General features: G+C 71.0%; 184 protein-coding genes and 7 pseudogenes (1 of these 191 only partly in view). 82 read left to right on the top strand and 109 right to left on the bottom strand.

The window, feature by feature from the left end:
* On the bottom strand, positions 1 to 1505 hold the 5' portion of the coding sequence (locus tag NAEX_RS06795) for a S9 family peptidase (protein WP_245913633.1). It extends 835 nt beyond the left edge of the window; 1505 of the gene's 2340 nt are visible here — the first part of the coding sequence; it begins with the start codon at positions 1503 to 1505; its stop codon lies off the left edge, out of view.
* A gap of 271 nt (positions 1506 to 1776) precedes the next feature.
* On the opposite strand from NAEX_RS06795, the gene NAEX_RS06790 reads away from it, so the two are divergent.
* From NAEX_RS06790 to NAEX_RS06755, 8 genes are all read left to right on the top strand, one after another.
* Complete coding sequence (locus tag NAEX_RS06790) at positions 1777 to 2238, top strand: DUF6918 family protein (RefSeq protein ID WP_143140842.1); 462 nt, start codon at positions 1777 to 1779, stop codon at positions 2236 to 2238.
* A 202-nt stretch (positions 2239 to 2440) separates the two neighbouring features.
* A complete protein-coding gene (locus tag NAEX_RS06785) occupies positions 2441 to 3748 on the top strand; it encodes a sensor histidine kinase (protein ID WP_143140843.1) in 1308 nt (435 codons plus the stop codon).
* Positions 3745 to 4116 carry a response regulator gene (locus NAEX_RS06780; RefSeq protein WP_245913631.1) on the top strand — a complete coding sequence of 124 codons (372 nt, stop codon included), beginning with the start codon at positions 3745 to 3747 and terminating at the stop codon, positions 4114 to 4116. Before NAEX_RS06785 ends, NAEX_RS06780 begins: the two co-directional genes overlap by 4 nt.
* Before the next feature lie 148 nt (positions 4117 to 4264).
* Positions 4265 to 6340: a serine/threonine-protein kinase gene (locus NAEX_RS06775; protein WP_096326699.1), complete on the top strand. Its 2076-nt coding sequence runs from the start codon at positions 4265 to 4267 to the stop codon at positions 6338 to 6340.
* A gap of 50 nt (positions 6341 to 6390) precedes the next feature.
* Positions 6391 to 7578, top strand: coding sequence for an LBF_2804 family protein (locus NAEX_RS06770; protein ID WP_096326698.1), 1188 nt, complete (start codon positions 6391 to 6393; stop codon positions 7576 to 7578).
* Positions 7579 to 7671: 93 nt separating this feature from the next.
* Entirely contained in the window at positions 7672 to 8778 is a 1107-nt protein-coding gene (locus tag NAEX_RS06765; RefSeq protein WP_096326697.1) for a DNA ligase, read from the top strand.
* A 213-nt stretch (positions 8779 to 8991) separates the two neighbouring features.
* On the top strand, positions 8992 to 9900 hold the full coding sequence (locus tag NAEX_RS06760; protein ID WP_096326696.1) for a hypothetical protein: 909 nt from the start codon (positions 8992 to 8994) through the stop codon (positions 9898 to 9900).
* A 500-nt stretch (positions 9901 to 10400) separates the two neighbouring features.
* A complete protein-coding gene (locus NAEX_RS06755) occupies positions 10401 to 11774 on the top strand; it encodes an MFS transporter (RefSeq protein ID WP_170135515.1) in 1374 nt (457 codons plus the stop codon).
* A gap of 149 nt (positions 11775 to 11923) precedes the next feature.
* Here the strand turns inward: NAEX_RS06755 and NAEX_RS06750 are convergent, their stop codons facing one another.
* Entirely contained in the window at positions 11924 to 12709 is a 786-nt protein-coding gene (locus NAEX_RS06750; RefSeq protein WP_096326694.1) for an SDR family NAD(P)-dependent oxidoreductase, read from the bottom strand.
* A 408-nt stretch (positions 12710 to 13117) separates the two neighbouring features.
* Between NAEX_RS06750 and NAEX_RS06745 the strand changes: the two genes are divergently transcribed.
* Positions 13118 to 13828 (top strand): hypothetical protein, encoded by a 711-nt coding sequence (locus NAEX_RS06745; protein ID WP_143140844.1) that lies wholly within the window; start codon positions 13118 to 13120, stop codon positions 13826 to 13828.
* Here NAEX_RS06745 and NAEX_RS06740 read toward each other — a convergent pair.
* Positions 13797 to 14819, bottom strand: coding sequence for a hypothetical protein (locus NAEX_RS06740; protein WP_096326692.1), 1023 nt, complete (start codon positions 14817 to 14819; stop codon positions 13797 to 13799). The two genes, NAEX_RS06745 and NAEX_RS06740, sit on opposite strands and share 32 nt — an antisense overlap.
* A 119-nt stretch (positions 14820 to 14938) precedes the next feature.
* Between NAEX_RS06740 and NAEX_RS06735 the strand changes: the two genes are divergently transcribed.
* The 3 genes from NAEX_RS06735 (at position 14939) to NAEX_RS06725 (ending at position 18154) form a co-directional block, all read left to right on the top strand.
* The gene (locus NAEX_RS06735) at positions 14939 to 15814 is read left to right on the top strand and encodes a right-handed parallel beta-helix repeat-containing protein (protein ID WP_096326691.1); all 876 of its coding nucleotides are present in this window, start codon (positions 14939 to 14941) and stop codon (positions 15812 to 15814) included.
* A gap of 60 nt (positions 15815 to 15874) precedes the next feature.
* Complete coding sequence (locus tag NAEX_RS06730) at positions 15875 to 17440, top strand: serine/threonine-protein kinase (RefSeq protein WP_096326690.1); 1566 nt, start codon at positions 15875 to 15877, stop codon at positions 17438 to 17440.
* Between the two features lie 444 nt (positions 17441 to 17884).
* Complete coding sequence (locus NAEX_RS06725) at positions 17885 to 18154, top strand: hypothetical protein (RefSeq protein ID WP_096326689.1); 270 nt, start codon at positions 17885 to 17887, stop codon at positions 18152 to 18154.
* 92 nt (positions 18155 to 18246) lie between these two features.
* Here NAEX_RS06725 and NAEX_RS06720 read toward each other — a convergent pair whose 3' ends face one another.
* From NAEX_RS06720 to NAEX_RS06710, 3 genes are all read right to left on the bottom strand, one after another.
* The gene (locus NAEX_RS06720; protein ID WP_143140845.1) at positions 18247 to 19338 is read right to left on the bottom strand and encodes a serine/threonine-protein kinase; all 1092 of its coding nucleotides are present in this window, start codon (positions 19336 to 19338) and stop codon (positions 18247 to 18249) included.
* A gap of 319 nt (positions 19339 to 19657) precedes the next feature.
* Positions 19658 to 20785, bottom strand: coding sequence for a hypothetical protein (locus NAEX_RS06715; RefSeq protein WP_096326687.1), 1128 nt, complete (start codon positions 20783 to 20785; stop codon positions 19658 to 19660).
* A 429-nt stretch (positions 20786 to 21214) separates the two neighbouring features.
* Positions 21215 to 23632 carry a hypothetical protein gene (locus tag NAEX_RS06710; RefSeq protein WP_096326686.1) on the bottom strand — a complete coding sequence of 806 codons (2418 nt, stop codon included), beginning with the start codon at positions 23630 to 23632 and terminating at the stop codon, positions 21215 to 21217.
* 600 nt (positions 23633 to 24232) lie between these two features.
* On the opposite strand from NAEX_RS06710, the gene NAEX_RS06705 reads away from it, so the two are divergent.
* Positions 24233 to 26491 carry an ATP-binding protein gene (locus NAEX_RS06705; protein ID WP_170135514.1) on the top strand — a complete coding sequence of 753 codons (2259 nt, stop codon included), beginning with the start codon at positions 24233 to 24235 and terminating at the stop codon, positions 26489 to 26491.
* 78 nt (positions 26492 to 26569) lie between these two features.
* Here the strand turns inward: NAEX_RS06705 and NAEX_RS06700 are convergent, their stop codons facing one another.
* Together NAEX_RS06700 and NAEX_RS06695 are read right to left on the bottom strand one after the other, a co-directional pair.
* Positions 26570 to 27277, bottom strand: a complete 708-nt coding sequence (locus NAEX_RS06700) for a hypothetical protein (protein ID WP_096326684.1) — start codon at positions 27275 to 27277, stop codon at positions 26570 to 26572.
* Between the two features lie 143 nt (positions 27278 to 27420).
* The gene (locus tag NAEX_RS06695) at positions 27421 to 28641 is read right to left on the bottom strand and encodes an MBL fold metallo-hydrolase (RefSeq protein WP_096326683.1); all 1221 of its coding nucleotides are present in this window, start codon (positions 28639 to 28641) and stop codon (positions 27421 to 27423) included.
* A 93-nt stretch (positions 28642 to 28734) separates the two neighbouring features.
* Here NAEX_RS06695 and NAEX_RS06690 point away from each other — a divergent pair, with 93 nt between their 5' ends.
* Positions 28735 to 29583, top strand: coding sequence for a LysR family transcriptional regulator (locus NAEX_RS06690; RefSeq protein ID WP_096326682.1), 849 nt, complete (start codon positions 28735 to 28737; stop codon positions 29581 to 29583).
* Between the two features lie 53 nt (positions 29584 to 29636).
* Here the strand turns inward: NAEX_RS06690 and NAEX_RS06685 are convergent, their stop codons facing one another.
* Together NAEX_RS06685 and NAEX_RS06680 are read right to left on the bottom strand one after the other, a co-directional pair.
* Positions 29637 to 31670 carry a carotenoid oxygenase family protein gene (locus NAEX_RS06685; RefSeq protein WP_096326681.1) on the bottom strand — a complete coding sequence of 678 codons (2034 nt, stop codon included), beginning with the start codon at positions 31668 to 31670 and terminating at the stop codon, positions 29637 to 29639.
* Positions 31671 to 31678: 8 nt separating this feature from the next.
* Positions 31679 to 33403 (bottom strand): serine/threonine-protein kinase, encoded by a 1725-nt coding sequence (locus NAEX_RS06680; protein WP_096326680.1) that lies wholly within the window; start codon positions 33401 to 33403, stop codon positions 31679 to 31681.
* Positions 33404 to 33648: 245 nt separating this feature from the next.
* Here NAEX_RS06680 and NAEX_RS06675 point away from each other — a divergent pair, with 245 nt between their 5' ends.
* Together NAEX_RS06675 and NAEX_RS06670 are read left to right on the top strand one after the other, a co-directional pair.
* Complete coding sequence (locus NAEX_RS06675; protein WP_096326679.1) at positions 33649 to 34902, top strand: efflux RND transporter periplasmic adaptor subunit; 1254 nt, start codon at positions 33649 to 33651, stop codon at positions 34900 to 34902.
* A gap of 33 nt (positions 34903 to 34935) precedes the next feature.
* Entirely contained in the window at positions 34936 to 38166 is a 3231-nt protein-coding gene (locus NAEX_RS06670) for an efflux RND transporter permease subunit (protein WP_211302361.1), read from the top strand.
* Position 38167: 1 nt separating this feature from the next.
* On the opposite strand, the gene NAEX_RS06665 is transcribed toward NAEX_RS06670, so the two are convergent.
* Positions 38168 to 38821 (bottom strand): 2-hydroxychromene-2-carboxylate isomerase, encoded by a 654-nt coding sequence (locus NAEX_RS06665; protein WP_096326677.1) that lies wholly within the window; start codon positions 38819 to 38821, stop codon positions 38168 to 38170.
* A gap of 149 nt (positions 38822 to 38970) precedes the next feature.
* Here NAEX_RS06665 and NAEX_RS06660 point away from each other — a divergent pair, with 149 nt between their 5' ends.
* Both NAEX_RS06660 and NAEX_RS06655 read left to right on the top strand, forming a co-directional pair.
* On the top strand, positions 38971 to 39879 hold the full coding sequence (locus NAEX_RS06660; protein ID WP_096326676.1) for a hypothetical protein: 909 nt from the start codon (positions 38971 to 38973) through the stop codon (positions 39877 to 39879).
* 122 nt (positions 39880 to 40001) lie between these two features.
* Entirely contained in the window at positions 40002 to 40895 is an 894-nt protein-coding gene (locus NAEX_RS06655; RefSeq protein ID WP_096326675.1) for a hypothetical protein, read from the top strand.
* Positions 40896 to 40950: 55 nt separating this feature from the next.
* On the opposite strand, the gene NAEX_RS06650 is transcribed toward NAEX_RS06655, so the two are convergent.
* The 8 genes from NAEX_RS06650 to NAEX_RS06610 all read right to left on the bottom strand — a co-directional run bounded on the left by NAEX_RS06650 (position 40951) and on the right by NAEX_RS06610 (position 50312).
* Positions 40951 to 42675: a golvesin C-terminal-like domain-containing protein gene (locus NAEX_RS06650; RefSeq protein ID WP_170135513.1), complete on the bottom strand. Its 1725-nt coding sequence runs from the start codon at positions 42673 to 42675 to the stop codon at positions 40951 to 40953.
* Between the two features lie 194 nt (positions 42676 to 42869).
* Positions 42870 to 44063 carry a hypothetical protein gene (locus tag NAEX_RS06645; protein ID WP_096326673.1) on the bottom strand — a complete coding sequence of 398 codons (1194 nt, stop codon included), beginning with the start codon at positions 44061 to 44063 and terminating at the stop codon, positions 42870 to 42872.
* Positions 44064 to 44096: 33 nt separating this feature from the next.
* A complete protein-coding gene (locus NAEX_RS06640) occupies positions 44097 to 45410 on the bottom strand; it encodes a hypothetical protein (protein ID WP_096326672.1) in 1314 nt (437 codons plus the stop codon).
* Positions 45411 to 45497: 87 nt separating this feature from the next.
* Positions 45498 to 46367, bottom strand: a complete 870-nt coding sequence (locus NAEX_RS06635; protein WP_096326671.1) for a hypothetical protein — start codon at positions 46365 to 46367, stop codon at positions 45498 to 45500.
* On the bottom strand, positions 46364 to 47695 hold the full coding sequence (locus NAEX_RS49760; protein WP_100793184.1) for a hypothetical protein: 1332 nt from the start codon (positions 47693 to 47695) through the stop codon (positions 46364 to 46366). The genes NAEX_RS06635 and NAEX_RS49760 overlap by 4 nt, the downstream gene beginning before the upstream one ends.
* Entirely contained in the window at positions 47692 to 48339 is a 648-nt protein-coding gene (locus NAEX_RS06620; RefSeq protein ID WP_096326668.1) for an RNA polymerase sigma factor, read from the bottom strand. Before NAEX_RS06620 ends, NAEX_RS49760 begins: the two co-directional genes overlap by 4 nt.
* Before the next feature lie 257 nt (positions 48340 to 48596).
* On the bottom strand, positions 48597 to 49214 hold the full coding sequence (gene msrA, locus NAEX_RS06615) for a peptide-methionine (S)-S-oxide reductase MsrA (RefSeq protein WP_096326667.1): 618 nt from the start codon (positions 49212 to 49214) through the stop codon (positions 48597 to 48599).
* 75 nt (positions 49215 to 49289) lie between these two features.
* Positions 49290 to 50312, bottom strand: coding sequence for a hypothetical protein (locus tag NAEX_RS06610; RefSeq protein ID WP_096326666.1), 1023 nt, complete (start codon positions 50310 to 50312; stop codon positions 49290 to 49292).
* Positions 50313 to 50575: 263 nt separating this feature from the next.
* Between NAEX_RS06610 and NAEX_RS06605 the strand changes: the two genes are divergently transcribed.
* The gene (locus NAEX_RS06605; RefSeq protein ID WP_096326665.1) at positions 50576 to 51439 is read left to right on the top strand and encodes an ATP-grasp domain-containing protein; all 864 of its coding nucleotides are present in this window, start codon (positions 50576 to 50578) and stop codon (positions 51437 to 51439) included.
* Between the two features lie 84 nt (positions 51440 to 51523).
* On the opposite strand, the gene NAEX_RS06600 is transcribed toward NAEX_RS06605, so the two are convergent.
* The 7 genes from NAEX_RS06600 to NAEX_RS06570 form a co-directional block, all read right to left on the bottom strand.
* The gene (locus NAEX_RS06600) at positions 51524 to 52735 is read right to left on the bottom strand and encodes a hypothetical protein (protein WP_096326664.1); all 1212 of its coding nucleotides are present in this window, start codon (positions 52733 to 52735) and stop codon (positions 51524 to 51526) included.
* Positions 52736 to 53006: 271 nt separating this feature from the next.
* Complete coding sequence (locus NAEX_RS06595; protein WP_096326663.1) at positions 53007 to 53885, bottom strand: M48 family metallopeptidase; 879 nt, start codon at positions 53883 to 53885, stop codon at positions 53007 to 53009.
* Positions 53882 to 54475 (bottom strand): alpha/beta hydrolase, encoded by a 594-nt coding sequence (locus tag NAEX_RS06590; protein ID WP_170135512.1) that lies wholly within the window; start codon positions 54473 to 54475, stop codon positions 53882 to 53884. Before NAEX_RS06590 ends, NAEX_RS06595 begins: the two co-directional genes overlap by 4 nt.
* Before the next feature lie 493 nt (positions 54476 to 54968).
* A complete protein-coding gene (locus NAEX_RS06585) occupies positions 54969 to 55544 on the bottom strand; it encodes a hypothetical protein (protein WP_096326661.1) in 576 nt (191 codons plus the stop codon).
* Between the two features lie 360 nt (positions 55545 to 55904).
* Positions 55905 to 56855 (bottom strand): HTTM domain-containing protein, encoded by a 951-nt coding sequence (locus tag NAEX_RS06580; protein ID WP_245913629.1) that lies wholly within the window; start codon positions 56853 to 56855, stop codon positions 55905 to 55907.
* Positions 56856 to 56860: 5 nt separating this feature from the next.
* The gene (locus NAEX_RS06575) at positions 56861 to 57328 is read right to left on the bottom strand and encodes a hypothetical protein (protein WP_096326659.1); all 468 of its coding nucleotides are present in this window, start codon (positions 57326 to 57328) and stop codon (positions 56861 to 56863) included.
* Between the two features lie 317 nt (positions 57329 to 57645).
* On the bottom strand, positions 57646 to 59973 hold the full coding sequence (locus tag NAEX_RS06570) for a prenyltransferase/squalene oxidase repeat-containing protein (protein ID WP_096326658.1): 2328 nt from the start codon (positions 59971 to 59973) through the stop codon (positions 57646 to 57648).
* Between the two features lie 230 nt (positions 59974 to 60203).
* Here NAEX_RS06570 and NAEX_RS06565 point away from each other — a divergent pair, with 230 nt between their 5' ends.
* The 3 genes from NAEX_RS06565 (at position 60204) to NAEX_RS06555 (ending at position 62763) form a co-directional block, all read left to right on the top strand.
* On the top strand, positions 60204 to 60758 hold the full coding sequence (locus NAEX_RS06565) for a hypothetical protein (RefSeq protein WP_143140850.1): 555 nt from the start codon (positions 60204 to 60206) through the stop codon (positions 60756 to 60758).
* A gap of 18 nt (positions 60759 to 60776) precedes the next feature.
* Positions 60777 to 62009 (top strand): DUF4215 domain-containing protein, encoded by a 1233-nt coding sequence (locus NAEX_RS06560; protein ID WP_096326656.1) that lies wholly within the window; start codon positions 60777 to 60779, stop codon positions 62007 to 62009.
* A 97-nt stretch (positions 62010 to 62106) separates the two neighbouring features.
* Positions 62107 to 62763, top strand: coding sequence for a glycerophosphodiester phosphodiesterase (locus NAEX_RS06555; RefSeq protein WP_170135511.1), 657 nt, complete (start codon positions 62107 to 62109; stop codon positions 62761 to 62763).
* Between the two features lie 44 nt (positions 62764 to 62807).
* Here the strand turns inward: NAEX_RS06555 and NAEX_RS06550 are convergent, their stop codons facing one another.
* Positions 62808 to 63548 carry a hypothetical protein gene (locus NAEX_RS06550; RefSeq protein ID WP_096326654.1) on the bottom strand — a complete coding sequence of 247 codons (741 nt, stop codon included), beginning with the start codon at positions 63546 to 63548 and terminating at the stop codon, positions 62808 to 62810.
* Positions 63549 to 63754: 206 nt separating this feature from the next.
* Between NAEX_RS06550 and NAEX_RS06545 the strand changes: the two genes are divergently transcribed.
* Complete coding sequence (locus tag NAEX_RS06545; protein WP_096326653.1) at positions 63755 to 65086, top strand: radical SAM/SPASM domain-containing protein; 1332 nt, start codon at positions 63755 to 63757, stop codon at positions 65084 to 65086.
* Positions 65087 to 65260: 174 nt separating this feature from the next.
* Here NAEX_RS06545 and NAEX_RS06540 read toward each other — a convergent pair whose 3' ends face one another.
* From NAEX_RS06540 to NAEX_RS06520, 5 genes are all read right to left on the bottom strand, one after another.
* Positions 65261 to 66250 carry a PLP-dependent aminotransferase family protein gene (locus tag NAEX_RS06540; RefSeq protein WP_096326652.1) on the bottom strand — a complete coding sequence of 330 codons (990 nt, stop codon included), beginning with the start codon at positions 66248 to 66250 and terminating at the stop codon, positions 65261 to 65263.
* The gene (locus tag NAEX_RS06535) at positions 66247 to 67575 is read right to left on the bottom strand and encodes a radical SAM protein (RefSeq protein WP_096326651.1); all 1329 of its coding nucleotides are present in this window, start codon (positions 67573 to 67575) and stop codon (positions 66247 to 66249) included. The genes NAEX_RS06540 and NAEX_RS06535 overlap by 4 nt, the downstream gene beginning before the upstream one ends.
* Before the next feature lie 168 nt (positions 67576 to 67743).
* Positions 67744 to 69159 carry a TIGR00366 family protein gene (locus tag NAEX_RS06530; RefSeq protein WP_170135510.1) on the bottom strand — a complete coding sequence of 472 codons (1416 nt, stop codon included), beginning with the start codon at positions 69157 to 69159 and terminating at the stop codon, positions 67744 to 67746.
* A gap of 524 nt (positions 69160 to 69683) precedes the next feature.
* Positions 69684 to 70364: a DUF2293 domain-containing protein gene (locus NAEX_RS06525; protein ID WP_096326649.1), complete on the bottom strand. Its 681-nt coding sequence runs from the start codon at positions 70362 to 70364 to the stop codon at positions 69684 to 69686.
* 299 nt (positions 70365 to 70663) lie between these two features.
* Complete coding sequence (locus tag NAEX_RS06520) at positions 70664 to 71098, bottom strand: acyl-CoA thioesterase (RefSeq protein WP_170135509.1); 435 nt, start codon at positions 71096 to 71098, stop codon at positions 70664 to 70666.
* A gap of 22 nt (positions 71099 to 71120) precedes the next feature.
* Between NAEX_RS06520 and NAEX_RS06515 the strand changes: the two genes are divergently transcribed.
* Positions 71121 to 71912 carry an enoyl-CoA hydratase/isomerase family protein gene (locus NAEX_RS06515; protein WP_096326647.1) on the top strand — a complete coding sequence of 264 codons (792 nt, stop codon included), beginning with the start codon at positions 71121 to 71123 and terminating at the stop codon, positions 71910 to 71912.
* A gap of 126 nt (positions 71913 to 72038) precedes the next feature.
* On the opposite strand, the gene NAEX_RS06510 is transcribed toward NAEX_RS06515, so the two are convergent.
* The 10 genes from NAEX_RS06510 to NAEX_RS06465 all read right to left on the bottom strand — a co-directional run bounded on the left by NAEX_RS06510 (position 72039) and on the right by NAEX_RS06465 (position 82031).
* Positions 72039 to 72239: a helix-turn-helix domain-containing protein gene (locus NAEX_RS06510; RefSeq protein WP_096326646.1), complete on the bottom strand. Its 201-nt coding sequence runs from the start codon at positions 72237 to 72239 to the stop codon at positions 72039 to 72041.
* A gap of 85 nt (positions 72240 to 72324) precedes the next feature.
* Positions 72325 to 73587, bottom strand: coding sequence for a M24 family metallopeptidase (locus NAEX_RS06505; protein WP_096326645.1), 1263 nt, complete (start codon positions 73585 to 73587; stop codon positions 72325 to 72327).
* A gap of 324 nt (positions 73588 to 73911) precedes the next feature.
* On the bottom strand, positions 73912 to 74256 hold the full coding sequence (locus NAEX_RS06500; protein WP_096326644.1) for a 2Fe-2S iron-sulfur cluster-binding protein: 345 nt from the start codon (positions 74254 to 74256) through the stop codon (positions 73912 to 73914).
* A 6-nt stretch (positions 74257 to 74262) separates the two neighbouring features.
* A complete protein-coding gene (gene hscA / locus NAEX_RS06495) occupies positions 74263 to 76260 on the bottom strand; it encodes a Fe-S protein assembly chaperone HscA (RefSeq protein ID WP_096326643.1) in 1998 nt (665 codons plus the stop codon).
* A complete protein-coding gene (gene hscB, locus NAEX_RS06490; RefSeq protein ID WP_096326642.1) occupies positions 76257 to 76769 on the bottom strand; it encodes a Fe-S protein assembly co-chaperone HscB in 513 nt (170 codons plus the stop codon). Before hscB ends, hscA begins: the two co-directional genes overlap by 4 nt.
* A 118-nt stretch (positions 76770 to 76887) precedes the next feature.
* Positions 76888 to 77220, bottom strand: coding sequence for a HesB/IscA family protein (locus NAEX_RS06485; RefSeq protein WP_096326641.1), 333 nt, complete (start codon positions 77218 to 77220; stop codon positions 76888 to 76890).
* Positions 77221 to 77225: 5 nt separating this feature from the next.
* Positions 77226 to 77636 (bottom strand): Fe-S cluster assembly scaffold IscU, encoded by a 411-nt coding sequence (gene iscU, locus NAEX_RS06480; RefSeq protein WP_096326640.1) that lies wholly within the window; start codon positions 77634 to 77636, stop codon positions 77226 to 77228.
* 67 nt (positions 77637 to 77703) lie between these two features.
* On the bottom strand, positions 77704 to 78921 hold the full coding sequence (locus tag NAEX_RS06475) for an IscS subfamily cysteine desulfurase (protein ID WP_170136521.1): 1218 nt from the start codon (positions 78919 to 78921) through the stop codon (positions 77704 to 77706).
* A 5-nt stretch (positions 78922 to 78926) separates the two neighbouring features.
* Positions 78927 to 79676, bottom strand: a complete 750-nt coding sequence (locus NAEX_RS06470) for a MerR family transcriptional regulator (RefSeq protein ID WP_096326638.1) — start codon at positions 79674 to 79676, stop codon at positions 78927 to 78929.
* Between the two features lie 255 nt (positions 79677 to 79931).
* Positions 79932 to 82031: a hypothetical protein gene (locus NAEX_RS06465; protein ID WP_096326637.1), complete on the bottom strand. Its 2100-nt coding sequence runs from the start codon at positions 82029 to 82031 to the stop codon at positions 79932 to 79934.
* A gap of 309 nt (positions 82032 to 82340) precedes the next feature.
* On the opposite strand from NAEX_RS06465, the gene NAEX_RS49755 reads away from it, so the two are divergent.
* The 3 genes from NAEX_RS49755 to NAEX_RS06445 all read left to right on the top strand — a co-directional run bounded on the left by NAEX_RS49755 (position 82341) and on the right by NAEX_RS06445 (position 86088).
* On the top strand, positions 82341 to 83240 hold the full coding sequence (locus NAEX_RS49755) for a hypothetical protein (protein ID WP_096326636.1): 900 nt from the start codon (positions 82341 to 82343) through the stop codon (positions 83238 to 83240).
* Positions 83241 to 83273: 33 nt separating this feature from the next.
* Positions 83274 to 83684 carry a rhodanese-like domain-containing protein gene (locus NAEX_RS06455; RefSeq protein WP_096326635.1) on the top strand — a complete coding sequence of 137 codons (411 nt, stop codon included), beginning with the start codon at positions 83274 to 83276 and terminating at the stop codon, positions 83682 to 83684.
* Between the two features lie 481 nt (positions 83685 to 84165).
* Entirely contained in the window at positions 84166 to 86088 is a 1923-nt protein-coding gene (locus NAEX_RS06445) for a choice-of-anchor I family protein (RefSeq protein WP_170135508.1), read from the top strand.
* Between the two features lie 199 nt (positions 86089 to 86287).
* On the opposite strand, the gene NAEX_RS06440 is transcribed toward NAEX_RS06445, so the two are convergent.
* Positions 86288 to 86920: an SDR family oxidoreductase gene (locus NAEX_RS06440; protein WP_096326633.1), complete on the bottom strand. Its 633-nt coding sequence runs from the start codon at positions 86918 to 86920 to the stop codon at positions 86288 to 86290.
* A gap of 483 nt (positions 86921 to 87403) precedes the next feature.
* Between NAEX_RS06440 and NAEX_RS51985 the strand changes: the two genes are divergently transcribed.
* From NAEX_RS51985 to NAEX_RS06410, 5 genes are all read left to right on the top strand, one after another.
* Positions 87404 to 88633, top strand: coding sequence for a hypothetical protein (locus NAEX_RS51985; RefSeq protein ID WP_245913943.1), 1230 nt, complete (start codon positions 87404 to 87406; stop codon positions 88631 to 88633).
* A gap of 321 nt (positions 88634 to 88954) precedes the next feature.
* Complete coding sequence (locus NAEX_RS06425) at positions 88955 to 90031, top strand: DUF2169 family type VI secretion system accessory protein (RefSeq protein ID WP_170135507.1); 1077 nt, start codon at positions 88955 to 88957, stop codon at positions 90029 to 90031.
* The gene (locus NAEX_RS06420) at positions 90028 to 91038 is read left to right on the top strand and encodes a hypothetical protein (protein WP_096326631.1); all 1011 of its coding nucleotides are present in this window, start codon (positions 90028 to 90030) and stop codon (positions 91036 to 91038) included. The genes NAEX_RS06425 and NAEX_RS06420 overlap by 4 nt, the downstream gene beginning before the upstream one ends.
* 8 nt (positions 91039 to 91046) lie before the next feature.
* On the top strand, positions 91047 to 92111 hold the full coding sequence (locus NAEX_RS06415) for a DUF4150 domain-containing protein (protein ID WP_096326630.1): 1065 nt from the start codon (positions 91047 to 91049) through the stop codon (positions 92109 to 92111).
* Between the two features lie 13 nt (positions 92112 to 92124).
* Complete coding sequence (locus tag NAEX_RS06410) at positions 92125 to 92970, top strand: hypothetical protein (protein WP_143825526.1); 846 nt, start codon at positions 92125 to 92127, stop codon at positions 92968 to 92970.
* A 26-nt stretch (positions 92971 to 92996) separates the two neighbouring features.
* Here the strand turns inward: NAEX_RS06410 and NAEX_RS06405 are convergent, their stop codons facing one another.
* Genes NAEX_RS06405 through NAEX_RS06395 form a run of 3 tightly spaced genes read right to left on the bottom strand, consistent with a single transcriptional unit; the run spans position 92997 to position 95862 of the window.
* Entirely contained in the window at positions 92997 to 93572 is a 576-nt protein-coding gene (locus NAEX_RS06405; protein WP_170135506.1) for a TlpA family protein disulfide reductase, read from the bottom strand.
* A gap of 8 nt (positions 93573 to 93580) precedes the next feature.
* On the bottom strand, positions 93581 to 94279 hold the full coding sequence (locus tag NAEX_RS06400; RefSeq protein ID WP_096326627.1) for an OmpA family protein: 699 nt from the start codon (positions 94277 to 94279) through the stop codon (positions 93581 to 93583).
* Entirely contained in the window at positions 94276 to 95862 is a 1587-nt protein-coding gene (locus tag NAEX_RS06395) for a vitamin K epoxide reductase/DsbA family protein (RefSeq protein ID WP_170135505.1), read from the bottom strand. The genes NAEX_RS06400 and NAEX_RS06395 overlap by 4 nt, the downstream gene beginning before the upstream one ends.
* A 231-nt stretch (positions 95863 to 96093) precedes the next feature.
* Here NAEX_RS06395 and NAEX_RS49750 point away from each other — a divergent pair, with 231 nt between their 5' ends.
* Complete coding sequence (locus tag NAEX_RS49750) at positions 96094 to 96255, top strand: hypothetical protein (protein WP_170135504.1); 162 nt, start codon at positions 96094 to 96096, stop codon at positions 96253 to 96255.
* 45 nt (positions 96256 to 96300) lie between these two features.
* Here the strand turns inward: NAEX_RS49750 and NAEX_RS06390 are convergent, their stop codons facing one another.
* Together NAEX_RS06390 and NAEX_RS06385 are read right to left on the bottom strand one after the other, a co-directional pair.
* Positions 96301 to 96609 (bottom strand): hypothetical protein, encoded by a 309-nt coding sequence (locus tag NAEX_RS06390; RefSeq protein WP_170135304.1) that lies wholly within the window; start codon positions 96607 to 96609, stop codon positions 96301 to 96303.
* Positions 96610 to 96784: 175 nt separating this feature from the next.
* Positions 96785 to 97054, bottom strand: a complete 270-nt coding sequence (locus tag NAEX_RS06385) for a hypothetical protein (RefSeq protein ID WP_096326624.1) — start codon at positions 97052 to 97054, stop codon at positions 96785 to 96787.
* Positions 97055 to 97378: 324 nt separating this feature from the next.
* On the opposite strand from NAEX_RS06385, the gene NAEX_RS06375 reads away from it, so the two are divergent.
* Together NAEX_RS06375 and NAEX_RS06370 are read left to right on the top strand one after the other, a co-directional pair.
* Positions 97379 to 97582 (top strand): hypothetical protein, encoded by a 204-nt coding sequence (locus NAEX_RS06375; protein ID WP_100793189.1) that lies wholly within the window; start codon positions 97379 to 97381, stop codon positions 97580 to 97582.
* A gap of 5 nt (positions 97583 to 97587) precedes the next feature.
* On the top strand, positions 97588 to 97797 hold the full coding sequence (locus NAEX_RS06370; RefSeq protein ID WP_143140852.1) for a hypothetical protein: 210 nt from the start codon (positions 97588 to 97590) through the stop codon (positions 97795 to 97797).
* 238 nt (positions 97798 to 98035) lie between these two features.
* Here NAEX_RS06370 and NAEX_RS06365 read toward each other — a convergent pair whose 3' ends face one another.
* Positions 98036 to 99163 (bottom strand): RCC1 domain-containing protein, encoded by a 1128-nt coding sequence (locus tag NAEX_RS06365; protein WP_096326620.1) that lies wholly within the window; start codon positions 99161 to 99163, stop codon positions 98036 to 98038.
* A 412-nt stretch (positions 99164 to 99575) separates the two neighbouring features.
* Here NAEX_RS06365 and NAEX_RS06360 point away from each other — a divergent pair, with 412 nt between their 5' ends.
* The 7 genes and pseudogenes from NAEX_RS06360 to NAEX_RS06340 all read left to right on the top strand — a co-directional run bounded on the left by NAEX_RS06360 (position 99576) and on the right by NAEX_RS06340 (position 106620).
* The gene (locus tag NAEX_RS06360; protein WP_096326619.1) at positions 99576 to 100349 is read left to right on the top strand and encodes a DUF4274 domain-containing protein; all 774 of its coding nucleotides are present in this window, start codon (positions 99576 to 99578) and stop codon (positions 100347 to 100349) included.
* Positions 100350 to 100415: 66 nt separating this feature from the next.
* Positions 100416 to 100562 (top strand): annotated as a pseudogene (locus NAEX_RS54385) (TetR/AcrR family transcriptional regulator); the annotation flags it as partial.
* Positions 100508 to 100648, top strand: a pseudogene (locus NAEX_RS54380) (hypothetical protein); the annotation flags it as partial. The pseudogenes NAEX_RS54385 and NAEX_RS54380, both read left to right, overlap by 55 nt.
* Positions 100626 to 101027 (top strand): TetR family transcriptional regulator C-terminal domain-containing protein, encoded by a 402-nt coding sequence (locus NAEX_RS06355; RefSeq protein ID WP_420814161.1) that lies wholly within the window; start codon positions 100626 to 100628, stop codon positions 101025 to 101027. The pseudogene NAEX_RS54380 and the gene NAEX_RS06355, both read left to right, overlap by 23 nt.
* A 118-nt stretch (positions 101028 to 101145) precedes the next feature.
* Positions 101146 to 104328 carry an efflux RND transporter permease subunit gene (locus tag NAEX_RS06350; RefSeq protein ID WP_096326617.1) on the top strand — a complete coding sequence of 1061 codons (3183 nt, stop codon included), beginning with the start codon at positions 101146 to 101148 and terminating at the stop codon, positions 104326 to 104328.
* The gene (locus NAEX_RS06345; protein WP_096326616.1) at positions 104325 to 105464 is read left to right on the top strand and encodes an efflux RND transporter periplasmic adaptor subunit; all 1140 of its coding nucleotides are present in this window, start codon (positions 104325 to 104327) and stop codon (positions 105462 to 105464) included. The genes NAEX_RS06350 and NAEX_RS06345 overlap by 4 nt, the downstream gene beginning before the upstream one ends.
* A gap of 337 nt (positions 105465 to 105801) precedes the next feature.
* A complete protein-coding gene (locus NAEX_RS06340) occupies positions 105802 to 106620 on the top strand; it encodes a hypothetical protein (protein ID WP_096326615.1) in 819 nt (272 codons plus the stop codon).
* A 193-nt stretch (positions 106621 to 106813) separates the two neighbouring features.
* Here NAEX_RS06340 and NAEX_RS06335 read toward each other — a convergent pair whose 3' ends face one another.
* The gene (locus NAEX_RS06335; RefSeq protein ID WP_096326614.1) at positions 106814 to 107092 is read right to left on the bottom strand and encodes a hypothetical protein; all 279 of its coding nucleotides are present in this window, start codon (positions 107090 to 107092) and stop codon (positions 106814 to 106816) included.
* 499 nt (positions 107093 to 107591) lie between these two features.
* On the opposite strand from NAEX_RS06335, the gene NAEX_RS49745 reads away from it, so the two are divergent.
* The 3 genes from NAEX_RS49745 to NAEX_RS06320 all read left to right on the top strand — a co-directional run bounded on the left by NAEX_RS49745 (position 107592) and on the right by NAEX_RS06320 (position 114132).
* Positions 107592 to 107774, top strand: coding sequence for a hypothetical protein (locus NAEX_RS49745; RefSeq protein WP_096326613.1), 183 nt, complete (start codon positions 107592 to 107594; stop codon positions 107772 to 107774).
* A gap of 394 nt (positions 107775 to 108168) precedes the next feature.
* A complete protein-coding gene (locus NAEX_RS06325; protein WP_096326612.1) occupies positions 108169 to 112122 on the top strand; it encodes a serine/threonine-protein kinase in 3954 nt (1317 codons plus the stop codon).
* 297 nt (positions 112123 to 112419) lie between these two features.
* Positions 112420 to 114132, top strand: a complete 1713-nt coding sequence (locus NAEX_RS06320; protein WP_143140853.1) for a hypothetical protein — start codon at positions 112420 to 112422, stop codon at positions 114130 to 114132.
* Here NAEX_RS06320 and NAEX_RS06315 read toward each other — a convergent pair.
* Complete coding sequence (locus NAEX_RS06315) at positions 114107 to 114838, bottom strand: hypothetical protein (RefSeq protein ID WP_143140854.1); 732 nt, start codon at positions 114836 to 114838, stop codon at positions 114107 to 114109. The two genes, NAEX_RS06320 and NAEX_RS06315, sit on opposite strands and share 26 nt — an antisense overlap.
* A gap of 284 nt (positions 114839 to 115122) precedes the next feature.
* Here NAEX_RS06315 and NAEX_RS06310 point away from each other — a divergent pair, with 284 nt between their 5' ends.
* Together NAEX_RS06310 and NAEX_RS06305 are read left to right on the top strand one after the other, a co-directional pair.
* On the top strand, positions 115123 to 115800 hold the full coding sequence (locus NAEX_RS06310) for a sterol desaturase family protein (protein WP_096326609.1): 678 nt from the start codon (positions 115123 to 115125) through the stop codon (positions 115798 to 115800).
* Positions 115801 to 115870: 70 nt separating this feature from the next.
* Positions 115871 to 116320, top strand: coding sequence for a hypothetical protein (locus tag NAEX_RS06305; RefSeq protein ID WP_096326608.1), 450 nt, complete (start codon positions 115871 to 115873; stop codon positions 116318 to 116320).
* A gap of 3 nt (positions 116321 to 116323) precedes the next feature.
* Here the strand turns inward: NAEX_RS06305 and NAEX_RS06300 are convergent, their stop codons facing one another.
* Complete coding sequence (locus tag NAEX_RS06300; RefSeq protein ID WP_096326607.1) at positions 116324 to 118900, bottom strand: TIM-barrel domain-containing protein; 2577 nt, start codon at positions 118898 to 118900, stop codon at positions 116324 to 116326.
* Between the two features lie 206 nt (positions 118901 to 119106).
* On the opposite strand from NAEX_RS06300, the gene NAEX_RS06295 reads away from it, so the two are divergent.
* From NAEX_RS06295 to NAEX_RS06265, 6 genes and pseudogenes are all read left to right on the top strand, one after another.
* Complete coding sequence (locus NAEX_RS06295) at positions 119107 to 119940, top strand: hypothetical protein (protein ID WP_143140855.1); 834 nt, start codon at positions 119107 to 119109, stop codon at positions 119938 to 119940.
* A 16-nt stretch (positions 119941 to 119956) separates the two neighbouring features.
* Complete coding sequence (locus NAEX_RS06290) at positions 119957 to 120580, top strand: hypothetical protein (RefSeq protein ID WP_245913628.1); 624 nt, start codon at positions 119957 to 119959, stop codon at positions 120578 to 120580.
* Between the two features lie 168 nt (positions 120581 to 120748).
* Positions 120749 to 121525, top strand: a complete 777-nt coding sequence (locus tag NAEX_RS06285; protein ID WP_096326605.1) for a sterol desaturase family protein — start codon at positions 120749 to 120751, stop codon at positions 121523 to 121525.
* A 22-nt stretch (positions 121526 to 121547) separates the two neighbouring features.
* Positions 121548 to 121994, top strand: a complete 447-nt coding sequence (locus NAEX_RS47390) for a hypothetical protein (RefSeq protein WP_143140856.1) — start codon at positions 121548 to 121550, stop codon at positions 121992 to 121994.
* A gap of 12 nt (positions 121995 to 122006) precedes the next feature.
* Positions 122007 to 122327, top strand: a pseudogene (locus NAEX_RS06270) (TUGYCR motif thioredoxin fold (seleno)protein); the annotation flags it as partial.
* Positions 122328 to 122641: 314 nt separating this feature from the next.
* On the top strand, positions 122642 to 123955 hold the full coding sequence (locus NAEX_RS06265) for an erythromycin esterase family protein (RefSeq protein WP_096326601.1): 1314 nt from the start codon (positions 122642 to 122644) through the stop codon (positions 123953 to 123955).
* Positions 123956 to 124136: 181 nt separating this feature from the next.
* Here NAEX_RS06265 and NAEX_RS06260 read toward each other — a convergent pair whose 3' ends face one another.
* Positions 124137 to 125675: a M23 family metallopeptidase gene (locus NAEX_RS06260; RefSeq protein ID WP_096326600.1), complete on the bottom strand. Its 1539-nt coding sequence runs from the start codon at positions 125673 to 125675 to the stop codon at positions 124137 to 124139.
* 295 nt (positions 125676 to 125970) lie between these two features.
* Between NAEX_RS06260 and NAEX_RS06255 the strand changes: the two genes are divergently transcribed.
* Positions 125971 to 126714 (top strand): FHA domain-containing protein, encoded by a 744-nt coding sequence (locus NAEX_RS06255; protein ID WP_096326599.1) that lies wholly within the window; start codon positions 125971 to 125973, stop codon positions 126712 to 126714.
* An 80-nt stretch (positions 126715 to 126794) separates the two neighbouring features.
* Here NAEX_RS06255 and NAEX_RS06250 read toward each other — a convergent pair whose 3' ends face one another.
* Positions 126795 to 128642: an FG-GAP repeat domain-containing protein gene (locus tag NAEX_RS06250; protein ID WP_096326598.1), complete on the bottom strand. Its 1848-nt coding sequence runs from the start codon at positions 128640 to 128642 to the stop codon at positions 126795 to 126797.
* A 427-nt stretch (positions 128643 to 129069) separates the two neighbouring features.
* Positions 129070 to 129794 (bottom strand): annotated as a pseudogene (locus NAEX_RS54375) (NADPH-dependent F420 reductase).
* Between the two features lie 184 nt (positions 129795 to 129978).
* On the opposite strand from NAEX_RS54375, the gene NAEX_RS06240 reads away from it, so the two are divergent.
* Together NAEX_RS06240 and NAEX_RS06235 are read left to right on the top strand one after the other, a co-directional pair.
* Positions 129979 to 131025 (top strand): oxidoreductase, encoded by a 1047-nt coding sequence (locus NAEX_RS06240; protein WP_096326597.1) that lies wholly within the window; start codon positions 129979 to 129981, stop codon positions 131023 to 131025.
* Positions 131026 to 131050: 25 nt separating this feature from the next.
* Positions 131051 to 131548 carry an Rrf2 family transcriptional regulator gene (locus NAEX_RS06235; protein WP_096326596.1) on the top strand — a complete coding sequence of 166 codons (498 nt, stop codon included), beginning with the start codon at positions 131051 to 131053 and terminating at the stop codon, positions 131546 to 131548.
* A 354-nt stretch (positions 131549 to 131902) separates the two neighbouring features.
* Here the strand turns inward: NAEX_RS06235 and NAEX_RS06230 are convergent, their stop codons facing one another.
* Together NAEX_RS06230 and NAEX_RS06225 are read right to left on the bottom strand one after the other, a co-directional pair.
* The gene (locus NAEX_RS06230) at positions 131903 to 132238 is read right to left on the bottom strand and encodes a thioredoxin family protein (RefSeq protein WP_096326595.1); all 336 of its coding nucleotides are present in this window, start codon (positions 132236 to 132238) and stop codon (positions 131903 to 131905) included.
* Positions 132189 to 132833 (bottom strand): RNA polymerase sigma factor, encoded by a 645-nt coding sequence (locus tag NAEX_RS06225; RefSeq protein WP_096326594.1) that lies wholly within the window; start codon positions 132831 to 132833, stop codon positions 132189 to 132191. Before NAEX_RS06225 ends, NAEX_RS06230 begins: the two co-directional genes overlap by 50 nt.
* 355 nt (positions 132834 to 133188) lie before the next feature.
* Here NAEX_RS06225 and NAEX_RS06220 point away from each other — a divergent pair, with 355 nt between their 5' ends.
* Together NAEX_RS06220 and NAEX_RS06215 are read left to right on the top strand one after the other, a co-directional pair.
* A complete protein-coding gene (locus tag NAEX_RS06220; RefSeq protein WP_096326593.1) occupies positions 133189 to 133452 on the top strand; it encodes a hypothetical protein in 264 nt (87 codons plus the stop codon).
* Positions 133453 to 133618: 166 nt separating this feature from the next.
* Positions 133619 to 134116, top strand: a complete 498-nt coding sequence (locus NAEX_RS06215; RefSeq protein WP_143140857.1) for a hypothetical protein — start codon at positions 133619 to 133621, stop codon at positions 134114 to 134116.
* Positions 134117 to 134245: 129 nt separating this feature from the next.
* On the opposite strand, the gene NAEX_RS06210 is transcribed toward NAEX_RS06215, so the two are convergent.
* Together NAEX_RS06210 and NAEX_RS06205 are read right to left on the bottom strand one after the other, a co-directional pair.
* Positions 134246 to 135796 (bottom strand): phytoene desaturase family protein, encoded by a 1551-nt coding sequence (locus tag NAEX_RS06210; RefSeq protein ID WP_211302359.1) that lies wholly within the window; start codon positions 135794 to 135796, stop codon positions 134246 to 134248.
* 70 nt (positions 135797 to 135866) lie between these two features.
* The gene (locus NAEX_RS06205) at positions 135867 to 137222 is read right to left on the bottom strand and encodes an MATE family efflux transporter (RefSeq protein ID WP_096326590.1); all 1356 of its coding nucleotides are present in this window, start codon (positions 137220 to 137222) and stop codon (positions 135867 to 135869) included.
* A gap of 105 nt (positions 137223 to 137327) precedes the next feature.
* Here NAEX_RS06205 and tsaA point away from each other — a divergent pair, with 105 nt between their 5' ends.
* The 4 genes from tsaA to NAEX_RS06185 all read left to right on the top strand — a co-directional run bounded on the left by tsaA (position 137328) and on the right by NAEX_RS06185 (position 142019).
* Complete coding sequence (gene tsaA, locus NAEX_RS06200) at positions 137328 to 137870, top strand: tRNA (N6-threonylcarbamoyladenosine(37)-N6)-methyltransferase TrmO (protein WP_096326589.1); 543 nt, start codon at positions 137328 to 137330, stop codon at positions 137868 to 137870.
* A gap of 273 nt (positions 137871 to 138143) precedes the next feature.
* Positions 138144 to 139139, top strand: coding sequence for a hypothetical protein (locus NAEX_RS06195; RefSeq protein ID WP_096326588.1), 996 nt, complete (start codon positions 138144 to 138146; stop codon positions 139137 to 139139).
* A gap of 17 nt (positions 139140 to 139156) precedes the next feature.
* A complete protein-coding gene (locus NAEX_RS06190; protein WP_100793191.1) occupies positions 139157 to 139570 on the top strand; it encodes a hypothetical protein in 414 nt (137 codons plus the stop codon).
* 748 nt (positions 139571 to 140318) lie between these two features.
* Positions 140319 to 142019 (top strand): hypothetical protein, encoded by a 1701-nt coding sequence (locus NAEX_RS06185; protein WP_096326586.1) that lies wholly within the window; start codon positions 140319 to 140321, stop codon positions 142017 to 142019.
* A gap of 24 nt (positions 142020 to 142043) precedes the next feature.
* Here the strand turns inward: NAEX_RS06185 and NAEX_RS06180 are convergent, their stop codons facing one another.
* From NAEX_RS06180 to NAEX_RS06050, 26 genes and pseudogenes are all read right to left on the bottom strand, one after another.
* Positions 142044 to 143768, bottom strand: a complete 1725-nt coding sequence (locus NAEX_RS06180; RefSeq protein WP_100793192.1) for a serine/threonine-protein kinase — start codon at positions 143766 to 143768, stop codon at positions 142044 to 142046.
* Positions 143769 to 143837: 69 nt separating this feature from the next.
* Entirely contained in the window at positions 143838 to 144401 is a 564-nt protein-coding gene (locus tag NAEX_RS06175) for a site-specific integrase (protein WP_245913625.1), read from the bottom strand.
* A 758-nt stretch (positions 144402 to 145159) separates the two neighbouring features.
* Positions 145160 to 145441, bottom strand: a pseudogene (locus tag NAEX_RS54220) (helix-turn-helix transcriptional regulator); the annotation flags it as partial.
* Positions 145442 to 145748: 307 nt separating this feature from the next.
* The gene (locus tag NAEX_RS06165) at positions 145749 to 146342 is read right to left on the bottom strand and encodes a class I SAM-dependent methyltransferase (RefSeq protein WP_096326584.1); all 594 of its coding nucleotides are present in this window, start codon (positions 146340 to 146342) and stop codon (positions 145749 to 145751) included.
* A gap of 158 nt (positions 146343 to 146500) precedes the next feature.
* A complete protein-coding gene (locus NAEX_RS06160; protein ID WP_096326583.1) occupies positions 146501 to 147340 on the bottom strand; it encodes a hypothetical protein in 840 nt (279 codons plus the stop codon).
* On the bottom strand, positions 147333 to 148427 hold the full coding sequence (locus NAEX_RS06155; protein WP_096326582.1) for a hypothetical protein: 1095 nt from the start codon (positions 148425 to 148427) through the stop codon (positions 147333 to 147335). Before NAEX_RS06155 ends, NAEX_RS06160 begins: the two co-directional genes overlap by 8 nt.
* Before the next feature lie 123 nt (positions 148428 to 148550).
* Positions 148551 to 149147, bottom strand: a complete 597-nt coding sequence (locus NAEX_RS06150) for a hypothetical protein (protein ID WP_096326581.1) — start codon at positions 149145 to 149147, stop codon at positions 148551 to 148553.
* On the bottom strand, positions 149144 to 149437 hold the full coding sequence (locus NAEX_RS06145) for a hypothetical protein (protein WP_096326580.1): 294 nt from the start codon (positions 149435 to 149437) through the stop codon (positions 149144 to 149146). The genes NAEX_RS06150 and NAEX_RS06145 overlap by 4 nt, the downstream gene beginning before the upstream one ends.
* Positions 149434 to 149661, bottom strand: coding sequence for a hypothetical protein (locus NAEX_RS06140; protein WP_143141477.1), 228 nt, complete (start codon positions 149659 to 149661; stop codon positions 149434 to 149436). Before NAEX_RS06140 ends, NAEX_RS06145 begins: the two co-directional genes overlap by 4 nt.
* Positions 149655 to 150326, bottom strand: a complete 672-nt coding sequence (locus NAEX_RS06135; RefSeq protein ID WP_096326578.1) for an SDH family Clp fold serine proteinase — start codon at positions 150324 to 150326, stop codon at positions 149655 to 149657. Before NAEX_RS06135 ends, NAEX_RS06140 begins: the two co-directional genes overlap by 7 nt.
* Positions 150327 to 150445: 119 nt before the next feature.
* Positions 150446 to 151333 carry a peptidoglycan-binding domain-containing protein gene (locus tag NAEX_RS06130; RefSeq protein ID WP_096326577.1) on the bottom strand — a complete coding sequence of 296 codons (888 nt, stop codon included), beginning with the start codon at positions 151331 to 151333 and terminating at the stop codon, positions 150446 to 150448.
* Positions 151334 to 151335: 2 nt separating this feature from the next.
* On the bottom strand, positions 151336 to 151542 hold the full coding sequence (locus tag NAEX_RS06125) for a hypothetical protein (protein ID WP_096326576.1): 207 nt from the start codon (positions 151540 to 151542) through the stop codon (positions 151336 to 151338).
* A 1-nt stretch (position 151543) separates the two neighbouring features.
* Positions 151544 to 151738: a hypothetical protein gene (locus tag NAEX_RS06120; RefSeq protein ID WP_096326575.1), complete on the bottom strand. Its 195-nt coding sequence runs from the start codon at positions 151736 to 151738 to the stop codon at positions 151544 to 151546.
* Complete coding sequence (locus tag NAEX_RS06115; protein WP_096326574.1) at positions 151735 to 159324, bottom strand: SNF2-related protein; 7590 nt, start codon at positions 159322 to 159324, stop codon at positions 151735 to 151737. Before NAEX_RS06115 ends, NAEX_RS06120 begins: the two co-directional genes overlap by 4 nt.
* On the bottom strand, positions 159321 to 159725 hold the full coding sequence (locus NAEX_RS06110) for a hypothetical protein (protein WP_096326573.1): 405 nt from the start codon (positions 159723 to 159725) through the stop codon (positions 159321 to 159323). Before NAEX_RS06110 ends, NAEX_RS06115 begins: the two co-directional genes overlap by 4 nt.
* Before the next feature lies 1 nt (position 159726).
* Positions 159727 to 160617 carry a hypothetical protein gene (locus tag NAEX_RS06105; RefSeq protein ID WP_100793546.1) on the bottom strand — a complete coding sequence of 297 codons (891 nt, stop codon included), beginning with the start codon at positions 160615 to 160617 and terminating at the stop codon, positions 159727 to 159729.
* 38 nt (positions 160618 to 160655) lie between these two features.
* Positions 160656 to 162554, bottom strand: coding sequence for a hypothetical protein (locus NAEX_RS06100; protein WP_143141476.1), 1899 nt, complete (start codon positions 162552 to 162554; stop codon positions 160656 to 160658).
* A gap of 2 nt (positions 162555 to 162556) precedes the next feature.
* Positions 162557 to 162910 (bottom strand): hypothetical protein, encoded by a 354-nt coding sequence (locus NAEX_RS06090; protein WP_096326569.1) that lies wholly within the window; start codon positions 162908 to 162910, stop codon positions 162557 to 162559.
* A 52-nt stretch (positions 162911 to 162962) separates the two neighbouring features.
* On the bottom strand, positions 162963 to 163976 hold the full coding sequence (locus NAEX_RS06085; RefSeq protein ID WP_096326568.1) for a hypothetical protein: 1014 nt from the start codon (positions 163974 to 163976) through the stop codon (positions 162963 to 162965).
* Positions 163973 to 164812, bottom strand: a complete 840-nt coding sequence (locus NAEX_RS06080; RefSeq protein WP_096326567.1) for a hypothetical protein — start codon at positions 164810 to 164812, stop codon at positions 163973 to 163975. Before NAEX_RS06080 ends, NAEX_RS06085 begins: the two co-directional genes overlap by 4 nt.
* On the bottom strand, positions 164809 to 165558 hold the full coding sequence (locus NAEX_RS06075) for a hypothetical protein (protein ID WP_096326566.1): 750 nt from the start codon (positions 165556 to 165558) through the stop codon (positions 164809 to 164811). The genes NAEX_RS06080 and NAEX_RS06075 overlap by 4 nt, the downstream gene beginning before the upstream one ends.
* Positions 165559 to 165596: 38 nt before the next feature.
* Positions 165597 to 166322 carry a hypothetical protein gene (locus tag NAEX_RS06070; protein ID WP_096326565.1) on the bottom strand — a complete coding sequence of 242 codons (726 nt, stop codon included), beginning with the start codon at positions 166320 to 166322 and terminating at the stop codon, positions 165597 to 165599.
* A gap of 9 nt (positions 166323 to 166331) precedes the next feature.
* The gene (locus NAEX_RS06065) at positions 166332 to 166988 is read right to left on the bottom strand and encodes a hypothetical protein (protein ID WP_096326564.1); all 657 of its coding nucleotides are present in this window, start codon (positions 166986 to 166988) and stop codon (positions 166332 to 166334) included.
* Positions 166989 to 167066: 78 nt separating this feature from the next.
* Entirely contained in the window at positions 167067 to 167420 is a 354-nt protein-coding gene (locus tag NAEX_RS06060; protein ID WP_143141475.1) for a hypothetical protein, read from the bottom strand.
* Between the two features lie 20 nt (positions 167421 to 167440).
* On the bottom strand, positions 167441 to 167887 hold the full coding sequence (locus NAEX_RS06055) for a hypothetical protein (RefSeq protein WP_143141474.1): 447 nt from the start codon (positions 167885 to 167887) through the stop codon (positions 167441 to 167443).
* Positions 167888 to 167900: 13 nt separating this feature from the next.
* Positions 167901 to 168566, bottom strand: coding sequence for a hypothetical protein (locus tag NAEX_RS06050; RefSeq protein ID WP_143825524.1), 666 nt, complete (start codon positions 168564 to 168566; stop codon positions 167901 to 167903).
* Positions 168567 to 168873: 307 nt separating this feature from the next.
* Between NAEX_RS06050 and NAEX_RS54875 the strand changes: the two genes are divergently transcribed.
* The 7 genes from NAEX_RS54875 (at position 168874) to NAEX_RS06010 (ending at position 178616) form a co-directional block, all read left to right on the top strand.
* A complete protein-coding gene (locus NAEX_RS54875) occupies positions 168874 to 171717 on the top strand; it encodes a hypothetical protein (protein WP_245913624.1) in 2844 nt (947 codons plus the stop codon).
* 67 nt (positions 171718 to 171784) lie between these two features.
* Entirely contained in the window at positions 171785 to 172201 is a 417-nt protein-coding gene (locus NAEX_RS06035; protein WP_143141471.1) for a helix-turn-helix domain-containing protein, read from the top strand.
* Between the two features lie 181 nt (positions 172202 to 172382).
* Positions 172383 to 172922 carry an RNA polymerase sigma factor gene (locus NAEX_RS06030; RefSeq protein WP_143141470.1) on the top strand — a complete coding sequence of 180 codons (540 nt, stop codon included), beginning with the start codon at positions 172383 to 172385 and terminating at the stop codon, positions 172920 to 172922.
* 143 nt (positions 172923 to 173065) lie between these two features.
* Entirely contained in the window at positions 173066 to 174466 is a 1401-nt protein-coding gene (locus tag NAEX_RS06025) for a serine/threonine-protein kinase (protein ID WP_170135499.1), read from the top strand.
* Positions 174467 to 174475: 9 nt separating this feature from the next.
* Positions 174476 to 175327 carry a hypothetical protein gene (locus tag NAEX_RS06020; protein WP_096326555.1) on the top strand — a complete coding sequence of 284 codons (852 nt, stop codon included), beginning with the start codon at positions 174476 to 174478 and terminating at the stop codon, positions 175325 to 175327.
* A gap of 286 nt (positions 175328 to 175613) precedes the next feature.
* Positions 175614 to 176837, top strand: coding sequence for an IS110 family RNA-guided transposase (locus tag NAEX_RS06015; RefSeq protein ID WP_096326511.1), 1224 nt, complete (start codon positions 175614 to 175616; stop codon positions 176835 to 176837).
* Positions 176838 to 176951: 114 nt separating this feature from the next.
* Complete coding sequence (locus NAEX_RS06010) at positions 176952 to 178616, top strand: hypothetical protein (protein ID WP_143825522.1); 1665 nt, start codon at positions 176952 to 176954, stop codon at positions 178614 to 178616.
* 7 nt (positions 178617 to 178623) lie between these two features.
* On the opposite strand, the gene NAEX_RS06005 is transcribed toward NAEX_RS06010, so the two are convergent.
* Positions 178624 to 179718, bottom strand: a complete 1095-nt coding sequence (locus tag NAEX_RS06005; protein ID WP_143141540.1) for a hypothetical protein — start codon at positions 179716 to 179718, stop codon at positions 178624 to 178626.
* 1266 nt (positions 179719 to 180984) lie between these two features.
* Between NAEX_RS06005 and NAEX_RS47375 the strand changes: the two genes are divergently transcribed.
* A complete protein-coding gene (locus NAEX_RS47375) occupies positions 180985 to 181239 on the top strand; it encodes a hypothetical protein (protein ID WP_143141541.1) in 255 nt (84 codons plus the stop codon).
* A 326-nt stretch (positions 181240 to 181565) separates the two neighbouring features.
* Here the strand turns inward: NAEX_RS47375 and NAEX_RS05990 are convergent, their stop codons facing one another.
* The 6 genes from NAEX_RS05990 to NAEX_RS49740 all read right to left on the bottom strand — a co-directional run bounded on the left by NAEX_RS05990 (position 181566) and on the right by NAEX_RS49740 (position 189903).
* On the bottom strand, positions 181566 to 182405 hold the full coding sequence (locus NAEX_RS05990) for a hypothetical protein (protein ID WP_100793583.1): 840 nt from the start codon (positions 182403 to 182405) through the stop codon (positions 181566 to 181568).
* Positions 182406 to 182415: 10 nt separating this feature from the next.
* Positions 182416 to 183834 carry a DUF4150 domain-containing protein gene (locus NAEX_RS05985; protein WP_096326549.1) on the bottom strand — a complete coding sequence of 473 codons (1419 nt, stop codon included), beginning with the start codon at positions 183832 to 183834 and terminating at the stop codon, positions 182416 to 182418.
* 11 nt (positions 183835 to 183845) lie between these two features.
* Entirely contained in the window at positions 183846 to 184898 is a 1053-nt protein-coding gene (locus NAEX_RS05980; protein ID WP_170135498.1) for a beta-ketoacyl synthase N-terminal-like domain-containing protein, read from the bottom strand.
* Positions 184891 to 185886: a DUF2169 family type VI secretion system accessory protein gene (locus NAEX_RS05975; RefSeq protein ID WP_096326547.1), complete on the bottom strand. Its 996-nt coding sequence runs from the start codon at positions 185884 to 185886 to the stop codon at positions 184891 to 184893. The genes NAEX_RS05980 and NAEX_RS05975 overlap by 8 nt, the downstream gene beginning before the upstream one ends.
* A gap of 777 nt (positions 185887 to 186663) precedes the next feature.
* On the bottom strand, positions 186664 to 189630 hold the full coding sequence (locus NAEX_RS05970) for an AgmX/PglI C-terminal domain-containing protein (RefSeq protein WP_096326546.1): 2967 nt from the start codon (positions 189628 to 189630) through the stop codon (positions 186664 to 186666).
* Between the two features lie 102 nt (positions 189631 to 189732).
* The gene (locus NAEX_RS49740; RefSeq protein ID WP_170135497.1) at positions 189733 to 189903 is read right to left on the bottom strand and encodes a hypothetical protein; all 171 of its coding nucleotides are present in this window, start codon (positions 189901 to 189903) and stop codon (positions 189733 to 189735) included.
* 666 nt (positions 189904 to 190569) lie between these two features.
* Here NAEX_RS49740 and NAEX_RS05965 point away from each other — a divergent pair.
* From NAEX_RS05965 to NAEX_RS05950, 4 genes are all read left to right on the top strand, one after another.
* Entirely contained in the window at positions 190570 to 194253 is a 3684-nt protein-coding gene (locus NAEX_RS05965) for a hypothetical protein (protein WP_096326545.1), read from the top strand.
* Between the two features lie 111 nt (positions 194254 to 194364).
* Positions 194365 to 194787, top strand: coding sequence for a hypothetical protein (locus tag NAEX_RS05960; RefSeq protein ID WP_096326544.1), 423 nt, complete (start codon positions 194365 to 194367; stop codon positions 194785 to 194787).
* An 89-nt stretch (positions 194788 to 194876) separates the two neighbouring features.
* Positions 194877 to 200798, top strand: a complete 5922-nt coding sequence (locus NAEX_RS05955; RefSeq protein ID WP_096326543.1) for a toxin TcdB middle/N-terminal domain-containing protein — start codon at positions 194877 to 194879, stop codon at positions 200796 to 200798.
* Positions 200795 to 201586, top strand: coding sequence for a DUF695 domain-containing protein (locus NAEX_RS05950; protein ID WP_096326542.1), 792 nt, complete (start codon positions 200795 to 200797; stop codon positions 201584 to 201586). Before NAEX_RS05955 ends, NAEX_RS05950 begins: the two co-directional genes overlap by 4 nt.
* Before the next feature lie 338 nt (positions 201587 to 201924).
* Here NAEX_RS05950 and NAEX_RS05945 read toward each other — a convergent pair whose 3' ends face one another.
* The 5 genes from NAEX_RS05945 to cas3g form a co-directional block, all read right to left on the bottom strand.
* Positions 201925 to 203676, bottom strand: a complete 1752-nt coding sequence (locus tag NAEX_RS05945; RefSeq protein WP_170135496.1) for a DUF6119 family protein — start codon at positions 203674 to 203676, stop codon at positions 201925 to 201927.
* Positions 203677 to 206686: 3010 nt separating this feature from the next.
* Positions 206687 to 208888 carry a type I-G CRISPR-associated protein Csb2 gene (gene csb2, locus NAEX_RS05940; RefSeq protein WP_096326540.1) on the bottom strand — a complete coding sequence of 734 codons (2202 nt, stop codon included), beginning with the start codon at positions 208886 to 208888 and terminating at the stop codon, positions 206687 to 206689.
* 6 nt (positions 208889 to 208894) lie between these two features.
* Entirely contained in the window at positions 208895 to 210016 is a 1122-nt protein-coding gene (gene cas7g / locus NAEX_RS05935) for a type I-G CRISPR-associated RAMP protein Csb1/Cas7g (RefSeq protein ID WP_096326539.1), read from the bottom strand.
* Positions 210013 to 210885 (bottom strand): type I-G CRISPR-associated protein Cas8g2, encoded by an 873-nt coding sequence (gene cas8g2 / locus NAEX_RS05930; protein ID WP_096326538.1) that lies wholly within the window; start codon positions 210883 to 210885, stop codon positions 210013 to 210015. Before cas8g2 ends, cas7g begins: the two co-directional genes overlap by 4 nt.
* Positions 210878 to 213736 carry a type I-G CRISPR-associated helicase/endonuclease Cas3g gene (gene cas3g / locus NAEX_RS05925; RefSeq protein ID WP_096326537.1) on the bottom strand — a complete coding sequence of 953 codons (2859 nt, stop codon included), beginning with the start codon at positions 213734 to 213736 and terminating at the stop codon, positions 210878 to 210880. Before cas3g ends, cas8g2 begins: the two co-directional genes overlap by 8 nt.
* A 443-nt stretch (positions 213737 to 214179) precedes the next feature.
* Here cas3g and NAEX_RS05920 point away from each other — a divergent pair, with 443 nt between their 5' ends.
* From NAEX_RS05920 to NAEX_RS47370, 3 genes are all read left to right on the top strand, one after another.
* The gene (locus tag NAEX_RS05920) at positions 214180 to 214362 is read left to right on the top strand and encodes a hypothetical protein (RefSeq protein WP_096326536.1); all 183 of its coding nucleotides are present in this window, start codon (positions 214180 to 214182) and stop codon (positions 214360 to 214362) included.
* Positions 214363 to 214517: 155 nt separating this feature from the next.
* Positions 214518 to 214796, top strand: coding sequence for a hypothetical protein (locus NAEX_RS05915; protein WP_096326535.1), 279 nt, complete (start codon positions 214518 to 214520; stop codon positions 214794 to 214796).
* Positions 214797 to 214922: 126 nt separating this feature from the next.
* Positions 214923 to 215264 carry a hypothetical protein gene (locus tag NAEX_RS47370; protein ID WP_143141464.1) on the top strand — a complete coding sequence of 114 codons (342 nt, stop codon included), beginning with the start codon at positions 214923 to 214925 and terminating at the stop codon, positions 215262 to 215264.
* Positions 215265 to 215334: 70 nt separating this feature from the next.
* Here the strand turns inward: NAEX_RS47370 and NAEX_RS53695 are convergent, their stop codons facing one another.
* The 6 genes from NAEX_RS53695 to NAEX_RS05890 form a co-directional block, all read right to left on the bottom strand.
* The gene (locus NAEX_RS53695; RefSeq protein WP_256254127.1) at positions 215335 to 215463 is read right to left on the bottom strand and encodes a hypothetical protein; all 129 of its coding nucleotides are present in this window, start codon (positions 215461 to 215463) and stop codon (positions 215335 to 215337) included.
* Positions 215464 to 215581: 118 nt separating this feature from the next.
* Entirely contained in the window at positions 215582 to 216310 is a 729-nt protein-coding gene (gene istB, locus NAEX_RS05910; protein WP_096326534.1) for an IS21-like element helper ATPase IstB, read from the bottom strand.
* Positions 216307 to 216912, bottom strand: coding sequence for an IS630 family transposase (locus tag NAEX_RS05905; protein ID WP_245913942.1), 606 nt, complete (start codon positions 216910 to 216912; stop codon positions 216307 to 216309). Before NAEX_RS05905 ends, istB begins: the two co-directional genes overlap by 4 nt.
* Positions 216822 to 217268 carry a helix-turn-helix domain-containing protein gene (locus NAEX_RS05900; protein WP_143825521.1) on the bottom strand — a complete coding sequence of 149 codons (447 nt, stop codon included), beginning with the start codon at positions 217266 to 217268 and terminating at the stop codon, positions 216822 to 216824. The genes NAEX_RS05905 and NAEX_RS05900 overlap by 91 nt, the downstream gene beginning before the upstream one ends.
* Before the next feature lie 127 nt (positions 217269 to 217395).
* Complete coding sequence (istA, locus tag NAEX_RS05895) at positions 217396 to 218910, bottom strand: IS21 family transposase (RefSeq protein WP_096326531.1); 1515 nt, start codon at positions 218908 to 218910, stop codon at positions 217396 to 217398.
* On the bottom strand, positions 218907 to 219266 hold the full coding sequence (locus tag NAEX_RS05890) for a hypothetical protein (RefSeq protein ID WP_096332370.1): 360 nt from the start codon (positions 219264 to 219266) through the stop codon (positions 218907 to 218909). Before NAEX_RS05890 ends, istA begins: the two co-directional genes overlap by 4 nt.
* Before the next feature lie 388 nt (positions 219267 to 219654).
* Between NAEX_RS05890 and NAEX_RS05885 the strand changes: the two genes are divergently transcribed.
* The 3 genes from NAEX_RS05885 to ltrA all read left to right on the top strand — a co-directional run bounded on the left by NAEX_RS05885 (position 219655) and on the right by ltrA (position 222808).
* Complete coding sequence (locus NAEX_RS05885; RefSeq protein ID WP_096325681.1) at positions 219655 to 219978, top strand: transposase; 324 nt, start codon at positions 219655 to 219657, stop codon at positions 219976 to 219978.
* A gap of 11 nt (positions 219979 to 219989) precedes the next feature.
* Positions 219990 to 220985 carry an IS3 family transposase gene (locus tag NAEX_RS05880; protein ID WP_211302334.1) on the top strand — a complete coding sequence of 332 codons (996 nt, stop codon included), beginning with the start codon at positions 219990 to 219992 and terminating at the stop codon, positions 220983 to 220985.
* A 470-nt stretch (positions 220986 to 221455) separates the two neighbouring features.
* Positions 221456 to 222808, top strand: a complete 1353-nt coding sequence (ltrA, locus tag NAEX_RS05875) for a group II intron reverse transcriptase/maturase (protein ID WP_245913622.1) — start codon at positions 221456 to 221458, stop codon at positions 222806 to 222808.
* Here the strand turns inward: ltrA and NAEX_RS05870 are convergent.
* The 3 genes and pseudogenes from NAEX_RS05870 to tnpA all read right to left on the bottom strand — a co-directional run bounded on the left by NAEX_RS05870 (position 222733) and on the right by tnpA (position 224616).
* The gene (locus NAEX_RS05870) at positions 222733 to 223779 is read right to left on the bottom strand and encodes an IS66 family transposase (RefSeq protein ID WP_275937649.1); all 1047 of its coding nucleotides are present in this window, start codon (positions 223777 to 223779) and stop codon (positions 222733 to 222735) included. The two genes, ltrA and NAEX_RS05870, sit on opposite strands and share 76 nt — an antisense overlap.
* Before the next feature lie 165 nt (positions 223780 to 223944).
* A pseudogene (gene tnpB, locus NAEX_RS05865) lies at positions 223945 to 224169 on the bottom strand (IS66 family insertion sequence element accessory protein TnpB); the annotation flags it as partial.
* A 105-nt stretch (positions 224170 to 224274) separates the two neighbouring features.
* A complete protein-coding gene (gene tnpA, locus NAEX_RS47365; protein ID WP_143141573.1) occupies positions 224275 to 224616 on the bottom strand; it encodes an IS66 family insertion sequence element accessory protein TnpA in 342 nt (113 codons plus the stop codon).
* Positions 224617 to 225661: 1045 nt separating this feature from the next.
* Between tnpA and NAEX_RS05860 the strand changes: the two genes are divergently transcribed.
* Positions 225662 to 226255, top strand: coding sequence for a hypothetical protein (locus NAEX_RS05860; protein ID WP_096326526.1), 594 nt, complete (start codon positions 225662 to 225664; stop codon positions 226253 to 226255).
* Positions 226256 to 226599: 344 nt separating this feature from the next.
* On the opposite strand, the gene NAEX_RS47360 is transcribed toward NAEX_RS05860, so the two are convergent.
* Complete coding sequence (locus tag NAEX_RS47360) at positions 226600 to 226860, bottom strand: hypothetical protein (protein WP_143141574.1); 261 nt, start codon at positions 226858 to 226860, stop codon at positions 226600 to 226602.
* A gap of 482 nt (positions 226861 to 227342) precedes the next feature.
* On the opposite strand from NAEX_RS47360, the gene NAEX_RS51980 reads away from it, so the two are divergent.
* Complete coding sequence (locus NAEX_RS51980) at positions 227343 to 227645, top strand: DUF1993 family protein (protein ID WP_211302357.1); 303 nt, start codon at positions 227343 to 227345, stop codon at positions 227643 to 227645.
* A 414-nt stretch (positions 227646 to 228059) separates the two neighbouring features.
* Here NAEX_RS51980 and NAEX_RS05850 read toward each other — a convergent pair.
* Positions 228060 to 229500, bottom strand: a pseudogene (locus NAEX_RS05850) (IS1380 family transposase).
* A gap of 637 nt (positions 229501 to 230137) precedes the next feature.
* Positions 230138 to 230404: a YdeI/OmpD-associated family protein gene (locus tag NAEX_RS54365; protein WP_096333535.1), complete on the bottom strand. Its 267-nt coding sequence runs from the start codon at positions 230402 to 230404 to the stop codon at positions 230138 to 230140.
* Between the last annotated feature and the right edge of the window lie 282 nt (positions 230405 to 230686).

Genomic DNA, 230686 nt, shown 5'->3' with positions numbered 1-230686 from the left:
CCCGGGATGTCCTCGATCAGCGCGCCGTCGTCGAGGCTGCGCAGCGACAGCCGGGTCGGGTGCTGCACGCTGCTGTGCGCGTCGACGAAGCGCCGCTTGGCCCGGTCGACGACGACGGCGTGGACGCCGGGCCCCTGCGTCAGCTGGACGACGTCGCCGCCGGCCAGCGGGACCATGAACAGGTGCTGCTCGGTCGGGCGCTCGCGCCAGCCGGTGAAGTAGACCCGGCCGCGCTCCTCGTCGACGGTCACGACATGGTCGATGGGCCATGTCCCCGAGGTCAGCTCGCGGATCAGCCGGCCGTCGGCCCCGCGCAGCTCGAGGTGGCGGAAGCCGGACCGCTCGGACGACCACACGAAGGCGCCGGCCAGCTCGCCCGCGCCACGCTCGAGCGGGCGCAGGTCGTCGTGCAGGTTGTACCAGGGGGTGGCTGTCTCTTCGAGCAGGAGCGACGCCTCGCCGGTGCGCGGGTCGAGGCGCACGAGCCGGTGGTGCCGCTGGCTGCGGTCCTGCAGCTGGGCGGTGAGGCTGCCGTCGGGGAACCACTTGACGCGCGCGAGGTACTCGAACTCGCCGAGGTCCATCCAGGTGACGCGGCCGCCGGCGACCGGGACCACGCCGAGCCGCACGCGCGCGTTGGGGCTGCCGGCGAACGGGTAGCGGTGGTCCTCCTGCGCGCCCTCGCCGACCTGGTCCTTGCCCTGGTGGACGATGCGGTAGACCGGGATGTGCGTCTCGTCGACCTCGACGAACGCGAGCTGCTTGCCGTCGTCGGACCACCAGAAGCCGTGGCTGCGGTGCATCTCCTCCTGGGCGATGTACTCGGCCAGGCCGTTCGTCTTGCCGGTCCCGCGCGCGCCGCTGGTGAGCTGCCTCGGCTTGCCGCCGGCGACGTCGACGACGTACAGCTCGTCGTCGTGGACGTAGGCGACGCGCCGGCCGTCGGGCGAGAGCTTGGCGTCGAGCGCCGGCGGGGCGCCCGGGCCCGGATCGACGAGCAGCCGCAGCTCGGCGTCCTCGGGCCGCTTGACGTAGATCTTGCCGGTCAGCGGGACGAGCATGGTGTCGCCGTCCTCGGCCCAGGCGTACGAGGTGACGCCGAGCTCGCGCTGGCGCAGCCGCTCGCGCCGCAGCTTCTCCTCGAGCGAGAGGTTGGCCTCGGTGGCGCCGCCGCCAGGCGGGGCGACCAGCAGGCGCTCCTCGCCGGTCTCGAGGTCGCGGCGGTAGAGCTGGCGCACCAGCGTGCGCTCGGGGCTGCGCAAGTAAACGAGCGCGCTGCCGTCGGGGGTGAAGGTGATCGACTGCGGGCCGACGAGTCCGGGCAGCGGATAGGCGGCGGCCTCCTCGAGCGGGAGCGGGGGCTTGGGCGTGGCGGGCGTGGTCATGACGGGGCGAGTCGGCGGCTCGTGGCGCCGGTCGTCGCGGTCGCACGCGCCGAGCAGCGCGAGGCATGCGAGCGCGAGGCCGCGGACGAACGGTGCGTCGAAGTTCAGGGGGGACGGCACGCGCGTGCATCTTGGCACACTCACGCCCGCCGTAAACGCGGTCGCGGCGAGCGCCGAGGCCCGCGGCGGACCGACGGCGAGGTTTCGCCGGCGGCGTGTGCGGAAGCACCGAGTCGCGCGGCGGGGCGCGTGCGGGGCCGCGGGGTGCGGCGCGCGGTCGTCGGACCTTGACGCGGCGGCCACGGGGGGTGCAAAAACGGCGCTTCAGGCCACCCGCAGCGCGGGCGCGTCGGCTTGCGCCGCCGCGGGAAATCGGCCATAAAGCGAGCCCATGGCCACCTTAGTCGAGATCTTCACCCGGGAAGACGTTCGTCCGCAGGTGGTCCGCGCGTGCGCGTCGCTGATCGACGCCGAGGTCAAGAGCAAGACTGGCCTTTCGGCCCTGGCCATCAAGGCAGGTTACAAGCTGGTCGCGGCGATCCGCCCGTCGATGGTGGCCGACGTCGTCGACCGCCTGCTGCCCGAGTTCGCCGCGGCGCTCGAGCCGGTGTACGTCGAGAGCCGCGAGCAGGCCGCCCGCGACGGCGCGCCGCTGCCCGAAGTGTTCGCCGCCCACGTCACCACCGAGGCGCCGCGCGTCGCCCAGGCGCTGCTCACCGTCACCGACCGCCGCGCGGCCAAGGCCAGCGGCCCGCTGCGCAAGACCTATGATCGCCTGCGCGACTCGGCCGAGGCCCACGTCCGCATCGCAGTGCCGGGGCTCGCGCGCACGCTGGCGCCGTTCCTCGCCTGAGCTCGTCCGCCCGCTCGCGGGACGGGCGCGCGCAGGTGCGCGGCGGGCTCCTGCGGCGCGTGCCGCCCCGCGCGCGCATCGCTTGCCGCCAGGGAGGGGCGTGATACCGTGAGCCTCAGGGGGAAGCGAAGTGCCCACTCCGGCTCCTGCTGACGCCGCTGTAACCGGGGACACGGAGGAGGTTCGTGCTCTCCGCCAGCGCGTGGCCCAGCTCGAGCAAGCGCTGGCGGCCCGCGAGGCGCAGGCGTCGCGCGCGGCCGAGTTCCGCCGGGCGCTGTACGAGGCGTACGTGTACGGCCTCGGGCGTACGCTGTTCCTCTACGACCCGGCGTCGGTGCGGGTGCTGGTGCGCGAGCTGGGCCGGCGGATCCGCGAGTACCTCGAGGAGGTCGGCTACGACCTCGGCGGACCGCGCACGCGCGACGAAGTGCTCGAGAAGACGATCGGCTTCTTCGTCGCCCACGGCTTCGCCGACCTCGAGGTGGTCAAGTGGGAGGACAACCTGATCCAGGCCCGCTGGCACCGCCTGCTCGGGCTCCGCGCCTACGAGCGGCTGGACGCCGCCGGCGGCGAGCCGTTCGTGTCCTGCCCGCTCAGCGCGGTCATCCACGACGGCCTGGCCGGGTTCGGCAAGTCGTTCGAGACGCTGAAGCACAAGTTCGACCTGGCCACGGGCGCCGTCGAGAGCTGGGAGGCGGTGGTCGACCAGCCGGCGGAGCGGACGCGGCTGCCGCTGTCGCTCGACGCGGAGCGGGTGCTGGCCATCGAGCGCGAGCAGAGCCGCCAGCTCCGGGTCCGCGACGAGTTCATCCGCATCGCCTCGCACGAGCTGTCGACGCCGCTGACGGCGACCAAGCTGGCGCTGCGCCGGCTCGAGGGCGTGGAGCTGCCGGAGGCGGCGCGGCACTCGGTCGGGGTGCTGCACCGCCAGCTGCGTCGGCTCGAGCTGCTGGTGTCGGAGATGCTCGACACGACGCGCCTGCAGATCGGCCGCGTCCGCCTCGAGCGGTCGCAGGTCGACCTGGTGGCGGTGACCGACGCGGTGATCGATCTGCTGTCGGCGAGCGAGACGGCGGCCGCGGGGCAGATCCGCCTGCACGGGGCCGAGTCGGCGGTGGGCCTGTGGGATCCGGCCCGCCTCGACCAGATCGTCACCAACCTGCTGACGAACGCGATCAAGTACGGGGAGGGGCGGCCGATCGACGTGACGATCACGCTGCACGGGGAAGGCGCGCGCCTGCAGGTGGCCGACCGCGGGATCGGCATCGCCGCGGAGGCGCTCGAGCGGATCTTCGACCCGTTCGAGCGCGCGGCCCCGGTCGAGACCCACGGCGGGCTCGGGCTCGGGCTCTACATCGCCCGTCGCTTCGTCGAGATGCACGGCGGCCGGATCGCGGTCGAGTCGCGGCTCGGCGTCGGGGCGACGTTCACGGTCGACCTCCCGCTGGCGCCGCCGCCCCAGGGGCTCGTGGTCGAGCGGCCCGCCGAGCGCCAGGAGACCTCGTCGTGAGTCCGGTACTATTGGTCGAGGACGACAGGGACATCCGCGAGACGATGGGCCTGGTCCTCGAGGGCGAGGGCTACGAGGTCGTCACGGCGCCGAACGGCAAGGAGGCGCTGCTGCTGCTCCAGGCCGGCCTGCGGCCGAGCCTCATCCTGCTCGACCTGATGATGCCGGTGATGAGCGGCTGGGAGCTGCGCGAGCAGATGCTGCGCGACCCGTCGATGGCGGACATCCCGACGATCGTGATCACGGGCGACACGCGGGCGACGCAGCGGACGACGCAGCTGCAGGCGGTGGCCTGCATCGCCAAGCCGTTCGAGATCAGCGACCTGCTGGCGGCGGTGGCCGAGGCGGCGCCGCGAGCGGAGGCGTGACCGGCAGCGTCGGCCGCGGACGGCCGGGAGCGGGCGATGTGGGCGGAACGAGCCGCGGGGGGCACCCCGTGTCCGGGGGCGCCGACGCGGCGCAGAGCCATGGAGCGCGATCGCGCGCCCCTGTCCTTTGTTATGCTGTGGTCCGCGCATGAGCGGGACGAAGCGATGGCCGTGGGACAAGCTGGACCACGAGGACGAGCCGGTCATGGCGGAGCTCCGCCAGACGGTGACCGCGAGCGAGCCGCAGATCGTCCGCTACCTCCGCGACATCCAGGTCGAGCCGCAGGTGAGCCCCGGTCTCGACGAGCTCGGGCCGCCGATCGACGGCATCGGCGACGGCCGCTACGCGATCGGTGACCAGCTCGGCCGCGGCGGCGGCGGCGTGGTCTACCTCGGGGCCGATCGCAGCCTCCGGCGCACCGTGGCGGTCAAGGTGCTGTCGCCGCACCACGTCAACGACCCGGTGCGGGTGCAGGCGTTCGTCGAGGAGGCGATCATCACCGGCGGGCTCGAGCACCCGAACATCGTGCCGGCCTACGACCTCGGCTGCAGCCCGACGCTGGGGCTCTACTACACGATGAAGCGGCTGACCGGGCGGCCGCTGTCGCAGATCATCGACGCGCTGCACGAGGGCGACCCGGCGACGACGCACAGCTTCGGCATGTACCGCCTGCTCGGCTGCTTCATCGAGCTGTGCCGCGCGGTCGCCTACGCCCACGCGCGCGGGGTGCTGCACTGCGACCTCAAGCCGGAGAACGTGCTGATCGGCGAGTACGGCGAGGTCGTGCTGGTCGACTGGGGCCTGGCGCAGGTGATGGGCCCACAGGGGCGGCGGCAGGCGCGGGCGCACATGCACGCGGGCACGCCGGAGTACATGGCGCCGGAGCAGATCACCAAGGCCGGCCACGACCTCGACGTCCGCAGCGACATCTGGTCGCTCGGCGTGATCCTCTACGAGATCCTCACGCTCACGCAGCCCTTCCAGGGCGCCAACGCCAAGGAGGTGCTGATGCGCGTGATGGTCGAGCAGCTCGAGCCGCCGTCGAAGCGGGCGCCGAACCGGCCGATCCCGCCGGGCGTCGAGGACATCTGCCGCCGCGCGCTCAGCAAGAACCGCGAGCACCGCTACGGCTCGGTGGTCGAGCTGCTGGCCGACCTCGACGCGTACCTCGAGGGCTCGCGCGAGCGCATGCGGAGGTCGGAGCTGGCTCGCCGCTCGCTCGACGCGGCCCACCTGCTGCTCGACCGCCTGCGGCCGCTCGAGGAGGAGTGCGACTACTGGCTGGCCGGGCGGCCGCGCGACGAGGACGCGGTGGCGGGCACGGCCCTGCTGGACGAGCCGGGGCTGGCCGACCTGCGCCGCGAGCTGATGGCGGTCTACCGCGAGGCGGCGCAGCTGATCGTGCGCGGGCTCGAGAGCGACAGCGAGGTCGACAGCCTCGGCGACGCCGGCGGCGACGTCTACTGGCGGGTGTTCATGCGCATCTATCCGTCGACGACGCCGACGTCGGGCCCGACCCGCGAGGCGGCGATGGAGCTGCTGCTGACGCTGAGCCAGAAGTGCTTCAGCGGGATCGTCCGCGCCGGCCGGCGGCTGACCCGCTCGCGCGAGCTGTCGCCGATCTCGACGTCCGACCTGCAGCGGCCCGGGCCGGCGATCGACGACCCGTGGCTCAACGTGGTCAGCACGCTGTGCGGCGACGAGGAGGAGGAGATCGACGCTTCGCGCGCGCCGCACGGCCTGCGCACGCTGATCGGCCGCATCATGTTCCTGCGCAAGATCAGCCTGTTCAACGCGGTGCCGACGGCCGCGCTGCTGCCGATCGCCGAGGCCTGCCACGAGGTCGCGTTCGCGCCGCTGCAGCCGGTGTTCGAGCAGGGGGCGCCAGGCGACGCGCTGTGCATCCTGCTCGAGGGCACGGTCGAGGTCGTGCGCGACGGCGCCGTCATCAACCGCCTCAAGCCCGGCGATGTCTGCGGCGAGGTCGCGGTGCTCAGCCAGTCGGCGCGCACGGCCGGGGTGTTCGCCACCGAGGAGCCGGTGCGGGCGCTGATGCTGGGCGCCGACCGCTTCCGCAAGATCGTGCGCGAGAGCGGCGACATCGGCCTCGCGGTCATCGAGGTGCTGTCCGAGCGCCTGCGCGTGGCGACCGAGCGCGAGGCGGCCCTGCGCTCGCTGGCCAAGACGATCCTGGCCAAGAAGGTCGACCTGGCCCTGCCGTGAGCGCCAGCGCGCCGCCGCGGTCGCCGCGGATGCGCTAGCATCGGGGGCCTGTGACGCAGAAGCGGCGCGTGGTCGAGGCGCTCGCCGTGCGGTATTTCAAGCGCCGCGCGGGCAAGGCGGCGCGCCCCGACGCCCGCGACCCGGTCCACTTCCTCAACCCGGACGAGCGCCGTGCGCTGCGTCGCATCGAGTACCTGGCGGTCGGCCGCGCGGCGGTCGTCGGGGCGGTGTGCGCGGGGCTCGGGGCGGTCGCCAACGTCGCCCTGCAGCCGCTGCTCGGCGACGACCCGAGCGCCGCGAGCTGGGGCGCGTGGGCCGAGTTCTTGCTGCTCACGCTGCTGGCCGCGCTGCCGCTGGTGGCGGTCGAGCTGTCGCTGATCTACTGGAACGCGATCGACTCGGTGCATCAGCTGGCGGCCGCCGCCGGGCTGCCGCTGTTCCGCGCCAAGGAGGTCGGGCAGGACGTGGTCCGCCACGAGGGCGACGACGGCGACGACGAGGACGAGATCTTCGCCGCGGTGCTGGCCCGCGCGGCGCTCGAGATCCCGAACCCGCCGCGGCCGATGTTCGGCATCGACCCGCGGCGCGAGGCGTCGCGGCTGCGGATCTTGCTGGCGACGCTGGTCTACAAGGCCAAGGTCAGCCTGACGAAGTTCGTCGCCCGCACGCTGCTGACGCGGATCTTCGGCCGCGCGGCGCTGCGGGCCTGGATCCCGTTCGTCGCCGTGCCGATCACCGCGCTGTGGGACGCGCTGGTGTGCCGCCGGGCGCTGCGCGAGGCGAGGTTGCGGGCGATCGGGCCGTCGGCGGCGAGCGAGCTGCTCGGCTTCGTCCTGGCGCCGCACCCCGAGCCGTCGCCGGCGCTGCGCGAGGCGTTGATGCGGGCGGTCGGGACCGCGGTGGTCCGCTCGCGCGACTTCCACCCGAACCTGATCGAGCTGCTGGATGACCTGAAGCGCAGGATCGGAGAGACAGACGCGGAGGCGCTCGACGACGCGCCGCGCTTCATCGAGTGCCTGCGCCGATTGCTGCCCGCCGAGCAGAAGGCGGCCCTGCACACGCTGGTGATCGCGTGCGTGCTCGACGGGCGGGTGCGCCAGGGCGAGCGTGCGATCATGACCAGGGCCTTCCGGGTGTGCGGGCGGCCGCCGCCGCGGATCCAGGTGCTCGTGCTGCAGCGCGCGCTGCTGAGCGGCGATCAGCTGGCGCCGAAGATGCTCGACCTGCTGACGCCGTAGCGCTCGATATCGATCGCGCATGCTCTGGCCCGATCTGCCGCGGGTCGCCGCGAGCGGGTAGGCTCGTCCCGCCGCGAAGGCGAAGGATGGGACATGCCCGATCTGGCAGATGGGGACTCGGTCGAGGTCAAGGGGTCCGGCGCGAAGCCGTACGTGCTGAAGAACGTGGGCGGGGTGTACTCGTGCACCTGCCCGGCGTGGCGTAACGCGGGCGGGGCGATCGACCGGCGCACGTGCAAGCACCTCAAGGGGCTGCGCGGCGAGGCGGTCGAGCTGGCGCGGATCGGCGCGCCGGCGGGGGCGACGGGGGCGACGAAGCCGGCTGTCCCGAAGGCCAGCAAGGCTGGCCCGAAGGCCAGCTCCGAGGACGGCGAGGAGTCGGCCGAGCAGGCGCCGCCGCTGCTGCTGGCGCACGTGTACGAGCCCGATGTCGACCCGACCGGCTGGTGGATGAGCGAGAAGCTCGACGGCGTGCGGGCCTACTGGGACGGCAAGCGGTTCGTGTCGCGGCTCGGCAACGTCTATCACGCGCCCGAGTGGTTCACGGCCGGGCTGCCCGACTTCACGCTGGACGGCGAGCTGTGGCTCGATCGCAAGGCGTTCCAGCGCACGGTGAGCGTGGTGCGGCGGCAGGACGGCGGCGACGCGTGGCGGCAGATCCGGTTCCTCGTGTTCGACGCGCCCGGGCACGACGGGGACTTCGAGGCGCGGATGCGCCACTACCACGCGGAGCTCGAGCGGCGCCGGCCGGCGTTCGCCAGCGCGCACGCGCACGAGATCTGCGCGGGCCCGGAGCACCTGCAGCGTGAGCTTGTGCGGGTGGAAGCGCTCGGCGGCGAGGGCCTGATGCTGCGCCGGCCGGGCTCGCGCTACGAGGTCGGCCGCTCGCACACGCTGCTCAAGGTCAAGCGGTTCCACGACGACGAGGCGCGGGTGGTCGGGCACCAGGCGGGCACCGGCAAGCACAAGGGGCGGCTGGGGGCGCTATTGGTCGAGCTCCGCGACGGCACGCGGTTCGCCCTCGGCACCGGGCTCTCCGACGCCGACCGCAACGCCCCGCCCGAGGTCGGCACGATCGTCACGTTCCGCTATCAAGAGCTGTCGGACGGCGGGGTGCCGCGCTTCCCGTCGTTCGTCGGCGTCCGCCATGACGTGGCGTGGCAGCCGAGCGCGGCCGTAACCAAGAAGCCGGGCCGTTGACGCCGTTCAGGGCGGTTTTGCGGGGGTGAGCGGGCTCGGGGGTGGGCGGCCGTAGTTGTGTCGAGCGCGCAAATATGGTACTTGCGCAGCGCGAATTCGCCCTGAACAGAGGCCGTACGTCGAATTGATCCACACCCCCCAGGTTTGACTTTCGCCGCCGCGCACCTGCGAATTCTCGGACCCATCCAGCACGAAAGACCCCACGGACACTCCATGAACACGTTCAATCGCATGTTTTTCGCCACGGGCCTGGTGGCCTTCGGTCTCGGCATGTCCTCCACCTCCGGCTGCGGCGGCGGCGACTACTGCTCGACGGTCTTCAACAAGGCGGTCGAGTGTGCTTCGCCCGAGGAGAAGGCGCTCGTCGAGGGCCTGAAGGACCTCGTGATGAAGGACTGCCGCGAGAAGAAGGACCGCGACCCCGAGGAGGAGAAGGCCGATCTCGAGTGCGCCAAGAAGAGCGCCTGCGACGAGTACAAGAAGTGCCAGCAGGAGCTCAGCGACAAGAAGCAGGCCATCCGGATCAAGAAGGAAGTCGAGGGCGCGCTCAAGACCGGGGAGAAGATGGAGGACGCCCTGTCGTCCTGTAAGTACAGCGACATCAAGGACGAAGAGGTCAAGAAGCTGTGCGGTGATCTGTTCAAGAAGTCCATCGACGCCGCGGTCAAGGAGCTCGAGGGCATCCGCGACAGCGGCGGCGACGGCCTCAGCAAGTGCTTCGACCTGCAGGCGACCGCCGAGAAGGTCTCGCCCGAGGAGAAGACCAAGGCCGATGCCCTGTGCAAGGAGGTCGAGGCCGGCAAGCGCGCGAAGGAGGCCCTCGACGAGGCCAAGAAGAACCTCGACGCCGGCACCAACGAGGTGCCCTTCCAGTGCAGCATGGCGGTCGAGGACCTCGAGAAGCTGACCTCGGACTGGGCCAAGAACAAGCTGCAGGAGGTCGCCAAGGGCTGCTACGTCGACCTCGGCAAGAAGATCCTGCCGGCGCAGGTCGACAAGATGCTCATCTGCGAGTACCAGGTCGAGCAGGTCTACAAGGCCGTCAAGAAGTACAACCTCAAGGACGCCGAGCTCGACGGCTGGATCACCAAGGCCGACGCCAAGTGCGCCGGCTCGAAGTGAGCGGTTTCCGATCCCCCGACCACGCCTGACGGCGGCCTGACGGCCCGATCGCGCCCGCCCCACTCGCAGGAGTGCGGCGGGCGTCGTCGCGAGCGGGCGCGGCCGGCATGGCCTGAAGGGCATGTCCGAAGGAGCATCCCGAGGTGAACGGGGCAGGGGGCGACGGCATGCCGTCACGGGCATGTCCCGAGAGGCAGTGTCCTCCGGGACAGCTCCGCGGGTCGGATCGCGGACCGCGGCGTCCGCGAGCGTGCGGCCCTGTCCCCGTGGACATGTCTGGAGAGGCATGATCGCGTGGGCGCTCCGCGGCCGGGGCGCGCTGCGCGGAGCGCGTCGGGGGCGGCGAGGCCGCGCGCGACAGCGCGGCACATCGTCGCCGCTGCGACCACGACGGGGCGGCCGCCGACGAGGCGCCGGACCGCGCCCGTGTGAAAAATGTCCGAAAGTTCATGCGAGGGGGCACCGCGGCGCGGGCTCGGGCGACGCGCTATGCTCGCGCCGTGGTCCAACACCTGCAGGTCGATCCGAGCGCGTCGCAGGTCGGCCTGCCCACCGACGCCCCGGGCCTGCCGTGGCGCGGGGTGATGCGCCACGTCGGCTTCCGCCGGGTCTGGCTCGGGGCCATGGGCTCGTCGATCGGCACCTGGATGGAGGGCGTCGGCGTCCAGTGGCTCATGGCCGAACAGACAGCCTCGACCCTGATGCTCGGCGCGCTCGCGGTCGCGCAGCTGGGGCCGATGCTGGTCCTCGGGCTGCCGGCCGGGCTGCTCGTCGACTGGGTCGACCGGCGCAAGATGCTGCTGGTGACGCAGGTGGCGATGATGGCGATCGCCGCGCTGCTGGCGGTCGCGCACGCGATCGGCTGGGCGACGCCGCCGGTGCTGATCGGGCTGGGCCTCGTCAACGGGATCGCCATGGCCTTCAACACGCCGGCCTGGCAGACGTTGAGCCCGCGCCTGGTGCCGCGCGAGGAGCTGCCGCAGGCGATCGCGCTGATGGGCATGCAGTTCAACCTCGCGCGCGTGGCCGGGCCGGCGCTCGCAGGTGTCCTGATGGCCAGGTGGGGCGCGACCCTGCTGTTCACCCTCAACGCGCTGAGCTTCGTCGGCGTGATGTGGGCGGTGCGCTCGACCGCGCCCGCGCCCCCGGCCACCACCGGGGCGCACGCGCCCTGGCGCGAGGTCGGCGAGGCGCTGCGGTTCGTCCGCGACCACGTCGGCGCGCGCCAGGTGATGCTCGGCCTCTTGCTCCTCAGCATGCTGGCCGCGCCGCTGCAGCGGATGCTGCCGCTGTTCGTGTCGGAGGTGTACCACGCCGAGGAGGCCACCTATGGCGTGATGCTGTCGGCGATCGGCGCCGGCGCGGTGCTCGGCGGCCTGACGCTGGGGCGGCTGCCGTCGTGGTACCCGCGGCACCACATCATCCCGCTGGCGCTGCTGATGTCCGGGGCGTCGATGACGCTCTACTGCGCGCTGACCGAGCCGGCGTGGGCGGCCGCGTGCCTGCTCGTGTCGGGCTTCTTCTGGATCTGGGCCTTCTCGAGCCTGATGACCTCGGTCCAATTGCTGACCCCCGACGTGATGCGCGGGCGCGTGCTGGCGCTGTTCAACATGGCGATGTTCGGCGCGATGCCGGTCGGCAGCGTGCTGTCGGCGCTGCTCGGCGACTGGCTGGCGCTGCAGCTCGGCGGCGGCCCGGGCCTGGCGGTGCAGCTCGGCGTCGGCGTGTTCACCCTGATCCTCCTGCTCGCCGGCGCGGCGCTGCTGATCTGGCGCACCCCGGAGATCGACGACCTCAAGCCCGGCGACCGCGGCCACACCCGCAGGCCCGGGTTCTGGGCCGGGATCACGGCGGCCGGCCACCGGCCGGCGTGAGCCGTCGCCCCGCGAGACGCGCCCGCGCGGCATGAACTGGCCTTGAGGGCATGTCCTCGGGGACATGCTCCATCGAGCGTGCCATGCCGTCCGCCGGCGCGGCGCCGCGGCGAGCGGTGCAGGGTGGCGCGGACCGAGCTCGACGCGGGCTACCAGTTCGCAGGGGCGCCGTCGCGGTAGAACCGGTGGGGGGCGTCGCGCGGGACGTCGAGGCCGCTGAGGATGCTGGCCGCGCCGGTCTCGACGTCGCGCTCGCCGTTGGGGCCGCCCATGTCGGTGCGGACCCACCCGGGGCACACGGCGACGATGTCGATCCGGCGCGGGTCGTCGGCGAGGTCGCGGGTGAGCAGGTGGGCCAGGGCGGTGACGCCGATCTTCGAGGTCCCGTAGGCGGTGCCCGGCCAGCCGGCCTCGCGGTGGCGGCCGGCCTTCACGTCGGCGACGAACTGGCGCATCAGCGCCGACAGCTCGGTGCGCGTGAGCGACCCGAGGTCGAGGCGCGCGCGCAGCTCGGCCGACAGCAGGTCGCGCTGGCCGACGCCGCTCGAGACGAGCACCAGGTGCACGCCCGCTCGCAGCAGCGGGAGCACGCCCTCGACCACGCGCAGGACGCCGAAGTAGTTGGTGTCGACCGTGGTCTCGGCGACGTTGGCGTCGAAGCCGTTGAGGGCGACGCCGGCGTTGGCGACCACCACGTCGAGGCCGTCGGGGTGGACGCGCCGCAGCTCGGCGACGAGGCGGTCGACGCTGGCCGGGTCGCGGACGTCGAGCGGCAAGAACTCGACCCCGAGCTCCTCGGCGGCCGCGCGGCCGCGCTCGGCCTGCCGGGCGGTCAGGATGACGCGGTAGCCCCGGTCGCGGAGCTGTCGACACACTTCGAGGCCGAGGCCCCGGTTGGCCCCGGTGACCAGGGCGAGCGGCTGACGTGCGGTCATGCGGCCAGGCTAACCCGGCGCGCGAGCCCATCTGACACGGGCCCCGACGCCCGGGCGCCGCAGGCAGCTCGGGCGCGAGCGGGCTCGGCCGTCAGGCGGGTCGCGCGGAGGCCGCGGGCCGCGCGGCGGAGCGTGTGTTCACGGCCGCGAGTGACCTGTCCTTAAAGACATGTCCTGAGGCGTCGAGGTCGACCGACCGACGCGGGCTCACCGATCCCTCGAGGGTTCGCCGCGAACGAGGGCGAGAACGGCGACCTGTCGGGCACGATCGGCCGCGACGACCGCGAGCCGTCGTCGACCTCGGCGCCCGGCAGCGGCCTGAGGGGCGGTCGCGGCGCCGGTGGGGTGGTCGCTGCGGCTGCCGTGGCCTCGTTGTCACGAGGCTGCCCTCGGAGCGACGCCCCCGCGATGGTATCGTCGTCACGCGGGAGAAGCTCTCTGTCCGACCCGACGACCCGATTTCCAGTCTCCTCCGGCCGGCGCGTCCTCGTCGGCACGGCTGCGGCGTTCAGCCTCGCGGGCCTGGTCGTCGAGCTGCTGCGTCACCTCGCCGGGGCGCAAGGCCCGATGATCTCGCTGTGGTCGCTCAGCTACGAGGGCAACATGCCGTCGTGGTACGCCAGCGTCCTGCCGCTGTTGTGCGCCGGGCTCCTGACGTGGGTCGCCGCCGGCGAGGTGATCGATCGCTTCTACTGGCGCCTGCTCGCGCTCGGCTTCCTGGTCATCTCGATCGACGAGGCCGTGGGCTTCCACGAGCAGCTCAGCGGTCGGTACGACGTCGGCGGCGTCCTCTACTTCGACTGGGTCATCCCGGCCGGCATCCTCGTGGCGGTGCTCGGGGTCGCCTTCATCGGCTTCCTGCGGCGCCTGTCCCCCGAGACAGCCCGGCGCTTCGTCGTCGCCGGCGCGCTGTACGTCACCGGCGCGGTGCTGTGCGAGCTGCCGCTCGGCTGGTGGACCGAGCGCTACGGCGACGACAGCTTCGGCTACGCGCTCATCGACTGGTGCGAGGAGACGCTCGAGTTCGTCGGCCTGACGGTGTTCGCCGCGGCGCTCCTCGCCCGGCTCGAAGGCCGCCAGCTCGCGGTCACACCTCGCGGCGCCGCACCGACCAGATGAAGCCGTCGTACCAGAAGTGCATGAGCGACACGACCAGCGTCACGCTCAGCGCGACGCGTTGCTCGCTCGAGTCGACCAGCTCGGCCCACACCCCGTAGGCGCCCGCGGCCAGCAGCATCGCCGCCAGCGCGACCGCGCCGCCCCAGCGCGCGCGCGCGAGGCCGAGGCGCTCGCGCAGGTTGCCCCGCTCGCTCCACCACACCAGGCCGAAGTACTGCCAGGCGTGGAAGAAGTTCATGATGAAGAACGCCTCGCCGAAGCTGTTGAAGCCCCAGGTGTAGATCGAGCAGGCGCCGGTGAACACCAGCAGCGCGACCTTCTGCGGCGACACGCGGTAGCCGCGGCGGTGCAGCCGGACGTAGGCGAGCACGTAGACGAGCAGGTAGAGCGCGCCGCCGACGAGCAGCGCGGGCGCCCACGTGGCCTGGTGCGCCTCGGCGAAGATCGGGATCTCGCGCACCCCCGTGGCGCCGACGTGCTCGAACGCCGCGAACGGCTGGAGGTGCTCGAGCAGCGTCGCGCCGGCGAGGATCGGGCCGACGTACAGCAGGAGGTTGAGGCCGAGATCGAGGCGGCGGCCGGCGTCGGCCGGGTTGCCGCGGCGCGCGTCGTAGATCCGTCCGAGCCCGAAGGTCTGCAGGCTCGAATGCACGACGTCCCACCAGACCGTCAGCACGATCGCCGTCGCCAGCAACCAGTCGGACGCGCACAGCAGGAACAGCAGCACGAGCGGCACGGCGACGAATCGGCGCGGGTGACGGGCGAAGATCTGCCGGTTCAGGTGGCTGCGCACGAACACGAGCCCGAGGTGCGCGAAGATGAAGCTGCCGATGAAGAAGCTGGTCGCCGTGCCGTGCCGGCCCCACAGCTCGATCTCCTCGTCGGCGAGCGGGGTGCCGGAGATCGCGATCCCGAGGCCCAGCGCCAGCAGCGGCGCGCCGATGAACATCACGGCGTCGTAGAACGGTCCGGCGATGTACGGCCCGCGCACCGCGTCAGTGTACCCGCGGACGACTCGCGCTTGCGAGGCCGTCCTCGCTGCCGGCAGTGGGGGCACCAGCGCGGGCCGCGTCGCTTGGAAAACCGGCGAGCGGACCGCTCCAAGGGGCCGTGAAGCAGTTCCGCGCCTTCCTTCCTGCGGCGCTCCTTGCGAGCGCGCTCGGCTGTGGTGACCCCCACCTCGACGTCTCCACCGACACCGCCGGCAACACCGCGGGCGACACCGCCGACGTGCCGGCAGGCAGCACCGTGGTCGTCGCGGTGGTCAACCCGGTGGTCAACACGCCGCACAACACCGGCGTGCCCGGCGAGCTCGGCGACGTGCGCGACGGGGTCGATGTCGACCCGGAGCCCGGCGGTGCGGCGGTGACGGTCGACGGGCTCGCGGTCGCCGACGTGCCCGTCTCGTCGATCGACCTCCACGTCGGGCCGGCGAAGCTCGGCCTCGACGTCGACGCCGCGGGCGACGTGTACGATGCACCGATCGCGTTCGACGGCGCCGCGGCCGCGTACTTCGCCAATACGCCGATCCGTTACGCCGTCGGCGAGGGGGGCGGCGCGATCTTCTTCGACCCGGAGACGGGGCTGTCGGAGATCGCCACCACGCTCGAGGAAGACAACGTCGTCGTCGTGCTCGGGCCGGGCGTGTACGTCGGCGACCTGGTGATCAAGGGTACCGACGTCGTCGTCTTCGGCGAGGGCTGGGGCGACTTCGAGGTCGTCATCGACGGCTCGGTGTCGGCCGAAGGCAACGGCGTCCGCATCCGCGGCGTGACCATCACGGGCGACCTCGCCGCCAAGGGCAACACCTTCGGGATCAGCTTCTCGCGCGTGTTCGGCACCACGAGCATCACCGGCCAGGCGGGAGCGTACCTGCGCAACATCTTCTGCGGCCCGACGACGGTGCCGTCCAGCAACGCGACATTGCTCGACAATTACGGCGTACCGCCGATCGAGGCGCCGCCGCCGGGTCAGTGCGAGCTGTAGGACACGCGACGAGCGCTGCGGCGTATTCGATCGCCGCTCGGGTATAGTCTCGCGGCCCGGATGCCGACGACCCACCCGACATTGCCGGCCGTCGGCGAAGGTTTGGCGGCCCGTTGGATCGGCCGCGTGATCGACGGCCGCTACCGGATCGTCGAGCTGCTCGGTGAAGGTGGCATGGGCGCGGTGTTCGTCGCGGAGCACCTGAAGCTGCGCAAACAGGTCGCGCTCAAGACGATCCGCGCCGAGTTCGCGGCGAACAGTCAGGCGGAGGCGCGCTTCACCCGGGAGGCGCTGGCGACCGCCCAGCTCGATCACCCTCACGTCGCCAGCGCGATCGACTACGGGCACCTGCCCGAGGGCGGCGCGTACCTGGTGACCCAGCTCGTCCGGGGCACGAGCCTGAGCAAGCGTCTCGAGCAGGGGCCGCTCTCGTGGCCGCAGGCGTGCCAGCTCGGCAGCCAGATCGCGGACGCCCTGGCGGCCGCGCACGCGCTCAAGATCGTTCACCGCGACCTCAAGCCCGACAACATCTTGCTCGAGCAGCGCGGCGACGGGTCGCTGCACGCGCGAGTGGTCGACTTCGGGATCGCCCGCGTCTCCGGTGAGCTCGGCGGGGGAGTCGCCGACACCGCACAGCCGCTCACGCGCATGGGCGCCGTCATCGGGACGCCGGGGTACATGGCGCCCGAGCAGGCCGTCGGCGGTCAGGTCGATCACCGCGTCGACCTCTACGCCCTCGGCGTGGTCCTGTGGGAGTGCTGCACAGGCCAACAACTGTGGCAGGGCGATTCGGTGACCGAGGTGTTTTCGCGGCAGCTCACGCGCAGCGCACCGAGCCTGCGCGGCGATGTCCCCGACGGGCTCGCAGCGCTGCTCGAGCGGCTGCTCGCGCGCTCGCCAACGGAGCGCGTGGCGTCGGCTGCGACGGCCCGGGACGAGCTGCGGCGGCTCGCGTTCGACGGCGAACGAGCCGCCGCCGCGCCTCTCCAGCCCGCAGCCACGTCCTTGCCCGCGGGCGTGAAACCGACTGGCGGAGACGTCACGCTCGCGGACGTCCGGCCGGGCGGGACCGCAGCGAGCACAGGCGCCGACTCGCGGCGCCCCGCGAACCGACGAGCGTCGCGCGGCCGGTGGTTCGCGGGAGCCGCTGCGCTCGTCCTGCTCGGGTTCGTCGCGTGGTCCGCCGGCCGAGGCGGCGCGACACCCGAGGAGCCCGAGAGCCCCGAGACCCCCGCTCGCCGCGGTCGAGCCACGATCGACGAGCTCGTCGCCGAAGCGCCCGCGGCGTACGCCGACGACGTCAGGATGTTGCTCAGCAGCACTTACCCCGAGGCACGCCGCCTCGCCAGCGCGGCGATCGCCGGCGCGCCGGCGAAGGACGCGATCCCCGAGTACCTCCGCGACCTCGCCGAGCTCGAGCGCGCGAGCAAGTGCGCGGCGAAGAAGGATGCTCTCGCGCGGATCGAGGCGGCCGGCGATGTTCGAGCGCTCTCCGCCCTCAAGATCGTCGCGCGCACGCCGAAGGACTCCTGTCGCAAGTGGGTCGTCCGCTACGACTGTCTCGAGTGCCTCCGCGACGATCTCGCGCGAGTGATCGCGCGTTTCGAGGCAGACCCCTCGGGGTGAACGCGATCGCACGAATGCCGTGGGAGGGACATCACCGTCCCTCGCAAAGTGCGGGGGCCGAAAGAGCGTGTTCGAGTTCGCCTTTGGATCCCGACGCCGCGCCGCCTCCCGGACCCCTGACCGCGATTTGCTGGGCGATGCGCGCTCGACCTCGTGTGTCCTGCACCGTCGGTACAAGTGGGCTCGCTGCTCTGCAACACTCGCAGCATGCACCATTCACGCGGCTCGCGCCGGGACCGTATTGAATCGTGAGCCGCCTCAAGCCCCTCGACCCGCCGGTGCCGGTCGAAGATCCGCTTCCTCGCGCGAGCGCCATGCGGCCCCGGTGCGCATGGACGGCCGTTTCCTCGCGACGGCCGACGGTCGCGCCTCGCGAGTCGTCGCATTCGCTGCGCGAAGGGCCCCGACACCCTGTTCTTCACGAGCGGCAAGTCGTGGTACGAGGTGTTTTGGACGGAGCCGAACGGCAACGCGTACTACATCCTCGCCCACCCGTACATGGCGGCGGTGCTGAACGGCCTCGCCAACGCCGATACCCTCATGGTCGATGACCTGCTCGACCACGACGTCAAGTCGTTCTTCGAGACGTATGGGCCGTCGAATCGGCAGCCCTTCGTGTCCAAGCTGGTGCTCGTCGACTGGCGACGACCCTTGAGAAGTTCAACGGCGGCAAGCTGGGCGCGACGCACTGCAAGTAGCGACGTGAGCGGGTGAACGCCACGCATGGCGCTCCCCCCTTTGGTCGCGAATGCCGCGATGGCCCTTCGGCCACGACGCCCGGGGGCGCGAACCAAGAGGGCGCTGCGTCACTTCGTGGCGGTCTTGCTCGGAGGAGCAGGTGCGGGCCCCTCGCCCTCACTGCCCCAATGCTCCACGGCCCAGAGCACGATGACGAGCAGGGCCAGGCCGGCGAACACCGCGAGGAAGCCGGCGAACCCCCGGTTCGAAGGAGGTGGCGCGGGCTTGGGCGCCGGCGTGGGCGCGGGCGCCACGACTGCGTGCGTCGGACTTTGAGCCAAGGTGCGCAGGGCGTCCCGGACCTCGCGGGCGGTCTGCGGGCGGTCGCGGGCTTCGCGAGCGAGCAGCTTGCAGAGCAGGCGATCGAGTTCGGGCGGCAGATCTGGAAGCTCGGCGACCAGCGACGGCGGTGGTTGCGAGAGCTGACGGAGCAAGATGTCGGACAACTCGCCGCCGTCCCAGAGCTCCCGGCCCGCGAGGCACTCCCAGAGGATGACGCCCAGCGCGTACAGGTCCGTGCGCTCGTCGGTCGGTTCGCCCGCGCCCTGCTCGGGCGCCATGTAGCCCGGCGTGCCCATCACCGTGCCGAGGCGCGTCAAAGGGGTCGCGCCCGCCCCGCCGTCGGCCAGGCGGGCCAGCCCGAAGTCGAGGACCTTGACCACCGACGTGTCCTCGCGCCGTTCGAGGAGGATGTTGTCGGGCTTCAGATCGCGGTGAATGATGCCCGCGCCGTGGGCCGCCACGAGCGCGTCGGCGATCTGGAACCCGATATCGCACGCCTTCCGCCAGGGCAGCTTCCCGGCGGCGATCGTTTGGGTCAGCGTCGGTCCGCGGACCAACTGCGTGACGAGGTATGCCCCGCCGTTCGGCAGGCGGCCGAAGTCGATCGCGCGGGTCACGTTCGGATGATCGATCTTCGCCGTCGCCATCGCCTCACGGCGGAACCGCTCGGAGATCTCGGCATTCTCCGTGTACACGGCGTGGATCATCTTGACCGCCACGAGCGTGTGGAGGCTGATCTGCTCCGCCGTGAACACGGCCCCCATGCCGCCCTCGCCGAGGAGCTCGCGGAGGCGATAACGACCGTCGAGCGTGTGCCCGATCCATGCGGTCGGCGGTGCGTCGGCGGGGGGAGTGGACGAGGATGCTGCGTTGTTCACGAGGACACCGTGGCGATGACGTGCCGCAGGCGAGCGGTCGCGACCTTCGACGATCGGATCGCAGGACGCCGATCGTCGCAGACAGTGTCACGGCTCGAAGGCGCAGCGGTCAATCATCATCGACGCGCGCGCCGGCCGCCGCGCCGTCTCGCATTGAAGTTGCCGGCCTGGAAAAACTCGACCGCGGCCGGTCGAAGGATGTTCCGGAGCGCAGTGTCTGCGGCCGCGAGCAGGAGTTTCCCTTCGCGGAGGCGAAGACCACGGCTTGTGACCCGCGCGTCGTCCTACGGTGACGCGCGGACCACGGCTGGCATCCCAATCAACCGGGGATCGGGGTCGGGGTCGGAATCTCGAGGGTGTCGCTGCAGACCTCGGCCTTGCCGTCGACGTACGCCTGGTTGATCTTCGCCGCGCAATCGCTGAGCTCGGAGGCGGAGAGCGCCGCCGGGCAACCGCCGAGCGCGGCGTTGGCCGCCGCGAGCACCTCGCCGACGCTCATGCCGGCGCAGGGGCTCCCGGGGTCGGCGACCACGAGATCGGCCAGCGGGACCGGCGTATCGACCTGCTTGAAGTCATCGAACGCGTCGAAGGCGACGCTCAGGCTGAGCGCGACGACCTGGCCGAAGAGCACGGTGCCGACGGTCGGATCGGCGTCGGAGCCGTCGTAGGAGACGGCCTCCACGGGCAGGAGCGCCCGCGGCTCGCCCCCGGTCGGCAACGCCCGTTCGACCGCGGCGCTGCCGAGGAGCGTCGCGTGCAGATCGCCGCAGCCGACGACGAGCCCGTCAGGGAACGCCGCATCGAAGTGCGCGTCGCGGTAGCAGCCGGCGTTGTTGCCCTCGCAGCTGTTGCCCCACCCGCCCTGGGTCTGCGTGCGGTAGCCGCACGGATCGCCCCCGTCACACGTCGCAGGCAGGTACTCGAAGTACATGCCCCAGTTCTTGCCGGGGAAGTCGTGTCCCTGACCCCAGGCGGTCTCTCCGCCGACGATCTCGCCCTCGATCTCCTGCGCGACCGCGGCGTGGGTCGCAATGTACAGAGGGTCGCCCGGCTCCGCGCCGATGTCCGCGAGCAGCACACAGAACGCGTCGTGCTGCGTCCACAGATCTTCGTGATGGAGCGGGAATTGCCCGGGGATCGGGTTTCCGTTCTTCTGCGGGATGCCCGCGGGATCGGTGGCGATGGCGAGGTGAGTCTCGGTCAGGTACCAGTCGCCTTCGGTGGCGAACGCGACGCAGACCGTGGTCTCGTCGTTGTAGACGGTGACCGCGCCGACGTCGATGTTCTGTCCGGCGATGAGCTCGACCGATGCCTCGCCGCACGCTTCGGCGGAATCCATCGGGGCGACCTCGGTGAGCGCGCGCATGTCGCCGGACCGCGCCTGGTCGCAGGCGAAGCCCAGCAGCGTGAGCGCGACAAACCCGAACTTCCAATTGTGATGTGCCATTGTCGTGCGTCCTTTGAAGCGACCGTCGTGTCGGGGCGAGCGCACGAGCTCGAGCCCTCGCGACGGCGTTCGCGACCCTTAGGCAACCGAACAAGAGGTTCCTCCAAGGTCGCCGACGATTTTTTCCTGCGCCTGTCCGACCGTGTGCATGCAATGTGGTCACGACGGTGCTCATGTCATCCTCACAGCCGGGTCCGTCTCGTTGCTGGGCTCGGTCGGGCTCGCCCCGAGCGAGCTGGACCGTGAGCGCGAGAGCATGCGTGCAGGCATGGTCTACAGATCGTGGTCGGACCGATCGGGGCGCCGGAATTTGGCAGTTGCCGAGCACCCTGCGCGATGCGTGAATGCGGCTGCACTCGCACGACCCAACGCACGAGCTCGGGTGCGGTCGCCGCGGCGCCCCGCGAGCAGCGCCCGAGGCGCTGGCCTTCAGGCCAGGCGTCGAGCGTCTGCCTGTAACGGCACGCCGAGCTCGCGTTCGCCGGCCGCGAGCAGGATCTCCACCTCGCGGAGGCCTTCCGCGTGCTTCGGCAGCGCTGCGAAGCGCGACGACAGGGCGGTGAGCGCCTCGCGGTTGGAGATCAGCCCGCGCGGCGATCCCTTGTCGCGGTTGAACACCACGGAGTCGCGGAGCATCGTGACCGCCTCGTCGTTGCGCCCGCACCAGGCGAGCACCTCCGACAACAGCTCCGTCGTCTGCGCCAGGCCGGTCAGGTCACCGATCCGGGTCTGCGTGTCGAACGCGGCCTCGAGCTGTTGCCTCGCCTCCTCGATGCGGCAGCGCTTCAACTCGAGCCGACCCATCGTCTCCCACACGCGCGCGAGCTCGCGGGGATCGTCGAGCTCGCGATAGGCGCGCTCTGCTGCGAGCGCGTGTTCGAGGCCGATCGCGTAGCCCTCTTCCTCGCGTCCGAGCCGCATCCGGGCATGGAGCGGCAGCTTGGCGAACAGGTGCTCCGTCTCCGCGAGCTCGCGCAGCGCCACCTGGTCGTCCTGACCCCGCGCGTCGAAGATCGCTCGAGAGGCGCGCAGCAGCTGCAGCGCGCTCGCGGCGTCACCCATCCGGACGCGCACGGCGGCCTGGTCGTTGAACAGGCACGCCGCTCCGATCGTGTCGTTCGCGGCCTGCAACTTTCGGCTCGCCTCCTCGAGCTCCGCGAGCGCCCGCGCGAGCGAATGCGGGTCGCCCAGCTCGAAATAGACGCCTGCCAGGGCCTGCGCCAGATCGACGGCGAGGTCGACCGGTACATCCGACCCGAGCTCGGCGCGCGCGGCCTCGAGCGACACCAGCGCCTGGGCCAGCGTGAAGCCGTGTTCGTAGCCCGCCGCCTGCCACTGCAGCCGCCCGCGCTCGAGCAGCGCCCGCGCCTTGAGCCGCTGCCGGGACGCGCCGATGGGCAGCGATGCGAGCAATTCGAGCACCTCGTTCACGTGCTGGGCCGCCACCTGCGGTGCTCCCATCTCCGCGGCCGTGCGCGCTGCTTCGCACAGGTGCTCCGCGGCCGCCTCGGCGTCGCCGGCGAGGCGCATGTGCTCGGCGGCCCGCACCTTGTCGACCAGCGGGTCCTCGAGCTCGGTCGCCCCGGTCCTGGGGGACGGGCTCCACTCGGCCGGCGCCGGCAAGTCGACGTCCGGGGCGAGGAGCAACGTCCGGGGGCGAACCGGCGCCCCGGTGCCTCGGGCCGGCGCTGCCACCACGGTCCGTCGCTGAACCACGGCTTTGGGAGGCGCGTGCGGGGCCGGAGCCGCGGTGCTCGTCCCCGAAGCTTGGATGTCCTTTGGGGCAGGCGATCCGCTCTCGTCGTGGTCGGGCGGGCTGACCTCCGCGGCTTGCGGGCTGTCGGCGGCGGCCTGCGCGCCGCTCGACGCGTCGTCGGCCGTCTCGGCGACCAGATCACTGACTTCGTGGGACAGGTCGATGATGTCCGCCACGCGAGCATCGCCGAGCCTCTCCCGTCGGATCGTAGCGATCCTGGCCGCGTTCGGCGGAGGCGGGGGCGGGGCGGTCACCTTCGCCGCGCGCCCGCCGAGCAGCCGCCCGAGCTGGCGGTGCCACGCTTGCGCGAGCGACGGTATGATCGACGCGGACAGGGCGGAGAGCGCGGAGGTCGGCAACGAGAACCGTCCCTCGCCGCGATCCTCGATCGGGACGCCGAGATCCACGGCGTGTTGGAGCTGCTCGAGCACCTCGAGCGGCTCGAGCGCCAGCAGATCGGCGAGGATCCTGAGCTCGAAGCCCGGGCCGATCAACGCCCCGGCTCGCAGCACGCGGAGCGTCTTCGCGGGTAACGCGTTCCACTCGATCCGCTGCGCCTCACCGAGGCGCGGCGCCTCGCCCCGCACCACGGCCTCGGCGTCGCGCCCGCGCACGGCCGCGAGCAATTCGGCCGCGGCCTCCTTCGGCTCGCCGTGAAACACCAGCAGCAGCGGCAGTCGCATCCATTCGGCCCGCTGCACGATCTGCGTCAGCGCCGCCAGCGTCGCCTTGTCGGCGTGTTCCACCGCGTCGAAGACGACGACCCACCGCGCACCCTTCTGTTGGGCGAGCTGATTCCACAGCTCGACGACGATGACCTCGGTGGCGCGCTCGGGCGTCTCACCGAAGAGCGTCCGCGCTCGCAGCTTGCTCCGCTCCGGCCGCGGGCGCGTCTCGCCGAGGATCGCCTCGGTCAATCGACGCGCCTCGAGGAGCGGTCGCAGCGCGGCGGGAGCGACCTCGCAGCTGACGCGGATCAGTTGCAGGTCCGGAGGCGGGTCGGGCGGGCGGCCGAGCGTTGCCGCGATCTTCTTCTCGCGGACTCGATCCCACAGTCCGTTCGCGGTTCGAGGAGGAACGGTGTGACCCATGAAGCGATGGTACATCGAGTCACCCGCTTGCGTCACGCGCCTGAATGCGGTGGATGGGGTGCGCTGCGGTGCGCGAATGGAGCTGTGTCTCGAGTGCGGTCAAGGTGGAAAAAATCTTCGTCGGGGCCCTGTCGCGTTGGAACGCGTCGACGCGCCGCTGTCTGTCGTCCGGGGCGCCTCCATCGGCGTTGCGCACCAGGCGAAGCGAGCTTCGTCGGCTCGAAGTGGGGCCGAGAGCAGCAGATTCGTCGCGCGCCGCCAGGGTCGACGCGCTCATGCATCATCGGGCCTTCCGTGCCCTCCTCGCACCGCGCGAGGGGGTCGTCGACGACGAGTCGCGACGAGACTTGTATTGAGAGCGGGGAGTCGTGGTTCGCCGTGGCGAAGGTTACAAGGAGGCGAGCGGGCGACGGACGGATCGTCGGTCCGGGCCGCCGGGCTCGGCGGCAGCGGCGAGTTCGGCGACCTCTGCCCAGCGCCGCGGGGTCGCGCGCAGCGCCGGCGGCGAGAACCCCGCGCGAGGGCGGTGCCGGGCAGGGGACGTGACGAGGGATGCAGGGAGGGTCTCTCCAGTGTAAGAGAGTAACGGGTGGCTGGGGCATGAACGTGGGGACAAACTTTTCAGCGCTTCCGGAGACACCTTCTTCCGGGGCGGTCGACTTTCCCGACTGCGACCGGGAGCCGATCCACACCCCCGGTTCGATCCAGGCGTTCGGGCTCCTGCTCGTGCTTTCCGAGCCCGGACTCGTCGTCCAGCAAATCAGCGCGAACTCCTCCGCCTTCCTCGGTAGCTCGCCCGAGGAGCTGCTCGGCTGCCCGGCCGCACGACTCTTGAACGGCGAATCGCTCGCGGCGTTGCGCTCCGCGACACAGGTCGTCCGTGAGCGTGAGCTGCGACCGCTGCGTATCATCGCAGCGGGTCGCGCGTTCGACGGTCTCCTGCACCGCCACCAGGGCGTGCTCCTCCTCGAGCTCGAGCCGTTCGATCCGACCCAGCCGGAGCCGTCGCTGCGCGACCTGCTCGGCTGCGCCCTGGCGCGGATCGAAGCCGCACGGACGATCGATGCGCTCGTCGAGGTGCTCGTGCAGGAGGTGCAGCGCCTGACCGGCTTTGACCGCGTCATGGTGTATCGCTTCGACCAGGCGGGGCACGGGGAGGTGATCGCCGAGGCGCGCCGCGATGACCTCGAGCCGTACTTGGGCCTCCGCTATCCCGCCTCGGACATCCCCCGGCAGGCCCGGCGGCTGTATACGATCAACTGGTTGCGCATCATCCCGGACAGCAGCTACCGGCCAGTCGCGCTCGTGCCGGCGCTCCGACCCGACACCGAGGCGCCGCTCGACCTCAGCTACTCGATCCTGCGCAGCGTCTCGCCTGTTCACGTCGAGTACATGCAGAACATGGGGCTCAGCGCGTCGATGAGCGTCTCGCTGGTGCATCGGGGCGCTCTGTGGGGATTGCTCAGCTGCGGGCACCACTGCGGGCCGCGGTACCTGCCGTACGTGGTCCGAGGCGCTTGCGAAATGCTCGGCCGGGTCGCGTCGCTGCAGATCGCCGCCATGGCCGAGCTCGAGGAGCGCCGGATCCGCGACGCGTGGCACGGCCTCCTCCTCGGCCTCGAGGAGGCGATGCGTCGTGCCGGGGACGACGTGCTGGCCGGGCTCGCCGCGCGGGGCCCCGAGTTGCTCGAGCTCGTCTCGGCGCACGGCGCGGCGATCTGCACCGACGCCGGCTGCTTGGCGGTGGGGGAGACACCGCCGCCGGGAGCGATCGAGCAGGTGGTCGCCTGGCTGAGGGAGACGAACGACGCACCGGTGTTCCACACGGCGTCGCTGCCGCAGGCTTTCCCCGACGCCGCCCGCTTCGCCGACGTGGCGAGCGGCCTGCTTGCGCTGCGACTGCCGCGGCCGCGCCCGCATTACGTGCTGTGGTTCCGCCCCGAGATCGTGCAGACGGTGGACTGGGGCGGCGATCCGAATAAACCTGTCGAGCTCGGGGCCGGCGGCGCGACGCGGCTCCACCCGCGCCGCTCGTTCGCCCTCTGGAGAGAGGTCGTGCGGCAGAGCTCGTCGCCGTGGCGAGACGGCGAGCTCGAGGCGGTGGAAGAGCTGCGACGCCGCGCGCTCGAGATCGATCTCGGACGCCAAGTCGAGCGCGCCAACCGGGCCGTCCGCCTGCGCGACGACCTCGTCGCCGTCGTATCGCACGACCTGCGCAACCCGCTCGGCGTGATCCAGATGTCCGGTGCCGTCATCGCCAAGAGCATTCGCGCCTCCGAAACGCAGCCCGAGGAGGGGAGCGTCACGACGGCGCTCGACCGCATCCAGCGCTCGGTGACCAGCATGAGTAACCTGATCGGCGAACTCCTCGACGTCGCCAAGATCGAGTCCGGTCGGTTTCAGATCTCGCTGCAGGAAAAGGGCGTGAAACAATTCCTCGACGAGTCGATCGGGGTCCTTCGCCCGCTCGCGGAGCGCAAGCGGATCGACATCTCTCCGGTCGCGGCGCCGGCCGATCTGCGCGCCTGCATGGATTCCGAGCGGATCTTTCAGGTGCTCTCGAACCTGGTCGGCAACGCGATCAAGTTCACCGCGCAGGGCGGCACGATCTCGGTCGCGGCCGAGCCGCACGGGAAGGAGGTCGTGTTCCTTGTCCGAGACACCGGGGCCGGCATCCCGGAAGAGCAGCGCGCCTGGATTTTCGACCGCTTCTGGCAGGCGAGGCGAACCGGGCAGAGCGGCGTCGGCCTCGGGCTGTTCATCGTGAAGGGCATCGTCGAGGCCCACGGCGGCCGCGTGTGGGTCGACAGCGAGGTCGGCCGCGGTACCACGTTCAGGTTCACGCTGCCGGCGGCCTGAGGCCGCGCGCGGTCATCCCGACGCGAATCGAGGCCGGCGACCAGGGCGCCGAGGAGCGTCGACGCGACCCGCGCGCGTTCAGTGCCAGCCCCACTTCCCCTTGCCCTTGCCCTTCCACTTGCCCTTGTGCTTGTGCTTGTGGATATGCACGGTCGGGGCGTCGATGACGATGACGCCGACATAGGCCGGACGGACCGCGAACAGCCAGCCGTAGAACGCCGGACCGCCGGTGACCACGATCGTGTTGTTCTGGACGACGATCGGGACGTTGTAGTCGTACACGATCGTGTCGTAGCCGATGACGCAGGGCGCGTAGGTCGCCTTGACGACCAGGGTGTTCGTCGTCTTGTCGGGCGCGAAGTCGATGAAGGCGACGAGCAGGGTGTTGTCCTTCTCCTTCTTCGACGACGGGATCACGTGCAGCTCGAACACGATCTCGTCGTTCGGCTTCTTGACCTCGACGATCTGGATCTTGTCGAGCTTGCCGTCGCCGTCGATGTCGATGGTGTGCAGCTTCTCCTTGGGATTGTTGAGCTGCTTCTCGAGCGCCTCGGCGTCCTTGACCTTGCCCTTCTTGATCAAGTAGTTGACGGTCTCGAGGTCGAGCACCTCGGGCTTGAGCTGGACGTCGACGTTGGCCTGGACGTGGACGGCCGCCATCGCCGCGGGCTGGTCGACCTCCGCAGGGGCGGGCTGGCCCTTGGACTGGGCCGCGATGACCGCGTCGCAGGCGAGCGCGGAGGTGGTGGCGGCGACGACCAGTGCGCACAGGAAGGGTCTTCTCATGGGGGACCTCGGGGGACAGAAGCTTCGACAGGCCCGGCGACGGTGATTCTAGACGAGGATGCCACGACGGATGCGGCGGTGACTTCCCGCCGTGCTTCGAACCGATGCGGCTGATGGCGCCCATGAACCCACATGTGACGATCCTACCGGTCCCCCGTCCGCGCGGAGGCGGGTCGAGGCCGAAAGCCGGCCGTGGCGTCGGCGATGGACGACGCATGCGGCGGATCGCGAGCGGCTCGGCCAGGGATGATCGCGCAGTTGCCGTCGATGCATGGGCCCTCGCCGCATTCGGCGGGATGCTCGCACGCGCCGCCGCGCTGCATGCTTTCGCCTCGCATGCACGTGTTCGCCTCCGAGTCGCAATTCGAGGTCGGCGCAGCAGTCGGAGTTGGCGGAGCAGCTGCTCGTCGTTGGCATGAATCGTATGACCCATACATATGTCTCAAGAGACATCTCGTGTTGAGTCGTGTCCGGTCGAGGCGCGCGGTGAGCCGACGTCGCAGGCCTGGGCAGACGCGGGGCGGGTCAAGTCGCGGCGAGGTGCGCGGTGAGCCACTTCTGCAGGCCGGGGCGCGGGCCGGGGCCGACGCGGGGGCGGGGCGGGGCCGGTCGTCGGTGCGCGCCAAGTGCAGCTCCTCGCCGTCCTCGGGGACGTCGACCCTGGCCAGCAGGCCTTCGGCGCGCAGCCGTTCGCGCAGCCCGGCGCGGGTGGTGGGGCAGTGATCGAGGGCCTCGAGGTGGTTGAGCACGACCCGCCCGGGGGCGCGGCGGACCAGGGCGACGAGCTCGTCGACGGAGAACAAGATCCGGCCCACGCCCATGTCGGCGGCGCCGGCGGGGGCGACGACGACGTCGGGGCGCAGCCGGTCGATGGCCTCGAAGACCGCGTCGGCGAGGACCGCGTCCGAGGTCAGGTACACGCTCGGCTCGTCGGGGTGCGCGAGGTAATAGCCGGACACCGGACCCATCAGCCAGGCGAGCCAGCCGCGGCCGTGCCGGGCCGGGATGACCTCGACGTCGAGGCCGAGCGCGCCGCCGTGGACCTCGCGGACGTCGAGCCCCTTGCGGCGCAGGCTGGCGGCATCGACGTGGCTGCACCACACGGGCAGGCCGCGGGCGCGGATCCACCGCAGCGCGGCGCCGTCGAGGTGGTCGGGGTGCTCGTGGGTGACGAGCACGCCGGTGGCGGCGTCGAGCCAGGCGGGCGCGTCGGCCGGCAGCGGGACGAGCGGGTTGGGCCGCCGGCCGGCGCCGAACTTGAAGCCGGGCAGCGCGCCGGCGTCGGCGAGCATCGGGTCGACGAGCAGGCGGTGCTCGCCGTACGTGAGGAGGGCGGTGGCGTTGCGCAGGTGGCGGTACTTCATCGGCGTGGTCTCGCCGGGAAAGCTAGGCGGCGCAGGAACGGATGGAAACTGCTATACAAGGATGCCCGTCATCCGTTTTTGCATGGAGGCCCGATGGACTGGGAGCTGCTGCGCACGTTCGAGGCTCTGGCGCGCCTCGGGAGCCTGACGGCCGCCGCGAAGGCGCTCGGGGTCAGCCAGTCGACCGTCAGCCGCCACCTGGCGCGGTTGGAGGAGGCGGCCGGGTCGCCGCTGGTGCTGCGCGAGGCGCCGCTGCGGCTGACCGAGCGGGGGCAGGCGCTGCTGGCGGCGGTGCTGCCGATGGTCGACGCGGCGCTGGCGGCCCGGGCCGCGCTCGAGGACACGCCGGAGCTGCACGGCGAGGTCACGCTGAGCACCGTCGGCGAGCTGTTGCGGTGGAGCCTGGCGCCGCGGCTGCCGGAGTTCTACCGCGCGCACCCGCGGCTGCGCCTGCGCGTGCTGGCGACCAATCGGGTCAGCAGCCTGGCCGCGGGCGAGGCCGACGTCGCGCTCCGCATGGTCCGCCCGCAGCGCGGCGAGCTGGTCGCGCGCCGGCTGCGGACCGAGACGTACGCGTACTTCGCCGCCGAGGCGCTGGCGCTCGACCCCGCGGTGCCGTGGCTCGGGCTGGCCGGCTCGCTGGCGGACATCCCCGAACAGCGCCACGCCGAGCGGGTGTTCGCCGGCCGGCCGGCGCGCCTTTCGGTCGAGGACTTCGAGTCCCTCGGGCGCGCGGTCGAGGCCGGGCTCGGGGTGGCCATCCTGCCGCGCGGCTTCGCGGCCCGGCTGCAGGGCGTCGTCGAGGTCGCGCCCTGGCAGATCGGCGCCGACGGCGACGAGGGCGTGCCCCCGCGCGACCTGTGGATGGTCGTGCACCGCTCGAAGCAGCGGGTGCCCCGCGTGCGCGCGCTGCTCTCGTGGCTGGCCGAGGTGCTGCGCTGAGCGGGCACGAGGACGGCAGCGCCGCTCGCAATAAACCTGTCCCCGGGGCCAGGTCAGCGGCTCTGCTGCCACAGCCGGCGCAGCACCCCGGCGCCGATCGTGCCGAGCTCGAGCAGCTTGAGGTACGTCGGCATCTCGATCGTCGGCACCTCGTAGGGCGGGCGCTCCCACTCGTCGATGCCGCCGCGGTCGACCCACGCGCTGTGGAGCGGGAAGCCCGGGCGGATGCCCTGCTCGTGCGGTCCGGGGCCGAGCGTGCAGATCGGGCCGTTGTCGAGCGGCTGGGCCGCGTCCCAGATCCAGATCTCCATGTCGGGGTGGTCGGGGCCCCACACCAGCGCGACGATGTAGCCGTCGCGGGTGCTCTGGCTGCCCGGGCGCGGCACGAAGATCGGCGCGGCCATGAACCACCCGGGCTCGAAGGCGTAGCTGCTGTCGAGCCGCATCTCGTGGTCGAGGCGGTAGAAGCGGACGGTGTTGTTCGGGTCGGAGATCCGCTCGATGAACTCGGGCACCGGGACCAGGCGGCGCGGCGGCCAGGCGTCGTCGGGGCGGCCGCGGCGGAAGTTGGCGAACACCCGCGCGCTCATCGTCTGCGGCAGCCAGCCGCCGGCCACCCAGTAGGTCGCGTCGAGGCGCCGGCACGTGCGGAGCAGGTTCGGCGTCGCCGACGTGTCGTGCTCCGACAGGTACGGCGAGATCTGCAGCGGCGGCAGGAGGTTGAGGCCGAGCGGGAAGTGCTCGCGGTCGTCGGGGTGGGGGAACGCGCGCGTCTCGACGGTGCCGCGGCGCAGGTCGACGACGTGGCGGCGGACCTGGTTGAGGTCGGTCGCCGACGAGAACATGCCGAGCAGGCTGTCGGGGACGATGCCGCCGCCGATCAGCCGGTCCCCCGCCTCCATCTGATCGGCCGGGTCGGCGCCGACGTTGTGCTGGGCGAAGATCGTGACGACGTCGTCGTCGTCGTCGTAGTCGGTCAGCGCATGCGTCAGCTCCCACATGAGGTCGACGCGCCTCGCCGGCAGCTCGCGCGCGCCGGACTTGAGGGCGCGGCGGATGTCGTCCTTGTGGATGAAGTAGACCGGGCAGATGTGGTCGGGCGTGGCCTCGCGCAGGCGGATCCGCAGCCAGCGGTAGAGCACCCGCAGGTTGCGCGGGACCTCGATCGTGCGGCTCTCGACCAGCCACTTCCAGAGCAGCGGCGTGAGCGGCTCGACCAGCGACGAGGTGTTGAGCACGAGGTTGGCGTTGAAGACCACCAGGTAATTGCGGGTGAGGCAGATCTGGTGGACGCTGGCGTGGCCGAGGATCACGCCCTGGCCGTCGACGGTGACGCGCATCGGCGGGGTCGGCGGGGCCGGGCCGCCGTCCCAGGTGGTGACGTACAGGTCGGCGCGGATCGGCCGGTTGACGTGGACGAAGTCGGCGACCCGCGGGACGATGTTGGTGTAGAGGAGGCGCGGCTTGCCGGGCTCGAAGTCGGGGTCGTACACCGGGTGCCCGGTGGTCATGATCATCGGGCTGAACGAGCTGCCGACGGCGGTGTGGTAGTCGCCCGGCCGACCGACCGGGGTGATGTGCTCGAGCGTCTTCGGCGAGACCTCGACCGGGCGGCCGGCGTCGTACGACAAGAGCAGGCGGCGCCCGGCCTTGCCGTCGTGGGCGCCGACCGGGAAGGTCGGGATCGGCGAGGTGTTGGTGAGGTTCGAGGTGCCGAACCACGAGAACTCGGCGAAGTCGGTGCGGACGAACGCCTCGGGGGCCAGCTTGCGCAGGTGCCAGCTCTGGTTCTCGATGAAGCGGGTGGCGGCGCGGATGAACACGTTGCCGCCGTCGCGGTGCGGCTCGAGGTCGAGGATCAGCAGCCGCCCGCTGGCGGTGAGCATGTGCGGGTTGACGTTGAGCTCGTGGTGCTCGTGGATCGCCTGGTACGGGAAGACGGTGGTGAATGTCCTTCCGGACAGGTCCGAAGGGTAACGTCCGGTGCGCACGGCGTAGCGCGCGGCGTGGTCGACGACGTCGCCGTGGTAGGCGTGCAGGAGGCCTCGCTCGACCAACTCGGCGAAGTTTTGGACGCTGGTGGACATGGCGCGGACTAACGGCTCCAGAAGCGGAAGGCGAGGAGGAACACCGCCACCAGCGAGCCGACCAGGATCAGCGAGGAGACCGCCGGGAAGGCGGCGCAGAGCAGGGCGCCGGCGAGCATGACCCCCGCGGCGTACCAGATCCAGCGCTCGATGGCGATGCCCGCCATGGTGGCGATGGCGCCGAGCATCAAGAGGTCGTTGACCATGGTGGTCGCCACGGGGGTGCCGAGCACGACCGCGGCCGTCCGGTGGACCAGCATCGCCAGCGAGGAGACGACCAGCCAGGCCATGACGCGCCGGTTGATCGTGTTCTTGAAGAAGGAGCCGCGGAAGGCGAAGATGAGGGCGAACAGGACCACGTTGATGACGGCGCCGGCGATCGCGTTGCTGGCCGGCGAGGGCAGAAGGCTGCCCTCCGGGCTGTACACGATCAGGACGACCGTGATCGCCAGGATGCTGGCGGGGATGATCATCGACAGCATGACCCGCTGCGGGCGGGCGACCGAGAGGTCGAACTCGGGGTCGCGGGCGCGGCCGGAGCCGCGGTTCAGCGCGTCGAGCAGGTCGCTCATGCTGGGGAAGCGGTACTCGGGGTCGCGGTCGAGGGCGCGGACGATCGCGGCGTGGACGCCCGGAGGCACCGGCGAGTCGGCCGGCGGCGGGCGGATCTTGCCGTCGCTGACGTTGATCACGAGCTCGAGCAGGCTGCCGCCGGCGAACGGGTGGTGGCCGTAGAGCGCGGTGTAGAGGGTGACGGCGTAGCTGAACTGGTCGGTGCGGACGTCGGGCTGGCGGCCGGCGTGCTGCTCGGCCGCCATGTACGCCGGCGTGCCGGCGACCCGCCCGCCGTGGCTGCGGCCCGGGTCGGGCAGCGGCACGCCGTCGTCGGGCTCGGAGGTGTGGCGGTGCTCGGGCTCGGCGTCGACGGCCCCGACGGCGCCGCTCGCCGGGCCGGCGCGGCTGGTGGCCGCCCCGGGATCTGCCGCTGCGGCGTCGCGTCGCAGGCCGGAGGCGCTGAGGTCCGGGTCCGTCCGCGGGGCCGCGCGCGCGAGGCCGAAGTCCATCACCCGCGCGTGCCCGTGCTCGTCGACGAGGATGTTGTCGGGCTTGAAGTCGCCGTGGACGATGTCGGCCTGGTGCGCGGCCGACAGACCACGGCCTGCTTGCACCATCACGTCGAGGACCTGCTGCCAGGTGCGCGGCTGGGCCTTGAGCCAGCTGCCGAGCGTGCGGCCCTGCACGAACTCCATGGCGAGGTAGACCTGCTGCTCCCAGCGGCCGACCTCGTAGACCTGAACGACGTTGGGATGCGACATCCGGGCCATCGCGCGCGCCTCTCGCTGCATGCGCGCCTGGTTGGCCGGGCTGTTGTCGCGGCCGGGGCGGATCAGCTTGAGGGCGACGCGGCGGTCGAGCTCCTCGTCGTAGGCCGAGTAGACGACCCCCATGCCGCCCTCGCCGAGCTGGCGCAGGACGGCGTACTTGCCGATCCGCGCCGACTCGCCGAGGTAGCCCGGCCGCCGCGTCGGCTCGGACAGCTCGTCCTCGGCGTTGGTGTCGGGGCCGTGCGACGAGTCCGGCAGCGCCGACATGTTGGCCAGCGTGTCGACGGTGACTTCGTCGGCCGAGCTGCCGGGGAAGGCGGCCGCGTAGCTGTCGCGCCAGTCGCCGGGCTGGGACTGAGTCCCCGGGGCGAGGGGGCCGCGCTTGTTGTCGCCGTGGTCTCGCGTCATGTCCGTCGCCCGAGCCCGACCCCTCGGCGTGCTCGCCGAGACTACCGCAGCGCGACGCCGGGCGGCGCGAGATCGTCCCGCGGTCGCAAGAGAAAACCCCCGGTGCCCACGCGAAGGCGTCCGCCGGACACGGCGCCGGTTTCGCCGCCGGGACCGGAGGTTTCCGACGTCACCGGCTTTTCGGAAACGATGTACTTCCGGAGGCGCCCGCGCTATGCCCGGCGGGCAAAGGGAGCCCCCCGACGATGAAGCGAGCGCTGGCTCAAGGTGTCCTGATCGTCATCGTCATCGTCGCTGCGCTCGTGATGATGCGCGTCATCCGAGGCATGAAGCCCGAGGTCAAGGCGGTGACCAGCGAGCGCCGCTCGGTGCCGGTGGTCGTGCAACGGGCGCAGCCCGGGGCGCATCCGGTCACCGTCCGCGGGCTCGGCGAGGTCAAGCCGGTCCACCAGCTGCGCGTCACCTCGGAGGTCAACGGCCGCGTCATCGAGCGCAGCGACGGCCTCGCCCCGGGCGGCCTGCTCCGCCGCGGCGACCCGCTGATCCGCATCGACGCCCGCGACGTGTCGGCCCAGGTCGCGTCGCAGCGGGCCGCGCTCGAGCAAGCCTCGGTCGCCCTCGCCGACGAGCGCGGGCGCAAGTCGGTCGCCGAATACGAGTGGCAGGGCCGCGTCGACGCGCTGAGCGAACACGCGCGCGAGTTCGCGCTGCGGGACGTCCACGTGCGCAGCGCCCAGGCCAACGTCGAAGCCGCCCGCGAGCAGTTCGGCCGGGCCAAGCGCGACCTCGGGCGGACGATGGTCCGCGCGCCGTTCGACGCGATGGTCACCGAGGCGTCGGTCGAGCTCGGACAGGTGGTCACGACGCAGACGCAGCTGGCGACGCTGGTGGCGATCGACCGCTACTGGGTCGAGATCGCCGTGCCCGTGTCGCAGCTCGTCCACCTGGAGATCCCCGGCGTCAACAGCACGGCCCACCGCGGCTCGCCGGCCAAGGTGATCCACGACGCCGGCGCCGGCGTGGTCATCGAGCGCGACGGCTACGTCGAGCGCCTGCTCGGCCAGGTCGACGCCCGCGGCCGCATGGCCCGCCTGCTGGTGGCGGTCCCCGATCCGCTCGGGACAGGTCTCTACGGACAGGTCCCGAAGGTCAGCGACGCCCCGGCCGCGGCCGCCCCGTCGCCGCGGCTGCCGCTGCTGCTCGGCAGCTCGGTGCGGGTCGAGCTGGCCGGCCAGCCGCTGGCCGACACCACCGAGGTCCCGCGGGTGGCGCTGGTCGACGACGACAAGGTGTGGCTGGTGATCGACGGCAAGCTGACCCTGCGGACCGTCGAGGTGGTGTGGCGCTCGGCGACCACCGTGCTGGCGCGCGGGCTGGCGGCCGGCGAGGCGATCGTGACCACGCCGCTGGCGACCCCGACCGAGGGCATGCAAGTGACGATCGAGGGCGACGCGCCGGAGCTGATCGCGGCGAACCAACCCCCGGCGAAGAAGCTCTAGACCCGAGACACTGCGGACGCAGCGAGGAGCGCCATGGACTCGAATTCGTCAGGTTCGTCCGGCATGGTGGCAGGCAGCGGCGCGATCGCGTGGATGGCGAAGAACCCGGTCGCCGCCAACCTGCTGATGATCCTCCTGATCGTCGGCGGCCTGCTGATGGCCGGGCGCGTCAAGCAGGAGGTGTTCCCCGAGACCGAGCTCGACATGGTCTCGATCACCGTGCCGTACCCCGGCGCCAGCCCGGCCGAGGTCGAGCAGGGCATCGTCCTCGCGGTCGAGGAGGCGGTCCGGGGCATCGACGGGGTCAAGCGCGTGGTCGCGACCGCGTCGGAGGGCTCGGCGCGCATCAACGCGGAGCTGACGATCGACGCCGACGACGAGAAGGTGCTCGCCGACGTGAAGAGCGCGGTCGACCGCATCACGTCGCTGCCGAAGGACGCCGAGCGCCCGGTCGTCAGCCTGGTCACGAATCGCTCCGAGGTGATCTCGATGGTCGTCTACGGCGCGCAGGACCTGCGGGTGCTGCGCAAGATCGCCGAGCAGGCCCGCGACGTCTATCTCTCCGACCCGCGGATCACCCAGGCCGACCTCGCCGGCGCGCCGAAGAAAGAGATCTCGATCGAGGTCCCGCGCGAGCAGCTGCGGGTGCACAACCTGACGCTCGAGCAGATCGCCCAGAAGGTCAGCCAGACGTCGCTGCAGCTGCCCGGCGGCGGGGTCAAGACGGCCACCGGCGAGGTCCTGGTCCGCACCGACGAGCGCCGCGAGGACGAGCGCGGGTTCTCCGAGATCCCGGTGGTCACCGGCCCCGCCGGCACCGAGGTCCGCCTCGGCGACATCGCCCGCGTGCGCGAGACGTTCGCCGAGACCGACGAGTCGGCCAGCTTCGGCGGCATGTCGGCGGTGATGATCCGCGTGTACCGGATCGGCTCGCAGAAGCCGCTCGCGGTCGCCGAGGCGGTGCGCGAGCTGACGGCCAAGTTCGAGGCCCAGCTGCCCGAGGGCGTGAAGATCGCCCAGTGGCAGGACATGTCCGAGATCTACGCCCAGCGCATGGACCTGCTGATGCGCAACGCGCAGACCGGGCTCATCCTGGTGGTGCTGTGCCTGAGTTTGTTCCTCGAGATCCGCGTCGCGCTGTGGGTCGCGTGGGGCATCCCGACGTCGTTCCTCGGCGCGCTGTTCCTGATGCCGATGCTCGGGGTGTCGGTGAACATGATCTCGCTGTTCGCCTTCATCGTCGTGCTCGGCATGGTCGTCGACGACGCGATCGTGGTCGGCGAGAACATCTTCGAGCGGGCCCAGCGCGGCGAGTCGTACATCGACGCGGCGATCGCCGGCTCGCGCGAGGTCGGCATCCCGGTGGTGTTCTCGGTGCTCACCACGGTCGCCGCGTTCACGCCGCTGTTCTTCCTGCCCGGGTTCATGGGCAAGTTCATGAGCGTGATCCCGGTCATCGTGATCTCGGTCCTGCTGTTCTCGCTGGTCGAGTCGCTGTTCATCCTGCCGGCGCACCTCGGCCACCTCAGCAGGCCTCAGGGCGGGATCTACGGCGCGATCTTCAGGTTCCAGCAGCGCTTCGTGGTCGGCCTCGACCGCTTCATCGAGAAGGTCTACGCGCCGATCGCCCGCGCGGCGCTGCGGTTCCGCTACTTCACCCTGACGCTCGGCTTCGCCACGCTGGTGCTGACGCTGACCTACGTCGCGTCGGGCCTGATCGGGTTCCGCTTCCTGCCCGGCATCGAGGGCGACGTCGTCACCGCCGCGGTCGAGCTGCCGTACGGCTCGTCGGTCGAGCAGACCCGCCGCGTGCAGGAGCGGCTGGTCCGCACCGCCCAGGAGGTGGTGAAGGAGTACGGCGGCGACCCGGTGCTGCGCGGGCTGTTCGCCCAGGTCGGCTCGCGCGGGCCGGTGATGGGCCCCGGCGGCGGCAGCGGGGGCTCGGGCGGGCACGTCGCCAACGTCCGCGTGTTCTTCGTCCCCAGCGACCTGCGCGACTTCAAGACCGGCGACTTCGCGGCCGAGTGGCGCAAACGCGTCGGGCCGGTGCCCGAGGCCAAGACGATCAACTTCAGCGCCAACATGGGCCCGAGCGCCGGCAAGCCGGTCGACGTCGAGCTCAGCCACGCCGACGAGGACGTGCTCGAGCGGGCGGCCGACGAGGTCACCGCGGTGCTGCGCGGCTACGCCGGCGTGCACGACGTCGAGAACGGGGTCGCGCTCGGCAAGCCGCAGCTCGACCTGACGCTGACGCCCGAGGCGCGCACGCTCGGGCTGACGTCGACGGACATCGCCCGCCAGGTCCGCGGGGCGTTCTACGGCGCCGAGGCGCTGCGCCAGCAGGACGGCCGCGACGAGGTGCGGGTGATCGCCCGCCTGCCGCTCGAGGAGCGGCGCAGCGAGCACGACATCGAGGAGCTGCTGATCCGCACGCCTCAGGGCGGCGAGGTGCCGCTCCACGAGGCGGCGGTGATCGAGCGCGGCCGCAGCTGGCCGTCGATCGAGCGCGCCGACGGCAAGCGCATCGTCCACGTCACCGCCGAGCTGCGCGAGGGCGAGGCCACGCCGGGGATGGTCAACGGCAAGCTGAAGGCCGAGCTGCTCGACGGGCTGCCGGACAAGTACCCCGGCCTGTCGTGGCAGATGGGCGGCGAGAACCGCGAGCAGGCCGAGTCGTTCGGCAGCCTGAAGACCGGCGCGCTGATGGCCCTGCTGGCGATCTACGCCCTGCTGGCGATCCCGTTCCGCAGCTACGTGCAGCCGCTCATCGTCATGGCGGCGATCCCGTTCGGCCTGGTCGGGGCGATCGGCGGCCACATCCTGCTCGGCTACGAGCTGAGCATGATGAGCATGATGGGCATGGTGGCGCTGTCCGGCGTGGTCGTGAACGACTCCCTGGTGCTCATCGACGCGACCAACGAGTTCCGCCGCACCCGCGCCCTCAGCCACTTCGACGCGGTCGTCGCCGCCGGCGTGCGCCGGTTCCGGCCGATCCTGCTGACGTCGGTCACGACCTTCTTCGGCCTCATGCCGATGATCCTGGAGCCGTCGGTGCAGGCCCGCTTCCTCATCCCGATGGCGATCAGCCTCGGCTTCGGCGTGATGTTCGCGACCGCGATCACGCTGATCCTCGTGCCCGCGCTGTACCTCGCGGTCGAGGACCTGCGCCGGGGCCTGCGCGCGTGGTGGGACCTGGTGAAGGGCAAAAAGCCCCCGCCGCCGCGCGCCCCCGAGTCGCTCGAGAACTACCCGCTCGACGTGTGAATCAGCGGCGGTTGGCCGACGCGGGGCGGGTCAGCAGCTGCGCCGCCGCGTCGGGCGTGACCGGGTCGCGCCCTTCGAGGATGGCCTCGACGTCGCGCAGGCGGTCCTGGCCCCACACCAGCTCGCCGCGGACGAGGAAGCTCGGCACGCCGAACACGCCGCGGGCGATCGCCTGCTCGGTCTCGGCGACGAGGGCGGCCTTGATGTCCGGATCTCCGGCGCGGGCGACCAGGGCGGCGCCGGGCAGGCCGGCGCGGTCGAGGGCGGCGACGAGGACGGCCGGATCGCCGAGCTCGGCGCCCTCGCCCCAGCCGGCGCGGGCGATCGCGGTGGTCGCCGCGGCCCGCTGCTCCGGCGGCGCGGCGAGGATGGCCCGCTGCGCGGTGAGGGGATTGAACGGGTGCGACGCGGGCCCGCGGAGCGGCACGCCCTGCTCGGCGGCGCGGCGCAGGATGTCCTTGAACATGAACACCCGCTTGCTCGGGATCTCGGCCGGGCCGAGTTGCCCCCAGTGCTTGAGCAGCCCGGCGAACAGGATCGGTCGATGGACGATCTCGAGGTCCGGATGACGCGAACGCAGCCCGGGCAGCAGGGTGTCGGCGAGGTACACGTAAGGCGAGATGACGTCGAAGAAGAACTCGATCGTGTCGGCCATGCCTTGAGGTTAGCAATTGAGAATGCGTCGTGGAGCCCCCGCGCGCAGCGAATGCGGACGTCGCGGCGGCCTGCTCCGCAGGCCGCGAAAACGGTTGCGCGGCCCGCCGCAGGCTTCAGGCGCCGCTCACGGTGTGGTATCGGGCAAAAATGCGGATTGCCTCCTTCATCTTCATCAGCACCGTGAGTTTGTTCGGCTGCGGGACGGTACCCGACATCACCGGGACCGACACCGACACGGGCACGGGCACGGGCACCGACACCGATACCGGCACCGGCACGGAGACGAGCGCCGGCACCAATCCTTCGAGCACGAACGGCGGGAGCTGCGTGCCCGGCCAGAGCATCGCGTGTACCTGCACCGACGGCGCGAGCGGGGCGCAGGTGTGTAATCAGAGCGGCACGGCCTACGGCGAGTGCGAGTGCGAGGGCGGCGGGTCGAACTCCGAGAGCGATTCGACGCCGACGACCGGGCCCGACCCGACGACCGATCCGGGCACGAGCACCGATCCGGGCACGAGCACCGACCCGGGCCCGGGCACCGATCCGGGCACGAGCACGGACACGTCGACCGGCACCACCGAGCCCGACACGACCACCGGCGAGCCGGCGTGCGAGGATCCGGGGCCGGAGCCGAACGAGGACGAGGACGGCGCGGTCGACCTGGAGAATCAGGGCTGCATGGACGAGGCGCAGACGATCAACGGCGTGCTCGACGGCGACGCCGACGTCGACTGGTTCCAGTACCACGGCCAGTGGGGCGGCTTCTGCGGCTTCGGCGACCCCGAGGCCGCGCACACGCTGACCGCCGGCGACGCGGTGCGGCTGTGCGTGTTCGTCGATTGCGACATGGGCACGCCGGCGTTCGAGTGCCCCGACGGCGCCGCGCAGGAGGACTCGCCCGGCGGTCGCCCCGGCTGCTGCGGCGACGGCGACGTGACCTTCAGCGTCAACTGCATGGGCGGCGAGGAGAACGCCCAGATCTACGTCCGCCTCGACCAGGCGCCGGCCGGCACGTGCGTCGACTATGAAGTCGAGTACAGCTATTCGGGCGGCTGAAACTCGTTGCATCGGGCCCGGCCCGCGGTCCGCGAATCTTCCGTGGGCCGCCCGAGGTCGACGCGGCCGTCGCCGCACGAATGCGCTCGTGAGCGGTCCGCTGCTGTGATACTCGAGAGAGCATGCGGATCTCTCCCCTCGTCCTTCTTGCTGCGCTGACGGCCGCGGCGTGCAACGCCGACCCGCTGCCGAACCTCACCGACGGCGCGAGCGAAACCGGCACCGGGACCGCCACCGGCGCCGATACCGACACGTCGACGACGGCGACCCCGACCACGACGCAGGGCGACAACCTGTGCGTGCCGGGGTCGAGCGCCGGGTGTACCTGCCCGAACGGGAACATGGGCTCGCAGGAGTGCAACGCCGACGGCAACAGCTACGGGCCGTGCGAGTGCGAGGGCGGCGGCTCGAACTCCAACGGCGACGGGACGCTGGGGCCGACCTCGACGACCACGGACGGCGTGACGACGACGACGGAGGGGACGACGACGACGGAGGGGACGACGACGGAAGGGACGAGCACGACCAGCACGTCGACCGGCGAGGACACGACCACCGAGGGGGTGACCTGCGACGACCCGGGGCCGGAGCCGAACGGCAGCGAGGCCAACGCGATCGACCTCGGCGAGCAGGGCTGCGGGGCGATGCCGCAGACGGTCGAGGGCGTGCTCGACGGCGAGGACGACATCGACTGGTTCTCGTACCACGGGATGTGGAACGCGCTCTGCATCGTCGGCCCGAACACACGCCACACGCTGAGCGCCGGCGACGACGTGCGCCTGTGCGTGTTCGCCGACTGCGACCAGGGCGCCGCCAACATCAACTGCCCGAACGGCACCAGCGAGAGCGATTCGCCGGGCGGCGGCCACCCGGGCTGCTGCGGCGACGGCGACGTCGACTTCAACGTCGACTGCGGGATCCTGAACCCCAACAACGCGCGGGTGTTCATCCGCGTCGACCAGGCCCCGGCCGACGCGTGCGTCGAATACTCGGTCGCGTACGACTACGATGAATGACGAGACCCGCCTGCGCGGCGGCGCGGGCGGGTCTTTCGCGGCGGACGCCGCCGGATCAGTTGCTGATCCGGATGGCGTCGGCGATGACGACGAAGTTACCGCTGGTCCAGCGCGACACCGCGACCTTGTTCCAGCCGGCGGTGAAGTTGAAGGTGCCGACGGCGACCCACTGCTTGCCGCCCGCCTGCTGGTTGACCTTCACGGTGCCGAGGTTCTTGCCCTGGGCGTCGAAGGCGACGATCGGCGCGTCGGGGGCCCGGTTGGCGCCCGCCGTGTACCAGATCTCGACCTTCTTGCTGCCGGCCTTGTTGAGGTAGAACGAGAACTCGGCGGCGTCGCTGATCGGCGAGACCGAGGCGAACAGGTAGTTGCTGCCGTAGAAGCCGGGCGTGGCGGCGGTGGCGGCCCAGTTGGCCGAGGCGTTGAACTTGGCGATCGCGGCGTTGTTGTTGCCGTTGGCGCTGTCGATGATGATCTCGGCCGGGTCGGTGCCCTGCGGCGGCGGATCCTCGGGCTGCGGCGGCGGATCCTCGGGCTCGGGCGGCGGGTCCTGCGGGTCGGGCGGCGGGTCGTTCGGATCCGGCTCCTCCGGCGGCGGGTCCGCGGGCTGGCCGCCGCAAGCGGCGTTGATCTTGTTGAAGTAGGTCGCCCACGGCCAGTTCGGGCCGGGGTCGATGCGGTTGTTGGGCTGCAGCTGGCCGTGCGCGACGACGTGGTACTTGTCGATCGGGATGCCCTGGCGCTTGGTGATGTTGCACACCAGCTTGGCCGACTGCTCGATCAGGTTGGCGTTCCAGTTGGCCTGCTTGGCGAAGCCCGCGTGCTCGATGCCGACGGTGAAGTGGTTGCTGCTGACGCCCTCGAGGTGCGGCTCCTGCCCGCCGTTGAGGCTCTTCTTGTAGGCCGCGGCGATGTGGTAGGCCCGCTTGTCCTCCTTGACGAGCTGGGAGATCTCCGAGCCGTCCTCCTTGACCACGTAGTGGGCGCTGACCTTGGACTGCGGGTTGACGAGCCAGCCCCAGCAGCCCGAGTAGGCGCCCTCGCACGAGTGGATGATCACCATGCGCACCTTGCCGGTGCTGTTGGCGGCGCGGCTGCCGTAGTTCGGCGAGGCGCGGAAGATCGCGCCGGGGTAGTCGGGGTTGGTCGCGAGCACCGGGCCGCCCGTGCCGTCGTAGTTGGGCTCGACGGTCGGCTCGGGCTGGATCTCCGAGATCACGTTGCCGTCGTTGTCGGTGACGACGAGGCCGTTCTTGATGATGCCGTAGACATCGTAGTGGATGTAGGCGATGGCGGCGGCCTTGTCGCCGATGTCGGCCAGGGCGGCGATCGACGGGGCCCACGCGCCGAGGTCCTCGCGGTCGATGCCCTCGGCGTCGGCCATGTCCCGAAGGACAGCTGCGGCGGCGCGGATGTTGGTCTCGCGGTCGGTCTTGATCTCCTCGACCTCGACGCCGAGCAGCTGGGCCCCGCGCTCGAGGTTGACGCCGCGCAGCGCCATGGTGCCGAAAGCGGCGTCGCGGCCGTCGAACTCGACCTGGCCCTCGACCATCTCCCAGCGCGACTCGACGAAGCCGACGGCCTTGAGGATCGAGACCGGGACGCCGAACTCCTCCGAGGCGCGGATGAACTCGCCGTCGATGCCCTCGAGGTACTCGCCCGGATCGCTCTCCGGCGGGTCGACCGGATCGGGCACGTCGATGCCCTGATTGCCGGTGTCTTCCCCTTCGCGCCCGCCGTCTTCGCCTTCACAGGCGACCGCGAGCAGAGGGAGTATCATGAGGGTGCGTGTACAGACGGTCCGCAGCATCATCGCCCCTATAGGCCAATGTCTCCGCAAGAACAAGAGGGCGGCGGAGGTCCGAAGGCCACGCAAGCCGCGGGGGCGGTAGTCCACGTCACACTCTTCGCAGGCCTTCGCGGGTGATTACGAATGCAGAGGCCCGCAGGGCAAACCCGCGAGCGCGACGCCGGCTAGCGCTGTTTTGTCGGTTTCGGCCACGCACGCACGCGCAGCTCCACGCCGAAGCTCATCTCGACGCCGCCCAGGCTGAAGATTCGCGGCTCGCCAAAGCGGACGCGTACGGCGTTGCCGGTCGGGGTCGCGCTGGCGGCCACCTCGGCGAACACACCGAGGTCCAGCCGACGATGGATGGCGTAGGTCGGGGCGATACGGATGTGCCCGCCGAGGAGCGGCGCCGGATCGGTCGATTCACCGAAGCGGACACGACGACCCGCGCGAATCACGAACCATGGTTCGATCGACAGGTTCGCGGTCGCGCGCAGCTCGAACCGGCCGCGAGTCAGCCACGCGCCCGCCCCGAGGCTGACGCGCACGCGCGCGAGCCCGAAGCGCTCTTCACGATTCTCCGGATCCATGCCGACGACGGAGTGCCCAGCGGCGCGCACGCCCGCGGTGACCAGCCAGACCCTCCGGCCGCGGAGATCGACGCGGACCTCTCCGCCGCCGCCCCGCACGCCGGGGTCGGGGCGAAGGCCGAACAGCGAACCGCCGGCGAGGCCGAGGGTGAGGACAGGCCGCCTGTCCTCCGGGACATGTGAGACAGGGGCGGGGGCGGGCGGCTCGACGAGGTCGTCGTCGGCTGTCGCAGAGGACATGTCCCTGGGTGCAGGATCGGGCGCGGGCGGGACCGGGACGGCCTGCGCGGCGGCGGGGTCGACGGCGGGCGGCTCGGCACGAGCGTCGGCGGGCTCTTGAGATATGTCCTCGAGGACCTGTCCCGAAGGCGCTGCGGCGAGCGCAGGGCTGGCGGCCCGCTCGGGCAGCGGGGCGAGGGCGTCGCCGGCGATGGCGGCCAGCATCGAGGCGCACAGGCGGGCGGCGTCCCGCGGGCCGCCGCCGGGGCCGCGCCGGACGAACACGCGGCCGTCGCGGAGGATGACGGTGACGGCGAGCTCGCCGGCCCGCAGCTCGACGTCGACGAAGGTGTGGTCGGGGTCGACGCTGGCGACGTCGCGCAGCAGGACCACGTCGGCGCCGCCGGAGCGCGGCCGCAAGGCGCCGGCGAGGGCCCGCTCGTCGAGGCCGCGCGCGCGTACGACGAGGGTGGGGGCGCGCGCGGCCGCGACGGGCGACGCCGAGGTGTCGCCCGGGGCCGGAGCAGGGGCGGCGAGGAGCGCCGCGAGGAGGAGCGCCGCCTGCGTCATGCGAGGGCGGCGGATGTTAGCAGCGCGGCGGGTTCACAGGCACACGCCCATGAGGCACAGCTGGTCGTCGGCGCAGTCGGCGTCGGTGTTGCACGGCGCGGGCCCGCAGTCGGGGTCCTGCGGGACGTTGGGGTCGCACACGTCGTCGGGGCAAAAGACGCCGTCGCACACGCACACGCCGTTTTCGCACGCGCTGCCGGGGCCGCAGTCGGCGTCGGTGTTGCAGACGAAGCCGCAGTCGGGATCGAAGGGCAGCATGGGGTTGCAGAACCCGTCCAAGCACATCGGGTCGACGTTCGGATCGCACTGGTAGCAATCGGGATCGGCGGGGTTCATCGGGTCGCACACGCCGTCCGGGCAGGCGGGGTCGCCTGGATCGCAGCCGCCGCACATCGGGTCTTCGGGGTCGTTGCAGAGGCAGAGGCCGTTGACGCACGCCTGTCCCACGGGGCAGTCGGCGTCGGCGAGGCACTGCCACCAGCAGTCCGGATCCATCGGGTTCATCGGATCGCACCAGTTGTCCGGACAATTGGGGTCGCCCGGCTGGCAGCCGCCGCAGTCCGGATCGGCGGGGACGTCGGGGTCGCACATGCCGTCGGGGCAATTGGGATCGCCCGGGTCGTCGCACTGGCTCTGGCAGTCGGGATCCTCGGGGTTCATCGGGTTGCACAGGCCGTCGCCGCAGTCGGGGTCGCCCATGACGTCGAGGTCGCACCAGCCGTCACCGCCGCCGCAGTTCGGAGCCATCGGATCGGCGCACTGGCAGGCCCCGTCGACGCAGACCTGTCCGACGGGACAGGCGCTGTCGTCGTCGCACCCGTTCGGGCAGTCCGGATCGGCCGGGTCCATCGGATTGCACATCCCGTCGCTGCACCCGGGGAGGTTCGGATCGCAGCCCTGGCAGTCGGGATCGTCGAGGTTCATCGGGTTGCACAGGCCGTCGCCGCAGTCGGGGTCGCCCATGACGTCGAGGTCGCACCAGCCGTCGCCGCCGCCGTTGGGGCAATCGGGGTCGGCGGGGTTCATCGGGTCGCAGACGTTGTCAGGGCAATCGGGACTATCATCGGGGCACGAGGGCTGGCAGTCCGGATCGCCGGGATCCATGCTGCAGACGCCGTCGCTCGGCGGGGTCCAGCAGTCGGGGTCGTTGTCGGCGTTGTCCTGGTCGCACTCGCCGTCCCAACAATCAGGGTCCATGCCCTGGTTGGGGTCGCAGACGGGCTGGTCGCCGCCGGTGTCCTCGTCGAGGCCGGCAGTGTCGCCGCCCTTGATGTCGATCTGGCAGGCGAGGCCGGCGATCAGGGTGAGCGCGAAGACGGGCGATGAAAGGCGCAAGAAGGTACGCATGGGGCTCCTCGGGGCGAAATTTCTTTCAACAGCAAGACGGGCCGTTCAGGCCCGCAGGCGAATTTTTTGTTGGAACGACGAAGACTCTCAACAGTCGGGGTCGGCGGGGTTCATCGGGTCGCAGACGCCGTCGGTGCAATCGGGATCGAGCGGGACCATGGGGTCGCAGAGGCCGTCAGCGCAGTCGGGATCGCCCATGATGTCGGGGTCGCACGTGCCGTCGCTGACGCAGATCGGGTCGTTGGGGTCGCTGCACTGGCAGACACCGTTCACGCACAGGTGATTGGCGGGGCAGTCGGCGTCGGTGTCGCACATGAGACAGTCGGGGTCGCTCGGGTCCATCGGATTGCAAAAATTGTCGCTGCAATCGGGGTCGCCGAAGCGGCACTCGTCCAAACACTCGGGGTCGCCAGGATCGCCGTCGCACCGGCCGTCCATGCAGTCGAGGTCGGTGGGATCGAGCATGAGGTTGCAGAGGCCGTCGTCGCAGTCGAAATCGTCGCCGTCGACGGTGTCGCAGATGCCGTCGTCGCAGTCGCCGTCGCCCATGTTCTGCGGGTTGCAGTCGCCGTCGTGACAGTCGGGATCCATGGGGTTGTCGGCGGGGCACCAGCCGTCGTCGCAGTCGAGGTCGAGCGGGTCGGCGAAGTTGCAGAGATCGTCGTCGCAGTCGGGATCGAGCGGATCGGCGGGATCGCAGGCGCCGTCAGGGAGGACGCCGCAGTCCGGCTCGGCGCAGGTGGTGCTCTCGTCGGTGCCGGTGGTGGGGTCCTCGGGGCCGGTGGTGGTGAGCGGGAGTTCGGTGGTGGTCGGCTGGCCGGTGGTCTGAGGATCGGTGGTGGTGACGGGGGCCGTGGTGAGCTCGCCGGCGCTCTCGAGCTCGAGCACGTAGGTGTCGATGCCGCAGCCGAAGACCAGCGGGAGCGAGGCCAGGAGGCGACGACAGGAGACGATCATGGGACGGCGGCCTCGTCGGCTTCGCGCCGGTAGGCGCCGCCCGGAAAACGCTCGCGGTAGGCGCGCCAGCAGTCGGTGCGCGCGTCGGCGTCGGCGAGCCGACAGAGCCCGGCGCTGGCCTCGTCGGCGAACCGACCGCGCGGAAATTTTAATAAATAGGCCTGCAGGAGCTGGCGGTGGGCGTCGTCGTCACCCCGCCGCCGGGCGAGCAGCCAGCGGTCGGCGAAGGCGTGCTCGACGGCGGAGCGACGACCGCCGATGGCGATCATCTGCCGATAGCGGGCGTCGGCGTCGTCGAGGGCGCCGGCGAGCAGCAAGGCCTCGGCCTCGTCGTCGAGGCGCGCGAGCTCGTCGGCCAGCGAGTCGCCGGCAGGCTTGCGGGTCGATGGGGCAGGTTCGGCGGCGGTGGCATTGCCGGTCGCGGGGACAGGTGCGGCGGGGCGGGCCGCTGCGCCGGACGCAGCGGAGGACGAGGCGGCGGGAGGGTCGTCGGGGCTCGACGGCAGCGGTGCGTCCCGCTCGGCCAGGGCCGGCTGGGCGCCGGCGGAGGGCTGGCCGTCCGGGGCCGGCGAGGGATCGGAGTGTGCATTGGTCAATGTCCGAGAGGACATGTCCTTCGGGTCTGGCGATCGCGGCGCGCGAGGCTCTGACTGGTGCTGGCGCGGGCGGTCGCGCACGGTGTCGTCGGCCTGGGCGCCGGTGAGGTCGCCGCGGGCGGGATCGGCGAGGCGGCGCCAGGCGCTGGCGCCGGCGACGAGCAGCAGCGCGGCGGCGGCGGCGAACACGAACAGCGGGACGCGCGAGCGCGGGCGCGGGAGCGGCGGAGGCGGACGGCGCAGCCGCGCGGCCACGTCGGCGTCGGCGAGGCCGCGCGCGGCGGCGAGGAAGGGGGCGAGGTCGGCGGCGTGAGGATCGACGGCTGGCCGATCGGACATGGCGAGAGGGGCATGTCCGATCGGCGTGGTCCTGCGGGCGGAGCCGGCGACGGGAGCGTGTCCCGAGGGCGCGGCCGTGCGCGCGGCTGGGCGAGCGAGGGTGTCGACCGTGGAATGGCCGGAGCGCTCGGCCGTGCGCGCGGGGGCGGCGTCCGGCCGCGACAGGCCGCTCGCGGCCTGTCCGGCGGGGACGGCCGTGAGCGACGGTGCGGATGGCCGATCGGGCAGGGCGGTGAGCGCGGGGGCGGCTTCCGGCGGGGGCACGGCGTCGGGGGCGAGGCTGTGGGCGCGGGCGAGGACGGCGGCGAAGCTGGGCGGCGGGCGCGTGGCGGCGCGCTCGGCCTCGGCGACGGCGGCGTCGAGGAAGGGGTCGAGGCGGCGCTCGTCGGTCACGGCTCACCTCCCGGGAGCCAGCCCAGGCGGCGCAGCTCGGCGTGGATCTGGGCCCGCGCGCGGCAGACCCTGACGTGGAGGTTGCCGGTCGAGATCCCGAGCAGGGCGGCGGCCTCCTCGCTCGGCAGGCCCTGCAGCTCGCGCACGAGGAAGGCCTCGCGCAGCCGCTCGGGCAGCTCGGCGAGGACGGCGTAGAGGACGCGGCTGCGCTCGCGCTGGAGGTGGGCGTCGTCGGGGCCGACGCCGGCGGGCGGGCAACTGCGGCCCATGGCCTCGAGCCGGGCGTGCGCGGCGGAGGTGTTGCGTTGGCGCCGCCAGTACTTGCGCACGACGTTGAGGGCGACGCCGTGCAGCCAGCCCTGAAAGGAGCGCGCGGGGTCGAAGCGCTCGCGGCTGGCCATGGCCTGGGCGAAGGCCTCCTGCGCGAGCTCCTCGGCGACGCCGGTGTCGCCGGTGTAGTAGCGGAGCTGGCGGAAGACGGCCGGATAACAGAGCTGGTAGAGGTGGGCCCAGGCGCCGACGTCGCCGTCGCAGGCGCGGGTGATGAGCGCGGGCGTCGGGGCGCCGAAGTCACCCGCAGCGGGCTCGACCGCGCGGAGGTGACTGGCCGCCAGACGGGCAGCGCGTGGGCTCGGGACGCTCATGCGAGGGGTTCATGGCGTCTTACCGCGAGCCGCCGCGGCATTACACGCGAGCCGGAGAAAACCGACGGGCGCGAGGGCGCGCATAGCAGCGCGGACGTCGGCGGCGCGCGCGGGCGGTCGGCGGGACCCGCGGGAAGCCGACGGCGAGGCGGCTCCTCCCGGCTGCAGCCGGCGTCTCCGCGAAGGCGGTGCGAGTCGCCTCCGGCTCGCGCGGTCAGCCGGTGTGCAGCGCCTCGCGGCGCCGGAGAATCATCGGATCACGAGCTGGCGCGCTGGTCGAATCGTGGCACCGGCATGTGGCAATAAGGGGTCTTGCGAGTGCGCACATAATAATTCTGGTGGTACTCCTCGGCGGGCCAGAACTTGCCGGCGTCCTCGACCGTGGTGGCGACGGCGTAGCCGTTGGCCTTGAGGCGGGCGATCAGCGAGTCGACGATCGCGCGCTGCTCGGGGTCGGTGACGAACACGGCCGTGCGGTACTGCGGGCCGATGTCGGGGCCCTGGCGATCGACCTCGGTGGGGTCGTGGATCTCGAAGAAGCGCCTCGCCACCGCCTCGTAGCCGATCTGCTGCGGGTCGAAGGTGACGCGCACGGTCTCGGCGTGGCCGGTGACGCCGCTCGAGACCTGCTCGTAGGTCGGGGCCTCGACGGCGCCGCCCATGTAGCCCGACTCGACGTCGAGCACGCCGGGGAGCTGCTCGAGGAAGTGCTCGACCCCCCAGAAGCAGCCGCCGGCGAAGTAGCCGACCTCGATGGCGCCGCTGGCGGTCGGCGTCGGGGCCGGCGCGGACTTCTTGTGGTTGGACTCGGTGGTGCCGCAGGCGGCGGCGAAGGCGAGCAGGCCGATGAACAGTCTTCGCGTGGGGGTGAACATGGCGAGCGCTCCGGGGCTACGCGGCGGGCGGCGCGAGGTTACACGGGCGGGGAGCGCGAAAACGTTCACGGCGATTCAGGCGCCCGCGGCCGCCGGCGCGGGCAAGAGCTCGGCGGTGAGGCTGGCGACGAGCTCGAGGACGGGCGCGACGCGCTCGGGGTCGCGGGCGCGCCAGGCGGCGAGGACGGCGCGCACGGCGGCGGGCTCGTCGGGGCCGGGCGGGCGGTCGAGGAGCAGCGCGCGCAGGGCCAGGGCGGGCGTGGTGCCGGCGTCGGCGGGCCAGCGCGGGCGCGGGAGCTCGTCGCCGCCGGCGTAGCCGAGCTCGGCGCCGAGGCGCCGCAGCAGCGCGCGCAGGGGTTGGCGCAGCTCGACGTCGGGGCGGTCGGCGAGCTGGTCGAGCAGGGCGCCCTCGAGCCACGGATCGTCGGCTGTCCTCGGGGACAGGCTGCGGACGTGGACGGCGGCGCTGCGGATCACCAGCGGCGGCTCGCGCCGGCGCAGGCGCCAGCCGCCGGTGTCGACGCGGGTGAGGGCGATCCGGCCGCGCGCGGCCAGCCCCGCGAGCGCGGCGGCGACGACGAGCTGCGGATCGCCGGTGCGCTGCGCGGCTGCCTCGGAGGACATGTCGGAACAGTCCGGCAATGGCAGAGGCGAGCGGACGGTGCGGACGAGGCCGCCGCGCACGGGGGCGCGGACGCGGACGAACACGTGGCCGGCGGCGCGGTCGTCGTCGCTGCCGGCGGCGTCGCGCAGGTGCCAGCAGCGGCCGCGGTAGTGCTCGGGGATGGCGAGGACGAGGCCGATGCCGAACACCCAGCCGGGGGCGGTGACGATGCCGATGCCGATCGCGCCGGCGATGTGCAGGGGGGACTCCGGCGGCCACCACGGGTACAGCCACCAGAGCAGCGGGCCGATGCTCATCAGCGCGGCGGCGCACAGCACGGTGAACAGGGCCATGCGCAGCAGGTCGCCGAGGCCGTCCCACCACGGCGGACGCAGCCAGGACAGGCGAGGGTCGCGGGCGTGACCGCAGCGGGCCGCGCCGTCCGGGGACCAGGTGCCGCAGGTGGTGCAGAGCGAGAGCTCGCGCTCGGCCATCGCGGGGCATGGTAGCGCACGGCCCGAAGGGCAGCACGGCGTCGGTGAGCTCGCCGGGGCCACGCCGCGGGAGGACACGTCGTCGAGGCGTGCGCGCGTCGCTGCATGCGTCGCCCAGGCAGGCGCTCGTCGCAGGGGCGCGCGGGCGTTCGCGCTTCGCCGCGCGCGGCGGGGCGGTCCATCGCGTCACCGGCGCGATTCCGGGGCGACTGCCGTCGCTGGCCTTGAGTCGCGGGGCGACGGGGCCTACTGTCCTTCGGGTCATGCCGCCGCCGCTCTATTGCGTCACCGACGCGACCGTGCCGGCGACCACGACCGCGCTGCTGGCGGCGGCCTGCGCGGCGCGGGGCGTGAGGTTCGAGGAGGTCGACGTCGGCCGCTTCGACCCGTGCGAGGAGGTCGAGCTGCGGGCCGGCGACCTGCTGTTCCGCCCGGCGGTGTCGTACGCGGCGGTGCGGGTCGAGCAGGCGCTGTTCGCCGAGTCGGTGGCGACGTTCTACGCGAGCGGCGACGCGCTGTGCTTCGACGGGGCCGCGGCGCCGCTGCTGTTCGCGCGCCGCGGCCTGCCGATCCCGCGGACCGTCACGCTGCTGCGCAACGATCGCGCGCAGCAGCGCCGCGCGGTCGAGCTGCTCGGGGGGCTGCCGCTGGTGGTGAAGGTGCCGGGCGGCGAGGGCGGCGTGGGGGTGATGCTGCTCGAGAGCTGGGCCTCGCTGGTGTCGGTGCTCGACCACCTGTTCGCGACCGGGCGCACGCCGCAGCTGATGACGTACGTGCCGGAGGCGATCCACTGGCGGGTGGTGGTGATCGGCGAGCGGGCGGTCGCGGCCTACCGCAACCATCCGTACCCCGACGACTTCCGCAGCGGGCCGTCGAGCGACCCGGCCGACTACGAGGTGCCGACGCCGTCGCCGCTGACGGCGCTGGCGGTGGCGGCGACGCGGGCGATCCGGCGCGAGTTCGCGGGGGTCGACATCCTGGCCCACGCGAGCGGCCGCCTGTACCTGCTCGAGGCCAACTTCCCGTGCTACTTCCCGCAGGCGCAGGTGGTCGGCGGGATCGACGTCGCGGGGGCGATGCTCGCGCATCTGCTGGAGAAGTCGGAGCGGCTCCGAGAGCCTCGATGACCATGTTCCGAAGGACATGTTCCCAGGAGCATGCGCCGAAGAGCATGCTCTTTAGGGCATTCTCTAGTGGACATGTCGTTCGGGTCAGTGTGGGTCGGGGCGTGACTTGGCGGCGTGCTCGCGGGCCCGCAGCTCGACGCGGACGGTGTCGCGCTTGCCGGCCTCCTCGACGGCGGTCGCCTTGAAGGCCTGCTCGGCGGCCTCGCTGCGGGCGGCCCGGGCGGCCCGTTCGCGGGCTTCGAGGGCCAGGGCGGCCTGGCGCTGGTGGAACTGGGCGAGGCGGTCGGCGCGGTGCCGCTCGCGCGCGGCCTCGGCTCGCTGGCGGTCCTGCTCCCGCGTCGGACCGGGGGCCGCGGCGGCGCGGAGGACGGCCTTGTCGTCCTGCTCCTCGCTGCGGCCCTCGGCGATGTCGGCCCGCCAGCGGGCGTCCTGGGCCTGCTGGACCTGCTTGTCGCGCTGCTCGCCGGGCTGCAGGCGGCGCCGGGCGAGGGCGGTGACGAGGGCCTGGTGGGTGGCCTCGTGGGCGGGGCCGAACTCGCCGGCCAGCTTGGCCTGCTGCTCGCGGGCGGACAGCGCGGCGGCGGGGCCGGTGAGGTCGCGGGCGCGGCGGTCGAGGTCGCGCTTGGCGGCCTCCTCCTGGGCGAGCAGCGGCGCGACGGCTCGCTTGCGGTCGGCCTCGCGGGCGGCGGCGAGCCCGGGCGCGAGCTCGACGCGCCGCTTGTCGGCGGCCTCGGAGGGCGAGTCGGGCCGCTTGGCCGCGGCCTCGTAGGCGCCGAGCAGGTCGGCCTCGGCCTTGCCGCGCTCCTCGGCGATGACGACCTGGAACGGCGCGGCGAGGGGCGCAGCGCCGAGCTTGCGGTGCTGCTCGGCCTTGCTCCGGGCCTCCTTCTCGCCGTGCTCGTGCGGCGGGGCGGCGAGGAGGCGGTCGTCGTCGGGCCGGGGCGCGAGCGGGGCGGCGAGCGGGGCGGCGGTCGGGGGGACGAGGCCGGCCGCGGCGGCGCCGACGAGGACGCCGAGGACCTCGCGGCGGGTGCGGCGGCGGACGGCCGCGGGCGGGCTGACGCGGGCGCGGAGGAGGCCGTGATCGGCGAGCTCGTCGAGGGCGCAGAAGATGTCCTCGGGGACAGCCGCGAGCAGGCGCGCGAGCTCGGTCGGGCTGCGCCGGCCGTCGACCAGGTCGAGCAGGCGGGCGGCCAGGCCGAGCAGGACGAGCTCGCCGCGCTCGCGGTGGGTCAAGACGAGCGAGCCGGCCTCACGCGTGGCCGCCCAGCCGTCCAGGGCGAGCTCGGGGCTCATGCGGAGAGGATATCGTCGCGCCGGGGCGCGGAGCAACGCGCTCGTGCGACGGGAGGCTGCGAACGCGGGTGCCGGTGGGACGCGGAGCGACGGACAGTAGACCTGATGGACATGCCTGGAAAGACATGTCCTCCGGGGAATGTCGGCATGGACAGGCGGACAGCGGTCAGGGCGCGAGCCGACTCGCCGTCCGTAGCCCGTACGGACCGCGACGGGCCGGTTCGACCGCGCCCGATCGTGGTTCCGCGCGCGGCCGGCCGCGGCCGCGGCGCTAGTCGGCGCCGGCGGTGCGCGCCAGCTTGTCGTAGTCGCCGCTCGTGATCCACTCGTCGAGGTGCTTGGCGCGGAGGATCGGGAACGGGTGGGTGCGCATGGCGGTGATGAGGAACTTGTAGACCTTGTTGAGGGTCGACTCGTCGGCCTCTTCGTAGGCGCGGATCTGGCGCAGGAACTCGTCCTGGTCCATCTCGGCGTAGAGCTTCTGGGCCCCGCCGGCGAGCTTCATGAACGTGCGGATGGCGACGTCCTTGTCCTGCACGCACAGCAGCGCGGCGCGGTCGGCCGACAGCTCGCTCCGGCGCATCCAGTCGTAGAGCGGCAGCTCGATGCCCTTGCCCAGCAGCGAGCCGAGGCCGAGCGTGGCCTGGCTGAAGATCTCGATCACCGCGGCGATGTTGCGGGCCACCGTGGTGTAGAGCGAGTGCTCGCACTTGACGTGGCCGACCTCGTGCGCCACCGCGAAGAACTGCTCCTGCTCGCCCAGCACGTCGACGAGGCCGGAGGTGAGGACGATGAAGGGCCGCGTGTGGCCGTAGGTGTAGGCGTTGGGCACCGGATCGAGGCTGACGTACATCTCGGGCTCCTCGACCCCGAGGATCGCGCAGCTCCACTTGAGGTAGCGGTACAGCCGCGGGAACATCTTCTCGGTCACGCGCACGTTGTCGGCGATGTTCTCGAGGTAGAGGATCCGCTCGAGCCCGTACTCCATGACCTTGGCGATCAGGCGGTCGAAGCCGGGCACGCGGTGGAGCGCGGCGGTGGCCTTGACGTCCCACGGGTGCATGAAGTCGCGGGCGCCGAGGCCGGGGTAGGTCCGCAGCTTGCGCTGCTTCTTCGCGGCGCCGCCGTTGTTGAGGTTGGGGTCGTTCATGGCGATCGCAGGGCGGTCTCGATGCGCTGGTGCAGCTCGCGGCGCATGGTGGGGGGGATGGCGTGGCCGACGTCCGGCCAAACCTTGAGCCGGGCCGACCAGCCGAGACCTTGCAGGTGATCGACGGCCTGCTCGGTGGGAGCGAGCTTGACGGCCTGATCGACCGCGCCGTGGAGCGCGACGATCGGGGGGGCGGCGGCCGGCTTGTCGCGCGGCCACAGCGGCGGCGGGAGCCAGCCGCCGACCGGGAAGGCGGCCGCGAACAGGTCGGGCGCGCGGACGGCCAGGTAAAACGAGAGCATGCCGCCCTGCGAGAAGCCGGTGACGACCGGCTTGCCGACGGTCGGCCGCGCGGCCACGAGCTCGCGCACGAACGGGACCAGGGCGTCGCCCGCGCGGGCGATGCCGCCGGCCAGGCCGCCGACGTCGGGGCTGCGCGCGCGGATCGGGAACCACGAGTAGCCGCCCTCGGGCAGCGGATCGAGGCCGCGCGGGAGGACGACGCGGACGGCGAGCGGGAGGTCGTCGACCAGGGCCGAGAAGCGCTCGGGGCGATCGCCGAGGCCGTGGATGGCGACCAGCAGCGGCAACCTGGCCTCGGGGTCAGCCTTGCCGGTGACGAGCTCGACGTACTCGATGCCGGCGAGCTCGCGGTAGGCGGTGGCGGGCGCGGGCGGAGCCGGAGCGGGGCCGGGGCGGGCGCGGGGCCGGAGCCGGGGCCGAGGCCGGCGGCGGGGCGCTGGCGGCCGCGGGCGCCACCGGCGGCTCGCAGGCGGCCAGCGCGGCGAGGAGGAGGTGACGGACGCGCAGGCGCAGGGACATCGGCGCGCGTAGCGTGGCACACCGCGCGGGCCCGGTCCAGGGGCGCGCGGCCGGCGGGGCCGCGGCGGCGGACGGCTGACCGAAGGGGCAGGTGCGGAGCGGCGGGCAGGGGGATTGGGGAGCAGCCTGGCCGAAGGGGCAGGTGCCGAACGGACGCCGGGTGGAAGCGGGCTGGCCGGAGGGACATGCGGGCGGGTGAAGTCACCGCCGAGCCGGCGAGGGCGAGCCCGCCCGGCTGCTCGCAAGAGCATGTCCAACAGGTCAGGTGTGGACGAGGAAGTCGATCGTGCCGGTGGCGGCGAACGTCGAGGCTTCGAGCTCGACCTTGCCGCCGCCGCCGGCGAGCGTCAGCATCGCCTCGATCACGGCGAGCTGGCCGACCTGCCACACGCGCCGGCGCAGCGGCTCGGGGACGCGCCGGAAGCGGACGGTGGTCGGGCCGGCGAACAGGACCTCGCAGGTGCCGCAGTTGCGGGCGATGAACTTCTGCGCGTGCGGGTAGGCCCGCAGCAGCTCGACGGGCTCGCGGCCGAAGATGTGGATCACGCCGCGCAGCAGCGGCTGGAACATCGGCATCGCCGGCGCGGCGGTGACCATCTCGGCGGCGACCTCGTAGACGCCCGCCTCGCCGAGGATCGCGGCGACGGCCTCGTAGATCGCGGGGCCCCACGCGCCGGGCAGCCACTGCGTGCGCGAGGCCTCGGCGATCTCGCGCTGGACCTGCGGCCCCAGCCGGCCGCGCACCGCGTCCGCCTCGGGCAGCTCGTCGACGTGCTCGAGCATCATCTTGAGCACGTTGGCCTTGAAGGCCGGCTCCGAGTCGAGCAGCGGTCGCAACGCCCGGGGAACATATCCGTGCGCAGGTCGCCGGTCGAGGCCGGACCGGCGGTCGCGGCGCCACATCGTAGCTCCAGGGATGGAGACGGCTGCTGTCCGAAGGGACATGTTTTTCAACCGCCGAGCAAAGTGGTGCAGCGCGTGGGGGCGGGCGGCCGCCGCCGGTCGACCGCATCCTGCGAGAACACGTGCGGGGCACGAGACCTCCGCGACGGAACCGGGGTTCTCCGCCAGGGCAATGTCATTACATGGCCGAAGGAGCAGGTCATGAGCCGGCGGCGCGCGGAGCTCGTGCGGGCGGGTCGAGCCGGTAGCGAGGCGAGCCGGAGCGGCGCGGACGGACTGGCAGCGTGCGCGGCGCTACGCGGGGGCGCGGGCGAGGCGGCGGAACAGCGGCAGGCGCTCGACGGCGAACAGCGGGGCGAAGGCCAGGCCGAGCAGCGGGTAGGGGAAGAAGATCGCCATGATCGCCCACACGCCGAAGTGGAAGGCCCAGGCCGCCAGCGACCACGCGCGGGCGATCCTGGGGCCGAGCAGGGCGACGGGGGCGAGCAGCTCGAGCAGCAGGCTGGCGGTCGCCAGCGGCGGGAACAGCCAGGCGTGGCCGACCAGCCAGGCGCCGAGCGGCGAGTACCAGTCGCCGAGCAGGTGCTTGCGCAGGTTGTCGTAGGCGATGTAGTTGCGCAGCAGGTCGGACGTGGCCCAGCCGAGGCCGGACAGGCGCAGCTTGGCGACGCCGGCGACGAAGTAGGAGCCGACGGTCAGCAGCGCGAGCAGGCGCAGCGGCCAGCCGTAGCGGGTCGAAGGGACAGGCGGGGCGGCGCCGCGGCGGCGGGCGCGGCGGGCGTCGAGCGACCCGACGTCGGCGGCCCGCGAGCAGCCGAGCGCGAGCACGTGCAGGACGAGCAGGTTCTCGGTGTGGAAGATCATGCCCCAGGCGTTGCGGTAGCTCAGGACCCACAGCAGGACCAGGGCGAACGCGGGGCCGGTGACGCGGAAGGCGAGGCCGACGGCGAAGGCGAGGCCGAGCAGCAGGGCGACGAGGGCCTGGACGATCACCGCGGCGGGCGGGAGCGGGGCGGCCAGGACCGAGACGACGCCGACCGGGCGGAACCCGCCGAGGCCGTGGAGGCCGAGCAGGTTGGGCAGGCGCGCGGCGAGGTAGACGACGGCGAAGCCGCCGACGAGCAGCCGCAGGGCCGCCAGGCGCTCGGGCGGGGCGACCGGGCGGTACCAGCGGTCGACGGCCCGGGCTGCCCGCGAGAGCATGTCGGAGAGCCCATGTCCTTCGGGACCGGTCGTGGGGGACATGTCCTTCATCGCGGGAGCTTGCAGCGGGCCTGCCGCTTGGGCGGAGACAGGGGGGTGGGGTCGCCGGCGAAGTAGCGGAGGGCGTCGTGGCGCTCGGTCAGCAGCTCGACGGCGACGGCCTCGGCGTGCGCCGGGTCGGCGGCGACGCGGCGGGCGATCGCCTTGCACAGGGCGGCGGTGGCCTTCTTGCCGCGGCGGACCGCGTGGCGCAGGGTGACGTCGGCCTGCAGCACCTCGTCGCTGCCGAGCGCGCGCGGCGGGAGGGTGACCTGGGCGCCGTCGGGCAGGACCGCCACCGCGCGGTGGACGGTGAAGACCGCGTCCTTGCGGCCGTGGGCGAACATCGGGAAGCTCGAGAACGGGAACGAGTCGTAGCCGAGCGGGCGCAGCATCGGCGACAGCGACAGGCCGAGCAGCACCAGGCCGACCAGCCACGGCCAGGCGGCCGAATCGGCGGACGCCCGCGAGGACATGTTCGGAGGGGCAGGTGCGACGGCGGGGCTCGCGGGCCGCTCCGTCGATGCCGGGAAGGACATGTCCTCTGGGACATGCGAGGGCGCCGGCTCGCCGAACGGTGGCCGCTCGCGGGCGGCGTGGGCCGTGGGCGTCACAGGGGGCATGTCTGCAGGGACATGGGGGGGCGCCGGCTCGCCGGAGCGCTCGCGGGCGGCAGCGGCAGTGGATGCCCCATGGGACATGTCTTCGGGAACATGCGCAAGTACGACTTCGCGACGCAGGCGCTCGCGGGCGGGTGGCTCGGCGGCGGGCTCCGCGGGGCCGCGCGGGTCGATCATCGCTGCTCCTCGGGCAGCAGGCCGAGCTCGCGGCCGCCGTGGCCGAGAGCGGACCAGGCGTGCTGGGTGTAGTCGATGCGCACGTCGAGCGAGCCGACCGACTCCGACCAGCCGCCGGCGACCTCCTGCTCGCGCGCGCAGGCGAAGCAGTTGGCGTCGGACCACTGCTGCTCGATGAGGAAGGTCAGGACCTGGGTCATCAGCGCCGCGTCCTCGGGGCGCCGCTCGCCGTCGGCGGCGCGGACCGCCATCGCCGCCGCGAGGGCCTCGCCGAAGCCGGCCGACGGGGTGTTGTGCGGCACGAGCACGTTGCCGAACCCGTACGAGCCGACCAGCTCGGGCGCCACGCCGCTCGCCTCGTCCATGATCAGGCGGCGCTTGAAGTCGACGTAGTCGAGGCAGAAGCGCTCGTAGCCGCGGTGGCGGTGGACGCCGAGGGCGGCGCGGGCGGCCAGGCAGTGCCAGTTCTCCTCGAGGAAGAAGAAGCCGTAGAGGCCGTGGTCCCAGTAGTCGTCGGCGAAGTAGTCCATGGCCCGCTGGACGGCGGCCTGGACGTCGGCGTGCGCGGGCAACAGCTCGCTCGGGGCGGCGGCGGTGAGCTGCTCGAGCAGGACCAGGGCGAACACGGCCTGGCCGGCGGCGTAGAGCAGGTCGGGGCCGACGTGGGCCTCGCCGGTGGCGAGGGTGACGCGGGCATGGAAGCCGCCGTCGGGCCGCTGCATGGCCAGGAGGTAGCGGCCGAGCGCGCCGATCAGCTCGTCGTGCTGCGGGCCGGTGCGGTCGCGGCAGGTGAGGAAGGCGATCAGCGGCAGGGCGGTGCTGCCGAGGTCGCCGAGGACCGGGGGCCGACCTTCCTGATAAGACAGGACCGAATAGCCATGTTGCGGGTAGTCCTTGCGCAGGCCGGCGAGCATGGCCAGCGAGCGGCGGGCGGCGGGCACGGCGGCGTCGGTGCCGAGCTCGCACAGCGCGAGGGTGGTGCCGGCCTGGCGCGGGACGGCGAAGCCGCGCCAGGTGACCTTGCCGGTGAACGGGTGCAGGAGGTAGCGGAAGCGGCCGTCGTCGGCCTGGGCGGCGAGGATGTGGGCCTCGGCGCCGGCGACGGAGGCGGCGAGCAGGCCCTCGTCGAGCCGGTCGATCGGGTCGCGCAGGCGCGGCAGCGGGCGCACCCGGCCGGCGCGATCGACGAGCAGGCTGACGGTGGCGAGGCGCGTGAGGCCGTCGACGCCGACGTCGGGCTCGGGGGCCGGGTCGCCCTTGCGCGCCAGCGCCTTGCGCAGGGCCGCCGGGGCGGCGCCGAACCGCAGGTCCTCGATGAACGGCAGCGGGGTGTAGGTGAGGAATTGATTGAGGCCGAGCAGCTGCCACGGCAAAAGGCAGCGCGCGCCGTCGCAGGCGCCGTCGAGACCTGGCCGAAGGAGCAGGGGGAGCGGGCCGGGCAGGCCGTCGCGCAGCGGCTGGGCGCCGCTGACGACGTCGATCTTCATCGGCCCGGGCGCGCCGGCGTCGGCGACCACGGCCCCGATCGCGGCGATCAGCTCGGCGGCGCCGTCGGCCTGCACGCAGCGCGCGGCCGGGCGCAGCTTGCCGGGCTTGCCCTTCTGCGCCGGCTTGTCGGCGACGGGGTAGACGACGAAGGCGGTCGGGCGATCGACGGGGAAGTCGCAGGTGATCGGCCCACGTGTCCACAAGGACAGGTCGGCGTCGGGCCGCGCCTTCACGCGCGGGAGGACGTCCTGGATCGCGGCGGCGAGGCCCGCGGGGTCGCTGTCGATCACGGCGATCGGCTCGGCCGCGGCCGCGGCGGCGGCGCGCCACAGCGAGAAGGTGACGAAGGCGATCAGCACCGCGAGGCCGCCGGTGACGCGGCGGCGCAGGCCGGGGCCGGACCCGAGACCGCCGGTGGCGGCCAGACCCCACACCGCGAACGGCAGGGTGAGGAGGACGAGGACGCCCCACACGGCCGCCAGCGCCGCGAACACGCCCTTGCCGAGGCCGCCGTAGAGCGCGGCGACGTAGGTGCCGGCGCGCGCAGCCGTGAGGGTCTGGATCGCGAGATAGAGCAGGGACAGCGCGGAGCCGATCCTCCAGGCGAGGGCGCGCCGGCGGCTGCCGGCCAGCGCGACCGCGGCGGTGACGGCGTGGGCCAGCGCGAGGGCGGCGGTCATCGCCGCGAACGCGGTCCAGCGCTGCCACGGGAGCACGCTCGCGGCCCACGCGAAGATGCACGCGTGGACGAGCGCGAGGGCGGCGAGCGACCAGCGCGGGACAGGACGGGGCGACGTGGACAGACCCGGCGCGCTCGGGTCCTGGGGCGAGACCATACGAGGCGTGTACCACATGCAGCCGAGGTCCTGCGCCGCCGGTACGCGCCCGCGCGCGCCCGCCGGGGGGTGCATGCGGCGAGGAAGGGTGCTATTGCCGAGGACGGATGGTCGGTCCGGTCGTCGCGTCGGCCCTGGCGCTCGTGGTCGCCGTGTCGCCCCCACTCGCGCAGGGAGCCGCGCAGGACGGTCGCGCGCCGCGCCGCAGCGCCCGGGGGGACGTCGCGGAGATGAAGCTGTCGCCGGACGCGCGGCTGGGGCTCGGGATGGGCCTCGGCCTGGCCGGCGGCCTGACGATGGGGACGGGGATCGGCCTCGCCTTGCGCGATCGCCAGGTGTACCGGGTGTTCGTGCCGGCGCCGAACAACGCCGCGTACGTCGCCGCCGTGACCGCGACCAACACCGGCGCGGGGATGATCGGCGCGGGCCTCGGGCTCGGGGCGAGTGCGCTCACCGCGGGCCTCGGGGCGCGCGACCGGGCGCTGTGGGGCGAGTTCGCGGCCGGGGGGACGCTCGCCATCGCCGGGGTGGCGTGGTACGTCACCGAGTGGCAGCGCGTGCAGAAGATGCTCTACGACGGGGGCAAGGATGACGCGGCGATCGATGCGGGGCCGGTGCGGCGCGAGGCCGCGGCGGCGGCCTTCATCGGCGCCGGGGTCGGCCTGGCCTTCGGGGCAGGTGTGGCGCTGCTGACCCGCTACCTCGTCGCCCGCCGGCTGGTCCGCCCGGGCCGCGCGGCGCTCGGCGGCGGGCCGCTGGGCGCCGGGCTGCTGGCGCGCTTTTAGACCCGCTCCCGACTCGCCATGGCCGCTGCGTCCCGCGTCCTCCTCCCCGGCCTCGTCGCCGCCGCGCTCGCGGCCGCGACGGCGCCCGGCTGTCACTCGTCCGGCTGCCGCGACAGCGACTACGCCTGCGCCGCGCTGGCCGACACCCACACCAGCGGCGAGCCGGAGACGACCACCACCGAGACGACCACGACGACGACGACGCCGCCGACGACGTCGACCGAGCCGACCAGCACGACCGAGCCGCCGCCGACCTGCGGCGACGGGGTGGTCGCCGGCGACGAGGAGTGCGACGACGGCAACGCCGACGACCTCGACGCCTGCAAGTCGGACTGCACGTCGACCGCCTGCGGCGACGGGGTGGTCCAGGCCGGCGAGGAGTGCGACGACGGCAACACCGACGACACCGACGCGTGCGTCGGCACGTGCCGGTGGGCCCGCTGCGGCGACGGCTTCATCCACGCCGCCAACGAGGTGTGCGACGCCGGCCCGGCCAACGACAACCAGGCCTACGAGGGCTGCACCACCGGCTGCGTCCCCGGGCCCCGCTGCGGCGACGCGATCGTCAACGGCGACGAGGACTGCGACGACAACAACACCGACGAGACCGACGGCTGCATGTCGTCGTGCGTCGAGGCGAAGAGCTGCCTGCAGATCAAGCAGGCGCTGCCCGCGGCGAGCACCGGCCAGTACCGCATCTGGCCCGAGGCGCTGGCCGGCGAGCAGAGCGTCGACGTGTGGTGCGACATGGACAGCGACGGCGGCGGCTACACCTTCCTCAAGGTCGACACCGAGTTCGGGCTCGAGAGCGACAAGGGGGCCAAGAAGGCCGAGGAGATGTGCAAGAAGTACGGCATGCACCTGATCGTCACGCGCACGCCGGCGCACGTGATGTCGGCGTACACGGTCGCGACCACGAACAACGTCGCCCCGGTCGGCGGCGGGGTCGTGCCCGCGGGCGTCGACTACCTGGCGATCCTGGCGATCTATCCCACGGAAGTGGGGGCCACCTGCGACGGCGGAGCCCTCAACTCGACCGACTGCCCCGGCTGGCGCGCCGGCGACGACCAGGCCTACTGGGTCACCGACACCGCCTACGACGATCAGCCCGACGCCGACCACTGCGCCGGCTGCTCGATGATCTACAAGTGGAACCCCGACGGCACCGCCAAGAGCTACACGACCGTGAGCTTCGGCGAGGGCGCGAGCAGCTACCGCTTCCTCTGCGACGTCGGCGACAAGCACCCGTGAGCCCGCGGCCGGCCGGCCGATGGCCGTGAGTCGACGACGCGCCCGCGGGGGCGGGCGAGGCTACAGCGCGCGCGGAAGTCGTGCCATAACCGCGGCCATGATGATCCTCGCGCACCGCGGCGCCAGCGATGCCTACCTCGAGAACACGCTGCCCGCGTTCCTCCACGCGCTGGAGCGCGGCGCCGACGGCGTCGAGCTCGACGTGCAGCTGTCCCGCGACGGTGAGGTGGTCGTGTTCCACGACCCCGACCTGATCCGCCTGGCGGGCCGGCAGCAGCGGATCGAGCACACCACGTGGGACGAGCTGGCGCAGGTGCAGCTCCATCGCAACCAGCGGATCCCCCGGCTCGCCGACCTGCTCGCCGCGTACCCGACCGACCGCTGGCTCAACGTCGAGCTCAAGGCCGGCGGCCCGGCGGTGGCCCAGAAGACCGTCGCCCTGCTGGCCGGCCGCCCGAAGGTGATCCTGTCGAGCTTCGACCCGCGCCTGCTGCTGGCCGCCCGCGCGGCCGGCAGCGCCTACGAGCACGCGCTGCTGCTCGCGGCCCAGAGCCCGCCGTTCCTCCACGTCGGCGGGGCCCAGGCGTTCGGCTGCGGCGCGGTCCACCTCGACCACCGCCTCACCACCGCCGCCACCGTCGCCCGCTACCACGCCCAGGGGCTGGTCGTCGGCGTGTGGACCGTCAACGGCCTGCTGCGCAAGCAAGAGGTCGCCGCCTGGGGCGTCGACCGCATCATCACCGACTGTCCGTAAGGACATGCTCCCGGGGACATGGCTTCATGCGCATGGCGTGAAGGTCACCCGACCCGCGCCGGTCGCTCGGTGTAGACCTGCTCGGCCAGGTGGAGCGGGAACTGGCGGACCGACAGCAGGTGGCGCGCCGCCCCGAGCGGGCTCTTGGGCAGCTTGCTGAAGTATCGCATGGCCCGCGGCAGCTCGCCGAAGGTGCGCTCGAGGACGCGGAAGCGGTCGTCGTCGAGGATGTTCTCGCGCACCAGCGAGGCGGTCATCGGCTGGCGGCGCCGGAACTCGCGCACGTAGGCGAGCAGGCGGGCGTGGTACTCGGGGTCCTCGACGGTGGCGAGGATCGAGGCGGCGCGCGGGTGGGTGCCGCCGAGGATCGCCACGATCTGCTCCTCCATCGCGTGCAGGCCGTCGGGGAAGGACTCGAGCAGCTGCAGGTCGTAGTCGGGGTTGGCGTGGACGACCTGCAGGACGTGGCCGATGATCGTGTCGCGCGCGCTGTTGAGGCCGGTCGGGTCGATCAGCGACGCCGGGTCGTCGAGGAAGCGCAGCAGGGTGTGAAAATAGAAGTTGATGCCCTTCGACCGGTAATAGTCGGCCGCGCAGGGGACGATGAAGAAGCGCAGCATGTCGATGGCCCCGACGATCCGCTGGATCCGCGTCGGGATCTCGTCGACCCACCCGAGCTCCTTGAGGCGCTGCAGCCGCGGCACCACCTGCCGCTCGTCGCCGTAGCTGCGCAGCGCCAGGGCCAGGTTGAGGAGCTTGCGGCGCCGCGTCGGACCGTCGCCCATCGCCCGGCGGAGAAGCGTAAAAGGTGGCTCTCGAAGACGGGAAGTGGTTGTCTCGGGTCGCGGAGGGGGCTCGGTCGCTCGCATGGCCATGTTTCTCTGGAACGTGAGGGCGAGACGGCAGGTGTGCAAGATCGTTCGCAGCGCCCGGAGTTCGACTTGGGTCACACCTCGCGAGGCGCTGTCTCTGCCGTGCTAGCCTGGCTCTGGTGAAGCTTCGTGAGGCGCGCCGGCGCTTGCCCGTGGTGGAGTCGTTGCCGCCGGGTCGCGGTCGCCGCGTGCTGCCGCCGCCGCGGGGCGCGGTGCAGCGGCCGGCGCTGGCGGTCTGGGAGTTCACGCGCGCCTGTGACCAGCGCTGCAAGGCTTGCGGTCCCCGTGCGGGTGTCGCGCGGCCGGACGAGCTGACGACCGACGAGGCACTGCGGCTGGTCGACGAGCTGGCCGAGCTCGGCGTCGGCGAGGTGGCGCTGATCGGCGGCGAGGCCTACCTGCGCGCGGATGTCCTTTGGGTCATCCGCCGGATCCGCGAGCGCGGGATGAGCTGCTCGCTGACCACCGGCGGGCTCGGGCTGACGCAGACGCGCGCCGAGGCGCTGGTCGAGGCCGGGTTGCAGCTGGTGTCGGTGTCGATCGACGGGCTCGAGGCCAGCCACGACGCGCTGCGCGGGACGCCGGGCGGCTGGCGCCGCTGCTTCGAGGCGCTGGCCCACAGCCGCCGGGCCGGGGCGCGGATCGCCGCCAACACCCAGATCAACCGCCTGACCTGGCGCGAGCTGCTGCCGCTGTGCGACCTGCTGGCCGACGCCGGGGCCGAGGTGTGGCAGATGTTCCTGACGATGCCGCACGGCAACGCGGCCGACCACCCGGAGCTGCTGCTGCAACCATTCGAGCTGCTCGAGCTGTTCCCCGAGCTCGAGCGGGTGATCGCCCGCTGCGCGGCGCGCAGGATCAGGTTCTGGCCCGGCAACAACCTCGGCTACTTCGGCCCGCTCGAGGGCAAGCTGCGGCGCCTGCAGCAGGAGGACGGGCACTACAAGGGCTGCTCGGCCGGGCGCACGGGGCTCGGGATCGAGGCCGACGGGACCATCAAGTCGTGCCCGAGCGTCGGCGGGGCGGTCAACGCCGGCGGCAACTGGCGCGACCACGGCCTCCGCGCCCTGTGGGAGCGGGCGCCGGAGATCCGCTACGTCGAGCAGCGCGGCCTCGATTCGTTGTGGGGCTACTGCCGCGAATGCTACTACGCCGACACCTGCATGGGCGGCTGCACGGCGATGAGCGAGCCGCTGCTCGGCCGGCCGGGCAACAACCCGTATTGTCACCACCGCGCGCTCGAGATGGACCGCATGGGCCTGCGCGAGCGCGTCGAGCAGGTCGCGGGCGCGGACGATCAGGCGTTCGCGCACGGGCTGTTCCGCGTGGTGCGCGAGCCGAAGGCCGCGGGCGCGGGGCCGGTGACGATCGAGGGGCCGCGCACCGGGCGAGAGGCGGCGTTCTTCGGCCCGGGGGCGCCGCTCGCGGTCGCGGGCGCAGACGAGCCGTGAGGCGGGAGCCGGGCGGCCTCGACAGGAGATGACCTCGGGGACAGCTCGTTCGGGGTCCTCCCCTGAAGGGCGGCTTCGGCAGGAGCTGTCCCCGGGGACAGCTCCTTCGAGGTCGTCATGAACAGCGAGCCGGCGGCCTCGACAGGAGATGTCCTCGGAGACATGTCCGCCGCGTCACGGCGCGGGCGGGAGGGCGCTGGCGAGCGCGACGGGGCGCTTCGGCTCGCCGAACACGCCGCCGGGGATCAGCAGGACCCGATGCGTGCCCAACAATTCGCGGGCGTCGCCGTCGACGCCGACGAGGTAGCCGCGGTCGAAGGAGAACGGCGCGAGGCCGCGGGCGCGCAGGTCGGCGACGAGCCGCAGGCGGCGCTCGTCGATCGCGGCCGCCAGCGCGGCGGGGAGCCCGGCGTGTTCGGCGAGCAGCCGGGCGGCGAGCCACAGGTCGGCCTGCGGCGGGGCGGCGGCGCGAAACACCGGACCGAGGTGGTCGAAGTCGCGGGGCGGCAGGTGGGCGACGCCGAACACCCGCGGGTACAGCCAGCCCTTCGACAGCGAATCGAGGTAGAGCACCTGGCCGCTGGCGAGCAGCTCGAGCGTGGCCGGGCGCAGGCGCTGGCCGAAGGTGTAGACGCCGTCGAGGACGAGGCGGCGGTGCGGATCGCGGCCGAGCCAGGCGAGCAGGGCGGCGCGCTCGTCGGCGGCGAGGAAGCGGCCGTGCAGCTTGAGCGGATCGGGCAACACGAGCGCGGCGACCTCGGCCCGGGTGGCGCGCTCGAGCACGTCGTGGATGGCGAGATCGGGGAAGGTGGGCACGCCGACCGTGGCCACCCCGGCGGCGCGCGCGAGGTCCCAGTAGACGGGGTAGACGTCGGTCGGCAGGGCGAGGCGCCGGCCGGCGGCCGCCATGTGGGCGAACAGGAGGGAGAGCGCGTGGCGGACGCCGGCGCAGATCATGGCCCCGCGCGCGGCAGTCGGCGGCAGGCCGCGCAGCTCGCACCAGGCGCGCGCGAGGTCGCAGCGATGCACGGTGCGCGGCGGTGAGGCGCGCTCCAGCGGCGGACGGAGGTCGGCGAAGGCGGCGGAGATCCGCGTCTCGCAGGCCCGCAGGACGTCGGGCTCGTGCACGCCGCCGCTCCAGGCGAGGAACTCCTGGAAGTTCATGCCGCGGCCTCGTCGAGGGTGATCGCGCTGGCCCGATCCTCAAGCGAGACGAGGCAGGTGTGATCGGCCATGACGTTCCAGCTGCGCGCGAGGCCGTGGGTGCGCTCCCAGAACAGGCTCGGCTCGGTGTAGGCGGCGACGCGCAACGGGCCGCCGGCGAGCTCGCCGGCGTAGACCGGCGCCCCCCACGGGAGGCGCGCGCACTCGCCGAAGCCGCGGGTGCGGGCCCACTCGTGGACGCGCGACAGCGGGACCTGATGATCGGCGCTGTACTGATTGGCGGCCAGCGAGTGATAGACCGATTCGCGGCTGGTGGAGACGTAGAGCTCCTTGAAGCAGACCTCGTGGGCGCCGCGGGCGACGGCCCATTGCACATAGGCGTCGATGTCGGCCATTGATTCGACGCCGCCGCGCTGCAGCACGCAGACGAGGCGCGTGCGCAGCGACGAGCCGCGCGCGGCCTCGAGGACGCGCTCGGTGTGCGTCTCGAGGTTCATGTGCGCGGCGTTGACGGCCTCGTCCCAGTGGTGACGCGAGACGGCCAGCACGCCGAGGCCCGCGTCCGCGAGGTCGGCGATGAAGGCCCGCCGCTCGCCCGCGTCGTCCCCGGCGAGCCGCACGCCGTTGGTGATCAGCACGACCTTGGCGAAGAACTCGCGGCAGGCGCCGACGAGCCCGAGCAGGCGGTCGCGCGCGAGCAGGGTCGGCTCGCCGCCGCCGGTGATGACGGCCCGCTCGGCGCCGCGACGGCGGGCCGCGGCGAGCCAGCGCCTGGCGAGCCCGAGGTCGAGGCGACCGCCGGCCTGCTCCGCGGAGGCGGAGGCCTCGGAGAAGCAGAACGGGCAGCTGGCCTGGCAACCGCGCGCGATCGGGAGGAAGGAGATCGATCGGGGCGTGATCTGCCGGTAGGGCGCGAAGCGGGCGGCGTGCAAGGCGAGCGCGCGCGCGCTGGCGTCTTCGAGCGGGATGGCGGCGCCGAGCTGACCGTCGCCGTCGATGGCGAACACCCGCTGGACCGGCAAATCGCCCGAGAGCCACACGCGCCCGAGGCCGTTGCGCTCGTTGACGCGCAGCTCGCCGGCCGGCAGCCGCGCCTCGAGGGCGACCAGCGCGTCGCCGGGCAAGGCCAGCCGCGCGAGCAGGCCTCTGGCCTTGCGCACGCCGATCGCCAGCTCGTCGGCGGCGAGGACATGCACGACGTCGGGATAGGTGCTCTCGGGGATCAGCGATTTGCGGTAGCGCCGCTGGTACTTGTCGAAGCCGCGCGCGAAATTGCTGAGCGTGACGACGTGATACACCGTCGCCCGGGGGGAGGCGCTGTCCATGACCGGCGGCAATCTACCACGACGCTCGCAGGCCGGCAGCCGCGCGCAGTCCGCGAGGACCGCGCGAATTTTTGCCCCGAGCGGGCATTCGCGCGACCGCCCGGAACGACGTGAACCGGCGAGCGCCGACCTGCCGCGTGGCCATCTCTGGTGCCACGATTCGCCGGATCACAGCGAGGCGAGGAGCAAGCAGGCGGCGATCCACAGGCCGCCGGCGAACATCCACAGCGTGCAATAGCCGATGATGTCGCGGGCGCGTACGCCGGTGATCGCCAGCAGCGGGACGGCCCAGAACGGCTGGAGCATGTTGGTCCATTGATCGCCGTAGGCGATCGCCAGCATCGCGTGGGTCCGATCGACGCCGCGCTCGAGCGCGGCGCTCATGACGATCGGCCCCTGCACCGCCCACTGCCCGCCGCCCGAGGGGATGAAGAGGTTGAGGAAGCCGGCCGAGACGAAGGTGAGGGTGGTGAACACGCGCGGGTCGGCGGCGGCGAACAGGCCGGCCAGCGCCGCCGCCAGGCCGGTGCCCTTCATGACGCCCATGATCCCGCCGTAGAGCGGGAACAGCAGCAGGATGCCGGCGGAGGCCCGGGCGCCCGCGTCGCAGGCGCGCACGAACGCGTCCGGCCGGCCGTGCAGGACCAGCGCGAGCACCCACAGCGCGAGGTTGATGGCGTTGAGGTCGAGGGCGGGGCCGGCGGCGTCGCCGACGGCGAACGCCAGCGCGGCGGCGGCCGGCAGCGCCAGCGCCCACACGACCAGCGGCGAGCGCTCGAGCCGGTCGAGGCCGGTAGTGGTCGAAGGGGCATGTTCTTCCGGACCTGTCGCCGAAGGCATGTCCTCTGGAGCATGTCCTGAAGGCGGGGCCGGCTGCGGGTCGGGGTCGGCGCCGGCGGCCGGGGTGAGGGCCATGAACACGAGCGGGGCGAGCAGCCACAGGCCGCCGGTGACGGCGAGGTTGAGGCCGCCGAGCAGGCTGTCGGACAGGGCGATCGGGCCGACGCGGGCGGCGAGCTCGGGGCCGAGCACCTCGGTGAGGTCGGCGAGGGTGGTGGCCTTGAGCGGGGCGGTGCCGGACAGGCCGCCGTGCCAGACCATCATGCCGGCGTAGCCGGCGGCGCACAGCAGCGGGTAGTGCAGGGCGAGCCCGCGCCGCCGGGCCTCGTCGCCAGCTGTCCTGGCGAACATGGCCCCGCAGACAAGTCCCAAAGACCAGTTGAAGAGGCAGAGGGTGCAGGAGACGAACGCGACCAGGCCGACGAGCCGGCGCGGGCCGGCGGCCAGGCGGGCGAGGGCCTCCAGGCCGCGGCGCACCGGCGGGGCGGCGGCGAGGGCGGTGCCGAGGGTCAGCATCAGCGCCATCTGCCCGGCGAAGGCCAGCAGCGACCACAGACCGCCGGGGGCGCTCCACAGCCGCAGGGCGCGGACGAGGCCGCCGGCGCCGTCGCCGACCGCGAGGGCGCCGGCGACGAGGGTGACGAGCGTCATGCCGACCGCGACGACGAACGGGTCGGGCGTGAAGCGACCGAAGCCGCGTCGCACGGCGAGCCCGAGGCGGACGAGCGGAGGGAGGCGACGCACCGCAGACGATGGTAGCCGGGGGCGGCGATTTGTGGGACGACGGGCGGTCGGCCTCGGGGCGCGGCGCAGCGAGGGAGCGGCGCACGGGATGCCGGCCGCAAGAACCCCGGGAACCGCCGCGGCGGCCCGTGCGGCGCAGGGGGCGACGGGCACGACGCTCGCGCCCGCCGCCGCCGAGCGAGCGGGCGGCAGCGACGGGCCCGCGGAGGACGGCGCCGACACGGTATGCCGGCCGTGCGGGCATCGAGCTGCCGCCGCTGCTGTCGCTGCCGAACGATCGCGGCGCCTGGCCCCGCGCCCGCTTCGCCGCCTTCGCGGCGGCGCCCGGGCTCACGGCGTGAACCGTGGTCCGAGGCGGGTGCGCGCCCGGACAGGGCCTGAAGAGCATGCTTTTAGGGGCATGTCCCGAAAGGCATGTTCTTCAGGGCATGTTCGATCTGCTCGCCGCCCCCAGGCTCGTGGCACCTCCAGGTCACCGCGAGCCGCAGTCCCTGATACATGGGCATGTCTTGAAGGACCGCTGCTCACGCGGGCGCGGCGACGGCCTGGCACAGCGGGCAGGCGCGGGCGGCGTGGGGCTCGTCGCGGCGGTGGAGGTCGAGCACGGCGCGGGAGATCTCGGCCAGCTCGCGCCGGACTTCGCGGCGGGCGCCCTTGACCCGGGCGATCTGCATGTCGTCGTAGCCGGTGGTCTGGTGGCGCATCCAGGCGATGACGGCGGCGCGGGCCCGTTCCTCGACGGGGATCCGCTCGGTGCGGGCGACGGTGCCGCTGCCGACCGGGGTGGCGTGGGCGGTGACGCGGGCGGCGACGGCCCGCGCGAGCGCGTCCCAGCGCGGGGCGAAGCGCAGGAACTCGAGCACGGCCTGCTCGAAGGTCCCGACGTAGGCGGCCTGGGTCCGCTCGCGGCGGGCGCCGTCGGCGGCCCGCTTCTTGGCGTAGGCCTCGGTCGAGCGCTCGGTCTCGAGGGCGGCGCGCAGCGACTCGATCGTCGCGGCGGGCGCCCACAGGCCCCTGGAGAACAGCTTGCGGCCCTTCTTCTCGACCACGGCCCACGACGGGCCGGCCAGCTTGACGCGCCGCGTCAGGGCAGCGTCGCCCGGCGGCAGGCAGGCCCAGCCGGGCGGCGGGGACAGACGGCGGCCGTCGGGGGCGACGAAGACCCGCGGGTCCGCGGTCGGGGCGAGGGTCAGCGACTCGCTCATGGTGCGGCGGACTGTGCCAACCCGCGCGCGGACCGGTCAAGACCTGCGGCGCCGGCGGCGGCGGGGCCGCGACAGCGTCGAGCGTGCGGCTGCGAGGTGCGGCGGCGGCGAGGCGAGGCGAGGCTCGCACGTTCGGCTGTCTCCAAAGACATGTTGCGCGCACGCTGGCGATCGCGGGTCCCGGCGACGCAGGAGCCCGGGGTCGCTGCGCCGGGCGGTGCGCGAGGAGGACGCCGCGCGCGACGAAGCGAGCGTCCAGACGACGCGCGTCGCCCCGGCTCCGTCACCGTCGGCCTGGCTCACGCGCCGACCAGCGGCTCGATGCGGGCGCGCAGGTCGGCCGGCAGCTCGACCGGGCGGCGGAAGGTCGGGCGGCGCGGGTCGAGGTCCATGACGACGGACACGGTGGCGCCGGTGAGGCGGACGGGCGACTGGGGGTCGCCGTGCGTGCGCACGCGGTAGGCGAAGCGGATCGAGGTGCGGCCGAGGCCGACGACGCGCTGTTCGACCGCGATCTCGTCGCCGAAGGCGCACGGGATGGCGAAGTCGGCCTCGGTGTGGACGGCGGGGAAGCCGAGGCCGCGGCCGCGGATCATCTCGGCGTAGGGCAGGCCCAGCACCTCGTCGAACCACGTCTCCATCGCCTCGTGGAAGAAGTGGAAGAAGCGCGGGAAGTAGACGATGCCGGCGGGATCGCAGTCGCCGAAGCCGACGCGGACGCGGTGGACGTGCACAGGATCGGGTATAAGCCCGGGCATGCCTCACGTCGAATACCACGCCGAGGGCGGCGTCGCCCAGCTCACGCTCAACGTCCCGCCCGCCAACTGCTACTCGTACGCGATGATGCAGGACCTCGACGCGGCGATCCTGCGCGCCCGCTTCGACGCCGAGGCGCACGTGATCGTGGTCGTCGGCGCGGGCGAGAAGTTCTTCTGCGCCGGCGCCGACATCCGCATGCTCAAGGGCGCCGACCCGACGTTCAAGTACAACTTCTGCCTGCACGCCAACGAGACGATCGCGCGGCTCGAGCAGACGCCGAAGCTGGTGATCGCGGCGCTCAACGGCCATTGCGTCGGCGGCGGCCTCGAGATCGCGCTGGCCGCCGACATCCGGATCGCCCGCCGCGGCGCCGGTCAGTGCGGCCTGCCCGAGGTGGCGCTCGGGGTGCTCCCAGGGACGGGCGGCACGCAGCGACTGACGCGCCTGATCGGCAAGTCGGCGGCGATCGAGCTGATGGCCGAGGGCCGGACGATGGACTTCGACGAGGCGCACAAGCTCGGCATCGTCAACAAGGTGTTCGACGCCCCGAGCGCCGCCGACTTCGTCGGTCAGGTCCGCGAGTACGCCAAGCGCTTCGTGCCGCCGGCCAAGGCGTCGCTGGCGGTCGGCCTGCTCAAGCGCGCCTGTCAGACCGGCGGCGAGCTCGGCCTGCTCGACGGGCTGGCGCTCGAGCGCGAGCTGCAGCAGCGACTGTTCCAGAGCAGCGACGCGACCGAGGGGCTGGCGGCGTACGTGGAGAAGCGGACGCCGAACTTCACCGGGCGCTGAACCGGGCGCCCGGGTCCGCGCGCGCGGGCGCCCGCGTCCGCGCGCTCGTCGATCGCGGAGCGTCGGCGCTCGCGTTCACCTGTCCAAAGAGCCAGGTCACCCGCGCCGCCGCTCCGCCGGCATGACCTAGGTGTTGGGCTCGTTACGGTTGCCGCGCGCGGGCGGCCACTCGATGCCGAGCTTGATGATCCGCCGCTTCAAGGCGTGACGGGTGATGCCCAGCAGGTCCGCAGCGCCGACGATGTTGCCGGCGGTGTTGAGCGCCTCGGAGCACAGGCGCCGCTCCGCGGTCTCGAGGTTCAGGTCTTCAAGGATGAGCTGCGGCAATTTCCTCTCTCCGGTGTGTCAGGGCCTATACCACCCTGGCTTGCGCTCTTGGAGATCAAGGTCGCGCACGCGGCAGCGAGGCTCGTCACCCGAACGGCGCGTCGATCGAACCGGCCCGCGGGCCGAATACCTCGGGCTCCCCCTCGGTGATGGCGACGATGTCCTCGAGGCGGACGCCGAGCTCACCAATCAAGTAGACACCTGGCTCGTCGGACATGGTCATCCCGGGTCGCAGCAGGTCCTGGTTGCCGCGCACGAGGTAGGGGTCCTCGTGGGTCTGCAGGCCGATGCCGTGGCCGAGGCGATGCGTGAAGTTGCCGTAGTCGGCGGCGTAGCCGGCCGCGGCGACCGCCGCGCGCGCCGCAGCGTCGGCCGCCTCGCACGTGCGACCCGGCCGCAGCTCGGCGAGCGCGGCCGTCTGGGCGCGATGGACGGCCTGCCACGCGCGCGCCCCCGCCGATGAGACAGGTCCGAAAGGCCATGTCCGGGTGACGTCGGACTGATAGCCGTGGAGCGCCCCGCCGGCGTCGACGAGCACGAGCTCACCGCGAGCGAGCCGCTTCTCGCCCTGGGTGCCGTGGGGGAACGAGGCGTTGGCGCCGAACAGCGCCAAAACCCACGTGTCCGTCAGGCCAGCTGCGGTCTGGGCGGCATGCACGAGTCCGGCGAGCTCACCTTCGGACATGCCCTCGGAGACATGCGCGGAAACGGCCCTCAGCGCGGCCTTTGTGGCCTCGTTGGCGCGGCGGAGGAGCGCGAGTTCGCTCGCGCTCTTGATCGAGCGACAGCCGCGGAGCACCGGCGTGGCCGGAGCGATCTCGACCTCGCAGGCCGCGCGCGCGCCGTCGACGATGAAAGCGCGCGTCCATGGATCGACGCCGAGCTTGCCGCGCTCGACCCCTGCCGCCCGCAACGCCTCCGCCAGCTTCGCGTACGGCGATTCGTGCTCGTGCCACAGGTGCTGCGCGAGCGCGTCGCCGGCCCGCTCGCGCAAGGTCCGGGCCTCGAACGCGGGCGCGATCAAGGCCGCGTCGCCGCGCGCCGGCAGCAGGTACAGCATCGGCCGCTCGCTCCGCCCCCAGCGGACGCCGGCGAAGTAGAGCAGCGAGTCACCTGGCTCGAGGAGCATGGCCGAAAAGCCATGCTCCTGCATGAGCCCCTGGGCCCGCTCGCGCCGGCGCGCCCGCTCGTCGTCGCCGATCGGGGCGACGCCGTCGCAGAAGCCGGCCAGCGCGGCGAAGCGCGCGTCGACCGGCGGCGCGGTCGATGAGGGCGGGACGCGAGCGGAACGACATGACCCAAGAGACAGAGCGGCGAGCGTGCCGGTGACGAACGCGCGACGATGCACGCGTCGACTATAGCCCCCGGCCCGCGGGCGCGCGCGCCGACAGCAGGCGGTCGAAGCGTAATCTTCTTCAGATCACGCACACCACCTACGATCACCGAACCTCGCGGGCGCCGCGGGCGACAACACCGCTCTTGTCCCCAAAGGTCGGGGCCCGATCTCCGCGCCCCCAGCGTAGAACGACAAGAGGCGGCTCCTCGCCCGCAGCGCCCGCGAGGCCTCTTCGGGCTCGATGAGGACGGTCGCCACGAGCGCCGCGCGCGGCCGCGACGCTCGGCAAGCTCCGCCGCGTATCGGCCTCGACGTCGAACTTGCGGCGCCGCGGCCTCAGGGTTTGCGGGCCTGGGGGTGTTCGTCGTACCAGGTGCGGATCGACTCCTGGGTGAGCTCGACGACGAGGTCGGCGGTGCCGACCTTGACCTGGCAGCCGAGGCGGCTGTAGGGGCGGACGTCGAAGCCCATGTCGAGGCGGTCGCTCTCGGCGTCGGACATCTCGGGCAGGGTGGCGAGGCCCTGGCGGACGTAGCAGTGGCACGACGAGCAGGCGCACACGCCTCCGCAGGCGGAGCCCATCATGATGTCGTGGCGCTCGGCGACGTCGAGGAGGGTCTCGCCGGGCGCGGCCTCGACGACCTTGGTGCCATGGGGGCCGATGAAGGTGACGTTCGGCATGCGTTCTCAGGGCTCTTCGGGTTCGAGCAGCTCGGGGGTGTGGCCGGCGCGCTTCTCTTGCAGCGCGTCCTCGTCGGCCAGCGCGCGCTCGATGTCGTGGAGGCTCTTGCCGGCCATGCCGGCGTTCAACGCCCGCTCCATGCGGCGGCGGGCGAACGGCTCGCTGACCTTCTCGAGCGCCGTGCGGGCGCGGTTCAGCGGGTCGGCGGCGGCGTCGGGGTCGGCCATGGCGGCGTCGGCGGCGGCCAGCGCGGCCTCGAGGCCGGCGCGCTCGTCGTCGGGCAAGAGCTCGCGCAGGTGGCCGACCTCGGCGACGGCGGTCCGCAGGGCCAGGACGACCCGGCCGAGCTCGACGCGCGCCTCGGCGGCGTTGCGGCGGGCGTAGTCGTCGCCGGCGTGGTCGAGGCTCTCCATCACCAGGCGGTCGACTTCCTCCTCGGACAGGCCGTAGGTCGGCTTGACCTCGACCGACTGGCGCACGCCGGTCATCAGCTCGCGCGCCGACACGGTGAGGAGGGCGTCGGCGTCGAGCTGGAAGGTGACCTCGACGCGGGCCATCGACGGCGGCAGCCGGGGGATGCCCTTGAGGTCGAAGCGGGCCAGGCTGCGGCAGTCGCGGGCCAGCTCGCGCTCGCCCTGGACCACGTGGATGACCATGCCGGTCTGGTGCTCGGCGTAGTTGGTGAACACCTGGCGCGCGGCGATCGGGATCGTCGCGTTGCGCGGGATGATCTTCTCGACGATCCCGCCCATCGTCTCGAGGCCGAGCGAGAGCGGGACGACGTCGAGCAGCGTGACGCCCTCGCGCGCGGAGCCGCTGAGGATGTCGGCCTGGATCGCCGCGCCCCAGGCGACGACCTCGTCGGGGTCGATGTCGGCCAGCGGCGGGCGCTTGAAGGTCTCGGCCACGAGCTCGCGGATCTTCGGCACCCGCGTCGAGCCGCCGACCAAAACCACGCCGTCGAGCTCCGGCGCGCGCAGGCCGGCGTCCTTGAGCGCCTGGCGGCAGGCGCGGAGGGTCCGCTGGGCCAGCGGCTCGATCAGCGCCTCGAATTCGGCGCGCGTGACCTCGAGCTCGGGCAGGCCGGGCAGGGCGACGCGCGTGGCCGTCGCCTCGGTCAGGCGCTCCTTGGCGGCGCGGGCGGCCAGGCGGGCGGCGTCGAGCTGGTTGCGCGTCGGCTCGCCGACACCTGACCTTTGGAGCAGCCGAGCCGCGAGCGCGCGGTCGAAGTCGTCGCCGCCGAGGGCGCTGTCGCCCCCGGTCGCCAGCACCTGGAACACGCCCTTGTGCAGGCGGAGGAGCGAGATGTCGAAGGTGCCGCCGCCGAGGTCGTAGACGGCGAACAGGCCCTCGCCGCCGCGGTCGAGGCCGTAGGCGAGGGCGGCCGCGGTCGGCTCGGCGAGCAGGCGGTAGACCTGCAGGCCGGCGATCCGCCCGGCGTCGCGGGTGGCCTGGCGCTGGGCGTCGTCGAAGTAGGCCGGCACGGTGATCACCGCGCCGTCGCACGGCTCGCCCAGCTCGGCCTCGGCGCGCAGCTTGAGCTCGCGCAAGATCGCCGCCGAGACCTCCGTCGGGGTGACGCGCCGCGACGCAGAGTCCGCCTGCGAGCCGACCGGCGCGCCCACGTCGATGCGCAGGAGGCCGGGTGTCTCTTCGGACAGGTGATACGGGTGGGCGAAGTCGATGTCGGCCAGGCCGCGGCCCATCAGCCGCTTGACGCTGCTCAGCACCTGCGACGGGTGCTCGGCCTGCAGCGCCTGGGCGGCGCGGCCGACCAGCGGTGGGTCGGTGGTGTAGGCGACCACCGAGGGGACCAGGCCGCTGCCCGAGCTGTCCCGAAGGACACGTGGGGCGGCGCCGTGGGGGGCGAGGGCGACGAGGCTGTTGGTGGTCCCGAGGTCGATGCCGATCCCGCGGCCGGGGCGGCGCTGGGCGCGGCGCTGGTCGGTCGGCTCGGCGATCTGGAACAGCGCGCCGGTGTCGTGGATGGAGACGCTGGTCATGGGGCGCTGCTGTCGGTCTCGTCGAGGAAGCGCTGGAAGTAGCGGCGGGCCACCAGGTGCTCGGCGGCGCGGCGGACCTCGCCGGCGTCGAGGGCTTCGACCGCGGCGTCGAGGGCGGCGTCGCAGCGGGCCTCGACGTCGTCGCGCAGGGCGGCGACGCCGTCGGGGCCGCCGTCCTCGAGGCGCTCGCGCAGGTCGATCATCTCGAGCAGGAAGGCCTGGGTCGGGTGCGGGGCGCCGCGCTCGGGGTCGGTGCTGTCGAGGTCGATGCCGCCGAGCTTGACCAGGGCCTCGGCGCGCAGGACCGGGTCGCGCAGGACCCGGTAGGCGGCGTTGACGGCGCTGGCGCGCTCGACCGCGGCGCGGCGGGCCGCGGTGCCGTCGCCGACGACGTTGTCGGGGTGGGCCGCCCGCGACAGCTCGAGGTAACGCTGCTCGATCGCGTCGCGTGAGGCGGCGTGCCGGCGCGGCAGGTCGAACAGGGCGAAGGGGTCGGTGTCGGCGGACATGGCCGGATGGTCGGAGAGAACAGGTCCGAAAAGACAGGCCCGTTCAGACAGGGCCGATGGAACAGGGCCGATCGAACAGGCCCGAACGGGCAGGTAAACGCCGCGGGCGGGCGGCCGGCTAGAAGGACACCGACTCGCCGCAGCCGCACGAGTCCTTGGTGTTGGGGTTCTTGAACTTGAACCCGTGGCCGCGGATGCCGGTCTCGAAGTCGACCTCGGTGCCGTCGAGGTAGAACAGGCTCTTGGGGTCGACGACGACGCGCACGCCGTCCTGCTCGACGACCAGGTCGTTCGGCCGCGGCGGCTTGTCCTCGAACTCGAACAGGTAGGAGTAGCCGGTACAGCCGCCGCCGCGGATGCCGAGGCGGATGCACGCCTGCGGGGTGCCGCGGCGAGCGAGCTGGTCGCGCATGACCTTGGCGGCGCGCGAGGTGACGGTGAGGCTGGGCATGACGGTCAGTGCTGGGGCTCGCCCTCGGCGGCGGGCGCGGCGCCTTGCTTCTGCTGGAAGTCGCGGATCGCGGCCTTGATCGCGTCCTCGGCGAGGACGGAGCAGTGGATCTTCACCGGCGGCAGCGACAGCTCCTCGGCGATCTGGCTGTTCTTGATCTGCATGGCCTGGTCGACGCTCATGCCCTTGACCCACTCGGTGACGAGGCTCGAGCTGGCGATCGCCGAGCCGCAGCCGTAGGTCTTGAACTTGGCGTCGGTGATGACGCCGTTCTCGACCTTGATCTGGAGCTTCATGACGTCGCCGCAGGCGGGCGCGCCGACGATGCCGGTGCCGACGCTCTGGTCGCCCTTGTCGAGGCTGCCGACGTTGCGCGGGTGCTCGTAGTGGTCGATGACTTTGTTGCTGTACGCCATGGCGGTTCTCTTCGCGGGACCCAGGGGGGCCGGGTAGGGATTTGGGCCCGGAGGCCCGAGAAGTCAATCAGTGCGGGGTCCACTCGATGGTGCGCAGGTCGATGCCCTCCTGCACCATCTCCCACAGCGGGGACATGTCGCGCAGGCGAGCGACCTCGCGCTGGATGAGGTCGGCGACGAAGTCGAGCTCCTCGCGGGTCGTGAACCGGCCGATCGTGATGCGCAGGCTCGAGTGCGCCAGCTCGTCGTCGAGGCCCATGGCCCGCAGGACGTAGCTGGGCTCGAGGCTGGCCGAGGTGCAGGCCGAGCCCGAGGAGACGGCGATGTCCTTGAGTCCCATGAGCAGGCTCTCGCCCTCGACGTAGGCGAAGCTGATGTTGAGGGTTCCCGGCAGGCGGTGCTCGAGCGAACCGTTGACGATCGCGTGCGGGATCTCCGTGACCAGGCGCCGGCGCAGGTGCTCGCGCAGCTCGAACACGCGGGCCGACTCGCTGGCCAGCTCCTCGCGGGCCAGCTTGGCGGCGTAGCCGAAGCCGACGATGCCCGGGACGTTGAGGGTGCCCGAGCGGGTGCCGCGCTCGTGGCCGCCGCCGTGGATCTGCGGGGCGAGCCGGACGCGCGGCTTGCGGCGGCGGATGTAGAGCGCGCCGACGCCCTTCGGCCCGTAGAGCTTGTGGGCGCTGAGGCTGGCGAGGTCGATGTTCATCGCCTCGACGTCGACCGGGATCTTGCCGAACGCCTGCACGGCGTCGGTGTGGAACAGGACCCCGGCGGCCCGGCAGGCGGCGCCGATCTCGGTGATCGGGTGGAGCACGCCGGTCTCGTTGTTGGCGATCATCAGCGAGACGAGCGCGGTGTCGGGCCGGATCGCCGCGGCGACCTGCTCCGGCGTGACGCGGCCGTCCTGCGCGACCGGCAAGTAGGTGACCTCGCAGCCGTGGCGCTCGAGGTGCTTGCAGGTGTCGAGGACCGCCTTGTGCTCGGTGACGGCGGTGACGATGTGCTTCTTGCCGGCCTCGGCGAGGTACTCGACGACGCCCTTGATCGCGAGGTTGTTCGACTCGGTGGCGCCGCTCGTGAAGGTGATCTCCTTCGGGTCGGCGTTGAGCGAGGTGGCGATCTCGCGGCGCGCCGCCTCGACGGCCTCCTCGGCCTGCCAGCCGAACACGTGCGTGCGGCTGGCGGCGTTGCCGAAGCGGTCGCCGAAGTACGGCAACATGGCCTCGAGGACACGCGGGTCCACGGGGCAGGTCGCGGCGTAGTCGAGGTAGATCGGGCGCTTGATGTCGGTCATGGGAAGGTCCCCTCGGCGTCGGTGGGGGCGGCGGTTCGCTCGACGGGGCGGGCGGCGAACTCGCCGGTCCGCGCGGCCAGCTCGGGGCCGGATGTCCGCGGGGACAGGTCGGAAGCGGATGTCCGCGGGGACAGGTCGGATGTCCGCGGGGACAGGTCGGCGGCTCGGCCGCCGGCGGTCGCGGTCTCGATCGCGCACGGCCGTGGCGCCGGCTCGGGCCCCGGCTTGCGGTGGATGCCGACCACCAGCGACGGGGTCGGCTCGTCGCTGCGGCGCTCGCTGATGCAGTTGGTGCAGGCGTCGGGCTTGGCAGGCTCCTGGCAGAGGCGGCAACCCTCGAGGTAGGCGAGACTTTCGGACAGGTCGCGCTCGAGCTGCAAGAGCCGGGTGACCTGCGCCCGCGTGTCTTCGAGCTTGCCCCGGAACAGCTCGCGCACGCTGTTCATCGCCTCGGGCGCGGTCTGCGAGGCGGCGACCGTGTGCAGCAGGCTCTGGATCTGCGGCAGGCTGAAGCCGATGTCCTGGAGCTTGGTGATCCAGTAGACCCGCGCGACCTCGTCGGGACCGTAGAGGCGGAAGCCGCCCTCGGTCCGGGCGCTCGGGACGAGCAGACCCATCTCCTCGTAAAGGTGCAGGGCCCGCGGGGTCTTGCCGGTCTTGCGCGCGAGCTCGCCGATCTTGATCCGGCCGGGCCGCGTCACGCCGGCCGTCGATGCGAGCGTAGGCTTGGCTTCGCTGATGCTCATGAGGCCCTCAACCTGTTCCGTCGGGGAGGAAAGTATCTCTTACGTACACGTAAGAGTTGAGGCGGTGGACAAAAACTGACACGCGCGCGCTTCACTGTCAACCGCCGTTCCCTGCGAGGAAACGCCGGTAAAAAGGCCAAGGGCGACCGCGGAATGGCCGGGGCCGGTCCGTGATCGCCCGAGGTCTCAAACCACAAGCTTACGTGCAGGTGCGGGTCCGGCGAAGTTCGGCGCGGACTCGCGCGCGCTCCGCCGTCACTCCTGGCGGCCGACGCGCTTGGGCGGCACCCGCGGCTCCGCCTTCGACGCGTCGATCTTGAGCCCGCCGGTCTTGGGGGTCTCGGTCTTCGGGGTCTCGGTCTTGGGGGTCTCGGTCTTCGGGGTCTCGGTCTTCGGAGTCTCGGTCTTCGGGGTCTCGGTCTTCGGAGTTTCGGCCTTCTTCTCCTCGGCCTTCTTCTCCTCCTCGGCCTTCTTCTCCTCGGCCTTCTTCTCCTCGGCCGGGGTTTCGGCCACGACCGGCGGCGGCGCGTCGACGCCGGGGGCGTTGCGGACGAACAGGGCGGCGGTGCCGGCCGCGATCACCAGCGCCGGCGCCGAGCCGCCGATCAGCGCGCCCGCGCCACCCTGGCCGGCGCGGGTCTGGTAGGCGGCGAGCCGCGGCGAGCCGGGGTACTTGGCGGCGAGGTCGGCGAAGGCCTTGGCGGGGTCGGCGCTGGCCGCCGCGGCGAGGGCCGCCTTGCCCTCCTCGTCGGTGGTGTTGCCGATCGCCTGCACGGCGAAGTGCATCACGCCGGTGTTCTGGTGCTCGCTGATCCAGATGGTCGTGCTCGACAGCGGAGCGACCACGTTCAGCGCCGAGCGGGCGGTGCTCGAGGAGTAACCGGGCATGCCGGCGAGGGCGCCGTCGAGGAGCTTGAGCAGCTCGGGGCTCTGCAGGCCGTCGAGCGGGACGTGGGTGACGAAGCCGACCTCGCCGGCGCGCAGCGAGGCGGCCAGGGCCGGGGGCAGCGCGGCGATGGTGGCCTCGCTGTTGGCGGCGGCCTTGACCAGGCCGACCTTGGTGGCGTCGGCGCCGACGACCGCGGCGAGGGTGCCCTCGGCCGGGAACACCCAGGCGTCGAGCGACAGGCCCAGCTGGTCGGCCAGCGCCTTGGCCTGCGGGACGCCGCTGGCGCCGAAGTGCAGCGCCTTGATCTTGTCGGCCCCGACGGTGACGTTCTCGGCCTTGAAGGAGATTTTGCTGCCGGGGACGTCGGGGATCGGCTTGTTGTGGATCATCGGGCCGCCGAACGCGACCGCGAGGTCGGCCAGCGGGGCCAGCGAGCTGGTGTCGCTGAAGCCGAAGCGGGCCTGCAGGGCCGCCGGGGCGGCGCTGCCGCCGAACAGGACCTCGCCGGTGAAGGCGCCGACGGTGGCGCTGAACGGCGGGGGCACCTCGTTCAGGCCCTTCTTCTTGAGCTCGTCGAGGTCGAACTTCATCCACATGAAGCCGGTGCCGGCCGGGGCGAACTTCAGCAGGTCGGCCTGGCCCGGGGCGAGGGTGGCGACCAAGTCCTTGGCGTCCGGCGGGGCGCTGACGTGGAAGGTCGCGCCGCCGGCGGGCTTGTCGAGGCCGAAGTGGACGTCGCCGTCGGCCGCGTAGCCGAACAGGGCCAGGTCGTCGATCGCCAGCGCCGGCAGGGCGGTGTTGAGGCGGGTGCGCGCGGCCTTGCCGTCGCCGGGCTTGTAGGCGGCGAGGGTGGGCTGGTCCTTGGCGCAGGTGACGTAGCCGGGCCGGCCGGCGGTGGCCTGACACTCGGCGGTGGCGGCGTCGGGGATCTTCAGCGCCGCGAGCAGGCCCTTGGCGGCCTCGGCGCTGCTGGCCGAGAAGGTGATCACGGTGTCGTCGCCGTTCAGCGTGGTGCTGGTGACGACGATGCCGCGCGCGAGGTCGGTGCCGGCCTTGGCCAGCGCGTCCTTGGCGTCGGCGACGCCGTGCTTGAACAGGGCGAAGCTCTCGGTCAGCCGCGAGGTCTTGTCGGGCGACGTGGCGCTGACGAGCGTGGTGAGCGGCTGCTCGAAGGTGCTCGCGGCGGTCTCGGCCAGCGACAGCAGCGCGTCCGGGGACTTGAAGACGACGTACGAGGAGGCTCCGTCGTGGACGAGGCCGAGCAGCTCGTCCACGGACGCCGGCCCGGTCGGGGCGGGTGGCGCGACTGCCGCCGGGGCGGGCGGCGCCTTGCTGTCGGCTGGAGCCTCGGCCTTGGTGTCGGCGGCCTTCTCTTCGCCTCCCATGCTGAGCGCGGAAGACACTTGATTGCACGCGACGAGCAGCACCAGCGTGCTCAGAGGGAGGGACAGGCGGGGGTTCGACATGCGGCGGAGGATAGCGAAAACCGGGGTGGGTTTGTGACATGAGGCGAGCGATAGCGCGCATGGCAGACGCGGCAGCCGGCATGCGATGCTCCGCGCGTGCTTCGCCCATACACGACCGGCTTTCTCCTGGCTTTTGTGGCCGCTTGCGGCGATCCGGGGCCCTCGCGCCTGCAACAGCGCGACGACAAAGCAGCGCCGCAAAAGTCCGTGCCAGCGGTCCAGCCGCCCGTGGGGGCCGAAAGCCCCGCGACGCCGGCCGATTCGAAGGCCGATCCTTCACAACCGTCGAGCCCGCCGGCGCCTTCGGAGATGGCGGAGATCCGCCTGGCCCTTCGGGAAGGTACGAACTACCGCGTCACGACCATCGGCAACATCCGCTTCGGTTCGCTGGTCCAGCCGACCGGGTTCGCTCGCGAGGAGCGGCTGAGCCTCAAGGACTGCGACGGCGAGGGCTTCACCCGCGCGTGCACGCTCGAGCACCGCTACGTGAATTTCGAGGCCGAGCCGCCGAACGGCAAGTTCCTCGCGAACGACGAGAAGGTCGTCGACCAACTGGTGACGAGCCACCGCCTGCTGGCGACCGGCGAGCGGCCGGGGACGACGACGGTCACCGGTCCCAAAGAACAGGCCGAGGCCAAGCCCGGACAGGCGCTGGTCGACGCCAACCGGTTCTTCTGCATCCGCTTCCCGGAGCAGGCGATCGGCGTCGGCGCCAAGTGGCGCTCGAAGTGCCAGATGCGCTCGGGCGGGGTGATCGACACCCGCGACGTGCTGTGGGAGCTGAAGAAGCTCGAGCGCGACCCGGACACCGGGCTGCGCGCGGAGCTGTCGTACATCGGCGAGTACACGTCGCCGGGCGCCAAGACGTCGCTCGAGGGGGTGGTCCGCGGGACGCTGCTGTTCTTCGTCGACGCCGGCGAGCCGCACCTGCTGCGCGAGGAGTTCACGACCGCGACCGACAAGGCCAGCAAGTACGTGACGCACACGACGCTGGCCTACCAGTTCGCCAAGCTGGTGCCCGGACCCGACGGCAAGGAGGCGGCGGTGCGCACCGACGGCAAGCCGTTCCCCGAGGCGCCGGCGATGAACGAGCGCCCGGCCGCGGACGCGACCCCGGCCGCAGGCGACGCGAAGGCCGAGGCGAAGGCGACCAGCGGCGCGAAGGCGGAGGGCGGCGCGAAAGCGGAGAGCGGCGGGGCCGGGGGTTGAAGGCCGGGCCCGCCCGGGCTACGAAGATCGGGCATGCCGATCCAGCGCCTCAGCACGCCCGAAGCGATCGCCAAGGTCGCGTCCGATGCCGACCTCGTCCACATCGATGTCCGCAGCGTCCCCGAGTTCGAGGCCGGCCACGCGCCGAACGCCTACAACATTCCGCTGATGCACATGGGGCCCGGCGGGATGGTGCCGAACCCCGAGTTCGCGGCCGAGGTCCAGGCCCATTTTACAAAGGACCAGGAGATCCTGGTGTCGTGCAAGGCGGGCGGGCGCTCGGCTCGCGCGGCGGCCGTGCTCGAAGGCCTGGGCTATACCCGCCTGCTCGACCAGATCGGCGGCTGGAGCGGGGGCAACGATGATGCCGGCTGGGTCGCAGGCGGCGGGCCGTCGACGACCACGACGCTGCCCGGGCACGACCACGCGTCGCTCAAGCGCTAGCGGGCGTCGCCCACGACGCTGTGCGCAGGCGTCGACCGGGCGCAGGCGAGCCGTGACGCCGGGGCTCTCCCCGATGCGCATGGGGCATAAGCGAGCTCGGTCGGAGCGGGTCCGGCCCGCGGAGCGAGCGTCTCGATGCCACGAGCGGCGCTCTCGCGACTGAGCCCGAGCGGGTCGAGGCGCGGCTGGCGTCTCCGGGACGGGGACCCGGAGCGGTCGCCGAGCCGTGAGTGACGGGCCCTGCGAGGATGGTCGCAGGGGCATGTTTGATCGAACATAAGTTTGAGGACATGCCCCTTGGGTCATGTCTGAAGCACCATGTCGGAGCCGCCCGGGTCGCCCTGACGTCGGCTCGGGCCTGGCCGCGGGTCACGGACCCTGTCGCGAAGCCGTGGCAATCGCGGCGAGAAACGTCACCAGCGTGCGGCGAGGCCGTCGCCGAGGCGGCGTGTCATCCGGCCAGAGGCGCAGTTTCACTCCCATGCGACAGAACCCGTCAATCTCCGAAATCGCCACGGTCCTCCTCGGCGTGAGCCTCGCGGCTTGCAGTCCGGAGGGGTCGACCACCGCCACGCCCGACAGCGAGACGGGCGAGACGACGACCACGAGCGGCACGACCGACGAACCGACCACCACCGCGACGCCGACCGGCACGACGACGACGCCGACGACCGGCGCGCCGTCGACCACCGGCGACGACTCGACGACCACCGAGGCGATCACGGGCAGCACGGGCGAGACGACGACGACGACGGGCGAGACGACGACCACCACCGGCGCGACGGCGGACACGACGACGACGACGACGGGCGAGACGACGACCACCGGCAGCACGGGCGAGACGACGGCGGGGGAGACGGACACCGGCGTGGTCGAGACGATCGAGATGGTGCGGATCGGCCGCTACGCGCAGCCGGACGAGGCGGCCGCGCTCGCCGTGTACCTCGAGGACGATCGGAGCGCGGCGGAGATCCCCGCCTACGACCCGGGCAGCCAGCGGCTGTTCGTGGTCAACGGGCAGAAGTCGGGCATCGACGTGCTCGACCTCGGCGACCCGGCGGCGCCGGTGCTGGTGACGACGCTGTCGACGGCGCTGTTCGGGCCGCCGAACTCGGTGGCGGTCCACGACGGGATCGTGGCGGCGGCGGTCGAGTCGACGACCAAGACCGAGACCGGCGAGGTGTGGTTCTTCGACGCCGCGAGCGGGCAGAAGCTGGCGTCGGTGCCGGTCGGGGCGCTGCCCGACATGGTCACGTTCTCGCCCGACGGGAAGTACGTGGTGACGGCCAACGAGGGCGAGCCGGCCGACGACTACTCGGTCGACCCGGAGGGCTCGGTGTCGGTGATCGACATCTCCGGCGGGGTCGAGAACGTGCTGCCCGCCGACGTGAAGACGGCCGACTTCACCGGGTTCACGCTGATGAACCTCGACCCCGACGTGCGCCTGTTCGGGCCCAACGCCGACTCGCCGGCGCAGAACCTCGAGCCCGAGTACGTGGCGATCTCCGGCGACTCGCTGACGGCGTTCGTGACGCTGCAGGAGAACAACGCGCTGGCGGTGGTCGACCTGGCGACCGGCCAGGTCACCGACGTCCACGCGCTCGGCTTCAAGGCGTGGAACAGCGGGGCCAAGCTCGACCCGTCCGACGAGGACGGCGCGGCCGCGCTGGTCGACGCGCCGGTGCGCGGGATGTACCAGCCCGACGCGATCGCGTGGTTCACGATCGACGGCGAGGCGTTCCTGCTGACCGCCAACGAGGGCGACGTGCGCGACTGGGACGGCTACTCGGAGGAGGTGCGGATCAAGAACGTCGACCTCGACCCGCAGCTGTTCCCCGACGCCGACGCGCTGCAGCAGGACGGGGCGCTCGGTCGCCTCAAGGTCACGAGCTCGCTCGGCGACCCGGACGACGACGGCGACTACGACGCGCTCTACACGTTCGGCGGGCGCTCGTTCGCGGTGTGGAGCGCGGCCGACGGGTCGCTGGTCCACGACAGCGGCGAGGCGATCGAGCAGCTGCTCGCCAACCACCCGGCCTACCAGGACAACTTCAACGCCGACAACGCCGACAACGACTTCGACAGCCGCTCGGACGACAAGGGCCCCGAGCCCGAGGGCCTGACGCTCGGCCACGCCTACGGCCGCACGCTCGGCTTCATCGGGCTCGAGCGCATGGGCGGGGTGCTGATGGTCGACCTCGCCGACCCGCAAGCGCCGGAGATCCTTCAGTACGCGAACCCGCGCGACTTCGCCGCGGACATCGAGGCGGGCACCGCCGACGACCTCGGGCCCGAGGGCCTGACGTTCGTGCCGGCGGCGGCCAGCCCGAACGGCAAGCCGCTGGTGATCGTCGCCAACGAGGTCAGCGGCAGCGTGTCGATCTACGAGCTGGTCGGGCAGTGAGCACGCGGTTCACGAGCCTCGCGGCGCCGTGACGACGGCCCCCACCCAGGTGCTCAGCGACAGCGCGCGGCTTGCCGACCTCGTCGCGGGCCCACGGCTCCGAATGACTTCAGGGGCATGCTCTCGAGAGCAGGGCCCGAGGAACATGCTCTGAAGAGCATGTCTTGCAGAGCATGTCGCGAAAGGCAGCCGCGAGCGCTCAGACGCGGACGCCGAGCAGCGGGTCGGCCTCGGGCCGCTGCAGGCGGGCGTTGCTGAGCTCGAAGGTGGCGCCGAGGGCGTCGTCGCGGCCCATCGCGGCGACGAGGGCGCGGGCGACGTGGCGGCAGTCGATCATGCGCGGGTCGTCGGTGGGACCGTCGTGCAGCCCGCCGGGGCGGATGATGGCGAAGGGGACGCCGCTGGCGCGCAGGACGGCCTCGGCCTCGCCCTTGGGCGCGAACCACTCGAGCATGTGCGGCGGGACGCCGGGCGTGGGCACGGCGCCGATCGTCGAGCACAGCACGAAGCGAGCGACCCCCGCGCCGCGGGCTGCCTCGACCAGGCGGGCGGTGGCCGGCAGGTCGACCTTGCGCAGGCCGCCGCCGTGGACGTCGCGGCTGCCGAGGGTGGTGACGACGCGCTCGACGCCGGCGAACGCGGGGCCGAGGTCGAGGTCGAGGGCGTCGCCGACGACGAGCTCGAGGCGCGCGCCGAACTCGGCCTCGGCACGCGCGCGATCGCGGACGAGCAGACGCAGCGGGACGCCGGCCTCGCGCAGGAGCGTGACGACGTGACGACCGGTGCGGCCAGTGCCGCCGACGACGAGGACCCGACCGGGCGAGGCGTTCATCGCCGCCACGCTAGCAAGCGGGCCCGCGACTGCCAAGCCTGCGCGGCCGGGTCCCGGCGGCCCCGGCGAGGGCGATCCTCGGCGCCGCGGCCGCGAGGGTGCAGCACCCGGCGTGCGCCGTGGTCGGGTGTCCTCGAGGACATGTGGGCGCGACGCTGAGATGTCCGAATGGACATGCCTTGAAGGACACCCGGGTGATCTCCGCGGCCGTTCGGGCGGACCGGGCCGCGGGACGGGAGGGCCGGGAGATCGTGGCGCGGACGGGCGTCGCGGCGCGGCGCGCGAAAGTACGCGAGTGCGCAGGTGGGCGGCAATGAACCGAGCGGATCTTCCCGGGAAGTCAGGCGGCAGCGAGGCCGGCCCTCAGGGGCGTCGCAGGGGACCGCCCGGGGGCATCGCGCAGCGGGCATTCCACGCAACCGCGGAGCGGGCGTATCGACGGTGATTTCGCGGGCGGGTTGGCCGACAATCGCGAGCGTGTCGATGCGGACGAACCATGCGTGGGCGCTGCTCTCGGGCTGGCTGATCGCGTGCCCCGGCGGCGGCGAGGTGACGGGCACGGCGGCGACGACCGGCGACAACCCCGGCAGCGCGAGCGAGGCCAGCGGCGTCGGCAGCACCGCGGCCACCGAGGCGCCGACGACGGGCAGCAGCAGCGCGACCAGCAACGGGACGACGAACCCGGGGACGACGAGCCCGGGGACGACGAGCCCCGCGACGACGAGCCCGGGGACGTCGAGCCCGGGGACGACGACCGAGGCGGACACGACCGGCGCGACGGCGACGACCGACCCGAACACCAGCGATTCGACGACCGGGGCGGTCGACCCGCCGCCGCTCGACGGCACGGCCTGCCAGGGCTACGCGACGCGCTACTGGGACTGCTGCAAGGCCCACTGCGGCTGGCAGGGCAACGTCAACCCGGCGACCGAACCGCTGCAGAGCTGCGACAAGAGCGACAACAGCCTGGGGGCGGCCTACGACGTGGTGAGCTCGTGCCAGTCGCCGGCGGAGAACAGCGCGTTCACGTGCTACAGCGGGGCGCCGTGGGCGGTGTCGGACACGCTGGCCTACGGCTTCGCGGCGGTGCCGGCCCAGGGCGACATCTGCGGGCGCTGCTACCAGCTCGACTTCGACGGGACGGGCCACTACAACGCGCAGGACCCGGGATCGGTGGCGCTGGCGAACAAGACGATGATCGTGCAGGCGACCAACATCGGCCACGACGTCGCCGGCGGTCAGTTCGACATCCTCACGCCGGGCGGCGGGGTCGGGCTGTTCGACGCCTGCTCGTACCAGTGGGACGTCGACACGTCGGAGCTCGGGGCGACCTACGGCGGGTTCATGACGTACTGCCAGCAGCAGGGCGGCGACCACGAGCAGCAGAAGCAATGCGTGCTGGCCCGCTGCGCCGCGGTGTTCGACGAGCCCGGCATGGCCGAGCTGCTCGCGGGCTGCGAGTGGTACGTGCATTGGTACGAGGCCGCCGACAACCCGAACCTGCATTATCAAGAGGTGGCCTGCCCGCCGCAATTGGTGGCGATCTCCGGCATCGACCGCGGACCGCTCGCCGACATCCAGGCCTGCAAGGGCGGCGGGGGCAGCTGCTCGCAGGAAGAGATGGACGACTGCGACTGCGGCTGGACCAACGGCGGGCAAAACTGCGGGCAGGACGACGGCTCGTGCTGCTGGACGGCCTGCTGCGGGCGGTGAGCGACGGCGGACCCGGTCGTCGGTGCGAGCTGGCCGCCCTCACGAAGCCCGTGGCCTGTTCGCCGGGGCGCACAACCGTTTCCAGGTCAACGTCTCGCGAGCCAGCGGGCTCGGGAGTGACCGGCGAGGCGGTTCATCCGGACGCTGTTCCTCATCGCGCTCGGCGCGCTGCCCAGCCTTTCGACTTAGGAGTCGTTTCCTTCCCCTCGTCCAACCGCGAGATCGCGCTATGCTCGGCGTCCTGCCGCGGCCGGACCACGTGCGCCGGCTGTACCGCGACGAGCACCGCGTCCGATGCAGATCACCTCCAACACGACCGGGATGCTCGCGGAGCTGTGCGTGGCGACCGACCGCGATGCGAGAGAGCGCTGCGTGGTCGTCGTCAAGGGCACCTTCTGCGCCGACGACCGGGGCGCGCTGACGCTCGCGGAATTCCAGCGGTCCCTCGTCGCGGCGGACGAGCACTACGGCGATCCCGCGACCACGAGCGTGCGTCATGAATGCGACTTCGCGCTCGAGAAGCCGGCGACGGACGTCGTCGTGGTCGGGAAGGCCGTCGCTCCGGGTGGTCGGCCCGTGAAGAAGCTGCCCGTGCGGCTCGAAGTGCAAGGTCGCGTCAAGGAGCTCATGATCCACGGCGAGCGGCGCTGGACGAGCGCCATGGGCATCAGGGCTGGAGATGCCGTTCCCTTCGCCGAACTGCCGATCACGTTCGATCGCGCATTCGGGGGCATGGACGACAGCGACGGCCCCGAGCAAGTGATCGTCGAGACCCGCAATCCCGTGGGGATCGGGTTTCATCCCCGTCGCAGCGCCCGCGACATCGAGGGCCGGCCCGTGCCCAACGTCGAGCTCCTGGGCTGTCCGGTGTCCTCGCCCCGCGACCGCCAGGAGCCGGCCGGGATCGGCTGTGTGGGTCGCGCCTGGCAGCCGCGAATCGGGCTCGCCGGCACCTACGACGCGCGCTGGCGCGAGGAACGGGCGCCGTTTCTGCCAGCGGACTTCGACAGCCGCTATTTCCAGTGTGCGCCGGTCGATCAGCAGTTCCCGCACTTCAAGGGTGGTGAGAAGATCTGCTGTGTACATATGGCCGCGCGCGGGGCCGTGCTCTACACCATCCCCTCGTGGCCCGTCCCCGTGGAGTTTTGCTTCGACGACGGCTCGGTTGTCCGCAGCGGGGTGCTCGACACGGTGACGCTCGAGCCACACCTCGAGCTCGCCACGCTGGTGTGGCGCGCGAGCATGCCGCTGCGCAAGAAGCCCACGGCGCTGCGAGAGATCCTGGTCGGTGAGCGACGGAGGAGTTCCCCCGTCGGGACCCGTGGCGGCAAGCCGGTCTTCGCCAACCTGTCCGCGACCCTCGATTGGCTGCGTCAGCGCGGCGGAGGCAAGCCGTGAACGAGCGCCCGACGTTCGTCCGCGCGGCCGGGATGGCCTGTCCGCTCGGTCTGACATGGCCGGCCGCGTGCGCCGCCATGCGCGCGGGGATCATGCGGAAGAGCTTCTCCGGGCGACACGACGACGAGGGGCGAGAGATCGTCGCGTCGCGACTGGGTGCCATCCACGGGCACGTCCCGCCCGGGCAACGCTGGCTCGAGCTGCTGACCTACGCCCTCGCCGATCTCGCGCGAGGGAACCGCCTCGCTGCGCTCGAGCGTCCGTCCGTGTTCGTCGCTCTCGGTGGCTCTGCTCTCGATCGCAGCTCTCCGCCGCTCGCCGCTCGTCTGTCGCAGATCCTCGGCACGCAGATCCTCGCCGAGGATGTGCACATCTTCCGCGAGGGCGCCTATGGGGGGTACGCCGCGCTCGAGCGAGGCCGAGCGAGCGTTCGTGACGGGCGACCGAGCATCGTCGTCGCCGCCGATTCCTTGCTCAACGCTCGCGCGCTGCTCGCCCTGTCACAAAAGCAGAGATTGCTCGTCGAGGGGAACTCCGACGGCGTGATCCCCGGCGAAGCCGCGGCTGCCGTACTGTTGACGGGAGACCGGCGAAACGCCCTGGCGCGGATCTGCGGGGCCGGCTTCGCCCGAGAACCCTCGACGCTCGACAACGACGTCCCGTTGCGCGCCGAGGGCTCGGTAGAAGCAGCTCGCGCGGCGCTGCTCGAGGCCGGCCTGCAGGCCCACGAGCTCGACTTTCGCCTCTCCGACGCGGCGGGCGAGAGCTTCTACTTCAAGGAGCAGGCGCTCCTCGTCGCGCGGCTCCTCCGCGAGCGCAAACCCGAGTTCCCGCTGTGGCTGCCGGCGGAGACGCTGGGCGATACCGGCGCCGCGGCGGGGCTGTGCGGCCTGTTGTGGGCGATGGCCGGCTGGGCGCGCAAGTACGCCCCGGGGCCGCGGGCGATCGGGTTCGCCGGCGACGAGGCGGGCGGGCGCGCCGCGGTCGTGATCGAGAGCGCGGGATAGGAGCAGGCATGGGCAAGAAGGTGTACGCGAACGGGATGGAGATCGCGCACAAGGCCGGTGACGCGAAGGTGATGGCGGCGTTCCCCGACGTCTGTCTGAGCCCGCCTCCACCGCCGACGGGCCCCATACCGGTGCCCTATCCGGACAGCTCGTTCGCCCGCGATCTGAAGCAGGGGAGTCGTGCGGTAATGATCGGCGGGAAGCCGCTCGCGCTGCGCGGGCAGAGCTTCTACGCGTCGAAGCCGCTCGGTGACGAGGCCGCGACGCGCAACTTCGGCGGCAGCGTGCTGACGCACACGATCTCCGGGAAGACCTATTTTCAGGCGCACTCGATGGACGTGGCCGTCGAGGGAAAATTGGTCTGCCGCCACCTGGACCTCACGACCAGCAATCACGCGAGCTACCCGGGAGGCACGCCGCCGATCCCGAACATGAGCGAGATGCACCGGCTCGCGCTCGACCGGATCGCGGCCAAGCAGTGCCCGTGCTGCGGCTCCCGAGATTGCGCCGCGGCGTTCAAGGAGGGCGAGGAGCCGCTGTCGATGCGAGAGGCCCTGGGGATCGATCCGAAAGCGCCGAACTTTAATAAGAAACGCGCGGAGGAGTACAAGCTGCTGCGCTCGGTGAAGAAGACCGAATGCACCTGCGACGGCAAGACCTTTCCCTCTCCCCCCTGCGATGTGTTCCGCAAGCCGGACGAGAAGCGGCATACGGACATCGAGCGCCAGTGGGACCAGGAACGGGGCAACTACAAGAAGTGGTACAAGAAGAACCACGGTGTCGAGCTCCGCCCTGCGGAGCATTTCTCACAGACGATGTTGGCCGCGTATCCGCCGGCGACCCAGGCGGCGATGGACCGAGCCAGCAAGCTCTCGAGGCAAGCGCGTGCCGGCAACAAGCTGGCTCAGGAACGTGATCGAATTGATTCCGACGCGAAGAAGTTGGCACGGATCAATCACCTCACGCCCAAGGAATACGGCGGGTGTCCCACAAATCCAGACAACCTGCAGCCGCAACAGCGGCTTTGCGTGGCGTGCCAGGAGATTGACCAGTTCATGACGGACACCTGGTAGAGGGACTGACGAGATGTTGTACAATATGCCCACCATCATGGAGCCCCGGGGACGATGCTACTTCACCCCGGTCCTCTGGAAGACTTTGCCACCAGATGTCGAAGACGAGGTAGAGGAGTGGCGGATACTTCGCGAGCGGTTCGCCCGCGCGCGCCGCGGTGAGTTCGCGGCTCTCGACGATTTGCTCGACCTTTACCCGCGTCTCAAGGGTCCCGACACCCGCATGTTCGCCTGCAACCTGCTCGGCGATGCCGGGACTGACGAGCAACTTGAGGCAGTCGAGAGCTTCGTTCTCGACGACGTCAAGTATATCGAGACGGTGTGCGAGCTGTGCCACTCGCTCGGCCTGTGGGGCCGTCTGTCGGCGGTCGAGGCGATCCTGACGGCCTACGATCGCAACTTTCCCGGTCAGTGCGCGGAGGGCCTCCCGGCCTATCTGACCACCATGCTCGAGCCCGAGTTCGGCGCCGCCGCGGACTATCCGCGCAAGGACACGCTCGAGGCCTTCCTCGCTTATGAGACGGGCGTCCGCGACCTCTGGCAGCGGCGGCTCGTCGAGCTCGGCGGGCCGAAGGCGTACGCCTTCTTCGGCGGGCCCTTCAGCGTCCGGCGGGTGGCGGAGCGCTTTTTGGAGCTGCTCGGCACCAGCAGTTACGAGAACATGATGAAGCCGTACCTGCGCCAGCGCTTCGAGGCGAGCACCGGCATCGATTGCTCGGACTTCTTCGAGAAGAACGGCGACCTCAAGCCACTCACCGCAGCGGCGCGCCTGGAGGCCTGGCTCGCGAGCGACGCCCCGGACCGCTTCGAGCCCGGCGAACGTTACTTCTTCGGGCACAAGATCCCCCGCCGCGCCTGAGCGGGGCGGCGCGCATCGCCGGGTCGTCATAGCGACATCAGCAGCTGCTCCACGGCGGTGCGGTCGTCCTCGCCGATCCCGGCCGTCCGCACGCACCGCACACGGTCCTTGCCGTCGACGAACACGTGGATGGGCAACACCGCCTGCCCGGGCACGCCGATCTTGGCGGCCCACGGTTGCAGCGCGTCCGCGCTCTGCAGCTCGAGCGAACCCACGACCTCGGGATGCGCCCTGGCGAACGTTTGCACCGCAGCGGGATCTCCGTCGGCGCTGAGGAACACGAGCTCGAAGTCGGCCTTGCCGCGGAGCTCGTCGCGCCATTTGGCCAGGCGCGGCAGCTCCTCGATGCACGGCTTACACCACGTCGCCCACACGTTGATCCAGCGGCTACGGCCGCTCGCGGTCGGCGGCGGAGCCGAGAGCGGCGGCAGCGACAACGCGGGCGCGGCATCGGCCTCGTGCCAGGCCTCGCAGAAGGCCTTGGGGTCCACCTGCACCGGCGCGGCCGCCTGCACGGCGTCGACCCGCGAGCGCGAGGGGGCCGCTCCACCCGAGCTCTCGGGCCCGCAACCGGCGGCGCCCGCGACGAGCGCAGCTGCCATCAGAGTCATCACAGTCGACAGTCGATCCATGCCACGAACGCGCTCCGGTTGATGTGTTCGGGGTCGCACTCATCCTTGGCGCCGCTGCGCCGCCAGTCGCAGAAGCTCTGGTCGAGCTGGGCATACTCCTCGCCGAGCCAGAGGAGGCCCACCTCCTTGTCGAGGTCGGGGTCGGCGAAGCGCTCGCGCAAGTGGGCCATGACCCCGTCGGCGCGCGCCTGCGACAGCTTGCGGTTGTGTTCGACCTTGCCCTCGGGCGAGCTGCGGGCCACGGCGAGGAACCAGCTCGCGCCGCGCTGGTCCGCGAAGGTCTGGTCGAGCAGCTTGATGTCCTCGGCGTCGAGCTCGGCGTCGTCCTGGTCGAACTGGATGATGCTCACGCGATCGGCCAGCGGCAGGAACAGCGCGTTGAAGTCCTCGCCGGCCATGGTGGCCACGCTCTTGGCGTCGACCGGCTGGCAGCCGCGGGCCTGGTTGTCGGCCGCGAGCCCACACGACAGCAGCACGCGGCGCAGCACCTGCTTGAGTTGAGGGGTGCAGTACTCCTCGTTGGCCGCGGCGGCGGTGGCCACGGCGGTGGTCTTCTCGGCGGCTCCTTGCTCGATGTCGGCGAGGCGCTCCTTGGCGTTGGCCACCCAGACGGTGGTCATCGCCAGGGGCAGCCCGGCCGCGACCAGGCCGATGACGGCGCGTACGGCGATGTTCATGGGGCACCTGCCTCCTCTTGCCCGGCGGCGGGCGCTTCGGGGTCGCGCACGCTGGGCAGCTCTGTCGCGGGAGTCTTCTTCTCGGGCTCGGCGGGCCGGGGCTCGGGGGCGCCGCTGCCGGGCGAGGCGGCCTTGTCGGCCTCGGCCGCCGTCTTCGCCGGCTCGCGCCGGGGTGCGGCCTTGGTGGCCTTGTCGGCTGGTCGCGACCCGGCTTCGGACCCCGGCACGAGGCCGGGCTCGCGCGGGGCGGCGGCCGGCGCGGCGGACTTGAGCTGCCCCGCCGCGTGCTTCTGCAGCATGTGGTGCAGCATGAAGTCCATGCCGAGGTCGGAGTCCTCGTCGCAGAGCTTGACGCCGGCGACGTAGAGCTGCGGCGTCATCACGGGCAGCTGGTTCTTCACCGCCCAGCGGAGCGACTTGTTGAGTTTCGCCTCGGTCTCGGCCGAGCCGATGCAAGCGCCGAGCTCGGGGAAGCGCGCCGCGATCATCCGGCTGACGCCGGCGGGGTCCTGCTTGCCCGCCGCCAGCAGCTCCTCCTGCTGCTCGAACGCCCACTCGACCACCGCGTCGGGGCCGACGGCGGGCACGGTGGCGGCGCACAGCACCGCCTTGCTCACCCGGCACGCGCCGGGGTGCAGCGAGGCGGGGACCATCCAGTTGCACTCGCTGTCGAGCGGGAACATCACCCCCTGGCGTCGCAGCTGGCGATCCTGGCCGGAGGCCCGCAGGCGCTCCTCGAACGCGCGGCACGAGGGGCACAGCGGGTCGAACACCTCGATCGCCGGGACGCCGTCGCCCTTGGGCCCGAGCGGCACCATCACCGCGTAGGGATCGTCGGGCCGGGCCAGCGTCCCGCAGGTGCCGATGTAGCGCGAGTAGTCGGGCACGAGCAGCGCGTAGACCACCACGGGCACGGTGACGAACGCGAACGCCTGACCGGCCGCGGCGAGCCACATCCGGGCGCTGTCGGTCGGGACCGCCGGCGTGCTCGCGCGGGGCGCTCCGCCGGGCTGGGCGGGCGCGCCCGCAACGATGGTCGGCGCGGTGGCATCGATGCGCGGGGCCGCGGTGCCGGCCGGCGCGGCCGCCTCGGCGCGCGCGGCCCGGAGCGCCCCCACGGCCATCCCCAGCGCGGCGGCGCTGCTCACGTAGATCCCGATGCACAGCTTGCAGACCGCGTGCAGCTGGGTGAACGCGAGGTAGCCCATGATCACCGACGCCAGCACGGGCACGGCCGCGGTGGCCAGCGCGATCGCTGCCGCGGTGCGCCGCCGACTCGCGTCGGCCACGAGCAGCTCGATGGCCCGGAACGCGAGGAACGCGAACACGGCCATCGCGGGCAGCGAGATCGGGATCCCGCCCCACAGCGAGGTGCGCAAGAGCGAGGAGTAGGGGCTCAGCAACGTGATCTGGCAGCCCGTGCTCTCCTTGTCGGCCGCGATCAGCCCCGGCGCGAACGAGCAATGCAGCTCATGCACCTGTCGGTCGAGGTGCTGCACGAAATCGAGGGTCGAGGCGCTCGCGAACACGAATCCCGCCAGCGCGGCGAGCAGGAGGCCGACCCCGAAGATGCGGATCCTCATGGCTCGCCATTCTAACGCCGACCCGCGCGCGACACCACGACCGACTGCTTGCATTTCGCCCCCCATGGTCGCCCTTGACACCCGAGGCGCCGCGAGCACGATCCGCTCGCTGGCCGGATACGACATGCCAGCGGACTCGACTGCTGCATGTGATGCCTGGCGGCCGCTGCGCCGGGGCGCAAAGACCCCGCTTCGACGCGGCGCGCAGGTCGGGCCGCGAGCGATTCGCGGATGTGGCTCGATGCCGCGCGGGGGGATCGAATCCACCGTATCGACGATCCCGACAAGATCGAGCGCATCGTGGATTATGACGCCAAGCCGCACATCGACATCAAAGCGCAATTGAGCACCGGAGAGGATCCTCTCGAGCGGCCTGGACGGGTGGGTGCATGAACCTCCGACGCGCCGTGCCACGCGTCGGAGGCGGACCGCAAACATTCACTGCGGCACGAGCACGCTGACGCTGTAGGCCGGCATCTCGTAGAGGAACGCGCTGGTGGCGGCGAGGGACAGATTTGTCCCGGAGACCAGCTCGGGCTGGGGGCCGGTCAGTTGCCACACGGCGACGCTCTCGTAATCCGCATAGGCGGCGAGGGTGACGGCGGCGGTCAGCGGGGCGGCGGTCTTGTTGATGGCGACGATCACGGTGCGGGCGGGGTCGGCGGCGTCCTCGCTGCCCTCCGTGAACACGCGCTCGAGCACGACGCCCGACACGCGCGCCCGCACCTCGGCGATCCTCGACGACACCAGCCGCCCCGGCACATGATGTGACCGTCGTCGTCGAGGTAGCCCCCGAGCAGGTACGTGAGCTTGTACGACATCCACGTGCGCCACTTCCTCGACGCCGCGAGGCGGCGTTCGATCCGGCCGACTCGCCCTGCCAGGCGCAGCACGTCTATTACGACCCTGAGAACGCGGACGATTACTCGTGGCGACGTATCGCCTGATGGACGGGATCGGCATTCGGGCCGTGATGGAGATCGGCGGCAACTTCATCGAGCGGCTCCGTCATCACGGCCTCTTGCAGGGCGATCCCAGGGCTCGTCGCCGTGTCCACAGGTGCAGCAAGACTTTCAACCCGGATACATCGTTGCTGACTCGTCGCCTCGGTGCCCAACGACCTCGACGCGCTCTCGTCCGGCCTACTCGATTGCTCCTCGTTGCCGTTCTTCTCGATGGTCTGGTCGCTCATGCTTCTGATTCACGGTCTCGCCCTGTTCTCTAAATTTCGCGGGAACCGTGTCTCACATGACATTGGCAGGTAGGGCCTCGACGGTGCGCTGCGGGAGATCGCGAGGATGGCGGGGAGCCCGAATAACGTGTTCATCGTCACCGTGCAGCCGTGGACGCTGACCGCCCGGCTGTACCCCGGCGCCCGGTGGCGTGGGACTGTCGACGCGGCCCAGAGCGTGGCTATGCAGCCAGTGGGGCTCGACGAGGAGCTGGCCGTCACGGGGACTCTCGCGCTCGCACTGGCGGCCGCGTTCTGGCCACAGGGCGGGCGGAGGTGATCGCCATGTCGACCTCGAACGTCGAGCAGGCCCTCGAGCTCGCGTGCGCGGAGGCGCGAGCGCTCATGGACCGGCTCCGTCAGGCTCGCGCCGATCTGCATCGGCTCGGCATCGCCGATCAGAACCGGGCCCTGGTGTACGCCGCCGCGACCGGGGCTGCAGGCGTGCTGGTCGGCGTCGCCTTCGACCTCAGCGCCCGCAGGAAGTGACGACCGTGACGCCGGCTGCCGCCTTGGACAAGGTGCTGCCACGCTGGCGTGCGAGGCTGCCGCCGCTCTACAGCCCCGAGTTCATCGACGGCTTCATCCGCCGGGATCGGGCGGCGCTCGAGACCCTCGTGGAGCGGGCGATGGTGATCCGCCGGGCCAAGCGGATCGATCGCCGGCGTCGTGCCCGCCGCAGTGGTTCGAGCAGTTCAGTCTGACGAGCCCTACGTGCGGATCGACGGGGTCCAGATCGCCGCGATGAGCCGCAGGAGGACCAGGGTACGCGCGGCCGCCGCGCGACCGGGGGTGGCGGCAGCGGCGGCGAAATATCATTGGAGTGGGTCGAGCGCTCTCTGCGGCCGGTGGGTCAGCAGGTCGAGCGCGACCGCCCCGCGGCAGAGACGGGCGACGTTGTCCGGCCGCGCGAGCCCGCCGGCCTCGGCCTTGGGGTCGACTTCAGAATTCGACCCGCCGCGGCTCCGTCGTCGGCTTGCCCTCCCGGCCGGAGATCTGTCCGAACCCGTCCTGGCCGAAGCACCACACGGAGCCGTCGGACTTTAGCGCGCACACGTTCGACATGCTGGCGACCAGCGACGTGACGTCCGACAGACCCGCGACCTCTCGCGGAGCGGGCCCCGGCCACACGATGCCCCGGTCGCCCTGGATCTCGAGGGCGAGCTCGCCCCAGCACAAGACCTTGCCGGCGCGGTCGAGGGCGCAGCCGAACGAAGAGGAGGTCACGAGCTCGCGGACGTTCTTGATGCGGTCGATCGAACAGGGCAGCGTCGGCGCCGGCCCGTGCGTTCCATCGCCCATCATCGCGCCGGGCAGCCCGAACGCATGGCAGCTGGCGGTGCCGTCGTCCAGCAGCGCGCAGTTGCAGCCGGGTCGCGCGACGACGCCGCGGAACTGCTCCGGCGGGCCGATGCGTGCGGAGCGCTCCTGCTGCGACCAGCACCCGACGGCGCCCGACTGTTCGCGCGCACAGACCATGACCTCGTCCGCGACGAACAGGTCGCTCGCTCGCGTCACTCCCTCGATGCGTCGGGGCAGGCGCGCCGCCGCCTGCTCGGCGGACTCGTCGGCGACTCGCGCGATGCCTCCCCAGCAGGTGACGCCCCCGTCCCGGTGGCGGGCGCAGGTGTCGTGGCTGCGCGCGACCAGCTCGACGACATCCTCGACTCCCGATACGGTGACGGGCACCGGGGAGCGGATGTCCGCCGGGATGCCGAGGGCCCCGTAGTAGTTGCTCCCCCAGCACGACACGCGGCCATCCGCATGCCACGCGCAGCCGTGATCGTCCCCGACGGCGATGCCCTCCGCCGCCGGCAGGGCCTCGATGCGCAGCGGCGGCGACGGGCCGGCCTCTCCCAGCCGTCCGCAGCGGACGTCGCAGTAGCCCCAGCAGCGTACGGCGCCGTCGGCGAAGCGCGCGCAGGTATGCATGACGCCCGTGGCGAGGGAAGTGACGCGGCGAGCGTCGCCGGCGTTCCCCGGCGCAGCGGAGGTGCAGCCTGCGAGCAGACCGAGGCTCAGCGCGAGCCGCAGCGCGTCGGGGCCGGAGCGGCGAGTGGTCGTCGGCATACCGACCCCACTGTAACAGGCGCGGCGAGCTGTTCGTGCGGCTCACGCACGCGCTCCGCCCTTGTCGTGACGAGCCCGCGCAGCCGGAGCTGCCCTCCGACGATCGCTGACGCGCGTATTCCTTCGTGCGCCCGCAACACGAGACTCCTCGCGGGATCCAGAGCCGCGCTCGACGTGCCTCAACCTCCCACAAGCCGACCGACTGCGTCGAGGCGAGTCACGACGTACCCACCACCCGAAGCCGCAATGGGGATGGTGAGCATGCCCTCGTGCCCTCGGCGCGCTTGAACGGCGCGCCTGAGCGGCGGCCGCACCTTCGAGGCGGCTGCGGACTGCCATGCTCGCCCGGCAGCGCACGCGTCCGGGCGGGCGCTTGGACTGGCCCGGGCGATCAGGATAGTCTGCCAGGCGCATGGTGAAGTTACTCGACCGCGCGCTGCCGCCGACATGGGTCGACGACCTGACCGCGAGCCTCGGCAAGGTGCTCGTGGCGCAGGCCAAACGGAGTACGGGCGCGCGAGTGCCGGCATTCATCCGTCGCGCGTTCGAGGCCGACGCCCGCGAGGCGCTCGGCGACCCCGAGGTCCTGCGTGAGCGCGTGGCGGGCAAGATCGCGCGCGCGCGCTCGGACGCGGAGGCGAGGGCCGCAGCGGACGCGTTCGTCGCGCGCGAGCTCGAGAAGCTGACGGCTCGCATCACCCGCACGATTGTGCCGGCTCACGTCGAGCGCCTCGCCGTCGAGCTCGCTCTGCACGACGAGGCGAGGCAAATCCACCGCGCGGTGCAGCGATGGACGCCGACCGACGGCCCCGACGGTGTTCGTGAGTGGCTCAACCACGAGGCGTGCGCGCTCGGCACGGCGCTGGCGATCTACTGGCGCACGTCACCGCACTGGTACCGCCAGTGGGCGAAACGCTCCGACGTCCCGAAGGAGTCGCCTTGGCAGCGCAAGTTCTTCGCGGTCTTGAAAGACATCGAGCGCCGGGTCGAGCGCTCAGAGTTCCCCCACGCCGGAATCACCTTCGATCCGACCGCGTTCGGGCCGACGCGGGACGACCTCACCATCGACAGGTACTCCGACGAGCCGCGGCGGTGGGAGATCCCCGCGTCAATGCTCGTGCGAGTCGACAAGGACGGCGTCGAGTCCCTGCCGCCACGGCGCGCCCGCAAGCCGCGGCGCGGTTGAGGGCCTCACAGCGAGCGATACCGGGCGGGGTTGCGCCGAGACGATCGGTCAAGTAGAACCGAGCCCGTGAGCCGAGGCGACGCGCGCGACCGTCTGATCCAGGCGGCCATCGACTTGATCTGGACGTCCAGCTACGGGGCGGTCAGCGTCGACGCCATCTGCGAGCGCGCCCAGGTGCGCAAGGGCAGCTTTTATCACTTCTTCGCCAGCAAGGACGACCTGGTGGTGACGGCCCTCGACACCCACTGGGGCACCCGCCGGCCGGTCCTCGACGAGATTTTCTCGGCCTCGCGGCCGCCGCTGGAGCGGCTGCAGCGCTACTTCGCCCACATCAGCGAGCGCCAGGCCGAGGTTCGCGCGCAGTACGGGCGGGTCCTCGGCTGCTTCCACCACGCGGTCGGCAGCGAGTGCGTGCAGAAGCCCACCGCCGTGGCCGCCAAGGCGCAGGAGCTGAGCCTGGCGCTGCGCCGCTACCTCGAGACGGCGCTGCGCGACGCCCAGGCCGAGGGCGCGCTGCCCCCGGGCGACCCGGTGGCGGCCGCCAAGAGCCTGTTCGCGTTCGTGACCGGCGCGCTGACCCAGGCCCGCGTCCACGACGACCTCGAATTGTTGCGCCAGATCCCCCGGACCGGCTGGCTGGCGCTCGGCATGGCCGGGCCGCCGCAGCGCAGCACCTAGGGCTCGCTCGGGGCCGGTCCTGCTGCCGATTCTGCTGCGCGTTTTCGCGCCCTCGAACTTGACTAAACAGTCATCTACCGAGCCTCCCTCTCGACCCCGCTCCGCCCGGTAACCGCCCATGTGGATCGTCCGACTCGCGCTGCGCCGCCCGTACACGTTCGTGGTGATGGCCTTGATGCTGCTGCTGTCGGGCCTCTGGGTGGTCCGGCAGACGCCGACCGACGTGCTGCCGGACGTCGACATCCCGGTGATCAGCGTGGTGTGGACGTACACCGGTCTGCCGGCGCAGCAGATCGAGCAGCAGGTCACGCTGTTCAGCGAGCAGTCGCTGGCGGGCAACGTCGCCGACATCCAGAGCATCCAGAGCGACAGCTTCGACGGGGTGTCGGTGATCCGGCTGTTCCTTCAGCCCGACGCCGACGTGGCGGTCGCGATGGCGCAGGCCACCGCCGTTTCGCAGACGATCGTGCGCCGCATGCCGCCCGGCATCGTGCCGCCGATCATCCTCCGCTACACGGCGTCGAGCGTGCCGATCCTGCAGCTCGCGTTCTCGAGCGACACGCTGTCGGAGGCGGAGATCTACGACCACGTCAACCAGCGCGTGCGGACGATGCTCAGCGTGGTCCGCGGCACCCGCTTCCCGCTGCCCGCGGGCGGCAAGCAGCGCCAGATCACCGTCGACCTCGACCCGGCGGCCCTGCGCGCGCACGGGGTCTCGCCGGCGGAGGTCAGCCAGACGATCGCGGCGCAGAACCTGACCCTGCCGACAGGTGCGGCCAAGATCGCCGAACGCGAGTACCGCATCAGCCTCAACAGCAGCCCGGAGGCGATCGCGGCGCTCAACGACATCCCGCTGACCGGCGCGGCCGGGCGGCAGCTGTTCGTCCGCGACGTCGCCCACGTCCACGACGGCTACGCGATCCAGACCAACATCGCCCGCCGCGACGGCCGCCGCTCGGTGGTCCTCAGCGTGATGAAGACCGGCGACGCGTCGACCACCGAGGTCGCCGAGCGGGTCAAGGCGCTGGTGCCGGTGATCCGCGCGGCCGCCCCCGAGGGCCTCGAGGTCGAGCTGCTGTCCGACCAGTCGACGTTCGTGACGCGGGCGATCGACGGCCTTCTGGTCGAGGGCGTGATCGCGATGGGGCTGACGGCGGCGATGATCCTGCTGTTCCTCGGCAGCGTGCGCGCGACGGTGCTGGTGGCGATCAACATCCCGCTGGCGGTGATCATCGCGCTCTTGTGCCTGCGCGCCCTGGGGGCGACGATCAACGTGATGACGCTCGGCGGCCTGGCGCTGGCGGTCGGCATCCTGGTCGACGACGCGACGGTGGAGATCGAGAACATCCACCGCAACCTGGCGATGGGCAAGCGATTGACGCGGGCGATCCTCGACGGGGCGCAGCAGATCGCGGTGCCGGCGTTCGTGGCGTCGCTGTGCATCAGCATCGTGTTCGTGTCGGTGGTGTTCCTCGAGGGCCCGGCCCGCTTCATCTTCCTGCCGATGGGCATGGCGGTGGCGTTCGCGGTGATGGCGTCGTACCTGCTGTCGCGCACGCTGGTGCCGACGCTGGCGCAGTACCTGCTCGCGGAGCACGAGCACCACGCGCCGAGGCGCGGGCTGTTCGCGCGGCTCCATTGCGGCTTCGAGGCGAGCTTCGAGCGCCTGCGCGCGCGCTACGTGGGCCTGCTGGCGTGGGCGCTCGGCCGCCCGCGCACGGTGGCGACGCTGTTCGCGCTGGTGGTCGCGGCGACGGCGGCGCTGACCCCGTTCGTCGGCCGCGACTTCTTCCCGCAGGTCGACGCCGGCCAGGTGCGCCTGCACGTGACGGCGCCGCCGGGCACGCGGATCGAGGAGACCGAGCGGTGGTTCTCGCGGGTGGAGGACCGGATCCGCGAGCTCGTGCCGGCCGACCAGCGCGAGAGCATCCTCGACTTCATCGGCATGCCCAGCGGCTACACGCTGGCGATCACCGACAGCAGCAACGTCGGCTCGTCCGACGGCGAGATCCTGCTGACGCTGGCCCACGAGCGCACGCTCGCCACCGCCGACATCGTCCGCGAGCTGCGCGAGGTGCTGCCGCGCGAGTTCCCCGAGCTGTCGTTTTACTTCCAGCCGGCCGACATCGTCACGCAGATCCTCAACTTCGGCCTGCCGTCGCCGATCGACGTGCAGGTGTCGGGGGCCCAGCGCGACGCGACCCTGGCGGCCGCCCGCTCGCTCGAGGCGGAGCTGCGCGCGGTGCCGGGGGTGGTCGACGTGCACCTGCACCAGATCGTGGCGGCGCCGCGGCTGCACGTCGAGGTCGACCGCCAGCGCGCGCACGAGGCCGGGCTCAGCGAGCGCGACGTGGCGGCGAACTTGCTGCTGATGGTGTCGTCGTCGACGCAGGTGAGCCCGACGTTCTGGACCGACCCGAAGTCGAACTTCGCCTACCCGGTGGCGATCCAGGTGCCCGAGCACCGCGTCGACTCGCTGGCGGCGCTGCAGGGGCTGTCGCTGCCGACGGCGGCGGGCGAGCAGAAGCTGCTGGTCGACGTGGCCGACTTCCGTCGGGCGACCACGCCGGTGTTCGTCAGCCACATGAACGTGCAGCCGACCTACAACGTGCGCGCCGACGTGCAGGACTCGGACCTCGGGTCGGCGGTGGCGCAGATCGAGGCGATCGTGCAGAAGCACCGCGAGTCGCTGCCCCCGGGGGCGACGATCGCGGTCCGCGGCCAGGCGGAGAGCATGCAGGTCGGCTTCGCCAGGCTCGGGGTCGGCCTCGGGTTCGCGGCGCTCTTGGTCTACGCGTTGATGGTGATCAACTTCCAGTCGTGGAAGCTGCCGTTCATCATCCTGATGGCGCTGCCCGGCGCGGCCGTCGGCATCGTGTTCACGCTGTTCGCGACCGGCACGACCTTCAGCATCCCGTCGCTGATGGGCGCGGTGATGAGCATCGGCGTGGCCACGGCCAACTCGATCCTGGTGGTGTCGTTCGCCAACGAGCTGCGCCCGCAGGGGCTGTCCGCCGCCGAGGCGGCGCTGACGGCCGGCAGCGTGCGCCTCCGGCCGGTGTTGATGACGGCGACGGCGATGTTCATCGGCATGCTGCCGATGTCGCTCGGGCTCGGCGAAGGCGGCGAACAGAACGCGGCCCTCGGCCGCGCAGTGATGGGCGGCCTGGCCGGGGCGACGCTGGCGACGCTGGGCTTCGTGCCGGTGGTCTACAGCGTGCTGGCGAAGCGCTGGCGCGCGCCGACGATCGACCCCGATCTCGCCGAGCCGGGTGACTTTGACGCGAAGGAGAGCGCATGACGACGATGCAATCAGGCAGGTCAGGGTGGCCGATGGTGGCGATGATCGCGGCGGTGCTGGCCGGCGCGGTGGTGATCGGCGTCGGTCCGCGGCTCGAGCAGCGCGACGCGCGGGCGCGGACGCTGGCGCAGGCGACCGGGCCGACGCGCGTGCGGGTGGCGGCGGTCCGCGCCGGCGACGAGGCCCACGAGCTGACGCTGCCGGCCAGCTCGACGCCGATCCGGCAGTCGACGCTCTACAGCAAGTCGACCGGGTTCGTGCGCCGCTACCTGGTGGAGCTCGGCGACGCGGTGAAGGCAGGCCAGGTGCTGGCGGAGATCGAGGCGCCGGAGACGGACGAGGAGATCCGGCTGGCGCGGGCGCGGCTGGCCGAGGCGCGCGCGAACGTGGGGATCCACCAGCTGACGTCGGACCGCACGCGCACGCTGGCCGGCGACGGGGCGGTGTCGCGGCAAGAGGCCGACGACGCGCTGGCGCTGGCCAACTCGGCCGATGCGCTGGTGGCGACGCGCAAGGCGGACCTCAAGCGGCTGCAGGCGCTGCGCGGGTACCAGCAGATCGTGGCGCCGTTCGACGGGGTGGTGACGCGCCGCCTGGTCGACGCCGGCGCGCTGGTCGGCCCGGCCGCGGCGGGCGGAGTGGGGATGTTCGAGATCGCCGACGTGTCGAAGCTGCGGGTGCTGGTCGACGTGCCCGACAGCCACGCGGCCGACGTGAAGGTCGGCAACGCGGCCGAGCTGTACTCGCCGCGCGACCCGACGCGCACGGTGAAGGGGGTGGTGACGCGCACGAGCGGGGTGCTCGAGACGCGGACCCGCACGCTCCGCGTCGAGATCGAGGTGCCCGGCGACGAGGGGGTGCTGCCGGGCTCGTTCGTGTACGCGCGCCTGCAGGTGCCCCGCGCCCGGCCGGTGCCCACGATCCCGGCGAGCGCGCTGGTCGTGCGCAAGGAGGGCACGCTGGTGGCGAAGGTGCGCGAGGGTACGGTGACGCTGGTGCCGGTGAAGCTCGGCCGCGACCTCGGCAAGGAGATCGAGGTGCTCGAAGGGGTGGCCGCGGGCGACGAGGTGGTGCTGCAGCCGCCCGACACGCTCGAGTCGGGGCAGGCGGTCGAGGTGGTGCCGACGGTCGGGTGAGGTCGAGGACCATGGCCGGGTAGACATGTCGATGGGACCATGTCCGATCGAGCATGTCGTAAAGGTATGTCTTGTCAGACATGCCGCGGCGCCTGGCCTGCTCCGCTCGTACGGGCGACACGAGGAGGCTCCGGGTCACAAGGCCGAAGCCTCCGCAAGAGACCGACATGAGCGAGCGGCGCCGCGGAGTCGGCCGCGCGGGTGGCGAACGGGACGAGCGCCGGCGCGCGTCGTCTCGGGGGGCTGGCGAGCGTTGCGCGCGTCGCGGTCCGAAAATTTTTGCCGGCCGCGGTGACGGAACGACGGGCGGTCGGAGACGAGGGGGCGAGGACTTACCATGGATTTCTTCTCGCGCTTTCCCCGCATTCTCTTCGCCCTGGTCACCCTGACCGCCTGTGAGCTGTCGACCAAGCTCGGCAACCTGTCCGACTCCGCCACCGACGGGACGACCGCGGCGACGACCGACGCGACGGCGACCGACAGCGCCGCGAGCACGGACACGACGCTCGAGCCGGAGCTGACGTCGACCACCAAGTTCGACCCGTCGGAGACGACGTTCGTCGAGACGACCAACGCCGTGACGACCAGCGTCGAGACCACGCAGTCGAGCGACACCGAGACGCCGGTGGCCTGCGACGGGCTCGACGAGGCCACCTGCGAGGCCGTGGGGAACTGCATGAGCCACCACGGCGTGGCCTTCGAGTTCCCCGGCTGCTCGCCGGGCCTGGTGTACCTCGGCTGCTCCGACCCGCAGGACTGCACCGACGACGAGATGGTCGTCTGCAAGGACGGCACCGACGAGGCCTACAAGCTCGAGAGCGGCTGCCACCCTGCGGGCTACTCCCAGTGCGAGCCGCCGACGATCGCGTTCTGCGACTCGTGCGAGTCGCTCAGCGAGGCGGAGTGCCTCGACGAGCCGATCGAGTGCCAGCCGATCTACGGCGCGCCGCACATCGACGGCGACGGCGAGACGTGCGCCGATTACCAGAACCAGGAGTTCCTCCGCTGCATCGCCAACGGCGGCGAGTGCCGGCCTGTAGTCCCGGTGATCTGCGAGGACGGCAACCCCGGGCAGGCCTGGGACTCGCCGTCGGGCTGCATCCCCGCGGGCTACAGCGAGTGCGGCGAGGCCGTGCCGGCGTGCATGGGAGCGTGAACGGCCGGTGACGACGGGTCACGCTGCCGCGGCGGCGCGGCCCGTGGCGCCGGCGTCAGGGGCCCGGAGAGGGGCGCGGCACGAACGGCATCTCGGGGCCGCCGGAGTTCGTCTCGCGAGCGAGCCCGCTCGCGGCGCAGGCCGCGAACGGAGTGACATGTCTGTTTCGACATGTCTATTGGATCGTTGGCGGTCAGCAGTCGTCGCCGATGGTGCCGTTGGGGCCGCCGGTGGGCGGGAGCTCGAGGATGTTGCCGTTGAAACAGCCGGGCTTCTCGTCGTCGTCCTCGGTGGTGGCGGTGGTGGTCTGGACCTCGGGGGTGTCGCTGTCGGTGGTGGTGCTGTCGTCCTCGCCGCCGGTCGACTCGTCGCCGGTCTCGCTGCGCTCGATGTTCTTGTCGTCGGGCTCGTCGCAGGCGACGGCGGCGGTGAGGGAGAGGGCGAGGAGGAGGGCTGTGAAGATCTTGGACATGACGCGGGTCTCCGTGACGACGCGCGGGCTCCGGCGGCGGAGGTTCGCGCGGCGCGATCGATCGGGCAGTCGGGGGTGAAAGGAGCGGGCCGGATGGGACGGCCCGGAAGGGGCGGACGGACGAGGGCCGCGCGGTCGCAGGGTCCGTTGCGGCCGGCGAGGCGTGACGAGCTCACGGCCCGCAGCGCCGTGGCTCGGAGAGCGGTGACTGGAAGTCCGTAGGCCGAGGGCTACGGGGCTAGGGGCCGTGGACGCGGGTGCGCGGGTGATGGGTGGCGCGCCGAGGTCTCATGGTCGCAAGGCGGTCGGTGGCAAGCTGGCGTCGAGGACAGGTCCCAAAGGACCGGTCAACATCGACGTCAAGTGAGACCGGGCCCCCGACGACGGAGTTTTCGCGGTGCAGCGAACTGGAAGTCCGTGCAGGGAGCGGCCGCCTGTGGCAGGATACGTAGCTATGGAGCACCGGACCCGAACAGTCGCGCAAAACGAACAATGCACCGTGCTGCAGTGCAGCTGTGGGATGCTGCACGTGAGCGTCGGGTCGGTGACGGTTCGCATGCGCCCGGCCGCGGCCGCCGGTCTGCGCGACGCGGTGGCGGCGGCGCTGCAGAAGATCGAGGCCGAGGACCTGGCGCGCGGCGCCCCGCGGACCGCCTCGCGCGGCGACGACCTGCCGTCGTGAGCTGGGGCGCCGATTACCTCGCGCGGCGACGACCTGCCGTCGTGAGCTGGGGCGCCGATCAGTCGCGCGGCGACGATTTGTCGTCGTGAGCTGGGGCGCCGATCAGTCGCGCGGCGACGATTTGCCGTCGTGAACTACGGCGCCGGTCACGTCGCGCGGCGACGACCTGCCGTCGTGAACTGCGGCGCCGGTCACGTCGCGCGGGGGTGGCCTGCCGTCGTGACGCCGAGGCCGCGCCTGCGATCGCCCGCGAGGCCGGGCCCTGCATGTACAAGCGCGGCGCTCGAACTCGCGCTAAAGCGCCGATCTGCCGGCGATTCGGAGCGAAAAGGCGGTTTGGCACGGCTGTGGGGAGGTCCAGGAGATCGAGTAGAGTGGGCCTCGGTAGCCGGCCATGAGCGAAGCGCAAGCAGTCGTCGACCGCAGCCCGAAGGCGAGGATCGGGAACGTCTTCGCCGACGAGTTCAAGATCCTCCAGCACCTCTCGCGCGGCGACGTGGCCGACACGTTCCTCGCCGAGTTCATCGACCCGCCGACGCAGGTGTGGATCAAGATCTGCCGCGCGGAGTTCTCGCAGGACCGCGCGCAGGCCGAGCGGCTGCTGCGCGAGGCGCGAGCCGCCGCGGCGGTGCTGCACACCAACGTGCTCGAGGTCCTCGACGCCGACATCGCCCCCGAGGGCGACGTCTACGTGGTGACCGAGGCGTTCGAGGGCGAGGACCTCGGCCTGCTGCTGCGCCGGACCGGCCGCCTGCCGTGGCCGCGCGTGCGGGGCATCGCCCTGCAGATCGCGGAGGGCCTGCAGGCGGCGCACGCGGCCGGCGTGGTCCACCGCGCGATCAAGCCCGGCAACGTGCTCCTCGGCGAGGGCGACCACGTCAAGGTCGCCGACTTCGGCATGGTCGCCGTCGAGGAGGTGACGCAGGACCGCGACGCCGGCACGGTGGTGCTCGGGGACGCGGTCCACTTCATCGCCCCCGAGCAGGCGCTCGGCGAGGCGGTCGACCAGCGCAGCGACATCTACTCGCTCGGGGTGCTGATGTACACGCTGCTGTCCGGCCGGGTGCCGTTCTTCGGCCGGCCGACGCAGGTGACGATGCAGCACAAGTTCGCGGCCGCGGCGGCGCTCGGCAGCGTGGCGCCCGAGGCCGAGATCCCGCCGCTGGTCGAGGCGCTGGTGCTCAAGGCGATGTCGAAGCGCCGCGAGGACCGGTTCCAGGACATGGGCGCGCTGGTGGCCGCGCTGCAGCAGATCGGCGAGGACGGGGCGCGCGAGGGCGGCGGCGGGGCCAAGGCGGCGGCGCGCAAGCAGCAGCCGACCACCGACAGCGCGATGTTCTACTCGCTGGAGGCGCTGCAGACCGCGCTGGGCCAGACGCAGGACCCGCGGGCGCAGATCGACATCCTCCACAAGATGCAGAAGGCGCTGACGCAGCTGGCGGGCGGCGCCGGCGGCAAGGAGGGGCAGGCCTGGCAGCAGTGGATCGCCCAGGGCCTCGACTACGCCTACTACAACCTGGCGGCGCAGCACCTCGGCGCCGAGCAGTGGCAGGAGCTGGTGCAGACGTACCGCGAGCACGCCGAGCTCACGACCGACCGGGCGATGAAGACCGGCCTCTACGGGGCGATGGGTTACGTGCTCGACAAGTCGCTCGGCGACATCCCGGGGGCGATCGCGGCCTACCGGAAGATGATCCAGCTCGACCCGACGTCGCAGGACGCGGTGCTGGCGCTGGCGCGGCTGTACGAGCGCGCGCAGCAGTGGGACGCGGCGGTGCAGACGCTCGACCACTTCCTGTCGCTGTGCGCCGACCCGGTCGCGCGCACGGAGGAATTGACGCACGTCGGCAAGCTGCTGCACGAGAAGCTGCTGGCCTCGGAGCGGGCCGAGATCTACCTCCGCGGCGCGCTCGAGCACACGCCCGGGCACGTGCCGGCGCTGACGCTCCTGGCCGACATGTACCGCGGCCGCAAGGACTGGCGCGAGCTGGCGGCGGTGTGCGAGGCGCTGCTGACCTTCGCGACGAGCTACTACGAGCGGGTCGAGTTCGGCATCGAGGCCGGCTTCCTCCACTACCGCCAGCTCGGCGACATCGCCAAGGCGACGGAGATCTTCGCCCGCGTGATCGAGCTCGACCCCGAGAACGTGCGCGTCGGCACCGTGCTGTCGAAGATCTACTACGAGGCCGGCAACTACGTCGGCGCCGCGCCGATCTACGAGATGCTGGTGCGCAAGGCCCCGGGCGCGCCGATCAGCCTCAAGGCCCACGTCGAGCTGTGCCTGCGCGCGGCCCGGGTCGAGCGCCTGCTCGGCCGCTCACAGCGGGCGCTCAAGCTGTTCAAGAAGGCGCTCGACCTCGAGCCGGGCAACTGGACGGCGATGCTCGGCCGCGCCGACCTGACCTTCGAGGCAGGCGAGTGGGAGGCCGCGTTCGGCTACTACGAGCAATTGCTGGCCGCGTCCGCCAAGGAGAAGACCGACAAGGTAGCGGCGGCGATCCACGTGCGCCTGGCCGAGGTGTGCAAGCGCCGGGGCCAGACCCAGAAGGCGCCCGGCTACCTGCGCCAGGCGCTCGAGCTCGACGCCAACAATTGGCAGGCGCTCGAGGCGACGCTCGAGCACCAATTGGCCGCGGAGGACTGGCAGGGCGCGCTCAACACCCGGCGGGCGATGATCAACGCGTCGGGCGACGACAACGTCAAGTTCGAGCTGTTCGTCGCCAGCGGCAAGCTGTTCCGCGATCGCCTGCGCGACCCGCAGAAGGCCGTGATCGCGTTCCAGCGCGCGCTCGAGCTGCGGCCGCGCGAGCTCGGCGTGCTGCACCTCCTGCTCGACACGTTCACCGAGCGCAAGATGTGGCAGGAGGCCGTCGGCGTGCTCGACCGGATCGTCGACGTCGAGCCCGACCCGGCCCGCCGGGCCCGGTTCCACTACACCGCGGCGGTGCTGCTGCGCGACAACCTGGCCCAGGTCGACGCCGCGCTGGCGCGGTTCGACCGCGTGCTCGACGAGGACCCGAGCCAGCTCAAGGCGTTCCAGGCGATCGACAAGCTGCTGACGCAGCGCAAGGAGTGGAAGGGCCTCGACCGCGCGTACCGCAAGATGATCAACCGCCTGCCGCCCGACGGCGAGACGCCGCTGCGGACGATGTTGTGGTCGAACCTGGCCGAGATCTACCGCACCCGCCTGGGCGACTTCCGGGCCGCGACCAAGGCCTTCGAGGTCGCGGCGGCGCTCGACCCGGGCAACGCCGACCGCTGGCAGATCCTGGTCGAGCTGTACGAGGCGCTGATCCGCAACAACAACGCGCGCGAGTTCACCGACCCGCTGGTCCGCGCCCACTTCACGCTGCTGCGCCTCGAGCCGCACCGCTACGCCAGCTACCACCGGCTGTTCGAGATCTACGTGGCCCGCCGCGAGCTCGACAAGGCGTTCTGCGTCGCCCGCACGCTGGTGTTCGTCAAGCAGGCCAACGCGCAGGAGACCACCTTCTACAACCGCTACCCGCAGCCGGAGTTCCGCCGGATCAAGCAGCGGCTCGGCGAGGACCTGCTGCGCCGCTGTGTGTTCCACGCCGACGAGGACGCCGGCGTCGGCGCGGTGCTCGGCCTGCTCGCGCCGGTGCTGGCCGGCTGGCGGCCGAAGATGCTGCCGTACCCGCTGCGCCCGTCCGACCGCATCGACCCGGAGGACGACGGCTCGCTGGTCAGCAAGCTGTTCGTCTACGTGACCTCGGTGTACGGCTACCCGCAGCCCGACCTGTACTTCCGACCAGACGAGCCGGGCGACGTCGCGGTGCTCAACGTCGAGCGCGGCGGCAGCGTGCGCCCGACGATCATCGCGCTCGGCGGCGCGCTGGCCGAGAAGTCGGAGAACAACCTCGCGTTCACGCTCGGCCGCCACGCGCTCGACCTGTACCCGCCGCACTACGCGTTCATGGTCATCGACCGCTCGCCCGAGAACCTGAAGGACGTGCTGATGGCGAGCATGCACGTGTGCAAGGTCGGCGCGCCGGAGCTGTCCGCGGGGGCGCAGGCGCTGGCGCGCGAGGTGACGAAGCACCTGCCGGCGGCGGCGATCGAGCGGCTCACCGCGGCGCTGCAGCGGCTGGTGAAGAGCGGCGAGGTCGACGTCAAGCGCTGGGCCCGGGCGGCCGAGCTGGCCAGCTACCGCGCGGGCTTCTTGTTCTGCAACGACCTCGCCACGGCCGCCCACGCGATCGGCCAGGAGCAGCGGGTGTTCGGCTCGATCCTCGCGCCCAAGGAGGCGCTGCGCGAGCTGGTGGTCTACAGCGTCAGCGAGGAGTACTTCGAGGCGCGCAGGGGGCTGGGGCTGAACGTGGCGTGACGCGGCGACCGAAGGAGCGGCGTCACGCCACGTAGAGGATGGCCGCGAGGCCATCCTCTACGTGGCTCTGCCCCGCAAGAGCGAGCCCTCATAAGCCTCTCCCCGCCAGCGCCCAATCCACGAGCGCGCCGCGAACGAGACGAGCGATTCGCCCGCCCTCGAACTCGCATGATCACGCGCCCGCTCCCTGCGTGAGCGCGCGGCTCCTGCAGCCAAACCCGTGCTCGCGGCCGTTCCCAGGTCTTCCAGCGCGGGCTCGCGCTTGCCGGCCCAGGCGAAGGGTGATAGGACCGCTCAATGACGCGAGCGAAGCAGTGGTTGCGTTGGCCGATCGGGTGCGGGCGTGCGGCGGCGTTGGCGACGGTGTTGGCGGTCGCCGGCGTGGCGGGCTGTACCAAGTCGAACGAGCAGGTGGCCGCTGCGGCGCTGGCAGATCCGGGCGTGCAGGCGCTGCTCGCCAAGATCCCCGCCGACACGCCCTACGCCTTCATCAGCTTCGGCGGCTCCGCGCGGCCGATGGTCGAGAAGATCTACAAGAGCATGGGCCCGGCGATGGAGCGCATCGGGCCGATGATCGACCAGATGCCGATGGACCAGGAGTGGAGCCCGCTGGCGAAGGCGATCTTCGCCGAGTTCCGGGCGGTGATGAAGGACGGCGGCCTCGATCGCACGGGCATCGACATCGACGGTCGCGCCGCGCTGTACGGCATCGGCGGGCTGCCGGCGGCGCGCTGGACGCTGAAGGACCCGCAGGCGCTGCGCGACCTGCTGGGCCGCGTGCAGCAGGCGGGCAACGTCACCATCCCGGTGTGCAAGCTCGGCGACGCCGAGTACTGGTGCGGCGGCAACGACGACATCAAGTTCGCGGCGGCGATCGTCAGCGACGAGCTGGTCATGGGCGTCGCGCCGCCGGCGATGGCCGACAAGGTGTTCGAGCTGCTGTTCGGCAAGACGGCGCCGGAGCGGTCGCTGGCCGACTCGCCCAAGCTGCGCGACCTGCTGACGAGCTGGCAGCTCGGCAAGCACAACGTCGGCTACGTCGACGCGCGGGTGATCGCCGAGGCGCTCCTCGGCGAGGGCGACCCGCTCAACAAGGAGGTCCTGGCGGCGCTGGCCCCGAAGATGGCGGAGAAGTGGCCGCAGCTGACGCAGGTGTGCAAGGACGAGTTCCGCGGCCTGGCAGCGATCGCGCCGATGCTGGTGTTCGGCACCGAGACGATGAGCGCCGAGGGCTTCGAGGCGGTGTTCGGGGTCGAGCTGCGCTCCGACCTGGCGCAGGACTTCAAGGCGCTGCGCGCGTCGGTGCCGGGTCTGACGAAGGAGCTGCGCAACGAGGCGGTGTTCGCCATGGGCGGCGGCTTCGACGTCGGCAAGGCGATCGAGTGGGCGCTGCGCAAGGGGCAGGAGGTGACGAAGTCGCCGTATCAGTGCCCCGAGCTGGCGGAGCTCAACGACTTCGCGGCGAAGATCGGGCAGGAAACCTCGGCGATCCCGAAGTGGGTGCCGGGGCTGCGCGGCGGCAGCCTGGTGCTGACCGACATCAAGATGTCGGGTTTTCTGCCGTCGTCGATCACGGCCCACGCGGTGCTGGCGGCCGCCGATCCGCGCGCCGTCTACGAGGCGATCAAGGCCGAGACGTCGGCGATCGCGGCGTACGAGTTCAGCGACGACGGGGCGGTCAAGACGCTGCCCGACGGCACGGTGCCGTTCGTCAACGGCATCGCCTACGGGGCGAAGGCCGGGACGGGCATCGTCGTGGCGATCGGGCCGGGCTCGGAGTCCACCGTCGGTAAGCTGCTCTCGGCGCCGGAGGTCAAGGACCCGCCGCTCGGGCTGTTCGCCTACGACATGGCCAAGATCATGGGCCAGCTCGAGCCGGTGATGGGGATGGCCGGCCAGCCCGAGCTCGCGGGGATCTTCGACGTCTACAAGGTGTTCGGCCCCTCGGGCTACGAGATGTACGCCGAGGACCGCGGGCTCGTGCTCAAGGCGGGGATGACGCTGCACTGAGCGAGTCGTTGGCCGCCTGCATGCGCATGGTGCAGGCGTCGCGCAGGCGGCCGACCACGACGTCGCCGTACCACGCGCCGTGGGCCGGGAGCTCGCGCGCGCGCAGGGCCTCGAGCAGGGCCGGCAGCTCCCACACCCCCGAGCGGACCAGGTTCTCGATCTCGCGCTCGGTGCGGTGCTCGTTGCGGTCCTGCAGGACGCGGCGGATCGCCGCGCCGAGGTGCGGCAGGCGCTGATCGTTGGCCGCACGGCGCAGGCGCAGGGCGATGCCCGCGGGGTCGTTGTCGCAGAAGTCGAACCACAAGGCCGCGGCGAAGAAGCGCAGCGACTCGGCGTTGCGGCGGGCGGCGAACGCCGCGTGCAGCTCGCTCCGGGTCAGCTCGGTGACCGCCCGCGACAGCGGCACGATCGAACATGGCCCATCGGACATGTACGCGAGCAGCTCGACGAGCTGCAGCTGCTCCCACGGATCGGGGCCGAACCAGAGCACGCGCTCGCAGTCGGTCGGCAGCTCCTCGGCGCGCTGGATCTCGGCGAGGTCGGTCTGCCAGAACGCCATGCGGAGGAACACGTGCCGCCCGCGCTCGCGCGAGCAAGGTCCGACCGCGGCGCTGTCGCGCCAACCGAGCACCTCGCCCTCCAGGTCGATCTCGCGAGCGAACCCGGCGGCGCAGTCACCTGCATGGATATGGAGGATCGGTAGCACGCCCCGGTAATGGACCCGTTCCCCGGGCGGTGCAACTTGAGCGCGTCACCGTCGGCGCGTCGATCTGGGATCGTCGCCGGCAGGGAGCACCGGCGTTCCCCACGGGCGGCGCGTCTCTCTGCGCGGGTGATCGCCGGCACGCGAGGTCCGAGGGCGAGGAAGCGGCTGTGCGAGGCTCTGCGACCAGGTGGCGGGCCCTAACGGATTTTTGATGGGCTGCGCAAAACCCGGAGGCGACCGGGGGCACTTGGCAGCAGGTCGGGACCCCGCTAGCGTCCGATGTGATGGCGGGGCCGTACGAGCCGCAAATTGGCGAGGTGCCGCCGCACGTGGCCGCTGCGCGGGCGCGCTACCACGCCGGCCTGCCGGCCTCGTACCGGCCGTGGCGGCACCTGGCGGCCCCGTTCGTGTGCGGGGCGGCGGTGATCGCGGGGTGCGTGGCCTGTCTCGAAGGACCTGCTCTGAAAGACATGGTCGTAGTACCAGCCATGTGGATCTTCTCGATCGCGCTCGAGTGGCGGTTTCACCGCGACTTGCTCCACCGGCGGGTGGCGCCGCTGCAGTTGCTCTACGACAAGCACACGGTCTCGCACCACTCGCTCTACGTCGACGGGGCGATGGAGATCGGCTCGGCGCGCGACTTTCGATCGATCCTGTTCCCGTGGTGGGCGCTGCCCGCCCTGGCGGCGGCGCTGGGCCCGCCGGCGCTGCTCGTGGGGCTCGTGTTCGGCGGCGACGTCGGACGTCTGTTCCTCGCCACGGGCGTGTTCTACGTGATGGTCTACGAGGCGCTGCACCTCACCTATCACCTGCGGCCGTCGCATCCCCTGCGCCGGCTGCCGGGCGTCGAACGGCTGGCGCAACACCACGCGCGACACCACGACCCGCGCCGGATGCAGCGCGAGAACCTCGGGGTCACCAGCACGCTGTGGGACCGCCTGCGCGGGACGATGGCGCGGTGATGCGCGGGGGAAGGCTCGGCTCGCTGGCGGTCGCGGCGGCGGCGCCGACGATGCGACAATCGCCGCGATCATGGCGGGCCCGTTCAGGACCATCCCCGAGCGCGTGTACGAGTACGGCTACCGCAACGGGCGCCAGATGAGCCACTTCCTGGTCGACGTGACGGCCAGCGGACGCGACGGGCTGATGCACGCGCTGGCGATCGCATTCCGCGATCTGCACGGCCGGGTCGCGCACGTGGCCGAGGCCGGCGAGGCGCTGGTGTTGTTCGCGCGGCCGCCCCGGGCGAGCGGGCTCGACGGTCGGCCATGGCGGCTCCGGCAGGTCGATCCGCCGCTCGGGCTCGCGGCCGCGGTCGCGCTCGCCTGGGACTGGCTCGCGCGCGCCGACGACGGCCCCGACGAGCACGACGGCCCGGCCGAGCGCGGCTGGCACGTGTTCAACGGGCAATTCGGGGTCGTCGACGGGGTGTGGGAGACCTTCGTCGCGATCGAGCCGACGTACATCTACATCCCGAAGTAGCGCTCATTCGGCCAGCGTCGCCACCACGGTGTGCGCGCCGGAGCCGAGCTTGACGCGCAGGGTGCCGCCGAGGTCGGCGGTGTAGATCCACCCGTCGGCGGCGGCGTCGAGGGCGGCGGCGTCTTCGCGCTGGGCGAGCGCGGCGTCGTCGACGGTGACCGCGGCGATCGGGGCGAGGGCGTGGATCTCGACGTCGACGCCGCTCGTGAACACGTCGCCGGGGGTGACCTCGAGGTGGAACGCGGCCTTCCCGAGGCGCTGCTTCAGGGCTGTCCCATCGTACAGGTCGAAGCGGCTGGCGACCGCGCCGGGGGCGACGCGGGCGTACAGGATGCCGGGGTCGGCGGCGAACGAGTCGACGGCGGGCGCGGTGGTCTCGGCGAGGGTGTCGATGGTCGGGCGCAGCATCGGCACGATCCCGCCGACGCGCAGGAACAGCGGCAGCGTGCCGAGCGGGGCGTCGACGGTGACGTCGGCGTCGCCCGCCAGGACCTCGCCGGTCCACCAGTCGAGCCAGGCACCTGGCGGCAAGGACAGCTTGCGCGAGGTGGCCCCGCGCGCGACCACGGGCGCGACCAGCAGGTTGTTGCCGAGCAAGTAGGTGTCGGACGGGTGCACGCCGAGCTCGGGGTAGGCGAGGCCGAGCGGGCGCTGGAGCGGGCGGCCGCCCTCGGCGAGCGAGCGCGCGAAGGTCCACACGTACGGGAACAGGCGCAGGTGCAGCCGGGCGTACTGGCGGTACCAGGCGAGGCTCTCGTCGTCGAGGCCGTTCTCCGGGGTGAACTCCCACGGGACGTCCGACGAGCCGGTGCCGACCTGCATGACCGGGGTGAGCGCGGTGTACTCGAACCAGCGGACGAAGGTCTCGCGGTCGGGCGGGGCGTGGCGGTAGCCGCCGGTGTCGGAGGCGAAGAAGGGGAAGCCGCTGGGGCCGAGGCTGAGCGAGGCGGTGAGCGCGGCCGGGAGGCCGCCGACGGCGACGTACGACTCGCCGTCGTCGTCGACCGTCTCGCGGTGGGCGGCCATGTTGGCGTCGAGGTCGCCGGGCCAGATCACGCTGACGTTCTGCTGGTCGCCGTAGGTGCCGGCGCGGCACAGCAAGAAGCCGCCGGACTCCGGCAGCAGCTCGGCGTAGGCGCGGTGGTACAGCAATTGGTAGAGCTTGTGCATCGTCCGCTCGCTGCTGCCGTCGGCGAATTGCCAGACCGTGCGCGCGCCGCCGAGGCCGACGGTGATGTCCTCGGCGTAGTCGAGCTTGAAGCCGTCGACGCCGTGGTCGGTGTATTCGCGGATGTGGTCCTGCCACCATTCGAACGCGGCGGGGTTGGTGAGGTCGAGCGGCTCGCCCCAGTCCGAGGTGACGAGGCCGACCTCGAGCGGGAAGAACTCGTTCGCCTCGGCCTCGGCGCGCATGGCCGCGGCGGCCGGGTCGTCGTCGACGTAGGGCACGTGCCACAGGGCGAGGCGGAGGCCGAGGGCGTGGATCTGGGCGATCATCGCCTGCGGGTCGGGGAACCGGGTCGGGCTCCAGTCGAACACGCCGACGGCGCTCTGGTAGGGGCGGTCGATCCAGATCGCGGAGGTCGCCAGGTCGAGCTCGCGGATGGTGGCGATGTCGTCCTCGACCTGGGCCTGGTCGTCGTTCTCGTCGCGCCAGATCCACGGGCCCAGCGCCCACGGGGCCGGCAGCTTCGGCGCGCCGGTGGTGGCGTAGTAATGCCTCGTGACGTCGAGCGGGTGGTTGGCGGCGTAGAGGTGGAAGGCGAGGCCGCCGGCGGTGTCGGGGCCGGTGCCGAAGGTGGCCTCGACGCGGTCGGCGGCGGCGGCGGCGACGTCGAACACCGCCGCGTGCGGATCCTCGACGAACAGGCCCCAGCCGCGCGTGCCGGTGATGAACGGGACCGGCACGTGGGCCTCGTTGTACTGGCTCTCGATCTGCGGGTCGTACTCGAGCTGCATCGCCCGCACGCGCCCGCGGTGCTCGGCGGCGTCGAAGTACTCGCCGAGGCCATAAAAGCCCTCCGCCGGGTCGACGACCGGGCGCAGGCGCATGTACGCGAGGACAGGTCCGCCGGGCTCGGGGACCAGGCTGGCGGCGAACCGCCCCGGCGCGGCCTCGGCGACGGTCAGGCGCGCGTGGACGTCTGTCCCGAAGGACAGGCGCACGTCGACCGCGGCGTCGCCTCCGAGCGCCTCGGCGGCGGTGACGGTGAGCCACTGGTCGGGCGCGAGGAAGAACGGGTCGTAGGAGGAGCCGTCGTCGAGCGCCGCGACCACGCCGAGCTGGAAGCCGTCGGCCGGGAAGCGCAGGAGGACGTCGCCGCCGCGCACGAGCCGGAGCTCGAGCTCGGACCACTCGACGGTGACCGGCTGCTCGGGCTCGCTTTCGGACTCCTCCTCCCAGGCGGTCGTGCCGCTGGTGGTCGGCGCGGTCGACGAATCGGTGGTGGCGCCGGTGGTCGGGTCGGTGTCGCTGTCGGTGGCGCCGGCGTCGTCGGCCGGCGCGCCGCCGCAGGCGACGGCGCACGCGAGCGAGAGGAGCGGGAGCGGCGAGGTTCGGAGGGCGCGTCGCGTCGGCATGCGGGGCGATGGTCGCAGGATGACGGTGCGTCCGGCTCGCTGTCCACCGCGATCGTGCGCCCGCGTGGGCTGGTGTGCCGCAGCGGTCCGGCTCGTGGGGGCTCGCACAGGCGAGCGCAGGGCCGGTTGTCGGCGCATGCGGCCACGTCATCCTGAACGATGGGTCATTCCCGGAGGTTCGCATGTCGCTCGCGTATCGCCGCCCCGTGCTCGCATTCGTGTGCGTCGCGTCGTTCCTCGCGCCGCTGCCCGCCTCGGCCACGCCCAAGGCGCCGCGCCGGGTGCAGCAGGCGAGCAAGCCGGACGACCCGCTGATCGCGGCGGCGGCCGAGCGCGACGCGTTGGTCGCCCGGATCGGCGAGCTCGAGGCGATCCAGGGCGTCGAGCACTGCGCGCGCTGGCTCAGCGGCCAGGCGTGGGACACGCAAGACCCGTGGATTCACATCATGGCCGCGAGGACATGGCTCAAAGTGCAGACGTCGACGGCGACCCTCGACCGCGCGGCGTTCCACGCCCGCGAGGCGGTGGCGCTGGCCGACATGCCGCCGGCGCCGCGGATCGGCGCGGGCGAGGTCGCGCGGGTCCACGCCGAGGCGGAGTCGCTGCAGCTGTCGGTGGCGGAGCGGCGCGCGGAGATCCGGCGGGTCCGCGCCGACCGGCGCGCGGCGGACCGCCAGATCCGCCGCGGCCGCCGCGAGCTGATCGCGGGCGGGGCGATGATGGTCGTGGCCGCGCTCGGCGGGGGGCTCGCGCTCGGCGGGGCGACCTACAAGCGCCGCTTCGACGAGACGATCGCGCCGGTGCTGGAGGCCGAGCTGCCGGTCGACCTGTCGCCGCTGCGCGCGCTCGACGTGCAGGGCAGCCAGATGCTGGCGGCGGGCGCGGTGCTGGCGGCCGTCGGCGTGGCCGCGGGCGCGCCGCTGCTGGCGCTCGGCGCCCGCGACCTCCGCCTCGGTCGCCAGCGGCGCGGGCAGCTGTCGCTGCAGGTGCAGCCGGGCCCGGGCGGCCTGAGCCTGGTCGGTCGGTTCGGCGCGCGTTGAGGCTACACTGTCGGCGATGCGCTCCGCTCCGCTGCGCCTGATGCTCTTCGACCGCACGTGTACCGGGAAGCGCCTGCGGCCGGGGCTGTCGCACGCGTGGTGGGCCGGCTCCCACCTGTACCGCGGGCTGTCGCGGTTCGACGCGACGCTCGGGGTGACGTGCTGGGAGGACGGGCTCGAGTGGCTGGCGACGACCCACCCGGACCGCCCGATCGCGGAGATCCAGTACTGGGGGCACGGGCACTGGGGCGAGCTGTTCGTCGACCGCAAGGGGCTGACCGCCGACGCGCTGCTGCCGACGCACCCGCTGCACCGCAAGCTCGCGGCGATCCGCGAGCGCATGGTGCCCGATCACCTGTGGTGGTTCCGCACCTGCGAGGCGTTCGGGGCGGTGCGCGGGCAGGAGTTCGCCCGCCGCTTCACCGACTTCTTCGGCGGGCGCGCGGCCGGGCACACGTACATCATCGGCGTGTGGCAGAGCGGGCTGCACAGCCTGCGCGCCGGCGAGGTGCCGACGTGGTCGACCGAGGAGGGGCTGTCCCGAGGGACAGCCGACAGCCCGATCGAGGCGCTGTGGTCGCGCCGGCGCGAGCCGAATACCATTCACTTCTTGAACGGCAAGATCCCCGAGGGGTATTGAGATTCGCCGCGGGCGCGGCAGGCAGGTCGGGCGCGCGCCCTCGCGGTGAACCGGGTTCCGCCCCGCTTCGCGCCCGCGGGGCCGAGGAACGGCCGCGCAGGGCCGGCGGAGGTTGAGTCACGCGGTCGCAGCCGCGCCGGGCGGGCGGAGGGGTGGCAAGATGGCCGGGTGTTCGACCTCGGGACCTTCCTCGACTGGTTCGTGGTGCTGGTGTTCGCGCACGCTGCGGTCACGCTGCTGACGGTGGGGCTCGGACGCGCGGCCGAGCGGGCGCCGGCGGGCAAGCGGATCCAGGGCGACGCGATGCCCGAGGGACAGGTGGCGCGGGAGATCCGGGCCAACGTCCGCTTCTGCTTGCTGATCCCCGCCGCGCTGGCGCTGGCGCTGCAGGGGCGGTGGATCGTGTGGGGGCCCGACTCGCCGGGCTGGGCGGTGATCAGCTTCTTTTTGTGCGGCGTGGTGTTCGACGTCTACTTCTACGCGCTGCACCGGCTGCTGCACACGCGGCCGCTGATGCGGTTCCACCGGCACCACCACCTGTCGCGGGTGACGACGCCGTGGAGCGCCCAATCGGTGTCGACGGTCGAGGCGCTGGGGTGGGCGCTCGGGTACGTCGGCGTTCCCTGGCTTTTGGGACATGTCGCCCCGGTCAGCCTGATCGGCTACTTCGTGTACCTGTTCTACAACGTGTTCGGCAACGTCATCGGCCACGCCAACGTCGAGCTCGGGCCGCCGGCGCTGACGCGCAGCCCGACGGTGTGGTTCGCGCATCCGTATACGTTCCACGCGCTGCATCACGCGCGCTTCACGAAGCACTTCGGGTTCGGCTCGACCTTCATGGACCGGCTGGCCGGGACCGAGTGGCCCGACTGGGTGCCCGCCTACGACCAGGTGATGGCGGGCAAGCCGCTGCGTCACCACGGGAAGACGGAGCCGCAGGCCTGACGAACGGTGATAGCCTGGCGGCGTGAACCGACGACCATCCTTCTACTTGTGCGCGCTCGCGCTCGCGGGCTGCCCCGGAGGCGGCTCGGACTCGACGGCCAGCTCGGGCGGGCAGACCGACTCGACCACGGGCGGCTCGGAGAGCGAGACCGGCGAGCCGACGACGGGCAGCACCGGCATGACCGCAGGGACAGGTACTTCCGGACCTGTCTCGACGTCCAGCACCGGCGAGGAGCCGACGACCGGCGAGCCGACGACCGGGCCGGTGGCGACGACCTCGACCTCGACCTCGACGACGACGACGACGACCGGCGACACCGACACCGACACCACCGGCGAGCCGGCCGGGCCCGCGCCCGACTGGGCGCTCGTCGACGTGAACCCCAACTCGGCGACCTACGAGCAGACGCGGGCCCGCAGCGACTACGCGGGGCAGGTGTCGGGCTGGTACTTCGCCCACGCGACTTGAGGCTATTGCCGTAGCCAGTTCGGCTACCTGAACGACCTGCAGATCGAGCTCAACGGCGAATTCCCCGACCTGGGGATCGCGCTGCTGGGCGTGAACGGGATCGGCTTCGAGTCCGGGATCCCGCAGATGGTGAGCGGCCGCTTCATCCCGCTGCTGCAAGACGTCGCCGAGGTCGACGCCTGGACCCAGTGGGAGGTGGTCTACCGCGACGTCATCATCCTCGACCGCGACGGCGCGCCCGTCGGCGTGTTCAACCTGACCGAGCACGACCTGTCGATGATGGGCGAGTACGAGGCGCTCAAGGGGATGCTCCTCGACGCGGCGATGATGTGAGCTGGTACCTGGGACATGTCCGAAGGGCCATGTGCCGCTGCGCGCGAGCGGTCGGTCGGCGGGCACGCTCGCGCCTCGGGCTGGCCGGGTCGCCGCCGGGCGGCGGACGGCGCGCCCTCGCGGCGTCGCCCGTTCCCTGCAAAGCGGGCGGCGGGGGCCGCAGCCCTCGCGGACGCACGCGTCTGAACGGCGGTCGCAGCCCTCGCGGCGCCGACGACCGTGCGCGGCGCGGCGGGCGACCGGCGGTCGTACGATGACGCGGGCTGATCGGCCGCGGGTGCGGTGCTAGCGTGGTGACGCGAGGACAGGACGTCATGGCGAAGCTCCGCGGGTCGGTCGCTGCTGTCTGTCTGTGGGGCGCCACGATCGCCGGCTGCACGCCGTGGCGCGACGAGGTCCACACCTGGGCGCCCGAGCAGGACGCGATCAGCCGCGAGCTCGACGCGCAGGCGCGGGCGATCGTCGCCGGCGACGGGGCGCTCGACGTGGGGCCGGTGTGGGCGATGACCCGGGGCGCTCGCGTGGTCGGGGTCGGCGAGCCGGGGCAGGGGCTCGCGCTGTTCCACCGCTTGATGCAGGCGATGGTCGAGCGCGCGGCCGCCGACGCGGCGCCGCTGGTGGTCGCGCTCGACGTCTGCTTCGTCGACGGCCTCGAGCTCGACGCCTGGGGCCGCGGGACCTGGAACCCGCCCGACCCCGATCGCTTCGATCCGCACGCCTTCGACGCGGCCGGCTCGTACCGGCCGCTGCTGGCGTGGATCCGCGAGCACAACCAGTTCGTCGCGCCCCAGCGGGCGATCCAGATCGCCGGCGTCGACGGCTGCCTCGACGCGCGCGGGCTCGACCCGCTGGCGGCGTACTTCGTCGACCTCGACCCCGAGTTCGCGGCGAGCGTGCCGGGCCTGCTGGCGCCGGTGCGGGCGCTGACGGTGCCGAGCCGGCGCACGCCGGGGCACGTGGCCGAGGCGCGCGCCGGTCTGGCCGAGCTGCGGGCCCGCTTGCTGGCGCGGCGCGAGGCGCAGGTCGCCGCGCACGGGGCGGCGAGCCACGCGGTCGCGCTGCGGCTGGTGTGGCTGGCCGAGCGGCGCGTCGACGCGTACGGCGACACGGGCAGCACGCCGCGAGCGCAGCGCGGCCGGGTCATGGCCGACACGGTGGCGTGGCTGGCGGAGCAGCGGCCCGACGCGCGCGTCGTCGTGCTGGCCGACAACGAGGACACCCACCGGGCGTCGCCCTCCGACATGGGCGGGCGGCTGCACGCGCGCTTCGGGGCCGACTACGCGGTCGTCCACACGACCTTCGACAGCACGACCTACCTGGCCCAGCGGCAGCGCATGTGGGCGCCGCCGGGCACCCTCGAGGCGGCGCTGCGCCGGCCAGGCCGCGGCTACGCGCTCGACGTGCAGGCGGCTGCGGCGGGTCAGGGCTCGCTGGCCCGCTACCTGCGCGAGGAGCACTGGACGCGCGCCTACGCCGACGGGCTGTTCGACCAGGCCCGGCCGGGCTGGTCGACGGTGGTCCCGCAGCGCGACTACGACGTGCTCGTGCACGTCGCGTTCGTGCCGCAGGCGCCGTATTCGCGGCCGGCCGTCGGCGCCGAGCCGGGCAGCCGCCGCGCGGCCCTGTGAGCGGCCGGGCGCGGCGTCACCTGCCCGCGCGAGCGCGGCGCAGCGGCCGACTGCCGTGCTCGCGTCCGCCCGCTCCGCACGGCGGCAGCGAGGGCAGGAGTGGCCTTCAGGACATGCCGTCGAGGGCATGTCACGAGGGGCATGTCCTGGAGAGCATGCCTCTGCGAACAGGCACGAACGGTCAGCCCGGGGTCTCGCGCAGGGCCTTCTGCCACGGGGCGATCTCGACCTTGAAGCGCTCGAGCGCGGTGCCCTTGAGCGGGGCGCCGACCACGGCGGGGCGACGGTCGCCGCCGGCGGACAGCAGCAGCGGGTCGAGCACCGTGGCCTCGCCGTGCTCCTCGCGCCACAGCTCGAGGCGGACGCGGTCGGTCGCGGTCTTGCCGGTGTGGCCGGCGAGGCCGACGAGCTGGCCCTGGCGCACCGGCTGGCCGGGGCGGAGGTCGCCCATCGTGCGCGAGAGGTGGGCGTAGCGGGCGACCGTGCCGTCCTCGTGGGCGAGCTCGAGGACCAGGCCGGCGTCGCCCTGCTCGCCGAGCGAGCGGACCACGCCGTCGCCGAGCGCGACCACGGGGGCGCCCTCGGGGCGGCGGTAGAGCGCGCCGGCGCGGCCGGCCACGACCTCGACCGAGGGCGGCATCATCGCGCGGGCGCCGGGCTGGAGCGCGTGGAAGGCCAGCGGCGAGCGCAGCAGGGTGCGGCGCACCGGCTTGCCCTCGGCGTCGAAGTAGGCCGCCTGACCGCCGCCGGTCTGGAAGCGGAAGGCGGCGAAGCGGCCGGCCTCGCCGCGGAAGCGGACCGCCAGCAGGCTGCCGTAGCGGTGGAACTGCTTGCCGAGGAAGCGGCGCTCGATGACGAGGTCGATGCGGTCGCGCGGGCGGGCGTCGGCGACCAGGTCGACCTCGAACGCCAGCGCCGCGGCGATCCTGTCCGCGAGTTCAGGTCGCTCGCCGGCCTCGACCACGGCGGCGCGCAGGTCGGCGTCGGGCCCGAGCTCGAGGTGGACGGCGACGACGTCGCTGACCGGCGGGTGCTGGATCGCGCGGACCGTGATGCCGGCCTGTCCGCCGGCGCGGCAGGCCTGCAGCAGGCGACCCTCGGCTTGCTCGATCTCCACCGCGAGGATCGCGCCGTGGCGGTCGGTGGCGAGGCGCAGCGGGGCACCTGTCCCGGCGACCAGGCCGAGGTCGATGGTCGGGCGCAGGGCGGCCTCGAGCGCGTCGATCTCGGTCGCGGCGACGCCGAGCTCGAGCAGCGCGAGGCGCAGCGTGCGGCCCTTGTCGAGCGTGGTGGCCTGGTGGATCTGGTCGTGCAGGCCCTCGAAGATCCGCACGGGGTCGCCGCTGCAGGCGGTCTCGGGCGGCTCGGCGAAGGCGCCGAGCGGGCCGTGGCCGCGGTCGTCGTGCTCGACGATGGCGGCGGCCCGCGGGGCGCCGAGCTCGAGCACGCTGGTGCCCTCGCGCCACACGAACACGTAGAGATTGACGACCGCGAGCAGCATCAGCAGCGCGATGGTGCGGTTGCGGGTCTTCCGCTCGACCGGGTCGACGTAGGCCCTGGCGGCCTTCTGCCGCTGCTCCTCGGTCATCCGCCGGTTGCGGGTCATCCGCGTCGCCGGGCGGCCGGACGTCTGCAGGCCGAGCCACGCGCGCAGGCCCTCGGTCCGCCGAGAGGTCCTGCGCCGGCCCGTGGCCGTCCGGCGGTTCTTGCTGCTGCGCACCAGGGCGGCGCTATCAGATCGGGCGCCGCGGGGGCAACATTTCGGGGAATTCGGGGCCGTAGCTGGCCGCCCACGGGCTCGCGCGGGCTGAATAACTGTGCAGGTCGCGCCGCTCGCGAGCTCGCGGGGCGACGTCCGCGAGACGAATTTGACAGCGCGTGACTGCGCGCTCCGCCGCACGCCCGAGGATGCGGACTCGTGGCTCGTGGCCGCGCATGATCCGGGCGAGACCACGCGCTAGTTCACGAGCGCCGCGCGCCCCGCGAGGCCCCGGGTTGGCTTAGCATCCCGACCAATGGCGAACATCCCGCTCGTGTTGACGTGCGCCGGACGGCGGATCGGCGTCGGCACCGACGTGTTCACGATCGGCCGCACCCGCGACAACGACCTCCCGATCCGCAGCGGCTCCGTCTCGCGCAAGCACTGCCGCGTCGAACGCCGCGGCGAGAACTTTTACATGGTCGACCAGCACTCGACCACCGGGCTCGAGCTGCGCGGCTGCAAGGTCACCAACTACCGCATCGAGGACGGCGACGTGTTCGTGCTCGCCGAAGACATCACCGTGCGCTGCTCGCTGAGCCCGGCGCCGCTGACCGAGCTGCACCTCGACGACCTGCGCGTCATCACCGTCGACCCGGGCCCGCTGCAGATCGCCGCGCAGGCGGCCGACCTGCGCCGCCGCGAGAGCCTGCCGTTCGAGGTCCGCGGCGTGCTGCTGGCCGGCCCCAAGGGCGCGACGGTGTTCTGGCGCGACGACAGCACCGGCCGCTCCGGCCTGGCCCGCGGCGCCGAGTCGTACGTGTGGAGCACCGCCGCGTTCCCGCTGCTGCGCGCCGACGCGGCGCCCGACGGCATCACCCTGCGCCTCCTGCCGTCGCGCACCGCCGAGCCGGTGACGCTGCTCGAGACGACCACGCGGGTCGAGGAGTCGACCTGGCGGGTCGTGCAGGACATCGTCTACCTGACGTCGCGGCTGTTCCCGGCCGGGGCCAGGACGGGCGACGAGATCGAGCGGCAGCTGACGTCGTCGCGGCTGTGAGCGACCGGTTCGTGGCCGTCGAGGCCGCCGACCCGCGACTCGTCGACCGCGGGCGACGGTCGGGCCCGTGACCCGAGGCGTCACTCCGGCGGGTTGCAGAAGGGCGTGGGCAGCTCGACCACGTTGTTGTCCAGCTTGCACTCCTCCTCGCCGGCGACGGCGCGGACGATCAGGCCGTCGTAGCCGGCGCCGTCGATGTCGAAGCCGATCGCGGTCGCGTACTCCCCGGCCTGCAGCACGTCGAGGAAGGCCTGTGCGGCGAGGAACGTCTCCTGACCGCCCAGCTCGCCGTAGACCTCGATCGTCGCGCCGGCGGTCAGCGCCGAGGCGCCCGCGTTGCCGACGTTGACCCATAGCTGCAGCGCGGTGTCCTGGCACAGGTACTGGCAGATCGACGTCTCCAGCACGACGTCCGGCGCGGCCAGGCCGTCGGGCGGCGAGTCGTCGCCCGAGCGGTAGTTGTTGTGCGCCGTCCAGTTGTGGACCGGCATCGCCGGGATCGTGCCGTCGTCGGCGACGTTGGTGATCGAGTACTGGTACTGGTTCCAGATCTTCCGTCCGGGCCGCCAGGACAGCGCCTCGTCGCCGATTACCGAGATCCCCTTCGGCGCCGCCGGGTCGTAGAACTGGTTGTTGCCGAACACGATCTCGACCTGGCCGTCGCCGTCGACGTCGACCACCACGGGCGACTCGAGCTGGGTCGCGCTGCCGTGGCCGCCGAACTCGAGCTTGACCGCGCCGTCGACCCCCGAGAACACCCACACGCGGTTCTCGTCGGCGTGGATCACGTCGGCGATGCCGTCGCCCTCGAAGTCGTAGACGATCGACCCGGTGGCCGACTCGGTCTCCGAGATCGCCGACTGCCACATCAGCGAGCCGTCGGTGTCGAAGACCACGTAGTACTCGCTGCCCGCGACGCCGGTCTCGGGCTCGCCGTCGCCGTCGTAGTCGGCGATGGTGGGCGCACCGCCGCCGCCGCCGGGGACCGTGGCCGTCCACAACACCACGCCCTGGTTGTCTTGCAGACGCACGGTCCCGGCCGCGCTGACGACGATCTCCGGCTTCGAGTCGCCCACGAAGTCGGCGACGCCCGGGATGCCGTCGGCCTCCATGTTGAACCACTCGGCGCCGCCGAGGCCGTCGTAGGCGGCGTTGCCGACGACGAGCTCCTGCTGGCCGTCCTCGTCGATGTCGGCCGCCACCGAGATCCGGAAGCCGTTTCCGTGCTGGCCGACGCCGCGCTCGTTGCCCTCGGCGTCGAGGATCACGGCGCCCGCGAACACCTCGGGGACGCCGTCGGCGTCGAAGTCGGCGATGCCCGGCGAGGTCGAGCAGTGCAGCCCGTACACCGCGCTGGTCCACTTGGGGGCGCCGTCGTGCTCGAACACCTTGACCGCGCCGCCGGTGGTCACCACGACCAGCTCGACCTGGCCGTCGCCGTCGATGTCGCCGGTCGCGAGCCCGGAGTGGCCGCACACGTCCTGTCCCTCGACGTTCAAAATTTCCTTCTGCCCGTCGCCCGACATGGCCCGGAGGACACCCGGCCCGTAGTGGTCGCCGGAGACGTAGGTGACGAACGCGACGTCCGGCACCTCGTCGCCGTCGAGCGACGCGACGATGGGCGACATGAGCACCTGATCCGACGTCGGCGCGGTGGCCCAGGTGCCGCGGTTCCACTCGAGGATCGGCTGGAACGTCCCGACCTGCGGCGCGGCGGCGCAGGCCGGGTCGGACGGGCCGGCGAAGCCCGGCGGCGGGGTGTCGACGCAGGTCATGTCCGCCCCGGTGGTGGTTTCGGTCGGGTCCGGCTCGGTGGTCGAGCTGCCGGTCGGCGCCACGGTGGCGCTGTCCGTCGCGGTGCCGGCCTCCGAGTCGGTCTGTCCGCCGGTGGTGGTGGGCGACGTCGACGACGCGGTGGCGTCGGTCACGGGCGATGCCGTCGCGTTCGCCGTCGCCGAATCACCGCGCCCGCCGCTGTCACCGCACGCAGCGACCCACAACACCCCGAGCGAGAAGCCTCTCCATCGCATGCCCCACCTCAACATGGCCGCCCGAGAGGGTCAATCTGATCGCGCTGCGCCGACGCGGGGCGCGAGCGATCCGACGCGGTCAGGCACGCCATGAGCGCGCGGTCGGGCGGGCCTGAGCCGCGATGGTGGAGCCTGGCCGGCGACGGGCCCGCGGGTCTCGGTCGACGCGCGCGGGGTTCGGCGCGACGTCGAGAGTCGGTCGCTGGCGACGGCGGCGCGTGCATCCTCGCAGGAACCTTCGAGGCCACGCACGCTCGGCGGGTTCACCCGATCGGACTCGCCGACAGATCCCCGCGTCGCTCGCCGGCGCGACCTCGTGCCGGCGTCAGGGCGCGGCGATGGCGTCGATGCTGCCGGCGGTGGCGAGCAGCTGGCGCACCATCGCTTCGCCTTCGCGGCGGTAGTCGGCGACCCTGTCGCGCTCGGCGGCCGCGAGCGCGGCCCGCAGGGCGGCGGCGTCGAGGTCGTGGCCGTAGGCCGGGGTGCCGACCTGCTGGCGCCACGAGTCGGCCAGCGTGCCGGCGTCGACGCCGTCGAAGCCGAGCTGGTCGAACAGCTGCAGGACCAGCTTCTTCCCCGCGACGTCGTCGCCGGCGACCGACAGCGCGATCCGCCCGGGCGCGCCCGCCGGCAGGCCGCCGCGCGCGAGGGTGCGGGCCGTGACGTTGTTGAAGGCCTTGAGCACCGGCCGATCGAGCTGGCGGGCGACCCACTCGCTGTCGGTCAGCCCGGCGTCGATCTCGGCGATCCGGCCGTCCCGCAGCTCGGGTAGTAGTTGCCGGTGTCGACCACGGCGGTGCTCGCCGGGGTGGCGGCGAACAGGTCGCGCGGCAGACTCGGCACCGCGCGCTGCGGGATGGTGACGATCACGAGGTCGCGCGCGCGGGCGGCCTCGTGGACGGTGCCCGCGGTGGCGCCAGTCTCGGCCGCGAGGGCGGCGAGGCTGGCCGGGCCGCGCGAGTTGGCGACGGTGACCGGGTGGCCGAGCCCGCGCAGCCGCCGGGTGAGGGTGCCGCCGATGTGTCCTGAACCGATGATGCCGATGTCCATGCCTGCTCCTGAGGTGCGGCCCGAGCGGCGCCGCGAGGGCGGCGACGGCCCGCGTGCACAAGTGTAACTCTTATAGTCTCATTTGTGGCAGGCGCAACGTAAAAAATGAGGAGCGGTCGCGCGCGGTCGATATGTTTTAATGATGCTTGCACTTCTCAATAAACTAAACTAGTCAGTGATACATATGAACGATCACGTTGGTTCCGTCCTGTTGGACCCGCTGCGGCTCGGCGCGCTGGCGCTGCCGAACCGGGTCATCATGGCGCCCATGACCCGCCTGCGCTCCGACGCCGGGCTCGCGCCGACCGAGCTGGTGGCCGAGTACTACGCGCAGCGGGCGGGGGCCGGGCTCATCCTCTCCGAGGCGCTCGCGGTGCGGCCGTACGGGGCCGGCTTCCCCGCCCTGGCGGCGATCTTCTCGCCGGCGCAGCAGGCCGGGTGGGCCCGCGTGGTCCGGCGGGTCCACGACGCGGGCGGGCGGATCGCCGCGCAGCTGTGGGACGTCGGGCTCCCGCGCGCCGAGCGGCCCGATCAGACGGGTTGGTGGGGGGTCACCGACGAGGTGCGGCCGGCGATGCTTTCGCGCGAGGACATCGCGGCGGTGACGGCGGCGTTCGAGCGGGCCGCGCGGGCGGTGCAGGACGCGGGGTTCGACATGATCGAGATGCACGCGAGCAGCGGCAACCTGTTCGACCGCTTCCTCCGTGCCGCCACCAACGCCCGCACCGACGAGTACGGCGGCTCGCTGGCGAACCGCCTGCGGCTGCTGTACGAGCTGCTCGATCGCCTGCAGGCGGTCATGGGCGCGGGGCGGGTCGGGCTCAAGCTGTCGCCGAGCGCGATGATCGACGGCGGGCCCGACCCGTCGGCGCGCGACAACTTCGCGGCGATCTTGCGCGAGCTGTCGGCGCGCGAGCTGGCCTACGTCCACGTGACGCGCCCGACCGCCGACGACCGCGCGCGCGGCAGCGGCCCGGGCCTGTCGTTCGCCGAGCTGCGCCCGCACTACCGCGGCACGCTGCTCGGCGGCGGCGACCTCACGCAGGACGAGGCGGAGGTGCTGCTGAAGGAGGGGCTGCTCGACGGCGCGGTGTTCGGGCGGCTGTTCATCGCCAACCCCGATCTGCCGGCCCGCTTCGCCGCGCGTGCGGCGCTGAACCCTCCCGACAGGGCGACGTTCTACACGCCGGGCGCGGCCGGCTTCACCGACTATCCGCGCCTACCGGGCTGATGGCCCGCGTGGTACACCTCGCGGCATGGTGGACGTGCGGTTCGCCTCCGCGCTGCAGCTCATGCTGATGCTGGCGCTCGCCCAGCGCGAGGACGCGGGGCTGCTGTCGTCGTCGGAGCTCGCCGGCGGGCTCGTCACCAACCCGTCGCTGATCCGCAAGCTGCTCGCCTCGCTGGCGGCGGCGGGCCTCATCGTCACCACGATGGGGGTCAAGGGCGGCTCGCGCCTGGCTCGCCCGGCCCGCGAGATCACCCTGCGCGACGTCTACCTCGCGGTGCTCGGCGAACGCGGCCTGTTCGCCGGCCGCTCCGACCTCCCTCACCGCTGCGTGGTCACCTCCAACATGGAGGAGATGTTCCACGAGCTGTCGCACGAGCTCGAGGCGGCCACCCTCGCGGTGCTGGCCGGGCGCACCCTCGCCGGCGAGCTCGACGAGCTCGAGCGACGCGGCGGGCCGTGCTCGCACCGCAAGAAGAAGGGCGCGAAGGCGGGCAAGGCGACCGCGCGCGCGCGCCGGGCGTGAGGGCTCCGTGCATGAAGCGCCCGGTTCGCCGCGGGTGGAGGCGCTCGCGGGCGCGTGCCCGAGGAGCGCGGCCTCTCGCCGCGCCGGCGAGCGTGGCCGCGAGGACATCTCGACGGAGCGCCTCTTCAGGGGGAGCGCAGCAAAAAACCTCGAGGGCATGTCCGATCGAGCATGGCCGTGAAGACATGCTCGATCGGGCCTGCTCGTTCGAGCAGGTGCGTGGCTCGGCCGCCGAGGACGTGGCTCGGGCGCACAGCGCCGGGGAGCCGATCCGCTCGGCGAATCCGCGCGCCTCGTCCGGTTATGGCGGCCGGCGACGCCCGACCCGGCGACCGAGGCGCGCTCTGCTCCTTCTCACGCCCGCAACAGCGCCTCGATGCGGGCGCGCGGCTGGTTGCCGACGAGCTGGCCGATCGGCTTGCCGTCGCGGAAGGCGACCAGGGTCGGGATGCTGCGCACGCCGAACTGCTCGGCGAGGCCGTGGCTGGCGTCGACGTCGACGTCGAACACCGTCACATCGCTGCGGTCGCGGGCGATGGCGTCGAGGGTCGGCTGGAGGGCGCGGCAGGGCGGGCACCAGGCGCCGGAGAACTTGACGAGGACGAGGGGCGAGGCCGCGACGTCGGCGGCGAACGAGGCGTCATCGGTGCGGCGCGGGTGGGGGCGCGAAGAACTGGGCGAGGTCGTCATCGGGGAGCGGTCCTTTCGTGTGGCTCGCCGATGCAGTGCGCCCGGGCGCGGGCGGTGTGTCACGCTTTTCGAGGGCGGCGCGCAAAACCTTGCGGGCGCGCTTGAGCCGGCTGCGGACGGCGTCGTGCGTGAGCGAGAAGCGCTCGGCGATCTCGACGCTGCTCACGCCCTCGGCGGCGAGCAGGAAGGCCAGGCGATCGGTGCGCGACAGGGTCATGAGCGCCTCGCCGAGGGTCGCGCCGAGCTCGCGCCGCTCGGCGACGACGGCCGGGTCGTCGCAGGTGCAGGGGACGTCGGCGACGTCGGCGGTCGGCGCGGCCTTGCGGTTCATCCGCCAGCAGGTGCGGGCGACCAGGGTCGACAGCCAGGCCAGCGGCGAGCCCGCGCCGCGGTAGCCGGTCATCGCCGCGCCGGCCGCGAGCAGGGCCTGCTGCACCGCGTCCTCGGCGTCCTCGCGCAGGTCGCAGCGCCGCCGCGCGACCGCGAGCAGGCGATCGCCGTAGGCCCGCGCGAGGAGGTCGAGCGCGCGCAGGTCACCGCTCTGCATCAACGCGAGCAGCGTCTCGACGGACGGGGCGGGCCGGGAGGTGGGCATGTCGCGGTGGTGCGGGCTGCGAGGCGAAGTGTGTCACCGAATTGTTCTTCGCGTCGGGGCTCGGTCGGGACCCGTCCCGCATCGGCGGACCTGCTCCGAAGCAGGTGGAGCGGGCCGTCGTCGGCGCCGACCGCCGGCGCCTGGTCCCGCCTCACGGCGTCGAGCGGCGTCTGGCGCGGGGAGCGGTCCCCTGGACCGCCTTGCGGCCCGGCTTTTCGCCCAGGACCTCGGCGACGCGCACCGCCCGGACATCCGCGAGCGCGACGAGCTGTTCGTCCCGGCCGGCCGCGGCCGCGTCGCCTGGGTCGACACCGGGACCTCGGCGAGCTCGCAGCCGACATCTTGCTCGCGAGGCATGAGCGAGGCCCTGGACGAGCTGCAGGCCGGTGAGCACCGGCGAGTAGAGGGGGACCGCGCGCTCGGCACCGAGGTGCCCGAGGCGAGCAGGTGTTCCTGCGGCGGAGGGGCGGCGACGTCGCGGAGGGTCGAGACCGGCCCGGCGCGAAGGGGCATGTTTAATGGGGCCGAGGCCGCCGCCGGCGAGCGGATCCCGGCCAAGAAGCTGGCCGACCTGTTCGCGGCGCGGAGCCTCGGTGGCGGGGTCGCCGAGCTCGCCTGACGGAGCCGACGGCGAGCGGCGCTCGCCGGCGTGCCTAGTTTTTTAGACATGTCCGGAGGACAATGTCTTGAAAGACATGCAATTTCAGGCGGGGCCCGACCGGGGCGGGACGCCCCGCGTGGCGCGGAGGATTGACGCGGGCGCCCGCTCCGTGCACCGTGGTGAGATGCGAGGTCCTCGGGTGGTGGCCCTGGTGATGGCGCTCGGCTGCGGCCCGAAGGGGAGCAGCGAGACGGACAGCGGGAGCGGAGGCTCCGGCTCGACGACCGCCGCGAGCGAGGCGACGGGACCGACGACGGGCTCGGCGCCCGAGCCGCTCGCCGACATGGGCGACGGGCTCGCCGAGCACGGCCCGTGCCCGCGGGGCGACGAGTGCGAGCTGTGTTTGCAGACTCCGGACGGCTCGGTGTGCGGGCCGCCCTGCGACGAGTTCGGGCCCGGGCCCGCGCCCGGGCGGTGTCCGCTGTCGCCGGTGCAGTCCCAGTCGATCTGTCCGGTGCTCGAGGAGGGCCCGTGGATGTGCGTGATCCTGTGCGGCGAGGACGCCCACTGCCCCGATCCCGGGATGCGCTGCGTCGACTGTCCGGAGGCGTTCGCGCTGGGGTGCAAGAGCCTGTCGGGGTTCGCCGGGACCGGGCCGCAGATGTGCGTGTGGCCGGGGTGACCCGCGCGGGCTCGCGGAAGGCGGCGGGCCGAGGTCTCGGCGGCGGTCTCGGATGCACGAAGGGGCATGTCTGTGAGGACATGCCCCTTTCGACATGCCCTCTCGGACATGCCCGGGAGGACAGGCGGCTCAGCCGAGCCCGAGGTCCTTGAGCGCGGCCATGGCGGCGTTGTGGCCGCCGCAGCCGATCACGCCGCCGCCGGGGTGGGTGCCGGCGGAGGCGGCGTAGAGGCCGGCGATCGGCTGGCGGTAGGGCACGCGCTGGTCGAAGCCGTAGGTGTTGTCGACGTGGAGGATGTGGCCGCGGGTGATGCCGAAGTGCCGCTCGATCTTCTGCGGGTGGAGCACGAAGGTGTCGACCACGAGGTCGCTGGTCCCGGGGGCGAAGCGGTCGCAGATCGACAGCAGGTGCTGGACGTAGCGGCTCTCCTCCTGCTCCCAGGTGGTGCCGGCGAGCTCGTAGGGCACCCACGACACGAACAGGGCCGAGTTGTGGTGGCCGTCCTTGTCGCGCATCGTCGGGTCGACGGTGGTGTGGATGTACCAGTCGATGACCGGGAAGTCGGGCAGCTGGCCGGCCTGGACGGCCCGGAACGCCTCGTCGAAGCTGCGGATCACGACCTCCTCGTCGGGCAGGAGGTGGATCGTCGGGCCGTACTGGCCGCGGTCGACCGGCAGGCAGGTGAACTGCGGCAGGCCCTTGAGCGCGAGGTTGACCTTGAGCGAGGTGCCGTCGCGGCGCATCGCGTCGAGGCGCGCGTTGTAGTCGGCGGGGAAGTTGTCGCGGCCGGCGAGGTCGCGCATGCGGAACGGGTCGGCGCCGACCAGGACGACGCGCGCCCGCAGCTCCTCGCCCTTGCTGGTGAGGACGCCGACGGCGGTGCCGTTCTCGACCAGGATCTGCTGGACCCCGCAGGACGTCTCGATGACGGCGCCGGCCGCCCGCGCGGCGGCGGCGAACTTCTGGGTGACGGTGCCCATGCCGCCCTCGACCAGCATCCACGTGCCGCCGGCGCCGGGCAGGCGGCACATGTTGTGGACGAGGAAGTTCATGCCGGTGCCGGGTGTGTCCCAGGTGCCGTAGACGCCGGTGAAGCCGTCGGTCGAGGCGTACATCGCCCGGATCAGGTCGCTCTTGAACGGGAAGCGGTCGATGTACTCGCCGACCGGCTTTCGGCACAGGTCGACGAAGACCTGCCGCAAGGACTTGCGGACGTAGCGCTCGGCGGTGTCCTCGAGCGACAGCGGCTCGTGGAACCACGACGGCGCGAGGTCCTCGCGCAGCTGGGCGAGCTCGGCCTGCATGGCCTGGTCGGCGTGCCAGTCGGCCTCCGACGAGAAGGCGGCGTACTGGCGCCGGGTCTCCTCGGCGTCGGAGCCGAGCAGCAAATAACGGCCGTCGGTGGTCGGCAGGAAGTAGTGCGGGTCGCGGCGCCGCAGCGGCAGGTCGACGCCGGTGATCTGCAGCAGCTCGGGCTGCATGAGGCCGAGCAGGTAGGCGCCGGTCGAGATCGCCAGGTCGGGGGCGCGCGCGAACGGCTTCTCGGTGCGGACCGCTCCGCCGACGACCTCCCTCTCCTCGAGCACCCGCACCCGCAGGCCGCGCCTGGCGAGCAACAGCGCGGCCACCAGCCCGTTGTGGCCGGCGCCGACGACGATCACGTCCGTGTCCGTTTTCATGGGCGGCACCATACTCAATGCCCGTCGCCCGCGCGACCGTCGGCCGCGGCCGCGGCGCGCCGGCGCGGCACTAACGCTGTTCGAGCGAGATCTTTCCGGCCGTGGAGGGACCGCGGGCGGCGATCCACGCGAGCAGCGCGGTCGCCACCAGCGCCAGGCCGACGGTCAGACCCCACCACAAGCCGGTGATGCCGTGGCCGCGCTCGAACGCCAACCAATACGCCAGCGGCAGGGCGACCGCGTAGTAGCCGACGAAGTTGACCAGCGCGGCCTGGCGGGTGCGCCCCATGGCGCGCAGCACCCCGAAGCCGACCACCTGGACGCCGTCGAACACCTGGAAGGCGGCGGTGACCGGGATGCTGACGACCGCGAGCGCGTAGACCTCGGGGTCGGCGTCGAACAGCGCCGGCAGCTCGTGGCGCAGCCCGTACATCAGCGCGGCCGCGGCGAACATCACACCTGCCCCGAGAGACAGGGCGACCCACGCCGCCCGCTCGGCCTCGCGCGGCCGGTCCGAGCCGAGCAGGTTGCCGACGCGGGTCACCGCGGCCATGCCGATCCCGACCGGCAGCATGAAGCTGCACGAGGCGACGTTGAGGACGATCGTGTAGGCCGCGAGCGGGGCGTCGCCGAGCCAGCCGGCGAACAACATCGCCGCCTGGAAGGCCCACAGCTCGAGCCCGAGCTGGAAGGCGATGCCGAGGCCGACGCCGGCGATCGCGGCCAGCGCGGCGCGGTCGAGCGCCGCCCGCGACCACGGGACCCACGCGCCGGCGTGCAATTCGCCGCGGACGATGAGCCACGCCAGCCCGGCGGCCATGACCACGCGCACCACGCCGGTCGAGATCCCGGCGCCCACGGCCCCGAGCGCGGGCAGCCCGAGCGCGCCGAAGATCAGGACGTAGTTGAGGCCGACGTTGACGACGTTGGCCAGGATCATGACGAGCAGCGCCGGGCCGGTGATCCCGCGGCCCTGCAGGTACGAGCGCATCGCCACGTAGAGCAGCACCGCCGGCGCGCCCGGCAGCTGCGCCAGCAAGTAGTCGTGGGCCTCGGCGGCGAGGTGCGGCGCCTGGCCGAGCAGCACCAGCGCGGGGCCGCCGAGGGTCCACAGCAGCATGACCGGGACGCTGACGAGCAGCGCCAGCACGACCCCGCGCTGCACCGTGAGGCCGAGCGCGCGGCCGTCGCCGGCGCCGTGGGCCTGGGCGATGTACGGGTCGCAGCCGAGGACCACGCCCATGCCGATCGTCAGGACCGCGTAGCCCCACAGGTTGCCGAGCGCCGCGGCGTCGAGCGCCTCGCGACCGACGCGCCCGAGCATCAGCATGTCGACGATGCCGAGCATCATGTTGCCGAGCTGGGTCAGCGCCAACGGCACGGCGAGCACGGCGAGCCGCCGCAACTCTGCGAGGATCTCGCGCATAAAAAATGTCTCTTAGCGCAGGCGCGCCCGCGCTTGCCAGGGCGCGCCCGCGTGCCCCTGCGCACGCGCGGCGGCGAAACCGATGAATTGGGCTAGGCTCGTCGCGTGCGCCGCAGCATCCCCGAGCAGGACCACACGACCGGACGCGACGAGCGCGCGAGCTTCACGTTCGCGCCGATCGGCGTGGTGCGCTCGCCCTACACCGAGCGGTTCGGCACGCCGCGGCAGCCGACGATCACGACCCAGGTCAAGGAGGACCGGGCGCTGCCCGGGCGCATCGAGCTGTGGCCCGAATTCGCGGCCGGGCTCGCCGAGCTCGCCGAGTTCGAGCGGATCTGGTGCCTGTTCGTGTTCCACCTCAATCAGGGGTATGGCCTGAAGGTCAGGTCGCCGCGCGACCCGTCGCGCGCCGTCGGGTTGTTCTCCACCCGCGCGCCGCACCGGCCGTGCCCGATCGGCCTGTCGTGCCTGCGCGTGACCGCGGTCGAGGCGAACCAGATCCACGTGCTCGGGCTCGACATCCTCGACGGCACCCCGGTGCTCGACATCAAGCCGTACGTGCCCTACGCCGACGCCTTCCCCGAGGCCCGCGCCGGCTGGCTCGAGGGCCGCGTGCAGGACGAGCCCGACGCGTTCCGCCCGCGCTGACCGTGCGGGCATGTCCGAACGGGCATGTCCGAACAGGCATGTCCGTCCGGGTATGTCCGTCGGCGCATGTGCATTCGTCGCGCGGCGGCCGTCGCGGTCGCGCCCACGGCCGAGCTCGCTCGGCGTCGATGGTTGACGACCGTCACAATTCGCGGGACGGCGGCGCTGCCGTTCGGGGCCTGCGGCCCGCAGGCGTCGTGTCGCGGCCGCACTCGCCGGGTCTTTTCGCGTCTGCGCGAAGTCGTTTATCCTCGGCGTCGGAGTTTCACCACCATGCACAAGCACACAGTCAGTGTCTCCGCCGGCGCGTTCGCGCTGGCGCTGCTGCTGCCGGCGGCCGGACGGGCCGACCTGCCCCCGGGTCCGCCGCCCGTCACCGCCACGACCGCGGCGCCGGCCACCGCCACCGCTTCGGCGTCGGCCTCTGCCAACATCAAGATCTCCGACCAGGAGGCGCTGAACGACGACATCCTCTCGGTCATCGATTTGCCGCTCGCCGCCGCCGACGCGCGCGCGGCCGGCGTCCCGGAGGCCGACCTGAAGGAGGCGCTCACGGTGACGCAGGAGGTCGGGCTCGGCGCCGGCGAGGCCAGCGACCTCGTCGCCGAGGAGGCCGACGCGACCGCCAAGCGCGGCAAGGCGAGCGCGGGCTTCGGCAAGTGGGTGCGCGTCCAGGTGGCCAGCGGGCTGCGCGGGCAGAAGCTGGCGGCCAAGATCAAGGACCGCAAGGAGGACACCAAGGAGCTGACGGCCGAGGAGGCCGACAAGCTCAAGGCCAAGCTCGACGCGCTGGCCCAGCAGTACGCGCAGCGGCGCGAGAAGCTGCTCGAGAAGCGCCAGGAGCTGCTGGCCAAGGGCCAGAAGAAGGTCCTGGCGGCCAAGGAGCGCCACGAGAAGCGCCAGGAGAAGCTGGCGGCCTCGTCGGCGGCGCTCACCGAGAAGAGCGGGCAGGTCGAGCTGCGGCTGCGCGAGATCGAGGCCAAGCTGGCGACCGCCTCCGGCGAGGAGAAGACCCGGCTCGAGGCCGAGAAGAAGCGCCTCGAGGCGCTCGGGCAGCGGCTCGACAAGGCCGAGGAGAAGCTCGAGAAGAAGGAAGACAAGCTCGACGACAAGCTCGACAAGGTCACCGACAAGGTCGAAAAGCGCGAGGACAAGCTCGACAAGCGCGAGGAGAAGCTGGAGCAGCGCCAGGACAAGAAAGAGGCCAAGATCGAGGCCAAGGCCGAGAAGGCCGAGGCGAAGAAGGACAAGGCCGCCGCGCCGCAGTGAAGAAAGGAGCCACCGACATGCATCACTCCAGCCATTCGTTCCTCCGCGCCGGTCGCTTCGCCGTGCTGCTGGGCGCGCTCGCGCTCGCGCTGCCCGCCTGCGGCGGCGACGGCAAGAAGACCGAGGTCACCAAGACGACCAAGGTCGAGACCAAGACCACCACCGTGACCAAGGCGGAGACGCCGAAGCCCGAGGTCAAGGCCGACGAGCCGGCGCCGAAGCCCGAAGCGGCGCCGAAGCCCGATCCGGGCTCGGAGAAGGTCCAGATCGCCGCCGCGGTCGCCAAGGAGATCGCGGCCGACCCGGAGCACGCCGACGACGTGCTCGCCAAGCACGGCCTCGACCGCGCCAAGCTCGACGCGATGATGTTCGAGATCGCGGCCGACCCGGCGCTGACCGAGGCCTACATGGCCGCGCGCAAGACGAGCTGACGCTCCCGCTCCCTGGAACCCGGGGCCGGGCGACTCGCGCGACGAGTCGTCCGGCCCTGTCGCAATTGTGACATCGTGCCAGTGTGGCATCGCCGGCAATGACGCCGGGCGGTCGTGACACCGACGATCGAGGCGCGGCGCGGTCGACCGCCCGCGCGTAGGGGCGCGAGGTCGGCCGCGTCGGGCTGCGGGGCGTCCGCCGCTCCCGGCGAGGCCCCGCGGGAGCCCGGCGAGGCGCGCGCCCCTCCGCCTTTCTGCGCTGGATCACGGTCGCGGGTGCGCGGCCGGCGATCGCCGGCGAACGTCGAGGCGAGGCGGCATTCGCCTGGGCCGCCGCGGACCTCCGCCAGGACGCGGGCAAGCGGGCAAGCGTCGCCGGTCCGGCGCGTGATCCGCCCCACCCGCCGGCGAATGTGGCGACCGGACGCGGCCACCTTGTTCGGTGGCCGCGTCGGAGTGCGCGGAGAAAGAGGAGCGCGAGCGGGCCAATGATCGGACCACCACCAACGCGGCGACACCGTGCGCCGCCCACCGTCGGATCGGCGCTTCGCCGGGCCGACGTGCGGTCCAGCCTGCACCCTCGCGGCATTCGTCCCTGAATGCCGCGCCGCTCCGACGCGGCCGATTCATCACACCATGATCCGCGCCCTCGCTTAGCCCGATTCGTCGAATTCCGTAGCAGCACCGGCCGGCGGCCATTTCGTCCGCGCGCCGCGGTGCCGTCGTTTCGCAACCAGGAGTGATTGTCATGAGTGCGACCCACAGGCGCGGAGGCGTCGTCGATCACCGGCTGGTCCGCTCGCTCGCGCCGCTGTGCCTCGCGCTGGCCTGCTCCGGGGTCGACGTCCAGGACGCCGACCAGCACGGGGCCGGCGACGACGAGACCGGCGCGCTGCCGCTGCCGAGCGCCGCGATCGAGGCGCCGTACCTGGTCGGCGACCTGGCCTGCGCCGAGCCGTCGCTGGTCGGCGCGGGCGAGCGCGAGCTGGAGCCGCAGGAGGAGACCGAGCTGCCGCCGCCGGCCGGGCTGCCCGAGCTGCTGGCGGAGATCCGCGCCCGCGGCGGTCGGCCGGCGCTCCACTTCGACACCCGCGCGGCGGGCCGCCTCCTCAACGTCCGCGTGCCCGTGCGCAGCCACCAGGTCCATCGCAGCGCCGACGGCGTCAGCGACGTCGCGGTCGACCTCGGCGCCCTCACCGTGCGGCTGACGCAGGCGGCCGGGACCGGCGGCGGCGAGCCCGAGCTGGTGCTGCCGACGACCTTGCCTTTGGACCAGGTCGTCGTGCTCAAGACCTACACGCGCGAGCCGACGGCGAGCGGGCTCGGCCCGGCCTCGCTGGCGATGGTGTCGGTGTTCGACCGCCGCGACGAGGCCGCAGGCCCGGTGGCGACCCTGGCGATCGACGAGCAGGTGCCGCTCGCGCGCGAGGCCGACTGCGACGCGCTGGCCTACGAGCTGGCCGCGGAGGTGCCGCCGGTGGCGGTCAGCTTCCCGCCGCTGTCGAGCTGCACGGTCGACGAGTGCGCCAAGACCCGCGCGGCCTGGCTGCGCGCCAACCACGACCTGTTCCGCGTGCGCCAGATGCTCGACTTCGTCGCCTCCAGCCCGCCGGAGGAGCGCGCGTTCCTGTGGGCGGCGCAGGGCGGGTCGGAGAGCGGCGAGCGGCTGATGAGCTACGAGAGCGACGACGTCGGCCCCAACACGGCGCTCGAGTTCTACTTCGGCCCCTACGCCGAATACCGCCTGCAGGCGATCCGCACCGCCTATTCGCGGCTGTGGCGGACCTTCCACGAGCACGAGGTCGGCGGGCTCGAGCTCGACATCGAGTGTACGCCCGACGGCCCCGGCGACATCTGCAACACCACCCGGCCGGGCGGTCACCACGCGGTCAAGAGCAACATGAAGCTGTGTGCCAAGGCCTACTCGACGCCGAGCCAGGCGTTCGACGTGCCGCGCCTGGTGCTCCACGAATCGATGCACCACATGTTCGTGCCGTGGAAGGACACCACGCCCCGGCTGTCGCCGATCATGGACACGCACACCCACGGCCACGGGGCGCTGTGCGCCGGCAAGCTGGTCACCGACAAGGGCTACGGGCTGAAGAAGATCAAGCACCTCGCCTCGTACGAGAACGAGCGCGAGGATGATTGCTGGCACAACAACTACGCGTTCCGCAACAACGACACCTACGCCTACGCGGCCGCGACCATCGGCACGTACATCCGCTTCGGCTACCTGGCCCGCTGGCCGCTCGAGCAGCCGCCGAAGCAGGAGGAGAACCTGCCCGACCCCGACTGCGGCATGCCCGGCGTGGACACGCCGCCGCCGGGCTTCAGCGATCCGCTCAGCGGGTGCTACAAGTCGAACGGCGAGCTGGTGTGTCCCGGCGCCCACGGCGGGCTGTCGCCGGGCGCGCTCGACATCGCGGTGATCTGCGAGCCGCTGTGACGGCCCGGCGCGAGCCGCGGCGCGCTAGCCCTCGGCCTGGGCCTCGAAGCGGCCGATCACCCGCCCGAGGTCCTCGCGCAGGCAGCCGATGCAGTCCTTCGCCACGAACCATTCGCGGCAGCCGTTCTTCGGCGTCTTGGCGACCATCTGCAGGCCCGGCAGCGCCCGCAGGTCGCCGGCCTCCTCGAGCTTGAGCAGGACCTTGCGCTTGTCCTCGCAGCGCGACAGCTTCTCGAGCCACGCGAGGTTGCGGACGTACTCGGGGATGGTCGCCTTGTCGGCCTCGCTCGCGCCCGTGATCGCCTCGGCGGCCTTCTTGCGGGCCTTGTTGCCGCTGCCGGTGAGCAGCGTCTGCGCGGCGTCGGCGAAGGCCGCCGGGATCTCGGCGACGTCGGCCGGCGGCGGGGCGGCGGGCTCGGGCTTCGGCTCGGCCTTGGCCTCGGCCTTGGCCTCGCCCTTGGCCTCGGCCTTGGCCTCGCCCTTGCCGGCCTTGCCCTTGCCGGCCTTGCTCGGCTCGGGTTCGGGCGCCGCGGCGACCGCCGGCTGCGGGTCGGGTTCGCTGTGGCGGCCGCACTGATACACGAGCACCAGCACCAGCAGCGCCACCGCCGCAGCGCCGTAGCGGAACAGCTGGGGCCGCTGGATCGCCAGCGCGCGCAGGCGCATCGCCAGCGGCGGCGGCCCCGGCGGCCCTGCGATCAGCGTGCCGCCCGGGGTCGAGAACTCGGGCCGTTGCCCCGCGCTCGACCAGCCGGCCGAGGTCGGCGCGTGCGACATGCTGATCGGCGCGCCGGAGACGCGCAGCTCGGGGGCGGTGCTGAGCAGGGGATCGCCGCTGAAGGCGATCCGGCGCAGCTCGTCGCGCACGGGGGCGACCGCGCCGGGACGCACGGTCGGGTCGGCGGCGATGAGCTGGGCTGTCAGATCGGACAGGGCCTCGGGGACCTGTCCCGGAAGCATGTCGCGCAGCGGGGTGGCGATGCCGGCGAGCTGACGGGCGAACAGGGCGGTCAGGCTGTCGGCCATCCACAGCCGCTGGCCGGTCGTGCACTCCCAGAGGATCACGCCGAGCGCGTAGATGTCGACCCGGTGGTCGATCGTCTGCCCGACCGCCTGCTCGGGGGCCATGTAGCCCGGCGTGCCGATGATCGCGCCCATGCGCGTGATCGGCTGGCTGGCGTCGACGACCGCGCCGTCACCTGTCTCTCCGGACAGGCGGGCGATGCCGAAGTCGACGACGCGGGCGTGGAACGAGCCGTCGTCGCGCTGCTCGAGCAGGATGTTGTCCGGCTTGAGGTCGCGGTGGATGATGCCGGCGGCGTGGCAGGTCGCCAGGGCGTCGGCGATCTGGCCGCCGAGCTCGGCGACCTGGCGCCACGGCAGCGGGCCGCGCTCGAGCCGGCGGGCCAGGCTCTCGCCGCGCACCAGCTGGATCACCAGGTAGGCGCCGCCGTCGGGCAGGTGGCCGTAGTCCATCGCGCTGGCCACGTGCGGGTGATCGATCTGCGCCGTCGCCAGCGCCTCGCGGGCGAACCGCGCCTCGGCTTGGCCGTCGCCGGCGAACTCGGCCCGGATCGTCTTCAGCGCCACCAGCTTGCGCAGCTTGAGGTGCTCGGCGACAAACACCGCCCCCATGCCGCCCTCGCCCAGGACCTCGACGATCCGGTAGCGCTCGTCGATCACCCGCCCGATCCACAGCCCGGACAGCTCGCCTTCGGGGCTCGGCGGGGCGCTCGGCTCGGTGCTCACCAAGGCGCTGCCTCCGGGTCGGTGCGGGACATGGCGGCGCGGAGTATACCCGGACCGTGTTTTCGGGGGCTAGGGCGCAGCCACGACGCGAAGTTGAGGCCGCTTCCGATTCGTTTCCACTCCGTTTCCAAGCGGCCGGAGGGGCGGAGTGGTCATGGCGTCGATCTCGGCCACCGCCTCACGGGCGAGCTTGAGCTTGTCCGTGTGGATGTAGTAGGCCATCGTCGTCTTCAGGCTCGCATGCCGAGCGAGCGCTTGCAGCGCATACGGCTTCGTGCCTCGTTCCGCGAGGTGAGTGAGTCGGCTGTGCCGGTTCCGGTGCGGGCCGTGCGCGGTGAGGCCGGCCTTCCGCTGCAGACGGAACGCGCGGCCCTGCAAGCCCCGCGTGCTCGGGTGTTTACCCATGCCATCCCCGAGCACCCAGACGGGATCTGCCGGGCATCCTTTACGGTTTGAGCCCCTCCCCGTCATCCGGCCGGTCGGGCTCGCCTTCAGCTCGGCGAGCGCCGCGCGCAGGCGTGGCGTGAGTGGCACGGTCCCTTCCTCGCCCTTCGGGCTGTCCTGGAGCGTCCCTCGGAGAACGTTGCGGACGATCTCCATGGTTCCGGCCTCGAAGTCAATGTCCGTCCACATGAGGCCGGCGGTCTCTCCGATCCGCAGGCAAGCATCTTGAAGGAGCAGAAGAAACCGCGGTCGAACAAATCCTCGGCTACCTCGAGTTGCCGCTCGAGCTGCGCGGGGCTGTAGATCTCGACGCGCTTTTTTCTGACCTTGTCCCACTCTAGCGTGGGGACCTCGGCGAAAGGAAGTTTTCCGCGTCGCATCGCCCAGGTCAGGCACCTTTGAACCTTCTGAATCACCTTCTTCTGGCTGCTGATCTGGAGGCCATCCTGCTCGAGTTTGTCTCGGAGCTTGCTCAAGGCCGTGAGGTCGAGCGACGTCGCGGGCACGTTGCCGAGGATTCCGGCGATGTGCTTTTCCCAGTTGAGCTTGTAGTTGAGGCGCGTAGCAGCCTTCTGCTTGGCGACGTAGCGCTCGCAAAAAAGCAACCAGAGCTCGGCGAGGGTCGGCGCATGCTCGGCATGCGACTTGGCCTTTGGGTCACCTTCCTTCTTTTCGTCGGGACTCGCCGCAGACCGAGCCAGGTCTGTCACGAGCCGCAGGCGTTCAAGTTCGCCCCAGCGGATGGCCTTCTCGTGCGTCAGGTCCTTGGGCGCGACGCGACGGATTCGGACCTCCTTGGACGTCCGCGGGTCCGTGTACAGGATGTCCACGTGCCAGCGGGTCTTGTCCTTGATGTAGGGGCAGGCGGTCACTTCTTTGGGCTCGGTTTTGCTTCTCGTGGTCAAGGGGGGAGCTGCTTTTGCTGGCTCCCGCGTCTTCTGGCGCACCCACGCGAGCACGTCTCCTACCCGATACGCAATACATCTTCCTTTGCAGACCCATCGCGGTCCTTCCCCTCGAGAGCGCCAGCGCTCCAAGGTCCGGAGGTTGACTGTGAGAAAAGTCGCAGCATCTTGGGATGTCACGAGCCGATCTGGCTCGTCCGCAGAAGGGGGCTGCGAGCGCACAGGTCCAGTTCCGCTGGCGTTCCCCGTGCTTATCGCCCTGGTCGTGACGTGCTTGCCTCGCTTCCTCGCGGCGCTCCCCGTTTCTTGGCAAGCCAATTCCATCCCATCCTCCATATTTTCCCACCCTTGGCTAATGCCTCGAATCCAAACTCGAGGGCTAATCGTCAGCTCCGCTCTAGCTTTGCGAAGCTTCGCAGTCGGTCACTTCTTCCGAAAGCTTAGCCCGATGCCGATGCCGCAGACCATGCCCAGTGCTCCTGCTATGGCAGCGCAACTCAGAGCTCTATTCTGGTCAGCAATCCCGAGGCGGTGGATGTCTGCTCGCGCCTGACGGAGCTGGTCTGCAAGCGTTCGCACCTCAGCTCTCGCGCGCGCAAGGGCCTGCTCGATGTCCGAGGTCGGCATGGTCTTACGTGCGCCCTTTCGGCCAGAAGGCGGCCGCGAGCGCGAGCCCCAACGCGCCGGTGAGAACGAGCTTCTCTTCCAGGCCCACCGACTTCATATCAACGGTCTGCGAGCCGTCGACCGAGCTTACCGAGCCTCGCCAGCGCGCACCTGGGTAGAGCCGGGCCGTCAAGGTCCAGGGCTGCACGTTGACGACGAAGACGTTGTCGGGGCTGCCAGCCATCCGCGAGACCTCGCGGAGGGCGGCGTTCAGATCCGACACGTACTCCAGGACGCAGGACACGAAGACGACCGCGGAGTCGTCGGCGATGTCGGCAATCGGCCCCTTGGTAATGTCGGCGACGATCGTGACCGGGCACTTGGGGCAGCCGTTCATGTCGATGCACACGTCCCCGCAGCCGTAGGCGCGCATCAGGCGGGTATGCAGCCCTGCGTCGGGATCACCGATCACCACGAGGCGCCGACCAAGCGCAGCAGCCCTCTCCATCGCGCTTTGAAAAGCGGCGGTGCGCTCGCGGCCGCGGATCAAAGCGGCTGAACCTTCGACCAAGCCCACGTACGTCAGGACGACGCGTGCGGCGAGCTTAGACACCGACATGGGCAATCTCCTCGCGCAGGGGATGCACGGCATGCGCTTCGGCTCGGACGCCGGTGGCGCGCGCGGGAACGGCGACGGTACCCCGTTGTTGGATAAGAAACTTGCTCATGCTGCTCTCCGCGTTCGCTTCGGGTGGTCAGACTTGGTCATCTGCATCCTCATCGCCGCGCTCCGACGAGCGCGGCGGTCGTCAGGCCGAGGACCGCGATCGCCGCGAGCACGTAAGGGGTCCACCCGAGGAGCGAGGCGATGCCTTTTGCGGCGTCATTCGCGCCCGCCGCTACTTGTCCTGCAGTCGAGGCGGCTGTCTCCACGGACAGGTACAGCTGACTCAAGGGGTTGTCGCGCAGGAAGTCGACGTCCCAGGTGCGGATCGCGTCGGCCCAGCCGAACTTGACCGTCTCCCAGGTCGTGTCGTCCGATGGGTCGTCGTGCAGTCCGCCGTCGTGCGTCGGGCCCTGGTTCTCGATCAGGATCGAGACCGGCGGCGGCTTGCCGTCGTGCGGCAAGACCGTCAGCCACGGGTCTTTGAACCACTCCTTCGACAGGCCGCGCATCCTCGTGATGAAAAGGTCGCGGGCGTCGCCTCGGGCGCCCGCATAGGCGTCCGTGGCGAGGGCCCGCGCGAGATCGGTCAACGGCTCACGTTCGGCGGGCGCGATGAACTGGAGCGCCTGGAGGCGTGTGCGAAGGTCGCGGTGCGGGTTGTCCAGCGCGCTCTCGAGGGCGTGCTGGATAACAGGGGGCTTGCCATCGTCGGTGCGCAGCAGCCACTTCGGGTGCAGGCGCGACAGGATCCCCTCCTCCTGGATCTGGGCGCCCCAGCGGGCCTCCTTGTCGGCGTGCGTCCGTGCCACGCCGTCAGCAGTGGCGGAGCTGATCGCCGCGTTGACGATCAGGAGCGCCTCCCACTTGCGGTCCTCGAGCTCATCGAGCGCGAGCGTCGACAACTCGTAGACCTTCTTCGCCAGAACGGCGATGTCCTTGTTGTCAGCCATCGGCCGAGGCTCCGGCGGCCTGGCGCTCGCGTTCGACGAGCGCCCGCATCGCGCTGACCTCCTGCTCGAGGGCGACGACGCGGACGAGGCTCTGCATGTGGTGCTGGTCGACCACCTCGGTGAACTCGCCGATCAGCTCAATGGCGCGCGCCAACTCTTGCTCCGTCGCCGCGAGGGGCAGCGGTAAGGCGACATCCGGCTCGGCGACAGCCTCGAGCGTGCTCTCGGGTGCCGCCTCGGTGCCGGCAGAGGGCGACTCGGCGGCGACCTCGCCCGTCTGCTCCTCGGGGGCGGACCTCTGCCCTTGCGACGGCGCCGCGACTGGGACGGGCGCGCTCTTGCCGGCGCGAAGTTCGTGGAGCTCCTGGCGCAGCTTGGCCAGCTCGGCCTCGGCATGCTTCAGACGGAGGTCGAGGTCGGCATCGTGGGCCGCCACGCGACGCTGGAGCGCGCCGAGCCGTTGCTCGACCAAGGCGACCAGCGAGGGCCGCGGCTCCGCCACGTTCTCCGTGGGCGGCGTGGCCGGAGCGGCAGCAGCGGCGTTGGACCAGGGCGTCGGCGGCTTGCCAGCAGCTCGCGCCGCGTCGAGGGCCTCGCGGGTGAACTCAGGCCGGACCTTCAGCAACCCGGGCGCGGTCATCGACGCCGGCGGGGTTGGCCATGTAGGCGTTGCTCCCGGCGGTGACGGCGGCTCCATCGTCGGCGAAGGCGGGATCGGCCACGTGTTGATCGGTCCCGATTGCTGCGACGGCGGGGGCACCGCTGCGTGCGGATTCGGGGGCGGCGTGACCACCGGCCCCGCGCTCGTCGGCATCCCGCAGCCGAACTGCTGCGCGAACTTTTGCAGCAAGATCATCGGATCGGGGTTCTCGGCGATCATCGAGGCGACCTTCTTGGCCTCCTCAGTGCTGCCCATGAGTTGCTCGAGCACCTCCTGAAGCCCTGGGATCTTGAGCCCCGACTTCTCCATCACGTCGTCGAGCGTCGTCGGACGCTTGCCCGCGTTCGCCAGCCTCGCCTGTCGGCACCTGTCGGCCTCGACGAAGCTCTTGCCGAGCAGCATCGCGATGGAGAGCGCGTTCTGCATGAACGGGCTCGGTGGTTGCTTGATTGGGACACCGTCGAAAATTTTCATACCTGTCCTCCTTCCCGTGCCCGGTGTTCGTGCGCGCAGGTGGCCGTAATCCCGCGAGCCCGCGCCGAGCCGCTCTCACTCCCTCGTCGCTATAGCGATTCCCGTGGTGGCGACCACGATCACCGCCGCGCTGGTGAGCCATGGGGCCCAGCGGCGCGGCGAAGTTGGAATTCTCATCTCGGAACTCTGCAGGCTCGCGGTGTCGCCCCCGAGGGCCGCCTGGGCGGCCGGACTCGCGGCGCCGAGCGCCTCCGTCCAGGCCGTCGTCCATGCGAACCAGCGCGCGTCGTCCTCGATCGCCTCACGGTCGAGGGGCTCAAGCGCCGTCCAGGTAGGTTGCGGATAGGCGCTCTCGACGAGCCCCAGGACCGCGTCTCGCTGCTCGAGCAAGCGCTCGCCGGCCTCGCCCCACTCGCGGCCGACCGTCAGAAACTCCACGATCGCCGGCACCGGCGCGCGCGTCAGCAGCTCCGACATCAGCGCCCGGATGTCTCCGCGGGCAGAGAGTGCCGCGGCCTTGCTCGCCGGCTCGTCCCCGAGCCCGCGCGACTTCGCAGCGGCGTGCGCCTCCGCGTACCGTGAGCGAATCGACTGCCAGGCCATCCGGTGGCGGTGGCGGTAGCTCGCCGTCTCCGGCGCGGCCTCCATCTCGATCTCCTCCGCGTCGCTCACAGCCCGTCCCCCGTCCGCAGCATCCGCAGGCCGACGACGTGATCTTTGGCGACCACGCAATAGGTGCCTGGGCTCGTCAACCACACCGGTTCGCCGCGGCGCGGCGTCAGGTGCAGGCCGACCTGAGCTCCGGCGCGCTGGCGGGATACCGAGGCCGTGCCGCGCAGCACGACCAGCACCGCCATGCCGCCATCGTCGATGGTCTCGATGAATGTCTCGCCGCGCATCAGCACCAGCGCGCCGAGCTGGTGCCGGCGCCCGGTCAACAGGTCGAGCATCGAGAACTTCATCGCCCATCCCTCCCGTCGCGCAGGCCCAGGTAGAAGCCGATGCCCACGCCCACCACGGTGCAGACGAGGCCGGACATCAGAGCGCCGGCCGCGACGGCGCGGCGCACTTCAGAGATCGTGCAGAGAGCGCCTTCGATCACTTCCACCCGCGGCGGATCTTCACTCGCCGCCGGGCCAAACGACACGGTCGCCACGGACTGCTCAATCGTGTTCGACATCACCACCACCTCCTCCGGTAGGTATCGACCATCTCGGCCCAGGAGCGGGCCGCCGGCGTGACCTCGAGGCCGAGCGCCGCGACCGAGGGCCGGCGAATGGGCCACTCGTGCGGCGTGTCCTCCCCCATGAACACATCGAACGCCCGTCCGAGCTCCACTTCGCTGGCTTCGGGCATGCGCTCCACGAGCGTGTCGTGGAGATAGCGGCCGATGGCGAGCTCGTACTCCCGCGCGCGAGCCTTGCTCCGCGAGGGAGCCTCCGGCACGTGCCTTGCACGCTGCCCACGGACGATCGGATCGACCGCCGAGAGCGACGCGTCGCGGCCCATCTGCAGCTGCCGGGCGTTGAGGGCGATCAGCGTGCCGCCCGAGAGGGCCATGTAGGGGACGATCGCGGTCGACCGCTCGAACTCCCGCAGGGCGTTGGCGATCATCACGCATGAAGTCGCGCACCCGCCGGCGGTGTGCAGGACCAGCGTGACCTCGTCGCCGGGGAGCTGGCCCATCACCTCGAGCACGTCCTCGGCCACGCCGATGTCGATCACCGGCGTGATGATCGGGATGATGCTCGACGGCAACCCTCGCGCGGAGGGTCGACTGCGCAGGAGGTAGCCGGCCCCGACCAGCGCCGAGCCGGCGGCGAGAGCGGTGACGAGGAGCGCGCGGTTCATGGCAATCTCCTCAGTGCGCAGGCATCGCCAGGTCGTTCAGGGCGGCGTCGAGCAACGTTGATGCTGCATTCCATGTCTCTTTGTCCATGTTCCTTCCCCTCATCGCGGGCTCGCGCCCGCTAATCCCGAGCTCGCACGACGAGCATCATCCCGAGGGCCACGCCGGCCGCCGTCACGCCGCCGACGAGCCACCAGTTGAGCCGGCTGATCGTCGCAAGCGGGCCCGTGGTCGGGCCGACCGAGAGCCCGGAGCTCGTTGGGCTGCACTCGTCGGTGGTGCAGCCGTGCTCCTGCGCGAGCGCCCGCTGAATCGCATCCTCGGTTTCGGGGCCCCACTTGCCGTCGACACCGATGCCGAGGGCCGTCTGCGCGGCGCGCAGCGCCTCCGTGGAGGCGGAGCTCCACGCAGCGGCGACGTCCCCGTTGTAGTAACCGAGGACTTTCAGCGCCTCGTGTCGCTGCCGCGTCTGGAGCAGTGACACCTTGTCGCCGACCATGCGCTCGACGTAGTTCGTCGGGTTCAGCAGGCCATCCGGCGGCGGCTCGCTCTCCCACCAGACGGAATTGGCGGTGCGCGAGGCAGCCTCGTAGGTCTCGAGGTGGATCATCCCGTAGGAGCCGAGCACACGGCCGAGCTTGTCGCCCTTGCGTACCTCCTGGCCGTGGACAATCCCATACTCCTTGTGCGAGCCGGCCTTGAAGCCGCCGAGCACCAGGAACAGGCCCGACTTGGTGCGCAGGAAGGCCGCCTTGGAGCCCTCGCTCCAGCCGCGGTCGATGCCGACGACGAGCGCGTCCTCGGGCGCGATGACCAGGGCGCCGTCCGGCGCGCCGGTGAGGTCGATGCCCGCGTGCCACCGCTCGCACTTGCCGGCCGCGCAGCCGAAGGGCCGACCGCCGCCGACGCTCCATGTGGCGAACTTCGGCGTCACGGTCGGCAGCGGCCACGCGGGCTTCGGGTCGCCCTGAGCCATCGCCAACTTCTCCCAATCGGGTGAACGAGCCATGGTCAGCGCCTCCTCATGCCGGCGATCGCGCCGACGAGACCCCCGAGCACGAGGCCGGCCGTCGTGGCGACCGTGACCTCGTGGACGATCTTGCGACGGAGGGTATACATCGCGTCGCCGTAGTTGGTGTCGAATGTCCGCTGCTGTTCGGTGGCATCGAACAGCACGCGGTCGATCTCGGACTGCGACTTGGTGAGCGCGTCGGCCATGTCACCGCCTCCCGAGCTGGTAACCGACGCTCAGGCCGAGGCCGAGCGCGAGGGTACCCGCGAGAATGTTGAGGTTCATCCGCAGGGCCTGAAGCTGCCGGAGATCCGTCGCCAGCCGCTCGTGGAGCAGCCGTTGCTCGTCGCGGAGTTGCTCGAGGCGCTCCTGCGTCCGCTGCATGAACTGTTGCTCGGTCATGGTCTCACCTCCACTTCGCCGCCCTCGATCGCAGCCTTGTCCTCGGGCCGCACCGGCAGGTGCGGCGGCGTCACGGCGATCTCGATCTGACCCTCGCCGCAGCTCTTGGCGATCTCGGCTGCCGCGATACTGATCCGCCGCAGCGCCTCGTGCATGCGCCGCACCGCGTCGACGCTTCGACCCTCCATGAGCTGGCGCCGCCCGGTGTCGTAGTACGCCTTCGCCTGCGAGAACGCTGCCGTCGCGCGAGCCTTGACCTCGCCCTGGCACAGGGGGGCGTCGAGCATCACCGCGGTCCAGTACAGGAGGACGCGGACGTCCTTGAGGGTCTTCGGCGCCTGGACGAGGTTGTGCTGGAAGTCCCGGACCTTGCGGTACAGATCCGCCAGCATGCGCTCGCTGCGGCCATTCAGGTGGATGAGCGCACCAGCGGCGAGTCGATCGGTCGGGTCCTCGATCGCTACGGTCCCGTCCTCGTCCGGGGCCTCGTGCTGCACTCGGACCCGTCGCAGCGAATAGCCGTCGCCGTCCTGGGCCCGCTCGAGGATCGTGTCGTGGCCGCCGATGTCGTGGATTGCTTCCTCGGGGACGCGCAGCACACCGTCGACTTCCTCGATCTCGGCGACGTCCAGCGCGTCGAGGATGCTGTCCCAAAGGTCACGCATCAGCCGCTGGACGGGCACCGCCTCGATTCTCGACCGGGCGACGACCTCGCCGGCGTCCATCAACTGCTCCGACTCGAGCCAGTTCTGGAGCTCCTCGCCGCTGATCCCCGGGGCGTCTGCGAGCTCGTGGAGAGCGCGGGCGATCTCTTGATAGCCGTCGGTGCGGGCGAGGTTCTTGCTGGACGCCAGGTCGGCGCCGAGGGAGCGGCTCCGCCGCTCCATGACCTCGATGAGGCCCTGGATCGGCGACGGGATCTCGACCTTGTCCTCCGCGTCCCTTTCGCCCTCGCCGGCGCCTTCCTCTTCCTGCCGGGCCTCGAAGGCGGCCCACAGCGCGCGATCGAGGCGCTCCAGGATCACGTCCTGGTCGGCCTGCGAGACGCTGGCGTCGAGCCAGCGGACGTCGTCGACGTTTTCCATGATGATGTCGATCGCGGCCACCGCGTCGTCGGGGTCGTGGCCCTCGGCGTAGACGACGAGGACCCAGCCGTTCGGCCGGGCGCGGAGCTGGGCGAGGCGCCAGCGCGGGTCGGCGTTGAAGGTGTCGAGCGCGATGTCGATGAGCTGCTGCCGAGGCCGCGAGGATGCCGGTGCCGCGTGACGGCCCTGCGCCTTGCTGCCTCTTCCGGCCCCCTTGCGCTTCTCGGCGGCCTTGCGCGCCCGCTCGACGATCGGCAGGTAGCTCTTGCCGCTGGCGATCGCCTCGTCGACCTGGCGCAGATAGTCGAAGTGCTGCTTGCGCGGGAGGCCCAGCGCCTTGATGGCGCCGCGAGCCTCATCGTGGAGGTGAGCGGGGTCGCTAACAGGCGAGGAGCTGGTGCGTGGCGCCCCGGCGTCACCAGCTACATCCGTCGCAGGTTCAAGCTGCTCGCTCGAGATGCGCCCAGGGGCGTCCGCCGCCTCGGCAGTGTCCTTCCGCGGCTTCTCGCTGGAGTTGTAGGTGGCGGCGAAGGACTGCTCGTGTAGCGAGCGGCGGAACGACTCGTCGTCGGAGTAGCGGCGGTAGAGCTCGCCGTGCTTCTCGGGGTCCTCCTCGAACAGCGCGAGCATCACGCGGGCGAGCGCCTGGTCGTGCTCGATGCGCGCGTTCTGCTCGTCGGAGTTCTCGCGCGCGTTGCGGTACGCCGGGTCGTCCAGGAGGCGCGGCACGATGAGCTGCCGCAGGATGTTGCGCTCCTTCGACAGCAGGTCCTGCGGGACCTTGCGACCCCACCAAGCGAGGCCGATGTCCTTCAGGCTGGTAAAACTCTCGCCGCTCGACGGGGCGAGATCGAGGAAGCGCTGCCAGCCGGCGCGCGTCGGCGGGAGGATCGTTGCGTCGCGGAGCTCCGCGCCGCTGGCGATCGCCTGGCCTTCGGCGTCGACCACCGGCACCTTCTCCTCGTGGTACGACTTGGCGAGGCCCTCGGCGATCGCGGCCTCGAAGCGAGGCCACCACTTCTCCAGCCAGGCGTCGCTGGCGCCGCGCCAGCGCAGGTTCTCGAAGCGGCCGTAGCGGAAAACCTCCTCGATTTTTTTCTCGATCGCCGCCCCGGTGCGCGCGTCGTCGTCGTCGGGCCACAGAGGGCCACCGTCGCGCGGGAGCTCGCCGGGGGCGATCGGGGTGCCGTTGAGCGTGCCGGTGTAGGCGATGAGCTGCCAACCCGGCGAGCCCGCGAGGCGCAGGCCGATCCGCTCGCCCTCGTCGGTGCTGACGATCTGGCCGAACTCGTAGAAATCGAGCTGATCGGGTGCGCCGGCGCGGGGCCGGGAGAGCCGCAGGCCCTCGTAGATCGGCGCGCCGCCGTTCTCGGGGATGAGCATGTCGAAGTCGCGGACCGCGTACATCCACGGCGCCCACGGCCACGCGTCGGGGCTGACCTGCTCGAGGTCGGCGAGGCGCTGCTCACCCTCGTCGCGCAGTCGTGCGGCCCGCTCGGCGTCGTGGGTGGTGCGGGCGTCGCGGAAGCGGCCGGCCGCCTGGCGGAGCAGGCGCGCGGCCTCCTTGGCGATCCGGGCGCGCGCCTCCTCGGCCTGGCGCTTCCGCTTCTCTTCCAGGAGCGCGCGCGTCTTCTCCTTGTTGCGCGAGATCATCAGCAGGATGTCCTCGGGCGTGAGCTCCTGCTGCGCAGCGGGGTTGTTGGTGTCGCGGATCTGCGACTTGATCAGCTCGCCGAGCCAGCCGGCCTTGCCGTCGATCAGCGAGAAGCGGTAGCCGTCGGTCGAGCCATCGGCGAAGTAGTAGAAGATCTGGACGGTGCCGAGGGTGTTGCCCTGGCGGACCGCGCGACCGTTGCGCTGCTCGAGATCGGCGGGCGTCCACGGCAGGTCGAGGTGGTGGATCGTGCAGGTCCGGACCTGGAGGTCGACGCCCTCATAGGCGACCGAGTTGGCGATGACCACGTCGTACTTCGGCGCGATCGCGCTGTCGCTCGGGCGAGCGCAGGTGCCGGGCACCGGCGGCTCGGAGGACAGACCGTTGAACTCGCGGGCGATCCGCACGCGGTCGGCGGGCCCCGTTTCCTCGGCGTTGAGGATGGCGATCCGCTCGCGTGGGACTCCATGTTTCACCAGGACCTCCCGCATCCACTGGTGGACCGCGGTCGGCTCGCAGAAGATGATGTGGCCGCAGTGCGGGCTCGCGGCGACCCGCTTCGCGCACTCGGTCAGCTTCGGGCTCTCGTAGACCGGTCGGCCGAGGCGAACGGTGACCTCGACGGGCTCGCCGTCCTGATAGACGCGCTTCTGGACCGTGCCGCCCTCGAGCGCCGTCTTGTAGTTGTAGCCATCCTCGAGCGCCGCGTGCAGGGCGATGAGCGAGAGCCGCGCCAGCAGGCCCAGGATCGCATAGCTCTCGCCAGACTCGGGGTTCGGGTTCTCGAGGATCTGCTCGATCTGCGCGACGTAGCGGGCGTACTTCGCCTCCTGGACCTCGTCCATCTGGATCGTGATCGTCTCGACCAGCGGCCGCGGCAACTTGAGCCCGACCTCGGCCGCGGTGCGGAACTCGCCGTAGGTGAAGATGATGGTGCGCAGGTCGTCGAGATTTTTGAATCCGGTGACGGCGCTCTTCTTCGTGACCTCGAAGGCGGCGTCGAGGACCTCGCGGTACTCGATTTTTAAGAAGCGGTCGATGAACTGCTCGGGGTCGTGGATCCCGGCCTTCGTGAAGGCGGTCGGGTCGATGAACTGGATGAGGTTGTAGAACTCGAGCGGACTGTTCTTCGCCGGGGTCGCAGTGAGCAGGACGATGCCGGCGCCCCCTGTTTGACGGCGGACCGCCGCAGCGCGGAAGTCGAGCTGCCACGCGCGGTCGGAGCCCTCACCGCCGCCGCCCATGAACTTCGGCACGCCGTCCTCGCGGGCCTGCGGCTTGTAGAGGTTCTTGAAGGCGGCGGCCTCGTCGACGACGAGCATGTCGATGCCGAGCTCGTCCCACGCGACGCCGGGGTCGTACTCCCAGTCCGAGGGCAGCGCGAGGATCTCCTCGACCCATGCGCGCACGCCGTGCTCAAGGAGCGCCCGCTCGCGCTCGGACAGCTTGTCGCGCTGCTTGGCGTTCTTGGTCTTCTCCTCGAGGGCGCGCTTGCGCAGGGCGATCGACCGCGAGACGGCCTCGACCTGCTCGATGTAGGTCATCACCGCGTCCTCGCTCATCTTGGTCCGCGCGAGGGCGTCGTAGCTGAGGACGGCGACGTCGGCCTGGCCGGTCTGGAGCGCGATCCACTTCTGCGCGCGCTCCTGCGGGGTGTCGGTGTCGGAGGTGAGCAGGCCCTTGCGCGGGCCGCGGCTGATCCGCTTGCGCTTCGAGCCGATCACGACAACCCGATAGTCGGGCAGCGTGCAGAGGATGTCGTCGTGCCACTTCCACACGAGCGAGGCGGGCACGAGGATCACCGGCCTTCGGACCCAGCCCTCCTGGCGCGCGCGAGCGATGATCGCCAGGGCGGTGTAGGTCTTCCCGACGCCGACGTCGAAGGCGACGAGGCCGCCGCGCTGCGCGAGCACACGGCGCGCCCCGGCGATCTGGTGGGGCTTGAGCTTCGGCGCGTTCGAGCCCCAGCGGACGATGTCGAGGGGCTCCGGCGAGAACGTCGGGACGACGCGCCCGCGAGCGACGCGGTTGTAGGCGTGGACGAGCTGCTCGCGCCGGCCGTCGTCGGCGGCGACCCACGCCTTGAACGACTCGTCCCACTTCTTCGCCAGGGCCATCCGCCGCTCGGCGAGGCTCTGCTTCTTGGCGGCCCGCTCTTCACGGCTGCTCGGCCCGGCGTCCCTGTCCCGTTTCTCTTGCGGCGGCCGGAAGAGCTCGGGATCATGGTTGTAGTAGCCGAGGAAGGCGAGGGTCTCGGGGGAAATCGGCGGGGATTCGGCGTCGGTGTAGTCATGCCCGCGGATCTGCACGAAGCCGTCCTTGCGCTCGAGCTCGACGGCGCCGTATCGGCTGTTGAGGGTCGCGGAGATCCAGCTGGCAACGAGGTCGAGCGGGACATATCCGTGCTGCGGGCTGATGTCGGTGAGGTCATCGAAGACGGCCGGCTTGATGGCGTCGAGCAATCGGCGAACTTGCACCTTGGCCTGCTCGTCGCCTCGCTGGGCCCGCGCGACCGCGCGGTCGTGGCGCTCCCAAAGGTCATTGCCTGTCAGGTAGGCGTCGCTCGGGAACAGTTGATCCCACGCGTCGCCGTCGAGGTTCCACTCGGCGGTGAACAGGGCCTCGAGCGCGGCCTCGGTCGTGAGCGTGCCACCCTGGCGCTGGTGGAAGCCCATGAGCTGCGCGACGGTCAGCGCGCGCTGCTGGCGAAAGAGGGCCTCGGCCTGGGCGACGACGTCGTCCGGCTGACCCGAAAACTTCGGCGCGACCACCGGCGCCTCGCGCAGCGCGCCGACGATGCCGCCGGTCTTCTCGAAGGCGTTGAGGATCTGCTGCGCCGCGGCGAGCTTGCGGCGGCCCTCGGCGAGCTCGCGCAGCGGCTTCGAACGCCAGGGGTTGCCGAAGCTGGCCGCGAAGTCGCGGAGCGTCGTGTGCAGCTCGGGCCAGAGCTGGGCGGCTTTGTCGGCCTCGTCGGCGCCCACGGCCGCGAGGTAGCGGCCGACGCGGCGACCGAGCTCGAGCGCGGGCCGCAGCTCCTCGTCGATGTCGTCCGGGATCCCGTCATCCTCGCGCGCGACGGTTTGGAAGGTGCCGACGTCCTCGCGCGGCACGATCGACGTCAGCACGCAGGCGGTGCAGATCGGTCGCGGCGTGAGCGGCGGCAGGCCCTTGAAGTCGCCCGAGACCTTGTAGCGCCAGCTCCGCGCCATGCCGGCCTCGTCGTCACCCGCGAAGGCGCCGTCCTCCGTGCCGAGAATGTGATCGGGGTGATGCTTGAAGTAGTCGCCGTCGAGGATGAAGTCGTCGGCCTCGTCGACCTCGGTGAGCTCGCCCCCGCGGCTGCGCCAAAACACGACGTCCATCACCACCGAGGCGCCGGGCACCGTCTCGCGGTCCTTGCGATCGTGGCTGGGCAGGCGGAAGGCGCCGAGCAGGTGATGGCGCCGCAGCAGCTTCTCGCGCAGTCCGCGGTTGAGGTTGCCGCTGAGGAAGCCGGCGGGGATCAGGAACACGCCGACGCCGCCGGGGACCAGGAGGTCGAGCGCGCGGCGCATGAAGTAGGCGAAGGCGCGCTTCTCCTTATAAAAATCGTCGGTGTCCTCGCGGGCCATCGCGCCGCGCTCGCCGTAGGGCGGGTTCGAGACGATGAGGCCAAAGGTGCCCTGGTAGCGCGGGCCCTCGTCGCGGACCCACCGCTCGAAGGGCATGGGATAGAGGTCGACGTCCGGCCGCAGCGCGCGGAGCAGCGTCGAGCTGACCTTGGAGAACTCGACGGCGGTCCAGGCGATCTTCTTGATCTGTCCGCCGGCCTCGAGCGCGAGGCAGCGCCGCGGGCTGAAGGCGCGGATCAGCCGCCCGACGCCCGCGCTGGGCTCGAGGGCCCGGACGATGCCGTCGTTGCCGGCGAGCTCGGGCAGCAGCGGGCACAGGGTCTCGGCGATCGCCTCGGTGATCGCAGACGGAGTGTAGTACTCGTGGATCAGCCCGAAGGACTCGGGGACGAGCTCGGGCGGGAGCATCTTCTTGACGCCCTCGATCGACAGGCCGCCCCAGCCCGAGTATTGCGCGAGAGCCTGGAGATCCTCGGTCGTGAGCTCGCCTGGCTCTTTGGACAGCACGAGGCGCATGGCCCGGAGGTTCGCCTCGGTGCGCCACGATTTGTCGCGCAGGTCGGCCGGCGTCTCGATCTCGGGTGGCGGCGCCGTCGAGGTGCCGGCGGCCCGGGCGCGGGCCCAGAGGGCCTTGGCGTACCGCTCGAAGCGGGCAGCATCAGCGATGCCATCGCGGAGCTGCTTCACCCGTGCCTGCGCGTCCGCGACGTCGGCGCGGATCCTCGCGCCGCTGTCCTCGTGGCCCGGGTAGAAGTGCAGGCCGCCCTGGGCGTCGAGCGCGACGGCGACGGAGCCCGCGGAGAGGATCGCCAGCGAGGGCCGGCGCAGGAGCAGCGGGACAGCGTCCCAGCCGGCCTGGCGGAGGAGGATCGCATCGGCACGCAGCTCGGCGTAGTCGAGGCCCAGCGCGCCCGCGGCCTCCTGCCCGGCGGCGCTGTTGTCACGCGCGAGCATCTTGTCCATGCGCTTCATGACGCGCTTGACCACCGCGGCGTCGGGCTCCTGGTCCCGCGCCCGCTCACGTGCGACGAGCCGCGTGTAGGCCGCCCACTCGTCGACCGTCTTCGGCGGGTGGCCGCGCTTGATCCGGCGCAGCATCATCGCGCGGTCGACCACCGCCTCGAGCGCAGGGCGGTTGCGGCGAATGAATCCGTCGATGTACTCGGGCGAGTAGCTCGGCGGCAGATCAGCGCGCCAGCGAGGCAAGAGCTTGTTGAGAACCTCGGCCGGCGTCATGACGACTGCTCCTCGTGGTCGTGGTGGTGGCCGTGCTTCAGGCGACACGGGGCGCAGCCGCAGGTCTTGCCGCAACCGCAACCCGCCTTCGCCGGCGGCTCCCCGGGCCAGGTGTCGAAGGTGCCGGCGGGCTCGAGGAGGCCCTGCGACAGCCACGCGGCGCGCTGCGCCTTGAGGCTGGCTCCTCCCTGGGCCGACAGCTCGTAGAGGGCGCCGCGCTGGCGCGGGAGCTCGGGGCGGTCCTCGACGCGGGCGCACTGGACCGCCCCGTCGTCGACGATGACGCGCCAGCCATCTTGGTGCGCGACGACCTCGTGCGTTCTGGAGAGGTTGAGGACGGCCTGGCTGTCGACGTAGCGCCGGCCGCCGATCTTGTAGATCGAACCTGGCTGATAAGACATGTCAGTCATCATCGTCCTCGTCGAGCACACCGTCGAGCTTGCTGGCGAAGCTATTCATCAGCTCCTCGTCGCGCTCCGCGTCGGTCTTTGGCGCGGGCTCCTCCGCGGTCGGCTCCTCCTTCGGAGCGGGTTCCGCGGGCTCGGGCTTCTCCTCGGCCTTCGGCGTCGGCTTGCGGCGCGTGGGCTTCTGGCGCGCGGGCTTCTCCTGCTCCGGCGCGGCTTCTGCTGGCGTCGTCATTTCTTCGTCCTCCTCCTGGCTCCTTCCGCTCGGCACCGGGCAGGCGTGCGCGATCTGGTCCGCCGTGATGGACTCGCCGCCGGACTGCGGCCAGCCTTCGTTGTGGCGCTTCTGGGCTTCCGTCTGAGCCGGCCGCAGCTTCCCGAAGCAGCCGAGGTGTTTGGCGCTGAAGCCCTTAACCTCGTAGAACAGGGCCCATTGCGAGTCCTTGGCGTATAGGACCTTGAACACGCCCACGCCCGAGGCAGCGGTGAAGCCCTCGTACCCGTGATCCGTGGTCGGCTCCCACTCGAGCGGCAAGCGGCGGTCCTTTCGCGGCGGAGGAGTCTGGTTGGCGCGGGCCTGCTTCGCGTCGGGCTTGGCCTTCGGTGCGGCGGCGGCCTCGGCCCTCGGCTTGGCGTCCGCCTTCGCCCGCGGCCTGGTATCGGCGTTGGCTTTGGACGCAGCGTCCTCGCTGCGCTTGGCTTCGGTCTTGACCCGTCTGGGCTCGGTCTTCGGCTTCGCCGGCGTCCCGGCGTCGGCCGCGGTCGCCCGCTGAGGGCGCGTGTTCGCGGCGCGCTCCCGCTTGTCCGTCCGGGCCGGCTCACACTTGACGCGGCCGTTCGCGTCCTGCTCGATCACGACGGTCTCGCCGGAGTCGCTCTCGAGGGTCACCTTGACGTGTTGAACTCCCCACTTCACATCTCACCTTCCTATCGTGTATTGGCCCGACTCTTCGCCACGCCGACCGCCACGGCGATCGTGGTGGCGAGCGCGGCGCCGCCGAGTACTGCGGGGCCGAGCCACCTGGGGCCGCCGCGGTGTCGCTCGGGTGCCGGGTCGAATGGCAGGCCGCCTTGCAGCCGCAGGGGCCGCTCTGGCGCCGGTGCCTGCGGATCGAGGGGCTCAGCGCCGGCCGAGCCGCGGATGTTGAGCTTGACGGCCCCGCGCTGGATCGCGTTGGTCGGCACACCGGCCTCTTTGAGGGCGTTCGCGTACTCGGGGTCGACCTCGCGAGCGGTCTCGTACTCGACGAGCATCCGCGACGGGTGCTTGAGCAGGCGCTTGCGCATCTCGATGCAGTGCGCGCGCAGCGACTCGTCGCGGAAGGCGGCATAGGCCGGCTTGTCGCCCACGGCCTCGGGGCGGACATACGCGCAGTCGAGGCTGCGCGAGAGCCGGCGCCGCTGGAGCTGCGCGACGGCCCGGACGGCAGGGAGCACGATGGCATCGTCGGCCCGCTTGAACTGGGAGAGCAGCAACTCGGCCGGGGGCCAGGGGAAGCAAACGAAGCCGTCGCCGCGGGTCTGGGCGTACAACGGCGGCGCGATGTACTCGTTCGTCCTCGGATCGCGCGACCATTTGTTCGGGAGGTAGCCGCTCTGCGTAGTCGGCTTGCCCTTGGCCACGCGGTCGCTGTACATGCAGAGCGTCCGCGACTTCGGTGTCGCCAGGGTGCCGTCCTTGAAGGTGGCGCGGGTGACCAGCGGGACGGTGGTGCCGTCGGTCGCCTCGGCACGCAGGGCGCCGGAGGCCGAGGCGCCGAGGCGCCACTCGCCGTGGACCTCGCGCGCGAGGTAGCCGAGCAGCCAGTCGCCGTGGCCCTGGTCGAGCACCGAGGTGTAGAGCGCGGTGAACCAGTCGCGCCACAGTTTCTCGAGCGCGGCGCAGTCGACCTTGTAGGTGTCGGGGCCGCCGGCGGCGATCTGCTGCCAGGTGGTGCCCGCGAGCTGCTGTAGCGAGGGGTAGAAGTCGCCCGTCTGCGTGAAGTCGCCGTAGAGGTGGATCAGGGTGCCGTCGTTGTAGTAGCGCAGCGCCGAGTCGGGAGGCTGCGGGCGGCCGCGGTACTGGAGGATGCCGGCGACGCGGAAAGTGCCCGGGAGGCAGCCGTAGGCGCCGTTCCACGCGACGGACTTGCCCGAGAACGGCGCGAGGACCTGGCCGATGATGTTGCCGTCTTCGTCCACGCCGTCGGCGAGGGACCACGGCTTCGGCTCTGTCGGGGGGGAGAAGGTTCCCGTCCAGTCAGATCCCGAGGCTTCCAGCCTGATGAAAGAGCGTACCCAGTCCTGATCGAGCGCCTCGTTGTAACGCCGCCATGGAAGGACGGCACGACGCTCCGGCGGGACCTGGGGGTCGATCAGGTCCTTGAATATGGGGGCAATAGCCTTGCCGATGCCGACAACGATCCCCGCGATCCATCCCACGACAGGGACGGCGGTAATCGCGTCCAGCGCGAGGTCCACGGCCATGTTTGCGATCGCCCCGACGAGCTGTTCGGGGTCTGTCGTGAGTGGGAAGGGGATCTCGGCGAGGATACCGGCGATAGCGTCCGTTCGCTTGTCGATCCAGGACACCTTCGACCACACGTCCGCGAGCAGATCGCCGGCAAGGGTCGCCTTCTGCTTCCACACCATCTGCGTGGCTTGATTCCAGGCCTCCGCTCCAGCCTGGGTGATGAGAGCCTGCTCGACGGAGCGCAGGCCGTCTCCGCTCGCGCGGCTTAAGAGTGCCTTGAACGCATCATCCGCGTAGGCATCCGCGCCAGGGAACGGGCTGACGAATAGCTCTGGGACGCGATCGAATAGTCGGCTGTTCGGGTTGACGAGCATCGCTAATCATCTCTGGCAGCACACCACATCCCATTGATCCAGCACTCCATGGGCGTGGCGAGGGTTTCGGGGCAAGAGCTGTCCGGCCCACAAAGGATCTGACACTGCCCAGCGACGCATTCGTGCGTCCATCCGTCGACAGGCTGGCAGTCATCATTGTTGGCGCAAACTTCTTCGCAGTACCCCTTCCAGCACGTGAGGCCCTCGGCGCAGCCGTCCGGGGTGCCAACGCTCGAACCTTCGATGCACGGGTCGCCGAACTCGCCGGGGGTGTTTGGGGGCGCTTCGTCCTTGCAGCCGGCGCTGGTGATGAGGGTGAACAGGAACGCGGAGAGGATGATGGTGCTGATGCGCATGAACCCAGGGTAGTCCAGCGCGGTTCCGCCCGTCGAGCCTTCGGGACAGCGTTCAGCCGGCACGGGCCACCTCCTCGACGTGCCGGCGCAGGCACGGGTCGGTCGAGCTCTCGGCGATGCGCTGCACGTCGGAGGGCAGCGCGATCAGGGCGCGAAGTGCCGCTCGGCGCAACGCGAAGAAGCAGGCGAAGCGCCGCAGCACGTAGTTGTAGGCCGGGGCGGTGATTCGTCCGCGGGGGCCGCTCAGGCCCTCGAGGTGCAGGCTGCCCTGATGGACATACAGGAAGCCCGCGCGGCGATAGAGCTGCCCAGGCACTGCGCGGCCCGACTGATAGACCGGCAGGCGAGCCACGAGCGGCGCGGTGTGGGCGGTGAAGTGCTCGTAGATCGCGGCGACCTGGCGGGCGTCCTGGCGGAGGTTGCCGGCGGGATCGAGTTGCCGCGCCATGGCTCGCATGCCGGTGAGCGCTGGCGAGGCGTTGGCCGAGGTCCAGCGCGCGCCGATGGGGGGACCGTCGAGCCGCGAACTGTACACCCACGGGAAGGTGCCGAGGTGCAGCACGAGCGGCGTGGTCCAGCCGCACGTGCTCTCGGCCCGCGGCGGCGGGCCGCTCCAGCCGTCGCCGAAGTAGCCTGGCGCGGTGTCGGGGTAGAACGCGCGGCGGAGCTGACCGCCGTCGTCGTAGCAGGCGCCGGCGGCGAGGGTCGTCGGGTCGGCGGACACGCGCCACAGCTCGCTGCGCGCCTCGCCGGCGGTGAGCAGTTGCGCGAGTACAGCCTCTTGGGTGCGCGCATGGCTGTCGCTCAGGCCAGGTCGCTGCCGGCGGAGCCACCGCGCGAACGCGTCGAGGCCGGCCTGGTTGGTGGCGCTCACACGATCGCTGATGACGCGGAGCGGGGCGAGCGTCGCCTCGAGCTCCTGCGAGAAGCCGAGCAGCTCGGCGATCGCCTGCCACTCGATGCGATACCAGGCATGCACGTCCATCGGCGAGCGCAGGTCGAAGTCGCCGACGAGGTCGGCGAGGCTCTTGATGCCCTCGCCATAGCAGTTGAGGTCGAAGGTCATGCGAGCTCCTTGGGCAGCGCGCCGACCAGGCCGGCGAACACGGCGAGCACGCCGGGCCAGGCCGAGGCGTCGAGCTTCGGCGGGATCGTCGTCGCGTCGGTGAGGTCGACGTTGAGCGCGACCGCGTCGGTGAGGAAGCGAACGCGGACGTCGTGGTACTTCGTTCCGCCGCGCCCGCTGCCGAGCAGTGACGGGTTGGCCCAGCCGACTTTGATGTCGGCGATGTCGTCGATCCGGTAGTTCTTGAGGATTCGCTGCATGTACACCGCGGCGCCGAAGGCCGCGGCGCGCGGCTGGAAGAGCAGCTCGGGCGAAGCGTTGAGCAGCGGCGCCTGCTTGCCGACCTCGGGCACGCCCGTCCACAGGAAGTACGGGGCGAGCAGTCCGAAGAGGCCGCCGCTGCCGAAGTTCGCGGCTGCTTCCCCGTAGCGCAGCGGCGGATTGCGCTCCTTGTTGTTGTCGTAGGCGCGGCGCGAGCTGTCGCGCTCGTCCTGCTCGCCCGTCGCGTTGCCGTTGTGGGCGGTGGTGACGAAGCGAGACTCGCGGTAGGCGATCACCGCGAACACGCGGGACGAGCCCGGGATCTTCGCAACCTCCTCCATCAACATGAAGAGCGGCCGGAGGTCGACGGGCGTCTCGCCCCAGTTGGTCGAGAGGTCGCCCTTGACGTCGCGGGCGCGCGGCAGCGGCGGCAGCTCGACGGCTGGCGGCGGAGCGTCCTGCTCGGGCGCGGAAGGCGGGAGGCTCGCCGCGCTCGCCCGCCGGCTGTAGAGGAGCGCGCCGCCGACGCCCACGACCCCGAGCGCCGTGCCCAAGGTGATCCAGACCCGGCTCATCGCTCCGCCTCCAGTCGCGAGAGCATGTCCTCGAGCTCGCGGCGGCTTCGGCTCTGGCCGATCGAGTAGACGGCCACCCCAGCCGCGACGGCGACCGCCGCCCCCGCGGCGATCACGGCCGGGCGGCGCCAGGTGATCGTGGCGGGCACCGCCGGCGTCTGGGGCGTGGGCACGTTGTCGGACGGCGCCCCGCCGCTCGGCGCACTCGGCGCGACGTTCGGCGCAGGCGCCTCGCCGCCGCCTGTGTCCTTCGGGACCTGTCCCGAAGTGGTGCCCAGCATGCTGGTCCAGCCCAGCGGCCCGATCGCCTTCTTGAGCGTCTGCGTATCCCAGGCGTCGAGGGCCATGTGCAGCGGCACCCACTCCTCGGCCCCCGGCGCGCCCGGGTCAGGAAGTCGATTGCCGGAATCGATGTCGGCCGAGTCCGCCTGGCCGCGGATCAGCACGAGCAGCGCGGGCGCCATGAGCGGCCGCTGCACCGCGACGACGACCCCGAGGCTCCCGCCCCCCCCGCCGCCGCGCGGCGCCATCGCTTGCACGGCCGACCATGGCCAGGCGCTCGTCGGCATCTTCTGCACGCGCGCCATGAACTCGGCGCGCGCCGCGTCGGTGGCGTCGTCGTAGGCCGCCTTGATCAGCAACTTGACGTCCTCCTCACGCAGCTGGCGTTCGGGCCCCTTGAGGGTGCGCTCGGCCGCCGACAGCTCGATGAGGCGGGCGACGCGATGTCGATCGATGATGGCCATGGGGATGCTCCTTGACGAATGAGTCGTGGTGCCTCGAATCAGTCGGCGACCCAGGTCCACTGCTCGCCGTTGTTCATGATGATCCCGCTGCGTTGGATCATCTGCGCGATGACGCCGCCCGCGAACGAATCACCCGCCGCGGCGTGCAGCGTGGGGATGCCGGGGCCCCTCCGCGTGACCGTGAGGACGGCGTCGAGCGGCACGATCACGCGCGGCGGGAGGGTGACGTTGCCGGGGTTGGCGCTGTCGTAGATCACGTGCATCGTGCCGAGCCATCCCGGCAGGGTGAGGTCGGCTTCGATCCGCAACGTGCGGACGCCCGTGTCGCGCGAGCGGCTCAGGCCGTCGGACCACTCGTACAGGCGCGAGCCGAGCTCGTTGACGCCGCCGATGCTCTCGACGAGCAGCTCGAGCTTGACGAGCCCCTGCGGCGGCGTGAATACACGGATCTTGTCGCTCGGGCGGACGAGCGTGAGGCGCATGTTGTCCGCGCTGGGGGTGTACCTCGCCCGGACATGGGTCGGCTCACCGGTCTGGACCTCGATGAAAGTCTGCGGGGCGATCGGCGCCACGGTCAGGACGGACGCGTGCAGGACGTAGGGGTCGCCGGCGGGGACCTGCCCCCAGAGTCCGGCGGGGAGAATGCCCGCGGGGGCCGTCAGCTCGGCCTCGTTCCAGCCCTCGACGAGCCGGAAGGTCGGCGCCTGCGTGACGGGCGTCTGCCCGTCGAAGCCGCCGCGGATGATCAGCTTGATCTTGTTCATCGCCGGCTCCTACTTGCCGCCCCCGCCGCTGCACCCGCGCTGGCACGAACGCCCCGCGGCGCACCCGGAGCAGCACTTGACCGCGCTCGCGTGCTCGACGTGCAGGCGGATGTTCTCGATCTGGTTGGCGTTACCGAGGTGGGTGATGCGAACGCGCAGACGGTTGTTGCCGCCGATGCAGCAGTGCTCGCCCATTGCCAGCGGGATCGGCAGCTTGCCCTCGCCGATCACGGTATTGTCGTTGTTGTAGATTTCGCTGCCGTACTGGAGCGCGTCGAGCGGCTCGGCGTCGACGAACCACTCGATCCTGATGTCGTCGTGGTTGTTGGCGTTGTTGGCGAGCCTGTAGCGCAGCACGTAGCAGCCGGTGGCCCAGGGCGGGTGCGCGGGCTGGGTGAGCACGACCGACGAGCCCGGGGCGACCGGAATCTGGCCCTCGACGACCTGGTCGATGTTGGTGCGGCCGCCGCGGTAGAAGCGGGCCACCGTGATCGGCGCGTAGAGCAGGTTCTCGCAGCCGACCTTCGGCGTGCCGAGCCCGCACGCGGGCAGTTCGCCGCCAGCGGCGGGCAGCATCCCCGGGATGCCCGAGATGCCCCTGCCGTCGAGTCGCTTCATGATCTGGTCGGCGAGGTAGTTCAGATTCTCTTCCGTGTTCGAATCCATTGTGTCTCCTGATTTTGCGTGAGCGATCCTGGCCCCCGGCCGATGGGCGAGGGCACGTTGAATGTCGAGAAGTTCAGATCAGGCGCGCTTGATGCCGAGCAACTCGGCGAGGCCCTGTGGGCCGGAGGCCTGCGAGGTCGGGTCGACTTCTGCTGTGACAGCCGTCGAGGCGCGCGTGCCGGCCATCAGCTCCATGAACGCCCGATCGACGTCACTGGGCGTGGCGCGGCGAGGCGTCGGCGCCGGGTTCGCCGGCGGCGTGGCGGCGCTGGGGCTGGCCTGCAGAGACCACGTCAGGACAAGGACGTGGTCCTGCTCGAGGTCGACGCCCTGGACCGCCTCGAGGGGAACCTCGATCTTGTACTCGAGGCCGGCATCGTCGACGGCGTGAACGAGCGCGCGGCCGGAGTGCCCCCTCAGGATGCGCCGCACCGGCGCGAAGATGGGCCTCGTCACGGCCTGGCCTCCGCCTTCGGCGCGAGCATCGAGTAGATGATGGCGCCGGTGATGTACGAGAGGCCGCCGGCCGCGAGCATCGAGCGGCCCGAGAGGCTGATCGGCAGCGCCATGCCGGCGACCGTCGGCACGGCGCCGAGGGCGGTCACGGGCGGCACGCCGCCCACCATCGCGTTGTCGACGGCCTTCTGCGACAGGGCACCCGTGATCGCGCCGAGGGCGGCGCTCGCCGCGACCATGACGACCTCGTGGATCCGGCCTTGACGCATCGCGGTGACGTATCGAGCCGCCTCCGTGTCGGTGTCGGCGCGGCGGATCGTCTGCGCGGTGCCGAGGTCGCGGCCCTTGTAATAGTCGGCGACGGCGGCGCGCACCGTCGTGCCGATCGAGCCCTCGGCCTGGGCGAGGAGCTGTCCTGCGGACAAGGTTGTTCTCTGGGCCATCTTCCGTTCCTTCCTAGTTCTCGCCGGTGAATGTCTTGAAGAGCCCGCCGATGAAGTCCATGACGGTGATGCGATCGCCGGAACCCGCCCGCGCTCCCGATCGGGCGGTCGACAGGGCGATCACGTCCTCGAGCTGCACGGCCTTGACGCTCCGGCCGAGCAGGTCGACGTCGGCGAGGCTCTTGCCCGTCAACTCCCGCTGCCGCGCTGCCTCGTCGGCGAACTGCCGCTCGCGCTCGAGCCACATCTCGCTGAACCGCCGGGCGCAGTCCTGCATGTCGCGGAGCGTCTGGACGTGGCCCTGGCGCAGGTCGTCAAAAGCCCGTTGCAGGGTCTCCGTGTAGTCCCTCAGCTTCTCGGGCTCGGGCGGGGGGACCGGGGCGACCTGGACCGCCGGCGATGGAGCTGTCTCGGAGGCCAGAGCGAATCGAATCGCCACTCGCACCTCGTCCGGAACGAGCTCGCCGTCGATGTAGATGCCGGCGTCGGGCAGTAGGCCGAGCCAGGCGCATAGGGCTCCGACGATCTGGCGCTCCTCGATGTCCAGATCGGTGATGAAATCACCGCGCGCTGTAGTGACAACCATCCGCCGTATCAATCCCATGCCTCCGTGACGGGTGCAGACAAGCCGATCATTCAGCGATGTGCAAGTGGATGAGTCGAAATTATTTTCGACCACTGAACAGATTGTGACAGTGCGAGAGTGCGCGGCGCTGCATCGAGCAGGCTGCTCGCTGGGCCAAAAGTCCCCGATAGGTTCGAGCATCGGTCCCCGATAGGTTCGGACGTCGGTCCCCGAAAAGGGCCTGGATGGGTCTCCGGCAGGGCCCGCAGCGGCTCCGCCAGGACCGCGTCCACCCGGGCTGTCGGCGGGCTTCGGCGAGTAGACACCAACTGGCGTTGAGGGCCCAACTGCAGTTGGTGCAGGAAACTCCTGTCGGCGGCGGTCTTGCCGGCTCCCAATTGGCGGGACACAGAGCCCTGCTGTGCTAGCGTTCGCGCCGCGGGGGATTGTGGGCGAGGCGGCGGAGTCCGATGAGTGGCTCATCGACCAGGCGGTGGCGGAGTACCAGGCGTACTGCGCGGGCGAGCTACGGCCCTCCGTCAAGACCCGAGAATTTCCCAGCGGCGAATTGCAGTTCTGCGGTCGACTCGAGGACCGCTCGCGCTGGACCATCTCTTATGTCCACACTGCCGAGCGGGCGGTCGTGCCGCTGGCGGTCGGGGACTTCGGGCACGTGTTCGGGGTCCTCTCGCGGCTCGACCAGGCAGACGCGCGGTTCGAGGACCCGCGCCTGTTCCCGCCGCCGTCCGCGCGGGTCGGTGGTGCTCGATATCGATTCCTTCCGGCGCAGGGCTGCTCGCTGGTGGGCGTGGTGCAGCTCGGCAAGGCGGCGGTGCTGCTATCAGCGCTCGGGGAGCGGATCGCGGTGGTCTATGTCGAGGGCAGGTCGCGGGTGGTGCTGGACGTCAAGTCGCCGCTCGGGCTCGGCGAAGTCGATGTCGATCGAATGCTCCGCTTCCACCGCCCGCGCAGTGCGAGCGCGATGGTGCGCTGTGGCGGCGACACGGCCGAGAGCCTGGCCGAGGTCCCGGTCGAGCCGTCGCCCGCGATCCAGGCGCACCACATCCGGATCGTGCGCGGCTCGCCGATCGATGTAGGAAGGGGGCCGTCGATCTCGGAGGTGCTGCGGAGCTGCTTCGAGGACATCGCACGTCGGGCCGAGGCGCTGAAGCAGCCCGGCCAGAAGCTCAAGGGCAAGACAAAGCTGCGCGCGGTGCTCGGCGCGCTGCTGCGGCTTGCCCTCAGCAACTGCCCCAACCTCGTGGGGCTGAGCGGCAAGATCCTCGCGGAGATCAAGGAGCGCGCCCCGTGGTTCGAGGTCAGGATCGAGACGTTCGCGGACGTGCTCAACCTGCTGCGCAGGGCGAAGACATGCCTCGTCGCGCGCGACAAGAAGGAACGGACGTGGCGCATCAACCTGGAGGGGCTGGCCGATCCGCGGTCAGCGTTGCACGTCCGGCTGTGCAAGGAGACGACGGGGCGCCTGCGGCTCCACGAGGCCGCGGCGAACCAGCGGGGGGCTCCGGGCGAGTCCGGGCCGACCGGCGGTCCCGGACCGCGAGAACGACCTGAGGCCGACAGCCAGGTGGCGTCGAACTCGTGGCTCAGGGATCTTCTGGGCAGGCAGAGCAGGAGCACTGCCGAGCAGACGACAGGCAAGTCCGAAGGCGCTGCTGACGCCAGTGTCGGGGTCGGAGCCGCCGAGCAGGCCGCAAGATGGTCGACCGCCGGCGCAGCCACTTCGGGCGGCGGTGCCGCGGACGAGGTGATCGGCGGAGCTGCGCGCAACGCTGCGCCACCTGACCCGAGGGACAGCGAGCCACGCCCGAGTGCCAACGCTGCCGAGTCCATGACAGCCGACTCGCGCACCATCGAGGAGCCGGCCACGGCGGCGCTTGGCCAGATCGGCGGGGCTTCTCTGGTGATGCTCCTCGCCGCGATGTTTGCAGTCGCTCAGGTCCGACGCGAGGCCGAGGAAGTCCGAACGGCGGAGCAGGCAGTGTGGGAGGCCCAGCGCCGCGCGCTGACCGGCCAGCTCGACGCCTTCGCTCAGGAGCGGACCCAACTCGTCGTCCTTCTGCATCAGCTCGCCGGGCTTACTGTCGAACCAGCCCCACGCCACGCGCCGATCGAGCAAGATACTGCGGCAACGGACGAGCCGTTGGTGTTGGCGCCTGACGCGGGAGACCGGCCCGATCGGCCGCGTCCCCTCGGCGAGATCTCGTCGATCCCAGCACCAACTGCTACCAATCAAGTAGGCCAGCAGGGGTCGCTCCCCGCGCATCCTTCTCGGGTCGACGAGCAGGCATCGCTCGAGCACGAGGATTCGTCAGAACAGGTCGGAGCCGACCAACACCCGACTTTCAGCATCGACCCGGCGCCGAGCGCGACGACCGGCACGCCGCAGGCATCGTCCCGACCGCGCCTCGACGTCCCCGGCGTGCCCGTGTTCGACGATCAGTTCATCGGCGGCGCAGGCCCAGCGGCTTCCGCGTGCCCTATCGGCCGCGGTTTGCTGGGCCCGCGCGGCCCGCCCGGCGCGAAGTGGCGAGAGCCCAGCCGCTCGAGGTCGTCGGAGTGGTGCGCCGCGAGGCCGTCGCGGGGCGTCAACCTGCGGCATCAAGCGGCCGGGCTGGGCCGGTCGACGAAGGACCCCAGGCCAACGACTTTATCTGCACGAGACCAGGTCGGCGCGGTAGAAGGTCGTCATGCCTCAGCTTGTCCTCGAAGACTTCAACCTCGCAGCCGCCGAGCGGCGCCTCTGCCTCGCGGCGCTCGATCAAGGCGGCAACATCGTCAATGCGGCCAAGCTCCTCGGGATCACGCGGCACGCCCTGAAGCGCCGGATCATCAAGCTCCGCATCACCTGGCCGCAGCCGGCTTCTCAGGTCCCGGTCTCCGCACCGTCGATCTCGCCGAGCGCGTAGTCAGCCCCGGCGCCGAGGTGTCGCGCGAGGGCGCAGACCCGAATTGCCGCGGGCGAGGGCCGAAGGGCGCAGGGCGACCACATGGTGCGCCGCTGTCGTCGGAGACGCCCGGGAGACCTTTAGTAAGGATCGGAATTCACGTCCACCGTCGCGGCAGACTCGCCTTGCTGCTGACCCATTCCGTGACCAGGCGTAGCAATGAAGTAAACTTCGTCTCCGAAGGGGAGCCCGGACGCGTCGAGCGTGTAGTGAGCATCGGACTGAGCATTGCCCCCTGGTCGCTTGCGCCTCGCGCGCCGTCGCGGCCGCCGATCCTTGTGACGCCGGCCGGTCTGTGATACGCGTGGCTCGATGTCGCCTGACGAGTTCCTGGCGCAGTACAAGCGCCGCTGCTTGGAGGGCGTCGTGGCGCTGCTGCGGGAGTCCGGCGACGTCACTCTCGCCGACCTGCGCGACCTGCTCACGGCAGCCCCGGAGCTGCGCCGGATGACGCTCACCGAGCTCTTCGAGGCGCCCTCGACCCTGGCGAGGCCAGCGCCGGCGCCGCTGTCGGCCGCGGCGAAGGTTTCGGCGTACCTCTTGGACCAGGCGACGACCGCGGGCCGGCGCGAACGCGGTGGCCTCCTGGTGCGGGTGCCGAGCCTCACGAAGATCGCCGAGCAGGTCGGCGCCAGGGATGACAGCGTTGCGCTCACGGTCTCCCTCCTCGAGCGGCGCGGCCTCATCGCTGTTCGTCCACGGCGGATCCTCGTGCGGGACCGTCGAGGTCTCGCGCTGCTCGCCGGGCGACCGCTCCCTCGTTCGAGGCCCCGCCGAACGTGAAGAAGTTTTGGGATCCGCATGCAGGGATGATTATGGCAAGTTGGTCGCGATGGCTTCCGCGGACACCGACAGCCCTCCCGTTTTCGGAGACCACGAGGAACACCCGCTCGTCGTGCAATTCGCCGCGTGGATGACCGGCTCACAGGAAGCCGGCGCCGCTGCGCGTCGCGCGGCCGGCCCCGTGGTCACGGACTTGACGATGCGGCTCGCGGCGCTGGTGCGCTTCTTCATGAAGCACCGGGGCCGCCACTCGGACATCGACGAGGCGCTCGGACGCTACGATCCGACGGCCGTCCTCGACCTCGACCACCCGCTGCTCCGCGGCGACGTGCGCCGGCTGTATGTGCTCCAGCGCGAGCTCCAGCGGACCTGCCTGACCAGCACGCTGCTCAACGTGCCCGCCGGTCCGCGCGCCGCGTTCGTGCTGACCGAAATCCTCGGGCTGCCGTTCGAGCAGGCGGCGCAGACCTTCACCAGCGTCGAGGCCGCTCGAACCAACTATCAGCGCTCGCTGCGAGAGCTTGAGGCCTACCTCGCGCCCATGTGCGAGCACATCAACCCTCGCAACGGGTGTCACTGTTCGAGGCGGCTCGCCGGGGCGCTCGAGCGCGGCTTCGTCGGCTGGACCGAGCGCAGCGACCTCACCGACGACTCGCCGCTGGAGAGCCAGGGGCACCGGAATGTCTGTGACCTGTTCGCCTCGTTGCCGGCGCCCCCGTGATCCAGGAGCACGACATGGCGTTCCGTCCGGACATCTCCTTCCCGCCGATCGACCCACTCGACGTCTCGCCGCTGCTGGCGGAGCCCATCGACGACGAGGGCGTCACGCCCCTGCCGCAAGGTCTCTTCGCGGACCGCTACGAGGTGATCCGCGATCTCGGAGCTGGCGGCATGGGGATCGTTCATCTCGCCTACGATCGACGGGCCTGCCGCAACGTGGCGCTCAAGCGGATCCGCCGCAGCTTCGCGGGCAGCGCCGAGCGCTTCCGGCGAGAGTACCGCGCGCTGGCGGCGATCCGGCACCGGGGTGTCCCGGCGATCCACGACATCGGCGAGACGGCGACCGGCGAGCCCTACTTCACGATGGAGGTCATCAGCGGTGAGACGATCCGCGCCCACCTGCGCCGTGGTCCGATCGAACCGCTACGGGCGCTCGCGCTGGCGATCGACCTCGCTCGCGTGCTGACGGCGGTCCATGAGGTCGGCGTCATCCACCGGGACGTGAAGCCCGACAACGTCATCATCGAGGCCGGCGATCGCGTGCGTCTGATCGACTTCGGCGCGGCGCTGCTGACCGAGGACTATTACAGCCAGCCGCACCTGCGCGATCCCACCGACGTGCGCAAGCGATGGCGGACGCGAGAGAGCGAGTTCATCGGCGCCGCCGCCTACACGTGTCCGCTCTGGCTCAACGAGGGCAAGGTCTCGCCGCAGACGGACGTCTTCTCGGTCTGCGTCCTGCTCTACGAGATGATCACGGGCCGCGTCCTGTATTCGCGGGAGACCTACCAACACCGGGAGATCCGCCCGGAGGAGTTCGCGCCCGAGCTCGCGCCGCTGGTGGCGGAGTTGCGGCGCGGAGCGTCGATGATCGGGGCGGAGCGTCACCGGACGATGGATGACCTGGTCCGGTCGCTCGAGATCGTGCGCTCGGATCTGTCGGCCCGCGCGACGCGGCCCTCGCCCCGCTGGTGGATGAGCGCGGTCGCGGCGGCGTCGGCGGGATCCTTCGTGCTCGGGGCTGTCGCGGCCGGGTCCGTGCTGCTCAGCATGCCCGCGTCGACGCCGCCTGCTGGGACGGTCGAGGTTTTGCCGTCGCGCGACGCGCCGCTTGATCCCTCGATCGATGCGGTACGCGACGTCGACCCGGGTCCTGTGGCACGGCCGCCGCGCACAAGCGACGCGCCTCCCGCCGCGGCGCTCACGCCGGCCAGCACCGACACGCAGATCTCAACGAGCACGCCTCAACGCGACCCGTCCCCCGTGAGCTCCAGTGGAGCGCCTCACCCAGCCGGGGGGCGGCGTCCGGCCGCTTCCTGGGAGATTCGCATGCGTCGCGCGGAGGCCCACGCGCGCCGGTGCATGGAGAAGTCGGGCGCGACGATCAAGCCGCTGGTCGTCACACTCTCGGCCGGGGAGCTGCCGAGCGTGCGTGGCGTGGCCTCGGGGTCCGACGCGTCGCGGTGCGTCCGCGAGGCGCTGGAGCGCTTCGGCCTGGCGGTGAGCAGCGGCCAACGCCAACACACCTTCTTCGCAGCCCCGTAGGAGCCGACGATGACCCTCCACCTCGCCCTCGTCCTGTCGATGCTCGCCCCACCGTCTGAAGAAGCCGCACGGGCGGCCTTCAATGCCGGCGAGCTCGAGCGTGCGCTGGAGCTGTACCTCGAGCGCGCGAAGGATCCCGACGTTCACCCGCCCGACGCCCTCGCGGGCGCCCATGACTGCCTGCGCGCGCTCCACCGCGAGACCCAGGACATCGAACACCTCTGCCGCGCCCTCGACCTCGCGCGCACCGTCCGTGCCCGTGACGTCTTCGTGGATGATGATGAGCGGGCGTTCTGGGCCGAGCTCGAAGCCCAGGACGCTGCGCTCGCGGGCGACGCCTGTCCCGCTTCACCGCTCCCCGACGCGACGCCCGAGGATTCGCAGTCGGGCACAAAGGCGTCCGGAGAGGATGTTTCCGTGACGGCGGCCATCGACGGCGAGAGCGTGGCCGCGCCGGAGAACAAAACTGAAGGCCCTGCACCGCTCCCTGTCCTGAAGGACAGTCCACGACCGCGACGCCCCCAGGGCCGGCTCATCGGCGGTTCGGTCCTCTCCGCGGTTGGCGTCGGTCTCCTCGGCGGCATGGCGGGCGCGCTGGCCAACCGCGAGCGAGCCGATGCGACGATCGCCACCATCACCGCCAACGCGATCGCCGAGGACCGCGACTTCACGCCGGCGGAGCGGGCCGCCGTGCATGAGGCCGATCGCCGGTACACCCGCCTCGACGCGACCTGGCCCGCGCTGTTAGCTGCCGGAAGTGTAAGCTTGATTACAGGACTGGCCGTCATGCTCGCGCCGAACCGCCAAGCCTCACGTATCCGGGCCCGCGCAGGTGGTGCGGGCCTCGTATACTCATTCTGAGTTACCCACCGGCTGGCGCCGACCCGCGGGGATGAAACGGCCCTGGAACCCTCGCGGGAGGCCGATGGCGGGCTTGGCGCGGATTCGCACACTGGGTTAGCTTTGCCGCGAATGCCGGCAAAGAGGTCGTTCACGCACTGGCGCAGGGTGAGCCCGTTTCTGAGTTGGACCGGAGGGCCCGTGAGCACCCTTGTTTGCGAGCAGCGGGTCCTGGGACTCGCTGGAGCGCGTTTGAGAGACTTCGAGTTAGGGGCCCTCGCGCCGGCGTTCTTCACGGAGGAACGTCATGGAAGTGATGTACGGGACGTGCGCGGGCATGGATGTCCACAAGGACAGCATCGTCGCCTGCGTGCGGTGCATGAAGGGCAACAAGGTCGACCGGGAGGTTCGAACCTTCGGCACGAGCACTTCGGAGTTGATCGGGCTGGGCGATTGGCTCGAGGACCGCGGCTGCGTCATCGCAGTGATGGAGGCGACGGGCGTGTACTGGAAGCCCGTCTGGGCCGTGCTCACGGGCCGTGTCGAGCTGGTGCTGGCGAACGCGCACGAAGTCCGCAACGTGCCCGGGCGCAAGACCGACATGAACGACGCGATGTGGCTCGCGGACTTGATCGCACACGGGCTCGTGCGCGCGAGCTTCGTGCCACCCGAGCCGATCGCGGATCTGCGGGACTTGACCCGGACGCGGAAGCAGCTCTCGCGCGAGGTCGTCGAGCACACGCAGCGGATCCAGAAGGTGCTGGAGACCTGCAACATCAAGCTCGCGTCGGTCGCCTCCAACATCCTCGGGAAGAGCGGGCGGGCGATGCTCGAGGCGATGGTCGCCGGCGAGAGCGACCCGGAGAAGCTCGCGGGGCTTGCTCGTGGGACGCTGAAGGCCAAGCGCGGCAAGCTCATGGAGGCGCTCCACGGCCGCGTGCGCGACCATCACCGGATGCTCATCTCGACGCATCTCCGGCTCATCGACGCCCTGCAGGCGTCGATCGCCGATGTCGAGAAGCGGATCGAGGCCGAGCTCCGCCCTTTTTCTGAAGCCGTCGAACTGCTCCAGACGATCCCTGGAGTCGGAACGACGGCCGCGCAGGCCATCATCGCGGAGGTCGGCGTCGATATGAACCGCTTCCGCTCGGCCGGTCACCTGCGCTCCTGGGCAGGTCTGTGTCCACGCATGGACGAGAGCGCCGGCAAGCGCCGCTCCAACCGCATGCGCAAGGGCAACGCGTGGCTCAAGACGATGCTTATCCAGTGTGCCTGGTCGAGCATCCGCGGGGAGGGCTATCTCCGGGCGCTCTTCCTCCGCGTCCGAGCGCGGCAAGGCAAGAAGAAGGCGATCGGAGCCGTTGCCGCGGCGATCCTCACCGCAGTCCACGGGATCCTCCGCGACCACGAGCCCTACCGCGACCTCGGTGCCGAGCACTTCAACCGCAACGACCGCCAGCGCACCGCATCACGACTCGCGCGCCGCATCCGCAGCCTCGGCTACGAAGTCGAGATGCGCCCGGCGGCCTGATCGTCCGCGCCCCGCAGGCCTGGGCCCCGCGACGAGAAGACGTCCTGCGAACCAGGCCCGGGCCGCGCGGAGAGGGCCGTTTCTTGAGAGCGCGCCTGCGCGTGGAGGTCGCCCATGTCCCGCTGGGTCTCATCTGCCATCCTCGCCGTTTTCACCCTTCCCGCCTGTGCCGATCATGCACCGTCGTTCGCGGCCTTCGCAGCCTACGACTCGAAGATGTCCGGAGGGACAGGTGGCGGCAGCACCGACGGCGCGCCGATGACGACCGCGGAGGGGGGCACGAGCGCGTCGCCCATGGCGACGGCGGGCGACGCGGATGGGACCGACAGCGGTGGCGTGAGCAGCGGCGAGACCGGCTCCACCACCGCGAGCGACGCGGAGCTGCTACAGCCGCGGATCCTCGAGGTCGACATGCCCGCGAAGGTCCACCTCGCGGGGCCGGTCGCCGTGAGCGTCACCACCGAGGACACGAGCCTCGTCCGCGCCTGGCTCGACGGCGTCGAGCTGGAGCCCTTCGCCGACCAGGGCGACGGCGTGTTCGTCGGCGAGGTGCCCATCTTCGGGGCGGTCGACAACGGCGACCACGTGCTCGAAGTGACAGCTTCGAGCGGGCCGTTCGTGGGCCACTGGCCGCCGGTGACGTTCACGGTCTCAGCGCCGGCCCCGGGCGGGCAGGCGTGGGCCGTTCTCGGGCCGAGCGGCTCGACGACTCGGCGCGTCGCCGTCACCCCTGAGGATGACGTGATCGAGGTCGGCTCGGTCGAGGTTGACGGGGTGTCGAAGCCGTCGATCCGCAAGCGTTCCCGCGCGAACGGGAGCGAGCTGTGGTCGGAGGGGACCATCGTCCTCGACTCGCGCGAGGGCGCTGCTGACGCGGTGGCCGTGCTCCCAGACGGGCGCATGTGGATCGCTATGAACGTCAAGAACGCGAACAAGCAGTGGCAGCCGCGGATCGTGCTGCTCGACGCCGAGGGCTACGAGACCGGCGTCGAGGCGCCGACCGAGCCCGGCGCGACCGTGCGGGGGATCGCGGCCGACGACGAGGGCGGAGCCTTCGCGGTCGGGTTCGGAGGCTCGGGCTTCGGAGACATGGACATCGTGATGTGGCGGCTGCGACACGACGGCGTCGCCGTGCATAGCGGGAAGACCTGGGATTATCTTCCGACGCCCGATGCTCCCAAGCACCAGTTCGACGATCTGGCGTTCGACGTGATGATCAAGGACGGCGTCGCGTGGATCGCCGGCGCGAGCACGGGTGAACACGAGTTCAATGTCGCGGCGACGCGCGGTGTCCTCGTGCAGATGGACCCGGAGACGGCCGTCTCGCTGGAGCCCGTGATCGTGGCGCCGCCTTACAGCGACTGGCGCGACAGCATGTTCCTCGCCATCGCCGATCACCCGGACGGGGCGATCGTCACCGGCATGGAGGTCAAGAAGAACGGCAACATGCAGCAGATCACCGTGCAGGTGTATTGGCCCGACGGCGGACGTCCGTACTACAGCAACGCCTTTACAGGCGCGGTGGCCTACGGGACCGGGGTTGCGTGGCTCGCCCACGGTGTCGCGGTCGTGTCGGGCGTCATCCAGGACGGCGGCGTACTTCGCGGAGTTCTCTACGGGCGCGGCGGACCAGGGGCCAACTTCGATCACTACTTCCCTGGCACTGAGCCTTCGGCGGCGAACGGCCTCGCGCGCACCGGCTATGGGCAGGTGCTCGTGGTGGGCGAGCGGACCCTCGGCGGCGTACGCCAGGCCCGAGCAGCGCGCGTTCACCAGTGAGCGCTCGTCACTGGGGGATAAAGGCGTTGCACGCCTCATGCACGAGGCTCGCAGCGGCGCCCTTGAAAAACGGCGCGTAGCTGTCCGCGCAAATGTCGCCGTCTGCGTGATACGGGAACAGCTCGATCACGTCGAGCAGGTGCTGCTGGATCGGAGGGTCGTTGTAGACGCAGTCCGCTACTGGCTCCCCCATGAGGACCTGCGGGATGATCGCCAGCGCGACGACGGCGTGGTCATCCCCGCCCTTAGCCGCCACCACCGCCTCGTAGACTTTCTTCGCGCTGAGCCATGACTCGTCGTCCTCGTTGTCCTTGATGAAGACGAAGACGAGCAGGGCGTCATCGCGGAGAAAGCCCGCGTTGCAACCCTCGGGACCGTTGAGATTGGGCGAGAGGGCCTCCACGAGCGAGTCGGCGACCGGCGGATCGTCACCGAACGTGCCGACCTGAGCGATGCACTTGAACGTCTCCGGGTCCGGCTCGCCGACCATGTAGCGGTTGCCGCCGAGGTCGCACGGCTTATTGTACGCGTAGGGCCCGGCATTGAAGACGAGGCCCGCGCCGAGGGTTTCGTCGCACGGCCCGACCTGATCGACGTACTTCCCGCACTCGTAGTCGACGTCCTCGCCGCAGTTGCCCTTGTTCAAGCACCAGTCCGGTGACTCGCAGTAGTCGCCGCGCCATGTTCCGTCCACGTTCACGCTCATGAGGTGCGCGTCGAAGTCGACGAAGTCCGTAGCGATCGTCTCCATGAACCCGGGGAAGCTGGCGAGCAGCTGATCCTGCTCGTGCCGCATCGTGAATAGCGCCGAGATCAGGAACAGGAAGTCGATCTTGCCCTTGCAGCCCTCGGGCGTCGGGTCGTCCAGGTCCGGCGGCGGCGCCATGTCGAACGTCGACACGGCGCCGGAGCTGTTCGCGGCGCTGTCCTCGCCGCCGCTCCCCGTCGAGGTTGACGAGGTCGACGCCGAGGTCGACGACGCCGCGCCCGAACTGCTCGACGAGGGCTGGAAGGTCGTCACCCCCGGGCCCGTGGCGAAGCCAGAGGGCGCGTCGTTGTTGCAGCCGGTGAGAACGGCAGCGGCGAGCGCGAGACGGCGCATGGCTCCCCTAGCGTAGCGCGGGTGGCGCGTCATGTCACGCGGCTGGCCGGACCGTCGCGGCGCTTCCGGCAGAAGCCCCCGTTGGCGGGCCCGCCGTCAAGGGGCGAGGGCCGCTTCTGCGAGAACCCGGGGCCGGGGATGAAGTGGGAGAGCGCGTCGTCTTTGCGGCGAGGACAAGGGCCGGGCCGAGGGCTCGTAGACGGTTTGGTATGGCACATCACAAGGCGGCATATGTGCGATGAACGTTGATTCAAATCGTCGAACGGTGCCTTGCATGCGAGCTCGACGGCGCTTCACTTCGGAGTGAAGGCGGGGCGTGCAGATCGATCAAGGTGAAGCGTGTGCGTTTCGTTGGGCCTGTACCCATACGAGCTGTCCATGAAGTTCGGCTCGAACACCGCCGAGAGAATCCGTGCGACTGCTGCCTGCAGCAGCCCTGTCCTCGACGGTCGGGATCCCCAGGGCGCGGGTCTTTCCCGCGGCCTTCGGGATCTCCACCCTGCGAACTGGGGAGGGCCGGTATCGTCCGCTCTTCAGCCGAGCATACAGATCTTCCACCCGTTCGGTCAGGTTGCATTCAAAGTCCTTCGTCGTCTCCCCGTCGACCCCGCTTGCTCCCCTCTTGTTGATGCCGCCCCAGCTCCACGCGTTCCCGGATCGTCCGCGGCCTGAAATCCAGCCGCACCGTGTCCCCGGACTCGGTGACCTCAAAGCAGAAAGAATCCGAGAGCACCAGCAGGGTGTTACCCTTGTCATGGCACCACCCCCTCGGGCGCCGGCGTGCCGTTGGCGAACACCGTCGGGTAATAGGTCACGATCCGCTGGTAGTACTTCGCGGCGCAGATCGCCGCGACGATCGGGTCCTGGCCCCGTGATGCTCACGGAGCTCAAGCATGCCTGACGAAGCCGGTGTACCCTGCGAGGTGGGTCCGGGTCGACCACAGAGCCGTGAGCAGAGACGTGCCAAGAGTGCGGCGTCAGCAGTGGTCCTGGCAGCGCCGGTCGAGGCAGGTACTGAGAGCTTGAGCCTTCGTACCTGCGGGGCCGAACGGGCCACCGTTTCTCTGGATGACGTCGCCGCAGGGCCCGAGGCAGTCGATGCCTCGGCAGCCGAACTCCTGGATGCAGTCACGGATGGTCTGGCAGCCGGCGTCGTCCCGGCAGGCCGTATATTCGTCGTAGCACTCCAAGCACGCGCAGACGGTGCATGTGTCTGAAGCGCCCATGTTGATGCATTGTTGCACCTCTTCTGAGGTAGGGCCCGTGGTGGTGCTGGAGCTCTCTGCGGCGGTCATCGCCTCCCCGTTAGTCACATCGCCCGTGGTTGTGCTGGCGATTTCAGTGGTGCCTGCAGTTGAGGTTATCGGCTCCATTTCTAAAGTAGAGCCTGAAGTCGGGAAGCCTCCGGTGCTGGTCGTCGACGAGGACGAGGCCGCCATCGAGGAGTCTCCGGTCGTCGAAACCGAGGCCGTCGTTGAGGACCCACCCGTGGCGAGCTCGGTGCTGCCCTTGGGGTTGTAGAAGCAGGCATTCGCCAGGAGAACAAAGATCCCTGCGAGGCGAGCTCGGTGTTGCCGCAGCATCTCCTCAGGTTACCACGCCAACTGCGCCGCGAAACTCGAGCCCAGCCGCGCCACTCCGAACAGCCCCCATTCCTTGAGGTCATGCCGTCCACCGTGAGCTCGATGGCGGGTGTCGATTTGGCCGCGGAGCCGCTGATCCCCACCTCCGGGACCGCGGAGGTCGGCTCGACGGGCGAGTCATAACAGCTCTACCTGGACGAAATCGAGCATCGTATGCGGCCGGCCGGCCGGCCCTTACTTGCTTGGAGCGCTCTGCAGGCCAGGCTACCGGTGGACGATGTGCAAACGAGGAAGTTCCAAGGCCAAAGCCCCAGAAAAATGGTTCTTGGATGAGCTCGGGCCGCCACCGGTATTGAGCAGCAACACAGCTTGATGTTCTCCGGGCGAGAGATACATCGAGCACGTCACACCAAATCGCACTTCCTCGCCCGGTGCGAGCTCGAGATACTGACCTGGCTGGACGGCGCTGCCGCGAGGAAGGTCGAGCCGGCTGAGCGAGGTCGGCATGATGTTGGCGGTCGTCGCACGCGGCGCTCGACCCGGCGGCGGGATGACCCGTGCGACCATCAGCTGCAGCAGCGACTCGAGCGGCTGCGGCGCCATCGGGTTCTGGATGGCGATCGTCTCGGTCCCCTTGCTGTGCAGGGTGAACTCGAGGCGCAGCGGCTCCCGGGCAGAAAAGTTCGAGGCCAGCCATCGCGCCGCGCCGGTCACGACTCGGACTGGGCTCGCGTAGGCCTCGAGGACGAGCCGGTTGAAGGCGTCCAGCACGGTGACGGCCTCAGGAGGGAGCGCGTCGAGCGCCCAGACCTTGGACCGCATGTTGCTCTCCCGGCCCTGCATCACCAGGGCCATCGGCTGGTCGGGCCCACGCGGCGGCGCGGCGGGAAGATCCCACAGCTTCTGCTGCTCGATCAGGTCCACGAATGCGAGAACCCGGTCGGGTCCGAGCGCGTGCTTGTAGTGCCCGATCTCCGGGCGCTCGTGCATCACGCCCGGGATGCCCAGGTGCATCACACCGTCGGCGGTGAACGTCGCTCCGAGCCGTTGCCGCCAATTCGTCGGGATGGAGTGAGCGATATCGAGTGGCCAGCGAACCGTCATCTCAATCCTCCTACCGCCGAACGATCTTGACCGGCCCAACCATGCTGCCGGCGTGAGCGGCGAAACCCATGCGGAACTCCTCGACGTGGCGCGGGTAGACGACCGAGCCGCTGTTCATGATGCTGTCCGGCACGTCGGCGAAGGCCCGGCTGCCCTCGCACGCCCCGGCGGGGTATTCGTCGTAACAGCCGATGAGGTGGCCGAACTCGTGCGCCCGGACGTCGGGTCCGGCGTCGCCGATCGCCGTCCACCACGTATCCGAATACCACCAGAGGTCGATCTTCCCCCAATTCTGCGCCTTCGGCCCTCCGAGGAAGAGCTTGACCGAGCCATGGCCTGTGCCCTGGACCGCGAGGATGCGGAGTGGGTACTTACAACAGCCGTTGACCCCGCAGTCGCATTTCTTGCCGCGCTTGCAGTTCTTTCGGTGAAAGTAAAACTTGTGGTCCCAAATCGCCTCGATCTGGGCCCTCCATCTTCGCCAGAGGCGCGGCGGGACGCTCGCCACACCCGGTCCACGCACGAAATCAAGCTTGCGTCGTACATACACGCGCCCGAGCGAAACCTCGAAGTCGTACGCGTATGGCCAGTCGATATCATACCCTGCTGGGATCCAGGAGCCGGTAGCCTGATCCTCTATATAAATCGGCGCGACGCGCGTGCCAGTGATCGTCTGGCTTTTTAGATTCTTCGGGTTCCGAAACTCGAGGGCATTGACGCTGTCGGAGGGGCCCTTCAGCGTCCTCTGCACGGCCACCGCAGGGATCGTCACGGTGTAGAGGTGACGCCAGCGCGAGATCCACTCGACCTCGCCGGCGTCGCCCCGGAGCGTGACCGGGAACGCGTCCATCGGTCTCCGTTGCCCAAGGTTGGTGCGCTCCACGCGGACCTGGATGTCCTGGCAGTCGTCGGCGTTTCGAGTCTTGACGGACAGCTTGACCGGGTCGCCGCAGCAGAGCTGCTCCCTCGACCACCGCATCTCGACGAGCTCGGGCTTGCTGGCATCGGTAGCCGCCGCCACGGTGTTGGGCTGGCTCTCGATGCCGGGAGCGTTGCCGGGCGAGCCGCTGTTCTGGATCATCATGTCGGTGAAGCGGAACACGGGCTGTCCCTCCACCTTCACGTCGAACGAGTAGCTGCGCGGGTACGCCTTGCCGCGGGTCTTGCCGGACACGACGCCGCCGAGGGTTCCGGGCTCGTCGCCGCTGCTCGTCGAGAACTGGCTCGACTTGAGCATGATGGGGTGCCCGTCGACGCGGACTTTCTTGCTGCCCTTCGCCGTGTTCCGGGAGAGCGCCGTGTTGACGTAGGGGACGAGAACGGGACCGCTGGGCGTCGGGGTCTTGCAGACGTCGGGCGCGGCCATGCTCGAGCCACCGCTGGCCTTGTGAACGACGGTGAGGTTGTTGACGATGACGGTTGAGGGCACGCGGGTCGCTCCTACCGGGGCATGAGGGTGAGGACTGCGCGCTCGCCGGCGTCGTTCATCGCGCCGACGATGGTACCCCCGGGCTCGGCGTTGCGGCGGGTGAATTCCGTCGCGGCCCAGGCGACGGCGAACGGCACGAAGGCCGCGCCGAGGTCGCCGACGCAATCGACCGGGTGCCAGAGCTGCCAGCCCAGCGGGAGGCCGCCCAGCGCCCGCGGCTCGGCGAGCGCCCACTCGCGGACGCGCCAGCGCTCGCCGGTGTGGTCGACCATCAAGCGCCGATACTCACTGGCCCCCGGCGGGACCGCCAGCGCGGTCTGCAGCGCCCGCGAGAGCGCGCCGGCTTGCGACGGAAGCGAGGGGCTCCAGCCCGCGGCTTCCTGTTCGAGCGCGACGGCCACGACCCGTGCGAGGACGGCCGCTTGACGACCGCGAGCGCCAGCCGCGGTCTCGAGCACGAACGCCGCTGCACCCTCGCCAGGGATGATGCCGCCGGAGCGGTCGGCGGTGTGCAGGCGGCCCTGCGCTAGCAGCTCGTCCAGGTAGGGGCTGTCGAGCGCCGACTCGAAGCCGGCCACGACCGCAGCGTCGATCTCGCCCTTGGACAGCGCCTCGCAAGCGGCGGCGAGGGCGACGGCGCCGCCGACGTGTGCATGCTCCACGAGGTGGATCTGGTCGTTGCCCGCGAGCTCGTCCCACAGGTCGCCGAGGCAAGCGCCGAAGTCCGAGTAGAACTCCGGCAGCACCCCGATGCGCTGACTGGGAGGCGTCGAGAAGTAGAGGCCGACGCGCCGGCCGTGCCAGTCGTGCGAGTACAGCCCGGCCTGCCACAGGGCCTCGTAGATCGGCCTCCTCGTGATCGGCACCGCCTTCTCGCACCACGACGCATCGCGCCCGTCCGCCGCCACCGCGCCCACGTTGATGGGTTCGTCGGCGAAGCTGAAGTGTGGCCAGGGGCGCACGCGCGAGATGCCGGCCCGGATCGCAGCGCACGTCGCGGGCGCGCGAGTGCCGACGGGCGTGTACATGCCGACACCGGTGACGCCGAACGTGTGCTCAGCCATGCGGCGCCTCCTCCGCGTCGATCCGCACCCAGGCGAGGTTGTCGATGCCATCATGGACCGAGACGTGCGCTCGCCAGGTGAGGTCCAGGCGCAACGCGTCGGCGTCGACGTGTAAGGTGTCGAGCGCGGTGGGTAGCTCCCGCACGCAGCGACCATCATGCACAGTCACCCGCACCCGCAGCCTTGGAACGTGGAACCGCAGCCACCGGCCGTCCTGGCGGACCCCGCGGATCTCGACGGGCTCGCCGCCCTCGAGCGCGTGCGGAAGGACCTGATCCGGCGGCGCGACTTGGGCTGCGCGGGGATCGGCGTCGAGAGGGGGGAGCGGCATCCGCGTCCGCTGCCAATCCGCGTCGAAGGTGCCGTGGAAGCTGCGTCGCGGCTGCCAGTGCGGCGGGATGGGACCGAAGGCGCGAGATGGAGGTCGATCGCCAGCCGCGCTCAGGCGGTGCCTCGGATGCTCGAGATTCGGGACCGGGCCGCCGGAGCGGCAGTCCACCATGCCCACGCCGACCGGGTTCTCTGGGCAGCCCAGCGGCGAAGTCCGCGCGAGATCGGCTCCGCCGAAGGCGCGCTCGTAGACGAGCGGGATCCGCTCGAAGGGCTGCGGCGCGCTCGGGTGCAGGCCGGTGACGCCGCGCATCCACACACGGTCGCCGAAGACGAGCGCGTCCTTGGACCAGTTCCCCACACGGAAGGAGACGGCGCCGGTCGTGCCGCCGCGCTCTTCGGGGAAGGCGTGACCGGAGAGCAACAAGTCGGGCAGCGGCTTGAACAAGACAACCTCCGACGCGGCGACCAGGCTCGTAGACGCCGGGTCTCCGCGGTACTGGTCGGCGAGTACGACTGCAGCGTAGGTCGGCCGGAGCACCTCGCCGTCGAGCTCGAAACTCCCCTTCATGACCAACAGAAGTCGCTCCTCACCTTGACCGTCGAGCACGAGCTGAGGCTGCATGGCAAGGTGCGTCGGATTGATCAGCGAGAGCACTGGCGAATGCTAGCGCGTCTGGCGAAGCTGCGAAAGCATGGACTCGCGTGCGGGCACGAGCAGTTGGCGTCGTGCGTGCCGCAAGTTGGCGCCAGTAACCGGTCGTTGTCCCCACTGCTACGCCGCCCGAATTTCCAAGCGGGCGCGGCAGGTCCCAGTGCTGGCGGGGTGGCCATGATGCCGGTATTCGCGAGTGCATCCCTCCCACCCCCACGTGCGGCGTCACTCGGCGGAGGCGGATGGCGTCCTGGGACGAGCCGCACCGGGCAGCGTTTCTCGCCTGGGCGAGGAAGCCCTGGTACTGCTGATGCCGGTCTGGGAGGTGAGGCCTCATCGAGCTGGTGCTCGAACGCAGAAGTAAATTTCCACGCGGCGGTTCAGCGCACGACCCGCTTCGGTGTTGTTGGAGCTCGACCTGGCGGGGCTCCTGGGTTAGTGGCCGTGTGGTGGCCAAACCCGTGAGATTCTGAGTCGCTCCGGACCCACGCGTGACACCCGCGATCCCTCTCGAAACACCCGTTTGATGGAGAATTCGCGGTTTTCGGCGAGCGTGGGTGTTTCTGAGGGGGCGCGTGTCGATTTTGTCGCGACTTGGGCAGATTTCGAGACACCCCTCGAATTAGGACCCGTAGATGGGTCTAGCCGGGCTTGCACGCCACATCACCAATATCCAGACTGAATAGCGTTACCGTGGCCCGGCAATGGGCCGACTTCGTTGTGCCGGTCGTCGGTGTGCCGGTCGTCGTCTCGTCGTGGGGACCCAGCGGTCGTGAGGGCTCATCCGGGCTCGAGCACGAAGGGGTAGGTCACCTTGACGCTGCCGCCTCCCTCGGGCCTGGGAAACACCCAGCGGCGCACCGCGGCGGTGATGCATTCGGGCACGGCGCCGTCGGCGACGCTGCTCTCTCTGCTCGCCGCGTCGGCGACCTTGCCGTCGCCACCCACGGTGAAGTCGATCACGACGCGCCCCTTGAGGTTTGGGTGGCGCGCGAGGCCCTGGTTGTAGCAGAGGCGAACCTCGGCGACGTGCGCCTGGACGATGCGGCGGATGATGTCCTTGTCCAGTCGACCGACGGTGCCGGTGCCCGCGCCGGCCTTCACGGGCCGCCCGTCCGACGCGCTCGCCGAACCCGCGCCCGGTCCCAGGCGGGCCGAATCGATCAGGCGCACGGAGCCACAGCCGCGGGCGATGGCTCCGGCGACCGCACGCCAGGAGCTGTCGTCGCCGGCGGCCACCAGCAGCCGCCGGTCGCCGACCGCGGTGTCGGCCGGTTCGGGGACCTGCGGCGAGCGGACCTGCGACAGCGTCACCTGCTCGCCGTCGACCCGCGCGAGGAACATGTCGAGATAGGGCGCGAGGTCGAGGTCCTCGACGCCGGCCTCCTGCGCCGGAGATTCGAACACGAGCTGCCGCACCGCCCCCGGTTCGCCAGCGAAGACGACGATCGACAGGCTCGGCCGCGGCGGCCCCGCGAGGGCGGCGAAGATCGGGCGCAGCTGTGCGAGGGTCATGCGCTCGTCGAACGCGAGGGCGAGCTCGAGCGGCGGCTCCCCCTCACGGACGAGGCCGGCGATCGCAGCGCGAAGCGCCGGGGGATCGGCCACGCGCACGCCGTCGAGGGTGATCCCCGCGGCGTTGACGGCGATGACGCGCCCCCAAGCGACGCCCTCGCAGGAGCTCGTCACACGCGGCAGTTGCGGCGCAACGTCGGCGCGGAGCCGGTCGCGTTGCGCACACAGCTCGGCATCACCGGCGCTGCACGGACCCTCGAGCACACGCAGCGCGTCGGCGGTCCGCCAGCGCTCGATGAGTGTGTCGGCCACGATCATGGTCGCGGCGCGGCGCAGCGCGGCCGCCTGGTCCGCGAGCGTCGAGCAGGCGAGCGCCTGGTCGAGGCCGGTGAGTCCGGCGATCACCGCCTCGATGGGTCGAGCGGCGATCGACGGCTCGAGCGTCCGGCGCAGCGCGATCGCATAGGCCGCGCTGCACGTGGGATCGACGGGCGCGGGCGGCTCGGGCCAGCGCACGGCCGACAGGTCGAGCGCCTGAAGCGGCGCGTCGCCGCTGGCGAGCACCAGCTCGACGTCCAGCGCCTGGCCCGAGCGCAGTGCGCGGAGCTCCGCCCGGCGAAACGGCAGCAGCGCGGCGACCTCGGGGAGATACGGCTGCAATGCGGGGACGGCGGCGGCGAGGTCGACCTGCATCGCCGCGAGCGCCCGATCGGGCGCAGCGACGCCGAAGATGGTCGCCGGGTCGACCCCGAAGCCGAGCAAGCTGCGGGTGCCGCCGGACTCCACGCGCGTCTGGAGCGTGACCTCGACGTCCGCGCCGAGGGGACCGACGTTCACCGCCGGCTCGTGCTCGGCGGTCTCGAGGTCGTGCACTGCGACCGCGCCGCGCACCTTCGCGGCGGCCAGATCGGTCAGCGCAACCTGCACGATCGTGTTCGCCGGGGTCGTGGGGGGCACCGCATCCGCGGGCGCCTGCGCGACGATCGCGTTCCACATCCGCCGCTTGCCGCCGAGCGGTGCGGCGGGCGTCCCGAACATCGAGAACATCCCGCCACATTCCTGCACGATCGTCGCGAAGTCATCGCCCGGGAGCGGTGGACCCGGGGGCCCGAGCGACTGCTGCGCGGCGGTGGTATCGAAGCGCAGCCACCCGTGCGCCGGCAGGTCCGCGCGCAGCAGCGAGAGCGGCCCGACCGCGTGGGCGGTCCCGGCGTCGACCGCCGCGGCCCCGCGCGCGGTCAGGCTGACGATCGTGCGCAGGCGCAGCGCTACGTCGTCGGCGGTCAGCACCAGCGCGTAGTCCTCGACCTCCGGCGCCTCGTTGCCGTGCAGCGTCTCGCAGGCGGCGAGCATCGCCACCGTCCAACGGACGACCTCGGCGCGCTGCGACGGCACGACGGTTTGCGTGGCGAGGACGCCCTCGCGGGCCATCATCCAGGTCCACAGCGTCGGCAAGCGCTGCGGCCGGACGAGCACGCCGGCGTGGGCTTCACCGGCGAGCACGGTGGTCCCCGCCGTCGCCCGGGCTGCGCCGAGATCCGGCAAGCCGCCGCGCAGCGCCGCGTGGGCGGGATCGGCGAAGAAGCCCTCGGGGGCCAGCGTGCCGCGGACCACGACGAGGCGCACGGCGTCGGCCTCGAGGACGACGGCGAGCCAGTCACCCTCACCGAGCGCCCAGGCCCCGACGGCACGACCGGCGAAGCGGGTCGCCACGGTGGGACCGAGGGCGCCGAACTGCTGCCCGAGCTCGGCAGCGAGGGCCGCCGGGTCGGTCGCCGGCACGAGGATCTGGTGGCGCAGACCCGGCAGCGCGCGCAGGTGCAGCGGGAATCCTGCAGCGATCGTGCCGGGCGGACCGCCGTGCGGGACCTCGGCGAGCGCGAGCACCAGCGGACGCGTCCGGTCCCATGACGCGAGCGCAGGCGCCGTGGTCGCGATGTCGAGCGCAGCGAGCACGAGCTCCGGCCAGCGCGCGGGATCCTCCGAGCCCTTCAAGTACGTCGCCAGCGGCTCGGGCAGCAGGCTCCGCAGACGCGGCTGCAACGCGGCCCAGCGCCGCGGATGCACCACCGCCACGAACGCCGCGCGCTCACCCATCGAGGCCAGCGACCGCGCGGTCCACGGGTCGTCGACCGGCGCCACTGTCGGCACCTCCACGACGGGCGCAGCGGCCCGCTCACAGGCTCCGGTGAGCAGAGCGGCCAGCACCACGGACGAGCGGACGCGGGACATCCGTCGAGCTTGCCATCATCCGGACCGTCGCACGTGGCCGACGAGGCCTGCAGGTCGGTGCCCGCGGCACGGAGTGACTTCCGGACGCTCCAACCCGCGCGGTCAGGTCTTCGACACCCCCTCCACGCAGAGGTTGTCGTCGCCCCAGGCCAACCCGTCATCGCAGCTTCCGCCCTCGGTGCAGCCGCAGCCGAGCGACCCCAGGACGCAGCCCTCGACGCAGAACTCGAGCTCGCAGGCGAGGCCGGCGCCCAGCCGCCCCCGGCCGTGCACGGCTCGCCGGTCATGTCCTCGGACGATCCCGCCGCCGAGACCTCAGTCGGCAGCTCGAGCTCGACCGCGCGATAAACGCCACCACGGTAGACCTGCGGCTAAGCACTGCGCCTCAAGAGCGGCGCGATAAGCGCCCTCCAGGAGCCACTGGGCGGCGCGGTAGGTAACGCCCCCCCAAGGCGCCTCTGGCCAGCTCGACGATCGAGGCTGGGCGAGCAAGAGGGAGCGCGATGGCCCGCTACGGGGAGCTTCAGCTCCTCGTAGCGATTCTTTTACCACATAAACGCAAGGTCTCAACGGTCGTTCTGACTTTGGGACATGGCCCTGAGGCCAGGCTCGTAGACGGTTTGGTATGGCACATCACCAAGGCGGCATATGTGCGATGAACGTTGATTCAAATCGTCGAAGGCGGCCTTGCATGCGAGCTCGACGGCGCTTCACTTCGGAATGAAGGCGTCCATATGACGCCATGCTGACCAGGCGCTCGCAGGAGCGCCACGGGTGAGGTGTGCTGTGAGACGTGAAATCCTCCGAGGGGTCGCATCGGCCCTGCTCCTATCCTTCGCCTGTACCGGCGAGTCCGCCCACGATCCGCCGCTCGCACCCCCGGGCGCCAGCACGGACCTGCTCGGGCCGGACACGCCGCCGGGCCCACCCGCACCGGGCGTGTGCCGCATCGACGCCGACTGCGGCGCAGGTGCCTTCTGCGAGCTGCGGATCTGCGTCGATGGTTGCACCGACGACGACGACTGCGGCTCCGGTGCGACGTGCGATCCACACGGCCGCTGCCTGGAAAACGGGGGCGGCATGTTGGCGTCGCTCGTCGCGGTGCCCGTGCTGACGGACCGCGTCACCGTCCTCGCCTTCCCCGAGACCGAGGCTCGCACGATCCTCCGCAATGACGGCCCCGGCGTCCTCACGTATCGTCTCACGGCCCAAAACCCCGCGCTCGCCGTCGGCGAGGCGCCTGCCGAGCTCGCGCCCGGTGCGGAGGTCGAGCTCGCCGTGCCGGTCGAGCTCGCCGCGCTCACGCCCGACGACCGCGTACTGCCGGTCCAGATCCTCGCCAGCGGCGGCGCGATCACGTGGACGATCGAGATCGAGGCTGTGCCCGCGTCGGGGAACTTCCGCGGCGCCGTCAACTTCGACGTCGGCGGCGTCAGCCTCGCCAGCAGCGATCTCGTCCTCGATCTCGACTTTCGCGACGACGGCACGATCGCCGGCCGCGTCGACACCGACGCGAGCTTCTTGTGGCCGCAGCCAGTCGTGCTCACCGGCACCTGGACGCCCGCCGGCGATATCACGATCGAGCTGCGCGACCGACTGCCCGCCGAAGACTGGCGCTCCAGCCCGCTCGCCCGTGAGCTCGGGCGCACGCTCATCCTCACTGGCACGCGCACGGGCGGGGGTCTTCAGGGCACGATCACCGAGTCGATCACAGGCCTCCGTGATGAGCCCGTGCAGGTCGCTGGCGCCTTCGCGCTGCGCCGTCACGGCCCGCTGACGGACCCCGTCCACGTCGCCGAGGACATCCCGGGCGACGCCGCCGCGCCGACCTGGCTCGCGCCTCCCAGCCTGGACACGGAGGCGTGCGAGGGTCTCGGCACGAACTACGGCACGCCGGACACCCTGATCGAGCCAAGCCCAGCCTGCGACGCGTGCGCGGACGGGAACTGCACCGCGGAGGACAAGCTCGAATGCGGCGACGCACTGCATTCCAGCGCCTACGGCCTCCCGGCGGTCCTTGCGGGCCTACACGCCAGCGGCAAGGTCGTGCCTCCGAGCACGTGGACGTGGGACGAATGCACCGCCGCCGTCCCGCCCTACGAGGCTGGCCAGACGTGCCTCGACTCCGACTCGCTGCGCTGCGGTCTCGCGCTGCTCCGGCGCGGCAGCGTGGAACTCGGCGGCGCGTGGGGCGAGGCGTTCTCCGTCTACACGGCCCTGCACGCCGCCGACCAGGCGCACGCTACCGCGCTGCTCGCCAGCGAGGCGCAGATCGACGCCGCGTTCGCCTACAAGGACGAGCTCGGTGAGCCGGTCTCGGGCGTGCTTGCGCGCGAGGTCGACATCCTCGGCGCCGACCGTGAGCGTCTCGCCGCCGCGCTCGCGCCGATGCTCGCGCCGGGCCACGTGCAGCTCCTCGCGGACGCCGAGGCACAGGGCAGCGACGCCGGGCCAGCCCGTATGGCGCCGCTCGACCTCGCCCCCGCCTTCGCCCGAACCACGGGCCAGTGGGCGCGCCTGGCCCCGCGCGCCGGCAAGAACCTCGCCGACGTCCGCGCCGCGGTGCGCCTCGCCGCCATCGCCACGCACGCCGCCGGCCCCGAGCTGCACGCGCGCGTGGGCGACAACCCCGACGCCGCGGTCCAGCTCCGCGCCCTCGGGCCCGCCCTCGAGTCGCTCGCGGCTTCCCACGCCGAGCTCGGGCCGGAAGGGACGATGTTCGGCTACCCCGCCGCCTACGTGCCGCTCGCCCTCGGCCCGCAGGACATCGCTCAGCACCGCAGCAACTTCGAGGCGGTCCACGCGCTCGCGGCCGACGACGTCGCACGGCTCGAGCAGGTCGCCGAGACAGCAGAGCAGGCGATCCGCGACTACGAGCAGAAGACCCACGCGATTGAGGCGACCGCCTTCCAGATCGCCGCCGAGTACGACGGCAAGCTGCGCGCCCTGTGCGGCAGCCGCACCGGCGAGACCACGCCCGCGCTCGACGCCTGCGGCCAGTACGGCGGCCAGATCGCCGAGCACACCGCCGCGGTCGCCGCCGCCGGTCTGCGGATCAAGCACGCCACCCAGGCGGTCGACAACAACCTCCACGCCGTCGCCGTCGAAGAAAAACGCTTCGCCAAGGAGCTCGCCGCCCTCGAGGGCCTCGAGCACGCGATCGCCAAGCTCCAGGGCCGGATCTTCACGGTCGTCTACAACTACGGCAAGGAGCGCTCCGCGCTCGCGCAGGCCGAGGCGATGGCGGAGTGCTCCCGCGTCCGCGAGAACGCCCAGGCCGAGATGGACGCGCTGGTCGCCGGCTGCAACGCCCGCTTGCAAAAGGAGTTCGTCTCGGGTCCGTCGATCTTCGGCTTCACGACGCCCGACGTCGCCGGGATAATCTTCAGCGAGAAGGAGTGCGAGGCGCAGCGGACCGCGCTCACCGAGGCGACCAACAACCAGTGCGACAGCATCCTCGGCAAGGCCGGTCTCGACACCGCACTCGAGGAGCTCGGCCGCAATGAGGACATGGAGCTGCGCACGCTCAACGCCGAGATCGACGCCGCGGTCCGCAAGAGCGACCTCGAGGTCCGTCGCGCCGCCTCGGTCGCCTTGATCAAAAACCTGCGCGCCGAGGCGCTGCTGCTTCAGATCGAGGTCGAGGAGGCCGAGCTCGCGCGCGAGGCCGCGATGACCTCGCTGTGGAGCGCCTACCAGGAGGCCGCCGCGCTCGCGCAGGAGAAGGCCGCCGCGGTCGGCCTGATGGTCGAGGACAGCCCCGACAACGGCCTGACGCGCCCGCACTTCCTCCAGGCGCGCCTCGAGGCCGCCCGTCGTGTCCTGCCCGTCCGCGAGCAGACCACGCGTCGCGTCTACCTCGCGCTGCGGGCCCTCGAATACGAGCTGAACCAGCCGCTGCCGACCCTGCGCGACAAGCTCGCCGCCGCCCGTTCGCCCGCCGACTTCACCGAGCTGCTCGCGTGCCTCGACAGCATCTTCGAGGACTACCGCCTCGAGCACGGCTTCGGCCAGCCCTACGTCACCGAGGTCAGCCTGCGCTCGGACGTGTTCGGCATCACCACCGACGTCCCCGACGTCGACGGCTCCGTCGTCACCCCCGGCGAGCAGTTCGCCGCGCTCCTGCGCGACCCGCTGCACCGCCAGCCGGACGGCGCGGTCGCGCTGCCGTTCGCGCTCTCGGCCTTCGAGCACGCGCTGTTCTCGTCGGCGCTGTGCGACGACCGCGTCGAGAAGATGGAGGTCAAGCTCGTCGGCGATCACCTGGGCGACCGCGAGGCCGAGGTCTGGCTGACCCGCCAGGGCCTCGCCGGCGTCCGCCGCTGCGACGGCGCCGACCTGCCCGACTGGTCCGCCTACGTGCCTTACAGCTTCGAGCGCGAGCAGATCGTGATCCAGGCCGGCGTCGGCGACTTCGGCACCGCCGACCCCAATTCCGGCTACGCCGCGTGGCCCGTTCACGGCGAGCAGTGGACGCTGACGATCCCGCCGCCCGACAAGTCGCCCGCGAACCTCGACATCGATCTTCGCCACGTCTCCGATGTCGTGCTGCGCCTCCACCACCGCGCCGGCTCGATCGCCCCGGCGGGACAGGGCGCGTTCACCCCGAGCTGCGGAGAGTGACCGACCATGGACGCGCACCGTACCAGCCGAGCTCGCCTGTCGGTCCTCGCGCTCGCATGCGTGAGCGCTTGCGCCGGCCGAGTTCCACCAAGCCAGCGCCCCCCTCTCGCGATGGTCACGTCGGTCAGCTTCGCCGAGGACAGCGGGGTCATGGGTGAGATCCGCGAGTGCGAGCTCGCCGAGAAGCTGATCGAAGAGCTCGAGGATGAAGCCGAGCGTTACTTCCGGATCGGCCTCGTCAGCGGCTACGAGGGCCTGCGCGGCCGCGTCCTGGTGATGCGCTTCGCTCGCGTCGCGGGCGAGAGCGGCGGCGGGCTCTCGGGTGCCAAGTCCGTGACGCTGCTCGGCCGACTGCTCGAAGACGGCGAAGTCGTCGCCAGCTTCACCGCGCAGAGGTCGATGGGGAACGCGTATCTCGGCGGCTACTACCGCAGCACGTGTGACCTGCTCGAGCACGTCACCGGCGAGCTCGCCGAAGACGTAACCGACTGGCTGCGCGCACCGACCTTCGGCGCTCTCCTCGGCGACCTGTAGCACGCCCAGGACGCGCTTCTCGTAAGCGTCACGCGCCCGGACGGCGCGCTGTTCCTGCCTTCGTCTCTTCGCCTCGCGAAAGGCTCGACATGTCCCTGCGAACATCTGCGATCTCCCTCGCGCTCGTCTTCGCCGCCGGCACCGCCCGCGCCGACACCAGCGCCACGCTTGCGACTGCCATCAATCTCCCCAAGGGCCCGGCCTCGATCGAGGGCTTCGGCCAGGGCTACGACGTGAGCCCCGCGAGCGGCCTGCCGTCGCTCAGCTACCCGATCGACGTCCCGCCCGGCCGCGCGGGGCTGGAGCCCCAGCTCGCGCTGACCTACAGCGCAGGGGAGGGCGCCGGTGTGCTCGGCCTCGGCTGGTCGCTGGGCCTGCCTGCGCTCGAGCGCTCCCTCCGGTTCGGCATCCCGCGCTACGACGACACCGACGCGTGGGTCCTTCGCGGCCTCGGCGGCGGCGAAGAGCTGACGAAGGTCGCGCCGGGCGTCTTCCGCGAGCGGATCGAGCAGGGCCCGCCCTTGATCGTTCGCGCCTTGCCCGGCGGCGCCATGTCGGCCGTCACGACCGACGGCACCGGCTACCTGTTCGGCCTCACCGACGACGCACGCCTCTCTGGCGACGCCGGCGACTACCGCCTCGAGCTCTCCGCGATCACCGACGTCCACGGCAACCGCATCGACTTCGAGTACACCCGCGCATCCGGCTCGACCGCGCCGCTGCTCTCCGCGATCGTCTACAACGACGGCCGCGCTGCCGTGCGCCTCGACTACGAGGAGCGCCCCGACGTCGTGCGCACGCGCGCCCCCGGCTTCCCCGTCGCGCTGCGCCACCGCCTGCGCTCGCTCACCACCGAGGTCGACGGCGCCCTCGTGCGCGCGACGACGCTGACCTACGCCCGCAGCGTGATGACCCCGGCGAGCGTGCTCACGCGGATCGACACCATCGCCGCCGACGGCATAGCGCTCCCGCCCTGGCACCTCGACTACACCCGCGCCGACGACGAGCCCCGCGTCCTCGAGCTCGCGCACGCCCCCGCGCTCGACCCGACCGCAGACGGCCGCGCCTGGGTCGACCTCGACGGCGACGCGCTGCCCGACCTTCTCGACGCGACCGGAGACAGCTGGCGCTACCGCAAGGGCCGCGGCGACGCGCTCGCCGAGGTGTGGTCCGAGTTCCCGGCGCCGGCAGTAGCCCTCACCAAGACCGCGCGCTTCGCCGATCTCACTGGCGACGGCATCGAAGATCTGCTCGCGCAACCCGCCGAGGGCGAACTGTGGGCATTCACCGGTGGCGTCATGCCATTCGCAGAGGCGTCGCCGATCACCGTCGATCTCGGCTTCGACCTGACTGCCACGAATGTCGCGCTCGTCGATCTCAACCTCGACAGCCGCGTCGACGTTCTGCGCCACGACGACGCTGACGGATGGATCTGGCTCCGCCACCACGCCGCCCCCGGCTACCAGCCTGCGGATCCCGTCCCGCCACCGCCGGCCGGGATGCGTCTCGGCGATCCTGGCGTACAGCTCGCCGACCTCGACGGCGATCGCCTGCCCGATCTCGTCCGCATCCTGCCGAGCGAGGGCCGCGTCCTCGTCGCCGCAGGCGAGGGGCTGGGCCTGTTCGCCGAGCCGGTGGATCTCGCGGGCGTGCCGGCGATGCAAGTCAGCGAGCGCTGGGAGTTCGCCGATCTCAACGGCGACGGCGCCGCCGACCTCGTGCGGCTCGGCGGCAGCTCGCTCGACCTCTATACCAATCAGCACGACGGCTCGGTCGCCCTCGCGGCCAGCGTCGCCTGGCCGGCGCTCGAGGCCGACGAGGTCGTGATCCTCAGCGACGTCGACGCGAGCGGCACCGTCGACGTGCTGCGCGTCGATACGGATGGCTCGCAGCCCTGGCGCGTGTGGTCCTTGGCCGAGCGCCCGGGACTGCTCGCTCGCGTGCGCACCGACCTCGGCTACGCCCGCGAATTCACCTACACCTCGGCCGCGGCGCTCGCCGCCGCGGACTCCGACGCCGGCGCGCCGTGGACGACGACCCCGCCGACCGCCTTGCCGGTGCTCACCCGTTCGCACGAGACCGACGCGCACACGCCCTGGTCGCACACCACCGAGCATCACGTCCGCGACGGCTGGTACGACCCCGCCCGCGGCGAGTTCCGCGGCTTCGCCGAGCTGCGCGAGGCGAGCGCCGGCGACGACTTCACCGAGCCCGCGATCACCACCACGCGCTACGACCTCGGCCAGACCGACGAGGCGCGCAAGCTCCAGCCCCTCACCAGCGAGACCGCGAGCCCGCGCGGTGTCCTCGTCCGCGAAGAACACACCCTCGAGGTCGACACGCCCGCGCCGGGCGTCCGCGCCGTCCACCGCGTCGCCACCGACACGACGCACCTCGAGGCCGGCCCCGAGTCCGCCGCCGCCCGCGTGCGCTCGGAATGGGACCACGACGAGTGGGGCAACGTCCTCGAGGAGCGTGCCCTCGGTCGCGTCGACCTCAAGACCGGCGTCGACCTGCCGGGCGACGAGCGGATCACGACCTACATCTACGCCGAGCCCGCCGCAGACGACGGCCCGCGCGACCGCGTCGCCGAGGAGCTCGTCGCCGCCGCGGACGGCACCCAGATCACCACGACGCGCACCTACTACGACGGCGAGCCCGAGCAAGGCTTGCCTTTAGGACAGGCCGACGCGCGTGGTGTCATCGCTCGCACCGAGACCTGGCTCGCCGGCGACGCCTGGGCCCAGACCCTACGGCAGCGAGTCGACGCCCACGGAAACGTCACCCAGCTCCGCGACGCCGAGGGCGGCACCCTGCGCCGCCAGTACGACGACGCTGGCCTGTTCCCGATCGAGGAGCGCTTTGTGCTCCGCGGTGCGGGCGACCTCGTCACGACCGCGACGTGGGACGCGCGCTTCGGCCTGCCGCGGAGCGTCACCGCACCGAGCGGCGCGACGACGCGCGCGGAGTACGACGGCCTCGGCCGCCTGGTCGCCGAGATCGAGCCCGGCGACACCGCCGAGCTGCCGACGACGCGCTACGAGTACCACCTCGACGGCACAATCGCGCGCCCGTCGATCGTCACCGAACGCCGGCGCATCAGCGGCGAGCCCGACGTCGAGCGCGTCGTGACGCACCTGGACGGCCTGGGCCGCGCCGTCCTCGACGTCACCCAGGACGACCCCGGCACCGGTGCGATCCTCAGCGCGGCGCGCCGCTGTGGCGCGCGCGGCGAGGTCGTCGAGCTGCGCGCCGGCGCCCCGCTACCCGCATCAGCGCTGACGCCCGGCGCGATCGTCGAGCTCTCCAGCGCTCCGCCGCCGAGCGTCACCCGCCACGACGCTCTCGGTCGCGCTGTCTTCACGCGTGACGCCGACGGCTACGAGACCGCGACGGCGTATCTCCCGCTCGCGCTCGAACGCCGCGACCACGAAGACCTGCACCCCGAGCCGCCATACACATGCACGCCCGAGCGCACCGAGCACGACGGCCTCGGCCGCATCGTCGCCATCACGACCGTTGTGGAAGGCCGTAGCATCACTCACCGCTACGAACACGACGCGGCCAGCCGCGTCACCGCGCACGTCGATCCCGAGGGTCATCGCACCATCTACACCCACGACGGCGGCGGCCGCCTCACCGACATCCACTCGCCCGACTCCGGCCACGTCCGCCAATTCTTCGACGCCACCGGTCGCCTGATCGAGCGCATCGACGCCACCGGCGCCCGCGTGACCTGGGCGTTCGACCCGATCGGCCGTCTCACCGACGAACGCGCCTTCAATGCCCGCGGCGCGCAGGTCAGCGCGATCCGCCGCTTCTACGACGACGGCGGCCCGTTCGCGCGCGGTCAGCTCGTCGCCGCCGAGGACGACGCCGGCCGCGTCGACTTCACCCACGACGCCCGCGGCCGCGTCGTCCGCACGACCCGCAGATTCGACACCCCGCGCGGCGCCGTAACCCTCTCCAACGCCCACGTATACGACGCACAGGGCCGGCCGCTCCGCGACATCTACGCGGACGGCAGCACCCTCGATCACGCCTACACCGCACGCGGCCTCGAGGTGCCGAACCCCTTTGCCGAAGCCGAGTACGACGCGCTCGCCCGCTGGAACCACATGTCCCTCGCGCCAGGTGTCGAGCTCACCCGCGAGCTCGACCACGCCGGCCGCGTCCTCAGCCAGCGTGTCGCCCACAAATCGACCACTCTCCTCGACCTCGCGCACCGCTACGACGTCGCCGGCCAGCTCGCCGAGACTCGCGACCATCTCGCCGCCGAGGGCTTCTCGCTGTCGCAGTCCTACGTCTACGACGACCTGCGCCGCCTCGTCGCCAGTACCGCCCACGGCAAGACCTCGAGCTGGCGCTACAGCGACGACGGCAACCTGCTCGAGCAAGCTGGACGCACGCTCGCCTACGACCCCGCGCGCCCGCACGCCGCCGTCAGCCTGAACGCCCAGCGTCTCACTTATGATGCCGCCGGCCAGCTCGCCGAGGTCACGGGCGAGGGCCCGCTCACACCCGGTGCGTGGCGCTTCGACCCGCACGGCCGTGTGCAGGCGTTCGCCGCCGACGACGGCCGCCGCGTCGAGCACGTCTACGACTACACCGGCGAGCGGGCGATCCGACGTGAGTACAACGCCCGCGGCGGGCTCGAGCACGAGACCCTGTACCTCAGCCGCGACGTCGAGGTCCGCGACGGCCAGCTCGTCCGCTGGATTTTCTTCGCCGGCGAGCGCATCGCCGAGAGCGCCGTTCCGATGCCCCCGGCCGGCTTCGCCGAGCTTCCCGCCCAGGCCGTCGCTGCCGTCCACCCGAGCCGCGGCCCCCCGCTCAGCCTGGTCGCCCTCGCGGCCCTCATGCTCGCCGCCCTCGCGCTCCTGACCCGCCAGCTCGGCCCCCCCGCGCGGCCTCGTGGCTGGGCGCCCGCCGCGGCCCTCGTGCTCGCCGGCCTCACCGCCCTGAGCTGCCGCCACCACGGAAGCACTGCGCGCCCGCTCATCCCGGACGAGCACACTCGCTATCACGCCGCCGACCGCCTCGGCTCCGCCGCCCTCGTCCTCGACCACCAGGGTCGCCCGCTCGCCCGCGATGCCGCCGAGCCCTACGGCGCCGCCCGCCTCGCCTGGCGCTCCGGCGACGCCGCCGGCCCGGTCTACCGCTTCACCGGCAAGGAGGACGACGCGCCCAGCAGCGCCATCGCCATTGGCGCGCGCCACTACCTCCCCGCGCTCGGCCGCTGGGCCAGCCCCGATCCGCTGCACCTGCTGAACCCCGCCGAGCGACTCGACGAGCCCGGCGAGCGCAACCTCTACCGCTACGCCGCCAACAACCCGATCGCCAACACCGACCCGACCGGCCACGGCTGGATCTCCTGGATCGTCAAGACCGGCAAGGCGCTCGGCAAGGCCGTCTACAAGGGCTGGGACAAGGTCGACGAGTTCTCCGGCATCGCCGACGACGTCGTGACCGTCGCCAGCGCCGAGGCCGGCATCGGTGCCCGCGTCCTCTCGGCACTGTCGCTCGCCAGCGAGGCGCTGCCCATCAGCGCCGGCGACATCAAGAGCACCTACCGCTGGGTCCGCGGGACCGACAAGGCCGCGAACGCCGCCAAGCGCGCAGAACGCAGGGACGTCACTGACGCCGCCAAGAAGTACGCCCCCAGCACCCCCGCGGGCGGGCAGGCCACGTATCAGACTTACACGAAGACGAACCCGACGACCGGGCAGGTATACTCTGGGCGGACAAGCGGTACCGGGAATCCGCAGGACAACGTCATCCAGCGCGACTCGAGCCACCACATGAACGCCCAAGGCTACGGCTCTGCTCAGTTGGACAGGTCGTCGGGCAATCCCGCTGCGATCCGCGGCCGCGAGCAGTTTCTCATCGAGAAGCACGGCGGGGCCCAGAAGTCGGGCGGCACCTCTGGCAACAAGATCAACGGAATCTCGCCGCGCAACCGCAAGGGAGCGACCTACAGGGCGGCTGCCAAACAGGAGTTCGGAGAATGAAACGGAAGACAGACACGGGCCGCCCTACCTGGCAGGCGCAATTCGATGTCTACCTGGCGGCCGTCGATGGAGCCCCCGCGTCCTTCGTGCTCGACATGGGGTTGGCCCCGCATGTGCCCGTCCGGAGCCACCCGCTTCGACTTCAGGTGCGGGTGAGGCTGCTCCACCCGCGCGAGGATGGACTTCAAGACGCCTCGGAACTCAAAGCGATGGGTGAGGTTGAGGACGCGATCACCGGGCGCGTCTCAGCCATGCTTGATGGGATCTACGCCGGTCGCTTCACCTGTGAGGGCCGCACTACCTACGTCTTCTATCTCTCCGCTGCGCAGGCTGTGCGCGCCGATGAGCTCGCCTCCATCATCGGCGATCTCGGACCCTACGAGTGGGAGTGGCTGACGGAGGACGATCCTCAGTGGGACTACTTCACCGGGTTCTTGTACCCGGACCCACTATCGCTCCAAGCGATGGCTAACCGTCAGCTCCTCGAAAACTTGGAAGCGAAGGGCGACCAACTCGAACTGCCAAGGGAAGTCGATCATCGGGCGTATTTCCCGACGCGCGAGGACGCGGTTGCCGCGGCGGAGGATCTCCGGAGCGTCGGCTTCCGAACCGACGAGGCTAAGCCATTGGAGGATGACGTACGGCGCTGGGCGCTCGATTTCCACCGCGTCGATTCTCTGGCTCACGGATGGCCCGACGAGTTCTGCGCCGAGATTCTGAAAATCATCCTGCCGCACGGTGGGACCTACGACGGCTGGGGAACCGTCATCGCGGGCACCGCCCGGTGACACCGGCCCGAGCCAGGCCGCTCCTTGAGCGCCTACCAGGATGCTGAAAAAGTCCCGACCGGTCGAAATCGGTACATGAACTCGCTGCATGCCGTCCTTCACCTCCTTGTGAATCTCCAGCCTTTAACGAGGCCCCGGTGATCGAGGCAAGGGGCCGGGGCCGCCTCGGTGACCGAGGCGGAGGTCGGCGAGACTCGTGGCCTCTGGCTCTGGTCGACGCTTCAACGGGGGAGTTCCTCGGCGCCCGTTTCGTTTTGCTGGAATCGAAACGGTAGGCATTCTTCTGCGTATAAGAGTCGTTGAAATTGGGCACTTAGATCCGGATGGCTCAGGATGAGTTATTTGGCATTTTTGGGTCGCTTGGTGAGTTTGCGGCCTGGTGCCTGGTTTTCAGGCTGGGCTAGAGTACGGAACTTTCGTTCTGTAACAACACGCTCGACCAGCGGGATCAGGCAAATCTGTACACGATGCCTGCGTACGTCAATGTCGGCAGCGTTCCGCAGCAGATTTACTTTGGAGAACACAGGCAGAGAGTCGAAGGGAGTCCGAGACACATCCTCGAGAGCGATGCAATAGACAAACGTCATCTCTTCAAGGTATTCCGAATCTTCGAAGAACTGTGATTGCGCCGGCCAGCGATACTTCAGCCTCCTGATAAACTCTTGCCGGTATCGTGCTTCACGGCGGAACATGTCCGCGGAGACGCTAGCCTGAGCGAATAGATGGCTGAGGGTTTGTGCCTTGTTTTCCTTTTTGACGCAAAAATGCATCTTACGGGGGTGGTAGAAGAAATCGCAGACCTCGATTTGACCATGGCCACCGCCCTCGCCCATGGTGTAGTTTTCTCGATCTAGATGCATGAAATTATCTTCGTTTTCATACAGCAGGTTGTAAAAATCCTCATACCATCCAATCCTGTCGTCGGGCTTGGCCAACTCTTTTCTCTTCACCGGGTACGATTTGGGCCAGTCCTTAAGCGGCGGTCCGTCGTACGGCATGACAATGGCTTCTAGTCTTTCTTTTACCTCATCGACATAGCTTTTGGAGAACGCGTACCATTGGCGTCCGGTAAGGACATAAGATGTTTTGTCTTCTTCATGCTCGAATCGCATGTACGCGAGAAGAGGCTCCCGCTTGCTTGCGTCGCCGTCTTCTACACCCTGAATCCGGATCCGTTCGAGGAGATCTGAGAGGGTTACTTGTCGCTCTCCAAGAGCCTCGTACAGATTTTCCAAAGTCAACTCGCCGATCGAATGCTCACCGTCTCCCATGCCGGACATATAGTAATCGTCAAATTTCTCGTAATCGATCTGATCTGGGCATGCAGCCGAGATTTTCGTGTCAATGCGACGTTCGTTGATCGCATTAATCAATTCTGCATTCAGCCGTTTGATGGTTTGCTCGTCCCTGACCGTCTTGATGCGCTCGGCCCGGGGATGCCGGACTCTAAAGGTATCTTTTTGATACTTTTCGTAGAGTTTTCGGCATTTCTCGCCCAAGTTGTCCAGGCTGATTTTTGCGGTTATCTGTAGTCCGTCGTCTCCACCCACTCGGGAAGCTAAGGCTTCTTCGGCGCAAGCCCCAGAGACCCCCAGTAGAACTTCTGAGTCGAACTGGATGCCAATCCTGTCCAGGTCCACTGCGCTGTTGGAAGCTAATCGTTTTTGTACTGCATTTACACCGATCTCTCGTGCATTGGCGAGTTTTACCTTTTCAATACTGTTGAGCGTCGTAATTTTTCCGAAGCCTCTCTCGATTCGTTCGCTGTCGACAAGAAGATGTCCCAGCCCGAGGCTGAGTGCAAAGTATCTAATTCCATCGCTCAGGTGTACGCGAGCAACGATGAGCACTGCCGGTAGTGCCTGCTTGAGGAGATCGGCGTTCTTTAGACGAATTGGCTCAGGGATAAATGTGCTCCATTTTGCATCTTGTGGAGGTCGCTTCAAAGCATGGATTTCGCAGTACGTTTTATCCGGTGAGGTGTGCGCTCCGAGTAGAACTCGTTCTGCCTTTTTCGGAGGCTTAGCGAGGTACGCTTCTGTCGTTTGATCCTTCTCAAGTTTCTTGAGCAAATAGATTGTAGCGCGCATGTTCGCTCTCAGCATGTGAGCCTATCAGAGTTTTTGGCTCAGGAGTCGCTTGTGCTCGTGAGCGCTTTCGAGCAGCGGTCCGACGCGCGCGCATGCGGCCCTTGAGTTTCGCCGCGCTCGACTTTAAGCATCTAGTTTGTTCATCTGAGATCATTCGCTCACAACGACTACTTCTCCGACCTCGTCGTCGCGGTGGCCCTGCGTCGTTCGGGCACGGAAGTTGACACCGCTGTGCAGCGTGACGTCGCCGGCGCGGCGCACTCCCTCGGGCCGCCGAGCCATCGCGGCTCAAGGATCGCCGGCCATGCCGCGCCTCGCGCTCATTCGAGCAGCGGCGGCGGCGATTCCACCGCGTTTCCACCGACACCCGTTTCCATGCCGGATGGCGGCTCGTGGCGGCCCATGGCGGCAACCTCGGCGACACGGCGCGCCGGCTGCGTCGCGCTGGTGGGACACGCGCGCGAGCGCGGGCGGACGCTCGCGCGCGAGCACCGCGTGGATCTGCGTCTTCATCGCGCCGATCACCAGCAGACCCAGGCCTGGAACTCGCTTCAACGGGGCCGACACGGTGAACGAGGCAGAGGGATCGGCATCCTGTCGAGGCTTCACCACCTGCTGGAGGCTTCAACGGGGCCGCCTCGGTGAACGAGGCGAAGGGGGGTCGGGCTTGGAGAGCTTCGGCGGCATGTTTTGCTTCAACGGGGCCGCCTCGGTGGACGAGGCGAAGGGGGGTCGGGCTTGGAGAGCTTCGGCGGCATGTTTTGCTTCAACGGGGCCGCCTCGGCGAACGAGGCGGAGGGCGCGTGTGGTAGGTGAGCTTGCCGACCTGCTTGACGCTTCAACGGGGCCGCCTCGGTGAACGAAGCGGAGGGCCGAGCCCACGCTGCACGACCTGCCACCGCGCCCGGCTTCAACGGGGCCGCCTCGGTGAACGAGGCGGAGGCGTCGCTTCAAACGGGCCGCCTCGGTGAACGAGGCGGAGGGCATCCTTGCTCGACTTGTACAGGCCGCGGACCACGACGCTTCAAGGGGGCCGCCTCGGTGAACGAGGCGGAGGGCCTGTGTGGTGACCATCGAGGGCGAGGACCGCTTCAACGGGCCGCCTCGGTGAACGAGGCGGAGGCGTGATGGCCTACCGAAGCTCTCAACGGGGCCGCCTCGGTGAACGAGGCGGAGGGCAGCTCGGGAGCTGGAACTGCATCGCCGTGGTCCCGCTTCAACGGGGCCGCCTCGGTAATCGAGGCGGAGGGTCCGCGGGGAGATCGCCCGCAAGCTGCTCTTTTAGCTTCAACGGGGCCGCCTCGGTAATCGAGGCGGAGGCGCTACGCGAAGCGCATTGAGGAGTTGGCCAGCCGGCTTCAACGGGGCCGCCTCGGTGATCGAGGCGGAGGGGGTAAGATCTTGGCGGAGCGGTGGACCAAGTAGCGCTTCAACGGGGCCGCCTGGGTGATGGTAGGCGCGGCGAACTCGGGTCGCCTCGGGGGTGCTTCAACGGGGCCGCCTCGGTGATCGAGGCGGAGGCTGGCGGAGGCTGAGGTTCTGCGCCGCCGCCGGGAGCGCCGTGGCGTTGCTTCAACGGGGCCGCCTCGGTGAATGAGGCGGAGGGCCTCCCGCACCTCGTAGACCTCGGCGAGTCGCTGGCTTCAACGGGGCCGCCTCGAGGCGGAGGGAGGCTGGGCCGCGAAGGGCCCGCTTCAACGGGGCTGCCTCGGTGATCGAGGCGTAGGGTGACCGCGGATCACCTGGTGCGCGGCTTCATCTCGCTTCAACGGGGCCGCCTCGGTGATCGAGGCGGAGGGGGGCCGCGGGACCGGTCCGTCCGCTGCAGCTTCAACGGGGCCGCCTCGGTGATCGAGGCGGAGGAAACCCGCCACCCGCCGGCGACGGCTGCTTCGTCATGCTTCAACGGGGCCGCCTCGGTGATCGAGGCGGAGGGTTCACCCGCGTCCGCGACCTCATCCTCGGGCGGCGCGTGCTTCAACGGGGCCGCCTCGTTGATCGAGGCGGAGGGGATCGCTGCCGCCCCGCCGTCGTCGGCCGTCGCTGCTTCAACGGGGCCGCCTCGGTAATCGAGGCGGAGGGAGTTCGCCCCGCTACACCTCGCAGGCCTGCACGTGCTTCAACGGGGCCGCCTCGGTGATCGAGGCGGAGGGAAGCTGAATTGGTCGGCGTCGTGCATGTACGTCTCGCTTCAACGGGGCCGCCTCGGTGATCGAGGCGGAGGGAGGTGCGCCGACCCGCGACTACGGCGGCGACGCACCGCTTCAACGGGGTCGCCTCGGTGATCGAGGCGGAGGGCGAGGGTCGCGGGAGACAGCCGAGCCCCGCCTAGGCTTCAACGGGGCCGCCTCGGTGATCGAGGCGGAGGGGACTACAGCGATACGGCGCGCGTTACCCGCGACGTGCTTCAACGGGGCCGCCTCGGTGATCGAGGCGGAGGCCAGCGCCTCGAGCCAGTCCCAGCCGAGCTGCTTCCGCTTCAACGGGGCCGCCTCGGTGATCGAGGCGGAGCAATGACGGTGAGCTCGATCCGGCGGTTGTGCCGGCGGCTTCAACGGGGCCGCCTCGGTGATCGAGGCGGAGGACCCCCGAGGGAAGCAGCCGGAACAACTGGCTCCTCAGGGGCGAAGGCACGCGGGGCGGATGAGGCGTCGTATCTCGGCGTCATGTTCGTCATGAGGGTTGTCAGGAAGCCTCCGCGGATAGGGGAACGGCGATGAATTCGAAGGTTCGCACGCGAGGCCCGGCATTTCCGACTCTCCGGGGCGCGTGCATCCAAGGTACCATGGAGCGAGTTGGCGCAATATCTGCGTGCCGGAGTTCCGATGGGAGTGCTTAGGGATCGTCGCTGTCAGCCCCCAAGCCGCCGGATTAGCCGGAGGTCTGGCTCCCCGTTTGGCTCCCGTGGCCACACCTCGTCCTCGGCCTGGTGGAGCGTCAGGTCGGCGCGTGCTCCGGGAATGAGCGCTCCACAGCACAGCGGGCTCATCGAAGGGGCCGCCGTGCAGTCTCAAGCGTCGACCACGAAGAGGCCACCGCCGGCATGGCGCGACCTGCCCAGCACCAGGGGACCGCGCACCGCGACCGGGAACTCGAGCCGGAGGTCACCCTCGAGCCCCCGTCTGTCGACGCCACGGGCGCGTTCTACCGTCACCTCCGGACGCGGCAGCCCGCGTCGCAGACAGTCCGCTTGGACATCGGCAGTGAGCGCTTCGCTGGCGCTCTTGGCATGCGCATGGCGATGCACCTGATACGGAGTGCGGCTGATCCAGCGTAGCGAAGTTGCGTACACAGCGTCGACGCTGGTCCTCGACCGCGCGGCGAGCGCGAGTCGTCCGGCTCGTCCGGCGCGGAGCTCGACGAAGCCGTCGACTGCGCCCGCGAGCCGCGTGAGGTGCCGGAGCTCCTGCGCTGTCGGCTCTCGCCGGTCAAGCAAGTGCGGCGCCATGATGACCAGGTGCGACGGGCCGACGAAGAAGAATGCCAGGTGAGCGTCCTCCGGGTTCTGGGCAGGCTTCCCGTCGATGGCATGGCCGCTGAAGAACGGCGGGAGTGGGGCATCGTCGAGCGTCATCTGCACGCGGGCCATCACGGCCCGCCGCAGCGCACGGGCGAGCTCGAGCGGATCGGCGCCCTCTGACAGCCCGGCGGTGATCTCGAAGGCGAACGCCGCCGGGGCCGCGCGCAAGCCTGCGGTCGACGCTTTCGCTGGCTCGTGGACAAACTCGTCCCGGGAAGCATGGCCAGGCGCGAGCAGGCCGAGCCCGAGGAAGCGCCCGTCACCGAGTAAGAGCGGGCCGGTCACAGGCCGCTCGAACTCGATCTCCACGTGCCACAGCCGCTCTTTTCTGAAGCGCGTATTGTCGGCGAAGACCTCGGCACGGTCACCGCGGGCATCGAAGGGCTCTCGCTGCACGCGCAAGCGCAACGGTCGCGCGCCGACCTTGGCGTGCCGGAGCGCGACCGCCACCGCCTGCGCCGCGCGCTCCTCCTCGCGCATCCGTTCGGCGGCGTCCTTGGCCTCCTCGCGCTGTCTCGCCGGCTCGATCCGTCGCCGCCTCGCGGGCTCCGGGAGCGCCGCGGCCGTGATCGTGCGCCAACATCGAGCGCTTGCTGTGTAACGCGCGAGCATCTTGTCGTCGAGCGCAGGCGTCAGGACGAAGGCGTCGACCTGAAGGCCCGAGAAGGCCCAACGGATGTCGAGCGGTGCGAGCGGTCCGCCGGCTGGCACCTCGACGACGACGCGGCGGATCGCAAGGTCGGCGTGCTCGTGGCCGATCGACGGGAGCGGAGCCAGCCGGATGCGCCATTCGCTTGGCGCCGTGTCAGCGCCGTCGGCCTTCCTCCCGATCAAGACCCGCTCGACCACGTCTGCTTGCGCCGGGAGGCCGCTTTTGAGGCGCTCGGCAGCGCCGTCTCGCAGGCGCGTGACGAGCTCGGCGGCGCGTCGGAGCGGCCAGGAGACGAGGTCATCCGCGTCCTGGGAACGATGAAGCTCGAAGACCCACCGGTGCGGCGCGCTGTCGTACGGGACTTGCACGAAGCTCGGCTTCGATGGCTGAACGAACAACTGTGCTGTGGCGCCGCCCGCGGGGTTGGGGCGGAGTCGGCGGGACGTCTCGTCGAACCGCCGCACCAGGCTCGCCAGCGAGCCCGGCACTGGGCATGCGAGCGCGAGGGGTACAGCGCCGGCGCCCGGCCGGTGCACGGAGCCCGGATGAGCGAGCAGGCGCTCTTCCAGAGCCTCTTCGTCGAGGAACTCGGTCGTCGCCCACGCCATGTCGATGCCGCGGCCGAGCTGGTAGAGAGCTGCGGCGATGCGGTCGACGACCTCGAAGTTGACGCCCTCGGCGTCATCGAGCGGCCAGACGTACACGAACTTCGCCTCGCCCTCGATCAGCCGCGGGGCGACGAGCTTCTTGGCCCGGATCTCGGCGATCCGTCCGAGATCGTCGCCGAGTGTGTCCGCGTCGTTGTTGGGGACGAACAGCGCGACGCGTTGCCCCGGGCGGGCCGGAGGCGCGGCGATGATCGGCGGAGGCAACGACTCGATCTGCTTGAGCAAGGCCCTGTCGTCGTCGGCGAGGTTGTTGGCGCGGATGACCCCCGCGACGAGTGCCTGGAACACTCGGGCCGGCGACGGTGGCCACTCGGCGACCCCGTGATAGCGGTCGTCGTGCAGTCGGATCGTGAGGACGAGGTGCCGCGGCACGGTTCGTCAGCCGCCCTTCTTGCCCTTGCCGGACTTCTTGACGTCGGTTTGCTCCTTCGCCTGCGCCTTGCCTGGCTTCGTGTCCGTGAGATCTGCTTTAGCGAGCGCCTTGTCGAACTTCTCGGTCCGGTCGGGGCCGACGCCGAACTCCGCCGCCCACTTCGTGGCGCAGGAGCGCACGACGGCGCTCGGCAGCGCGACGGGGGTGCGCTCGCCAGTGCGCGCGACAATGTGCCACTCGCCGGGCTGGTCGGGCCTGGGGGTCAGCAGGCAGCCCTGCCGCAAGAACCCGTCCGGGGGCTCGGTGGCGGCCGCGAGGCAGAGCCCGAGGATGTAACGGCGCAGCTCGCCGCTGTCCTGCGCGCTGCCGCGGAGGCGGCGCAGCGCGACGAGGTTGATCGTGACGTCGCGGACGATGGGACCGCGGGCGATGACGCCGCCGGGGAGCTTCGTCGCGGGGACCGCGACGAAGCCGCGTTGCGCGACGGGGCTCTTCGGGTTCTTCTCCGACTTCACCTTCTCGTCGTCGGAGAAGACCTCCAGCGCAGCGTAGTCGAGCGGCGGGAAGTACTGAGCCGAGCGCTGAATCATGTCGACGTCGAAGGCGCGAATCACCGACTGAACGACCCGCGGCAGCTTGGCATGCTTGCCGCGCGAGTCCCACACGCCAAAGACCAGCGAGGTAGGCGCGAGCTTGGCGATGGCCGTCGCGTCGCCGGATCGCTGGAACAGATCGAACGCCGCTCGGGCCTCCTCCTTGAGCTTCGACGAGCGAATGATGGCGTCGCCGAGCCGATGCCCTACTTCGAGGAGCGAGACCGCGCGACCGTCGCCGAGGTCGAGCTGGACCTGAGGGACGAGCCTGGCGAGCACGTCGTCGCCGCTGCCGGCCTTGAAGATCGGCTCCATACGGTTGGCCTGAGAGCCCACGCTGTCGACGGTGACGACCTTCGTGCCGTCCCCGAGAGTATCAATGTTGTAGCCGATCTCCGCGTAGGTGGGCGGGAAGAAGACGCCCCCCTCGCCCTCGACGGGGACGAGATGCTCCTTCATCGCAAGGGCGACAGGCCCCTTCGGGTCGTCGACCCATGTGCGCATGATCTCCTCGCTGACTGCCGTGGCACTCATGTCGGGCTCTCCTCAATGACGGTCGTGATCGAACGGGCCTGCCCCTCCTGACCGGGCCAGCCCAGAGACATATGGAAGCGACGCAATGGAAATGGGAGCGGCGCTCCACCAAGAGCGGCACGCAGCAGACACGGAGGATACCACGCGATCGTCGACGTGCGACCGAGGGCGCCGTACCTGTATGCGAGCCGATCCAGCCGCTGGGGGCGCGCATGGCCGAGCCCGAGGGCGCCGAGCAGTTCGACGAGCGGGTAGCCGACTGTCTCGATACGTCCTCCGTGCTCGTTGAGCGAGAAGCCAATCTCCATCGGGATGTAGTCGCGCCGCCAGTCGAGACGGAAACTGCTGCTCTGCGGCGCCGCGACGGCGAACGGATCATTCACCGCGTCATCGAGCCGATCGCGGACCAGCGCGAGCGCATCGCGGGCGAGCGCGGCGCCGGGATATCCGCCTGAACCGGCCCAGAACTTGACGTTGTCGCGCTTCACGTCGCCCCAGTGATCGAGCACCAGCCGTCGCGACCCGACGCACAGCGCGGCGCGCAACGTCGCCACGCTCCCCGGCTCCGGATAGGGGTAAGGCTCGACTGGCCCGAGGGATTCGACTCGACCCCACCCGGATTTCCAGCCGGTCGCGAGCGTGGATTCATGCGGCACCTCGGCGACGACCTCAGCGTCGGCGAGGAACGCGAGCACCGCCGCGATCGGATGCGCCGGGCCGGGGGAGCGGACGTGAAAGCGGGACTCGCCCGTCCAGTCGAACGCGGCCTCGGCTTCGCCCAAGAGCGTCGCCGCCGCCTCAACGATGCCGAGGCACGCGAACACCTGCCCGGGGTTGAAGAGATCGACGGGAATCGACGCGTCAGCCATGCTCGTCACTCCGCTGGTCGTTTTCGCGAGAGGCTTGCTGATCGGCGGCGCGCAGCAAGGACTCCCACCACGCCAGACCCCACGGGCCCCACTGCGCCTGGAGGCGGGTGAAGCGGAGCGCCACCTCTGCGGCTCGCGCGGTCAGGGCGCTGGGCGGCGCATCCTCGCAACCGGCGGTCGGGATCAGGGGCCGTGCGTGCCCGTGGTGGGCCGCGATCAGGTGCAGGCAAAGGTCGCGCAGCGGTAGGTCGAGCGCCGCCACCCGCGGGTCGCGCTCGGCGTATGGGAGGGAGCCGAACTCGTGGCGGTAACCGTCCAGCAAGCGAAAGTTGGGCGCGCTCGCCGTCTTTCCCCAGACCTCCCCCGCCCGCGCGCGAAACGCCTGTTGCCAGCGACGCGCACGCTTGCCCTCGTCGTGCAGTAACGCCGCGAGCGCGAGCACCTCGCAGTACGCCGGCGGGAGGCCGACTCGCTCTCCGATGCGCCGGGCATGACGCTCGACCCAGGCCTCGTGCTCGGCCAGCAGCTGCTCGCGGCCGGTCGAGCGTGCCTCCTCGGTGGCAGGGAGGGCCCGACGCGAGGTCTCGACGAGTAGCCATCGCCTTGGCGTACCTTCGGGATCGGGATCGAGGCCGAGCCGCAGCTCTTCGCGCCAGTTGTTCGGGTCGTTCGCCCCGGAGGCGCTCACCTCCCTGAGAAGGACCCGGAACGGGCGCTCCTTCGCCATTTCTTCCACGTCGCCGACCTCGATCGCAGCATCGCTATCCGGGTCAAGCAGGCCCTTGCCGAGCCCGCCGAGCCGGACATCCACGACCAGCGTCGATCCGCGCAACCGCTGCTCGAGCTCGTCCCGCTCACGCTTGTCGCGGTTCAGTTCGTGGAGGCGGAGTGCGACCGGCTCAGCGTTCGCGCGGAGGATGAAGGCGACGACGTCCTTCTTCCCCCTGAGCGGACGCACTCCCGCGGTGTGCGATTGCCGGTTGTTGTTTTCGCTGGTCGGGGGTGCCTCGTCGGCCGCCTGCTCGTCAGTCCCAACCAGGGCGTCCGGTGGCGGTCGGTCGGCGACGCGATCGCGCAGCGCGCGGAGCCGCTGCTCGAGCCACGCGAGAGCGCTGCGGGTCTCTGTCTCGAGCGCCTCTAGCAAGTAGGGGGCTGCTGCCTCGAAGAAGCGGGCGACGTCGGACGGCGCGAGTGGGTCCCCGTTGCTATGCACGGGGAGGTGGCGACGCCAGACGAGCGTCGTTTGCGGCTCATCTTCGTCGACCCAGCCACGAAGCCACGGCTGGATCGGGGGGCGCCCCGTATGTTCGACGAGCGATGTCATCGACCACGCGTCGGCGAGCGGGCGCTCGAGCGCTGGCCGTAGCGGCGGGGGCGTCGAGGCGAGCACGATCAGGCTCGCCACGTCTGGCCGTTGTTTGAACGCCGTTAGCGCTCCAGGGCTCACGTCTGCGGCGCCGCCACGACGCGGAAGTCGGTCGAGAAGCTCCCGGCACGCATCGAGCCGGCGATGACGACGCACGACTGCTTCGACCGGGCCGTCGTCTTCGGTGTCTTCGGCCCGCTCCGCTGCCCTGTCAGCCTTCGCCAGCGCCTCGGCTGCCTTCTTGTCCGGTTTGACAGGGACCACGATGATCGTCGCGTCGGAGTCGCCGCGGCGGTTGACCCGCCCAAGACGCTGTACCATTCGCTCCCACGCGACGAGGTCGCAGATCATGTCGTCGGCGTCCAGGTCGACCCCGACCTCCCCAGCCGATGTGGCCACGACAAAGGTCGGCCTGGAGGGAGCGGCGCGGTGCCCCGCGAGGAAGCCCCGTGCCGCGAGCCAATCCGCCGCGGCCTTGCGCTCCCATACCCGGCGGCCGCCGACGAACAGCTCGACCTCGATCGACTCTTCTACGCTGTTGGGGCCGGCAGCGGCGAGCTTCTGCAGGGCGTTCACGACGGCTTGCGCAAAGGTGCGCTGGTCGCAGAAGACGATGCAGCGGAGCGGTCGCGTCCCTCGCTCGCTCCGCTCCCACGCCTCGCGGGCGAGCTCTTCGACGAGCGTGGCCGGGTCGACCGGAGCGCGGACCACGAGCGACTTGCGCGCGCCCAGGCGGCGGCGGACGACCGGGTGGGCCTCGTCGTTGGCGCCGAGGGTCAGGACGTCGCCGGTGACCCGGCCCGTCGCGCTCAGTGACATGACCTGGAGCCGAGGGACGAGCCCGGCGACCTCGTCGCGCGGACCGAGCGAACGGCTGATGGCGAGTTCCTCGACGAGCGCCTCGAAGGTCGGGACGAGGTGGGCTTCGTCCAGGATGACGAGCGTGTCCGAACCGAGGAGTCCCGCATGATACGGACGCATCCGTCGCGTGACCCCATAGCCCTCGAACAACAGCCGCGAGCCGACCATGTCGACGGTGCCGAGGACGATCGCCGCGGACGAGGGGTCGACCAGCCATTCCCGGTTGTCCGCAAACTGGCCGCGCAGGGTTGAGATCGGCAGGGTGGCCCCGGGCGTGAGTCCGAGGCCGGCTGCGAGCGAGGGCGTCCGCGCGACGAGCTCGCGCAGTCCCCTTGCGATATCGGAGGCCTGATCGATCACCGCGCGGCGATCGACGACGTAGACCAGCCGCCGTGGGAGCGTCGCGCCAGCGGCCCGCGCGACGAGCCAGATCGCCATCGTCGCCGTCTTGCCGAGGCCCGTGGGCACGTCGACGGCCCGCGGCAGCGCCCCCGCGAGCATCAGTGTCAGCAGAGCGTCCTGCCAGGGGAAGGACTCCGCCACGCCGAGCGCGGTCGCCAGCCAATCTCGGGCCGGTGCCTGAATGACGCCACTCATGCCGGCGCCCCAGCGCGCCAGTTCCATCGGCGCGAGCTCGAGGGCGCGTGCCGTTCCATCTGCTCAAAGAGCCATGCACAAACGGTCATACGATCCCGCATCAGGACGCTGCTCCCCTAAGACTTTCTCGTCTACCATGGAGTCGATGGGGTTGCGTCCATCGATCATCCACCGATTGTGACTTTACACCGTTGTCTGCGACGCCCTCTCGCCGCCATCAGATGTGAGATCGGTTGAAGCGTCGCGCGTCGCGCGTCGCCGCGGCGGGCTACGCTCGGCTTGTCGTTCTCGTCGTGCATGATCCCCAAGGCGCCGCTGCCAAGCGTCGAGCGTCCGACGGCTCGACGATCGCCGGAACCACCGTCCATGATCCTGCCGCCGCCTGCAGTAGCCCGGGCGCATGGGTTTCCAGGAAGAAGAAGACGCGACTCCACTATCGACGGCCCGAGAGTGAGTCATGCGAGACCGAGATGGGGAAGTTCTTCCTGTCGCAGCCGGCGAGCCTCGGGGATGGGTGCATGGACATCCCGCCGATCCACCGCGTCTACGTCGACTCAGAGAGCACGTGGATCCTGCTCCAGCACGAAGGCATCTGGACGTTGGTGTTCGTGCCCCGCCACGAAGTCACGCACCCGCCGCCCATCCCCGCGTAAGACCAACAGTTCTCAACGCCACCAGGCTAACCGAGGATCGAAAAACCGTCAACGAGTGCCCGCTGCACGGCCTCGCGGGACCCCTTGGCTAGGGTGAACGCGCGGATCGCGGGCACTCGTTGACGGGTTTTGGGGTCGGGTCCAGCGTCCCACGCATGACAGACAACCGCCCCAAGACCCCCCCGATCCCCCCGTATCTTCGCCACAGCATCTTCGACGCCATCATCCGCGCCGAAGACGACCCCGACCGCGTCGAACCTCTGGACGGCGAGGAGCTCGCCAAGGATGTTGGGGTAGACATCGATCAGGTCCACGAGGTCGTGAACGAACTGCTCCAGGAGCAGATCGCCTCCCGCTACTCGTTCCATTCACCGACGCAGTTCGTCCTCCACGACACGAACGGAAAGCGCTGGCGCCGTCGACTCAAGCTCTGAGCCGCAAGGAGAAGACCTTGGCGGCCGTCCAGTCGCAAGGTTTCGCTCGTGGACAGGGATACCTCGGCGCCATTTGCGCCGAAGTGCGCCTTGACGGGCTGACGGATCCGTGCTGTCACGGGCGGCGTGAACTTCCCCACTCCTGAGGATCTCGAGCCGGATACCCCCTACTTCTGCGACAGGGATGAAATCCTCGCCCTCTACAACCGTTTCTGTGAAGCTAAGAAACAAAAGGCAAGTAGCGTCGCAAAGACCGTCAAGGGATGGTTCTATAGCGAGGCCAAGAAGTGTGGATGGGATGGTGTTCATTTCGTCACCAACACTAAGGCGCGGACGAAATACGTGGGGTGCGTGATGTGGAAGATGTCGACCGCGCCGAAGCCTCCTGCACCCGAGACCTCTTCGGCGAAAACGCCCCCCAAGAGAATCATCAAGATCACGATCGAGGACACGGGGCCGGGAGACTGACGTCAGCCGACACTGGATCGCCAGCGCCAACCAGAGCGCCCCCAGTAGCGCGAACGTCTCAAGACCCGGCTCACCACGTCGGGCGGTGGTCGACCTCGCCGGGTCGAGCCCAGGGCTTGCGAGCCGGATCGTCCAGGAAGATCAGGCGCTCGGGGGCGCAGGACTGCATCTGCGCGACGCTCGTGTTGTCGCCGGCCACGATCCGCAGCGTAGCGCCGGTGTCCGGCGCCGGTGGGTAGCGCCGGTGTCGGACGCCGACGCAAATCGCCGGCGCACAGCGCCGGCGTGGACGTGATGCGGGAGCTGGCTGCGGGCGGTCAGCCTGGGGGTTTTGGCGGACGGCTACGGCGACGGGAGGTGCGTTCGTTGGCTTCCTTGAGGCGCCAGGATTCGCCGGCGATCTCGACGATCTCGACCTTGTGGCAGAGGCGATCGAGGAGGGTGCCGACGCAGGAGGCGCTGTGGAAGACGGCGGCCCACTCGCTGAAGGGCCGATTGGTGGTGATCACGACCGGCGCCTTGGTGTATCGCTGGGAGACGACCTCGAAGAGCAGGTCGGCGTAGCGGTTGCTGTAGGGCAGGTAGCCGAGCTCGTCGACGACGAGCAGCGCGGGCTTGACGTAGCGGTGCAGGCGACGGCGCAGCGCGGCGGCGCCGTCCTGCGCGGCGAGGTCACCGAGCATCGCGGAGGCGGTCGTGAAGCGGGCGGTGTAGCCCTGCAGGACGGCGTGGTGGGCGAGGTTTTGCGCGAGCATGGTCTTGCCGACGCCGTTGGGGCCGAGGAAGACGACGTTGACGGCCTCGCGGATGAAGCCGAGCTCGAAGAGTTCGTCGACGAGGGCGCGGTCGAGCTTCGGGTGCTTCCAGTCGTAGTCGGCGATCGGCTTCATCGCGGTCAGCTTGGCGGCGAGCATGCGGCGCTCGAGGCTGCGACGCTTTCGCTCGTACTCCTCGATGTCGAGGACGGTGCGCAGCCACGGCTCGCGGGCGACCTCATCCCAGCGTGCGTACAAGCCATGCAGGCCGAGACTCACAGCAGGTTTCATACGCCTTGAGGCGTGCTGACGCCGCAGTGTTTGAACCAACCGGCCGCATCGGTTGGGGTGACGAGAGCCGCAACGGCGGAAATCGCGGCCTTGAGGAGTGGGCCGGTTCGGGCCCCGAGGCCGCGAAGGGCGGTCTTGATCTTCGACCAGGCGAGCTCGATGGGATTGAGGTCGGGCGAGTACGGCGGCTGGTAGACGACCGTCGCGCCGCGCGCCTCGATGCGCTCACGGACGCCTGTCGCGTGATGGGCACCGAGGTTGTCCATCACCACGATGTCGCCCGGACGGAGCTTCGGCGCCAGATGCTTGTCGATGAACTCGAGGAAGACCTTGGCCGTCGTGCCGCCCTCGACGGTCATCATCGCCTCGATGCCGTCGATCGACAGCGCGCCGAGCATCGTCGTCACACGGCCGCGATTCCGTGGCACGACGCCATGGGCACGCTTTCCTCGCGGTGCCCACGCTCGAGCGCGGGTCATCGAGATGTGCGAGCCGGACTCGTCCAGGAAGATCAGGCGCTCGGGGTCGCAGGACTGCATCTGCGCGACGAAGGCGTCGCGCATCGCCACGACTGCGGCCGTGCACTGCTCTCGGGGAACCAGCGATTTTTTTTCCTCGTGAAGCCGAGCTCCTGAAGCTCGCGGCACATGGTGGAACGACTGACCTGGACCCCGGCCCGTACTTGCAGCGCGAAGCACAACTCGGCGAGCGTCGCGTCAGGCCGCGCCCGCACCAGCTCCACGATCAAATCTTGCTCCCGGGCCGTGATCCGCCGCTCCACTCCGCCCCCGTGCGGCTTGGGCTCGACCGAACCGGTCTCTCGCTGGAGGCGCAGCACTCGATCGACGGTCGCCCGTCCCACGTGGAAGCGCTCGGCGAGTTGCTCGTAGGTCTGCCCGTCCTGTACGCGGGCCTCAACAATGCGGATCCGAAGGTCGACAGAGATCGGCGTGGGCATGCTCTGCAAGAGCACATGAGCGCTTTCGCGCAAGCTGGCTCAGCCGTATCCTGCAGAGCCTTGATCCAGTCGCAGAGGATCAAGACGTGACGGACATGCTGTCAGAGCGCGTCTTCGCAGGGCATCGTCAGGTGCGAGAGTCATCGTCACCCTCCTCGTCCTTCGGCCGCAGCCGGTCGTACAAGTCGAGCGCGTGCGGCCTCACGACGACCTCGCGCAGCCGCGGGTTCGTGGGCACCTCGGCGGACAGCGGCGCGGGTCGGCCCTCGTCGGCGCGTCGCCGCTCGAGCAGCTGGCGCACGCTCGGCGGATGGACGAGTTCGCGGGCGTTGGCCTCGGCGAGCGCGGCGTCGAGCTCCGCGGCGCCGTACTGGTCGAGCAGGCGCCCGAGCTGCCAGGTCACGTTGCCGAGGTTCTGCCCGCGCTCGGCGCAGCGATGCAGGAAGCCGCGGCTGTGCGGCGCGGCGTGCTGCAGGCGGTCCATGCCGCGGTGATGATGCGCGGCGCGCTTGTCGGCGACGAGCGCCTCGATGTGCACAGGATCCTCGACGCGTTCGTCGCGGCCCCACGCACGCGGGTGCGTGGCGAGGACGGCGGTCCCGTCGACGATCCGCACGGTGTCCGGATCGGCGACCACCGCGAGCTGCCGGCGCACGTGGGTGTGCGGCACCGAGTAGTCGTTGAGGTCGAAGCGCACGTACGGCGTCTTGCCGACGTGCACCGGCACGACCTCGTCGCACGCGAAGCGCGTCTCGGGCAGCGGCAGAAGCCGTGGCCGCTCCTCGGCGAAGACTTCGCCGACCGTCCGGGCGCGATCCTCCGGGCACGGGCGTGCGGCGGCGATCCGCGCGCACCAGTCGGCGGCCTGGGCGTTGAGGTCGTCGAGATCCTCGTAGGTGCGCGCGGCGAAGAAGTTGTCGCGGATGTAGCGGATCCGCCGCTCCACACGCCCCTTCTCGTTGCCCCGCGCCGGCGCGCAGGGCTTCGGCGCGAAGCGGTAGTGACCGGCCAGGCGCAGCAGCGTCTCGTTGAAGCGGATCGCGTCGCCGACCCGCTCCAGCACCGCGCTCTTGAGGTTGTCGTACAGGAGCTCGCGCGGCACGCCGCCGAATGTCTCGAAGGCCAGCTGATGCCCGCGCAGAAAGCTCGGCATGCGCGCGTCGAAGAAGAAGTGCAAGTACACCATCCGCGACCAGCTCAGGACCATGACGAAGGCCATCAGCGGGCGCTCGGCCCGACCGATGCGCAGCTTGCCGAAGTGCGCCCAGTCGACCTGCCCCTGTTCTCCGGGCAAGGTCGCAAGACGCAGGTACGCCTCGGCCTTCGGCCGCGGCCGGATCGACGCGACAATCTCGCGGAAGCGCGAGCACTTCCCCGTGTACCCGCGCGCCTGCACCATCTGCAGCAGCCGGCTCGCCCGCAGCCGCGGGTACTTCTCCAGCATCTCGCGGATAAAGGGCAGGTACGGGTCGACCTTCGACGGTCGCGGCATCGTCACCGCCGGCACCACGCCGGCCTGGCCGAGCACGCGCGTCACGACGCTCGTGTGCACGCCGATCTGCTCGGCGATCGTCCCGATCGGCCAGCCCTCCGCGTGATGCAGGCGGACAATCTCCGCCTCGGTTTCGGGCCGCGTCTTCACACGTCACCTCCGAGAAGGCGCAGCTGCCGAAAGTCACCGACGCCGCGGATCCGTCTCCGCGCGCCGCCGTGCACCCGCGTAGAAAAATCCACGAGCGGGCTGCGGTGCCCGCGAAGATCGGCGTTGGGAAACGCCCAGTCGATGTAATCCGGACCCCTCGCGTCCACATACTGCACAGCGTCGAGCCGCTGGCCCTGCCACATCGCCAGCCCCTCCAGCACCGTCATCAGCGCCCGCGGGTGCTCGCTGTGCAGCGGCAGCCGGGCCTTCAGCCGATCCCCTTCGCCGTCGATCACCAGGATTTGCAGGTCCGGCTCGCAGATCCGCAGCAGCGCTCTCCATCTTGATTGACTCACGATCGTCCTCGTCTCCGCAGATGGCGACCAGCACCACGCCGGCCTCGGCCACCTGCTCGTCGAGCATCGGCGCCGGCTCCGATGTGGCCAGACCGTGATCCATCACGATCTTCATCCGCCGCTCGGAGCGCCGCCTCGCCTCGGCCCTCGCGTGCATCCGCCGGCCGTGCATGCTCCGCGCGTAACGCCGCCTCGCCGCCCGCACCGACGCAAGCCGCTGCTGGGCCGCGCAGTCCTTCCCGCAGTACCGCTGCCCGCGGTCGCAGGCCCGGCACACCGAAACCTGCCGCCGGCACCTCCCGCAGTTGAACAGTCGCTGTGTACTGCCTCGGCTGGCCCGCAACGGGCCTGAGTTTTGGTAGAGGAGAGGCGTGGCCAGGAGGCCCGCATGAAGAAGCAAGAACGCCGACACTTCACCCCCGAGCAGAAATCCAAGATCCTGCGAGAGCACCACCTCGACAAGGTGCCCGTGTCGGACCTGTGCGAGAAGTACAAGCTGCAGCCCAGCGTGTTCTACGGCTGGCAGCGGGCGCTATTTGAGCGCGCGCCGCAGGTGTTCGTCGAATCTCGCACGACGCCGGCGGAGACGGTCAAGCGCGAGCTCGGCGAGAAGGTGGAGCACCTCGAGGCGAAGCTGGTCAAGAAGGACGCGGTGATCGCCGAGCTGTCGGAGGCGCTGGTTGACCTAAAAAAAGAGCTTGGGGAGCTCTGAACGGCCGCTGGGTGCCCCATGAGACGCGGGACGAGGTGATCGACTTCGTCACCGACTGGTCGGAGAAGACCGAGCTGGCGCCGGCCCGCTTCGCGGGGTGGCTGGGGATCCAGCGGTCGCAGCTGACGCGCTGGCGCGAGCGGTACGGCAAGGCCAACGAGCACAACGGGAAGATCCCGCGCGACCACTGGATCCTCGACGCCGAGCGCCAGGCGATCCTCGACTTCTTCGACAAGCACCCACTCGAGGGCTACCGACGGCTGACCTACATGATGCTCGACCAGGACATCGTCGCCGTCAGCCCGGCGACCGTCTACCGAGTCCTGAGCGCCGCTGGCCGCCTCGATCGCTGGCAGCGCGGTCCTTCGAAGAAGGGCACTGGCTTCCAGCAGCCTGACGGCCCGCACCGCCACTGGCACGTCGACATCGCCTACATCAACCTCGCCGGCACGTTCTACTACCTGTGCAGCGTGCTCGACGGCTACAGCCGTTACATCGTCCACTGGGATCTCCGCGAGTCGATGACCGAACGAGACGTCGAGTGCATCCTGCAGCGCGCCCGGGAGCTGTTCCCCGGGGCGCGGCCCCGCATCGTCACCGACAACGGCCCCCAGTTCATCGCCCGCGATTTCAAGGAGTTCATCCGCGTCGCCGGCATGACCCACGTCCGGATCTCACCCGGCTACCCGCAGTCCAACGGCAAGCTCGAACGCTGGCACAAAACCTTCAAGTCCACGGCCTTACGGCCCGCAGCGCCATCGACGATCGACGAGGCCCGTCGCGTCACCGCCGACTTCGTCGAGCACTACAACGCCCGCCGCCTCCACAGTGCCATCGGCTACATTGCGCCGGTCGACAAGCTCGCCGGCCGCGAAGCTGCGATCTTCGTCGAACGCGACCGCAAACTCGAGGCCGCTCGAGAGCTCCGCCGTCAACGCCGAGAACTTGCTCGCCGACACCAAACCCACCATCATCCCAACCAGACCTGCCCACCCGCAAGTCCGTAAGCCGCACCTCCCTCGGTTGCATTCACGCTGAGCCAATACAGCTGGCTCTCGTCCTCGATCGACCACGTGCCCGGCCACGCACTCCGCTGGACTTCCCCGAGCCCTCGCCGTACCCTCCTGCCGTCGCTTCTTTGTTGGCTGTCCTTTGGGGTACGGCCGGCTACGACACCGAGCGCTGAGAGTCGCTACCTCTCAGCGCTCACCTTTTGGCGGCCGCGCTCCCTCTACCCGACCCGCCAGCGTTCGCCGAAAACTTGACGCGCTGCTTGATCCTCATCCGCTGACCGTTGACGCCTCATCGGCGCTGCGCCTCGGATTTCGGCCGGCGTCGACAGCGGGAAGTCGTAGCGCTCTCGTAGTACCGCGGAGGCTGGGGAACTCGGCTCATGGGGACCCAGCGGAGGGAAGGGGGGCGCCGTGCCGGCAGAACCGTGTCTGAGAAACACGAGGGTCCTATGAGGCCCGAAAGCGTGTCCACGAAACAGACGCGGATAGCCACGCTGGCGAGGAACAATCCCAAGTTGGTGATCACCTCGCTCAATCACCACCTCGACATCGAATGGCTCCGACACGCGTACAATCTGACGCGGAAGGATGGCGCCACGGGCATCGACGGGCAGACCGCGGCAGATTATGAGAAGGATCTGGAGGCGAACCTTCAAAGCCTCCTGGACCGGATCAAGTCCGGCCGTTACAAAGCTCCGCCGGTGAGACGAGCGCACATTCCCAAGGCGGACGGCTCGACGCGACCGCTCGGGATCCCGACGTTCGAGGGCAAGGTGGCGCAGCGAGCGATCGCGTTGCTGTTGGAGCCGATCTACGAGGTGGATTTCCAGCCATGCTCGTATGGGTTCCGGCGCGGAAGGTCGGCGCACATGGCACTCCGGGAGATGGGCAACCAGATCATGGATTGCACGATCCGATGGGTCCTGGATGTCGACATCCGGCAATACTTCGACACGATCGATCACCGTCGGCTGAGGGAGTTTCTCGACCGGAGAGTCGTGGACGGCGTAGTCCGCAAGATGATCGATAAATGGCTCAAGGCTGGCGTATTTGAGGGTGGACAGGTGAGCCACCCCGAGACGGGTACGCCTCAGGGGGGAGTGATCTCGCCGCTGCTCGCCAACATCTTCCTGCACCATGTGCTGGATGAGTGGTACCAGCGGGACGTTCGGCCTCGGATGAAGAGGCGCTGCTTTCTTGTGCGATTTGCTGACGACCTCGTCATGGGGTTTGAAGACTTCCTCGACTGCATCCGCGTCCGCGAGGTGCTCGGCAAGCGGCTGTCTGCGTACGGCCTCAGCCTGCACCCCGAAAAGACCAAGATGGTCGACTTTCGCTTCAAGCGCCCTGACGGAGGGCGGCACCCTGCCACGCAGGCGACCACGTTCAACTTCCTCGGCTTCACGCATGTGTGGGGGAAATCGAGGCGAGGTAAGAACGTGGTGCACCAGCGGACGGCGAAGGACCGTTATGCGCGTGCGCTCAAGGCTATCCGCGACTGGTGTCGGGTGAACCGTCACCAGTCGATGGAGGCCCAGCACAAGCGACTGTCCCAGATGATGACCGGGCACTACTCGTACTACGGCATCAGTGGGAATGGCCGACGCATCCGTTGGTTCGCGCACCAGGTGCAGCGCGTCTGGCACTACTGGCTCGACCGTCGTTCGCGAGGCTCTCAAGGCAGATGGAAGCAGTTCGATCGGCTCTTGTCTGCCTATCCCCTCCCTGCGCCACATATCGTTCACAAGTACGCCGAAGCGAGCAAACCTGCCGCACGAGGAACCGGATGCGGGAAACCTGCACGTCCGGGTCTGTGAGGGGCGGGGGCGGCGACGCCCCCGCCTACTCGGCACGCGACCTCGACGACGCTGCCACGAGTGTAGAGGTGATCATAGACCGAGTGTGCGTCGGCGACGAGGTAGCCCTCGTAGCCCGCGAGCAGGCGATCGACGGCCTCGCTGTCGTGCTTGTGCGAGAATCGATACAGTACGTGCCGCCCGGGTGCCACCAGCACCCAGAAGTGAGCCCGCTGGCACTGCTCGGACGCCTGCACGAGCACCCCTGTCGCGTCGACGCAGAGGTAGGGCGACCGGAAGGCGTCGGCCAGCATCGCCTCGACCAGCGGTTCGACGAGGTCGGCGAGCTGCTGGTGCCAGCTGCAGATCGTCTGGCGCGAAAGCACGAGGCCCTCGCGGGCGTAGATCCCCTCCTGGCGATTGCCCGGCATGTGGTCCTGCCAGCGCTGGACGATCGTGTGCGCCAGGAGCCCGGGGCCGGCCAGGCCGCGCTCGATCGGCCGCTCCGGCGGCGGCGCGATCACCACGGTCGGGACCTCGGGTGTCTCTTCGGACAGCTGATCCTCGACCGTCTCGACTGCGTCGTCCTTGCGGGCAAACTTCGGCCGGACGATCCGCGCGACCACCAGCGACGCCGGACGACGCTCGACGACCTCGCTGACGACCTCGCCGATCCGCCGGAAGCTCGACAGGCCCTCCTGCAGCACCTCCGGCGGCAGGACCTCGATCTCGACCCGCGGCAGCGCCTCCGGCAGCTTGCGCCGCCCGCGACGGGGCCGCCGCGGCGCACACGTGTCACCGGGTCCGGTGTCACCGGCGTCGTCGCCGGCGCCGTCGTCCTCGTCGAGCGCGTCGCTCAGCGCGTCGTCCAGACCGTCGTCCTCGGGGGCGACCTCGGCTTCGTCCGGGCTCAGCAGCATGCCGAGCAGTTGCATCGACAGCTGCGCCTCATCGCCGCCGTGGTCACGCTCCGCCTTCTGTCCGACGACGATGCCTCGCTCGAGCAGCCGGCAGCGCTCCAGGAGCTACATGTAGAGCGCCCGGTACCGCTCCCGGTCCGAAGTCGCATTCGCAAGCGCCTCGCGCAGCGCGCGGAGCTCTCCTCGGAGTTGCTCGGCCTCGGTCACGGGCTCGTTGTACGGATCTGCGTGTGCGGGTCAAGAGCGTTTTCGCGCCGTTGTTCGTGGGACGCCGCGCAGCAGCGCGGCGAGGCTGCGCTGGTCGATCTCGATCGCTCGCTGCGATGCGTCGGTGGCCCTCGGCGCCTGCGTCGTCGCGCGATGCAGCCGCTTGTACAGCAGCGCGTAGCCGCTCTGGTCCCACCACAAGAGCTTGAGCCGATCGCCGCGCCGGCTGACGAAGACGAAGAACGCACCGTTCCGCGGATCGCCGCCCCATCTCCGCCCGGACCGTCAGCGCCAGTCGATCGAAGCCACGCCGCATGTCCTGCGGCTCGGGGCACACGAAGACCCGCACGTTCGAGGGGATCATCGACGACCTCCGACCGCGCCCAGCACTCGCACGAGCGACTCGCCGTCGACCTCGCCGCGGACTCGCACCAGCGCACCGCCGAGCTCGACCTCGATGACACCGATCTCTCTCACCAGCGCGGCCGCGACTTCTTCCGTCACGTCGACGAGACCAGCGACCGGCGAGCCGGTCCTCGCCGGTGCAGCGGCGGCGGTCCGCCGTCGTAGCTTCCACCGCCAGCCCGCTAGCGTATGCGGGTTGACGCCGATCTTCGTCGCGTACTCCTTGCACGTCAGGCCGCTTCGGGTCCATGCCTCGACCCGCTCCCGCCATACGGAGCTCGTCTCGGGCGCCTTCACCCTTCACCTCGCTCCCGGATCCGCTTCACGATGTCCCTCGCCGTCGCAATCCGAAAGTCCAGCCGGATCCCGCCGGCCACGGGGTGCTCCTCCCAAACCATATTGGGGGGCAGCAGCAACGAGAAGCTTCCTCGAGGCGGTGTTCTGGGCTGCACCACGACCGCGCCGCGCGTGTCCGAGTCGTCGTTTTTCTTTGAGGTCATCGATCCTCCGGGAGCCCTTGTAGAGCCTTGGCGGAGGCCAGTCCCGACGCACTACGTCGGACGGATACGTCGTTCCGGTCGAGGTCCCGCCGGTCGAGGTCGACTCGGTCTCCATGGCAGGGGTGTCGGGACAGCCCGCCAGCATCGGCGAGAGGAGGACGGACAGCAGGGGACGCAGGCGTAAGGTAGTCATCGGCGGACCATTTTGACACCGTTCGTTCGCTCGCGGATGCTAGCGAGAGCGAGCGCGCCGGTGCGCGTACCTGGGGCCGCGCGGCGACGTCGCGGGGGGTGGCCGACCTTCGCTTCCTCGTCGACGATTCGCCGGCCCGAGCTCGACGCGCAGGGCCCCTGAACCACTGTCGCTCGGCCTTCCTCGCGCGAGGTCGGGCTCATCGACCTCGCGGAGGATCGCGTGCCCGTGAAGTCGGCGGCGACGACGTCGGTGATGGAACGCTCAGGAGCGCGGCCGCGAGGGGCGACCGAGGCGGGCGATGCAGTGCGTGAGGGCGTCGCGCAACCGCAGGAAGGCTCGGCACGCGCGCACGGCGTGAGCCGCGGGGAACCCTTCGCTTCCGCGAGCCGCCGGCACAGGCGCTTGACAGCGGTAGAGCTGCCCGAAAAGCCAGGTCGAGTTCCGGCAGCGCGCGGGCTCACCGTCAAGCAGCCCAGCATCCGCTAGAATCTACGGGTACCGCAGCTCGGTGTTCGGCCCCATCCCCTCGTGCGGCGGCGGGCCCGCGATGGCCAAGGGTGCTGCGCGTCACGGCGGGTCCTCGCCCGCCCACGGATTGCTCCCGCCGCCTGCTTGTCCTCTACGAGAGGGCTGCGATGCTCACAGCATGCTCAGCAATTGGCTCGCGGCGTTCCTGCTCCTTTCATCGGCGGCCGTGCCGCGCGCCGACTCCGTGGCGCCCATGACGCCGGAAGACGTCATCCTGTCCTTGGATGAGTCCGTCCCGGTGGACGCCGTGACGGCGACTCTGGGGCTCGATGATGGAGTTGTCCTGGTTGTCGACTACAATCTTGGGGGCGTGGGACGCGTCTCAGTCATGCTGGATACCGACGCAGCCGGCTCCGGGCGCGGGCTTATCACCGTCCGCGAAGCGCCCGTCGTCGAAGTAGTGCTGCAGGACGGCGCGGTCGCCTCCCAGGCGGCCGAGTGGAGTGCGCTCGCGCCGTCCGAGGTTCGGGCCGTGGCCGCGAGTCTCGTTCAAGTCTGGTCCGAAGTTGAGCTCACTGCAGCGACGCAAGGGGCACAGGACCTGAAATGCACGATCGCCGGCGGGCTCGCCGGTGCCGTCGCTGGCGTCGGCGTCGGTGCCGCATGCTGGCTCTTGACGAAGGCCGATCTCTGTGTGGGCACGGGAGTGACCATTACGAGCAATGTGGGCGGCTACATCACGGACAAGTGCAACGGCGCCCAAAACAAGTGATGCCGCCTTCGCAGCTCATTCCGTACAATCAGCCCCTGCCGCCACAGCGGTGGGGAATCCTCCCTACCAACCAGTTTTGGGCCCATGCATTTCTGACGACGGCCGGACTTGCCCTCTGGGGTGGGTTGTCTGTCTATGTGGTCCTTGCCAATGCATTCGGCCTTTCTTGGTGGAGTGCCGCGTTGGGTTTTATGGTCTTCTACAGCGGCTGGGGCGGGCTACTCGAGCGGTGGACCCGGAGAGCGCTCGTCGCCCGGCGCCGGCAACTTCTCCTTGAGGAACTGAATCAGACGGGGACGTTGAATTCGATTCTGGCACCCGCCGTCCCCCCCAAGATGCCGCCCCTAGGGGCTTCGCCCGAATTTCGGGATTTCGCGTACCATCGCCTTTTCGGCCGCGGTAGCTTCTTCGTGCAGTGTGCGCAGAATATAGGTTTTACTCTGCTGGTATTTTACCCGTCGTGGACGGCGTTTGGCCTGGCGATGATCTTGCTGTTCGGCGAATCCATCGCCCTCGGGCGCTGGGAACGCCGCATGCGTCGCACGAGGGAACTGCCCGAAGCTGACCACCGCTTGCGAGTGCCGTTGGAGCACCACGCGGATCATGTCCCATCAGACAGGCCCGGATGGCCAGGTCCATGAGGGCCGCGTGCGCGACTTCGCTTTTGTCGTGGGTATCGAGGAGCGGCGCCACCCCTCGCCGGGTCGGAGCTCCAAGAACCCGCCGTGAAGCCCGGGGCGCAAGGCCCTGCACCCGCGCTGACGAGCGACACCTCGCCGCGCCGGTCTGTCGCTCGCCTGGCGGTCGGTGGGACGCTCGTGAGGTTGGCCGCACCTCTGGCCGTCGGCATGACCGCCAGCCTCCTGGGGCGCCGCCACGCGGCCGAGGAGGGCGACGCCATCAACGCCGCTTACATGGTGGACGACCGGCCCCCGACCGACGACGAGGCGGCCGCCGGGATCGCAGCGAACGACCGCTACCAGCGCATGGGTACCACGGCCCTTGCCCTCGGCCTCACGGCAGGGGCGAGCCTCGCCGCCGGCCTGGCCGTGCTGCTTGCGCGTCCGCGCGCAGCTGAAAGAGCCCCATGCGCCGCCTCTCTGCCGCTCTCGTCTTCGTCGCGTCGGCCTGCACCGCGGATGCGCCGGGCTTCGCCGCGTTCACCGCCGCCTGGAACCTGGCCAAGGGGACAGGCCGCACGACCGGCGAGAAGGCGCCGACCTCGGCGGTTTCTGCCCTGACCATCATCGCCTGCAGCTCGGCGAAGGGGACTGGCCCGCTGCCGAACTTCCATTTCCACGCCGTCACCGCCTACGACATCCTGCGGTCGCACGGCGTGCCGATCGGCAAGCGCGACTACGAGGGGCAGCTGCGCTCGCGGACGGCCTGAGGCGGGTTCCCGCGCCGACCGGGTCAGCGCTGCTTCTTACCCGTGGTCGCGGTGAAATCGGGATCCTTGTTCGCGACCCAGTCGACGAACTTGCGCACCGCGGGGTTGGCCAGCATGCCTTCCACATCCATCCCGTGGCGCTGCAGCTCTTCGTCTCGCTCCTGGCTAGTCCGGATTTCTCACCACGGATGGGTGGGGGCCCGCCAAGCGCCTGTCAGGGGGCTTGGTGGAAGGGTGTTGGACGCCGTCGACGTGAGCCGGGAGGTGCGCTCGTTACGCCCCACTGCTGGCGCGAGATCGAGCTGTTAGATGGATTACAAAGCCGGCTGCGTGTTTGGGGTGACCTGCGCATAAGGACAGACGAGCCCCGGCGCGCAGCGCGGCGCGCCCTTTGAGTGACGGATGTCGAGGCCGTCAGCGTCTCATGACGTGATGGCGGTGGAGGTTCTCGAGGACGCGCCACCACACGTGCTGGAGCGGGAAGACCGAGCTTAGGGAGACGCGGAGCCTGCGGACCGAGGCGGTGACGATGGCGCCGATCTTGAGCAGCCGCGTGCGGATCGTGGAGACCTGGGCGTGGGCGAGCTCGGTGCCGGCGAGGGCGATCCGGCGGAGCTCGTTGAGAATCATGTAGGCGACGGACGACAGCCACAGGCGGAGCTGGTTGGCGCGCAGCGTGTGGGCGCTGGTGCGGTCGGCGAAGAGGCCGAGTTGCTGCTCCTTGATCCGGTTCTCCATGTCCCCACGAGCGCAGTAGAGGTCCTCGTAGAGCGAGCGCGTCGTACTCGTCATGCGAGAGGTTGGTGGCGACGAAGCGCGGGTTCTCCTTGTCCGTCGTGTACTCGGCCTTGCCGACCACCCGGCGCTCTCGCGACCACGTCCTGTTGGTCTCGTAGCGAAAGTCCTTGAAAACGCGCGCATCCTTGCCGGTCTGCTCGGAGATGGCGCGGGCCTGCTTCATCTCGTCCTCGAGCTCGGCGATCAGGCGCGAGTTCTTCTGCAGGCCGAGGACGAAGAAGAGGCCGTTGTCCTCGCACCAGCGCATGACCTCGTCGCGGCAGAAGCCGGAATCGCCGCGCACGATGATCCGGACGGCCGGCCAGCGAGCGAGGATCTGACTGACGATCCTCTCGAGCTCCTCGACCGCGCCGCTGACTGGCTGCTTGTCGGCGGTGTTCAGCGCGGCGCCAAGGATGAAGTCGCCGCAGAAGACGTACAGCGGCAGGTAGCAGTAGCTGTCGTAGAAGCCGTGGAAGAAGCGACCCTCCTGCTTGCCGTGTACGGGGTCGTCCGTCGCGTCGAGATCGAGGACGATCTCGGCGGGCGGCCGATCGTGCGCGGCCAGGAAGGTGTCGACGAAGAGGCGCTGGATGCCGTGGTCGTCGTAGCTGATCTTCTTGTAGCGCTCGTCGCCGGCCACCGTGGGCTTCGCCAGCTCCAGGCGGTTCAGCGTGCTCTTGCCCGCCAGCGCATGGCCCCGGTCGCGCACCCGCTTGCGCTGCTCGCCGGTCGGATCGGCCTTGCCTATCGCCAGCGCGAGCAAGGCATCGTCGCGGAGCACGTCGTGGTCGTTCAGGTCCTCGTAACCACACAGCAGGCCCAGCACGCGCTGCGCGAGCAGTTCCTCGACGGTGTGCTCGATGCGGCTCGGGTCGCGGTGGTCCCGGAAGCAGGCCGCGAAGTCCCGAAACACACCTGAACTCTCGGTCAGCTCCCGCAGCAACAGCAGGCCGCCGTCCGAGCTGACCCGTCCGCCGTCAAAGGCGGCCTCGACACGCCTCCGCCCGGCCGGTTGAAAATCGAACTCGGTGCGGATACACCTTGTCGTGTTCCGGCCGTACCCCTGGGTGGTCAGCAATCGTTTCACACCCGCTCGAACTCGGGAAGTGCGGCCGGAATTCCTTCCCGTGGTGAGAAATCCGGACTAGCTGCCAGCTCCACGGCATCGAGCCCTGGGCCCGACCTCTCGCGCGCGGTGCGAGCTACCACGTTGTGGAGTGCGGTGGTCCGATGATTGTTCGGTTTTGTCCGGGTTGCGATGCGCGTCAGTCGCGAAGCAACGGCTGGCCCGCGAGTACGTGCTCGCACAGGGCCAGGTCTCGCCGCGGGTCGAGCGTGGGGGCGAGCCGCGTCGAGAGGGCATCGCCCTCGATCGGATCGGGGACCGATGCCGGGAGGTAGATTGCGCCGCGGTGACTGGGCCGCAGCCACGCGCCGACCTGCGCCTCGCCGTGGACGACCAGGTGGGTCGTCCGTGACGAGGTTGCCCGTCAGCTTGAGGTCGCCCTCGATGAACACCTGAGCGTCGAGGCTGAGCACGAGATCGCGGGAGATCAGCGAGCCCTTGATCCACAGCGGCAAGTAGAGGTCGAGGTCGCGGATCACCAGCGGTCCGTCGACGACCAGGTCACCCTCGACGACGCACACCATCGGCTATCGGCGACCAGGCCGAGGTCGGCGACCAGGTCGAGGGCGCCTCGAGGGGCGGAGTCTCACCCACCCGTTCGCTCGCGGTGCTTGCACCCGGGCCAGCAGCAGGGCCGGCGCTGGCCTTCTTCCAGCTCCTCTCGGGTCCTGCGAATGCGGCGCTCTCGCGTCATCGCTTGCTTCGCGTCCTCGACCCAGCAGATGAACTCGTTGCGTGCCAAGGGTGTAATGTCCCTCCAGGCAGCAAGCGCCGTGGAGCTAGCGATCAGCGCCTCACGCAGGTCTACAGGGAGCTTGTGCACCACCCCACCGGGCACGCGCTTGCTGGTCACGCAGGAGAGTAGGAGCGCAAGGGCCATCGGCAGTCAAGCCGTTCGCTCGCCGACCGTCGCGCGACCACGCCACCGCGACGCCGGGCTCGGGCGCCTCGGACAGGTCGAGCCCGAGCGCGAAGAACCCGGTCCATGCCAACCTGGGAGCGTCGCGCTGCGCGCCTGGCGAGGTGAACAGTTCCGAGCCGAGCCAGACCGTGACTTCGCGCGCCAGTCGCGCTACGTTTGTCAGCCATGCGCCGTCTCGTGCTTGCCGCCGCCGCCGCCGTCGTCGCCTGCAAC

The organism is Nannocystis exedens (assembly GCF_002343915.1).
Classification (GTDB): Bacteria; Myxococcota_A; Polyangia; order Nannocystales; family Nannocystaceae; genus Nannocystis; species Nannocystis exedens.
This window is presented reverse-complemented; position numbering and strand designations above follow the sequence as displayed.

Bases quoted from the DNA above. Each gene is read 5' to 3' on its own strand.
- NAEX_RS06790 (WP_143140842.1), top strand. From the start codon at position 1,777: ATGGCCACCTTAGTCGAGATCTTCACCCGGGAAGACGTTCGTCCGCAG.
- NAEX_RS06775 (WP_096326699.1), top strand. From the start codon at position 4,265: ATGAGCGGGACGAAGCGATGGCCGTGGGACAAGCTGGACCACGAGGAC.
- NAEX_RS06765 (WP_096326697.1), top strand. From the start codon at position 7,672: ATGCCCGATCTGGCAGATGGGGACTCGGTCGAGGTCAAGGGGTCCGGC.
- NAEX_RS06760 (WP_096326696.1), top strand. From the start codon at position 8,992: ATGAACACGTTCAATCGCATGTTTTTCGCCACGGGCCTGGTGGCCTTC.
- NAEX_RS06750 (WP_096326694.1), bottom strand. From the start codon at position 12,709: ATGACCGCACGTCAGCCGCTCGCCCTGGTCACCGGGGCCAACCGGGGC.
- NAEX_RS06745 (WP_143140844.1), top strand. From the start codon at position 13,118: ATGGTATCGTCGTCACGCGGGAGAAGCTCTCTGTCCGACCCGACGACC.
- NAEX_RS06730 (WP_096326690.1), top strand. From the start codon at position 15,875: ATGCCGACGACCCACCCGACATTGCCGGCCGTCGGCGAAGGTTTGGCG.
- NAEX_RS06715 (WP_096326687.1), bottom strand. From the start codon at position 20,785: ATGGCACATCACAATTGGAAGTTCGGGTTTGTCGCGCTCACGCTGCTG.
- NAEX_RS06710 (WP_096326686.1), bottom strand. From the start codon at position 23,632: ATGGGTCACACCGTTCCTCCTCGAACCGCGAACGGACTGTGGGATCGA.
- NAEX_RS06705 (WP_170135514.1), top strand. From the start codon at position 24,233: ATGAACGTGGGGACAAACTTTTCAGCGCTTCCGGAGACACCTTCTTCC.
- NAEX_RS06700 (WP_096326684.1), bottom strand. From the start codon at position 27,277: ATGAGAAGACCCTTCCTGTGCGCACTGGTCGTCGCCGCCACCACCTCC.
- NAEX_RS06695 (WP_096326683.1), bottom strand. From the start codon at position 28,641: ATGAAGTACCGCCACCTGCGCAACGCCACCGCCCTCCTCACGTACGGC.
- NAEX_RS06690 (WP_096326682.1), top strand. From the start codon at position 28,735: ATGGACTGGGAGCTGCTGCGCACGTTCGAGGCTCTGGCGCGCCTCGGG.
- NAEX_RS06685 (WP_096326681.1), bottom strand. From the start codon at position 31,670: ATGTCCACCAGCGTCCAAAACTTCGCCGAGTTGGTCGAGCGAGGCCTC.
- NAEX_RS06680 (WP_096326680.1), bottom strand. From the start codon at position 33,403: ATGACGCGAGACCACGGCGACAACAAGCGCGGCCCCCTCGCCCCGGGG.
- NAEX_RS06675 (WP_096326679.1), top strand. From the start codon at position 33,649: ATGAAGCGAGCGCTGGCTCAAGGTGTCCTGATCGTCATCGTCATCGTC.
- NAEX_RS06670 (WP_211302361.1), top strand. From the start codon at position 34,936: ATGGACTCGAATTCGTCAGGTTCGTCCGGCATGGTGGCAGGCAGCGGC.
- NAEX_RS06665 (WP_096326677.1), bottom strand. From the start codon at position 38,821: ATGGCCGACACGATCGAGTTCTTCTTCGACGTCATCTCGCCTTACGTG.
- NAEX_RS06660 (WP_096326676.1), top strand. From the start codon at position 38,971: ATGCGGATTGCCTCCTTCATCTTCATCAGCACCGTGAGTTTGTTCGGC.
- NAEX_RS06655 (WP_096326675.1), top strand. From the start codon at position 40,002: ATGCGGATCTCTCCCCTCGTCCTTCTTGCTGCGCTGACGGCCGCGGCG.
- NAEX_RS06650 (WP_170135513.1), bottom strand. From the start codon at position 42,675: ATGATACTCCCTCTGCTCGCGGTCGCCTGTGAAGGCGAAGACGGCGGG.
- NAEX_RS06645 (WP_096326673.1), bottom strand. From the start codon at position 44,063: ATGACGCAGGCGGCGCTCCTCCTCGCGGCGCTCCTCGCCGCCCCTGCT.
- NAEX_RS06640 (WP_096326672.1), bottom strand. From the start codon at position 45,410: ATGCGTACCTTCTTGCGCCTTTCATCGCCCGTCTTCGCGCTCACCCTG.
- NAEX_RS06635 (WP_096326671.1), bottom strand. From the start codon at position 46,367: ATGATCGTCTCCTGTCGTCGCCTCCTGGCCTCGCTCCCGCTGGTCTTC.
- NAEX_RS06620 (WP_096326668.1), bottom strand. From the start codon at position 48,339: ATGAGCGTCCCGAGCCCACGCGCTGCCCGTCTGGCGGCCAGTCACCTC.
- msrA (WP_096326667.1), bottom strand. From the start codon at position 49,214: ATGTTCACCCCCACGCGAAGACTGTTCATCGGCCTGCTCGCCTTCGCC.
- NAEX_RS06610 (WP_096326666.1), bottom strand. From the start codon at position 50,312: ATGGCCGAGCGCGAGCTCTCGCTCTGCACCACCTGCGGCACCTGGTCC.
- NAEX_RS06605 (WP_096326665.1), top strand. From the start codon at position 50,576: ATGCCGCCGCCGCTCTATTGCGTCACCGACGCGACCGTGCCGGCGACC.
- NAEX_RS06600 (WP_096326664.1), bottom strand. From the start codon at position 52,735: ATGAGCCCCGAGCTCGCCCTGGACGGCTGGGCGGCCACGCGTGAGGCC.
- NAEX_RS06595 (WP_096326663.1), bottom strand. From the start codon at position 53,885: ATGAACGACCCCAACCTCAACAACGGCGGCGCCGCGAAGAAGCAGCGC.
- NAEX_RS06580 (WP_245913629.1), bottom strand. From the start codon at position 56,855: ATGTCCCCCACGACCGGTCCCGAAGGACATGGGCTCTCCGACATGCTC.
- NAEX_RS06575 (WP_096326659.1), bottom strand. From the start codon at position 57,328: ATGTCCTCGCGGGCGTCCGCCGATTCGGCCGCCTGGCCGTGGCTGGTC.
- NAEX_RS06570 (WP_096326658.1), bottom strand. From the start codon at position 59,973: ATGGTCTCGCCCCAGGACCCGAGCGCGCCGGGTCTGTCCACGTCGCCC.
- NAEX_RS06565 (WP_143140850.1), top strand. From the start codon at position 60,204: ATGAAGCTGTCGCCGGACGCGCGGCTGGGGCTCGGGATGGGCCTCGGC.
- NAEX_RS06560 (WP_096326656.1), top strand. From the start codon at position 60,777: ATGGCCGCTGCGTCCCGCGTCCTCCTCCCCGGCCTCGTCGCCGCCGCG.
- NAEX_RS06555 (WP_170135511.1), top strand. From the start codon at position 62,107: ATGATGATCCTCGCGCACCGCGGCGCCAGCGATGCCTACCTCGAGAAC.
- NAEX_RS06550 (WP_096326654.1), bottom strand. From the start codon at position 63,548: ATGGGCGACGGTCCGACGCGGCGCCGCAAGCTCCTCAACCTGGCCCTG.
- NAEX_RS06540 (WP_096326652.1), bottom strand. From the start codon at position 66,250: ATGAACTTCCAGGAGTTCCTCGCCTGGAGCGGCGGCGTGCACGAGCCC.
- NAEX_RS06535 (WP_096326651.1), bottom strand. From the start codon at position 67,575: ATGGACAGCGCCTCCCCCCGGGCGACGGTGTATCACGTCGTCACGCTC.
- NAEX_RS06525 (WP_096326649.1), bottom strand. From the start codon at position 70,364: ATGAGCGAGTCGCTGACCCTCGCCCCGACCGCGGACCCGCGGGTCTTC.
- NAEX_RS06515 (WP_096326647.1), top strand. From the start codon at position 71,121: ATGCCTCACGTCGAATACCACGCCGAGGGCGGCGTCGCCCAGCTCACG.
- NAEX_RS06500 (WP_096326644.1), bottom strand. From the start codon at position 74,256: ATGCCGAACGTCACCTTCATCGGCCCCCATGGCACCAAGGTCGTCGAG.
- hscA (WP_096326643.1), bottom strand. From the start codon at position 76,260: ATGACCAGCGTCTCCATCCACGACACCGGCGCGCTGTTCCAGATCGCC.
- hscB (WP_096326642.1), bottom strand. From the start codon at position 76,769: ATGTCCGCCGACACCGACCCCTTCGCCCTGTTCGACCTGCCGCGCCGG.
- NAEX_RS06485 (WP_096326641.1), bottom strand. From the start codon at position 77,220: ATGCCCAGCCTCACCGTCACCTCGCGCGCCGCCAAGGTCATGCGCGAC.
- iscU (WP_096326640.1), bottom strand. From the start codon at position 77,636: ATGGCGTACAGCAACAAAGTCATCGACCACTACGAGCACCCGCGCAAC.
- NAEX_RS06470 (WP_096326638.1), bottom strand. From the start codon at position 79,676: ATGAGCATCAGCGAAGCCAAGCCTACGCTCGCATCGACGGCCGGCGTG.
- NAEX_RS06465 (WP_096326637.1), bottom strand. From the start codon at position 82,031: ATGTCGAACCCCCGCCTGTCCCTCCCTCTGAGCACGCTGGTGCTGCTC.
- NAEX_RS49755 (WP_096326636.1), top strand. From the start codon at position 82,341: ATGGCGGAGATCCGCCTGGCCCTTCGGGAAGGTACGAACTACCGCGTC.
- NAEX_RS06455 (WP_096326635.1), top strand. From the start codon at position 83,274: ATGCCGATCCAGCGCCTCAGCACGCCCGAAGCGATCGCCAAGGTCGCG.
- NAEX_RS06445 (WP_170135508.1), top strand. From the start codon at position 84,166: ATGCGACAGAACCCGTCAATCTCCGAAATCGCCACGGTCCTCCTCGGC.
- NAEX_RS06440 (WP_096326633.1), bottom strand. From the start codon at position 86,920: ATGAACGCCTCGCCCGGTCGGGTCCTCGTCGTCGGCGGCACTGGCCGC.
- NAEX_RS51985 (WP_245913943.1), top strand. From the start codon at position 87,404: ATGCGGACGAACCATGCGTGGGCGCTGCTCTCGGGCTGGCTGATCGCG.
- NAEX_RS06425 (WP_170135507.1), top strand. From the start codon at position 88,955: ATGCTCGCGGAGCTGTGCGTGGCGACCGACCGCGATGCGAGAGAGCGC.
- NAEX_RS06415 (WP_096326630.1), top strand. From the start codon at position 91,047: ATGGGCAAGAAGGTGTACGCGAACGGGATGGAGATCGCGCACAAGGCC.
- NAEX_RS06410 (WP_143825526.1), top strand. From the start codon at position 92,125: ATGTTGTACAATATGCCCACCATCATGGAGCCCCGGGGACGATGCTAC.
- NAEX_RS06405 (WP_170135506.1), bottom strand. From the start codon at position 93,572: ATGGCAGCTGCGCTCGTCGCGGGCGCCGCCGGTTGCGGGCCCGAGAGC.
- NAEX_RS06400 (WP_096326627.1), bottom strand. From the start codon at position 94,279: ATGAACATCGCCGTACGCGCCGTCATCGGCCTGGTCGCGGCCGGGCTG.
- NAEX_RS06395 (WP_170135505.1), bottom strand. From the start codon at position 95,862: ATGAGGATCCGCATCTTCGGGGTCGGCCTCCTGCTCGCCGCGCTGGCG.
- NAEX_RS49750 (WP_170135504.1), top strand. From the start codon at position 96,094: ATGTGGCTCGATGCCGCGCGGGGGGATCGAATCCACCGTATCGACGAT.
- NAEX_RS06385 (WP_096326624.1), bottom strand. From the start codon at position 97,054: ATGAGCGACCAGACCATCGAGAAGAACGGCAACGAGGAGCAATCGAGT.
- NAEX_RS06375 (WP_100793189.1), top strand. From the start codon at position 97,379: ATGTCGACCTCGAACGTCGAGCAGGCCCTCGAGCTCGCGTGCGCGGAG.
- NAEX_RS06365 (WP_096326620.1), bottom strand. From the start codon at position 99,163: ATGCCGACGACCACTCGCCGCTCCGGCCCCGACGCGCTGCGGCTCGCG.
- NAEX_RS06360 (WP_096326619.1), top strand. From the start codon at position 99,576: ATGGTGAAGTTACTCGACCGCGCGCTGCCGCCGACATGGGTCGACGAC.
- NAEX_RS06350 (WP_096326617.1), top strand. From the start codon at position 101,146: ATGTGGATCGTCCGACTCGCGCTGCGCCGCCCGTACACGTTCGTGGTG.
- NAEX_RS06345 (WP_096326616.1), top strand. From the start codon at position 104,325: ATGACGACGATGCAATCAGGCAGGTCAGGGTGGCCGATGGTGGCGATG.
- NAEX_RS06340 (WP_096326615.1), top strand. From the start codon at position 105,802: ATGGATTTCTTCTCGCGCTTTCCCCGCATTCTCTTCGCCCTGGTCACC.
- NAEX_RS06335 (WP_096326614.1), bottom strand. From the start codon at position 107,092: ATGTCCAAGATCTTCACAGCCCTCCTCCTCGCCCTCTCCCTCACCGCC.
- NAEX_RS06325 (WP_096326612.1), top strand. From the start codon at position 108,169: ATGAGCGAAGCGCAAGCAGTCGTCGACCGCAGCCCGAAGGCGAGGATC.
- NAEX_RS06320 (WP_143140853.1), top strand. From the start codon at position 112,420: ATGACGCGAGCGAAGCAGTGGTTGCGTTGGCCGATCGGGTGCGGGCGT.
- NAEX_RS06310 (WP_096326609.1), top strand. From the start codon at position 115,123: ATGGCGGGGCCGTACGAGCCGCAAATTGGCGAGGTGCCGCCGCACGTG.
- NAEX_RS06305 (WP_096326608.1), top strand. From the start codon at position 115,871: ATGGCGGGCCCGTTCAGGACCATCCCCGAGCGCGTGTACGAGTACGGC.
- NAEX_RS06300 (WP_096326607.1), bottom strand. From the start codon at position 118,900: ATGCCGACGCGACGCGCCCTCCGAACCTCGCCGCTCCCGCTCCTCTCG.
- NAEX_RS06290 (WP_245913628.1), top strand. From the start codon at position 119,957: ATGCGCTCCGCTCCGCTGCGCCTGATGCTCTTCGACCGCACGTGTACC.
- NAEX_RS06265 (WP_096326601.1), top strand. From the start codon at position 122,642: ATGGCGAAGCTCCGCGGGTCGGTCGCTGCTGTCTGTCTGTGGGGCGCC.
- NAEX_RS06255 (WP_096326599.1), top strand. From the start codon at position 125,971: ATGGCGAACATCCCGCTCGTGTTGACGTGCGCCGGACGGCGGATCGGC.
- NAEX_RS06240 (WP_096326597.1), top strand. From the start codon at position 129,979: ATGAACGATCACGTTGGTTCCGTCCTGTTGGACCCGCTGCGGCTCGGC.
- NAEX_RS06235 (WP_096326596.1), top strand. From the start codon at position 131,051: ATGGTGGACGTGCGGTTCGCCTCCGCGCTGCAGCTCATGCTGATGCTG.
- NAEX_RS06230 (WP_096326595.1), bottom strand. From the start codon at position 132,238: ATGACGACCTCGCCCAGTTCTTCGCGCCCCCACCCGCGCCGCACCGAT.
- NAEX_RS06225 (WP_096326594.1), bottom strand. From the start codon at position 132,833: ATGCCCACCTCCCGGCCCGCCCCGTCCGTCGAGACGCTGCTCGCGTTG.
- NAEX_RS06220 (WP_096326593.1), top strand. From the start codon at position 133,189: ATGAGCGAGGCCCTGGACGAGCTGCAGGCCGGTGAGCACCGGCGAGTA.
- NAEX_RS06215 (WP_143140857.1), top strand. From the start codon at position 133,619: ATGCGAGGTCCTCGGGTGGTGGCCCTGGTGATGGCGCTCGGCTGCGGC.
- NAEX_RS06210 (WP_211302359.1), bottom strand. From the start codon at position 135,796: ATGAAAACGGACACGGACGTGATCGTCGTCGGCGCCGGCCACAACGGG.
- NAEX_RS06205 (WP_096326590.1), bottom strand. From the start codon at position 137,222: ATGCGCGAGATCCTCGCAGAGTTGCGGCGGCTCGCCGTGCTCGCCGTG.
- NAEX_RS06195 (WP_096326588.1), top strand. From the start codon at position 138,144: ATGCACAAGCACACAGTCAGTGTCTCCGCCGGCGCGTTCGCGCTGGCG.
- NAEX_RS06190 (WP_100793191.1), top strand. From the start codon at position 139,157: ATGCATCACTCCAGCCATTCGTTCCTCCGCGCCGGTCGCTTCGCCGTG.
- NAEX_RS06185 (WP_096326586.1), top strand. From the start codon at position 140,319: ATGAGTGCGACCCACAGGCGCGGAGGCGTCGTCGATCACCGGCTGGTC.
- NAEX_RS06175 (WP_245913625.1), bottom strand. From the start codon at position 144,401: ATGTGGACGGACATTGACTTCGAGGCCGGAACCATGGAGATCGTCCGC.
- NAEX_RS06165 (WP_096326584.1), bottom strand. From the start codon at position 146,342: ATGTCGGTGTCTAAGCTCGCCGCACGCGTCGTCCTGACGTACGTGGGC.
- NAEX_RS06160 (WP_096326583.1), bottom strand. From the start codon at position 147,340: ATGGCTGACAACAAGGACATCGCCGTTCTGGCGAAGAAGGTCTACGAG.
- NAEX_RS06155 (WP_096326582.1), bottom strand. From the start codon at position 148,427: ATGCAGAACGCGCTCTCCATCGCGATGCTGCTCGGCAAGAGCTTCGTC.
- NAEX_RS06145 (WP_096326580.1), bottom strand. From the start codon at position 149,437: ATGAAGTTCTCGATGCTCGACCTGTTGACCGGGCGCCGGCACCAGCTC.
- NAEX_RS06135 (WP_096326578.1), bottom strand. From the start codon at position 150,326: ATGAACCGCGCGCTCCTCGTCACCGCTCTCGCCGCCGGCTCGGCGCTG.
- NAEX_RS06130 (WP_096326577.1), bottom strand. From the start codon at position 151,333: ATGGCTCGTTCACCCGATTGGGAGAAGTTGGCGATGGCTCAGGGCGAC.
- NAEX_RS06125 (WP_096326576.1), bottom strand. From the start codon at position 151,542: ATGGCCGACGCGCTCACCAAGTCGCAGTCCGAGATCGACCGCGTGCTG.
- NAEX_RS06120 (WP_096326575.1), bottom strand. From the start codon at position 151,738: ATGACCGAGCAACAGTTCATGCAGCGGACGCAGGAGCGCCTCGAGCAA.
- NAEX_RS06115 (WP_096326574.1), bottom strand. From the start codon at position 159,324: ATGACGCCGGCCGAGGTTCTCAACAAGCTCTTGCCTCGCTGGCGCGCT.
- NAEX_RS06110 (WP_096326573.1), bottom strand. From the start codon at position 159,725: ATGTCTTATCAGCCAGGTTCGATCTACAAGATCGGCGGCCGGCGCTAC.
- NAEX_RS06100 (WP_143141476.1), bottom strand. From the start codon at position 162,554: ATGCTCGTCAACCCGAACAGCCGACTATTCGATCGCGTCCCAGAGCTA.
- NAEX_RS06090 (WP_096326569.1), bottom strand. From the start codon at position 162,910: ATGCGCATCAGCACCATCATCCTCTCCGCGTTCCTGTTCACCCTCATC.
- NAEX_RS06085 (WP_096326568.1), bottom strand. From the start codon at position 163,976: ATGACCTTCGACCTCAACTGCTATGGCGAGGGCATCAAGAGCCTCGCC.
- NAEX_RS06080 (WP_096326567.1), bottom strand. From the start codon at position 164,812: ATGAGCCGGGTCTGGATCACCTTGGGCACGGCGCTCGGGGTCGTGGGC.
- NAEX_RS06075 (WP_096326566.1), bottom strand. From the start codon at position 165,558: ATGGCCATCATCGATCGACATCGCGTCGCCCGCCTCATCGAGCTGTCG.
- NAEX_RS06070 (WP_096326565.1), bottom strand. From the start codon at position 166,322: ATGAACAAGATCAAGCTGATCATCCGCGGCGGCTTCGACGGGCAGACG.
- NAEX_RS06065 (WP_096326564.1), bottom strand. From the start codon at position 166,988: ATGGATTCGAACACGGAAGAGAATCTGAACTACCTCGCCGACCAGATC.
- NAEX_RS06055 (WP_143141474.1), bottom strand. From the start codon at position 167,887: ATGGCCCAGAGAACAACCTTGTCCGCAGGACAGCTCCTCGCCCAGGCC.
- NAEX_RS06020 (WP_096326555.1), top strand. From the start codon at position 174,476: ATGACCCTCCACCTCGCCCTCGTCCTGTCGATGCTCGCCCCACCGTCT.
- NAEX_RS06015 (WP_096326511.1), top strand. From the start codon at position 175,614: ATGGAAGTGATGTACGGGACGTGCGCGGGCATGGATGTCCACAAGGAC.
- NAEX_RS06010 (WP_143825522.1), top strand. From the start codon at position 176,952: ATGTCCCGCTGGGTCTCATCTGCCATCCTCGCCGTTTTCACCCTTCCC.
- NAEX_RS06005 (WP_143141540.1), bottom strand. From the start codon at position 179,718: ATGCGCCGTCTCGCGCTCGCCGCTGCCGTTCTCACCGGCTGCAACAAC.
- NAEX_RS05990 (WP_100793583.1), bottom strand. From the start codon at position 182,405: ATGACGGTTCGCTGGCCACTCGATATCGCTCACTCCATCCCGACGAAT.
- NAEX_RS05980 (WP_170135498.1), bottom strand. From the start codon at position 184,898: ATGGCTGAGCACACGTTCGGCGTCACCGGTGTCGGCATGTACACGCCC.
- NAEX_RS05970 (WP_096326546.1), bottom strand. From the start codon at position 189,630: ATGTCCCGCGTCCGCTCGTCCGTGGTGCTGGCCGCTCTGCTCACCGGA.
- NAEX_RS05960 (WP_096326544.1), top strand. From the start codon at position 194,365: ATGGTCACGTCGGTCAGCTTCGCCGAGGACAGCGGGGTCATGGGTGAG.
- NAEX_RS05955 (WP_096326543.1), top strand. From the start codon at position 194,877: ATGTCCCTGCGAACATCTGCGATCTCCCTCGCGCTCGTCTTCGCCGCC.
- NAEX_RS05950 (WP_096326542.1), top strand. From the start codon at position 200,795: ATGAAACGGAAGACAGACACGGGCCGCCCTACCTGGCAGGCGCAATTC.
- NAEX_RS05945 (WP_170135496.1), bottom strand. From the start codon at position 203,676: ATGCGCGCTACAATCTATTTGCTCAAGAAACTTGAGAAGGATCAAACG.
- cas7g (WP_096326539.1), bottom strand. From the start codon at position 210,016: ATGAGTGCCACGGCAGTCAGCGAGGAGATCATGCGCACATGGGTCGAC.
- cas8g2 (WP_096326538.1), bottom strand. From the start codon at position 210,885: ATGGCTGACGCGTCGATTCCCGTCGATCTCTTCAACCCCGGGCAGGTG.
- cas3g (WP_096326537.1), bottom strand. From the start codon at position 213,736: ATGGAACTGGCGCGCTGGGGCGCCGGCATGAGTGGCGTCATTCAGGCA.
- NAEX_RS05920 (WP_096326536.1), top strand. From the start codon at position 214,180: ATGGGGAAGTTCTTCCTGTCGCAGCCGGCGAGCCTCGGGGATGGGTGC.
- NAEX_RS05915 (WP_096326535.1), top strand. From the start codon at position 214,518: ATGACAGACAACCGCCCCAAGACCCCCCCGATCCCCCCGTATCTTCGC.
- istB (WP_096326534.1), bottom strand. From the start codon at position 216,310: ATGAAACCTGCTGTGAGTCTCGGCCTGCATGGCTTGTACGCACGCTGG.
- NAEX_RS05900 (WP_143825521.1), bottom strand. From the start codon at position 217,268: ATGCCCACGCCGATCTCTGTCGACCTTCGGATCCGCATTGTTGAGGCC.
- NAEX_RS05885 (WP_096325681.1), top strand. From the start codon at position 219,655: ATGAAGAAGCAAGAACGCCGACACTTCACCCCCGAGCAGAAATCCAAG.
- NAEX_RS05860 (WP_096326526.1), top strand. From the start codon at position 225,662: ATGCTCAGCAATTGGCTCGCGGCGTTCCTGCTCCTTTCATCGGCGGCC.
- NAEX_RS47360 (WP_143141574.1), bottom strand. From the start codon at position 226,860: ATGATCCGCGTGGTGCTCCAACGGCACTCGCAAGCGGTGGTCAGCTTC.
- NAEX_RS51980 (WP_211302357.1), top strand. From the start codon at position 227,343: ATGCGCCGCCTCTCTGCCGCTCTCGTCTTCGTCGCGTCGGCCTGCACC.